Here is a 230686-nt window from a genome sequence, read left to right as displayed (position 1 = left end):
CTGAATTGCTGCAGGTGGAGTTTTAATAACGAATTCAAAAGATTTGTCTTCGTATACTGTAATTACTACAGGTAAAACTTGCCCTGGCTTATCTTGGGTTCTTCCGTTAAATTGCTTACAAAACTCCATGATGTTCACACCTGCAGAACCCAATGCTGGACCTACTGGTGGAGAAGGGTTAGCTGCGCCACCTTTCACCTGAAGCTTTACCATTTTAAAGACTTTCTTAGCCATTGTTTGTTTTTTAAATTTGAATAATTAATGAGTTTGGAAGCATTTATTATTCAGCAGGTTATCGCACTCACCTATGATAAGCCTACTTTTTGGACTGCAAAAGTATAAAATATTTTTGAAACTACAAACGGATATTGCTGATTTTTAAAAAGTTTTAAAAAAATAATTGATATTGAGAAATTCATATTTCAGATTTTCATACTGATATATAGTATAACATTCAAATAAAAAGAAAGGAGAACAGATTCTGCTCTCCTTCTTTAATTGAACTATTACTATTATGGAAAATTACTTCTTGATAACCTTGATATTTTCTTCTTTTTCTTTTAGCTTCAGAATATAAGTGCCTTTTATCAGATCTCTAACATCTATCACTCCATGTTTCATTAATCCAGATTTCACCAGCTGTCCAGCCATAGTATAAATTTGGAAATTCTGATCCTTCAATCCTTCTATATGTATAAGATCTACTGCCGGATTCGGATAAATTTTAATATTATCTTTTTTTCCTGAAATATCATCTGTCCCCATCGTACCGCTTGGCAAAACTAGATTCTGTGCATAAATTCCTGTTGGAGCTCCTTCTGTATTTTTGGCTTCCTGAAAAACAATGACTCCTTGTCCATTGATGGGTTTCAATACAGTTGTATATCCTTTAGGTGCAGGGAAGGTTGCCATTGGAAGATAGTGCTGAGGCCACTCAAAATCACCATTGTCTTTTAGAAGAACAGCATTCAGAGATACATTCAACGCCGAACCTTCTTTTTTCTGTACCACAAAATAGGGTTTGTCATTGACCAATTGCAGATTACTATAATGGAACATTGATATATTATCTACCGGAAATACCTGCTTGGCATTATCCGTAAACAATCTGGATCCGGTATTTTTATCAAACTTCTGCACAAATTCACCATTTTCTCCCTGAGATGAAGAACTGTAATTTGCAATTGACCATATATAAGGAGAACCCTGTTCAAAAGCAATCTTCATATCTTTTTCAAAATAAGTCTGATTGGTATCAAAATCTACTCCGAACACTCCCCATGGAAGAGATCCATCGGTATTCACTCTTTGAAGGTATCCGTCAAACCTCATATTCTCCCCGGTACTATATCCATAATACACTGTATTTCCATCTACAGCTCCTGTATATTTTGCGTTATAAGCAGTAGATTTAGTAGTAATCTGCTGGGCTCTTTCCCAAAGCAGCCCACCATTGGTCAGGTTTAGCTTTTGAGCAAACAAATAGCTTGTAGTTCCAAAGGATAATTGCTTATGAAAAATAATTTCACACTCATCACCATCCAGTTTAAAAAGATCAGCAGGAACTGTATTTTTGACAGGATCATTCGAAATAATCTGAACCGGATTTGTCCATAACGGCTGCCCGACTGTATTAAACTTTTGAACTTTAGTATATTTCTGGCTTGGAGGAAAGTATGCCACTACGATATTCCCATCAGATAATGGCAGAATTGTAGGTAAATAAGCTTCTCCCAAACTGATTCCGGATGGCCATTCGGATGTTCCTTGGGGAGTAATTTTAAAAACATATCCTGGAGTTCCGGTACCTGTTCCGGTTACACCGATATAAAGGTTATCCGATGCATCTACTGCCGTTTTTTCCATTACTGTATAAGTTCCCATTGGAATCTGATCTGAAACTTTAATTCCATTGGGACCTAATTGCTTATTCCCATTTTGATCCAGAATCTGAACCCAGAGTTCAAAATTCACTGGAGCCGGTACACTTTTCCAGAATCCAATATACGTTTTCCCATCACTCATTGTTTCAGCAAAAGAGCTTCCTCCTGCACTTGTTACCAAAAGGTTCTGATCTAAAATCGGAGTCCATTGTGCTTTTCCCATAAAGCCTATAGAAAGACCTATAAAAAGAGTAAGTAATTTTTTCATTGTAGTATTGTTTTAATAAGGGACAAAGGAATACAAAGTCACCTCACCTTGTTAAAAATACCACACATAATTTCCACACAAGATACAGAAAACACCACATTATCTCCACACACCAAAACACAAAATACTGAAATACAGAAAATTACAATTCATTCAAATATTGAGCAAGATCTTCTTTTGTATTCGTAAGATTCATTTTTTTTCTTAAACGTGTTCTTGAATTTTCAATTGTTTTTGGGGTTACATTCAAGAGGTTTGAAATTTCTTTTGTTGATAATTTGAGTTTCAACATTGCCGCGAGCCGTTTATCATAATTGGTTAGTCCAGGATGTTTTCGATCCAGATTTTTGTAAAAGGATTCGTGGATATTCAGAAAATGGTATTCAAAATCTCCCCATGAATCATTCTTTGTATTCAGTTTAATTTCATTGATAATTCTGGAGACCTCATTGATCTCACTGTCTTTAAGTTTAGACTTCAAAACATTTATCTGCTCCAGTAATGATTTGAAGATCTCTTCTATTTTGGATTGCTCCATAGATTTATAAACCAGCAATTTTTCTTTCATCTGGTTATCTATTTCAAGCTGCTTTTCACGATTCTCAATCAATTTCTTTTCAAGACGGAGCTTTTCAGCTTTGTTTCTGAAATTAATAAGCAACAAAACACTGATGGCCACAAGCAGCAAAAGAATTATAGCTATAACTATATACAGCATGTTCTTTTTATCCTGCTCTATTTTATCCAGCCTTTTCTGAAGTTCGTAATCATGCTGCACCTTCAATCTTTCTACGTTTACAGCTTTTTCTTCAATATTCAACAAATCCCGGATAGAATCGTATTTTTTAAAGGTTTCTACAGCATGCTTATAATCCTTATTCAGCTGATAAGCTTTGTATAGGGTCCTTAAATAATTGGTATTATCAAAGTTTACTCCATCAGATGTCATATACTTACCCACATTTTGAGCATATACCAAAGCTTTTCCTGGATTTTGTGTTTCTATATAAAAGTTGGCCAGATTGTAATTAACCTGATAATTTGATTTGTGATCATCAATAGTATTTTTCTTTAAAATAGCATTGGCTTCAAGCAGGTAATCTTCTGCCTTGATCGTATTGCCTTCCAAAAAATTAAGCTTACCAAAATTTGAAAACACAAATGCCTTTAAAACCGGGTTATCATAGGTTTCAAAAGCTTTCAATCCTTCTTCAAAATAATATCTTGATGAATCCAGTTTTGACAGCACCAAATAAGCATTCCCTAAATTATTAAGCGCCTTGATGGTTTCTGTCTGTTGTTTTTTCTTTTGATAAAAGCTCAAAAGCTTTTTATAATAAGTAACAGCTTTCTTTGTATCATTAAGTTGAGAGTAGGTATAAGCGAAAATTCCATCTATTTTAGCTGTTTTCTCTTCATCTTTTCCCCAAAATAAATGATATGCCTTATTTGAGTAATCCAATGCCAGATCAAAATAGTTTACATCACTGTAAATTTTTGCGGCCTCCAGATAAAAATCTCCCAAATCATTATCAGGAACACTATTCCTTGCCTGCTGTATATTAGCTTCTGCCTTTTTCCAATCCTTAAACTTAAGCTCATCAGCAGTATTCATATATTGCTCATATTCTTTCTTCTGTCCAAAGCACAGGACAAGTGAAAATAATAACAACCCTATAAAAGGTAATCGTTTCCCCATTTTATATATAATTCCATATAAAATTATAAAATCATTTGAAAAAACAATAAACAATCATCAATTACACTTAATAAGTTAGTAAAGCATCATGATAATGATTATAATAAAAAACCTAGACTACTGAGATATAGTCTAGGTTTTTCCCTTATACATGTTTTTGTGTTTACTATTTAAAAACCGGCTGGTTTATTAATTGTTTGCGTAGAACCATTAGTTCCTCCCAGATCAGCATTAACATCATTGATATTATGCTTTGTGATAAGTCTTTTATAGGCCATCAGATAAAGATCTACCGTAAAGTTGTTATACGTTCTGGATGGACCACCTGAAATATTGGCAATAATTCTACTGTCTGTAAATTTTGCTCTGATGTGCCAGGTTCCTCCACTTTTAAATGCTACTACATCAGGAGATCCCTGTTTGTTATCATTCACTCCATTATTACCATAATCAAGCATCACATTGGTATTACCATTGCTAAGTTTAAAAGAATAGTTGTGAAGTACAACAAGGAAGTTATTGACATCTATTTTAGTATCATAATCTGCAATTCCTTCTCCAGAAACATTAGTAAGGGTAAGTTTGATATAATTGAATAATCCACTGCTTTCTAAATTCGGGTCATAAATCTGCAATGCATTTTCTGATGTTGCCAGAAAACTTCCTCCCGTCATAGTAGGTTCTCCCGGATTTCTCAGATATAAAGAGTTGGTATATGTTTTTCCGTTTACATCAAGTGTTTCCGTAGGTTTATCTGTTTTGATTCCTACTTTGCCGGTCTGAGCATTCAAAAATATACCCCAACCTATCATCATTGTAATATAAATTTTTCTTATCATGTTTTTGTTATTGAAGCCCAAGAGGCGTATTAGTTGATACTCCGGAAAAAGACGCTGCGGCAGATACCGAGCCATCAAATGTCCCCCAATCCTTTATCAGAGATTTTTCAAATACATTTAATGTTAATGTCCAGGTTCCGTTTTGTGAAGAAACCGTACTTGCCCCTTTAAAACTTAGGTTAATAGCCTGATAATTTTTTCCTCCTTTTTGCACCTTCGTTACTTCAGTAGAGTAAGCTCCATATAATCTAGAAGTAGATGTTGTTGTTGCAGAAACCGCCCCACTAAAAACAGCTCCTGTAATAGCTACAACATATTTATCAGCATCCAATCCTGTGTTTAGGTTGACAACTTCATCCTGTTTAACGTTTTTTAAAACTACAGTATACATATTTACCGGTGCTACATTCCGAAGCGTAATATCAAGAAGCTTTACTTTTCCTACGGGAGAAGTATCTTTTGAACGGGTAAGCAGTAAATAATTTCCTCTTGCCGTCACATTTTCTGTGTCAATAAGATAAGATTCTACAAGAGTTTCTCCTTCTACATCAAGAGTTCCTTTTGGATTTGCAGTATTAATTCCTACTTGAGCCTTCAAGCCTAATGAGGCTGCTGCTATAAAAAATAATGAGATAATTTTTTTCATGTTAGTGTTTTATTGAATTAAAGGAGCTACAGCAGCACCTGTTGTAGAAGATTTTAAATCCTGAGTTGAGTTAATTTCTTTTGCGTAAGATCTGTCATAAACCAACAAATTAAGAGTCCATTCTCCGGTTGGCAGATTAGAAGTTGGGGAAAATCCTTCATAATCGGCTTTTAATTTCCATGTGTTACCTGTTGAATAGGCAAAAATCTGAGGAACCGGGGTCAGCCAGTCTGCAGTATTTGTTCTCACGGGCTGAGTAAATCCGAAAGATGAAATTACCACCAAGAATTTCTTAGAATTGATTTTGGTATCAAACTCATTTACCCAGTCTTTATCTGAAGGGTCACAAGTTATTTTAAACTGAATGATATTGATAGGCGCCGGAGAATTCGGTACAAAGCTATCATTGTAAGCTGTAATCTTATTTTCCGGTGAAGGAGATTTAATAATAAAAGTATAATTTTCATCAGCGCCCAATTTCTCCATAGGCTTTTTGAAAACAATACCGGATGTCTTCATCGTACCATTTACTGTCAATTCTTTTTCAGGTTTTGCAGTATTAATTCCAACTTGTGCGCTCGTCAAAACTGCTGAACCTGTTAAAAGGATCATCGAAATAATTTTTGTCATTGTCGGTTATGTGCTTCTAAGGTTTCTATCAACCATACTTCTTTAATCACACTTTAGGTTAAATTAAAAACACTAAATGTGCTGTACATCTGTAAACAGTGTACCGAATGAGAAAACAATAAGTTTTATGGGTTGATTGCCCAGTAAGTTACAAGAACTATGCCAGCAAAATTAGATTTATCTCCAAAAAAACCTTTAAACATATGGAAAACCGACAATTTTCCCATAAAAGTGAAAATAAGATTAAGGTAAAGTGCTCTATAGAAGCAGTTGACAAGTCTTAATTCGTTTTGAGTATTTCACAAAATAAATAATTAAAAAATACAAAAAATTTAAATAATGAAATAAAAATGGCTAATTTTTTATCAATATTAAATTATTCCAGAAAATAATGCAGTTGACAACCATTTAAAATAGCAAAAGATGGATCAGTTTAAAAAGTTGGTGGTATTATATATTTATTAGACGCAAAGGAGGAATCCTCAGCTTGATTTAATAAACTGTTCAAAACACTCTAAAATTATTTGGGGTAGTAATGCACTGAAAAAGATAGGCAAATGATATCATGCAGTCCTCTTTTGAATGCTACCCATATTGTCAATTCCTCACTACCCATAAGCACTTATATCTTGTTTGTGATATGATCTTAAATCAGCTTTTCGAGAATAGAAATAAACAAAAAAGACCACTATTAAGTGATCTTTTTATATTTTATATAAGTAAGTATTATACTTTTTCTACCTGCATATAGCTTAGTTCCATTGGAGTTTTTCTACCGAAGATTAGTACAGAAACTTCAATTTTCTTTTTATCTTCAAGAATCTTCTCAACTGTACCATTGAATCCGTTGAAAGGACCATCGATCACTTTTACGTTTTCACCTACTACATATGGAATCTCAACATCGCTTGCAAATTCTGAAAGTTCATCCATTCTTCCAAGCATTCTGTTCACTTCTGATTTTCTCATTGGAACAGGATCTCCACCTTTTGTCAAACTTAAGAAAGAAATAACTCCAGGGATGTTTTTGATAACGTGAGGAATCTCTCCCATCAGCTCAGCTTCAATCATCAAGTATCCAGGATAGTAAGGTCTTTCTTTAGGAACTTTTTTACCGTTTCTAATTTGGATAACCTTTTCCATAGGAATAACCACTTGAGTAACGTACTGCTCAAACCCTAAACGTTTGATTTCTGTCTCAATATAGTTTTTCACTTTATTTTCCTGTCCGCTGATTGCTTTCAGCACATACCATTTCAATTCGCTCATTTTGGGAAAATACTTTTATAATTAATTGAACATGTTGATTAGCATACCAATGATGTTGCTGATTGATTTAGAAAACAATTCATCAACTCCAAATGTAAACAATGCCAGAATCACTGTCGCAATAGTCACTACAATTGTAGATGACTGCAGGTCAGCCCATTTTGGCCATTCAACTTTATGTCTGAATTCGTTATAAGAACCTTTTAAAAAATCGACAAATGAACTCATAATTTATATTTGCACGGGCACAAGGATTCGAACCCTGATCAACGGTTTTGGAGACCGGTATCCTACCATTGGACGATGCCCGTAGTTAAAAAGCTTCCGAGAGTTTCCTTTCGGAAGCTTAATTTATTTTAAGATGATTAGTCTAAGATTTCAGTAACCTGACCTGAACCAACTGTTCTACCACCTTCTCTGATCGCGAATCTAAGACCCTCGTTAAGAGCAATTGGTTGTAACAATTCTACAGTGATCTCTAAGTTATCACCAGGCATTACCATTTCTACACCTTCTGGTAAGAAGATCTCACCTGTAACGTCAGTAGTTCTTACGTAGAACTGAGGACGGTACTTGTTGTGGAATGGAGTGTGACGTCCACCTTCTTCTTTAGAAAGGATATAAACAGATGCTTTGAATTTTTTGTGTGGCTTCACAGAATCTTTCTTAGCGATTACCATACCTCTCTTGATGTCAGTTTTTTCAATACCTCTCAACAATAGACCTACGTTATCACCAGCTTCACCTCTGTCTAGGATTTTTCTGAACATCTCAACTCCTGTAATAGTAGAAGTTAATTTTTCTTCACCCATACCAACGATATCAACTGGATCACCAGTGTTGATTACACCAGCCTCGATTCTACCAGTTGCTACAGTACCTCTACCTGTAATAGAGAATACGTCTTCGATTGGCATCAAGAATGGCTTATCAGTATCTCTTACTGGCTCATCGATCCACTCATCAACTGCATCCATAAGAGCTTCAACAGTTTTGAACCACTTATCTTCTGAGTCACCGTTAGTAGCTGCAGTAAGTGCTCCAAGAGCTGAACCTTGGATTACTGGAGAGTTATCTCCATCAAAGTCATAAGTAGCTAATAGATCTCTAAGTTCCATTTCAACAAGCTCTAACAATTCTGGATCATCCACCATGTCAACTTTGTTCATGAAAACAACGATCTTAGGTACGTTTACCTGACGGCAAAGTAGGATATGTTCTCTAGTTTGAGGCATTGGACCATCAGTTGCAGCACATACTACGATAGCTCCATCCATCTGAGCAGCACCAGTTACCATGTTCTTAACATAGTCGGCGTGACCTGGACAGTCAACGTGAGCATAGTGTCTTTTTACAGTTTCGTACTCGATGTGAGCAGTATTGATAGTGATCCCTCTTTCTTTTTCTTCTGGAGCAGAGTCAATTGAAGAGAAGTCTTTTTTCTCAGCAAGACCTTTGCTAGCTAATACAGCAGAAATAGCAGCTGTAAGAGTAGTTTTACCATGGTCAACGTGACCAATAGTACCAATGTTCAAGTGTGGTTTGTTACGATTAAACGTTTCCTTTGCCATGATTTAAAATTATTTATTTATTGTTTTTCAAATTTTCGGTGTGCAAATATAATGAATTTTTAAATACCAAAAACTTTTTATTCAAAAAACTTTCAATATTCTCATCCGATGAAGGACAAACCTTATATTTCGATGCATTGAGACTGCAAATTTACACATTTTTCTTTATTGAAAAAAATCCTTAGAAATGTTTTATTAAAAATATAAACTATCTTACTAATTATGAATACAATATATAGGCAAAAAACTTAAATATGTCTATCAGTAAATCCATTTTTTTCTTTTTCTCGTAGATACAAAAACAACAACTAACATTAATATTATGAGAAAATTATTACACATCTACTTGGCTCTGTTTATCATTACAACTTTTTTTTCGTGTGACAATTCAGATGAAAGCTATAAGTCAGAAAACATCCCTCAGGGTCCCAATCTTATGGTATACGGAATAACAGCAATGAATGAGCTTGTTTATTTTAATTCTAATAATCCGAAAACCTTCACCTCAAAAACAGCTGTAACAGGTGTTGTATCGGGAGAAAAATTGTTAAGCATAGATTTCAGGCCTGCAACAGGAGAATTATATGCATTATCAAATGCCAGCAAATTGTATATAATCAATACATCCAACGCTTCAGCAAGACCTGTAAGTTCAACAGCATTTACTCCTTTGATTTCGGGGACAATAGCTTCAATTGATTTCAATCCTACTGTTGACAGAATTCGTCTGGTGAGTAATACCGGACAAAATCTGCGTATACATCCGGAAACAGGAGCTACTGCCGCTATTGATACTAATATTAACGGAACAGGAGGCCCTTCAATAGCAGGATTAGCTTACACAAACAGTAAAGCAGGGACTGCTTCAACTATACTCTATGATATTGATCCGGTATTAGGAAAATTATATAAACAAGATCCTCCCAATAATGGAACTTTAGTGGAAGTGGGAAGCGTGGGAACCACTTTTACAGGGCAGGCTGCTTTTGATATTAAATTTGATAACAGTACTGCTCTATTAGCTTTCAGTGATAAATTGCATGTTCTGGATCTTAATAATGGGAAAGCAACATTTGTAGGTTTTCTTCAGCAAGCTCTTATTGATATTGCCATTCCTACAGAACCGGTAGCCTATGCCATTGACAATTCTAATAATCTCCAAATTTTCAATCCAAACAGTCCAATGCCTGTTTCCAAGACGGTGGCTGGATTACAAAGTGGTGAAAATATTTTAGGAATAGATTTCCGCCCTGTAAACGGACAGTTGTATGCATTGGGAAGTTCAAGTAGAATTTATACCATCAATTTGGGAACAGGTGCTGCTACAGCTGTAGGTACTTCACCTTTTTCTACTTTGCTTTCCGGAACAGATTTTGGTTTCGATTTCAATCCTACCGTGGACAGAATAAGGGTAGTAAGCAATACAGGACAGAATCTTCGCCTAAATCCTAACGACGGAACAGTTGCTGCTGTAGATCTTGCATTAAATCCAGGAAGTCCCCTGATAAGCGCAGCTGCTTATACTAATAATTCTGCGGGAAGTACTGCTACTACTCTATTTGTCATTGATCACAATACAGATAAATTATATCAGCAGAACCCTCCTAATAACGGAAATTTAGTAGAAACAGGCTCTTTAGGAATTAATATTACAAGTGCTAATGGTTTCGATATTGGAAGCATGAGCCAAAAAGCCTATTTAGCAGCATCCATAGGTTCATCTACAAAAATTTACTCTATTAATACAGCAACAGGTGCTGCTACTTCAGTTTCAGATTATCCAAATACCATAAAAGCTTTCACAGTGGGATTAGGATTTTAAACTTAAACTCATCCTATTTTATTTCAATAATGCAGAAGTGCGGAAAACTTTGTTTTCCGCACTTCTTACTAATATAAATGAAAGATAATCTAAATTTGACTGAGCTTTTTCGTCCTGTTGAAAATCCAGAAGATAATTGGAAAAATAAGCAGAGTAAGCACTGTAGCGGTAATAAGACCGCCAATAATGACAATGGCTAAAGGTTTTTGGGATTCGGATCCAATGCCTGTAGATAAAGCTGCCGGCATCAGTCCTATTGAAGCCATTAAAGCTGTCATAATCACCGGCCTGGTTCTGGATTTTACTCCACTCAATATGGCATTATCAATATCCAACCCGTTTTTAACATTCTGATGGAACTCTGTAATCAAAATAACACCATTCTGTATACATATCCCCAGAAGAGCAATCATTCCTACTCCTGCGGAGATTCCGAAATTGATGCCTGTAACATGCAAGGCAATAATACCTCCTATTAAGGCAAACGGAACATTCGCCAAAACCAGAAGTGAATCCTTCATATTTCCAAATAGAATAAACAAAAGGAAAAAGATCATCAGAATACTTACCGGAACCACCTGCGCCAACCTGTGTGAAGCACGCTGCTGGTTTTCAAACTGCCCTGTCCAGCCTAAGGAATATCCATCCGGAAGTTCAACGGCAGCCACTTTTTTCTGTGCATCAGCAATAGTGCTTCCCAAATCACGATCACGAATTGAGAATTTCACACCAATATATCTTTTAATATTATCCCTGTAAATAAACGCCGCACCATTATCTTTAACGATAGTACTGATCTCCTTTAAAGGAATTTTTGCACCATCCTGAGTAGGTACCATCAAAGCGGCAATATCATTCTCATTGGTTCTGTATTCTTGAGAATAACGAAGACGGATCGGAAATTTCCTTTCTCCATCAAACATTTCGGAAGCCGTTTTTCCTCCAAAGGCCATTTCTAATACAGCTTGTGCATCGGCAGGCATGACTCCATAAGCCGCCATTTTATCCCTGTCTAAGACCACACTTACTTCCGGCTGACCAATATTTTTAATGATTCCCGGATCTTTTACTCCTTCAACATCTTTAATTTTTGATAATACCTCATGGGCTAATTTATCCAGGGTTTCCAAGTTATCACCATAGATCTTGATTCCATTCTCAGCTTTAAAACCGGCTACAGCTTCTGCTACGTTATCTGAAATCGGCTGTGAATAATTGAACGTAATCCCTTGATAACTTCTCAGCTTTTTATCTATTTCATTAATCAGTTCATCATAGGTGATTTTTCGTTTCCATTCTTCTCTTGGTTTAAGATTTACAGCAAACTGTACAAATCCAAATCCGTTCGGGTCTGTACCATCATTACTTCTTCCTGTCTGTGCCAGAACATCAGTTACTTCTGAGAAACTCATAATATCCTTTTTCAAAAGATCTGCTGTTTTTAGAGATTCTTTTAAAGATGAACTCATGGGCATTTCTGCAGTGATCCAAAGAGAACCTTCATTAAGCTGCGGCAGGAATTCAGTTCCAAGGAATTTTCCGGAAAACAATGTCAGCGCAAGGAATGAGATGGCAACAATCATACTCGTTTTTTTATGCTTAAAGGTTAGGTTGAAACCTTTTAACACAATTCTGTCCCAGAAATTTACAAATGGGTTATTTTTTTCCTTTACATTTTTATTGAGAAGGATATGAGAAAGAACAGGAACCAGCGTTAATGTAAATATTAATGCTCCTATAAGTGCAAATCCTAAAGTAAAGGCTAAAGGAGAGAACATTTTTCCTTCTACTTTCTGGAATGAAAAGATCGGGATCAATGATGTAATAATAATCAGTTTGGAGAAGAAAATGGCTTTACCTAATCCTGTTCCGGTTTGTTTAATCCAACCTCCTTTTGCCAGTTTGTTGAATTTTTCCATTCCATATCGATGTGCTTTATGGTCAAGCATTACAAAGAGTCCTTCCACCATGACGACGGCTCCGTCAATGATAATCCCAAAGTCTACAGCTCCAAGGGAAAGTAGATTAGCACTCATCCCCGCCAGTTTTAGGCATAAAAAGGCAAATAGTAAGGATAGAGGAATAATGATGGAAACGATTAATGTGGTTCTCCAGTCTGCCATAAAAATCAAAACAATCACTGTTACCAATACAATTCCTTCAATCAGGTTATGCATTACGGTTTTGGTAGTGAAATCCATAAGGTTATCCCTATCGTAGAAAGTCACCATTTTTACATCTTTCGGAAGAATCTTCTCGTTCAGTTCTTTGATTTTAGCTTTTACACCTACCAGAACTTCTCTTGGGTTCTCCCCTTTTCTCATCACCACAATTCCCTCTACAGTATCATCATGTTTGTTAAGAGCTGCTTGTCCTACTCTAGGCATAGAGCTTTCATGAACTTCAGCTACATTTTTTACCAAGACTGGGTTTCCGCTATCATTCTGAATGGTGATATTTCCGATATCTGTAATAGATTTCACTAAACCAATTCCCCTTACCACATAAGCCTGTCCGTTTTTTTCGATCACATCTCCTCCAACATTCAGGTTACTCTTGGTAACAGCATCATACACCTGAAGCGGTGTTAAATTATATTTATCCAGAGCTCTGGGATCAATACTTAATTCAAATACTTTATCCTGTCCACCGAAAACATTGATATCAGCAACTCCGGGAACTCCTCTTAAAGCACGGTCTATTACCCAGTTTTGCAGGGTAAGCAGTTTACGGGAATCTTTTGTTTTACTTTCCAGTGTATATCTGAAAATTTCTCCGGTTGGCCCGTAGGGTGGCTGCACTTCAGGGTCTACCTCGTCAGGAAGGCTAATGGTTCTTAATTGGTTATTGACCTGATTTCTGGCAAAAGTATCATCCACCCCATCATCAAACAGAATTTTAACAATGGAAAGCCCAAACATAGTGGTACTTCTCACACTGGTTTTCTTCTGAACCGGGCTCATGGCCAATTCTATGGGGGTAGTAACAAAGCGTTCTACTTCTTCTGCACTACGCCCATTCCATTGGGTAATGATGACAATCTGGGTATTGGTAACATCCGGGAAAGCTTCAATAGGCATGTTTTTGAAACTTATGAACCCCGCAATCGCTAAAATAGCTACCCAGATAAAGGTAAATGCTTTATTCTTTAATGAAAAAGCGATTATATTTTTTATGAATTTGTTCATGATAGATACATTGATGACCTAAAAAAGCCGTTGAAAGAATTATTTTAAATCACTTCAATTTTTAACTGTTCAGGGAACGGTATATTAAAAGCTGGTTATTGGTAATTACTTCTTCTCCTTCTTTAAGACCATCTGCAATGTAAGTAACATCCCCTACTTGTTTCTGTACTTTCACTTCTCTTACTTTCACATCAGTTCTGGATTTAAAAACAACCACAAAACTTTTGTTATCATCAAAAATTACTGCTTTGGAAGGAACAGTCAGCATGGTATTGCTTTCCAGGCTGGAAACTTTTATTGTCGCTTTACTATCTGGAATCAAAAGCCCATTGGCATTATCCAAAACTACCCTTGCCTGCATAGCATTGGTTTGCGGATCAATGATTTTAAATATTTTATCAATTTTTCCATCAAAAACTTTGTCCGGATAAGAGAGAGTAGATACCTGAGCTTTCATTCCAAGACTGATCTTTTCGATATCCGATTCATTTACATTCATGATAGCCCACACATTGGTTGTATTCGCTACATCAAAAATATTCTCACTTCGGTCGCTTCTGAGCTGCATATCTTTATTAATACTTTTCTGAACAATATATCCATTAATAGGTGCTACTACACTGTATATATTTCCTGATTTCACATTATAAACAGTACTTACTGCGGTAGCTCTCTGTAACTGGTCTACGGCCTTCTGAAGCTGGCTTTTCGCTTCCAATACATCTCTTTCTGTATTCAGTTTTCCTTCATAAAGTTCTTTCGCAACCCTAACGTTGTTTTTTGCTACTACAAGGTCAGTTTTAGCATCACTTACGTCTTTTTGAATTTCTGCAAGCTCCGTACTTCTGATAGTAGCCAATACCTGCCCTTTTCTTACATAATCTCCAAGTTCTACATTTACACTCATTACATTTCCACCTACCAATGGGTAAACGTCTATATAACTGTTTTTATCTGCAGAAATTTTTCCGTAAAAGCTGTATTCATCTTCTATATTCTTTTGTTCAACTTTTGCCAGAGAGATAGAATTCAACATGGTATTACTGAGTTCAAAACCTTTTTTAGCCTGGTTTGTTTTCTCTTCCTCTTTTTTTGAGCAAGCCATTAATGATAAAATCATCAATATTGGGATAATATAAGTTTTCATTGTTTAATAGAAGATTTTCGTTTGTACTAATTGGTTAAGTTGTTCTGCCGCCTGCATAATCTCGTTTTTCATGTCATAGATCTGAAGTGCAGTTTCACGATAGCTGTCCATAAAATCAGTAAATTCAATGAGATTTACATTTCCTTTTCTAAAGTTGGTCACCATCCCGTTATACACCATATCCATGTTCTGAAGATCCGTTGTTTTGATATCTACGAGCTGATCATACTGTGCTTTCCAGGTTTTATAGGCAGCCTGTACTTTGGTTTCAAGGGTTAGTTTCTGAAAGTCTGCATTTTTTTGGTTCTGCTGAATAGCATAATTGGCTTTTTCCACATTTCCCTGATTCACTCTCCATAATGGTAAAGGAATCCCTAATGTCAGGTTCGCTTCATTGTTAAAAGTTCCTCCGGCTTGATCCCATGCTGCTCCAACATTAATATCTGGTATATTCATTGATTTCTGCCATTGAGCATAAAGCTTACTGTTATCCACTAATTTCAAATTATATCGATAATCAGCGTTATTTTCCAATGCCTTAGCTTTCAACTCATCTTCATTCCCAAAAGGCTGGGCCACCAATGCCTCTTTGGCTTCAGATTCAGGCATCAAAGGTTCTATATCTTCTGAAATCCCGGTAAGAACTTTCAAATTCTGTTCGAAACCGAGAATATTTTTATTGATCTCAAGCTTGTCATGATTCAGCTGGATGACGAGGCTTTGCAGCCTTACCGCATCCTTAAGAGAAACATTTCCCTTCGCCGATTGTACACGATAGGCACTCAACAGGTCATTCATATACCCTAATTGCTTATCTGTATTGTCAAGCTTTAATTTTTCGTAATAAAGATTAAAATAAGTGGTACGAAGCTGGGCTCTCAAATCCACAAGAAGTTGGGAAAACTGAAGCTGGGCCAGTTCTTTGTTTGATTTTGCAAAGGCAATTTCATTTTTCTTTTTGCCTCCCATATAAATTAACTGGGTAATGCCTGCTCCTTTTGAATGTCCTACATCAAAAAACTTTTTGCCCTGCGGGTTGTAAGCATTGAACTGCCCGCTCAATTGTGGCAATTCCCAGATCTTGGCCTGCAGGATATCAGCATCAGCCATATTGATGTTGTATTGTTCGGCGAGCAGCTGAAGATTGTTCTTCTGGAAGGCTTCTTCGCAATCCAAAAGAGACATTTGCTGTTGTGCCGCCATGAATGAGGAAACGGCCAGGCACAGCACTGCAATTCTGTTCATTATTTTCTTTTTAAATTACAAAATTGCTCGGATGTACTTAAAAGAAACTTAAATGAGGCTTAAAAAAATATTAAAATCAGCTTAAACAGGCTATTTGAGATAAGATTGTTACCCTATAGGACATGTAATTTTTCTCCAATGATTGAATTTTTACTTGAAAATTTAATCCGAAGTTTAACTAAAGTGGTAACATCTTTTAAGGATAATTAATAACTATGAAAATTTATTTTTTAAAAACCACGGTGAATTGATTCATGTTCTCTTCAGGAGAAGAATAAAAAATATCTGCATCATGATATTCAAGAATTCTTTTAACAATTCTCAATCCTAAACCGGAACCTGAAATATTCTGAGCATTATTTCCTCTTGTAAAAGCTTCAAATAACTTCGCCTGTTCTTCTTCCGAAATGGTGGCACCATGGGAAATCACGTCAACACTCAGATTATTGCTCGTTTCGGTTATCAGTAGTTTCACTTCTGTAGTGTCAGAATAAACCGCTGCATTTTTAAATAAATTAATAAAAACAATTACCAATAATGACTGGATTCCACTAATGGTAAGAAAAGCATTTTCAGAGGTTTCTTCGGCAATGAGAAAATCCAGCTTAAGCTCCGGATAACTTTTTTCCACCCCTTCGAAAGCTTCGAAAATCACCTCATCTATCCTTACATCTTCATAGATACTCTGAATATTTTCTTTATCAAACTTGGTAAGCAATAATAGTGAATTCGTCAAATCCGACAACTGGTAAATATCTCGCTGAATCTGCTGCAATGAAGACAACGTCTTAGGAGAATGTTCTTCAAATTTAATCAGGTTTTCCAATTGAAATGCCATTCTTGTAATAGGAGTCCTGATTTCGTGAGAAGCACTTGCTGTAAAATCTTTCTGTGACTGAAAGACATCATTAAGCCGCACAATCATCGTATTAAAGGATTTTGCAAGAACATTTACTTCATCATTAGATTCCTGCACCGGAATCTGAGTGGTTAATTTATGAGCAGTTACTTCTGAAATTTCCTTGTTCAGATCTTCCAAGGGACGAAGAAACTTTTCCACAAAGTAATAGCTGAAAAAGCCAATAAGAAGTGTACTCATTACATAGGCCGTAATCAAAAGATATTTCAGAAATCCTAACTTTGATTTTCCGTTGGTGTCAAATGCACTCGTAAGAATATAATAGTTTTCACCATTAATGTTTCTCAAGGCTGCATATATCTCAGGAACGGTTTTTTCAGTATAAATAATCTTCTTTTTGTCCAATTCCTTAAGCATTGTACTGTCCCAGGTAACATTACGGTCTTTAATGGTACTGTAGATTAATTCTTTCTGGTCATTGAAAATTAAAATCTTTTCATTCAAAAGAATATTATCTGAGTTTTCATTGAAAAAAATAGGGGCTTCTTCCTCAAAATCTTTAGACTTTGAAATAAAATGAGTCGTAAATTCCAGTCTCTGTCTGAATCTTTCTTTAAACTCATCTCTTCTGAAATCATTGAAAGATAAATAAATCACGGCCATCACCATTCCAAAAAGCAATGAAAAGGCGATACTGATTGTTAAAGCTATCTTTCTTTTTAAAGACATTTATAATGGGCTTAAATAATATCCAAAACCGGAACGGGTATGGATCAATTTTATTTTAAAATCTTTGTCGATCTTTTTTCTTAAGAAATTAATGTATACCTCTACTGTATTGGTATTCGTATTGAAGTTATGTTCCCACACATGTTCGGTAATCTGTTGTTTGGAAACAGTTCTTCCCTGCGCTTCTGCCAAATATACCAATAATTGGAATTCTTTTAACGTAAGGGTTATTTCATTTCCTCCACGATATACTTTTTGTTCTGTTTTATTGATGATAAGGTCATCCACTCTGATAATATCCTGATCAGAAGTATCTGAAGGCATTTTTCTTCTCAACAGTGAATTGATCCTTAAAAGAAGTTCTTCAAACTGGAACGGTTTTACCAGGTAATCATCGGCCAATCGGGTAAAGGCGTCCTTTTTATCTGAAATATCTCCATAAGCAGAGATGATAATGATAGGGGTACTTTTATCAAAAGAACGAATCGTCTGGCAGACATCCAGTCCATTTATTTTGGGAACATTGATATCAAGCAGGTATAGATCGTAAGAATTATTTTTAATCTGGCGAAGAAAAGTTTCTCCGTCATAGATTTTATCACAGGTAAAATGATTGGACTCTAAAAACCGGCAAAGTTCTGCAGAAAGAATGAGATCGTCTTCTAATAAAAGAATATTCATCAAAAATTATTTTACACGAATGTAACGAAAATTTTTATGATGATTACTGATTGCAGGTAAAAGTTGAGAATAATACTAAAGTGTAATTTTTTTCGACATAAAATTGATCCTCTGCTTTTATAATATTTAAGCTTTAGAAAGAGGGTTCTTTTTGAATTTTTTAAACAGTTGTATAACTATTTTGTTTAATCAATATCAAAATTTCTTTTCGATCTAATATTAATATAAAATTTGGGCAAAAAAAATTCCCGAAGAAATTCGGGAGATTCGAGAGCCAACTACGGGACTTGAACCCGTGACCTCTTCCTTACCAAGGAAGCACTCTACCGCTGAGCTAAGTCGGCATTAATTAAAAAAATCACACTGAATAGCGTGATTTTTATTGAGCGGAAGACGGGGGTCGAACCCGCGACATTCAGCTTGGAAGGCTGACGCTCTACCAACTGAGCTACTTCCGCAATTTTGTTTCCAAAATTATTGGTAAACGCTTTGCAAAACTAAGAATTAATTTTTAATTCTGCAAACTTTTTTTCTAATATAAAATGTGGGGAGAGCAGGATTCGAACCTACGAAGCCGAAGCAACTGAGTTACAGTCAGTCCCATTTAGCCACTCTGGAATCTCCCCAGATATTTTATATTAAATTGAGCCTCCAGAGGGATTCGAACCCACGACCCCGAGATTACAAATCACGTGCTCTGGCCAACTGAGCTATGGAGGCAATTTAACAATTAGTCTGAAACTGATAGAGAAACTCTACTCTACACATTTCAGTGTTAAAAAAATCAATTTAAATATTGATTTTGTTGAGCGGAAGACGGGGGTCGAACCCGCGACATTCAGCTTGGAAGGCTGACGCTCTACCAACTGAGCTACTTCCGCGATTTTGTTTACAAAACCATTGGTAAACGCTGTGCAAAACTAAGAATTATTTTTTAATCTTGCAAACTTTTTTTTCAAAAAATATAAGTGGGGAGAGCAGGATTCGAACCTACGAAGCCGAAGCAACTGAGTTACAGTCAGTCCCATTTAGCCACTCTGGAATCTCCCCAGATATTTTATATTAAATTGAGCCTCCAGAGGGATTCGAACCCACGACCCCGAGATTACAAATCACGTGCTCTGGCCAACTGAGCTATGGAGGCAAATATAAAAAAGAATTCAAAAGATCGCTGTTCCTTTTTTGCGAGTGCAAATATAGAACGGATTTTTTGAATTCTCAAATATTTTATAAACTTTTTTTAACTTTTTTTTCTATGCCATTTCTTTTTTCTTGATTAATAGCTTTTTAGCTGTATCAACACAAAGATCCAAACTTTCTTCAAAACTTGCTGATGTCTTCTTTACGACGATATCATCTCCTGGAACCGCCAAAATGATCTCAGCTGTTTTATTAGCTTTATCAGCATTATTTTCTACTTTCAGAAATACTTTACACTCTTGAATTTTATCATAGAATGTATCTAGCTTGCTTACTTTTTTGTCGATGTGTGATTCTAGTGGTTCGTGTGGAGTTAAACCAATGGATTGAACTGAAATCTTCATAATTCTTCTTTTTTAGATGCTCGAGGGTGAGCTTGATTAAACACTTTTTTCAATTGTTCAATATTAGCATTCGTATAGACTTGAGTACTGGCAAGACTGGAATGCCCTAATATTTTTTTTACTTTGGAGATCTCCGCCCCATTATCCAACACGTGTGTAGCAAAGCTATGACGAAGGATATGAGGACTTTTTTTTTCTTTCGTTGTTACAAGACTAAGGTACTTATTAACTACCACATAAACAAATTTTTCGTTGAGTTTTTTCCCTTTCTTATTGACAAAAAAATAGACTTGATATTCAGTCTGCGGCTTTCTTATTTCCAAATAATTTTTAAGAAGTACAGACAAGTCTTCAGAAATAGGAATCACTCTCTGCTTATTCCCCTTCCCTATTACTTTTAATTCATTTCCGTCTATATTAACATTTTCAAATATCAGGCCACAAAGCTCTGCTTTTCTCATTCCGGTCTGATAAAGGACTTCCATAATGCATTTTTCCAGGATATCGGGAGTCTGTTCCAGTATTTTGTCATTAAGATCTTCCATTTCTTCTTTAGACATGGGAATTTGCTTCTCTGCATAAAATTTTAGGGAAGATACCCCTTCGGTAGGAGAAACCTTAATTTCACCAATCTTTAGGAGGAAAAGATAAAAACTACGGAGAGAGGATAATTTTCTATTGATACTTCTTTTAGAAATATTGTTTTCACTAAGATCAACAATAAAGTTTCTGATGATCTTTTTATTGGCTTTAGAAATATCGTCGGAAGATTCTGTTCTGAGATAGAAATAGGAAAAGTCGTCAAGGTCTTTTTTGTAGCTTGTAATGGTATGAGGAGAGTACCTTTTTTCGAATTGTAAGTATTCTAAAAACTTTTCCAGCATCATGGGATATAAAATAAAAATTCACTTCTCAAATATAAGAATTTAAGAAGTGAATTAATATGTGTTTAAGAAAAATTCTTAAGCCTGCTCTTCCTTGCTAAGTGCTCTTTGCTTGTAAGCAGCTTTCAACTTAGATTGTCTCAAAGTTACAGAAGGCTTGATAAACGCTTGTCTAGATCTTAATTGACGAACTGTACCTGTTTTATCAAATTTTCTTTTGTATTTTTTTAAAGCTCTGTCGATGGATTCACCATCTTTAACTGGAATTATTAACATATTTTACATCTCATTTTGGATTGCAAAACTATACATTTTTTCTAGAAATACAAAATATATTACAACAAACAATGATTCTTTATTTCTTTTTAGCCTAAAAAACACAGTATTAAAAGGCGTTGTCATGAAAAATAATTTTATCCACAATCATCATACATTCTTATATAATATGGATTTGATTCCCTGAAACCCTTCCATTTACAAAAATCTTCTACTATTTTTTTAATTTCATCCACCTATTAGTTTAGAGTTGTGATGATCAAAAATAACATATATGAATGAAATATAAACAAAAAGCACTATCTTTGCAGTCACTTTATTCTTGGGGTTGACTGGTTTCGACAGCAAGACCAATGGGTAAGTAAGCATGCAGAGAACCGTAGCGCGATCTCTATAATCCCTTGCTACAAAATTTTAACTGGCAACGAAGAGTTCGCTCTTGCAGCTTAATATCGAAGTATAGTAGATCAAGCGTTTTCCCGAAGATTTCAGTAGGGAAGCAAGATATTCCACAAATGCTCTGTTCTGCGGCGTTTGATCCTGGGATATAGGAATGCGGAAATAAGGTTTCAGAAGCTTCGGCTGAAATTCGAAAACCTCAGAAGATAAGTTGGAAGTTGGGTGTCTATCCTCTGCTTTCAATCGAAAACCAATGGTAGAATAAGCATGTAGAAAGCTTATGTATTGCTTGTTTGGACGAGGGTTCGAATCCCTCCAACTCCACATAAATACAAAAACCACTGATTTCTCAGTGGTTTTTTATTTTTAAGCCGCTCATCTAGTATGACTTGCTATTCATTTTAAACCATTCAGTATAAGCCTCCACTGCCTTCTGAAGAAAAAGCCTCACCTCTTCATCCTTTAAATTTCCATTTTCATCCCATACCTTATCAATATGAGGAAGATAAACTTCAGGCTGCTGCATTGCCGGGACATTAAGAAACACAAGACTTTGTCTAAGGTGATGATTAGCCCCAAAAGCAGAAAGGTTTCCCGGCGAACTACTAAATACTGCACCTGGCTTTCCATCCCAAACATTTTTACCTGCCGGCCTTGAACCAATATCAATTGCATTTTTCAATGCTGCAGGAACCGACCTGTTATGTTCTGGGGTAATAAAAATAATTCCAGCTAATTTTTTTATTTCATCCCTGAATTTTACATAAGACTCCGGCACCTCATTAAAATCGTCAAAATCCTGATTATATATGGGCAAGTTGTCAATTGAAATAATTTTAAATTCTAAACCGTTAGAAGCCATGGGAAGCAACGCATTTGCAATCTTTTTGGAAAAAGATTCTTTGCGTAAACTCCCTGCGATAAGTCCGATTACTTTATTCATAATAATAGTATTTAAGTGATTATACTATTGACTATAGCAAAAATAATGCGACAATATTTACTCAATAAGTCACGCTGATGAGCTTGTATTAAGATATCATACTGGGTGATAATCCAAACTGCTTTTTAAAGGTAAAAGAAAAATGAGACAGATCTTCAAATCCCAAATCGAGATAAATATCAGATGCTTTTTTTCCTTTTTCTAATAAATACTTTGCTTCCTGTAATCTTTTTTGAAGCAACCATTTTCCGGGCGCAATTCCAAAGATTTTTTCAAAGTCTCTTTTAAATGTCGCTAAACTTCTTCCAGTGAGATAAGCAAATCGATCCAACTTTACATTAAAATGATAATTTTTCAACATAAACTCTTCAAGATTGATCTTAAACGGATCTGAAACATCATACAATATATTCTTTAATGCAGCATCATATCCAAACATAAGTAACAAAGCTTCTTTTTGTTTCACCAAAGCCAATCCCGGAGATTTATTTTCTAAAAGATCCTGATATTGCAACAGGGATTCCATAAAATATTTTAAATATGAAACTTCTGATAAGTTGATAAATGCGGGTGTTTTCATTTTTTCCTGAAGTACAAAATTTTCTTCAGTACTCATTTGTTTCAAAAGAGTATCATCAAATCTTATGGACAACGATTTAAATCCTGCTTCTTCACCTGGTTTTTTCAAAAATTTCAAAAGCTGATTCTTTCTTACCAGATACACATCCCCACTTCGAAATATCTTTTTCTGAACACCATCATTAAGCTCCATTTCACCTGAAATCACCATTGACAAAGCATTGTAAGACACAAACTGCTCTCCTTCACGAAAAACCGTAAAGTAGCATGAGTAATTGATATAATCCATATTTTCGGACATGGTAATACTTTTAAATAGAGTCAAAAAATGATCTGACTGTTAAAGATAATACTTTAATTATGTTTATACTAAAATAGATTTTGGCTCAAGGTATTCTTCAAGTCCATAAACACCAAACTCTCTCCCTATTCCTGATTGTTTAAAACCTCCAAAAGGAGCCAACGGATCATGTTTAAAACCATTCACGCAAACCCTGCCCGCTTCTATCTGAGAAGCTATATTCAACGCACGCTTTTCATCTGAAGATGAAACATAAGCCGCTAATCCATAAGTGGTATCATTAGCAATGGTAATAGCCTCATCTTCATCCTTATAAGGAATAATACAAAGTACAGGACCAAAAATCTCTTCTTGCGCTATCCGCATATCATTATGTACATTGGTAAAAATAGTTGCCTTAACGAAGTTTCCGTTTTCCAGACCTTCCGGCTTCCCTACTCCGCCTATCAATAATTCCGCACCTTCTTCTACACCAATCTTGATGTAGTTTTGCACACGCTCATACTGTTTTTCTGAAACCATTGGCCCCACATTCGTATTTTCATCCTCCGGATATCCTACTCTTACCTGTTGGACCGCCTCTTTTGCAATCGTATTTACTTCTTCAAGTTTTGAATAAGGAACCAATAAACGAGTGGGAGCAATACATGCTTGGCCACTATTCATATAAGCTCCCAATACAGCCTGAGGAATTACCTTCTTCAAATCAGCATCATCGAGAATAATATTCGGCGACTTTCCGCCCAGCTCCAATGTAACCCTTTTCATAGAATCTACAGCTCCCTTTGCGATCATTTTCCCTGTTTGCGTAGAACCCGTAAATGATATTTTAGCAATATCGGGATTTCTTACCAATTCACTGCCCACTACATTGCCTAACCCATTCACCACATTAAAAACTCCTGTTGGTAACCCTGCATCATGGAAGCACTCCATCATAACCTGTGTTTGCATTGCGCTCATTTCACTAGGCTTTACTACCACGGTACACCCGGCAGCTACTGCAGTAGCAAACTTGTTACAAATAAAACTATTACTGGAATTCCATGGGGTAATAATTCCCACAACACCTACAGAGGTCATTTGAACTTGAGTATGACCTGCTACTCGGTTAAATTCAAACTGATGTAAAATCTCTATCATGCTATCAAAGCTACTCACCATATTCTGGAAACTCATTGTACAAAACTGTTTTGTTCCTCCATATTCCAAAACCATAGCATCAATAAGATCTTTTTCCCGATTTATTACTGCTTTCTTTAAATTCTTAAGAATAGTAATACGTTCTTCTATAGAAGTTCTTGAAAATGTTTTAAAAGCTTTCTTTGCAGCAGCAATTGCCTTTCTTGTATCTTCTTCATTTCCTAATATCACTTCACCAATTTTCTCATGGTTTGAAGGATTAATAAGATCAAAAGTTTCGGTACCTATCAATGTTGTAAATTCGCCATTAATATAGGCTTTGTCTATACTTTTCATATATACTTGTTTTAGTTTTACAAGACAAATTTCCGACAATTACCAGCTCACAACTTTGCCAAAAAGCTCAATTCAACTTTGTTACAAAGCTCAAACAAATCAGTATAGAAAATAACTTATTAAAAAGATAAAGACCCTAAAACAGGGTCTTCAGGATTATTCTATCTTCTTGTAGAATTCATATAGTAAATCAATATCTCCAGAACAAAGTGTTGGAATTGCTTTTTCAAGAATACTTTCATCCCAATCCCACCATTTCATCTCAAGCAGCAATTCAATGTGATGTTCACTAAATCTTTTTCTAATTGGCTTTGCAGGATTCCCTCCTACAATTGTATAAGGCTCCACATCTTTTGTCACTAATGCACGGCTTCCTATCACAGCTCCATCACCAATTCTGACTCCAGCCATGACCATGGCCTCTGTACCAATCCAGACATCATTTCCAATAACTGTATCCCCTGCTAATTCAAACGCATCTTTACTATTTTGAAAACATTCTACTTCTGACATGTAATAGAATGGAAAACTCGAAATCCAATCATAACGATGCCCTTGATTTCCACACATAATAAAACTAGCCCCACTTCCTATGGAACAGTAAGAGCCAATAATCAGCTTATCTACATCATCTCTGTCAGGAAGAAGATAACGGGCGCAATCGTCAAAGGAATGTCCATGATAATACCCGGAATAATAGGAATATTTACCGGCGATAATATTAGGATTCTGAATATGGTCTTGTATTATTTTGCCTTTAAAAGGACTTTCAAAGAAATTTTTCATTTTTTAGCTTTTAAATATAACAATAGAAATAAAGAGAACAGCTACAAGCCATTCTAAGAAAAAATTGATTTGTTAATTCAAAAAAGCTAACGTGTTAATTTCATAACACACAAATATAGGTAAAAAAGTATCAACTTTTCATTCATCTTTGCTTTGAAAAAGACAAAACATCACTTTTTTTAAACATTTTGACCAGCAAATAAGTTCTTCTATCAGAAATTTAAAATTAAACCCCTATAATACAATCAAATATAAATAGCTGAAAACTAAAAGACTAAACTTAGCTGATATAAAATGAAAGCCCACTGTCCACAAAAAAGAGTAAAAAAATGTTTTATCGTCAAGAATTTTATATATTTGCACCATCTAACAATTAAAAAAATAATTTACTATGTCAGACATTGCATCAAGAGTAAAAGCTATCATCGCTGATAAGCTTGACGTTGAAGAAACAGAAGTAACTCCTGAAGCTAGCTTCACTAACGATTTAGGAGCAGATTCACTAGATACAGTTGAATTAATCATGGAATTTGAAAAAGAATTTAACATTCAAATCCCTGATGATCAAGCTGAAAAAATTACTACTGTAGGACACGCTATCGCTTACATCGAAGAAGTAGTAAATAAATAATATTCTTCAACAAAAAAGAAATTAAACAAAGTTTATGGAATTAAAAAGAGTAGTTGTAACAGGTTTTGGAGCAATAACGCCAATCGGAAATAATGCAAAAGAATACTGGGAAAATCTTGTGAAAGGTGAGAGCGGAGCCGCTCCGATTACTCTTTTTGATGCCACAAACTTTAAAACCAAGTTCGCTTGTGAAGTGAAAAACTTCGATCCATTACAGCATTTCGATAAGAAAGAATCTAAAAAAATGGACCGAAACACTCAATTGGGACTTGTTGCTGCTAGAGAGGCAGTAGAACATTCTGGAATTATTGAAGATAATGTAGATAAAAACAGAGTTGGTGTAATTTGGGGCTCCGGAATCGGAGGTCTGGAAACATTTGAAACGGAAGTTTTAGGATGGGCAAATACCGAAATTCCTAGATTCAACCCTTTCTTTATCCCTAAAATGATTGCAGATATGACCCCTGGTCAGATCTCGATTGAATATGGTTTCCACGGACCTAATTATACTACAGTATCTGCTTGTGCATCTTCAGCAAATGCTTTAATTGATTCCAAGATGCTTATCCAACTAGGAAAAGCAGACGTAATTGTATGCGGAGGCTCTGAAGCAGCCGTAACAGCAAGTGGTGTCGGTGGATTTAATGCAATGATGGCACTTTCTACAAGAAACGATGATCCTACAACAGCTTCAAGACCTTTCGACAAAGACAGAGATGGATTTGTATTAGGCGAAGGTGCTGGATGTATTGTTCTTGAAGAATACGAGCACGCTGTAAAACGTGGTGCTACAATTTATGCAGAATTATTAGGAGGTGGTATGAGTGCAGATGCATATCATATGACCGCTCCACATCCTGAAGGCCTTGGCGCTTATCTGGTAATGAAAAACTGTTTGGAAGATGCAGGTTTAACTGCTGATGAAGTAGATCATATCAACATGCATGGTACTTCTACTCCATTAGGAGATATCGCAGAATCCAATGCAATTTCGAAATTATTAGGCGAGCATGCTTTTGACATTCAGATCAATTCTACAAAATCAATGACAGGCCACCTTCTAGGAGCTGCCGGTGTTATTGAGGCTATCGCTGCGTTAGGAACTATTATTCATGGTATTGTTCCTCCTACCATCAACCATTTTACTGATGATGAAAAGATAGACAGCAGACTAAACTTTACGTTTAATACTGCCGTGAAGAAAGATGTAAAAGTAGCCATGAGCAATACTTTTGGATTTGGCGGGCATAATGCTTGCGTTCTATTTAAGAAAATCTAAATTCAATGAATGGAGTTACAGAAATACTTTTCTAAATTCCTTCTCAAAAAAAGAAAAAGACAATTAACGGAAAGAGATTATTTCCTCAGTACTGAGCTTAGAAGAGTTTTAGGTACAGAGGTACAAAATATTGCTCTTTACCGCGAGGCTTTTTCTTTAAAAAATTCTTCTAAAAATCAAGACAGCAATTACGAGAGGCTTGAATTTTTGGGGGATTCTGTTTTGGGTACAATTATTTCTTGTCATTTGTTCCAGACCTATCCTCAGGCCAATGAAGGGTATCTGACACAAATGAAATCTAAGATTGTTAATAGGAAAAATCTTAATAAATTAGGTGAAGACCTTAAACTTACTGATCTTCTGCAAAAGCAGAATAATTCGTCAGCTTTAGGAGAGAATATCACCGGCAATTTATTTGAAGCCCTGATTGGCGCTGTTTATTTGGATTTCCATTATGAAGCTTGTAGAAAGATCATTTTGGAAAAACTACTGACGCCTTCTGAAATTAACAAACTTGAGAATAAAATTGTCAGCTACAAAGGTCTCCTGCTCGAATGGAGCCAGAAGAAGAAGGTAAATATAAAGTACGAAACCTGCGAGGAAATACAGGCTAATAAGGCAGTCATGTTCCGTTGTCATGTATGGCTGGGAGATGAAAAGATTGCCAATGCCACAGAAACCTCCAAGAAAAAGGCTGAAGAAAAGGCAGCACAGAGGGCTTTTTATATTTTAAATAAAAAAGAAAACATACTTGGAAATTCAAAAACTTTATGATCTTGATGATATAGAATTTGAAGATATTGCCATAGGATTGGTAAGATTAGCAAAAGATATACCCGCTCATGAGTTTTTCTACAAAATAAATCAACTTAACAATCTCAGTTTTTCTAGAAAAAAAGACTTGGTCTTTCACGGAGATTATTATGATTATTTTTTCCCAAGGTTTGAGGCTTATCATAAGTTTTCCAAGACCTGTTTCACCTTTATTTCAAATACATCTTCTGAAAGTAAACAAAAAAAAGTTCAAACCGAGCTCTTTACAGAAGAAGAAAACATTAAATTTTTATTAAATAATCAGGTAGATGTGGAATATATTCTACATAGTTCGGATCAGTTTCCTGATTTTTCCGTAATTTTGCTCCCTGAAAATCTTGTGTTTCCGATTCAAGATTATACACTGAGTTCTGATGAGGAACTTTATCAAATTATCCAGTATTATGAATAAGTATTTAAAGAAGACAAAAATTATCGCAACACTAGGGCCTGCTTCGTCATCGAAGGAGGTAATGTTAGATCTGATGAAGGCGGGTGTTGATATTTTCAGAATAAATTTTTCCCATGCAGATTACGACTTAGTTCGAAAAAATATTGAAATAATTAGAGAACTCAACAGTGAGTACGGTTATTCAGTGGGAATCTTGGGGGACCTTCAGGGACCTAAACTGAGAGTAGGTGTTGTAAAAGAAGGATCTTACCTAAACCCTGGTGACATTCTTACTTTCACTAATGAAAAGATGGAGGGAGATTCTACTAAGGTATATATGACTTACCAACAGTTCCCCCAGGACGTAAAAGTAGGGGAAAGAATCCTTATCGACGATGGTAAGCTTGTATTGGAGGTTACTGAAACCAATGAAGTAGATACTGTAAAGGCTAAAACCATTCAAGGGGGGCCTCTAAGTTCTAAAAAAGGAGTTAACCTTCCTAATACTCTTGTATCTCTTCCTGCATTAACGGAAAAAGATATTCAGGATGCAAACTTCATGCTTGATATGGAAGTAGACTGGATTGCTCTTTCTTTCGTACGTCATGCTCAGGATATCATCGACTTGAAAGAATTAATTGCAAAACATCCAAACGGTAAATTCAAAACTCCGATTATCGCGAAAATTGAAAAACCTGAAGGAGTTAAAAATATTGAAGAAATCTTATTGGAATGTGACGGACTAATGGTTGCCCGTGGTGACCTAGGAGTTGAAGTTCCAATGGAGGAAGTTCCTGCGATCCAGAAAAATCTGGTAGAGAAAGCAAGATTTTACTCTAAGCCTGTAATTATCGCTACTCAGATGATGGAAACAATGATCAATAGCTTAACGCCAACCAGAGCGGAAGTAAATGATGTTGCCAACTCTGTATTGGATGGTGCTGACGCGGTAATGCTTTCAGGAGAAACTTCTGTGGGTAGATATCCGGTACAGGTGGTAGAAAACATGGCTAAAATTGTGAAAAACATTGAAACCACTCACTTCTACCAACATAAGAATGAACCAATTGAAAAGGACTATAACTGTATCGATGAGAGATTCATTACCAACAGGGTGTGTCTTGCAGCGGTAAGAATTGCAAAAACAACAAATGTTTCTGCGATTGTTACATTGACTCACTCAGGATATACAGCTTTCCAGCTTGCAGCTCACAGACCCAACTCTCACATCATTGTATACAGTGGTAACAGAAGAGTAATTACCATGCTGAACCTTCTTTGGGGTGTTCACGCTTACTATTATGATATGAAGAAGTCTACAGATGAAACGATTATCCAGGTAAATATGTTAACGCATAATTACGGGTATATCGAAACAGGTGACTTCGTTATCAACATCAATGCGACTCCATCGTATGAAGGTGGTAAAACGAATACGTTGAGATTAACAACGGTTTAAGCAATAAGCAATAAGCAATAAGCAATAAGCAATAAGCAATAAGCAATAAGCAATAAGCAATAAGCAATAAGCAATAAGCAATAAGCAAAATTACTTTTGTCAAAGCATACAAAAAACTCCCGGAAATGGATTTTCGGGAGTTTTTATTTGTTGTATGTAAATAAGGATAATCTGCCATTGACTACGTCGAATCTTCGATTTCTGAATGAAACGCAGTGAAATGAAGAATCTCTGAGATTCCTCGATTCCTCGGAATGACATTTTTAAGTTTTAGTTCCCTACGATGGTCTTTGCTGTAACAAACTCTTTTAAAGCGTGTAAAGACAGCTCTGTTCCATATCCAGAACCCTTGGAACCACCAAATGGGAAACGTGGGTCAGAACTGGTCATTCTGTTGATATTAACGGTTCCTGATTCAAGATTCTCAATAAAGAATAACTGACGCTCTTTATTTTGAGTCCAAACTGAATTTGAAAGTCCGAAAGGAATATCATTAGCAATCTGTAATGCTTCTTCAGCATTTTTCGCAACCATCACCATTCCAAGAGGACCAAAAAGCTCTTCTTTTAGGATTGGGTTACCTTCTTGCACTCTGATTAAACCGGGTTTGAATTCATTTTCAGAAACTCTTTCCAAAGGAAGAATAATTTCGGCTCCATTTTCCAACGCCCTGTTGAACTGAGCTTCTAATTCATCAGCCAGATCTGGTCTTGCCATTCCTGCTAATTTTGTTTCTTTATCGAAAGGATCTCCGATTTCGTATTTTTTATATTCTTCAATGAAGATCGGTAAAAACTGATCTTCTATCTTTTCATCAAGGATAAATCTTTTGGCTGCAGTACAGGTCTGCCCACAGTTTTGAAGTCTTGATTTTGCTCCTGCTTTTGCTGCTGCTTCAAGATCACCATCTTCAAAAATGATAAATGCATCACTTCCACCTAGTTCAAGTAAAGATTTTTTGATGTTTAAACCAGCAATTGAAGCTACCTCACCGCCTGCTTTTCCACTTCCTGTAAGGCTTACTCCTTTTACAGCATCGTGTTCAAGGATTTCTTTTACGGCTTTGTGTCCTACTTCAAGATTCTGGAACACTCCTTCCGAGAAGCCAGCTTCCAACAAAACTTCTTCTATTGCATTACCACTTCCAAAGCAGATTGAAGCATGTTTTAAAACCACTGTATTTCCTGCTAAGATTGCAGGAACAGCAAACCTCAACACTTGCCAGAAAGGAAAGTTCCAGGGCATTACCCCAAGGATTACTCCTTTCGGAGCATAATGAACTTCAGAATAGGCAAATTCAGATTCTATTTTTTCAGGTTTTAAAATGTTTTCAGCATCAGCATAGTAATTCATCATTAAAGCACATTTCTCTACCTCCGCAATAGATTCCGAAATGGGCTTATTCATTTCAGTAGTAATGATCCTTCCAAATTTCTCTGAATTATTTTTTAATATTTCTGCGGCTTTTGCGATTAACTTCTGCTTTTCTTCAAACGGCACTTTTCGCCACACTGAAAACATTTCATCTGCTTTAACAAGCTTGTTTTCAATTAATTGTTCCATAATATAAATTCTGTTTTTAAATTCAGCTAATGAATTTATGAGCGCTTTTATTTTAAAAGCACGATAAAGTCAGCAAATTCTATTCCTTAAGGGATAATAAAAGAATGATTTTCTCTATCGGAAGAATATAGCTTTATCTTACACCATTAGCCATTCATTCACCAGACAGGCTGCCAGCCTTGCCGTCCTATCCTGAATATCGAAAGACGGATTGACTTCTGCCACATCCAGTGCAACCAGTTTTTTGTTTTTTAAGATATGCCTGTAAAAATGCATAAAGGTTGCATCTGCAAAGATACCATTATATGCTGAAGCTGAAACCCCCGGAGCGATAGATGCATTAAAAACATCCATACAAATTGTGAGATAGGCAAAATCTACATTCTCCAACAGGTCATCAATACGCTGATAAATGGAAGGAAGGTTTTCAAAAAATAATTCATCGGAAAGAATATACTTCATTCCATACTGATGCGCGGTATCAAAAAGTTTTAAAGTGTTCGAATTCCTTTGAATCCCAATATGAAGAGAATTGATAGGTCCCTCTTGAGCGATTTGCCAGAATCCGGTTCCTGAACTTGGCCCTACTCCTTTTTCTGGCTGCCTGTTATCAAAGTGGGCATCAATATTGATAATTCCTATTTTTTGTTCCGGAAAGGCTGTTTTAATCCCCAAATAATGAGCATAGGTCACTTCATGACCGCCACCAAAAACAAGTGACTTTCCACCCTTTAAAAGAACTTTTGAGACATTTTTAGCAAGATTATTCTGAGTATTCTCCAGATTACCATCTTCACAGGTAACGTTTCCAAAATCCAGCATAGAGAAATTGGGTAGAATAACAGGAAAATTAGCCATATTTTTTCGGATCACATTGGGTGCCTCTTTAGCCCCCTGACGGCCTCTATTCCTACTGACTCCTTCATCCACAGCAAAACCATGCAAAACGAAATCATTCGGTAAAATGTTGTCATAATTCTGTTCTTCTTTTACTCTCTGAAAGAGTCTGTGGAAAAGAAGTTCTTCTCCATCTAATCTACCCTGCCAAATATTTTGAAACATAATTCTTTAAAATTCAATTTTAGTCACATCATTCTATTCAGTAAAGCTAATTAATATTGTTTAGATAAAAAAACTCCTTGTATACATTATCGAAATGAATCTTATTTTATAGAAAAATTTTGATTCCTATCTCTATAATTTTGACAAAAAATGTGGAAGAGCAAATCTTCCACATTTTATCTTAAACAGCATTATTGTAATACTTAAAATACTGCCAATATTTGTCTTTAAAGATTCTGAATGAGGTGCTATATTCCGGAGTGTTATCTTTTATGTTTTTAAAAACTTTAGAAATTGCCCTAAAATCTTTCCCCGCAAAATAGCTTTCTTTAATATTATCCGCAGTTTCCCTGCCTATATAGAGATATCCTTTCTCTTTTAGGTTTTCAATGGCTTTATCTTCAATATCACCTAATTTTTCAAAATCTTCTTGCTCAGGAAGCCCATCATTATTCTCGCCGTTATAATGAAATTTCAGAACAGAAATCCATGGATAGGAAGCTTTTGCATCATAATTCAGCAATGGAAGATTCATACAGGCAATAAGAGGTTTTTCATCACCCAAGGTAGCCCTGAGGATAGAAAATTGTTCATCCACATCTGCTCTCTTTACACTTTTATATTTTTCTGTAAATTCTCTTTCCCTCCATAATAGAAAATCCTTCAGCTTTTCAATGGGAACAAGCTCTTTCTGAGCATGATCTTTTCCTATCACCGTAAATGTATCAATCTGGGTGGCAAAATTCAATTCACCTAAAAAATTATCTAAAAAAATACAAACTCCTGTAGTAGCGGCGTCTTTATTTTCAGTATTTCCATTGTAAACAAAGACCAAATCAATCTCGTCAGGATACTCTTCCTGTTCATTGGAATAGAAAAAGATATTATCTTTGGTAAATGTGTAATCGCCCATGGTAACGTTTACATTCTTTATATCCATGGCAGGTTTCAAGGCGGTAAACTTCCAATGGTCGAGTTCAGGAGCAGCTTCAATAAGTTCTTCAATGAAAACAACATTTCTGATCTCACCGTCTGCCGTAAGCACCAATTCTGCTGTGGAATCATCACTCATTCCGGTCAGAAAATAATAACCATCATTGATTTCGGTGAGCCTGGGAGCAATTTGGTCAAAAAATTCTTTCTCAATTGCTTCCTGACCACTATTTTTAACAACTTCATAAAAGTCTTTTTCCTTTGTTAAAAACCAGTTCCAAAAACCTTTATAATCGAGTTCTTTTTCTAATTGCCTTTCTTCCATTTTGATTAAGCTTTTTATATTTTAACCTACCTGCTTTCCATCTATGTAAACATGTTCAGCCTTAAGACTTCCCTGATTATAAAGAACATTCTGGAAATTATTGGTTTTAAAAGTCACAAAATCTGCTTTTTTACCTGCTTCAAGCTTTCCTCTGTCTTCAAGATTAAGAGCATAAGCAGCACGATAAGTCATTCCTGCCAATACCTCAGCGGTTGTTAACTTCTGGAAGGTTGCTAAAATTGAAGCTTGAGTAATAAGATTTCCCATAGGTGCAGATCCTGGGTTCCAATCACTAGCAATGGCTACAATGGCTCCTGCATCTAATAATTTTCTTGCTGGTGTAAATTTTTCACCTAATCCTAAACTTGCTCCCGGAAGTGCTGTTGCTACGGTATCCGATTCGGCAAGGAAGTCTATATCTTCATCAATAGTTGCTTCCAAATGGTCTGCTGATTTAGCACCAACTTCAACCGCAATTCTTGAGCTGCCTGGTGTAAATTGGTCTGCATGAACGGTTATTTCAAAACCTAAATCTTTAGTTTTAAGTAAAAATTCTTTACTTTCTTCTGGTTGGAAAGCTGATTTTTCAATAAAGATATCGACACGCTTTGCCAGGTTCTCTTCTTTTACTTTAGGAAGGATCTCAGTAAGGATATAGTTTAAATATTCCGGATTACTGCCTTCAAAATCTCTTGGCTTTAGGTGAGCAGAAAGACAGGTTGGAACTAAAGTTGCCTTTGTTGATTCCTGAGCTTTCTTAATAATACGAAGCATTTTCAGCTCGTTTTCTACATCCAATCCATAACCACTTTTTACTTCAATGGTTGTTATTCCAAGATCAACAAGAAACTTGATTCTTTCCAACAATGTTTTCAGCAATTCTTCTTCTGAAGCATTTCTGGTATGTTGTACAGAACTCCAGATTCCGCCACCACTTTCTGCAATTTCCAGATAAGTTTTCCCAGCATTACGCATCGCAAAATCATTAGCACGGTTTCCTCCGAAACAGATGTGAGTATGGGAATCTACAAAAGCCGGCAGTATCACCTGTTCTCCTTCAATGGTTTCTATTTCTACTGTTGGATTTTCATTTTTTAAAGCTTCAAAATTAGCAATTGTCTGAATGGTATCATTTTCTACAAGTATTCCTCCATCAACAATAATTTCTAATTGTTCATCAGTAAGTTTTCCTCTTAATGGAAGATTGGCAAGTGTCACAACCTGCTTAAATGGGCCTATTAATTTCATTTATTTATGGTAAAGGTTAGAAAGTGATGATCTCTATGGATAATATCAGTACAACAGATTACCCCATTCAAAATAAAATCAATCACATTTTAATTTTCCTCTCAAAAATACTTAAAATATATCAATTTCGGCCTTAGTCTCAGTCTAAACATGCACCTTCATCTTAATCTTATTTTCAAATTCAGCTTTTCTTAATCTTCATTTCAATCTTAGTCTAAATTTGTTATCTTTGAAGTAAATGAAATGAATTAATGCCAGATTTTTTACATCCAGATAAAGAAAACTACTCACGAGAGGAGTTGATGCAGGAAGAACAAATTCGTCCCCAAAGCTTTAAAGATTTTGCGGGACAGAGAAAGACGCTGGAAAATCTTGAAGTTTTTGTGACTGCTGCCAAGAGACGTGGCGGCGCTCTTGACCATGTCCTTTTGCATGGGCCTCCAGGTTTAGGAAAAACAACTTTAGCCAATATCATCGCCAATGAACTTGGGGTAAACTGTAAGATTACCTCTGGTCCTGTATTGGATAAACCGGGAAGTTTAGCAGGACTGCTTACCAATCTGGAAGAAAATGATGTTCTTTTCATTGATGAGATCCACCGTCTGTCTCCGGTTGTAGAAGAATATCTGTATTCAGCAATGGAGGATTACAAGATTGATATCATGCTGGAAACAGGTCCTAATGCCAGAAGTGTACAAATCGGGCTAAATCCTTTTACTTTGGTGGGAGCAACAACAAGAAGTGGAATGCTGACCAAACCAATGCTTGCCAGATTTGGCATTCAAAGCAGACTGGAGTACTACTCTATTGAACTTTTATCAACAATTATTCAGAGGAGTGCCAGAGTTTTGGGTGTGCCCATTTATGAAGATGCTGCTATTGAAATTGCCAGAAGAAGCCGTGGAACTCCCAGAATTGCGAACGCACTATTGAGAAGGGTACGTGACTTTGCTGAAATTAAAGGAAATGGCGAAATTGAGATCAAGATTACTAAATATGCTTTAGATTCTCTTAATGTAGATGAGTTTGGACTGGATGAAATGGATAATAAAATCATGCGTGTCATGATTGAAAATTTTAAGGGAAAACCTGTGGGAATTTCTGCTTTGGCAACTTCTATCGGAGAAAATCCTGAAACATTGGAAGAAGTATATGAGCCGTTTTTGATCCAGGAAGGGTTTATCATCAGAACTCCGAGAGGTAGAGAGGTTACCGATAAGGCGTATCAACATTTAAATATTTCAAGACCAAAAAATCCGGGCGAGCTTTTTTAACGTAAGTTCAGCCTTTTTGGTGTAAAGTTTTGAGTTTAAGATTTAAAAGAACAGTTGTTAGTTTATGTTTGTTCCTAAATTGTACAGAAGCGAAGATCTGGATGTGATGAGAGAAATTATCAAAGAAAATTCTTTTGCATTGCTCATTTCTTCTGTTGATAAAATTCGTGCTACTCATTCTATGATGATGCTGAATGAAAATGATCCGAAAAATTCTTATATTGAAACTCATATTTCCAGGGCTAATCCGCAGGCCAAAACCCTGAAAAACGGCGATGAAGTGTTATGTGATTTTTTAGGAGCCCATACTTATATCTCCAGCAGCTGGTATGACCACATTAATGTTTCCACGTGGAATTATGAAGCGGTACAGATCTATGGAAAAGTTGAGCTGATGAATCAGGATGAATTGTATGCGCATCTAGATAAGTTAACCACGAAATATGAAAATTTTCAGCAATGCCCTATGATGGTAAAAGATATGGGAAGGGAGTTTGTGGAAAAGGAAATGAAAGGAGCTTTTGGGATTAAAGTAATTCCAACGGAAATATTCATCAAACAAAAACTGTCTCAGAACCGGAAGGAAAATGATTTTAACAATATCATTTCACAACTGGTACAATCGGATGCCCAGGCTCAAAAAATTGCTGAGAAAATGAAATTAATAAAGAAATAAATCAAAATATATATGAAGTTATATCCAATACAATGTGGAAAATTTAAACTGGACGGCGGTGCTATGTTTGGCGTCGTCCCAAAGAGTTTGTGGGAAAAAACCAATCCTGCAGACGAAAAAAACCTAATCGAGTTGGGAACGCGTTCCCTGCTTATAGAAGATGGAAAAAAACTAATCTTGGTAGACTGCGGTCTGGGAAACAAGCAGGATGATAAATTCTTCGGGCACTATTCGCTTTGGGGAGATGATACTTTAGATAAAAATTTAAAAAAATATGGTTTTGTAAAGGAGGATATTACCGATGTGTTCCTTACTCACCTTCACTTTGATCACTGTGGCGGCGCTATAGAATGGAATGATGACAGAACAGGATACAGACCTGCTTTTAAAAATGCACACTTCTGGACAAATGAAAACCACTGGCAATGGGCAACAGAACCTAATGCAAGAGAAAAAGCAAGCTTCCTGAAGGAAAACATCATGCCTATGCAGGAAAGTGGACAGCTTAACTTTTTACCGCTTCCAACTACCGGAAATTATGGCTTTGCTCCTGATCTTAAAATGGATGTCATCTTTGTAGACGGACATACAGAAAAGCAAATGCTTCCGGTAATCCAGTATCAGGAAAAAACAGTTGTTTTTGCTGCAGACCTGATTCCTACCGCAGGCCACATCAATCAGGTATATGTGATGGGATATGATACAAGACCTCTTTTAACACTGGAAGAAAAAGGAAAATTCCTGAAACAGTGTGTAGATAATGAATATTTATTATTCTTTGAACATGATGCTCACCATGAGCTAGCTAGTCTTAAAATGACTGAAAAAGGAGTAAGACTTGACGAAACGTTCAGTTTTAATGATGTTTTTGGTTATTAATTTTTAATTATGGAAGAATTACATTCAGAGGGCCAACAGGCAGAGCCGCCCGCACCCAAGATCATTGGTCTAACGGGAGGAATTGGCTCAGGAAAAACTACAGTTGCCAAATACATTGAAGAATTTGGTTTTCCGGTTTATTATTCTGATGACCGGGCAAAAGATATTGTCAATGACAGTGAAGAACTTAAAATTAAGATCAAAGAACTTCTGGGTGAAGAAGCTTATGATGAAAACGGTCTATATGATAGAAAGTTTGTAGCAGGTAAAGTTTTTAATAATAAAGATCTTCTTCAGCATTTAAATGAAATCATTCATCCTGCTGTACGTATTGATTTTGAACAATGGGTAAAGAAACAGACCAAATATCTGGTTTTTAAGGAAACAGCGTTATTATTTGAATTAAGGCTTAACAAACAATGTTATAAGTCTCTTTTGGTCACTGCAGAGGATAATATCCGAATCAAAAGGGTAATGGACAGGGATAACAAAACCTACCGTGAAGTAGAGGCTGTTATGGAAAAGCAAATGCCTGAAAAGGATAAGATCAAAATGGCGGACTGTATCATTTACAATAATACCAATCTGGAAGAGCTAAAAGAACAGACGGAAAAAGTCATCTTTGCTATTGAATAAAAATGTTAGAATTTTAACTAACCTTTTAAATACAAAAAGCCCTCTATTCTGAGGGTTTTTTTATTGTAAAACATTCTCCTATACTTAACCCCCATTTGGTCATTAGTAAGCACTAATAATAAATCTATCAACCCTGTTTGACTGTATTATATTCAGAAAATTTCAAAGGCATAATTGGTTTTCAAAATAGAACAAAAAAATAAGCCTTCATTTCTGAAGGCTTATTCTATTTGAAATTTAGATTATTTATTCTTTAATAAATTTCTTTTGAGCAGTATTACCATTGTCATCGATATCTATTACATAAACTCCATTAATCAATTTCGTTACATTAATTTCGTTATTTAATAAAATACCTTCTACAATCACCTGCCCTGCTGCATTGTAAATTTTATATTTAGCTCTTTTGCTGATATTTTTTACATACAGTATTGAGCTTACAGGGTTCGGATAGATCAGGATATCTGTCTGGTCTATTGGATTAGGAACTCCTTGTTTAGAAATTCTTACCGTATAGTCCTCCACTTCTCCATTCTTAACATTCACACAGCTTACAGGAACACCATCTCTTTCCATTGCTACTCTCATTACAACATATTTGTAATCTGTTGTACTTACAAAAGCATCTGCTGGTACTGTAAACTTACCTGATACAGGAGTGTCTGTGTTTGGATTTGAAGTAAATACCTTCTCATAAACATCAAACTCACCGTTTCTATCAAAGTCGATCCAAACTGCAACTCCTTCTTTATACGTTTTTCCTAACCATTTTTTCTCGATGATGATCTCATTATCTGTAGATCCTTGAACTAACTCGATAAATGTTTTAGGAACTCCTGTATAATCTGTATAGCTTGATCCTTTTGACTCATTTTCCATTTTTGGTTTTCCATTTGGAATCACAGTTACCTTGGAGATATATTCTGCTCCTGAGTTTTCTGATGTCATCTTACAGTAAATTACAGTTGGAGTTGTAAAGTAGTAAGGCGGCGTATAGTTTCCTGGTTTTCCACTACAGATATTTACTACCTGCATTTCATACTTCGTCATTTCTACAAGACCATTCAGGATAACTGTATTAACAGCTGTAGGAATTTCTGTCCAACTTGGAATACCTACTTTTCTATATCTAAGAAGATAAGTTGATCCTGGATATGGATCCCATGTAACTTCTGCGGATGTTGGCAATAATTGAGTAATTGTTAATCCTGGAGGAGCAATTTCACATATTCTTACTGTTGTAAATACTTTAGAATTTGAGTAACTGTTCCAACTAGTTTCACCAGCACATTTATTGGCAATCTGAACCTCATAAGTCACAAATGATTCCAGATTATTCAATGGGTATGTATTAGGAGTCGTAAGATCAATTTCAGGTTCCCAAGCTGGAGCACCCACTTTTCTCCATCTCATTTTATAAGTTGCACTCGCTACTACCGGATTCCAAGTAATTAATGCACTTGTTGCAGTAATATTGCTTATTGCTATTGTTGGAGGTGTAGGATCACATCTTGTTGTAAATGTTTTAATTGCTGTAGGAGTACCTGTTATACCTCCACAAACTGCAGACACTTCAACTTCGTAGGTTGTTGCCGGGCTTAATCCAATAAGGGTAAGCGGAACGTTTCCTAATACTGCAGAAGCATATACCTGCGTCCATGTAAGAGTTCCTGCCACTCTGTATTTCACCAGATAAGTTGCTGTATTAGCAGCACCAGTCAAATTAACAACAGCTGTTGTATGAGTTATTGTAGCTATAGGAAAAGTCGGAGGATTTGGTGTTACATTGCTACATGGTCTGATTCTTACAGCATAATCTTCAACTTCTCCATCAATAGCATTTGCACATGCTGTAGGAATAGTTGTACCTGTTGAACGCTTCAATACAACTCTCATTGTCGTTGTATATGGTCCTACATAAGCAGGAGGTGTAGCAGGAACACTAAACAGATTGGTAACCGGAGTAGTAGTACTTGCCGCAGAACCAAGAATTCTTTCATTCGTATCAAACTGTCCGTTTCTGTCAAAGTCAATCCAAACAGCTACTGCGTCATTACCTGTTGATCCGGTCCATCCTTTTGCCACAAGAATTTTATTATCACTAGAACCTGCATCTAATGTAATAAGAGTTGCCGGTGTAGAATAGCTTGTGTAAGAATTCTGAACAGTAGTATTACTCATAGGCGGTACTCCTGGGTTAGAAGAAGTAACCGTAACATTTGAAATATGATCATTATCTCCACTACCTGTTACAGTACAATATTGTAATGGTAATGTAGTAAACTGTACGGAAGCTGACCAAGATCCAAAACTAGTAGTACATTTTGTTGATACCTGTACTTCATATTTGGTTTGTTCTTTCAGAGGAGATGTTGTAGGAATAGTGTATACATTCCCTGGTGCAGGAATAGAAGCAGAAGGAACTGAAGTCCAAGCAGTAGTTCCAACTTCTCTGTACTGCAGCTGATAGGTAGCACCTGTAGCGGCTAACCAAGAGAATGTAGCACTTTTATCTGTAATGTTTGAAACCGTAATATTTGTTGGCGGAGCCGTTGTACATACTGGTTGATCAATCAATCTTACAGCATAGTCTTCTACTTCTCCTTCATCGTATGTTCCAAATGGACCACAAGGAGAAGAAACAGTACCATCCATCATTACTACGCGCATACGAGTAAGAAGTGTTCCATCATAAGTAGCACTGTTTGGCGGAAGTTTTATTTCAAAACCTGCTGCTGCAGTTCCCACCGGGTTAGTAGTACTGCTTGTAGCATTAACGAATCTTTCTGTTGCTTCAAAGACACCGTTTCTGTTAAGATCAATCCATACTCCAACTCCATAACTAGATGTTGATCCAGGCCAGAATTTTGTAATACTAATTTTATTACCTGTTGTTCCTCTAATAAAGGTAACTAATCTTGTAGGATCACTGGAATAATCTTTGTATCCGTCATATCCTGAATTGCTTACCATTAATGGAGCATTTGTAGGAGTAACAACTACTTTACCAATATATCCAGATGGAGTAGCTGTAGGTGGTACATTAGCACAATAAGTAAGGGCTAGTGTTGTAAACTGAGTACTTGTAGAGAATGCTCCCTGAGTTCCACTACAGATTGTTGCAATCTGAACATCATACTGAGTTGCATCAGACAAATTATATAATGTCCAGCTGCTCGTTAATGGAGCTGTAATATCAATTACTTTCCAAGGTCCACCCGCAGATGGTCTATATTGTAATTTATAAGTAGCCCCAACTGCAGGTGTCCATGTAACAACTGCTGTACTTGCTGTAATACTATTTACTTTAATATTAGTAGGAGGCGCTGTTGTACAAGGTACAAGTTCTATCGCTTTAAGAACAATCTGTGGAATGTTTGCCTGTCTGGTACCTGATGGTGGAGAAGCAGGATCAGGATTGGTACCATCACTTCTATACTGCAAACCTCTTTCAGGAGTTCCTCCTGCAAAAGCTCTCCAAGTAGCATATGGACTTGGCGAATAATCTGGTACATTTTCGTCAACACCAATTACAATATTACTTGTTCCATCCCAAAGCAAAGGACTTGTTAACGGTATAGTAACCCAAGTTCCTGACGTCATCGTTGGTACTGTTCCTGACCAAACCTGTTTCAATGAAGAGAATGGTACCCAACTTGAAGTTGTTGTAAAATTGTTTTGTGTTGTATTCCCCATGTAAACTACCCACTCATTGTATTTAGTTTGATCAGGAGCAGGGTTCTCTACATAGAATTTAAGTTCAGTAATGAATTTAGCTGTTCCAACAGCTGCTAATACTTCTGAAGCTTTATAAATTTGTTGAGAATAATTATATCCCCAGTTTGAATTCACAGGAAGTTCGGTACTTTTAACACCAGTACCAAATCCTATTTGCCCAAGTTCAAATGGAGGTCCCGGAACCCATTTACTTTTGTCTGTAGGAGAGCAAAGTGCTCTTACCCACCAATAATAGGTAGTTCCTGCAACAAGCTGAGGTAAATTTGCAGTTGTTCCTGACACGATAATTCCTGCTGGTGCTCCAGCTGCTGGAGGGGTATTGGTAGTACTATAATAAACCTCATACCCGCCTGCTGGTGCAGAAGGTGATGCCGGCCAGCTAACAACAGCACTGTTAGATGTCATTGATACAATTGAACCAGCTGTTGTAGCTCCTGATGCAATTGGAACTGGTACACACGTAGGTGGTGTTACAAACGATTTTGGTATAATGTTCCATGTACTTTGATCTGTCGAACTACATCTTGCTCTTACCCATACATAATATGTTGTATCAGGAAGTAAAGGATCTAATGTCGTCGTTAATCCTGATGGAACATTTTTTATTGGCGGAGTATTCCCATTAGGAGCCGCCCCAGTGGTATTATAATAAATATCATATCCTTCTGCTGGTGTATAACCAAATGAAGACCAGCTTATCACTGCTGTTGTAGCAGTTATGGTTCCCGTTGTTATTGTTCCCGTAGTAGGCATTGCCGGACATGTTGCCGGAGTTGCAAAGACTAGAGATGTAGACCACTCACTTTGTTCAGTTGCACTACATTTTGCTCTTACCCACACATAGTAAGTTGTCAATGGAGTTAATGGGCCTATATTAGCCGTAGTTGTTCCTGCCGGAACTGTTAAATTAGGTGTAGATCCAGCTACTGGTGGCACGTTTGTCGTGTTATAATAAATATCATAACCTTGTGCGGGAGCTGGTATATACGCAGTCCAGTTTATATCAGCATTTGTTGCAGAAATCGTTCCTGTACTTAAAGTTCCTCCCGGAGGCATAGGTAAACATGCTGGTGGTGTACCAAAAGTAAGCTGAATATCCGGTCTGTTACTAGTCAACGTACCAGTTTGAGTGGTTGGTGGATTCGTATCAGTCTGAATATACATATGTCCATTCGTAACATTAGAATAGGTAAGCTTGGATGCACCACTGCTAGTGCCCCCTCCTCCATAATTGGTTTCAACAAGCACCATAAGGTTATCTACTCCATTATAGGTAAAAGGAAGCTGCAAAGGAAGGGTGTACCATCCTGCAGGTATAAGCCCGGTAGTTCCACTAAACAACAAAGTAGCTCCGGAGGTTGCAGTACCCCAGTTTTGCGCTGTCATGGCAGTAGTAGTTCCTACTGGTTTTATATAAATTTTTACTGGTCTTGCAAGATTTACAGCTGCGGTAGAATTCCATCCTAAGGATAGAATACTTCCTGCTGTTCCTCCTGCTGCTGCAATTTCTGCAGCGGTGTAAATTGCAGCGGAACGCTCAAAACCATAATTAACCCCTAAAGGATACTTCTGGGTTGACGTTCCGGTACCAATTGTAATGGTTTGTGCCTGTATGGACAATCCTATGACCATACAGAGCAACGCAATGAGCACCTTAAAAGGCCGGCCCATTTTACAGAGTAAAAGTCCACTCATATTTTTTTAAATTTAATAATGATAACGATAATTAAGAATTATAGTATTCCCTATTTTATGAGGCTGATAAGAAATCACAAAACCTCATTCTTTACAGAAATTCTGTAGTAAAAAAAGTAATTTTATTCCATAAGCTAATATTTTAATATTTACACAAATCTAATCATTTTTTCATTATAATATATTCATTAAAATGTTTTTTTGCAAAAATTAAACAACATTACCCTATATGATTGAAAATAAAAAATCAAATAAAACAATTCATATTCTTTAACATTAAGTACAAATATTAATATTTAACGTATTAATATCTTTATAAAATATTATTACTTTTTACCCTAATAATCCTATTTACTTTTAACGTTGTAGATTAGTTTATATTATTATTATCAATTTTATTTTTTTTATGGATCTAATCTATTATATGATATATTAAAAATATTTTTCACGAGAAATACTTATTATATTTACGATACACTTATAATATTAAAATAAATTCTACTACTAATTACCTTTCTATTGATCCATTTTTTGAGTAACCTTAAATTCCATTTAAAAATTAAGGTTGCTTATTCTTATAAAACAAATCAGCCTTGGGAAAATTCCCAAGGCTGATTGATATGATCAAAGAGTTTTTACTGCAAGTCCGCTAAAACTTATAAGCGATATTCCATGCAAATCCCATATTAAATTTTGAAGAGCTTTTCCCAAATCCCGGAACGATCATTGGAGAAATATTATCCTGTTTAGAAGTATATACCAAATAACGAGGTTGTAGATTTACGTCAATATAAAAATTGGACTCAAATAACTGCACTCTTCCTCCCAAAGTACCCTCCAGCCAGAAAGAAGATTGTGATGAGGCAGGAAACGCCACCGAAGAAGCACTTCCTCCATATCCTCTTACAGGAATAGCCATATATTCTTGATTATAAAATGACCCGGCTACCTTTCCTCCTGCATAAAATCCATTAAATTCATTTTCTTTATCCTTAGCCAGCATATAGAATGCCCCAAGTTTAATAAAGGGACCATTTACTTTAGCGTCATAGCCATTTTTCTGATATACATTTTTTTCAAAACCAGCTTCCGCAATCGCATGAACATTTCCATTTATTTTCGAGGAAATAAATCCCTGATATAACTTTCTGTCTGAAAAAAATCCAACGCCACCATTTAACATATCAAACCCAACCATAAAATTTGGTTCATATTTCCAGTGCGCTTTCTTTTCTTCTTCCTTTTTGCCTTCCTGTGCCCCTATTAAAACCCCGAAAAGGCTACAAAACAAGGTAAAGATTAGTCTTGTCTTCATTCAATATTTGATTTTGTCCGTTTTCTACCTTTTGAATAGGATCAGAAGTTATTAATTCTCCACTTACATTATCATATGTCTTTTTAGCTCCACATCCGGGAGATACATATGTAGCTTGTGTTGTATATTTAACTCTTACTTGGGATACTTTACTTTTGGTAGATGTTTTAAAATAAATATCCGTATAAGGAGAATCATCTACCCTTAAAGGAATAAGCCTTGAATCTATTTTAGTCTGCCATCCTAAATCTACTTTTCCGGAGCCATAATCTACTGCAACAGATAATGAATCTACAGTCTTCTCTTTATTAGAGTCTACTGATCTGAAGGCTATCTTCATCCTTGGAGTTCCTTCACCACTTTCACAGATATCATCATCACTCCCGCAAGAATAAAACATTCCAACCAAGCAGAGCATTATGAGAAATTTAAAATACTTCATAGTAAGATTCAAATTTAATTAAATTATTTTTTAATCAGCAATGCTATATTTTCCACATGATGAGTTTGTGGAAACATATCTACCGGTAAAATTTTCACTACGGTATAATGTTCTTTCATCAGGGCAAGATCTCTGGCCTGTGTTGCTGAGTTACAACTTACATACACTACTTTTTCCGGAGCCAATTTTAATATTTGCTCCACTACTTTTTGGTGCATTCCGTCTCTTGGCGGATCGGTAATCAAAACATCTGCTTTTGGATGGTTTTCCATAAATTCATCGTTAAAGACATTTTTCATATCTCCACAATAGAATGTAGTGTTGGTAAGGCCATTCAATTCTGCATGCTCAATGGCCGCATCAATAGCTTCCTGAACAGATTCTATTCCGATTACCTGTTTTGCATTTCTTGCTACATACTGAGCAATGGTTCCTGTTCCTGTATATAAATCGTACACCACTTCATGACCTTTCAAATCTGCAAATTCAAGTGTTTTTCTGTACAACTCTAAGGCTTGCTTATAATTGGTCTGGAAGAATGATTTCGGCCCGATTTTAAACTTCAGTCCATCCATTTCTTCCATTAAATATCCTTCCCCAAAATAGACATTGATATCCAGATCATAAATAGAGTCATTGGCTTTTGGATTGATGGCATACACCAATGTTTTGATCTGTGGAAACTTCTCTAATATGAAAGCAAAAAGTTTTTCTCTGTTTTCTTTTTCTTCTCTAAACAACTGAAACAATACCATCCATTCTCCTTTAGAGTTTTGTCTCATCATCAGTGTTCTCAGGAAGCCTTCATGGTTTCTTACATCAAAGAAATCCAGACCATTATCTACAGCATATTGTTTCACAGCTAATCTGATGGCATTGGAAGGATCTTCCTGCAGGAAGCATTCTTTAAGATCTAAAATCTTGCTCCACATCCCAGGAATATGGAACCCTAAAGCATCTTTGCTTCCAAAGTTCTCTTCAGAGCTGATTTCATATTGAGTAAGCCATCTTGCATTGGAGAAAGAGAATTCCATTTTATTTCTATAAAAATACTGCTCTTTTGATCCTAAAATCGGCATGGTTTCAAACTCTTCAATACCTCCAATTCTTTTGATATTGTTATAGACTTCTTCCTGTTTAAAATCAAGCTGCTTTTCATAGCTCATATTCTGCCATTTGCAACCACCGCAAGTTCCAAAATGAACACATTTTGGTTCTGCTCTGAAAGGAGATTTCTCCAGTACTTCCACTGCTTCTCCCTCATAATACTTAGACTTGGCTTTTTTCACTCTTACGTTAACAAGATCTCCGGGAATTGCCCCAGAAACCAATACAGTCTTTCCATCTTCCGTTTTTCCAATAGCCACTCCTTTTGCTCCGGCAGTCAACAGCTTTATATTTTCAAGAACTAAATTTTTCTTATTCTTTCTGCTCATTCTAAAATTTTCTATTTTTCCTAATCGAAACTTTAAAAGTTTCATCTTGCAAAAATACAATAAAAAAAACCTTATCCGAGGATAAGGTTCTGATCTATATTAAAGTTTATTATTTTGTAGGTGCTGGCTGAGGGTTTCCTGGCTGTGGTGCAGTAGGATCAATCTGCAATTGTTGCTGCATTTGTGCATTCGGATCTACTTTTGGAGCTGAAAGTCCTGTAAGTTTATCCAAGATGGTTACCAATTCCTGCTCACCAAGGTTTACATATGATCTGCTGGCAATCTTTCCATCTTTATCAATGATTACAAAGCAAGGTAGTTTAAATCCGTATACTCCATATTTTTTAGCAATATCAGACTCCATTCCTTTTTCTCCGTATACATTCACTCCCTGAATTCCTTTTAATAATGAATTGCTGGTTTTGATAAACTGGTCTTTTGTATCATCTACATTTACAAAAACAAAGTTCATTTTAGATTTGTAGAAATTAACAACTTCTTTTAACACCGGTACTGTAGCTTCGCTGATATAAGGATTCCATGAAGCATAGAAGAATAACATGTATGGCTTTCCTTTATTTTCAGAAAGCTTATACGCTTTTCCATCCTGCTTTACCAAAGCGGCTTCCGGAGCAGCTTCGCCAATTTTAATACCTGTAATAGCCATCTGCATTTTCAACAGGTCACTTTTAATAGTAGCGTCTTTGATGTCTGTATCAATAAGTTTTTTAATCTTATCAATATTAGCTGTTGGAGAGGTAGGGTGAATGTCTGCCTGAGCCATTACAAATGCTAAAAGATAATCCTTCGCTGTTTGAGAAAGATCTTTTTTAGTACTTAAATACTTAGCAAACATTTCTGAAGTAGTAATTCCAGTTTTATTTTTACTGTTTGCTTCTGCATATTTTTGAAAATCAGGAGTCATTTTTACAAGAAGATACTGTCTGTAAAGTGGAATAGATTTTACCATAGCCTCTTTATCATAATCCAGTTTAGCTTCATAATCTGTTAAAGCTTTAGAAGCTTTATAAGAAGGATTCCCAGCCATTGCTCCATGAGACATTTCATAATTGGCAAGAAGATTAAGAACCGTTACCTTAACATCATTTTTCTTCCAAGCTAAAAGAGCTTTACTAGGGTTACTTTTGGCCGCAAGATCATCAACATTCTTATTGATATCTGCTTCTACTTTCTGCATCCCTTTAACGAATGATGCCTCATTCCCTGCCATCATCTGTCTCAGATCAATTTTGCTTCCATACTCTCCTAAGAACTTCTGGGTAGCGGCAAGAAAGTCATTATTCTTTTTAGCATCTCCGGTAATCACATATTCATTCGGGAATGTCATTGCATTTCCAGAGATATTTACTTTTTGTCCTCCTTCAAGGTAGATCAGGTTTTGTTTGTTGGCATAATTGATAACGTACATTCCATCTTTAGGTGCTTCAAAGCTTCCTGAAAAGTTACCATCTTTATCCAGACCGATATTAATTAAAGGCAATGTTCCTACTCCGGAAGCTTCTACAAATTCGATTCTTTCTAATGGTGAGCTTCCTGTAATTTTTCCTTTTACTTCTACTTTTTTTGAACAAGACATCACGAAAATCGCGATGATAAACAATAAAAGATATTTTTTCATTTCAATTTTTAATATTACACAAAAATACGCTTTTTAGAGCATGTTAATTCACACGGATAATTTTTTTTAAAAATTTTATCATCACCGATAAAAAGGGATATTTCAATTACTTTATATATCAATTTTTTATCAGTAAAAAACAACTGAAAGGACATGGCGTTTATGTCATTCAACTGCCCTTCAAATATATACTTATTCAGCAAAGTAAACCTAAGATCTGGCAATAAGTTAACAAACTTTAACAGCTAAAATAGTATATCAAAAAAAATCGCTCCCGAAACGAGAGCGATTTTTAAGTATTTGAATCAATTCTATCCTTGATCTACAAGAGCAGACATGTATTCTCTGTTCATTCTTGCGATATTCTCAAGAGAAATACCTTTAGGACACTCAACTTCACAAGCTCCAGTGTTTGAACAGTTTCCGAATCCTTCTTCGTCCATAGCCTTCACCATGTTTAGAACTCTTCTCTTAGCTTCTACTCTACCTTGAGGAAGTAATGCGTACTGAGAAACTTTAGCGCCCACGAATAGCATTGCCGATCCGTTTTTACATGTAGCCACACAAGCTCCACATCCGATACAAGCTGCAGCATCCATTGCTTTATCTGCATCTTCTTTAGGAACAGGAATAGCGTTAGCATCCAAAGTATTTCCCGAAGTATTTACAGAGATAAAACCACCTGCTGCCATTACTCGGTCGAATGCGCTTCTATCCACCATCAAATCTTTGATCACAGGGAAAGCAGCACTTCTCCAAGGTTCAATAACAATAGTCTCTCCATCTTTGAACATTCTCATGTGAAGCTGACAAGTAGTAATACCTGTATCAGGACCATGAGCTCTACCATTGATGTAAAGGGAACACATCCCGCAGATTCCTTCACGACAGTCGTGATCGAAAGCGATAGGTTCTTTACCTTCGTTAATTAAATTTTCGTTCAGAATATCTAACATCTCCAAAAATGAAGAATCTGTAGATACATCTGATATTTTATAGGTCTCAAACTGACCTTTAGTTTTACTATTTTTTTGTCTCCAAATTTTCAGCGTAAGATGTAAGCCTTTTTTTGCACTCATAATGTTATATTTATAGGTTGGAGATTATTTATAACTTCTAGTTTTAACCTCGATGTTGTCATAGATCAGTTCCTCTTTATGCAACACTTCCGCGTTGATATCCGGTCCCTGATATTCCCAAGCTCCAACGTATTTGAAGTTTACGTCGTCTCTTTCCGCCTCTCCATCCGGAGTTGCGTGGTCCCAACGGAAGTGTCCACCACAAGACTCTTCTCTGTTAAGTGCATCGATAGCCATTAATTGTCCTAATTCAAGGAAGTCTGCCACTCTGAATGCTTTTTCAAGCTCAGTGTTCATTCCATCTCCCTCTCCAGGAACTTTTACATTTTTCCAGAAATCGTTTCTTACTTCTTCGATTTCTTTGATTGCTTCTTTTAATCCTTCAGGAGTTCTTCCCATTCCTACTTTATTCCACATAATGTGTCCAAGTTTCTTGTGGAAGTGGTCTACTGAATGAGTTCCTTTATTATTAATGAAGAAATCAACTTTATCTTTAATTCCTTTTTCAGCTTCGTCAAACGCTGCTGAATTGGTAGGAATAGTTCCTGTTCTGATGTCTGCAGAAAGGTAATCTGCGATCGTATAAGGAAGTACAAAATATCCGTCTGCAAGACCTTGCATCAATGCAGATGCTCCAAGTCTGTTTGCTCCGTGATCTGAGAAGTTAGCTTCACCGATTACAAAACATCCCGGAATTGTAGACTGAAGATTATAATCAACCCATACACCACCCATCGTATAGTGAACTGCAGGATAAATCTTCATCGGAGTTTTGTAAGGATCATCAGCAGTAATTTTTTCGTACATTACGAATAAGTTACCGTATTTCTCCTCAACCCAGCTCTTACCTAGATCATAGATTTGCTGATCTGTAGGATTGTGAATATGTTTTTCAATAGCGGCTTCTTTACCTTTTTTCATGATCTCTGTAGAGAAATCTAGGTAAACACCTTCTTGAGTGTCGTTATTTTCGATTCCGTATCCAGCATCACATCTTTCCTTTGCTGCTCTTGAAGCAACGTCTCTAGGTACAAGGTTACCGAATGCAGGATATCTTCTTTCTAAATAGTAATCTCTATCTTCTTCTTTAATGTTTTCAGGTCTTAATTTACCTTCTCTGATCGCTACTGAATCTTCAATCTTTTTAGGCACCCAGATTCTTCCTGAGTTTCTTAATGATTCAGACATCAACGTCAGTTTAGACTGCTGAGTTCCGTGAACAGGAATACAAGTCGGGTGAATCTGTACATAGCAAGGGTTTGCGAAGTACGCTCCTTTTTTGTGGATCTTCCAAGCAGCAGAAACGTTTGATCCCATTGCGTTGGTAGAAAGGAAATATACGTTTCCGTATCCTCCTGATGCAATAACTACTGCGTGAGCAGAGTGTCTTTCGATTTCACCTGTAACAAGGTTTCTAGCAATAATTCCTCTTGCTTTTCCATCAACAATTACCAGGTCTAACATCTCATGTCTGTTATACATTTTGATTCTACCTTTACCGATCTGACGGCTCATTGCAGAATATGCACCTAATAATAACTGCTGCCCTGTTTGTCCTTTTGCGTAGAATGTTCTTTTTACCTGAACTCCACCAAATGAACGGTTATCCAACTGGCCACCGTAATCTCTACCGAAAGGAACTCCCTGAGAAACACACTGGTCAATAATATTTGCTGAAACTTCTGCTAATCTGTAAACGTTAGCTTCTCTTGCTCTATAGTCACCACCTTTGATGGTATCGTAGAACAATCTGTAAGTAGAGTCACCATCTCCCTGGTAATTCTTAGCTGCGTTGATCCCTCCCTGAGCTGCAATAGAGTGTGCTCTTCTTGGAGAATCCTGGTAGCAGAATGCTTTTACGTTATATCCTTGCTCAGCAAGAGTAGCTGCAGCAGAACCTCCTGCCAAACCTGTACCTACAACAATAATATCAATCTTATCTCTGTTGTTTGGTGCAACAAGGTTCATATGATCTTTATGATTTTTCCACTTGTCTTTAAGAGGACCCGCTGGAATTCTTGAATCTAATTTACTCATACTAGTATATTGATATTATTGAGTTATAAAATGAAAAACTGCTACAATGATAAATCCTGCCGGAATTAGGATAGAATACCAAGTTCCGAAAGCCTTAATCACAGGTGTATATTTTGGATGTCTTGCTCCAATAGACTGGAATGAAGACTGGAATCCGTGAGCTAAGTGTAAGCCCAATAGTACAAAAGAGATCACATACAAAGCAACTCTCCAAAGGTCAGCAAACTTCTCATGAAGCTCTGGCCAGAAACGTTCTGAATCAGGAGCTATTCCCTCTACATACTTATAGTTGATTTCATGTAACCAGAAATCATATAAGTGAAGCGCCAGGAAAGCCAACACAACAGCTCCGGAAATAATCATATTTCTGGACATCCATGTTGAATTTACAGCAGCATTGTTTGATGCATACTTTACTGGACGCGCTTTATTATTCTTGATCTCCAATACAAATCCCATCGCAAAATGGAAAATTACTGCAAAACCAAGAATAGGCTGCATTAAGAACTGCACAAAAGGATTATAGCCCATAAACTCAGATGCTGTATTAAATGCATCTCTGTTTAGAACTGATAACAAATTGGTTGTCAAATGCAGTATAAGAAAAATCAGCAAAAACATAGCTGATAATGCCATAGCGTATTTTCTACCTATCGTAGAACTCGTTAAACCTGCCATATAAGTTTAAATTTGAATTTCCCACAAAATTAAGAAATGTTAACAATATCGAAAAGTGAGAAATCTCACAATTAGACAGTTTGTAATCTTTCTAAATAAGAGCTTTACACGTTATAAATAAAGGAAAATGAAAAAATCCAAAAACTTTATTTCATATCATAAACATGATCCCTAAAAACTATTTTTTTAGTTGAAAAAGGAATCTTTTTTATCTCAAAATGATCTATCCTTCTGTAGGAACAATACGGCTCAATGATAAATTGTAAAACCTTCTCTCTGTTTGTCCTATCAGGAATCCAAAAACAAACTTTATTTCCTTTCTTGACGGAGATGATTTTATTCTTACCAAAGGAATGAAAAAGGACTTCTTCCTTCTGATTTCCAACAATATTACATCCTATCCTCACCATCAGAAACGCTACAACAGCCATTATGAAATTCATGGAATTTTTAAAGTTTATTTTTAGAATCAATGCTCTTAACAAATATATCGCGATTGATATGGCTAATACTTCAATCAGATTCATCGGAATACTTTTAATTAATGCCATATCTGCCCCAGCAAACCAGTGAATAACCTTAAGAAGTATTTGTATAACTCCATCATACAACTTATTAATAAAACTAAAATCCACACCAAAAGCAATAAGAAACGTCATCAGAAATGAAAACACAATGATGACTTCAGAAAAAGGAACAATAATAATATTGGCAACAATTGAAACAAATGAAAACTGATGAAAATAATACAGAACCAGCGGTAGTGTTGCCAACTGTGCTGATATGGATATTGTAATGGTATTAAAAATCAATTTTTTGAAATAATGATCAGCTCTTGGGAAATACTTCAAAAGCGGCTGATTCAACCAAAAAATTCCTAATACTGCCACAAAACTAAGCTGAAAACCCACATCAAAAAGCTGCTGAGTATCCAAAATCAGAATCATAAATGCCGATAATGCCAATGAATGCAGCAAATCCGGTTTTCTCTGCAATAGAATAAACATAAAATAGACACTCAACATGATACAAGACCTCAGCACTGAATTTCCAAATCCTATAAATAAAGCAAAGAGCCAAATAAATATCAAACTTAAAACAATGGCGTATTTTCTGAATTGCAAAGGAATACAACGGATCATCAAAAAATAAAAAAGTCCAAAAATAATGACAATATGAGTTCCAGAAATTGCCAATAAATGAACCAACCCAGATCTGTTAAAATCCTGTACAGTGGTCGCATCCATTTCAGTCCGGTCCGCCAGAATAATTCCTTTTAGAAACTCTCTGGTATTAGCGGACATTTCCGTTTTGTTAATTTTCCTCAGAACATTGAACCTGTATTGCCTGATTTGCTCAGTAAAACTTAAATCATTCCGCTCTACCGAGGAGAATTCTTTCGAAATATAGGTTTGATAATCAATATTTTTTCGTTTCAGATATTGAGCATAATTAAACTGAAAATCATATTGAGGCTTCTGGGGTTTCACAATATAGGCTTCAGCTTTGTAATAATGCTTACCATCTAACTCTTCGTGATTTTTCGGAATATAAATAACCGAATTAAAAATAGTTTTCTCCCATTGAGCTATCCCTTGATACTTCTTATACTTTTCTGTTGAATTTAATTTCTGTGAAATTTTAAAAACAATAGTTTCGCTTTTATTCACAGGTATATCATTCTTTTGAGGCAAGGAATTACAGAAATGAAGAATTATACCTATTCCAAAGAACAATATTCCCAAAAGAATATCCCTGATTTTATATAAAAAATATGTGGTAAAAAATATAGAAATTAAAATCCCAACATTCATAATCACAATACCATAGATCCCTTCTCTTTCCAATAAAAATTGATCCTGAAAAAAAATTCCAAGAACAAAGCATATGGCTAAGATTAACAGTGGTTGTTTATTCAATTTCAATTAATTACATCACCAATATAGGAAATTGATCCATAGATTATTATCACTGTAATTACTAAATAAAACACCCTGCTAACTTCAAATAGATTAACAGGGCGCTTATTTTTTTGCTATGAAATTAAGTTTATACGAAAAAGTTTTATTTTATTTTCAAGAACTTATCCGTCAAACGTTTTGTTTCTTTAATGTACATCCATGGATCTTTACCATAATCTTCATAGATGAAATGGTCTGTCTTTTTAGGAATTGCAGGCTCTATCTGGGTTCCTTCATGCCATTCGTTAAATGAGGTAATGCCTATAAATTCAGGATTCACTTTAATGGCAGCATCAAACATTCGTTCGTAATATTTTCCATTTTCTCTGCTTTTAAAATTGGCTTCATTCCAAGGTCTGATTCTGGTATCGGAATAACCCGGACCTACACATGGAATAAAAATAAGATGATGATCTTTTGCATACTGTGCCATATACTCCCAGTTAGAAGTTGTGCTTCCGAAAACAAAACCTTCACTGGCAAAATAAGTATAAAAGCCATCAAAACCGGAAGCATCAAAAAAAGCAGAATCTTTTTTCTCTACCCACAGTCCAATGTAATAGGCATCTAGCTCTGTATTACGGACTGTTTTCTCACCACTTTTGGAAAGAAGTTTTGACCATTCTTCTGGAGCTATTTTATAACTGTCATAAACATAATACAAAGGTTTTCCATCTTTCTTGTAAAAGGCTGGATGATGAGCGTATGTTTTAACAAGATAAGAAAGCTGATCTCTAAGTTCTGTAATAGATTTATAGAAAGGTTCTATATGAAAGGCTATTTTCAAATTAAAACGGTCTGCAATATCAAGATACTGCACCAGACTTTTATCTGTAAATGAATTTTTTCCTAACCAACTTACAACCACAACCCCCACACCAGCTTCTTTCATCATCTTCATGTGTTTTTCTATGATTATTTTATCATTGGAGCTATAATTCCCTAATTCCGGGTAAAAATTGGCGCCAATATCATCTCCGCCTTTGTAGTGCCCAAGATTATTCCATTTAGGATTATTCCAATGCGGGATAATTTCATGATTCCAATGCTGTAGACTTCCGTCTGTTTTTTGGTTTCCGTACCAGCCATAATAGAAAATCTGGACTTTATCTCTTGATAGCATTTCTTTTTGAGCAAAACTTAATGAGAAAATTGTACAACCAAGTAATAATAGAAAATTCTTTAAATACTTCATGGTATAATAGAGGATATATATTCGTTTCAGACTTTTAAAATCACTTCAGCAGCATGATCACTAGCCCCTTTTCCACCAAGTTTTTCTCTCAAAAGACTATAATCGTTAAGAACCTTTTCTCTTTTTTCTCCTTCTAAAACCTTATTGAGTTCATTGACCAAATTCTTAGTATTCAAATCGCTCTGGATAAGCTCTTTCACGACTTCCCTATCCATGATAAGGTTCACTAATGAAATATAATTGATATTTTTCACAAGCCTTTTAGCAATCGCATAAGAAACAGCACTTCCACGATAACATACCACTTCAGGAATATTCAGCAGAGCTGTTTCTAATGTAGCTGTTCCGGAAGTTACCAGAGCTGCTTTTGAACATCTGAGCAGATCGTAGGTTTTGTTCGAAACAAAATGTACATTATCATCTACATATTTCTCATAAAACTCTTTAGGAAGACTTGGTGCCCCAGCAATCACAAACTGATAGTTTTTAAAATATGGTCTTACAGAAAGCATAATTTCAAGCATTTTTTCCACTTCCTGTTTTCTGGAACCAGGTAAAAGGGCTATAATTTCTTTTTCGTTTAATCCATTTTCTTCTTTAAAACCATCAATACTGATTTCCTTTAGGTCAGAGATCGCATCCAGTAAAGGATGACCTACAAAGTGCGAATGAACGCCATGTTTTCTATAAAAATCTTCTTCAAACGGAAGAATAACCATCATTTCATCCACATATTTTTTGATGATCTCTACTCTTCCTTCTTTCCAGGCCCAAAGCTGGGGCGAAATATAATAAATTACCTTAATACCTAATTCCTTGGCAAATTTGGCTATTCTTAGATTAAATCCCGGATAATCTACCAGAATTAAAACATCAGGTCTGTTATTCTGAATATCTTCTTTGCAGAATTTGATGTTATTCAAAATCGTTCTAAGATTCATGACCACTTCCAGAAACCCCATAAATGCCAGATCACGATAATGCTTTACCAGTGTTCCACCCTGAGCATTCATCAGATCACCGCCCCAAAACCTGAATTCTGCATTCGGGTCCTTTTGTTTAAGAGCTTTCATCAAATTACTTCCATGAAGATCACCGGAAGCCTCTCCTGCAATAATGTAATATTTCATTTCTTTCGAAATCTTTTTTTTGTTTTTTAATAACCCTCAGAAATAGTTTATCATTCTAAATCATGGGCAGTTTCTATGGTAAGTATAGAGAACAAATTAAAATGTATATTGATCTTAATTCGTAAATTTGTTCAAAGATAATGATAAAAATGTCAGAAGAATTTGAAATCAGAAATAAAGTTGCAGAGAGCGGCTTAGTAAACTTTGACCTCTCTACTTTGCTTCCAAAAGGCCCAAGAAAAGGTATTGACCTTAAAGATTTTCTTTTTCAGGAGATGATTCTGAAAGAGAAAGATTTCCGTGAAAAAGTAGAAGCCATTAATGTTGAAGAATACAAAGACTCTTATATATATATTTACAATTCTGTAGATACTATTATTCCCCTATGGGCTTATTTTGTACTGACTGCCAAGCTTACAGATGTTGCAAAAAAAATCGTATTTGGAAGTAAAGAAGACTTGGAAGTTATTCTCATGCACAATGCCATCCAAACCTATGATTTCGAAGATATGAGAGGAAAAAGAGTATTGGTAAAAGGGTGTTCAGATAAGGAAATCCCTGAAAATGCTTATATAGAACTAGTGGAGCAGCTAAAACCTCTTGTAAAATCTTTGATGTTTGGTGAAGCATGCTCTAATGTTCCGATTGTAAAGAATTAAAGATTAAGCTTTTGTAAAAGCATTTATTGATAAATTTTATATTAAAAACTATCTTCTAAAAAAGGAATAGAATACTCCAAAACACAGATCAGGAAACTTTAACAATAATTATGAATCTGAAGTATTTTATGAGGCATATTTTTTGATAACTTTGAGTCAATTAATACTTTAATAAACACAAACAATGAGCTTAATAGACCTACTTACAGGGAACACTAGCAACCAGGTTGCTGAACAGGCTGAAAACAAATTCGGAATCAATAGAAATCAGGTAATTGCTTTATTAGCAGTAGCTACTCCTCTTATCATTTCTTATCTCAGAAATAAATCTCAAGATGCTAAAGAAGCTGAAGCATTAAACAGTGCTCTAGATAAAGACCATAACGGAAGTATTTTAAACGATCCTTCACAAATTGAAGCCAGACAGGCTGAAGGCGGATCTATTCTCGACCATATCTTTGGCGGACAAAAAAGTACAGTAGAAAACCAGTTATCGCAAAACACAGGAATTTCAATTGACAAGATAGGACCTATTCTTGCCATGTTAGCGCCGGTTGTTATGGGATATATCGGACAACAAAAACAACAAAGCAATGTTGGCGCAGGAGGTTTGGGAGATCTTTTAGGGGGAATTTTAGGTAATGCCTCTAACCAAGCGCAGACTCAACAATCCAACCCATTAAATGAGATTCTTGGAAGCGTTTTAGGTGGCGGGCAGGCTCAGTCATCAGGAAATCCTCTAAATGATATTTTAGGCAGCGTACTTGGTGGTGGTGGAAACCAACAGCAGCAAGGCGGCGGATTAGGAAGTATCCTTGGAAATATTTTTGGAAAATAATTAATTTAATTTGTCATAGAAAAAGACCGGAGAAATTTTCTCCGGTCTTTTTTATTGTTTTTACTTTTTAGATTTTTCTTCGGATGCTACAAAAGATTTTGATGCCTTCCTAGGTCTTCTTTTTCCGTAGTTTCCTGAATTGATTTTACCCCTTCTCGATTTTTTGTCTCCTTTTCCCATAGTAATAAATGTTTGTTGTTATTACGAATTTAGGAAATACATGCCTAAAATCCAAATATTTAAGTAACGAAGATGGAGGCTGAAAGATGAAAGTTATGTCAATAGTTAATTTGATACTACCATGATCAATCAATTACAATAAAAGATGATAATTTGTACTTCTACCTTCATAACTCCCAGCATCCATCCTCCTTTATCTTATACTTTGACGGTTTTCCACTTTCCTTTTCTAAACAAAATAAAAGCAACAATCGTAATCAGGGTTTCTGCTGCAGGAATTGAAATAAATACTCCCTTCGGTCCCATTTCCAGATATCTGGAGAGAAAATAGGCTAAGGGAATCTGAAACATCCAGAATCCGAAAAGATTCACACAAGTTGGTGTCCAGGTATCTCCTGCTCCATTGAATGCATTAATCATCACCATTCCGATTCCATAGAAAATAAAGCCAATACTCATGATATGAAGTGCATTTTTAGCAAAATCCTTGATTTCCATTTCCTGGGTAAAGAAACTTACTAAGAAATTACCGAAAAGAATAAATATTAAGCTTACCATCACCATGAAAATCACATTATATTTTACGGTCTTCATCACCGATTGTTCTGCCCTCAACATTTCATTGGCTCCCATATTCTGTCCCACCAAAGTGGATGCTGCATTACTTAGTCCCCAAGCTGGAAGCATAAAGAACATCATCAATCTCAGGGCTGTCTGATAACCGGCTGAAGCATTTTCACCTCCTGTTGTTGCTACCAGTTCCGCTAAAAAGATCCAGCTGCACGAAGCGATTACAAACTGAAAAATACCGGGAGTGGCAATTTTTATGATGGATTTAATTAATTCTGAATTTGGTTTAAAGTAAGAAAGTTTGATTCGGATCTGTGTATCTGCCACTAAAAGATGATACAACTGATAAATTACCCCGATACTTCGTCCAATAGTAGTAGCCAAAGCAGCTCCAGTAAGACCCATTGCCGGAATTGGTCCCCAACCTTTAATCAGAACCGGACATAAAATAATATTGGCAATATTTGCAATCCATAAGCTTTTCATTGCAATCATCGCATTTCCTGCTCCTCTAAAGATCCCATTGATCAGGAATAGGAGCATTATGATGGTACTGCTTCCCATCATAATTCTTGTAAAATCTTTTCCATAAGCAGCTGCCTCCGGCCTTGATCCCATCAGGATCAGAATTTCTTCGGCATATACTACTCCTAGAATGCTTAAAACAAGCGTTATTGCGAATGAAACCAACAGCACCTGCGCAGCACTCCGGGAAGCGTGTTCCGGATTTTTCTCTCCAATTCTTCTTGCTACCATCGCTGTTGCTGCCATACTCATCCCGATGGCAATAGAGTACATTACAGAAAGTACAGACTCGGTAAGACCTACAGTCTGAATCGCAAAACCACTCTCCTTCAGATGCCCTACAAAATATAGATCAACCAGTGCAAATACCGATTCCATCGCCATTTCCAACATCATAGGAATCGCGAGAAGCAAAACGGCACTCCTGATATTTATCTTCGTAAAATCGGTTTCTTCTCCACTAAAGGCTTTTTTTAAAAAGTCAATATATTTAGTCATTTCTCTGGTTATAATTTAGATAGTCTCAAAAATACAAATCTGTACCATAGTAAGTCTTAGCAATTGGCAATAAAATTAATCAGAAGTTTTTTTATTTATAAAACCTGCAAAAATCTTATCTTTGCCAACGAAAAATTCAAGGTTCGAAAATGAACCTTAAACATTGAACTTTAAACAAATAATTATGTTTCGATCACACACCAACGGAGAGCTATCTCTGAAAAATCTGAATGAAGAAGTTACACTATCTGGATGGGTACAGACTATCCGTGATAAAGGATTTATGATTTGGGTAGATCTTCGAGATCGTTACGGAATTACCCAGCTGGTATTGGACCAGGAGCGTTCTTCTGCACAATTAATGGAAGAAGCTAAAAAATTAGGCCGTGAATTCGTTATTCAGGCTACTGGAAAAGTAATTGAGAGAGTAAGTAAAAATCCTAATATTCCTACAGGAGAAATTGAGATTTTAGTTGAAAAACTAACCATTCTGAATGATTCTCAGCTTCCACCTTTCACTATTGAAGATGAAACTGATGGTGGGGAAGAATTAAGAATGAAATACCGTTACCTGGACATCAGAAGAAATCCTGTAAAAGATAAATTGATCTTCCGTCATAAAATGGCTCAGAAAGTAAGAAATTATTTATCTGATGAAGGTTTTATTGAGGTGGAAACTCCTGTTTTGATTAAGTCTACTCCGGAAGGAGCAAGAGACTTTGTCGTTCCGAGCAGAATGAACCCGGGACAGTTTTATGCACTTCCACAGTCTCCACAGACTTTCAAACAGCTTTTGATGGTAGGTGGAATGGATAAATATTTCCAGATTGTAAAATGTTTCCGTGATGAGGATTTAAGAGCCGACAGACAGCCGGAATTTACACAGATAGATTGTGAGATGGCTTTTGTAGAGCAGGAAGATGTAATGAATGTTTTCGAAGGAATGACCAAAACGCTTATCAAAGATATTACAGGTCAGGAATTTGGAGATTTCCCAAGAATGACCTTCGCAGATGCGATGAGAAAATACGGAAATGACAAACCGGATATCCGTTTCGGGATGGAATTCGTAGAATTGAACGAGCTTGTAAAAGGAAAAGACTTTAAAATATTTGATGAAGCTGAATTGGTTGTCGGAATCAATGTTGAAGGATGTGCAGACTATACAAGAAAGCAGATTGATGAGCTTGTGGATTGGGTAAAACGTCCACAGATTGGTGCTTCAGGAATGGTTTGGGTTAAATTCCAGAATGACGGAGTGAAAACCTCATCGGTAAACAAATTCTATAACGAAGAAGATTTAGCGAAAATCATTGAAAAATTCGGAGCTAAAGAAGGTGACTTAATGTTGATTCTTTCTGGAAACGAGAACAAAGTAAGAGCTCAGCTTTCTGCATTGAGAATGGAGCTTGGTAACCGTTTAGGGTTAAGAAAAGGAAACGTATTTGCACCACTTTGGGTTGTTGACTTCCCTCTATTAGAATGGGATGAAGACACTGAAAGATATCACGCAATGCACCACCCTTTCACATCTCCAAAACCTGAAGACATTCACTTACTGGAAACAGATCCTGGAAAAGCAAGAGCCAACGCTTATGATATGGTACTTAACGGTAACGAAATCGGAGGTGGATCTATCAGAATTTTCGACAGAGATCTTCAATCTAAAATGTTTGACCTGTTAGGATTCTCAAAAGAAGAAGCAGAAGCTCAGTTTGGATTCTTAATGAATGCATTTAAGTACGGAGCACCGCCACATGGTGGTTTAGCATTCGGATTTGACCGTTTGGTAGCGATCCTTGATGGAAATGAAGTGATCAGAGATTATATCGCATTCCCTAAGAACAATTCTGGGCGTGATGTAATGATTGATGCGCCGGCTTCCATTGCTGATGCACAACTTGATGAACTAGAGTTAAAATTAGATTTAAAAGCATAAATTTAAAGCGGGGTATTTGCCCCGCTTTTTTTATACCATGAAAACCACATATGAATAGATCAGAGGAAAAAGTAAGTACTCCACTTCCAAAAAACAAAAAATGGACACCGCTAAAAATCGCTATTACTATAATTTGGCTAATTGGTTTATTTTTATTTTTTCATGGAATCGGTTATTCCAAATATGAAAGTAATTTAGATTTTAAAGCAGGTTATTTCGTAATCGGAATTCTTATTCTTGTTCCTGTTTACTATTATGTTTATTCGATAATTGAAAGCGAGAAAGGATTTCCTCTTGAAAACTTTAATAAAGAAATTGTTATTCAAGATATAAAACGTCACAAAATCTTTGAAAATGTAGATTTGAGTCGTGCCATGATAGAAAGCTATGTTTTTGGAGTGGGTAAAGATCAAAATGATTATGTCAATATTTTCTATAACAAATCTGATATCGAATTTGTAAAAACAAAAATGACCATTGAATATACGAAAGGTAATACTTCAACATTCCTTACTGCCTACACCAATATTGACAAAATAACTTTAAAGGAAATTATTACCCAACAATTTTTATCTACTAAAGTCTATTTTGATAAATACATTCCCAGCAACTATTATATTGATCTGGAATTCTTGCAGCATTGGGAAATACAAAATAAAAGCGGGAAATAATCCCGCTTTACCTTTATATCAACTTATTTCATTTTCAAAATCTCTTCTCTTCCCGGACCGATAGAAAGGTAGGTTACCGGAACTCCTACTTCTTGTTCCAAAAAGGAAAGAAAGTTCATCAATTCCTGTGGAAGAGCAGAAGGATCTTTAATCATTGAAAAATCAGCATTCCAGCCCTCCAGCCATTGGAATACAGGTTTAGCATTTTCAGGAAGTGTTCCGGCAGTGGTTTCAATAGTTCCATCCTCCAACTCATAATGAGTACAAACTGCTACTGATTTTAATCCGCTTAAAACATCCGCTTTAGTCAGAACCAATTGGGTAACGCCATTGATCATTACTGCATATCGTAAAGCAGGAAGATCTAACCATCCTGTTCTTCTCGGACGACCAGTGTTAGAACCAAATTCATTGCCCTTTATTCTGATTTCCTCACCCATCTCATCAAACAACTCCGTTGGGAATATTCCGTTTCCTACTCTTGTACAATAAGCTTTGGCAATACCATAAATCTCACCGATCTTTTTCGGAGAAATTCCCAATCCGCTGCAAGCTCCAGATGCAATCGTGGAAGAAGAAGTTACATAAGGATAAGTACCATGATCTATATCTAATAATGTGGCCTGAGATCCTTCTCCTAATATTGTTTTTCCTGCTAATAGGGCCTTATTCAGAAACAGTTCAGTTTCTATACAATTGTATTGCTTTAAAAACTCTACCGCGGCAAAAAATTCTTCACGAATTGATTCTAAAGATGGTAATTCCATACCTCCATCAGCCAAAAACTGATAGTCTCTCTTCAGAATATGATCTACCTTTTCCTGAAAATCCGGTAAATACATATCTCCAATTCTTACATTCTGTCTTAAAATTTTATTGGAATACGCCTGAGCAATTCCATTTTTTGTTGTTCCTATAGTTGTGTAAGCCGGATTCTCTTCCATGAAAACATCCATAAGCTTATAAGTAGGCAGAACAAAATGGGCTTTTTTAGAAATAATAAGATTTTTCTGTGGCTGAAGCGTTTCATCAAACTTCTTTAGATTCAGAATTTCATTTTTAAAGCTTACAGGGTCAAGAACAGTTCCCGTCCCGATCACATTCTGTACTCCCGACATAAAAATTCCTGAAGGAATCATTTTAAGGGTGATTCTCTTCCCGTTTCTTTCAATACTGTGGCCAGCATTCGAGCCTCCATTAAAACGGGCAGCAATATCATAATTTTCACTGATAAGATCAATAAACTTTCCTTTACCTTCATCTCCCCATTGAAGTCCTAATACAATATCCATATAATTATTTTTATGGTGCAAAGCTATGGCAGTTTGAAAGAGAGGCCATTGCCATTTGGCAAAAACGTGTGTTGCAGGAATTTATAATACAAATATTTATGAGTTTGATCCGGAATTTATTTTGAGGGTTTAATAGGTTTTGGCTAAAGCAAATGGATTATTTTGTTAATGATAGAATGGGCTAAAGCCTATGCCTATTGAATTTACCATTCGCATGTATACATTAAACAAAAAATAATAAGATCGGAGATCTTGTATTTTGATCTTTACCTGATATTTTATTATGAGAAGGCCTCATTACTTATTACTCATTGATCGTTCTCCTAATTCTGCTCAACGACGAAGGCGTCACCCCAAGATAAGAGGCCAGCATAGATTGGGGAACCCTATTGGCTAATCCCGGATAATGAGTAAGAAAATGAATGTACCTGGATTTTGCATCCTGATTAAGCATAATGCTTGCTACTTTAAGCTTATTTTCAGCAACAAAACCATGAATACGGGCAAATAAAACAGGCCATATCGCTATTTTTTCCTCTAATATTTTAAAATGATTAAGATCAATAACAAGTAAAACGGCATCGGTAATTGCTTCTATATATTCATGAGCAGGAAGTTGATCGGTAAATCCCTGGAAGTCTCCAATAAATCGACCTTCATAAATAAAATAACGGGTAAAATCATCACCTTCTTTGTTATAATACAGAGACCGGAATACTCCTTCTTTAACAAAAGCAATCTTTTGGCTTACTTTTCCTGCCTCTACAAAAATTTCACCTTTCTTTACAGAAATTTTCTGAATTCCCTCTTTGATCAGAAGTTCATCTTGTGCATTCAGCAATCCAAATTTTTTGATATAATTAAAAAGTTCTTCCATGTTATTTTGCCCCACAAATTGCGCAAAGATAAAGGTATAAAAGTAGAGTGTAAAAACAATTGTCATTTGGCAAAAAGCTTTACAAAACATACCACACGCCTGTCCATCGGCATGTTAATTGCTTGATTTTTAAAAACGTAAGACAATGAAAGCAATTTGGAATGGTGCCATTGGCTTCGGTTTAGTAAATATCCCTGTTAAAATTTACTCAGCAACGGAGACCAGCAAACTGGACCTTGATATGCTCGACAAATCCGATTTTTCCAACATTCGGTTTAAAAGAGTTAATGAAAACACAGGAAAAGAAGTAAAATGGGAAAACATTGTTAAAGGCTATCTCATGGATGATAAATATATTGTTCTGGATGAAGACGATTATGAAGCAGCAAGCCCTGAAAAAACAAAAATACTTTCTATTGATCAGTTTGTAAAGGAGGAAGAGGTAGACAGTGTTTATTTTGAAACTCCATATTACCTAGAGCCACAGAAAAATGGTGAAAGTGCTTACAGACTTCTGTTAAATGCTCTAAAAAAAACGAAAATGGTCGGAATCGGGACTTTTGTACTCCGCGAAAGTGAATCCATCGGGATGATACGTCCATATAATGATGATGTATTGATTCTGAATCGCCTGAGATTCAACCAGGAAATAAGAGATTATGCGGATTTAAAAATTCCTGCACACAAAGCTCCAAAACCTGCAGAATTGAAAATGGCTGTTAATCTTATTGAACAACTTTCTCAGGATTTTGACCCAGCTATGTATAAAGATACCTACTCTGATGAGCTTTTAAAAATCATCAAGCAGAAAGCAAAAGGTAAAAGTATTAAAACCAAAAAAGCACCACCTGCTAAAGAAGGTAAAGTGATTGACCTCATGGCTCAGTTAAAAGCCAGTCTGAATACATCTAAATCTAAATCTGCATCATAATGGCTCTTAAAGATTATCAACAGAAACGTAAGTTTAACGAAACCAGTGAACCTAAAGGAAAAACGAAAAAGAGTAAAAACAAGCTAATTTTCGTTATTCAAAGACATGCTGCAACCCGTCTTCACTATGACTTCCGTCTGGAAATGGAAGGTGTACTAAAGAGCTGGGCAGTTCCAAAGGGTCCCTCATTGGATCCACAAGACAAACGCTTGGCTATGATGGTAGAAGATCACCCTTACGATTATAAAGATTTTGAAGGCAATATCCCTGAAGGCAATTATGGGGCGGGACAAGTTGAAGTATGGGATAGCGGAACCTACGAACCGTTGGAAGAGAGCAGTAAAATCTCCGATGAAAAAGAATTACTGAAAGAGCTGCATGCTGGTTCTTTAAAATTTATTTTACACGGTAAAAAATTAAAAGGCGAATTTGCTTTGGTTAAAATGAAAAATTCTGAAGAGAATGCCTGGCTGCTCATTAAGCATAAAGACGAATTTGCAGAAAGTCCTTACGATGCTGAAAAAAATACATCACCAAAATCTTTGGTCACCCAATTCCTCGAGGAAAAAAAAAGCCTAAAAACAAACGCAAAAAAGAAGTCATAACTTCAGAAAAAAGATTCAGAAGTTTTAATTCTTTAACTAATGAGAAAAAACTTCAGTCTTTTATTAAACCTATGCTTGCTAAACCTTTTGATAAGGCATTTGATGATAAAGGATGGCTTTTCGAAATAAAATGGGACGGCTACAGAGCTATAGCCGACCTTAGCCACGATGAACCTCTCTTCTATTCCCGAAATGGAATTTCATTTATATCAAAATTTGATAAAGTGACTCAGGATTTTGATCAACAAAAATATAAAATGATCCTGGATGGTGAAATCGTTGCGTATAATGATCAGGGAAAGCCCAGTTTTCAGCTTTTACAGCAAATTGGTGATCATCCCAGCTTGGCTTTAACATATCAAGTTTTCGACCTTCTCTGGCTGAATGGACATTCTACCGAAGAACTTCCACTGATTCAACGGAAAGAGCTTTTAAAAGAGGCACTCATTGAAACGGATACAATTAAATACTGCGATCATATTCCTGAAAAAGGTACCGCATTTTTTGCGCAGATGAAAAAAATGAAGCTGGAAGGGATGATTGCTAAACGTTCCGATAGCCTATATGTAGAAAATTACAGGACAGCCGATTGGCTTAAGATTAAATTTTCAAATACGGAAGAAGCTATTATCTGTGGATTTACAGAACCCAGAGGATCACGGGAAAGTTTCGGAGCTTTGATCTTAGGAAAATATGTAAACGATGAACTGATCTATTGTGGCCATACAGGAACCGGATTCAACAGCGCTTCTTTAAAAAACCTTTATCAAAAACTTCAAAAGATCATTGTAAAAATTTCTCCATTTGAAAGCATTCCCAAGACCAATATGCCTGTAACCTGGGTAAAACCTGAAATGGTTTGTGAGATCAAATATTCTGAAATTACCAAAGACGGCATATTCCGTCATCCCGTTTTTATGGGTATCCGCGAAGATAAAGAGCCGGAAGAAGTAAAAGAATCAACAGATCCCGGCATTCAACCTAAAAAATCCAAAACAATGAAAGATACATCATCAAAAAAAGCAGGAACGCAAGAAAAGGAAAAAGAAATCACTTTAAACAAACATGTTGTAAAGCTCACCAATCAGGATAAGGTTTATTTTCCGAAGGATGGCATTACCAAAGGAGATGTTATCGATTATTATCAGTCTGTAACAGAATATATTCTGCCCTATTTAAAAAACCGTCCTTTATCTCTCAATCGTTTTCCTAATGGAATTGAAGAAAAAGGTTTTTATCAGAAAGATGCAGGAGAGCATATCCCTGAATGGGTAAAAACTACACAGGTTTACTCCGAATCTAATGATAAATATATTGATTACGTCTACTGTAATGATAAGGCTACATTAGCTTATCTGAATAATCTCGGATGTATTGATTTCAATCCCTGGAACAGTTCACTTCCTGATCTTGAACATCCTGATTATCTCGTTTTAGATCTTGATCCATCAAAGAAAAACACTTTTGATGAGGTGATTGAAACTGCTCTTCAGGTGAATGAAGTTTTACAATCCATTAAAATTAAAGGATATTGCAAAACTTCCGGAAGTACAGGAATTCATATCTATATTCCGATGGGTGGAAAATATGATTTTGACCAGGTGAAAGATTTCGCACATATTCTAATGAAGCAGGTTCATGAAAAACTTCCAAAAATTACAACATTGGAAAGGAGCCTTCAAAAGAGAGATTCTAATAAAATCTATCTTGATTATCTGCAAAACAGAACAGGCCAAACACTGGCAAGTGCTTATAGTCTCAGACCTAAACACGGCGCTTCTGTTTCTATGCCATTGGACTGGAGTGAGGTAAAACCTGGTCTGTTACCTACAGATTATACCATAGAAAATGCTTTGGAGAGAATAAAAGAAAAAGGAGATTTATTTAAACCTGTTCTGGGAAAAGGTATTGATATGATGAAAGCATTAGAGCTGCTGGAGAATATTGATTAATTTCTATATTTTTACAGGCAAAAACTACCATGAATGAATCTATTAGGTTAGAAGTCCCTTTTAATGAAGATGCAGAACGCGAGCAACAACAATTTTTCTTTCGCTACAAATGGAAAAATGGCTTTACTGAACTTAAGAAAGCAATTATATACGCGATAATATTTCTGTTTCTAGGATTTTTTTCTCAATCAAAGTTTATTAATAGTAATCCTGCTTCTACTGTATTCAGATATGCAGGGTTTATTTTTCTGGGCTATATCTTCTTGCTTCTTTATCAATATTTCACACGGAAAAAGAAGTTTCACGAACTCATGGAAGAACAAATCAATGATCTTAAACGAAAGGATGAAAAATACAGTGTTGTAATTCTTAATAAAAATAGTATTACTATAGAAAATTCATTGAGTACAATAGGAGCTGTATGGAATAAAACCAGCTATAAATTTGTAGATAAATATCTTATTTTAGGTATTCTTAATAACAGTCTTCATTTTATTTTTACTGAAAATGACTTTAAGGAAAATGATTATAAGACTTTCATTGGTTTTTTAGAACAATATTCAAAGAAAGAAAAGTAAAAAATATCATTTTATAATAAAAACTCCTGCATTACTTTAAATACAAGAGTTTTTATTATTTGTTTAAATTATTTTAAAGAACTATTTATTGTAAACATGGATATCTCTCTGTGGGAAAGGAATTCCGATTCCAGCCTGATCTAAAGCTTCTTTACAATCAATGATAAGTTCTTCGTTCAGTTTCCAGAAATTTTCTGTATTGGCACTCACTCTTACAGATAGATTAATTGCACTATCTCCTAATGCAGTTACCATTACCTGAGGCGCTGGTTCAGAAAGAGCATATTGATTCTTATGAATTACTTTCATCAAAACTTCTTTCGTCTGTTTAAGATCTGCATCATAAGCAACTCCAATATCCAGAGAGGTCCTTCTTGTTCCAAGCTGGGTAAAGTTGGTAATACTGTTATTAGAAACCACTCCATTAGGAATAATGATTAATTGATTTTGTGGAGTAATGAGTTTCGTGTGAAAAATATCAATAGCCTCTACTGTTCCTGAAACACCAGAATTAGTGGAAATAAAATCTCCTATTTTAAATGGTTTTAATAATAAAATAAGGATTCCACCAGCAAAGTTTGTCAAAGATCCCTGTAAAGCCAAACCTACCGCTAAACCTGCAGCACCAATCATCGCTACAAAAGCAGAAGTCTGCACTCCCAATTGAGTAACCACTACAATAAAGAGAAGAATATTAAGCCCCCAATTGATAATGTTAAGTAGGAAATGCTGTAAAGAAGCTTCCATATTACGTTTTTTGAAACCTTTCGCAACAAGTTTCTTAATCATTCTGATCATCCATGATCCGATCAGGTAAATCAATAAAGCAGAAACCACTGCTGTAAAGATTCTCGGAGCCCATGAAATGGCTGAAGTTATTAAGGTATCCCAATGTTTTTGAATGTTGTTCAATTGTAAATCGTCCATTTTTATACTACTTATATTTATATATTATGATAGATATTCGTTCCTTGAACGACAAGATTTCAAAATGAATCTGAAGAGAAAGCATCGTTTTTTCAAAAAAAATGTAACCTTAACTCTTTGGAAGTTAAAATCAATGGTTATATGCATCACAATAGATTGACAGCAGAACAGATAAATTCTGCTTACTCAATGATTATTTTAGAAATTGAATCTTGCGGGAAGAATAATTCGGGGGTATCATTACAAAAAAAATACCGAAGTCTTTTTTCAGGGAAAAAATCTTCCCTAAAATAATTTTTTTAACCGTAAAAATTAAAAAGCTATGGTAGTTTTGCAGCAAGGCTTTCCGGTAAAAGTCTCAGGATATGATAAATAATTTTCCATTTAAAATTAGGAACGATGGTAAAGGAATTTCCGGCATTCACAATGAATTTTGCTACATAATCCGGTTCCATGATTAAGGATTCATTCAATGTTAACCCTGCATTAATTTTTGTACGAATATATCCTATCACCAAAACATTCACTGTAATTTTTCTGGAAGCTAATTCCTGTCTTAATCCCGCCAGATATTGGGTAAATGCAGCCTTTGTACTTCCATAGACAAAATTACTTTTTCTGCCTCTCACCCCAGATAAAGAAGATAGGCCTATTATTCTTTCCAGATTTTTATTGCTTTCATCCATCGCAATTATATTCAGAATAGAAACTCCCCCCATATAATTAACTTCCATCATTTGTTTGGCTCCTTTAAAATCTTTTAAAGCATTTTGATTATCAACGAGAAATCCTGCCGAGTATACCACAATATGAGGTTTTACTGAAAGTTCACGATAAAACTGCTGATGAGAATTAAAATCTGCCGCATCAAAATACAAAACCGTTACTTTATTCTGATCCAAATTATTTGATCGCATAAAATCTTCCAATGATTGTGTGTTTCTGGAGGCTGCCATCACAGAGAATCCTTTTTCAAGATATTGGATGATACATTGCTTCGCTACGTCTGAATTAGCACCTAGAATGAGAACTGTTTTACTTGCGTTTTGATTCATACAACAAAGATAATTTTTTATTAAACACTAATTTCACTAATGTTTTCACAAATAAGCACAAAGATTATGGCTGTTATAGAATCTTGAGAAATAAAGATATGGTTTATAAGATTCTTCACTCCGCTTTGCTTCGTTCAGAATGGCAATTTAAATATTGAGACTTATCTTCTCCTACTAATGAGAACATACAATATTATAAATAAAATAACTTTATATAAAAAAATTGCGGCGGGTGAACTTCGTTCACCCGCCGCAGCTAAATATTTTCAAACTGAATTAAATTATTTTTTTTCTTCAGTTTCTATTTCTTTTTTATCTGCTGGTTTATCAGCAGTTTTTGCTTTATCTCCAAAACGACTTTGAGTCATTTCTCTGGAAACAGCAGCTTTTTCAAACTTCAGTTTTCCGGATAATGTTTCAATAACAAAACCGTCATCCTGAACTTGGGCAATTCTTCCGTGAAGACCTGAAGTAAGCACTACTCTAGTTCCTACCTTAAGTTCTTCCTGAAAGTTTTTCTCCTGTTTCTGCTTCTTCATTTGCGGTCTGATCATCAGGAAATAAAACCCTACAAACATCACACCCATCATGATCAGCATCATAGATGAAGAACCTTGTGGCTGTGCTTGTAAAAATAATGTCAACATATTATAAAAATTATGGTTGGATGTTAGCCGTGAACGTTAATTTGATTGGAGCCTTCTCTACATTAGCAAAAACATCAGCATATTTCTGAACGTTTCCATCAAAGTTTGAAGAATCAAAATGCAATGTAATTTTTCCTTTTTTACCCGGCATAATAGGATCTTTTGTAAAATCCGGAGCTGTACATCCGCATCCTGGCTTTACTTCAGAAATAATCAATGGATTTTTTCCTGTATTAGTCACTTCATATACGTGCTCTACTTTATCTCCTTTTTTGATTTTTCCAAAATCGAAGTTGCTTTCAGATAAAGCGATGGAAGTAGATGGTGCATTGGAAACCGGTGCAGCAGGCATCTCTCCTGTTACAGCTGTTGCAGCAGCAGAATCAGTTGTTGCAGGAGTTCCTACCGCTGAAGAATCAGCAGCTACAGTTTCAGCGCTTTGAGTTTCTTTGTTTTCTTTTTTACAAGAAACTAATCCAAAGCCTATAATTGACAAGGCGATAATTGATAACGTCTTTTTCATTTTATATTCTATTTTGATCTTTACAATATTTATCTAAAATACCATTAATGAAGATATTCGAACGGTCTGTAGCAAATACTTTTGCGATCTCGATATATTCATTAATAATCACTCTTGAAGGTGTGAAGGCGAAGTTGTCTAGCTCTGCGATGGCTGTTGATAAAATTACTTTATCCATTAGGGAAATTCTTTCAAGATCCCAGTTTTCTAATCTTTCTTCCAGCTTTTTTTCATTGTTTTCCCAGTTGTTTAGGGTATCTTTCAACAATTTAGCGGCGAAAGTTTTGTCATCTTCATCTTTAATCATTTTGATCAAAGTTCTGCTTTCTTCATCTTCTCTTAGGAACCCGATTGTTTTTTGTACCATGGAATTGGCAATATGGATATCATCATACCATGAAAGTTCTTTATCTCCGAGATAATCATGAAAATCATCATTTTCAGCAATATATCTTAAAAATAATTTCCCAATAAACTTCTGATCATCTTCAAAAGAAAATCCTTCTTCTTTCATGAAATCCTGATAACGTTTTCCAGCAGTAATTCTTTGGAAAGTCTTCACCAATAAATCATCATGCATATCCCACTTCAGCTGCTTGTGCTGACCTGTGAAGAATAATCTCTCTGGATTTTCTTCCAGCTTAAGCAATACCTGGTTGTTGATGAATTTTTGGTTAGGATTAATATCAGCATCGGTTTTAAGATATTTATTCTTACCGATTTCAATTTGATGTTCAGCTAATTCTTTTAGACCCACTAAAAAATTAAGCTGATAGATATAGAGATAATAGATTTTCTCTATTCCAGCAAACATGTTTTTCTCTAAAACATCAAATTTTACAGGGTTCTGATAGTATGAATACACTGCCTGTACTACTTTTTCACGAATTTGTCGTCTTCCTAACATTCAAAGAGCTTTTTAATGAGTGCAAAGATACAAAATTTAAAATTGATGCAATTCGTAGTCTGATGACATTTTTGTAATTTTGTAAAACTATATGAAAGCGCTAAAAACCTTAAACCCCTATTTTTGGAAACACAAAATCTTATTGTTTTGGGGTGTATTATTTATCATTGCCAGTAATTTTTTCAATATATATAAAGTTCAGTTTGTAGGAAAATCCGTAGATGAGCTTACGAAAAGCGGAAATCTTGGTTTCAATCAGCAGGTACTTATTTATGTCGGAATTATTGTAGGCTGTTCACTTTTAACAGGATTCTTCACTTTTATGATGCGGCAGACCATCATTGTGGCATCCAGAAGAATTGAATATGAACTTAAAAATAAGATCTACAGACATTATCAGGATTTATCTTTAACAGACTATAAACAGACTACTATTGGGGACTTAATGAACCGATTAAGTGAAGATGTAGTGGCGGTAAGAATGTACCTTGGTCCTGGAGTAATGTATGTGGCCAACCTTATTGTTCTTGTACTGATCACGGCTATTTATATGATAAAAACAGATGCATCCATGACTTTATGGACTTTGCTGCCTCTTCCTATTTTATCATTTGCTATTTATAAGGTGAGTTCAATTATCAATAAAAAGTCGAAAGTGATGCAGAAAAGCCAGTCTGCCATTTCAACTTTTGTACAGGATAGTTTTTCAGGAATTCGTGTTGTAAAATTTTTCGCAAGGGAAAAATATATTCAAAAAAACTATGGAATAAAAGTTACTGATTACCAGAATAAAGCTTTGGACCTTGCCAAAACAGAAGCTTATTTTTTCACCATTATTCTGTTTGTAATCGGCTTACTGAATGTTGCCATTATCTGGATTGGAGGAACAAAATATATTGCAGGAGAATTAAGCATCGGTAAGATTGCTGATTTCTTCATGTACATTAATACACTGATCTTCCCATTCTCTATGGTAGGCTGGGTAACATCCGTCAATCAAAGAGCGGAGGCTTCTATGCAAAGGATCAACGAATTTATGGATAAAAGGTCTGAGATCATCAGTACTAACTTTGAGACGTATCCTATTAAAGGAGATATTGAGTTCAGAAATGTATCTTATGTTTATCCCAATACGGGTATCAAAGCACTGGAGAATTTAAGTTTTAAAATCAAAGCCGGAGAATCCCTTGCTATCATGGGAAAAACCGGAAGTGGAAAGTCTACTATAGCACTTCTTCTATGCAGGCTGATCGACCCTACTGAAGGAGAAATCCTTATTGATGGTAAAAACCTGAAAGACCATAATCTCGAGAACTATAGAAACTTCATTGGATACATTCCTCAGGAAAGCTATTTATTCTCTGATTCTATTGAAAATAATATCGGGTTTGCCATTGATCATCCATCTCATGAGAAAGTCATTGAGTATGCTCAGATTGCAGATGTTCACAAAAATATTGTTGAGTTTAAGGAACAATATAAAACACTTGTTGGTGAACGCGGGGTTATGCTTTCGGGAGGCCAAAAGCAAAGAATTTGCATTGCCAGAGCCCTGATTAAGGACCCAAATATTATTATTTTTGACGATTCTTTATCGGCTTTGGACACCGAAACAGAGCAGAATATCCTTGAAAATATTGACCGAAAAATCAGTAATGCGACATCCATAATTATCACACACAGAGAGTCTAGCGCCCAAAAAGCAGACCAAATTATCAACCTCACCGAAATTACCAATTCTGTAACCGCATAGCTGTTTCGTTCCTAATTGTTAAATAAATCATAAAAAAAATTTTGTGATTAAAAGAATTCTTTTATATTTGTTCTTAACAAGATTAAAAAATATCTAACAATGAGTGAATACAAGGAACGCCATGAAAATGAAATTTTCACGAAGGTGTTAAAAGCAGGGAGAAGAACTTATTTCTTTGATGTGCGCGAGACGAAAGCAGGAGATTATTATCTTACAATCACTGAGAGTAAGAAAAATTTCGGAGAGAATGGGGAAGCTACATTCGAGAAGCATAAAATTTACCTTTACAAGGAAGATTTTAAGAGTTTTCAGGAGATGTTTAATGAGTCCACAGATTTCATCATTAATGAAAAGGGTGAGGATGTAATTTCAGAAAAACATGACAAAGATTTCAAAAGCAGATCTTATACAATAGATTCTGACGACGAAGTTTAAAAAAAGAATATCTAAAAACACAAGCATCTGGAAAAGATGCTTTTTTTATGCACTGAAACTGGCTTATGGCTTATGGCTTATGGCTTATGGCTTATGGCAAAAATAAAAGGTACACTTAAAAGCATACCTTCTTGTTTTTGTTTACACATACTCTCGCTTTATCTGTGACAATATGGTTGGATCTTGTATTTCATTGTCTTTAGCCAGCAACAGGACCTTAGATAATACTTCTGCTGATTTCGGATCATCATCTGCGAAAGGTAAGAATAATCTTCCTCGATGCTGAGAATGAACAGGAAGTATAGATAAGTACAGTCCTGGAGTCTGATGTACAACAGCACTCCCTAAATGCACACTGTATTCTGCCATCTGTCCTTTTATTAATACATGAACCCCTTCAATTCTGACATTATCAAGTTTAAATAAACGGGCTGTCTCCTTCATCAGCACGGCTCTCATTTCAATAGATGAATGACTGGCTTCAGGGTCTACCCCGCCTACATGGGCTACTGAAACCACCAGATCTACATCCCGCATTACTTCCGAAAATAATCTTGGATTAATTTCTTCAAAAGGAATATTTTTATAATCCTTTAACGAATGGAATTCTATCGTTTCCAGAGTGGGACTTTCTATATCTGCCGGAGAAAACCAGTCTGCCATGGCATACAGCTTCACCTGGAAACCTTCTTTATGATACACTTTCTGCAATCCCTCCTCATAATCTACCTTCCAGCCTCTTGTTTTTAGCAATGCCAATGTTTGCTTAGGCTGAATCTGATGTCCTGCATATCTGCGGGAAATAGATTTTTCCTTCAATTCATCAGGAGTCGGAACATACAATTCTCTGAAAATCTGCTTGAACGGCTGAATAAGCTTTTCTTTAAAGCAATAATGCTGATAATCACTCCATACAGAATGTTCATGAAGATCTATACAATGTGCAATACGTAAAGTATTTTCTTCATTTAATTCCTGGATCTCGCCATGAGCATTGACAAGACTTCCATCATGGTAGAAACCTATTTTATCATCGTTGGAAATAAATACTAACTTCTCTAAATGTTTGACAATAATTGGATGTTCAAAAAGTGTTTTAATTTCTTTTAAGAAAAACTCATCGCCTCTTATCATAGCTTCTTCTAACCCTTTTCTGGAGCGGATCCATTGCTCACGCATAATCTTGCGGTTGTTGGTTAGTTCCACAATGGATTTATCTTTCTTAATTTTCGGCGGAATAGATTTCAGCTGTTTATCATCTCTGAATACAACCAGTTCCGCTTTTCCATTATCTTCTATGATTAAACCTACAGTCACACCATCAATGGTTACTTGCGTTTCTTTCGATAGCAGCAATTGAATCTGCTTGGTTTCCATAGCCCATGTCAATCTTATAGGATCAGGATATCCTGCATTTCTAGCCAGATTTTCAAGAGCCACACGAATTGCTAAAGCTTCACTCGATTGCTTCATAGAACCAAACTCTTTACTCTCTTTTTTGAATTGCTGAATGTATTCGTATCTGCTCAATACATCCTTTTCCGGATTCGTTTTGCTCAAAGGAACAAGCCCATAGACACGAAGATAATCCTGATCACGCTTGTCTTTTACTTTAGCTGTCACTTCTTTAATTTTTAAGCTTCCGGATAAGGTATCAGAATACAACCTTGCTCTTCGGTGTCCGTTTCCGTCTGAAATGTATTTTGCAGACTCATATAACATTTCCCATCGGGCTTTACCTAATTCTTTATAGGCTTTTGTAAACCAATCTTTATCCACTGCTCCATCTTTAAATTCTTGAATATCTACTGATGAATATTTGGCAACCTCACTTTCCAGTTTAGCATTCTGTTCTTCATATGCTCCGGTTTTGGTATGGGCATGCATCCACCAAATCGCGGAATCCAAGCCCTTCCAGCCTAAATAGCTACTAACAAGTGGCTGCCATTGCGGAGCATACACTGCAGCCTGAATCAAACGAAGCTCAGAAATTTTTTCTTTCTTCATGATTTCATTAAATCCCTTCTGTGTATCACTTTCTAATGGATAACATTCCGAAATTAATTTAGAGAATAGCTTTTGCTTGGTCATACTTTGATTACCATAGCTGTAAATATAATTGGCATATAACCCTGATTTACCAAGTCCTTTCAGAATCTGTGCAAAACGCTGGGTTCCATATATTGTCTGAAAATCCTGTACAAAATGAGATACAGCAGTATTAGCATCTCCCCTTATAAGTTCTATGTCTAGGAATTTATCCTGAATTTCCACAATCATAGGTTTCAGGAAAGGAAACTGTTCAAGATATTTTTCTTTATTGTAATGATTAGTTTTCACTGTTGTAAGTTCTCTTATTGCTGAATCAGCAGTCAGAATCCCTTCATACAGTTCTTCTTTTGGGATGAGTTTTAATTCATATGCTTTACAGAAGAAATAAAAATCAGGAACAGATTTTTTAATATTTTCTTTCAAACCATTATACTGCATCCATCGGTATAAATTCCATTGCTTGGCATGTTGTTCATCGGTAAGATTCGTCTTTGGAACAGCCCATAAGAAAGGCATGAAAAAATCCAGTTTCTGCCAGCCATTTCCCTGGTCCTGGTAGTAATAATCATTACTATCTTTTCCTTTATAGCTGATAACACTTTCAGGAAGGTTAGCAAAAATTGTACTGGTAGCATCTAATGCAAAATCTATACGTTCTTCAAATACGAATTTATCCTTTAGCGACTGCAGAATCATGATGATTGGATTTTCCCATGCATATCTTCCTTTCAGAGGATTTATTAAAAGATCTTTGTAGTAGAAGACATAATTCTCCATAAAATCTCTGAAAATTTTTCTGTCACAGCTCTCAGCCAATGTCAATAAAAATAGATCTCTAGGCTGTAATCCTGAATCCAGATACCATTGTTCCCAAACCTCATGCAAAGGATAATTTTCAGCCATTTGCTTCAGAGTGAAACCTTCTGTATTCCTTTTAATTTGACGGAAAGTATTTCCCATCAGCAAAGTTGTTACAGAGCCATCCCATTCATCAGATTCATATTCATGATCTTTATGTTGAAGAAATAAGTCATTAAGCTTCTTTATTTCCGCTTTTATCTCTTCCATAGGTTTTGTAAACCCATATTTATCTTTTTTAACAGCCTGTGCATATACCGAGTCAGGTTCTACCTTTGGCAAAGCAAACTTTGAAACTATATTAGGGTCATAAAAACCAAAGCCATTATCTTCAGAAAGAATCGTCTGATCTCCGGCTGGATTAATCTGATCCAATAAACTTTGTTCTCTTTCTGTTATTTTTGATCTTTCAGCATATTGTTGAATCCAATTGCTCATCTGAGTGGTTACTCTTTTCCCCTTTTGAAGCTGAAGCATGATATCTAATGATGCAGTACGCTGCTCTAAATCACCTTTACTCATCAATTCATCAACCAATGGAGTGATAACACTATCTTCCTGCGCTATAATCAATTCTATAAGCTTTTTACGAAGTACACCACCTTTTCTTTTAAAAAGATCAAAGAAATTCATAATTTCTTCTTTGCTCAAAGGATTTTGCATAAGCACATTGATTCCCGAAGCTGTCAATGCTTCTCCTCTGTCTTTTAAAATTTTAAAAGCAAATTCCTTTTGGAAAGCTGTTACTTCTTTTTTCTTCTTTCCTAATCCATAAGAAAGAGAATAGCAGTAAAACTCGCCTAAAATATTTCGGGTTAATAGCTCTCGTAACGAAAGATCAAACTGATCGAAATAAGATAGTATAATATCAAGTTTATGGCTATCATCTCCAACCAGGTAGAACATAGAAGCATACAGATCACTTTTTTTGAATACAGCATTCAACCAGGAAAAGATCTTTCCTTCAAATTTTTTCTCTTTTACTTCAGTTTTTAAAGTCAGTTCATGCAGTTTTTCAAAAAAGTTCGGATAATCCGGGTTATTAATATAGAATTTAGAATCTGTATTTGAACTTAATAAGATGGACATTGAATACCCTGCAAAGGCCAGTACCTGAATATTACCCTCCTGAACTGCTTTATAATATAACGGCATCTGAATATATGGATCTGCTGTTTCTATCGCAAACTTAATGGCAAGACACTTCTTTTCAACATCCCCTTTATCAAACAACTGATGCAGATAAGGAACTGTTTTCTCAACATCCCAAACGCCCTGCACCCATAGAGCCATATATACTTCGTTATTATTCTTGCTTTTCATAGCCTCAGGAATTCCTTCAGGATTTTTGAAGTAATGGTCCGCTAATGACAGAATATTTTTCACTACAGATTCTTTCTCTGCCTCCCAACCAAGACCTGTCCATGTATCTATAGCCCTTACAACGGATGAAAAACGGGTAAGCTTTTGCTCAATAATCACATTGAGCATATATTCTAATGCTCCGATGCTTGTCTCATCCAAGGCCTCCAGAATCGTCTGACGCAACCCTTCCTGCCTTTGAGCAGCCAACAGAAGTTTTTCTACCAATTCCCAACATTTCTTCTGCTCACTATTAAGTAAAGCCTTAATAATATTCAGAGAAACTTTTCCTTCCGGGTGTTTATTAAAAATAATATCTTCAATTAATTGATAAATTGATGTATTTCCCGTATCTATAGCTGCTGACCAGATATAAAAACGGCTTGAATTATGTACAAATTCATTATCATAAATAATTTGTTCTTCTAAAGACAAGTCAAAATTCTGATCTCCATTATAAATACAAGGGAACATCATTAGTGCTCTGATGAAATTGACTTGATTGAGCAATATATAATCTTCACGATGAGGAGCCCGAAATGAACGTCTGGAATAACTGCTCTGATACATTTTGTAAGGCATCTTATTCCATGCATATTGTACCAGCTCAGCATTCTCTCCAAAGAAATAAATCAGTAAATCATAATAATTCGGATCTTCCCAAATATCAGTTTTGAGATATTCTTTGAGCTTTTCAGCCTCTTTTGAACCTAAGCTTACGCTCTCAAAATAATTAGGTTTACCTTTCAGCAATTTACCTAATTCTGCTACTTCTTTTGTAAGGATTGGTCTGCCAGGAAAGAGTGAAGAAGGAACTCCTTGTTCAGAATGTTCTAACAGGTCTTTCCTCTGTTTTTCATAAAAGTTTTTAACAAGTTTTTTCGATTCTAATTTTTTTGTGATTTCCATGTATGTTATTTATTGATATAATTTGATTACCAATAGCTACCCGTAAGAAAGATGAGCCTGATGAAGGTAAATGAATATTGTAAATTTAAATCTATAGTTTGGCCAAGACTTTCAAGCTGCTCATCATTATAAAATACCGCAAACATTCCATCTTCAAAAGACTGAATAGCATTTTCCTGAGCCTTATTTACATCAGCTTTTTTAAGATTATAAATACTTCCAAAACCTATTTTTCCGGTATCTGTAAGGATATTCAGATAATTGTTCATGGGAATTTTGGTATAATCTTCATCTTCGAATTCAAAAGACTGAGCATTAAACTCTTCTACCTGATGCCGAACGATAAGCTTTAATAAATTTTCTAAAGAGATATGGGAATCTTTGTAATTGATTCCTATTATTTGTTCCGAAAGAACAGGATGCTTCTTCCCCAACTGCTTTACAGTGACTCTTATTTCCATATTTGAACTTAGTGTGGATTAAAGATAATGAAATTTACCAGTGCTTTTGGATCAAATTGAGATTTTATGACGAATATCAACAAACGGGAAATGAATAGTGAATGGTGAATTTTGCTTCGCAAACCCATAATAAATATAAGCAATAATGAAATATTGAAATTTCTTACTCATTATTAATTGCTTATTAACATCAATTAACTCCAATAAAAATGACTACCACGAAACAAACAATACCATTTTTTAGGCGCGCGCTTGAAGAATATGAGTGAATAGCGAGAAAAAGCTTCTGGAAAAAATTAAAAAACAGATATTATTTCACTATCAAAACAGGTATAAAATAAAAAAGTACACTTTTAAAAAGTGTACTTTCTTTGGGTGAATGATGGGTCTCGAACCCACGACCTTCGGAACCACAATCCGACGCTCTAACCAACTGAGCTACAATCACCGTTTTCTGAGTGCAAATATAGGACAATTTTCTCAACTACCAAACAATTCCATCAAAATTTTTCAAAGAAATTAATCTTTCAGACGTAAAGCCCTCAGCATAAGCAACTCCCGATAACCGTCCCAAATCCTGTGCACGGTAAGTTAAACTCTCAAAGAAATCTTTTGTGGTAATTGGAGTCTCAGGTTCCGTAGAAGTTGGATCATAAAACTGAGTTTTATAAGCCATACATGAAGCAATCTTTTTATCCAGAAATTCCGAAATGTCAATAACGAACTCCGGTTTGATATCTTTCCATTGGATATAATGAAAAACATGCTTAGGCCTCCACACTTCCTGAGCTTCACCATCTATTACAGTCTCAATTTTCCTCAGCCCCGACAAAAAGCACGCATCCGACACTAATTTCGCTCCTTTTGCGTGATCTGGATGTCTATCATCAATTGCATTGGCTAAGACGATTTCTGGCCTGTATTTGCGAATCATTTTTACGATCCTCATTTGGTATTCTTCGGAATTCACCAAAAAGCCATCTTTCATTCCCAGATTCTCTCTTGCTGAAAGTCCGAGAATTTTGGCAGCATCTGCCGCTTCAGCTTTTCTTGTTTCATCTGTACCTCTAGTCCCGAGTTCTCCCCTGGTAAGATCTACGACAACACATTTTTTTCCTTCAAAAACCAATTTGGCAATTGTTCCTCCACATCCTAATTCTACATCATCAGGATGTGCACCAAAAGCAAGTATATCTGTTTTCATAATATCAAAGATAAGTTTAAAATAAAAACTTCCCAAACATTACGAGTGGGAAGTTCTTATTTCTATAATTTAAATTTTAAATTACTTATTGATCTCTGCATTTAATTTTACAGCATCCTGATAAGTAGGATCTAACTGTAAAGATTTAGCAACATAATCTTTTGCTTTTGCAACATCAGAATCTTTGCTCATATAAGCTACTGCAAAATAAGCGTAAGCAAGGGTCTGCTTATTAGCTTCCTGATCAGCAGGTTTTACAGTGCTGATGAATTTTTCATAAGCAATCTTCGCCGCGTCATTATTTCCTGCCTGCTGGTAAGAATATCCCTGGCTGTAATAAGCTGGAGCCCAATCAGGAAGAAGTGCTGACATTTTCTGCCATGTAAGAATTGCTCCACTCCAGTTTTTAGCATCCTGATAAGCAGTTGCTAATTTGAATAAAGCATCAGAATCCTGGCTATTAGCAGCTACTTGCTTCTTCAATGCTTCAATGGCCGGGTTTGTAGGCCCTTTGTCAACATCAGCCTGAGAAGCACCACCACCTCCAGCGATGTTTGCCAATTCTAAATCCCATTTCATTGTTTCGTCTTTTGCAGCTTTAGCAATAGCAATTTTTTGCTGAGATTCTGCAGTTAAAGCAGATTTTTTAGCAGCATCTTTCTCATCTTTTGCTAATCCGGCAGCGATAAGTCCTTGTAGACCTTCGTCAGCTGGCAATACTCTTGTTTTTTCAGCTTGAGAAACAAAAGTATCCATGTTTTGTTTAGCACCAGCATAGTTTTTATCTGCGTAATCCTGGTAAGCTCTTAATTTGAACTTAATAGGATCTTCAATTTTATCAAAGATCTTATCTAATACTGTTTTAGAGTTTGCATAATCTTCGTTAGTGAAGTATAATTTTGAAATCTCCAATTGAGTATATGGATCTTCGTCAGCATATTTTGTATAGTTGATAAGGTCTTGTGTAGCCTTTGCATTTTGCTGGTATCTGATATCGTATCCAGCTAATGCTTTGTATGCAGGAGCATAAGTAGGGTCTACAGCGATAGCCTTATCAACACTTTCTTTTGCTTTCTGCCAAATTTGTGCTGCCATCCATAAAGTAGCCATTCTTGTATAAACGGAAGCTTTATTTTTAGCTAAAGGTAATGCCTTATCATAAGCAGACATTGCTTCACCCGGAGATCTTTTTAATCTGTAGGCATCTCCTAATGTATAATAGTAATGTGCAGGAACTCCTTTCTTCTCAGCTTTTTCAATAGCCTTAGTAAGGTACTGAATGGCAAGGTCTGGAGAACTGTTCTTTTCAAATAAAGTTAATGCTTCTGCTGCTCTGAATAATACTTCAGCATCTTTTTCTTTAGAATCGGTTACTATTTTCTGAATTTCTGCAACAGCGCTTTTATCGCCTTTTCCTAATTTTACGGTAGCTAAACCGATTTTGTTAACAAAGCTTTTAGCATCAGCAGCTAAACCTTTATTAAAGTTTTCAGTAGCCTTTGCATAATCAGGCTCTCCTTGCTTTAGGAAAGTATTTCCTAAATAGAAGTAGTTCTCAGCGGTAGGCTCTTTAGCGATCATATCAGTGAAGTTTGTTTTTGCCTGAGCAAATTTATCACTGTCTATACTGTTAATACCATCCTGCAATGTCTGTGCAGTGGCAAAACCGGTAAAAAATACCACGGCTGCTCCAAAAGCAATCTTCTTTACATTCATATTCATTATATCTTTCATTTTATATTTTCTAATCAATTGAGTTATATTCTACACAATTTTCAGACCAAAACACTTTATTGATTGGAGTGAAATTGTGGAATTCTATTTTTTAACGCATTTGTACCTCTCTGTTGTAGAGGTTATAAGGCTGTAAACCTTCTTTCTGAACAATTTTTTGTCCCAAATGGGTACATGAGAATCTTATAAATCCATTGGCAATATTGAATCCACTTTCGTTATTAAGGAAATAAAGAACTCTTGTAAATGGATATTTCATGGTGCGAAGTCCTTCTGAATCGGCATTGTATGTTATTCCTTTATCTACTACCGGAAGCACTTTAACCATTTCTCTAAGTTTCTCTGAAGTTTTGTCGTAAGGGCGGCTGAAAGTATTAAGTCCTATAACGCCTATTTTATTCGGATATTTTCCTAACCCCTCTATAACCTTCTGATTTCCAGGAATAATGGAAAATTTAAGGTCTTTAGGCTGTTTTTTAATTTTCTCAGCCACAAAATTAAGATTACTGGAATTGGTTCCGTCAAAAATAAAATCTTTTTTTTCAGAAAGCAGGCCATTAGTGATCTCATCTATCGTAATGCTTTCTTTCGGAGAGTCTTTTGGCACTACAAAAACTACAGCATCTGCGGCAAATCTTGCAGGAAGGAATTTTAATTCTGTTCTTTCTTCGTAACTCTTTATTTCTTTTGCACTCAGATTTCTGGACATCACAATAATTTTTGCTTTGTCATTCAGCAAATCCACAAAACCTAAGTCTTCCTTTTTGGTTTCAACTTTAATATGTGTTTCAGGATAACTGATCATATAACCATCAGCTAATGCTTCTGTAACACTCTGAAAAGACTCATCAGTAAGAATTGTAAGATTGCCTTTATTATAAGAAGGACTTGTATCATCCTTTTTTTTGCAGCCTATCAGCATTACACTAAAAGCAAAAACAGCTGCAGCTTTAAAAAAGCTATTCTTCATCTCTGGATTTTTTGATTTGTGAAACGGCTCTATAGATTCTGAATACACCATAAAGCGCAAATACCCCACCTAAAGCATAGGCAACAATAGGGTCTAAGATAGTAAAAAAGAATCTGTAGACAATTACTACAATTCCTAAAACAATATAAAACAATCCCGCGATAAGGGATAACCACTTGAACATCATGTAACAAAAATACAAAAAAAATAAAAAGAGAAGCATAAGCCTCTCTTTTTATTTATATTCTGAATGAATAAGTTTAATTATTCAAAGTTCATCGTAAATGGTACGCTATAGTAAGATCTAACGCTCTCCCCGTTTCTTTTCGCAGGAGTCCATTTTTTAAGTTTCTTAACTACACGAATTGCTTCATTGTTGAAGTCGCTATTTGGAGATTTTTCTTCAATAGTAACTGCAGAAACAGTTCCGTCTCTTTCTACAACGAACTTAAGCTTAGCTTTAAGGGTACCTTCACCTCCTTCCATTAATGAAGTATCGAAGTTTTCTCCTAAGAATTTTCTCAATGCACCCATACCTCCAGGATATTCTGCAGATTGGTCTACATCTTTGTAGATTTCGTTAGGGTTATTCGCTTTCACTTCCACAGTTGCAGTTTTTGTACCTGTAGATGGTGGTGGCGGCGGTGGTGTATAAGCCGGAGCTTTTACCCCCTCCTGATTATTCAAACCAGTTGTAGTTTCCAACTGCTTAGAAATTGGCGGAGGTGGAGTTTCAATTTTTGGAGCTTTTACAGGCTCTGGAACCACGTTCTGGATTACCTCAATTTTTGGTTCCTCTTTTGGAGGTGGAGGTGGTGGAGGTGGTTCTTCTTCTTTAGGCTGCTCAATAATCGGGTCCTCTTCAACAATATTCAAAAGATCTGCCTTAACTTCTGTTTTAGGCGGAGCTGTAAGATTCTTAATTGTAAGATAGATGAACGGAGATAAAGCTACCAAAAGAAATATAGATGTTCCAACAATAAATGATTTTGTCAGAAGTCTAGGATACTGATGTCTAAGATCATAGGCACCATATTCCTTGTTTCTATTTTCAAATACAATCTCATCTAAAGTAAGATTTTGACCGTATACATTTTCATCTGCCATAGATAATATAACAATTTTATGGTTAAATTACTTTGTAGCAGCCGGTGCAGCAGCACCACCTACTTTTCTCTCATAAACAGCTTTTTCCCAAGGTTTGATATCAGTAACACCGTACTGCTCACTTTTGGTAATTGCCATTTCGTCAAGAATATCAACAAAGTTCTTATATACAGCATCGTCAGTTGGCTTAATGATCACAGTAAATTTACTTTGATCTGCAGCTCTAGATTTTGCCTGCTCAATTATTTTTCTAATTCCCTCTCTGTCAAAACTAGTTTCCATAAGAGTTTGGTCATTCAAGGAAGTTGCATCCTGCTGGTGCCAAAACACTTTATTGTCTTTTCCTAGTAATATAGAAATTGAATTTGAAAGTTTAATTTCTGTTGGAGGTGGTTTTTGTTTTTCATCTTTCGGTTTAGCCGGAAGACCCAAATCCATTACATTCGGTTTACTAAAAGTTGACGTAAACATAAAGAACATCAATAGTAAGAAATTAAGGTCAACCATTGGAGTCATATCGACTCTGGGGTTGTTTTTCTTGGATCGAACCTTGCCACCCTTGGCACTCTTATCCTGTACTTGTACTTCTGCCATTTCTTCTTAATTATTCATTAGGTTTACCTTCTTGTGATGTAATCAACCAAAATTTAAGAAAATCGATATCTCTTAAACCCTCAAATAGGCTTTTAACTTTAGGGTATTTAGTTGTAACGTCACCTTTAATGGCTAACTTGTAGTCAGGGTTTACGCTTAAACTTTCTTTTACCCAATCAATTAATTGCTTATTTGTACTATCCATAGGAATCCCTGTAGGACTCTTGTAACTTTTTTGCTCATCTTCAGGCATATCCAAATAACTTTTCAATTGGTTCATTGGAACTCCAATTGCCTGAACTTTCTGGAAAGCTGCTTTTTGATTATTATCAAAAGTAACGCCATACTTTTGACCCATCTTATCTAAAAGTGCAAGTCTTTCTGATGCATTTTCTACTGGCTGGAAATAAAATTTTCCGTCCGGTGTAGCATTGATAGTCATTAAACTAGCATCAGGAAGTAATTTTTCCGAAATTGAAGATGGCGGTTTGATCTGCTCCACATCAGGTTTCTTAAACTGCGTGGTCATAATAAAGAACGTAAGTAATAGGAACGTAACGTCGCACATCGCGGTCATGTCCGTAACTACTCCATGTCTTTTTGGTTTAATTCTCGCCATTATTTATATAATTATTTTTTAAACTTCTTTTATTGTGCAAAACACAGTTCCATCTTAGTGGAATTCAGCAAAAGACTGTTGGATGCTCATAGCGATCTCGTCGATCTTATAAGTTAATCCGTCAATTTTAGAAGTAAAGAAGTTATAAAGAATAATTGCTACTGCAGAAGTACCAATACCTAATGCCGTGTTGATCAAGGCTTCAGAGATACCGATTGATAGAGCTGCTGCATCCGGAGTACCTCCTCCAGCACCTAAAGCGAAGAATGCTCTAATCATCCCGATTACCGTTCCTAGTAGTGCTACTAACGTTGCAACAGTACCTAATGTAGAAAGGATCATCATGTTTTTCTCAAGCATTGGCATCTCAAGAGTTGTAGCTTCTTCGATAGCTTTGTTAAGCGCTACCATTTTCTGCTCTTTATTTAAAGTAGTATCATGAGCAAGAGCCTTGTAAGTAGTAAGACCTTCTTTTACAACGTTCCCTACAGAACCTTGTTGTCTGTCACACTCTTCTAAAGCTTCGTCAATTTTGTTTCCGTTTAGTAAGCTTCTTACTTTTACAACAAAGTTGTCTACGTTACCTGTACCTGAAGCTTTGTTTAATACAAAGTATCTTTCAAAAGAGAATACAATAACGGTAATCATGAATGTTACAAGTAATGGTACAATAACACCTCCCATGTAGATCATTCCTAAAAACCCTTCAGGATGCATCTCTTTACCTTCAACATCAGAAAACGCTACTGATGCACCTGCTAATCTTGGATCAGCTTTAAAATTACCTGGGTTACCTAAAACAAATAACCAAATACAAATTCCTATAACCAATAGAATAGGAATAATAACAGCTGGATTTAAACCTCCTGCCTTTCTAGCAACTACTTGCTCATCATTTTTTGAAACATTCATTTCCATATTTAACTAAATTATATTGTTTTAAAATTTTACAGGGTGTAAATTAAAGGCAAAATTAATTAAAATGCAAGAGTCTTAATTAAACATTTTGCTTTTTTTTGATAAAGTATTTTTAATACGATTTCGATATAATAAATATTCTTAAATATTTTATTTATTTTTTCCAAATTTAACATTTGAGTTAAAAAATCAAAAAAATAAAACACCCATTTTTTTTAATTTCCCAATGTTAATTTTTTTTTAAATTACGATATTCACAATACGGTGAGGGACTACAATGATTTTTTTAGGGGTTTTACCCTCCAAAATCTGTTGCATTTTCTCATTTGAAATCACCAAATCTTCTACCTCCTTCGCAGATAATTGAGCCGAAAGAGAAATTTTGAACTTCATTTTACCATTTACGCTTATCGGATACTCAATTTCATCTTCTACTAGATATTCCTCATTTAATACTGGGAATTGTTCAAATTCTATAGATGTATCGTGACCTAATAAACTCCACAATTCTTCACAAATATGAGGTGCATATGGAGAGATGATAACGGCTAGCGGTTCTAAAATATTGCGCTTGTTACATTTTATTTTCTGAAGCTCGTTTACAGCAATCATAAATGAAGATACTGATGTATTGAAAGAGAAGTTTTCAATGTCATAAACAACCTTCTTTATTAAGGTATGTAAAACTTTATACTCAGCTTTTGTAGGTTCTTCATCAGAAACTTCAAATACATCTCCATTGAAATAAAGGTTCCAGAATTTTTTAAGGAAACCATATACTCCACTAAGCCCTTGTGTATTCCAAGGTTTGGATTGCTCCAATGGTCCTAAGAACATTTCATATAGTCTTAATCCGTCTGCTCCGTATTCTTCACAGATGTCATCAGGATTCACCACATTGTATTTTGACTTGGACATTTTTTCTACTTCACGATCTGTGATGTATTTTCCATCTTCCAAAATAAATTCTGCTTCTGCATAGTCTGGTCTCCATGCTTTGAATGCTTCAGTATCTAATTCATCAGATGTTCCTTTTAATAAGGATACATCAACATGGATCTGCTGAGTCTGATATTCGTTTGCTAAATTTTTAGATACATATTGATTAGTACCATCAATTCTGTATACAAATGCACTCATCCCAAGAATCATTCCCTGATTGATTAATTTCTGGAACGGTTCATCATGATTGATGTATCCTCTGTCTTTTAAGAACATGTTCCAGAAACGGGAATATAATAAGTGACCAGTTGCGTGCTCGCTACCTCCTATATATAGATCTACTTGCCCCCAATAGTCTGAAAGATTCTTTGCAGAAAACTCACCATCATTTTGCGGATCCATATATCTAAGGAAATACCATGAGCTTCCAGCCCAACCCGGCATTGTAGATAACTCTAATGGAAATATAGTTTGGTCATCGATTAAGTCTGTATCAACCACTTTCTGGTTCACCTCATCCCATGCAAATGTTTTAGCATTTCCTAATGGTGGATCTCCATCTTCTGTTGGTAAATATTTTTCAACTTCAGGAAGTTCTAATGGCAAAGCAGAAACTGGTAACGTGTATGGCATTCCATCTTTATAATATATAGGAACCGGTTCTCCCCAATAACGTTGTCTTGAGAAAATTGCATCACGCTGTCTATAGTTGGTTGTTCCATGACCGATTCCTTTCGTTTCAATTTCAGAAATTATTTTTGATTTTGCATCATTATAATGTAATCCATTTAAGAAATCTGAGTTTACACAAACAGAGTCTTTAGAATCGAAAGAATTTTCCTGAACGTCTTCTTCCGTTTCTACAACTTTTTTAATTTCTAAATTAAATTTCTTTGCAAATCTGTGATCACGCTCGTCATGTGCAGGAACAGCCATTACAGCTCCTGTTCCATATCCCATCAATACATAATCTGAAATATAGATCGGCATTTTTGCTCCGCTGAACGGGTTGATTGCATAACTTCCTGTGAAAGCTCCACTCACGTTTTTCACGTCAGACATTCTATCTCTTTCAGTTTTCTTAGAAGTTTCTTCTATATATGTATCTACTTCTACTTTTTGAGCAGCTGTAGTAATAGTATCCACTAATGGATTTTCTGGTGCCAATACCATAAAGGTTGCCCCAAAAATAGTATCAGGTCTTGTGGTGAAAACCTCAACAATCTCATCATGCCCTTCTACCTGGAACTGAACCTGTGCTCCCTGAGATTTTCCAATCCAATATTCCTGGGAATCTTTCAATGGTTGTGGCCAGTCTAATGTAGCAAGACCTTGCAATAATCTTTCAGAATATGCAGAGATTCTCATGCTCCACTGCATCATCTTCTTTTGGAATACCGGGAATCCTCCTCTTTCAGATTTCCCATCTTTTATCTCATCGTTTGCCAAAACGGTTCCCAATGCTGGGCACCAGTTTACAGTCGTCTCTGCTCTGTATGCAAGACGATAGTTTAATAAGATATCTTCTTTATCAAGATCAGAAGCATTAGCCCATTCTTCAGCTGTGAAATTCAATTCATCATTTTGATTGGCATTTAATCCTTCTGTTCCTTTTTCCTCAAAATGTTTGATCAGGGTGTCAATAGATTCTGCCTTATCTGTATTTTTATTATACCAAGAGTGATACAGTTCAATAAAGATCCACTGCGTCCATTTATAATAAGATGCATCAGAAGTTCTTACTTCTCTGCTCCAGTCAAATGAAAATCCGATTTTTCTTAATTGTTCTTCGTATCTATTGATATTTTGTTCTGTAGTGATAGCAGGATGTTGCCCTGTCTGGATTGCATACTGTTCAGCAGGAAGCCCGAAGCTATCATAACCTACCGGGTGGAGAACGTTAAACCCTTGATGTCTTTTATATCTCGCATAAATATCTGACGCAATATATCCTAGCGGATGCCCTACGTGAAGTCCTGCTCCGGATGGGTACGGAAACATATCGAGTACATAAAATTTAGGTTTATCGGTATTGTTGGAAGTTTTATACGTTTGATTATCCTCCCAGTATTTCTGCCACTTTTTTTCTATCTGCTGATGATCGTAAAACACTTTATATAGATGTTTATATGTTAGACTTTAATATTGAATTGTTTTTCTTAAAAACAAGATTCACAAAAATAATGATTTTAAAGGAAATAGAAATTTAATTTATGATGAATTACAATTCCTTATTAAACAGAAAGGTCCCACCCCGAAGGTGAGACCTTTATTATATCTTGAAGTATACTATTAAGGTTGAGGCTTTACTCTTTTAAAAGTAATCGTTCTTGTTTTGTATATTGTAGGATCTTCGGTTTCTACTCTTATTGATAAGTTAAGTGTAGTTGCATCCAGCGTCATCACTTTTGTATTCTCTGGTGCTACCACTCCCTGATACTTTATCTGAAGTGTTTTACCGCTTTTGTCATAGCTGTAAGTGAAGTTTTTATCAGGTAAAATATTACAGGCTGTTCCTGTAATAGGATCTTCCACATCTATTCTTTTTCCAGCTACTTCCGTATTGAACCACCATCTGGATTGTTTCTGGCAGTCGGTATACGTAATCACATCTGAAATTGGCTGCTCCCCTACCTCAACAGTAGTAACCACCTCTTTTATCGGTTGCCAGAGTCCAATAACGGGTTCATCTATAACAATATCGTTGCTATTATTACATCCGGTGGTCACCAATAATGATAAACCAAAAAATAGTAGTGCTAATTTCTTCATAGATCAATTTTTTCAAGCGCTAAAATTATAATTTTTTTGATTTATATTACTATTTTTTGTGAAAAATTATTTCATCAGCTTTTATTTATACATATTTTAAAACAGCAAGAGGTCATATTGCCTTTATTTAACAAATATTGAACATATGAAAACTCCTCTGTTTTATTAAAAAAGTTATTTTTGTAGGAAAGAAAAAAAATGCAAGCTATAACGAAAAACAATTTTGACTTCATCCGTGTTCTCCTCGCTTTTATTGTCTTTGTAGGGCATTTGGGTGCTTTAAGCGCCTCTGAAAAGCTTTCATTTTTAACGCATAGCCCTGTTGAAGTTGCTGTTTTCTCGTTTTTCATTGTTAGTGGTTTCTTAATTGCAAGAAGCTATGAAAGATCTTCCAGTCTAAAAAGCTACGCTAAAAAAAGATTTAACAGGATTGTTCCTGCTTATTTACTTGTTGTATTTCTTTGTACCACGTTATTGAGTCTGGTCAGCACTTTACCTTTCTCTGAATACTTCAGCGATACACAGGTTTATAAATATTGGTTCTGGAATTCAATATTCCTCAACTTTAAGGCGCCCTGGCTTCCGGGCGTATTTGGAAACCAGGCTGTAAATGGGGCATTATGGACGCTTAAGATCGAAATGTGTTTTTATATAGCTGTCCCATTGATGTTTTTATTGTTTGGGAAAAATAATAAATACCGTACTACCAGCTTGATTGTACTATATTTCCTTTCTCTGATTTATCTTAATTATTTCGAAATGAACGGAAAAGCGGCACTTTCAAGACAGCTTCCAGGTTCGTTATGTTATTTTATTGGCGGCATGCTGCTTTATTTTCACTTTGATAAGTTTATTCAATATAAAAATATACTTTTCATTATTGCTATCATTACAGTTTGGATTGATCTTATTTTTGATATAAAGCTATTCTCACCCATGATGATTAGTATTATTGTGCTATACATTGCTTATTCTTTTAAGTTTCTAAATAATTTTGGGAAATACGGAGATTTCACTTATGGAATTTATATTTACCACTTCCCTATCATCCGAGTATTTGCTACGTTGGGACTTTTTGCCAACTACAATCCATACCTTATGAGTATTGTATGTATGTTTGTGGTTATTGGAGTAGGAATTGCTTCATGGCACTTTTATGAAAAAAGATTTTTATAATTTTACCGATATTTTACAACACGAATGAAAGACTTAGTCTCCATTATCACCCCTTGCTACAATTCTGCTGATTTCATTGAAGAAACGATACAGTCTGTCCTTAACCAAACCTATGAAAACTGGGAATGGCTGATTACTGATGATCTGTCTAAGGATAATACCGTTGAAATGATCAGAAAATACAACGATCCGAGGATCAAACTTCAGGTTCTGGAGAAAAACGGAGGTGCAGGAAATGCAAGAAACAACAGCCTTGAGAGAGCTCAGGGCCGATATATTGCCTTTCTGGATTCTGACGACTTCTGGTATCCTGAATATCTGGAAACGATGACAGAATATATGCAGGAACATCATGCCGAGCTTGTTTACTGTAATTATTCAAGATGTGACGAACAGCTTCAGCCTATATTAAAAGATTTTCTTGCAGATAAAATCGTTACTTTTTCTAACCTACTGAAGACATGCCGACTGGCTCCAGTTTCTACAATGTATGACACAAAAAGAGTCGGGAAGTTTCTGTTTCCTGTAAAAAGCAAGCGCGAAGACCACGTGATGTGGTTAAATTTGTTGAAAGTAATTCCGGAAGGGATGCCTATCAATAAGACAATGGCTAAATACAGAATGCGCGAAAATAGTGTGTCTAGAAAGAAAAAAAATATTATTAAGGACCAGTATCTGGTGTATAAGGATTTTATGGGATTCTCCACTTTAAAATCATTGTATTATACAGCAAACTGGGCAGTAAACGGGTTCATGAAATATTCAAAAATATTCAACTAATGGAGTATTCAAAAGAGTTTAAAGCGGCATTGAGTGCATTTTCCAGCACAGAAAAGGATAAACTTATTTTCAGACTTCTCCGAAAGGACAAATTATTATCCAAAAAACTGTATTTCGAACTTATTGACCCGGAAACTACCGATGATAAAAGAAATGCAATGGAACAAGATGTGGAAGAAAAAATTCTCCTGGCATCAAAATACATTGGTAACACTAAATATTTCCTGACTATTATCCGGAAAATTAGCGCGGAAATCACTGAGCATATCAAAATAACAACAGACAAGTTTGGTGAAGTTTCACTGAATCTGCTGATGGTTGATAAAATTTTGGATTATAATACTGATCTGAGCAGACAACGGTTTGATAATGTTTACAAGCTTTACATTTACATTATCAATAAGATATTCAAATCTCTGACCTTAATTAGGAAACTGGATGAAGATTACTGGATGGAATTTGATGAGCTTTTAAAAAGCCTGCAACAAAAGGTTTCTGAAAACCATTATCTCCAAAAGCTATGCATCAATAATGGTCTTGACCTTAACTGGTTTGAATCTGACAGCATTCCTGAAAATATCGAGCAAATCATGAAGGACATCAAAAGTCAGGGATTCTTAAGATAAAATCTTCTGAAGGATCATTTGCGTAGAATTCGGTTTTTCATCAACAAAATTCTTTGCATTTTCAGACATTCCTGCAAGCTCTTCTTCATTATCCTCATTAGCAAGGAATAAAACGAATTCTGCGGCTGTAGATTCGTCTGTGAAAGATCTCCCGCCGTTTTTACTGGTAAGATCATCTGCTTCAGGATTCTTTTTATAATGACTTCCAAAGATCACAGGAACCCCAAAAGTGGCAGCCTCCAGAATATTATGAAGCCCCGCAGCATGGAATCCTCCGCCTACAACTGCTATATCAGCATAGGAATATAATTTTGACAACAGCCCTATGCTATCTATAATCAAGATTTGAGAATTAAAGGTTAGAGGCTCAGAACTTTTAATTTTGCTATACAATAAAGCATCGGGAAAGGTATTTTTCAGGTACTCTACTCTCTTCAGATCATGAGGGGCAATGATTATTTTGATTGTGTTGTTTTTACGGAAAACCATTTCTGCAATTCTCTCTTCTGCCTGCCATGAGCTTCCAAAAACAACCGCTTTACGGTCTGCTATAAAGTCTGTAATATATTCAACATGATTATCACGGTCCCGCAGCTGTTTCACCCTGTCAAATCTTGTATCTCCTGTTACAGAAGATTTCACCAATCCTACGCTTTTAGCCAAAGCCAATGAGAATTGGGTCTGGTGGAAAAACCAATCTACCTCTTCTTTAAGCTGTTTCACAAACCATTTTCCATAAGAGGTAAAAAATGATTGACGCTCATAGAACAAGGCAGAAATCACATAGATCTTTGCTTGTTTTTCTTTCAGTGCCATAAACAGGTTATACCAATAATCATATTTCACCGTAAAAAATAGTTTAACATCAAATTGTGCTATAAACTCGTTTACAATACTCTTTTTATCAAACGGTAAATAGCAGATCACATCTGCAATATGTTTCTTTTTAATTACATTTTCATATCCTGACGGGGAAAAGAAAGTCACCAGAATCTTATAATCGGGCAGCTGAACTTTAAGTTCTTCTAAAACGGGCAAACCTTGCTCATATTCTCCTAAACTGGCAGCATGCATCCAGATTACTTTATCTGTTTTTGAAAAAGCAGATTTCACCTTACCTAAAGACTCTTTTCTTCCATCAACGCCTTTTTTAGTTTTATCATTAAATAATGAAAAAACCTTCATTCCGAAGATAAGAAGATTAATAAATATGTTATAAATCAATTTCAATGTTGATTAATCTATTCATTAGACTTTATTTTACTTTCCCTATATGATTTTATAAGTCCTATTCCAATTACCGCTAATATTCCTCCCAAAATAAAGAAGACTGCAGCACTAAGCTCTTTTTGCTTCCCTTCCGCAACACGGATACTTTCTACAATAATATCCAAAAACAAAATCATCACAGGAAGTTCCAAAGAATAAAGATAAAACTTCAGTTTTTTCTCATTCCGAAAGCTTTGGGGAATATTCAGGAGGGGTGAATTGGGATTTTTGATTCCAATAAAAAGAAGATGAATAAAAGCGGCAATACAAGGCAAAGCCCAAATTGTTTCTTTTCCGGACTCTCCATCTACATTCCCATGAAAATCAAAATGGGTAGGAATTACTTCAGGTAACTCAGCATATTTAATTCCGGTAAACATCCAGATTACAATCAGTAAAAGAGTATTTACAATTAATAATATACCGGAAGCTCTCATGTTTTACATAATGCTTTTAAGCACTCTCAATTTATGGGTATGTTTGTTCATTTCCTTATTAAAGATTCCGGTAGAATCCAGCGTATCAATTCTTACCTTTCCTGAAGCATGAATAATCTTTTGGTTCTCAAGCATAATCCCTACATGAATAATTTTTCCTTCAGCATTTTCAAAGAATGCCAGATCTCCGGGCTTTGTCTCTTCTACAAAAGTAAGATCTTCCCCTATCTCTGCTTGTTGTGAAGCATCTCTTGGAATTTTAATCCCATGAACTTTGTATACCAATTGAGTAAACCCGGAACAGTCTACCGCGAAAAAGCTTTTACCACCCCATAGATAAGGTACATTAAGGAATTCTTTAGCTGTAAGAGCAACACTTTCCCTTATATCATGACTTCTTCTTGAAGCCACCACCGGAAACTCCACTTCAGATCCCATAGAAAGTAAAGTTTTACCATCATTCATCAATACAGAGGAAAAATCTTCTGTAACAACAGTCACTTTTCTATTGGCCAGTTCTTCATCTGTTACCGTTTTCAGCTGTTTGGTATCCATCCACCCTTCATAGCCATCATAATGCATTTTTATTTTAGTCCAGTTTTTATTAACTTCTAGAATATCTGCACTTTCTCCAAACAATATTTCCGTAACAATTTCAGCTCTGTCTGAACCTTCTGCACGAACCGGCGCTACTGTTACGATACAAATTCCTTTATTCATTTTATTCATTTAGAAATTAGGAAAATTAAGAGATTTAGAAATGATGCAATACTATCATTTCCAAATCTCTTACTCTTTTCATTTAATTACTTCCTGCGAAGGAAGTTGACTCCATCCCGCAAAGGTAAAATAAGATTTTCAAAATCTTCGTCTTTTGCCACTAAATCATTCAATTCCTGAATAGATTGTGTAGATTTCATCTTAGGATTTTCTTCAAGGACTTTTCCGTACCATAAAACATTATCAAACATTACTACTGATCCTGATTTTGTATGAGGTTTGATCAGTCTGAAATATTCTGCGTAATTTTCCTTATCAGCATCTACAAAAATCAAATCAAAAAAATCGTCTGTCTCTTTTAAAAATTCTTTAGCATCCTGAAGCTTAAAATCAATCTGAGCAGCATATTCGCTGGATTCAAAATATTTTTTCGGCAGATAAGCCAGATCTTCATTGACATCCAGTGTGGTAATTTTACCTTCTTTTGCTAATCCTGAAGCCAGGCATAATGTTGCATATCCGGTAAATGTACCGATTTCAAGAATGTTTTTAGGCTGCAGCATTTGAGAGATGATTGTGAGTAATCTTCCCTGCTGATAGCCCGAAATCATATGAGGTTGCGTCGTTTTCTGATAAGTTTCCCTTCTCAGCTTTTTCAGAACTTCTGATTCTGAGGAAGCATGTGCTTCCAAATATCTATCCATTTCAGGATTCTTTTCTTCAAAAAAACTCATACCATTTTAATTTAAACAAATTTACGGATTTTAAACTTCTTTTTAAACAAACCGCTTCTGTTCAGTATAAGATACAAAAAAGAGAGAAATTAATTCCTCTCTTTTTCTTAGACATATCTAATTTTTATAAAAAAATCATTATATGGCTATACAATATTGTCTTATACCTGCACAGACCCATCCTGGGCAGCACTTTGTCTGTGGGCTAGAACAAAAGATCTGTGGATTGCACCCTCTGGCAGCAGCACCTTGTACAGTTTTCATTTCTCCTCTTGAAAGTTTTTTTGAATTTTTCATAATTATTTTGTTTAGTATTAATTTCCTACTCTTTAAGATTTTCGGATTCCTCTCTTTTTTATTTCCTTTTATGGAGATTTAAATATACACATTCTTTTATTAATCAGATAATTATATTTAAAATAAAATATGATATAGTATTTTATTATTTAACGTTCGGGAAAAAACCCATACAAAATACCGGGAAAATACGGATGTTATTTCCCCGGTAATAGTTATAAGTTTGCAAAGAGAACGAAGGGGTAAAAACACTAGAAAACAAAATGATTGCAGAAGATCAACCACAAACTAATCATGAGAATCAAAAAAAAGTACCTCCAAAAGGAAGTACACAATCTTCTGCAAAAAACAAGACTGAAATATCCAATCATTTTTTACGACGAATTATTTCCTTTCTAAAAAAAGAAGAATTAATTTGATTAAAAAAACAAATCCCGAAGAAATTCGGGATTTGTTTTTAAAAGGTTTCAAATGATGAAATCTCACAAACTTTATTTATATTCTTCTATAAGTTGTTTCAATGCAACGATCTGCTTACTAACACTTTCTTTGTATTGCGGATTGCTTTTTAAATATTCATTCTTTTTATTCAATCCGGCCTCCAACATGTTATAGATTGTTTTTTTCGTATCACCATTTTTTATCATTTCAGATTTTGCTTGAATTAAAATCCTGATAATTCCTTCTGTAGCCTTACTATTATCAGTTTCCATAATCCTATTGAATCCTTCTTCCGCAACTTTACCCAATTCCGGATTATTAGGTTTTATTAATGGATAAAATGCCACAATGGAAACAATATGTTGCATTTGGGAATCTACTTTATTTTCAACAACAATGGGAAGCATTCTGATGATTATGTCTTTAGAAGCCCCTGTGAGATCCAGCCCATCAATCACTGTTTTCATTTTTAAAGGATCTGTGGTATTGATGGCAATTAATGAATTTGCTTTTACCGCATTAGACACCGCATCTATTCCTTTTTCGAATAGTGGAAGGTATTTTTTATTTTTGGTCTTTGCCAAAGCAGAAATAGCAGCAGCCTGTACCAATGTTCTTGAATCTTGAGTGGCTAACTTCTCAACATCAGCCAACAGATTTTTATTTTGATTTGAACTGGTAAGATCTAATAACTCCAATGCTTTAATTCTAATTCTGAAGAAAGGATCCTTTAATGCAGCTGATAATAATTTAATAGATGCAGGACTGTTTAAGTCGTTCTTAATTCCAGCAAGTGCTTTGTATCGGCTTAAAAACTCTTTGGAATAAGTAAATTGTAAGAGATTTTGTTCTGCCGTCTTTTTATCTGTAATTTCAGAAAGCAATATTCCATCAGCATTGATGTTGATTAAATCAGGTTTTCCTGAAACATTAAAGCTTAAAATGTTCTTTGCTTTAGCATTGATCCATACATTATACCGTGTTGGTTTTCCATTATCATACACATCTATTGCTAAAGGAAACTCAAAAGGCCTTTCCTGTAATTGATTAATAACTACTTCTACCTGCTTTTTAACAGGCTCAAAAGTATATGAATACTCTAATTTGGGATTACCACTTCCGTAATACCACTGGTTAAAAAACCAATTAAGGTCTTTTCCTGATGTTTTTTCAAATGATAATCTTAATTGCTGAGCCTCTGCATTTTTATATTCGTAAGTCTTTAAAAAATCACTTGTTCCTGCAAAAAAAGCATCATCACCCAAATAGTTTCTGAGCATATGAAGAATTCCACCTCCTTTCTCATAAGAGACCACATCAAAAACATCTTCAGGAACATTATAACTAAACCTTACAAGATCTTTCTTAAAATCCGCAGGACTGTTGAAATATTTATTAACATTAGACATTAAGTGATAATCTGCCTGATCTTTCCCGAATTTATGTTCGTTCCAGAGATATTGAGAATAGTTCGCATAGGATTCATTCAGTGTAAGATTACTCCAGCTCTCGGCAGTTACCAAATCCCCGAACCAATGATGAAACAGCTCATGAGCAATATACTCTTCCCATTTATTTTCATCTATCAGTTGTCCAGGTTTCTGCATAACTCCCATATTATGAAGAGTAGCAGTAGTATTTTCCATCGCTACACTTGGATAGTCTCTTGCAGAAATTTGTGAGTATTTTGGCCAGGGAAAATCATAATTTAATTTTTTAGAGAAAAACTCCATCATTTCAGGTGTATGTCCATAAATCTGCCTTGCATAAGGCTCATATTCTTTTTCCACGTAATAATCTATAGGAATATTTCTCCATTTATCTTTTACGATACTATATTCTCCTACTCCCATGAAGAAAAGATACACCGCATGCCTTTGATCCATTACCCAATGGTCTGTTCTCATATTTCCGGACTCTTTCTGGGATTCTTTTAAAACGTCATTAGAAAGGGTAATATATTTATCAGGAACTGTCATATAAATTTCCTGAGTTGTCTTTTGATTAGGCTTATCTATCGTAGGAAACCACACTGATGAGTATTCAGATTCACCATCTGTCCAGATCTGAGTGGGTTTATCAGGATCTTTTCCATCCGAATTGATGAAATACAGCCCCTTGGCCGGGCTTCCCTGTTGTTCAACTACATTAGGACGGGAAGTATACTTGATATAGAGAGTATAATCCTGATTCCGGTTATAGGTTTTATCAAGATTAATTTTAAGAATATTGTTACCGTAATAGTACTTTAACGGAGTCCTATTCCCTCCTCTATCCATTGCTACCTCATGAATCAACATCCCTTTTGCATCCAGCAGCAATGAGTCTGATGGATAAAAATAAGGTGAAGCTGTAAGCCATTCCTCACCATTCATTTGTTCATTCTGATAATCAAAGTTTACTTTCAGTTTAGTGTGCTTCAGTTCTGTACTTTTTGTATGGGTTGCTTTATGTATTTTTTCTCTTCCCGAAGTCTCTGTTTGTGCAAAAGCTGTTCCGGCAAAAGTGAACCCTAATAAGCCTACCAATAGAATAATTCTTTTCATATGACTATTATATTTATGGTGAATTCATAGTCAGTGGTGGCAACCTCTATCCTCAACAATAACACATCTCATTGATTTCCAAAGACTATATCAATTATTTTCTAAATAAGTAGAACTCTTGCTTTAAAAGTTACATCCAATTTACTGCATAAAAAAAAGATCCCAAAATCGGGATCTTTTCTACTGTATTTATCAGTAATTATTTTTTGGGAGCAATATCCATCAGTTTCATGAACTCATCCAGCTTAGGCATAATGATGATTTCCGTTCTTCTGTTTTCCGCTCTTCCGGAAACGCTCATATTAGTAGCTTTAGGATTGTATTCAGAACGTCCTCCTGCTGTAATTCTTGCAGGGTCTACTCCAAACTGAGTCTGAAGAACCTTAGCAACAGAAGTACCTCTTAATGCAGAAAGATCCCAGTTGTCTCTTGGCAGGTTTGCAGAATTTAATGGAGCATTATCTGTATTTCCTTCAATCAATACTGAATATTTATCGTAATCATTGATTACTTTAGCTACTTTACCCAGCACTTCCTGAGCCGCCGGTAAGATATTATAATCTCCTGTCTTGTATAACATTTTGTCTGAAAGTGAGATCATTACCACTCCTTTCAATACTTTCACCTGTACATCTTCATCTGATACATTATCTAAAGATCTCTTCAGCTTGTTAGACAAAGCAAGGTTTAAGCTATCATTTTTAGCATTGCTTGAAATCAACTGCTTGATATATGAGTTGGAAGCATTGATCTCTCCCACAAGTTTATCAATATTAGCAGAGCTTTTTCCTGTATTGGACAGACATGCATCTAATGATGACTTTAAAGCATCATGCTGACTTTTTAATAAATTATTCTCACCTGTTAATGCAGAGTTTTGAGATTTCAAATCCTGAATTTCTCTCTGTCTTTCTCCGATATTTTCAATACATTGCTTATAGTTTGTGCTTAAGGCATCATACTGCTTCTTGCTTACACAAGAGGTCATTCCCAACGCCATTGCAGAAACCGCTAAAATTTTTAAAATCTTCATAAATAATCATTTTTAGACTACTCAAAGTTAGGGAAATTCAATTGAATTATATGGATTATCTTTGTATAAAAGAAATTCTCAACACCTATGTTGAAAAAATCAAGCTTTAAAAAACAATTAGAAAATCTTATTCATCAGCCTGAAAAACACACCTATCTTTTAGCAGTGAGCGGTGGGGCTGACTCTATGGTGTTGGCCTCTTTATTCCTTGATTCTAGGGACAAAAAAGAGAATCCAGCATATTCGTTTCAAATAGCTCATATCAATTATAAACTTCGTGGAGAAGATTCTGATAGAGATCAAAAAGTGGTACAGGATTTTTGTGAGAAAAATCATATCAGGTTTCATCTTTATGAAGTTTCGGAAAAGGATAAAAAACCGGAAAATTCCATTCAGCTATGGGCAAGAGAGCTTAGATATACATTTTTTAAGGAAATTCAGGAAAAGGAAAAATTGGAATTTCTGGTTACTGCCCATCATCTGAATGATCAGTTGGAAACGTTTATCATTAACCTTTCCAAAGCTGCAGGCATTAATGGACTGAGTGGCATTCCTGCCAATGACAACTATATTCTTCGTCCACTTTTACAGTTTTCTAAGCAGGAAATTTATCAGTTTGCAGCAGAAAACAAGATTGAGTTTCGGGAAGATTTATCCAATAAAAAGAGTGATTATCTGAGAAACAAGATCAGAAATGAAATTGTTCCAAAATTACAGGAAACAAACGATCATTTTCTGGAAAACTTCAAAAAGAGCTCTTCCTATCTAAACCAAACCAAGGATTTTGTTCAAAAACAGGTTCAGGAGATAGAAAATAAGCTTACCATATTTAACCAAGACCATAAAATTTTATCAAAGAAAAAGCTGGATCAGGAAAGCGATTTTGTAAAGTTTGAAATTTTAAAAAAATATGGGTTCAATCAGGAAGAAGAGATCCCTAAAATTTTTAAGGCAGAAAATAATAGTTCTTTTTTTTCAAAAGAATATCAGTTGATAATCAATCGTGATGAACTGATTTTTATGAAAAAGAATAATGTATCAGAAATCGAAGAAGAAATAATACTGATCAATCATTTTGATTTTTCCGAAAACCAAACCATCATCAATCTCGTAAATCATATTGAAAGCATTAATGAAATCAATAAAAGATTTGAATGGGATTTTGATGCTAAAAAACTTCACTTTCCACTCTATTTGAGAAAACAGCAGGATGGAGATGAGTTTTATCCTACAGGTTTTTCGGGCAAAAAGAAAGTTTCTAAATTTTTTAGAGACGAAAAGCTATCTATTCTGATAAGGGAAAAAAGTTGGTTATTGTGTGATTCAGGAAACCATATTCTGGGAGTAATCCCTCTGAGACAGGACCGCAGATACCAGGCTGATAGAAATACTCAAAAAAAGATAACTGTAGTATGGACAGAAGAACAACTAACTCGTTAGCTGTTGATGATTTTAAGAAAGACAGCAACATAGCTTTTGGTGTTTTATACCAACAGTATTTCGGGTATACAAAAAAATTTATCCTTAAAAATAAAGGTAATCTGGAGGATGCAGAAGATATTTTTCAAGATGCAATGCTGATCCTTTATGAAAAATTACATGCTGACAATTTCAAGATTCAAACCTGCCTTGGAAATTATCTTATTGGAATTTCTAAGAATTTGTGGTTAAAGAGATTGAGAAACAAAAATTTTTATGTAGAGTCTCCTGAAAACTATTTAACAGAAAATTACCAGGAAATTAACTCTGCCATTGAAAATGAAAAATATTATTGGGAAAAGCTGGTGGGTTATGTTAAGTCTATCTCTATGCATTGTCAGAATCTGATCCATGATATTTTTATTGAAAATAAAAGTATTGAGGAAATTCAGGACAAGTACCAATATTCCAGCAGGCATAATGCTCAGAACCAAAAATATAAATGTGTTGAACAAATCAAAAAAATAAGAAATAATCATATTTTTAAACCTGAAAATCAACACATTATATAAATAATTAAATTGACGGGTGATTTTTCCTTTTTTAATGGAACATATAAAAAAACAAACATTATGTTCAAAAAAATAGTATTAAGCCTCCTCATATTAGCAGGAGTTTTATTTAATGCACAAAACACTGGTATCAATTTTCAAAAAATTGATTTAGAAGCAGCGAAAAAAATCGCAGCTAAAGAAAACAAACTTATTTTCATTGATTTGTATACTACCTGGTGTGGACCTTGTAAGCTTATGGCAAAGAATACTTTCACCGATCCCCGAATTGGAGAGATGTTCAACAAAAATTTTGTAAACATTGCTATAGACGCTGAGAAAGAAGGGGTAAAACTGGTAAAAGAGTTTAAGGTTGTCAACTATCCTTCTTTTTTATTTCTGGACCCCAAGGGTAAACTCGTTCAATATGATTTTGGATATTATAATCCAGAACAGTTTTTAGAAGTCGGAGCATCTGTTTTAAGAAAAAAACGGTCTCCCTCAGGCCAAACTCTTGATCAGGTAAAAGGAAAAATGATTGGAGATAAGATTGATAATTTCAATGCTAAGGATCATTTGGGCAATACATTTTCTTCATCAAAAGAAAACGAAAAAATGGTTGTTGTTTTTATCAGAGGACAGTGGTGCCCGTTTTGTAATAAATATATTGAAACATTACAGAATATTGCACCTGAACTAAAATCCAAAAACGCTAAACTCGTTATTATATCTCCAGAAAAACCAGAGTTCATAGAAAAAACAATTAATAAAACAAAAACGGAGTATACTGTTTTATATGATGAAGGTTATAAAATTGCAGAAGCTTTTGATGTTCTTTATACTCCTAACAGTGAAACCCTGAATTTCTACAACTCAAAACTGAAAGATGATTTCACCAAAAGCAGGTCAGATAATTCGGGAAGACTTCCTGTTTCTGCAACCTTTACACTTAATGAAGCTAAAGAAATAACTTGGAGGCACTTTGACCCAGATTATAAAAAAAGAGCTTCTGTAGAGGATATTTTAGAAAACTTACATTAATTTTTCGCAAGTATTTTTTACTAAAATAAAATTATTTATAAACAAAATCAATAATGGTTTAGAAATATCAGAAGGACCAATTCTACTATGAGACTGAATATTTTACCCATTGGGGGCAAAAAGAAAGTTTCTAAGTTTTTTAGGGACGAAAAATTATCTATTTTAGCGAGGCAAAAAATCTGAATAGTGACTGACAGCAATGATTCTCTATACTCGGGGACCATTTCTTTCAGACAGGATAGAAGATATACAGAATGAGAAGACTAAATGAAGTCTTAAAATTTTTAATGAAATGAACAATGAAATTTAGAAATTGGTTTTTATTAATTCTGCTGTTTTTAGCAACAGGAATTAATGCACAAATTAAAAATCCTGTAAAGTTTAAGTTTACGATCAATGATCTGGGCAACAACCAGTATGAGGCAGTTTTGAATGCCACCATGGAAAAAGGCTGGCATATTTACTCTAAAGATCTTCCTGAGGATACAGGGATTCCGACAGAGTATAAAGTTTTAGGAAAGAATATTGAACTTATTGGCAAATTTACCGAGGTGGGTAAAAAACATGAAGAATTCTCCGAAGCTTTTGGAGGAACTATTGTTTTTTATTCAAATACAGCTGGATTTAAGCAGAAATTCAAACTGAAAGATCCTGCCAAACCAGCTGATGTAACGTCTGAAATTACTTATCAGACCTGTGATGACAGGGTTTGTCTGGCTCCAAACACTTTAGAATTTAATCAGAAAGTTACTCCAAAAGGAGCTACAGAGGAAGCCGTTACTGAAGAAACTACAACCCCTGCAAAAGATTCTGTAAAAGTTGTTGAAACAGTTACTGAAAACCCATCCAAGACAGAAGTTAAGATTGCTAAAACCTCAACATTGGATCCTAAGCAGCTGAAAATTGAAACGCTGGATTTCAAAAAACCATTAACGGATTGTGGAACTGCATCTACAAAGGTAGATGAGAACTATTGGACTTATTTATTCTTAGGGTTTATTGGAGGTCTAATTGCCTTACTGACGCCATGTGTATTCCCGATGATTCCTTTAACAGTTTCATTCTTTACGAAAGGAAGTAAGGATAAGGCAAAAGGTAAAAGAGATGCATTGATCTACGGCTTTTTCATTCTTCTTATTTTCGTTTTATTGAGTATTCCTTTCCACATTATCGATGGGATTGCAGGAAACATCTTCAATGAGATCTCTACCAGTGTATGGCTTAATATCGCCTTCTTTATCATCTTTATATTCTTTGCTGGAAGTTTCTTCGGGTACTATGATATTACATTACCTAGCTCTATTGCCAACAAATCTTCAAAAGCTGAGGAAGCTGGTGGTATCATCGGTATCTTCTTCATGGCATTAACGCTGGTTATTGTTTCTTTCTCTTGTACAGGACCTATCCTGGGAAGCTTATTAGGAAGTGCTGTAACAGGTTCTTCAAATGTTCCTATGTTATTAACATTTGCACTGGCTGGATTTGGATTAGCATGGGCTATCATTTTCGGACTATTAGCTTTATTCCCTCAGGCATTACAAAGTCTACCGAAATCTGGCGGCTGGATGAATACGGTAAAAGTGGTATTAGGTTTTGTAGAATTGGCACTGGCTTTAAAATTCTTATCAAAAGCAGATCTTGTATCTAAGACTTTCTTCTTAAAGAGAGAACTTTTCATCGCGATCTGGATCATTGTTGCTTTGGGATTAGCGCTATATCTATTCGGATTAATCAAGTTTCCGCATGATGATAAAAAGCCTAAAATCTCCATCACCAGAAAAATATTAGGTGCATTAGGAATTGGATTCGTGATCTATCTGATTCAGGGATTAGTACCTTCTGATCGTCCGAAGCTCCAATTATTAAGTGGAATTTTGCCTCCATTGAATGTTAGCTATTTCCATGATGAAAAAGATGGTATTTTAGGAATGCACCTTGAACATGATTTCTTTAAAGCCATAGAAATTGCTAAAAAGGAGAACAAACCAATCTTGATTGACTTCACAGGGTACGGTTGTGAAAACTGTAGAAAAATGGAAGAGTTTGTATGGAGCGAACCGGATATTTTACCTATACTTCAGAATGATGTTGTTTTAGCCTCTCTATATGTGGATGACAAAGAAGAACTTCCTGAAGATCAAAAAACAAAGATCGATCTTGGAGACGGACAAATCAAAAAGGTTAAAACGATTGGGGACAGATGGAGCTTATTCCAGCAAGTTAACTTCAACAACAACTCTCAACCGCATTATGTTTTAATCACTCCAGACGGAAAAGTAATCAACACTCCTGTTTCCGGGTATATGCCGAAGGAAGACTTCAAGAAATTCCTTGAATGCGGAGTTAATTACTTCAAGAAAAGCAAATAAATAATTTATATAAAAATTTAAACTCACACTTCTACAGTGTGAGTTTTTTATTTCCACTATCATAAAGATTGCCTGTACTCAATATGTTAGCCACTCACTTTTAACACTATTTAAACACAATTCGTTAATAAAAATAAAAATTTATTATACATTTTAAATTTTAGGTATAAACTTTGTATCAATTTTTCAAAATCACGATCGGATTTTCAAAGTTTTCATCAAATACCGTTTAACAATTTAAAATATGAATCATGGCTGAAGTAATCGCAAAAGAACAACAAGGTGGCAAGCAAAAAAAGAAACTAATTAAAATTGACATGACCCCAATGGTAGATCTCAACTTTTTACTATTGATGTTTTTCATGTTTACCACCAACTTTACAAAACCCAACGTGATGGATCTGGGACTTCCCGCAAAAGACCACAATCCTAAACCTTTTATTGATGATAAGGTGATTAAGGATAATAATCAGGTAACCTTCATACTAGGAAAAGACAATCGGATATTTTATCACCAAAGTAATAAGGATGATTTAAACAAAAACAATTTAAAAGAAACCGACTTCAATGGAATAAATGTTTCAAAAATCATTTCTGAGGCCTATAAAAACGCTCCAAATCAGGAAAACTTCACAGTAATCATCAAACCTACTGACGAAGCCAACTACAAAAATTTTGTAGACATGCTTGATAATCTGGCTATCGCTAAAAAAGAACGTTATGGAGTAACAGATATCAAACCTTGGGAAACAAAGATTTACAAAGAATTAACTCAATAAAAAGAAAAGGGCATTTTTAAAATGCTCTTTTTTGTTTACATTTGAAAGGAAAACTAAACTACAGCAAACAAAATGCTGTATTATTTTTAATCTATAAAATGTCGGAATCATGCTGAATTTTGAAAGAAAAGGAAATGGAAAAGAAACATTAGTACTCCTTCACGGCTTTATGGAAAATCTATCCATCTGGAACGATATGGAACCTCATCTTTCCAAAGATTTCTCAGTGTTAAAAATTGACCTTCCCGGTCATGGACAATCTGAAATTTTAGGTGAAGTTCATACTATGGAATTGATGGCTGATGAAGTAAAGAAAGTACTAAATGAGCAGAATCTAGAGAAAGTACATTTATTGGGACACTCTATGGGTGGATATACCTCTCTGGCTTTTGCAGAAAAATACCCGGAAACATTAAAAAGCTTAACACTCTTCTTCTCCACTTATTTTGCAGATGATGAAGAGAAGAAGCAACAGCGTATCAAAAGCTACAGAATCATTAAAGATGCCTTTGCTCACTACGCAAGAGCCGGAATTCCGAATTTATTCAATCCCAATGAAAGAGATATCCTGGAAGGGAAAATTGAAACAGCGCTGGAAACAGCACTTTCTACCAATAATATAGGAGCTCTCGCTTGTGTAAAGGGTATGGTAGAAAGAACGGATAAAAAACACGTTATGCAGAATCTGGAGGCAAAAATCCTGGTACTTGCAGGTAAACATGACAATGCTGTAAAAACAGACATTACCATCAAAAATCTTCCGGACAGAACGAATATCAAATCCTATGTATTAGATTGTGGTCACAACGGCCATTGGGAAAAACCAGCTATCTGTGCGGAAATTATCAATACAGAACTTCTGCATAATCTTCCTAAAAAATTAGTATTGTAAAAACATGAGAATTGCTATCACTTCTATCTTTCTGCTTGCATTCTTAAGCTGCAAAAAGGATAATCAACCAATATCCAACACCAAGCCTAAAGACTCTGCTCAGGTAACATCCCAAAAAGAAGACACTTCAACCGCCCATCAGCCTAAACAGGAAGTATTTCAATTTGTAACAGAATTATGTGATAATAAAGGATATTTTGACAGCAATAAATACTCCAGAAAAGAAATTGAAGGGACTTATAAACTCTGGTTTGAACTAAGCGGTTCTTTGCTTGACACCCCATCTGTCTACAATCTTACAAGCCTTACAGAAGTAAGAAATAATCAAGATAAAATTCTGGCAAAGCTTAATAAAGATTTTATAGAAAGAAAAGCTCAGATTCAAAACCTGAAGGTTGTAAACAACTCTTACTGGCAGGATATCAAAAAGAAAAGGTATGAAGAACTCGTTCAATACTATGAAAAATTGAAAATTGAGGTTCAGGCCTACGCCAATCCGGCAGTTCTGCTTAAAGACAACAAGTGCAACACTTTTTCAAAAGCATTAAATTCTACTGATGACCAAATGTTTGCGGAGTGGAGAAAACTCAGAGAAGGAATGAGTAAAAACAATGGCAATCCACAACGTGTAATGGATGAGTATAATGAACAGCTCAATTCAGCAGACAGCAGAGATTATGCAATTATGGACCTGATTACTTTTGGCTGGGGCAATTGTGCAAATGATAAAATACAGAGGGTTTCTCATGACGAAAAAATGAACAATGAGTTCAATGCTTTATTTATCAAGATTGATTCTGAGTGTGACGAGCCATAAACATTGAGAAAAATCCTGTATATTAGTGTGGTATAATTTTCTCAATGGGAATATTCTCGTTTAAAAAAAAGACACCTCCGAAACCACCGGTTATCGGACTTACACTTTCAGGCGGAGGAATGCGTGGAATTGCCCATATTGCTGTTTTAAAAGCCCTGGAAGAATATAACCTTAAGCCCCATATCATTTCAGGAACCAGCGCAGGTTCTATCATTGCGGCTTTTTATTCATTTGGAAAAACGCCGGATGAAATGATGGAAATTGTAAGGCAAACTTCATTTTTTTCAAGGTCAGCCCTGAAACTATCGAAAAATGGAATTTTCAGTTCTAATTTCATCTTAAAACTTTTCAAAGACTACTTTCCTGAAGACAATTTTAATATTCTGAAAATTCCTGTTTATGTTGCCACTACAGAAATGACTCATGGAATTGTTGATTTCTTTTCTGAAGGTGAACTTTTCACTCCTCTCCTGGCCTCATCAAGCGTACCTTTTATTTTGCCTCCGGTAAGAATAGGTGAAAAAATCTATGTAGATGGCGGTGTCCTTGATAACCTTCCCATTGAGCCCATTATGGATAAATGCGATTTTCTGATTGCCTCTCATGTTAACTCTATAAGTTATGATGAATTAAATAAAATGAGCCTGATGAAAGAGTTTGATAGGATTCTCCATTTAGCCATTGCAAAATCAGTTTATTCCAAAGTCAAACACTGCAATATATTTTTAGACCCGCCTAAAATGACAAAATACAGTCTTTTCAACAAAAAATATATGGGTGAAATGTTTCAGCAGGTATATGAATATACCTGTACGGAACTTGAGGAAAAAGGATATACTAAGATTTGAGAGTCTGAAGGTTTTATAACTTCAAAAAATTGAATTACCATTTATCTCTTAACCCTTTCTACAAATTTTCTTCGATCAGCCTTGTTTTGAATATTTCTATGGTTCCTGGCAAAGAATCATTGGATTTACCTCCTGCAGCATTGATATGTCCCCCACCGTTAAAATATTTTCTGGAGAACTGGTTCACATCTACATCATCTTTACTTCTGAATGAGATCTTAATAAAATCTTCATAAAGATCTTCCATAAAGAAAGCAGACATTTTTACTCCGGCAATACTTAATCCATAGTTTACGAAACCTTCCGTATCTCCTTTTTGGAACCCAAATTCTTTAAGTTCGTTTCTTGTAAGGCTTAGAATCGCTACTCTACCGTCATTCACTACTTCTATTCTTCCTAAAACTAGAGCCAGTAAATGAAGGCGAGAAACCGTATTGGTATCCCAGGTATTGGAAGTAATCATCGCGGGATCTGCACCCTTTTCTATTAAATTAGCAATAATTCTATGGGTAGTTGCACTTGTTGAACGAAAACGGAAACCTCCTGTATCCGTCATAATTCCGGTATACATACATTCTGCCATATCCTGATTCACCAATTTTTCATCATTCATTGCTTCTATGAAATGATAAACCATCTGCGAAGTGGCAGGAATTACAGTATCAGAATACACAAAATCAAACGGCTCCGGTTGTTGGTGATGGTCAATAAGAATTTTCTTCCCTTGAGCTTTTACCAGCCAATCTCCCAATAACCCGATTCTTGAAGGGGAATTAAAATCAAGGCAGAAAATAACATCTGCAGCTGCAATCATATCTGCTGCCAATTTTCTTTTGTATTCTGCTATAATCACCTTTTTAGATTCAGGCATCCACTTTAGAAATTTAGGAAAATCGTTCGGCACAATAACCTCAGCGTGAATTCCTTTTGCCTTTAAATAATGTTTCAATCCCAGACTGGAACCAATAGCATCACCATCCGGATTATAGTGGGTAAGAATAACTATTTTGTTTTCAGGTGTTAGTAATGTATTGATCTCTAAAAGTTCTGCTGGTGTAAACATCTTGTGTTTATTTTCGTTAAAATTTAAGTTTTCAAAGATAGAGCTTTTATATAAATCATTTAAATATTATTTTTGCACGGAGAAATTCAGGTTTACATAAGGGTTTATAAATATTTGAAAAAAAAACATCACAGATAATTTTAAAAAAAAATAATTTAAGTTTGTATCTTATAAAAATTTATATATCTTTGCAACCTGAAAATTAATAGATTAATTACGATTTAAACATATAGTAATGAGTAAAAGAACATTCCAGCCATCAGAAAGAAAAAGAAGAAACAAACACGGTTTCAGAGAAAGAATGTCTACGCCAAATGGAAGAAGAGTTTTGGCTGCTAGAAGAGCTAAAGGCAGAAAGAGTTTAACTGTAAGTGCTGCACGCGCTAAGAGATAATCTTTTTATTATCATATACAAAACATGCTTGAGAAGTTTCTTTTCAGGCATTTTTTGTTGTTAAAATTTATTAAAATTAGAGTCAAATAGACATCTTTTTTCTATTTTTAAAGATTGAAAATTTTTTGTTAGAAATAGCCTTTAAAATTAAATTATGCCACATACAAATATCTCCGGAGACAATATTATAAGTTTACAGCACGCCAAAATTGCGCAAAAAAACTTTACTGTTCTTTCTGATGTAAATCTTAACATTAAAAAAGGTAGATTCTGCTACCTTATTGGAAAAACAGGTTCCGGAAAAAGCTCCCTTCTGAAAACGCTTTATGGACACATTCCATTAGCATCAGGACATGGATCTGTGGTAGGATTTGATCTGGCGAAACTAAAACCGTCCGATATTCCTAATCTAAGAAGAAAACTAGGAATTGTATTCCAGGATTTCCAGCTGCTTTCCGACAGGACTGTTGAAAAGAACCTGAAATTTGTTTTGGAAGCTACTGGATGGAATGATAAAGTCAAAATAGAAGACAGAATTAATGAAGTATTGGGAAGCGTGAACATGAAGAGCAAAAAGCACAAAATGCCACACGAACTTTCCGGAGGTGAACAACAACGTATCGCCATCGCAAGAGCACTGCTTAACCATCCGGATCTCATCTTAGCGGATGAGCCAACAGGAAACCTTGACCCTGAAACTTCCAACGAAATCATGACCTTACTGAAACAGGTTGCCCTTGAAAACGGAGCTGCTGTAGTAATGGCAACACACGATTACCATATGATCCAAAACTTCCCTGGTGAAGCAATCAGATGTGAAGATGGAAAAGTATCAGTATTGGATACTGCAGAACTATTTGAATAAGAATAATAGATTGAGAATAACAGAATATTTCTTTTCTATCTAATCCTCAACCTCTTTAAAGATATGAAACTCTTTGGTGAGTTCAAGATATTGGTCCGAGTATTTTCTCGGACTTTTTTCTATAATAAATTCAGATTCCAGAAGTCTCTTTTGGGTTGATGAAAACTCTAAAACCAATCTTTTTGCTCTTGAATTTTCAATACCTTTGATATTCACCTTTCTGTTCAGGAACAGATTATTTTCTTCGGCAATTGAAATAAAGACTTCTCCTGCTTCAATCGGGATAATTACCGAAAGAAGTCCATTCTCGGATAATAGCTGGGCAGATTGAGTGATAAGCTGTCTAAAATTCAGTTCTATGGTCTGGCGTGCAATTTTATCTTTATCAGATCCCGATTCTTCAAAGTAAGGTGGATTTGAAACAATCAGATCAAACTTTGCTGCCGTTTCAAAAGTCTTAAAATCCTGGTGGATATTCTTCAGTCTTGCATGAAAAGGAGCGTTTTGAAAATTAAGCTTTGTAAGGGCTACAGCATCTTCATTGATATCCAATCCTAGAAAATCTGCTTCGGAATTTCTTTGAGCCAGCATTAATGAAATCAACCCTGTTCCTGTTCCTACTTCCAGCACATGAAAGGCAGATTCTATATCTGCTAAGACTCCAAGCAACACCCCATCTGTCCCTACACGGAAGACGTCTCTGGATTGCTGAATTTCAAATTGTTTAAATTTAAAAGACTTCACTATAAATTAGTAGGCAATGTAATGATGAATGTAGATCCTTTTCCTACTTCCGATTTTACCGAGATCTCTCCTTTATAGTCTTCAATCATTTTTCTTACCATAGACAATCCAAGTCCCATTCCACTGGTTTTAGAAGTGAAATTAGGTTCAAAAATTCTTTCATACATACTTTCAGGAATTCCAACACCGTTATCCTGAACAGAGACAATCACTCTTCGCTGGTGCTGCTCTACATCTACATTGATGATCAGTTTTCTTTCATCACTTTCTGCCTGTTTGGCATTAGTCACAAGATTGGTAATGATTCTGGACAAATAAATCCTATCCATATTGATCATAATATTACTCTTGTTGGCATGCATGAAGATGCTATCATCATTAAATACTCGGAGGATATCTTCCACTTCGGTATTCAAATTAATCACTTCATTATTTTTTTCAGGAAGCTTAGCAAATTCAGAGAATGCAGAAGCTACTGTAGCGATAAGATCAATCTGATCCACCATCGTTTTACTCATCAACTTAACTCTTTCCCTGATATTTGGATCTTCCGGATCAAACTTTCTTTCAAAATTCTGAATGGTAAGTTTCATAGGAGTAAGTGGATTTTTCACCTCATGAGCAACCTGCTTCGCCATTTCTCTCCATGCTTCTTCAGATGCTTTAAATCTCAGTCTTTCTTTCTGATCCTGAATCTGTAGAATCATTCTATTGTAAGCTCTAGCCAAAGCATTCAATTCATCATTTTTATAATATCTGATAGGGCGCATTTCGTTTTCGAACAATGTAATACGGGTAATCATATCAGAGAATTTTGTAATGGTCTTAGCCAGACTATTAGAAGTTACCCAGCTTATCCAAATACTGAACAGAATTAGAAAGATATCGACTAAAAGAATATATTTTACATACTGATGCAATACATCCAGATAGGCTGACTCATTATGATATAAAGGAATATAAACAATACCAATTGGCTCCAGCTCATTGTTTTTCAACAAAAGATATGAAGAAGTAAGCTTGGCATCTTTGGCAGCATCATATCTGGTCATATCAACCCTAGCATCCGTAGAGAGGATTTTGTTGATAATTTCCATGGAAAGTGTTTTCTGATCGATCAGACTTTCATCTTTATTGGAAAGTACATAATTTCCCTTCAGATCATAAATAACAATATCATGCTGGTTAATATCTGCAATTTCAAAAATCTTATTGCCTAAAACCTTTGGCAGATCCTTTGTTTCTACCAATGTACGGCTTACAGCATAATCCAGATATCTCATCACTGCATTGGTTTTCTCCTGCATATCGATATTACTCTGCTGCAGGGAATTATTTCTCAATACAAAATAAGGAACCAGCGATGTTGCCACAACACTTAAAAAGCATACCAATAAGAAACCGAAAAACACACGGTTCCTTAAACTATATCCTTTATATTTATTTAACGACATCCTACTTTTTAATTAACCTAGCAATATACTTACCAATGATGTCAAATTCCAGGTTCACTTTATCTCCAATTTTCAAGTGTTTCATATTGGTAAATTCCCAGGTGTAAGGAATAATAGCTACCGAGAATTGTGTATCCTCGCTTTTTGCTACCGTTAAACTGATTCCGTTTACAGTGATAGATCCCTGAGGTACAGTCACAAAGTTTCCGTCTGCTTCATATTTCATGGTGATGAAATAGCTTCCATCTTTATTTTCAATTCCTACAACTTCTCCGGTTTTATCAACATGGCCCTGAACAATATGCCCATCTAGCCTTCCATCCATCTTCATACAACGCTCAAGATTCACAACAGTTCCCAGCTCCCATTTCCCGAGGTTGGTTTTCTCAAGAGTTTCGTTGATTGCTGTTACTACATAGTGACTGTCTTTAATCTCCACTACAGTAAGACAGCATCCGTTGTGTGCCAGGCTCTGATCAATTTTAAGTTCGTTTGTAAAAGGGCATTTCAGGGTGAAATCTATGTTACTTCCTTTTTCTTCAATCTTTTCAATAACACCAACTGCTTCAATAATTCCTGTGAACATATTATTTTTTGCTAAATTTGTAAATTATAATCTTCAAAGATAATCAAAATGAGCCCAAAAAACCATAAAGTACGAGTAGGAATTTCAATCGGTGATTTCAACGGCATCGGTCCGGAGATCATTATGAAGTCTCTGAAAGACAAAACCATTACAGATTTTTTCACGCCTGTAATTTTTGGCTCGGGGAAATTGTTCACTTATCAGAAAAACATTTTCAAGCTGAATCTGAATTTCAACTATGTAAATGAAGCTTCTCAGGCACAGACCGGCAAGCTGAATATGGTAAATCTGACCAAGGAAAACGTCAATGTTGAGCTGGGTGTTCCCACTGAGGAATCTACCCAAATGGCTATTGATTCTTTGGAAGCAGCCACTGAAGCTTTAATAAAAGGCGATATTGATGTTTTGGTAACTGCTCCTATCAACAAAGATGAAATGGTGAAAATGGGCTTCAAACATGCCGGACATACCGGATATTTTGAAGAAAAATTCAGCAAGAAAGGATTAATGTTCCTTGTCACTGAAGATCTTAAAGTGGCAGTATCTACTCATCACATTCCTATTGCGCAGATTGCAGAAAATATTTCCAAAGAAAAAATAAAGAAGCAGATCAGGGTATTGAACCAAACACTTATCGAAGATTTCTGCATTCAAAAACCGAGAATTGCTGTATTAGGATTAAATCCACATGCTGGAGATGGAGGAGTAATCGGTACTGAAGAAATAGAAATCATCAGCCCTGCCATCCAGGAACTTTCAGATCATGGAATACTGGCATTTGGTCCCTTCCCAGCAGACAGCTTCTTCCAGCCTAATAAATACAAAAACTTTGATGCCGTTTTAGCCATGTATCATGATCAGGGGTTAGCTCCGTTCAAAACATTGGCTTATGAAGAAGGGGTAAATTATACAGCAGGACTTCCATTCATCAGAACCTCTCCGGATCATGGGGTTGCCTATGATATTGCAGGGAAAAACATTGCAGATGAGCAAAGTTTCACAGAAGCTATTTTCACTGCTATTAAGGTTTTCAAGAACAGAAGTGAATACAACGAACTGATGAGCAACCGTCTTCAGCCTAGAAAAATAGCTGTAGATAACGGAATCGACGAAGATCTGCCTGAGGAAACTGAAGCATAAACCGTTAAAACAAATTTTAAATTAATTTGTTTTAGATTTTATTTGTTATTATAAAAAAAATGCATATTTTTGCACACTCATTTTATGGACAAGTTAAGAAACTATGACGTAAGCTTTTCCGGACTTAAAAACGGAAAACACGAGTTCAAGTTTGAGATAGATAAAACGTTCTTTCAATTATTTGACACTGAGCAGGAATTTACAAACCCAAGAATAGAAGTGAATGTCTTTTTAGACAAACACACTACTTTTCTGGAGTTTGAGATTAAAATAAAAGGTTTAGTTGAGCTAGTTTGTGATATTACAAATGAAGATTTCGACTATCCTATTGAGAATGAAATCAAGATTCTGGTGAATTTCGGGGAAGAATATGATGACAGCAATGAAGATGTCATTACCATTCCCACTGCAGAGCATGCTTTTAATGTAGCGCATTTGATCTACGAAAATGTAATGCTTTCTATCCCGATGAAAAAGATTTCACCGAATGTAAGTGATGAAGATATCAAAATCCTAGATCAGTTCAGTCCAAAAGATATTGAGGAAATTGAAGAGGAAGAACATGAAAGTGACCCAAGATGGGATGCTTTAAGAAAATTAAGAGACAATAATTAAATAGAATAATTTAAATATGATGAGATGATGAATCTCATCGCTCATCAATTAAAAAAGTTATTAGAAAATGGCACATCCAAAGAGAAGACAGTCGTCGACAAGAAGAGATAAGAGAAGAACTCACTACAAAGCTGTAGTTCCTCAATTAGCTAAAGATGCAACAACAGGAGAGCTTCACCTATACCACAGAGCTCACTGGCATGAAGGAAAACTTTACTACAGAGGTAAAGTAGTATTGGAAAAAGAAGTAGCTGCTACTGAAGAAAACTAAGAGTCGCTTTTCACTGAAAAAGCCTCATTTTAATACAAAAACCGCCCAATTTTGATAAAATTTGGCGGTTTTTTGTTGTTTTTTGCGTTTTTTTGGTATCTTTGAACCAAAATCAAATATCAAATTTATGGACATTAAAGACATACAGAATCTTATTAAGTTTGTATCTAAGGCTGAAGTTTCAGAAGTGAAGTACAAAACTAAAGATTTCGAAATCACTATTAAAACTCCATTAGCTGGAAGCGAAGCTGTTTATGCACAACCTGCAGTATACCACACAGCTCCACAAGCGGTAGCTTCTCCAGCACCTGTAGCAACTCCTGCGGCAGCTCCTGCTGCTGAAAAAACTGAGGCTGCATCTGATGACAGTAAATATATTACGATCAAGTCTCCAATGATCGGTACTTTCTACAGAAAACCATCTCCGGATAAAGACGTATTTGCAAATGTAGGTGACGATGTTTCTGTTGGTAAAGTAGTTTGTGTTATTGAAGCAATGAAATTATTCAACCAGATTGAATCTGAGGTTAGCGGAAAAATCGTTAAAATCTTAGTTGACGATGCTACACCTGTAGAATACGACCAACCATTATTCTTAGTAGATCCATCTTAATTTAGGGGTTAGATGTTAGACATTAGATGTTAGATTAAATTCTACATTAAAATAACATTATCTAATTTTCAAATTATCTAATTTTCAAATTGAAGAAGATGTTCAAAAAAATATTAATAGCCAATCGTGGCGAAATTGCAATGCGTATTTTACGTACTTGTAAAGAAATGGGGATCAAAACTGTAGCTGTATATTCTACTGCTGATAAAGACAGTCTTCACGTAAGATTTGCTGATGAAGCGGTTTGTATTGGTCCAGCAATGAGTAAAGACTCATATCTTAAAATCCCTAACATTATTGCTGCTGCAGAAATTACCAATGCAGATGCTATTCACCCTGGTTACGGATTCTTATCTGAGAATGCTAACTTTTCAAGAATCTGCGAAAAGAACGGAATCAAGTTCATTGGAGCTTCTCCGGAGCAGATTGAAAAAATGGGAGATAAAGCCAATGCTAAGGCTACCATGAAAGCAGCAGGTGTACCATGTGTACCAGGTTCTGATGGTTTAATTGAATCTTACGAGCATGCAGTAAAAGTTGCTGAAGAAACAGGATATCCTGTAATGATCAAAGCTACTGCCGGTGGTGGTGGTAAAGGAATGAGAGCGGTTTGGAAAGCTGAAGATCTTAAAGATCACTGGGAATCTGCCATTCAGGAAGCTGTAGCTGCCTTTGGAAACGGAGGTATGTATATGGAAAAACTGATCGAAGAGCCTAGACACATCGAAATTCAGGTTGCAGGTGACCAATTCGGTAAAGCTTGCCACCTTTCTGAAAGAGACTGTTCTGTACAGAGAAGAAATCAGAAATTAACGGAAGAAACACCTTCTCCTTTTATGACGGACGAACTTCGTGAGAAAATGGGTGATGCTGCTGTAAAAGCTGCAGAATTCATCGGATATGAAGGAGTAGGAACTATTGAATTCCTTGTAGACAAACACAGAAATTTCTATTTCATGGAAATGAATACAAGAATCCAGGTAGAGCATCCTATTACTGAGCAGGTAATTGATTATGACCTAATCAGAGAACAAATTCTTCTTGCTGCAGGAACTCCTATTTCAGGAATCAACTATTATCCTAAATTGCATTCTATAGAATGTAGAATCAACGCTGAAGATCCTTACGCAGACTTCAGACCGTCTCCAGGAAAAATTACAGGATTAAATATTCCTGGCGGACACGGAATCAGAGTAGACACTCATGTTTATTCCGGATATACAATTCCTTCTAATTATGACTCTATGATTGCCAAGCTTATTACTACGGCTCAAACCCGTGAAGAAGCAATTGCAAAGATGAGACGTGCTCTTGAAGAATTCTATATTGAAGGAGTAAAAACTACTATTCCTTTCCACAGACAACTAATGGATAATGAAGATTATCTTGCAGGAAACTACACTACAAAATTCATGGAGGATTTTGTAATGGACAGAAAATATGATAATCATTAAAAAATATCATTCATATAAAAAAGGCGTCTTGAGACGCCTTTTTTAGTTATAAACATTACAAAAATCTATCAACTTTTATGTCATTTTTAATAGGCTAACATAGAGAATATCCCCCTCATAAAAAGCAAAAACTCAAAGTAATTTTAATTTTGAACATAATCAAACGGGAAAAGTTATTTTTGTAATTACAAAAATCTTGTTGTAGTATAAATTCAAATTAACATAAAAGCGATGGCATCAGCAATACAAGAAAAATTAGCAGAAACTCTTCAAATTTCCATGAAGCGTGTAGAGGAGTTTTTGGAAATTTGCTACATCGTAAATTATGATAAAAACAAAATAATAGAACCTAAAAATGGAATTTTTGACCGTTTAGGATTCATTTTGAATGGTGCTGTCCGAATTTATTACATCAATGAAAAAGGAGAAGACATCAGCTATCTTTTGCAAGTAAACAATGATGTTATTGGTGATTATGCAAGTTATGTTACTGGGAGAAAATCAATAGCGGTTATCCAAACTCTTCTCAAAACAGAAGTTTTATATTTTGACAAAAAAGATATTGAGGCTTTGATTCAGAAGGATACTTTCTGGCTTGGATTAGCAAAACATATCTCCGATTTAGCATTTTTAGATGCAAAACAAAGGCTAGATGAATTATTTTTTTACACCCCGGAAGAGCGTTATCTTAATCTCCTGAAAAAGTCACCTGAAATCCTGAACAAAATTCCGCAGAAATATATTTCGTCTTATTTAGGAATTACACCACAGTCCCTAAGCAGAATACGAAAAAGAATTTACTAATTCAGAAATTACCTTAAGTGAACGTTATTGATCTTTCTGACCTCTAATTTTGTCTCACAATATAAATGTAATCAACAATGAAAATAGCAATTATCGGCGGCGGAATTGGTGGTTTAGCAACAGCTCTAGCCTTACAAAAAAATAATCTGGACATTACCATTTACGAAAGTGCCTCCGAAATAAAACCTGTAGGTGCCGGAATTATCATGGCCAATAATGCAATGCAAATTTTTGAAAAGCTTGGTATTCGTCACAAAATCGAAGAAGCCGGACACAAAATTTCAACTATTAAAATTACTGATCCACAGCTCAGGACCTTATCGGATGTACCATTGAAAAAATTTGAACATAAATATGGGGTACACAATATTGCTATACATAGGGGCGATCTACAAAGAATTCTAGCTGAAGAAATTGGTTTTGATAACATTAGACTCTCCAAACGTTTATCTAAAATTGAACAAGGAAACAGCTATTTATTAACTTTTGAAGACGGAACTACTGCTATTGCAGACGCCGTTATTGGAGCTGATGGCATTAAATCAGTAGTGCGACACCAAATTTTAAACATAGGAAAACAAAGATCTGCCAATCAAAAATGCTGGCGTGGCGTTTGTGAACTCGATTGGACAAAAAAATACAGCCATCAAGCCTATGAGGCATGGGGAAAAGGTAAACGCTTCGGCTTTGTCAGAATTAATGACCAACAACTCTACTGGTATGCTGTGGTTAACGAAAATTTGGTTAAATATCCTACCCAACTTGCAGAACTTTTTAATGAATTTACCTTAGACGTTCCCAGAATAATTTCCGAAACCCCAAAAGAAAAAATATTTGTCAATGACATTATCGATTTGGAACCAATTTCTCAATGGCAAAAAGATCGCGTTTGTTTGATTGGTGATGCAGCACATGCAACAACACCTAATATGGGACAAGGAGCTTGCCAGGCAATTGAAGATGCCTATGTTCTCGGAAAGCTTTTTGGTGAAGGGAAAAGTGTGGAAGAAGCTTTCAAACAATATGAAGAAATGCGTGTGAAAAAAGCGCATTACATTGTCAACACGAGTTCAACAATTGGTAAAGTTTCTCATTATGAAAACAGCCTGGCAGTTTGGCTTCGTAACACTTTATTAAAAGCAACTCCTAGCTCCACCAATGAAAAGCAAATGGAAAAAGTATTTGACATTTCATACTAAAAAGTAATAAATTTTGGACTAGATAAATGCAAAAGAGGCTCCTTGAAATAAAATAAATAATATGCTGAAGATTATCCTCAAATACATACTCATTGCAGGGCTCTTCTGGCTTACAATTCATTCATTGTACATCACTTATGATGGGCTTACAAATTGTAAACAAAAAGCAGAACTTGCCGTGGTTTTCGGGAATAAAGTAAACGAAGACGGCACTCTCTCTCCACGTTTAAAAGCAAGATTGGATAAAAGCATTGAACTCTATCAGAAAAAACAAATTAAAGAAATCCTGGTAAGTGGCGGCTTAGGGAAAGAAGGCTATTGGGAGGGTACAGAGATGAAGAAATATCTGATAAAAAATAAAATTCCTGCTCACTATATTCTTGTGGATAACTTTGGGAATACCACTGAGAAAACCGTTATCAATGCCGTAAAAATTGCTGATAGCCTCAAGTATACCCGTATTATTTCTGTTTCGCAGTTTTATCATCAAACCCGAATCAAAAAGTTATTCAAGGAGCATCATTTTAAAAATATTGAAAGCTCCAGCCCTGAATATTTTGAATTAAGAGATTTTTATTCTGTTTTCAGAGAGTTTTTTGCTTATTATTTATAAAGGAGCTTCACGAATAAACCTTATGAAACTTCATAAAAACATCAACAAAATATTAAAATGGATACTCATAGGAATAGCAGGTACAATTCTCCTCTATTTTCTTGCAAGTTTTATTGCTGTTTTCATGCTTACCTATTTCAGTTCATCCAAAAGAATTGAAAATAAGGGTGAGGAAAAAGTATTTGAAAAAATCAAAAGAGAGTATCATATTGAAGAGCTAGAACGATATCCAAAATATGAAAGAGAAATGAAAGATAAAGACACCATTACTTATACTTTATATCTCTACAGTAAAGATTTTTGCAATATCCAAACTGATTCTGTGAAAAAAAACTCCTTGAAAATTGCCAAGGAAATCAACACCGTAAATCTGGATCCGAAATTCCATCAATATCGTTTGGTATTCTGCTGCAAGCTTTATAATCCTGTTGGAACCGCGATTCACTATGCAAGAAAAGATCTTACACCATACAATATAGAATAAACTTTCCCACATAATTTCATACCTGCTAAAGATAGAATACCTGCAACAATTTATCTGCTAAGAAAATATTTTCGTTACGGGATCTTTTACCCTCAAAATACACTTTAACAGCCTCATTCTGCCCTATTCTACTTTTGTTTATTCATATCATTAATATTGCGTAAATTTGTCGAAAACCAACAATATGTCAACAGCAGAAACAACAAAAAACTCACAGTACTTTATTGACCTTGAAGACAAACACGGAGCGCATAACTATCACCCTCTTCCAGTAGTTCTGGACCGTGGAGAAGGTGTTTTCGTTTGGGATGTAGAGGGCAAGAGGTATTATGATTTTCTTTCAGCATATTCTGCTGTCAACCAGGGACACTCACACCCTGCAATTGTAGCGGCTTTGGTAGAACAGGCAAAGAAGCTGGCTTTAACTTCAAGAGCTTTCTACAACTCTAAATTAGGAGAATACGAGCAGAAGATCACCACTCTTTTCGGGTTTGATAAAGTGTTACCCATGAACTCTGGGGCTGAAGCTGTAGAAACTGCAGTGAAATTAGCCAGAAAATGGAGCTATGAAGTAAAAGGAATTTCTGAAAATGCAGCAAAGATCATCGTTTGTGAAAATAATTTCCATGGAAGAACAACAACAATTGTTTCTTTTTCTAATGATCCGGATGCCAACCAAAACTACGGTCCTTTTACCCCAGGATTTATCAAAATTCCTTACAATGACCTTACCGCATTGGAAGAAGTATTAAGCAGAGAAGCAGGAAACATTGCAGCATTCCTTGTAGAACCTATCCAGGGAGAAGCAGGAGTATATGTTCCGGATGAAAACTTCCTTAAAAATGCTTCTGAACTATGTAAAAAGCATAATGTTCTTTTTATTGCTGATGAAGTACAAACAGGTATCGCAAGAACCGGTAAACTGATTGCTTGTCATCATGAAAATGTACAACCGGATATTTTAATTCTTGGAAAAGCACTTTCAGGAGGAATGTATCCAGTATCTGCAGTATTAGCTAATGATGAGATCATGAATGTGATTAAGCCAGGACAACACGGATCTACATTCGGAGGCAACCCTATTGCCTGCGCGGTAGCTGTAGCAGCATTAGATGTAGTTGCTGATGAAAAATTATCTGAAAGAGCAGAAGAACTTGGCCAGCTTTTCAGAGCTGAGATCAATAAACTGATAGAAAAAACAGATCTGATTACTAAAGTAAGAGGAAAAGGACTTTTAAATGCTATTCTGATCAATGATACTCCTGAAAGCTCTACAGCATGGAACCTTTGCCTGCAGTTAAAAGAAAACGGATTATTGGCAAAACCTACTCATGGTAATATCATCAGACTTGCTCCACCATTGGTTATTACAGAAGAGCAATTGCTTGATTGTGTAAAAATCATCGAAAAAACGGTATTAGAATATTCAAAATAACATTGGTAGATATTATTATTCCAATCTATAGGGAAATACCTGAGGGAGATGATTTGATTGCTCTCAATCAGGTATTTCATATTTTAGGACAGTATAAAATCACTTTTATACACCCTAAAAGCCTCTCTCTTGAAGCTTATCAAAGCTTTAAGGCTTCTTTTCTCAGCTTCGATGATCACTATTTTAAAGGAATCTATGGGTATAATCAGTTGATGATGAGTTCAGAGTTTTATAAAAAATTTTCTGAAAAATATATACTAATTTATCAAACAGACTGTTTTATATTTAAGGATGAACTAAAATACTGGTGCCAGCAAGACTACGATTATATTGGAGCACCCTGGATACGAAGTGCAGAAAAGATTCCTTTTTTTAAATTAATTTTTGATAAAACCATTTCCGGAATTAAATCTCTGATCAATTTCAAAGGAAACGGAAAGTGGCAGAAAGATAAATCTCTACTCTACAATAATGTAGGAAATGGAGGCTTATCTCTAAGAAAGAGAGAAAAATTCATTAAGGTTCTTGAAGAAATACCGGAAGTAGTGAGTATTTATCTGGATCCTAAAAATTCAGGCCAATTTTATGCTGAAGATGTATTTTTCAGTATAGAACCGGAAAGAAATGGTATAATTTTTTCTAAACCTAATTATAAAGAAGCCTGTCTCTTCTCAATTGAGAATAAACAGGAGAAAGCAATGAACATCAATAAAGGAAAACTTCCTTTTGGCTGCCACAGATGGAATAAGGAGAAGGACTTCTGGAGACCTTATTTTTCTGATGCAGGATATTCAATATAGAAATGAGCGACTTTAAAGATAAAAGTATCATATTAGCAGTTCCAAACCATTTTGGATTGCCAAAGGTTTTTAAAAAAAATCTTGAGTACCTTGGTTTTAAAGTATTTACTGTAGAACATGATTGTTTACAAGTAAAACTGAGTGCTGAAGAGTCTTTAATTCATATTTACAAAAAGGCATTCAGCAATAACAAAACATTTAAAGCCAAAGTACTGGCCGAAAAAAAGGAACATCCCCAGCTGTTTTTTCTTGACAAAATCAGCCATGCCGATTATGCCCTGGTTATCCGCCCTGATTTATTCAGTAAAAATGTCTTGGCCAAAATTCAAAAGAAAAGTACCCTTACCGTAGCCTATCAATGGGATGGAATGCAGAGGTTTCCTCTGGCTGGAGAAACCATAAAATATTTTGACCGCTTTTTTGTATTTGACGAAAGAGATACTATAAGATATCCTCAGACCCAGCATATTCATAATTTTTATTTTGATTATCTGCCCACAAACTCCGAGATCAAACAGGATCTGTTTTTTGTAGGCACCTTTATGAAAGATCGTATAGAGGAACTTTGCAAACTTTCGATATTATTTCAGGAAAAAAATCTGAAAACCAATATCAATGTAATCTATACTAAAGAAAAGCATATCAAGAAGTACCGGGAATATCCTATAAATTTCACAAAAACCGGAATGAGCTTTGAGGAAAACATGAAAAATGCCAAAGCATCAAAAATTATTCTTGACTTTCAAAACACAGTTCACAAAGGACTTTCTTTCAGGGTTTTTGAGGCTATAGGATACAGAAAAAAATTAATCACTAATAATGAATTAGTGAAGGGATATAGATTTTATAATCCTAATAATATATTTCTGCTGAATGATGATAATATGTCTGAAATTACCAATTTCCTGGCAGAGGATTATATTGAATCTTCTGAAGAAACTTATCAGAGATATTCATTTAGTAATTGGATCCAAATTTTGTTCAGTCAATTTAATAAATAAGGCTCCATGAAAACCTCAGTTGCTCTTTGTACCTACAACGGAGAAAAATATATAAAATACCAGCTCGATTCTATTTTGCACCAAACGGTTCCAATAGATGAAATTATTATATGTGATGACGGCTCTACCGATTCTACTATTTCTATTTTAAATTCTTACCGGGAGCAATACCCCAGCATTTTCAAAATCCACACTAATGAAAATAATCTTCGGAGTGTAAAAAATTTTGAAAAAGCTATTTCATTATGCAGCCATGATATTATTTTTCTCAGCGATCAGGACGACCAATGGGTAGAGAATAAAGTGGAAACACATCTGCATTATTTCGAAGCACATCCAGACATTAATGTCATTGCCACAAATGGGTATTACATTAACGAAAAAGGCGAAAGCAGAGAAATGTATTCTTTCTGGGATCTTCCTGCTATTGCAAAATCAACTGATAAAAACTTCAGTATAAAGGAAACTCTTTCTAAAGTAACCAATATTGCAACAGGAGCATCAATGTCTTTAAGAAAGTCTTTTTTAAAGGAAATAATGCCCATTCCGGACTCTGAAGGTCTTCATCATGATGAATGGATCGCCTTCATCGCAGCCCAGAAAGATTCTTTTGTCATGTTGGACGAAAAACTCTTTTACTACAGGATTCATGAAAATCAGCAGATTGGCGGCGTGTTTTTTGAAAGGAATGATGAGTCTCTCCTGTTTCTTAAAAGAACATTTGGTCTTGTTCAGGATTTTAAAGGTCTTTCCAAATATATAAAACGCTTAAGCAGCAGTTATAAAAAAAATCAGCTGTACCTAAAGACCCAGCCTCATCATCATCAAATGATACAAAATAACATGAAGGAAATTGAAAGTATCTATACGGAGAAAGTACAATTAATGAAGAATCAGTTTCCCGTAAGATCAGCCATTTTGTTTCTTACCGATTTAAAAAATAAAAGGAGACTCTAACGTCTCCTTTTTACTTTTATAGCTTTGTTGTAATAAAAACAATATTATTATCTCCTAAAATTCCGTTTATGAGATTTCGTTCTCTGTTGAGAGCTACTTTAAACCCTATAAGCTCTAGCTTCTTCTGCATTTCTTCTGCAAAAATAGTGTATACCAGAATCCCTTCATCACTTCTTATTGGATCTCCGTGATATTCAGGCTCCATGGTATAAACAATGTTATTGTTATCATCTAAAAATGCCCTCACCTCATCTTTTTCTGTATTCTCATAATAAGGTACTGTAAAAACATGTGAGCCTCCTTTTTTTAAAACTCTGTGTACTTCATGAAAAGCTTTATAAGGATCAGGAATATGTTCAAAAACTTCAGTTGATACAACAAGATCCAATGTATTATCTTCAAATGGAATATTCATTAAATCTACATTTAAAATTCCATTCTTTTCTTTACCATGTGTTTCATAAGGTCCAAAATATTCACTACAAATATAATGATCAATATGTTTAAGGTAATGATGTAGGGCTCCATTGGATTCAACATTATAAATTCTCAATCCTGAATCTTTACTTATTTTCCTAAGACTGCTATACGAAGTATTATTTTTTCTATTTATTAGCTCTAAAATAATCTTAGACAAATGTCTTTTTCTGGAAATGGAATTACACTTTTTGCATGTGGCATCTTCTCTTAGATTATTCGTTCGTATTTTGATTTTTCTAATGCTTCCACAAACATTACAAAATATAAAACTGAAACCTATTCTAGTTAATTGTTTTTCTATATAATTTATCATGATTATTCAAACTTAGGCAAGTAACTTTATTTCTTATACAGCAATGAGATTAAATTAAGCACATTTTTTCCCTGTACTTCTCTTGAAAAGGGATATAAAGCCTTCTTTGAATTCTCTTTTAATGTATTCCACATTTCTTCATTGGAATACAATTCGAGAATATGATCGGCGAAAGCCTGTGCATCACTGATATCACTTACCAGCGCATGAATACCGTGTTGAAGGTTCATCCCCTCTACTCCTATGGGTGTAGTGACAATTGGGAGTTCATATTCCAGAGCCTGTCCTATTTTTCCTTTTACTCCGGCTCCGTATCGTAATGGTGCTACAAAAACCCTGGAGGACTCAAACCACTCATCAACTGTTTCCTGGTATCCAAGAATTCTTACTTTATCTGAACTGTATTTACGGGTAAGTTCTTCCGACAGTTCAGGGCCAATAACATTCACAAAAATAGAATCATTTTTTTCCCAGACCAGCGGCATGATATCATCTACAAGGAATTTTAATGCATCAAGATTGGGAAGATGCCTGAAACCTCCGATAAATAACAACCCCTCTCGGTCTGAAAATCCATTTTTATTAACTTGATCCAGTGTATGGAAATTACTTACCACATGCACTTTTTTAATATCGATTCCATTCTGGGAAACAATTCCTTTTTCTACATCACTGATGGCGGCCACTGCATCAGAAGTCTGCATCGCTGAATATTCAAGCTCCCTGGTCTTCTGATTTTTTCTCTCCATTTTCGGTGTGGTCGGCATATATTCTTTTTCCCTTTCAACCCTTAAATAATGAAGATCTACCATATCATAGATCAGTTTTTGTCTGGTGATATGACTTTTAAGAACTTTATACCAGTTTTTAAACCCGTTCGGTCTGAAAATCCAGATTAAATCAACCAATGGAAGTTTTTCAATAATCTGATCATTGATCTTGACAATTTTATTTTTAGGTGTCACAAAGTCCTGAAATACTTGAATCCCAAGAGACTCACAATATTCTATATATTTCTTGTCTGTTTCATTAAATGCAGGAATCCCCAACAATATTTTATGGTTGTTGGCAATAAGGATTTTGAAAATTTCATCCAGCCTTCTTGAACCACTATCCTGATCATACTTAGGCATAGATTCCTCAAGGAAAAGAATCGTAGGCTGCTGGAAATTCTTATAGACATTAAGTTGTTGTTTTTGATCGATCTTCAACCATTTCTCGCTTTCAAATCTGGAATTCCAGCGGTCTTTAAATTTTTTGGCATTTTTTTCTAGTAATTGTTCTTTATTGGAGTTTTTCCCTGTATAGCTGATATTTTCAAAATGAAGAATCTCAGATTTCGGCTGATAATAGATATCCAAATTCTGCACGTATTTCAGTCGCTGACAGAAATCGGTTTCTTCATAATAAGCAGGCAAGAATTCTTCATCCAGGAAGTTTAAATTCCCATGGATGTCAAGTCTTTTAAATAACAGGCTGCATCCTGAGCAATAATCCACTTTTCTTAAAAAATTGAATGATGGGTCATCAATAGAACTGAATCGTCCAAGATTTACAATTTCACAGTCTTTGAATATAAGACAGCCGGCTTCTTGAAGCGTATTATCCCCGAAAATCATTTTTGATCCTACAGCTCCTACCTTCTCTTTGGTTTCAAAAACCTCAAGAAGTGAGCTTAAATAATTCTCCTGAACTTCCGTATCATTATTCAGCAGGTATATATATTCACCTTTCGCTGTCTGAATCCCTTTATTGACATTTCTTAAAAAACCAAGGTTTTCAGCATTATTAATAATTGTAATTCCCTTGATTTTGTTCAGGTATTCCAAAGTCTCATCTGAGCTATTGTCATTGATAATGATAATTTCTCTGGAAACATTCAGATCATGTTGCTCAATGGTATAAAGACAGTTAAGGGTATATCTGATCTGATTATAAACAGGAATAATAATAGAAACCTGAGGTGTATGGGAATCGGTATTTAATTTGAATTCATAGCTTTTAAAGAAATCAAGATCAAAATGATTAATTTCGATTTTCCTTTTATTTTTTATGAATTTGTAGTCTTTTATTTTATTTTTGAAAAATCTTTTAATTCCCATTTTAAATTTATTATTTTGTCGGATCTAACCAATTAAGGAAACGAAATTAAGCATTTATTACAAATTATGATAGTAATAAGTCTGTTATCTTTACCCTGTGATTATCCATATTTTCACTTCTGTTAAGTATATTATGATGATGTTAATAGAAGTGTTATAAGATATCAATCTTGTAAAAATATAGTTTGAAGTTGTGTTAGCTCAAGAGTTCTATAATGCATTACAAAACTGTTTTTTTATGTCTAAGAAATACAAATGATAAACGAAAAAAGTGAGAATACAAATTATTAAACAGAGATCGTTTCTTTACCCAGGCAGGTCTTTATAAAAAGAATTACCAACAGATTAGTTCAAAAAAAGTATTCATATTATTATGAAAGAAAGAAAAATATATTTTGTATGCCCGTCAGTTTCAGTGCCGTTTGGGGGTATAAAGCAAATCTACAAATATGTAAATATTCTAAACAATCACGGTTATAATGCTGCTGTCTTGCTCAAGAAAAATAAGAAAAAAGTTAATATTTGGTATCCATTTACAAAGATTTCTTATAATTATGAGCTTATTAAGAATATTGAAAACAGCAGTAGCTCTAAAAATCATAAAAACAGTTTATACGAAAAATTAAAAATTTTCTTTCACCGTTTTTTTTCACCCCAAATAGAGAAAGATGCACTATTTGTTTTTCCGGAAATATATGGAAAATCATTTCATAAAACCATTCCCAATCATCAGTATGTAATCCTTAATCAAAATTGTTATTATACTTTTCAGGGTTACGGATATGATTATAGTGAGGAGAATCCTTATTTAAATAAAAACTGTATGGGAACTATTGTAGCATCAGAAAATGCGAAAGAGTACTTTGATCTTGTTTTTCCTTCTCATAATTTATATAAAGCACGTTTAGGAATTGATACTCAAGTCTTTAATTTTGGCAATAAAAAAAAGCGAAAAATTGCTTTTATGCCAAGGAAACTTTCTGAGGATTCTTTGCAGATTATTAACATTATAAAAGCACGCAAAAAATTGAATGATTGGGAGTTTTTTCCAATTGATAATATGGATGAAAAAGAAGTTGCACAACATTTAAAAGAATCTGTTTTTTTCTTAAGTTTCAACCATAGAGAAGGTTTTGGACTTCCTCCTGTAGAAGCAATGTCTTGCGGGTGTTTTGTAATTGGATATTCCGGGCAAGGGGGAAAAGAATATTTCAAAGAAGAATTTTCTTGCCTCATTGAGGAAGGTAATATTATTGATTTCGTTGAGAAATTAGAACATTACGCTTTAGAATATAATACGAATTCAGAACTCTTTTTTGAAAAGGGTAAAATAGCATCACAATTTGTTTTAGAAAACTATTCCCTAGAAAATGAAACAAAAGATTGGATCAATATATGGGAAAAGATAATTTCATAAGGTTACAAAATTAGTTTTTGTAAAAAGTAAAACCTGTGAAATAAAATATTCATCAAACTCCAATAAAGTTCAAACAAAAAAATAGACTAACCTTTCGGTCAGTCTATTTTCTATATTTATTTTTTATTTGCCCAGACTATACTTCCATCATTATTGTATATCACAATATTACCATCATTCTGAACTGAAAGTCTATCAATATTTGAAGAACTTACCCCAGTACTGTATACAGGTCTATTTGAAGAGTCATAAACTACCAGATTTCCATCGTCCTGAAAAATAGCACTTTTTCCTCTTCCGGCTGTTGCACTAGACCAGATATCATTTTTAAATCCATTACTATACATTACTAAATTGCCATCTGTTTGGAAGATTAAGTAATAGTTATTATTTTCAGAAAATATTTTTTTGCCTTTTACAAATCTAAATCCTTTGTAAATATTACCTCTACTATAACTTCCGGTATTGTCTGAATTCCAATTAGAATTTCCATTAGAATTATCATTAGAAGACCATAATGCATTTCTTCTTCTGTTATAAATTACCAGGTTACCGTCGTCCTGCATTTCAAGGCTGGTTGCATTTTTATTAACTGTATTTGTACTAAATACAGCATTTCCCGAGAAATTATAAACTACAAGATTGCCATCATCCTGAAAAACTGCTCTCGCACCCTCTCCTTGTGTTTTAGAATCCCATTTCGGTTGGTTCCTACGATTGTAAACCACCAAATTTCCATCATTTTGAAAAGTCAGAAAATACTGTCCATTCTGAGATTCATACCTTCTATCTTTTATCAAATTAGTACCTCGTGTAAAACTTTGGGCCATCATGCAAATACTTGCAAATAGACCAAACATTACAAATAAATTTTTTCTCATAATTTAATTGATATATTTTAATATATAAAGATAAATAATAAAAATCATTTTTCTATTATCTACCTTCCAAAAGTCTCTCGCTCGGCTAACAAAAATTCAATGGCAAGAGCTTTTCGTTTTCTCAATACAAAATATTAACGAATTTATTTTCTCTACTTTAATGAAATTTCCACAAAAAAGCATTAACTCCTGGTTTATTTCGACAATATAATTGAAGTTTAACTCAGAAATTTATTTTTAACATACCTATTATTCATTAGAAAAAAATTGACAAAAAATTGCAGTCATATCAAATCCGGTAAATCAATTTGAAGCCCAAAACTTCTGATTTAGAAAATAAAAATCAATTTATACTAAATGCACAACAGGTTTAAATATAAAAATCGGAAAATACACATTCAGAAATCATCTCCTAAACACATAATTTTAAGTAAATTTGCAAAAATTAAAATTGAAATGGAGAAAGTAAGAGTACGTTTTGCTCCAAGTCCTACAGGACCTTTACACTTGGGAGGCGTAAGAACCGCATTATATGATTACCTTTTTGCTAAAAATCAAGGGGGAGAATTTGTGTTGAGAATTGAAGATACAGATACCGCAAGATATGTAGAAGGTGCTGAAGAATACATTGAAGAAGCTTTAGAATGGTGTGGAATCATCCCTGATGAAAGTCCTAAGAAAGGAGGAAAATTTGCCCCTTACAGACAATCTGAAAGAAGAGATATCTATGACAGATACACAGAGCAGATCTTAAAAACAGATTATGCTTACATCGCTTTCGATACTGCGGAAGAGCTGGACGCTGTTCGTGCAGAATATGAAGCAAGAGGTGATGTTTTCTCTTATGATAATAAAACCAGAAACCGTTTAAGAAACAGTCTTGCCCTTTCTGAGGAGGAAGTTCAGCAATTACTGGATGAAAAAACACCTTATGTGGTAAGATTCAAAATGCCTGTAGACAGAGTCTTGAATCTTGAAGATATCATCAGAGGGAAGTCATCTGTAAATACGAATACGTTAGATGATAAAGTTCTGGTAAAAAATGATGGAATGCCAACATACCACTTCGCGAACATCATTGATGACCACGAAATGGAGATTTCTCACGTAATCCGTGGTGAAGAATGGCTGCCATCTTTAGGATTACATACTTTATTATATGAAGCAATGGGCTGGGAAGCACCACAGTTTGCTCACCTTTCTTTAATCTTGAAGCCTGAAGGAAAAGGAAAACTGAGTAAAAGAGATGGTGATAAATTCGGATTCCCGGTATTCCCGCTTGATTTCAAAGATCCTGCAACCGGTGTTGTTTCTAAAGGATACAGAGAAAACGGATATCTTCCTGATGCTTTCATCAATATGGTGGCTTTACTAGGATGGTCTCCTGCAGATGATAAAGAAATTCTTCCTCTGGATGAAATGATCAAGGAATTTGATCTTCATAAAGTACATAAGGCAGGAGCAAGATTCAGCAAAGAAAAATCAGAATGGTTTAACCATCAGTATCTTCAGATGAAATCAGATGCCGAGCTTCTTGAGATGATTAAAAATTCCGGACTAGATCTTTCTCATGCTTCAGATGAAAAGCTGCTAAAAGTAATTCCTCTGATGAAAGAAAGAGCTACTTTCCCGAAAGACATTTATGAAAACGGAAAGTTTTTCTTTGAAGCACCAACATCTTACGATGAAAAAGCTTCGAAAAAAGCATGGAATGATGAAACTTCGGCTATTTTAGGAGAATTAGCTACTCTATTTGCCTCTACAGACTTTACTGCAGAAATATTAAAGCAAACTATGCATGATTTCGCAGAAAACAAAGGTTTAGGGATGGGTAAAGTAATGATGCCACTGCGTTTGTCTTTAGTAGGAGAATTGAAAGGACCAGATGTTCCTGACATTCTGGAAATCATTGGAAAAGAGGAAAGTATCGACAGAATAAGCAATGCTATAAATAATTTTAAATAGAATTACCATAATTTTTCATACATTTGAAAGATTTAATTTACTTCAAGAAATGGAATATTTAAGTTTCGAACTTCCTATCAAAGAATTGATGGACCAATACCAGACGTGTTCTTTAGTAGGAGAAGAAAGTGGTGTTGATGTAAAATTAGCATGCAGCCAGATTGAGGATAAGATTTTAGAAAAGAAAAAAGAAATCTATAGCAATCTTACACCTTGGCAAAGAGTACAACTGTCCCGTCACCCAGATCGTCCTTATACTTTGGACTATATTCACGGAATGGCAGACAAAGGCAGTTTCTTAGAACTTCACGGAGACAGAAATTTCGCTGATGACCCGGCAATGATTGGAGGATTGATGACCCTGGATGGTCAGAGAGTAATGATCATAGGGACTCAAAAAGGAAGAACGACTAAGGAAAGACAGCACAGAAGATTCGGGATGCCAAATCCTGAAGGATACAGAAAAGCTTTAAGACTAATGAAGCTTGCTGAGAAATTCAACATTCCTGTAGTGACTTTAGTAGATACACCGGGAGCTTATCCAGGATTAGAAGCTGAAGAAAGAGGACAAGGGGAAGCTATTGCAAGAAATATTTTTGAAATGGTTCAGCTGAAAACTCCGATCTTCACTTATATTATTGGAGAAGGAGCTAGTGGTGGAGCATTAGGAATAGGTGTAGGTAACAAAGTATATATGTTAGAAAACACATGGTATACTGTAATTGCACCAGAAAGCTGCTCTTCTATCTTATGGAGAAACTGGGATCACAAGGAAGATGCAGCTAATGCATTAAACCTTACTCCACAGGATGCTCTAAGAGAAAAGTTCATTGACGGAATTATTGAGGAACCACTTGGTGGTGCTCATTATGATCAGGAGACAACTTATCTGAACTTGAAAAATTCTATATTACAAAATATCAAAGCTTTCTCCAAATTTACAGGACAGGAGCTTGAAACCCAGAGACAGGATAAATTCATTGCGATGGGTCAGTTTAAAGGATAAATAGAAAAGGTTAAGAAAATATTTCTTAACCTTTTTTACTTTAGTTTTCTTCCTGATTAATCAGCGACATTGAGTGCAATCTCTATATCCTGAGTAATTTTCTTTAGTGAAGAATATTTGGCGTCACACACCATTGTCGTTAGTACATATTCTCCTTTATCAATCAAAATAAAGTTTTCTCCTCTGGCAGGAACACTTAAATTATAATATTTTTTACCATTTATTTTTACGATCAGGTTGCAGCTTGACCTGTTTTTAATATTCACATATGCCTCATTTTTATTAATATCATTATTAAAAAGATGCGTCAGCATGGCTGCTGTTTTTTTATTGGCTTCACTGGGCTCAGATTTTACCGAAGAGCCCGCACTTTTTGCAGTGCCTGCAGAAGCATAACTTGCCAATCTTTCTTCTTTCAATGCATTGATTGCATTATTTACTTTATCAGTATTTTTGGTGTTCTTTTCTACGGATGCTTTATTGGCAGCCATCACCTTTCCACTATTCAGCTCATTATTTTTAACAATATTTTCTATTTTTTCTTTGCTGATTGGCTTTATAGTAGGTTTTGCTTCAGGAGAATTATCTGCCATAATAATATCCATGAGTCTTTTTTTGAAGAAATCGTTTTTTGCATGCCCAGGATTCTGCTTAATAAAACCAGCGATCACCCTTGCCTCTTTTGAGGACTCTGCCTCTTGTTCCGTATAAATAATTACGGTTTCTTTTTCCACTACAGCCTTAGATTTTGTTTTTTTCTTTTTTTGAGAAAAACCAAGCGCAAAAATGCATACAAAAAGGAGGAGGAAGATTTTTTTCATTAATCAAATCTTTAAAATAGTATTAAATATATTAATAACGTGAAAAGTCATTTTTTAGTTTATCATTAAAATCATTATCTTTGCACTGCTCTAAAAATAAGCTAAAAATTAATACTAATCTTAAATAAAAAAATAATAGATATTATGTCTTATACACCAGTTGCTGCAGACGTAGCTAAATTAAGAAACCAAACAGGTGCAGGTATGATGGACTGCAAAAAAGCTCTAGTTGAAGCTGAAGGAGACTTCGAAAAAGCGGTAGATATCCTTAGAAAAAAAGGACAAAAAGTTGCTGCTAACAGAGCTGACAGAGAATCTACTGAAGGAGCTGTAATCGCAAGAGTAAATGAAGATAACACTTTAGGTGCTATTATCTCTTTAAACTGTGAGACTGACTTCGTGGGTAAAAACGAAGCTTTCATCGAGCTAGCTTACGAATTAGCTGAAATGGCAATCTTCGCTGCTACTAAAGAAGAATTATTAGCTACAGATTTCCACGGAATGACTGTTGCTGAGAAATTAATCGAGCAGACAGGTGTTATTGGTGAAAAAATCGAAATCGGTACATTCGAAAGAATTGAAGGTCCATTCCTAGGAGCTTACATCCACGCTGGAAACAAAATTGCTGCAATCACTTCTCTTTCTGCAAAAGTAGACGGAGCTGACGAAGTTGCTAAATCTGTTTCTATGCAAGCTGCTGCGATGAACCCAATCGCTCTTGACGAAACTAAAGTTTCTCAGGAAACTATCGACAAAGAATTAGAGATCGAAAGACACAAACTTACTGAAGAAGGTAAGCCTGCAAACATCATCGACAATATCTTGAAAGGTAAAATGCAGAGATTCTACAAAGACAACACTTTGGTACACCAAGATTTCATCAAGGATTCTAGTATCTCAGTTGCTGACTATGTAAAATCTGTAAACGCAGATCTAAAAGTAACAGGATTTATCAGAGTAAGCCTATAATCCAGCTTTTAAAAATATATAATCCCGGTGAAAATCTCACCGGGATTTTTTTATGGATTACCTTAATGAATATGAACGCAAAATGAAGCAAATTTTAACTATTCAACAATTCTAAAGCAAATCAAGATTCCAAGTTTTTTTTATATAAAATTGTGAGTATTAATACTTAAATTTGCGGCCCTTATAGTAACGCATGAAAAAATTTCTACTCGCTTTTTGCACTTTTTTTTGTTTATTAGTAAATGCCCAATTGGACACAGAACACTGGTTTGCCCCTATGTCTGCAAGCAGTCTTCAAGGCAATCCCAAAGGCTATCTGTACCTGTCTACTAATGAAACAGTACCTTTTACAGTACAGATCTTTAATAACAACAGTGTAATTGCCACAGTACAACTCAGCAAAGGAAATCCTGTGGCACAGGCTATTTCCAATAATATGATGATTGCTTCTACCGCATCCAATCTGTTTAAATCTGTATCTATGGGGCTGCATGTGAAGGGGAGTAAGAAATTTTTTGCCAGTTACAGGTTTGCTGTTCAGGATCAGGCAGAGTTTATTACTTCAAAAGGCTTAGCCGGTCTTGGAAAAACCTTTTTTACAGGAGTTGCACCCAATACAACAGCCAAGCCATATGTAAACGCTACTATTGGGATTATCGCGACAGAAGATAATACTACGGTAACCTTATCCGGATATAACCAGAATGTAGTTTTCTCCGATTTAATATCAGCTCCCTCAAGAACTTTTATCCTTAATAAAGGGAAATCATATATTATTGAAGCACAGAGCAATCTGAATCCTAACAACTTAAAAGGGCTGGTAGGTGCTAAAATTGTTGCTGACAAACCTATCTCTGTAACCAATGGAAACTTTAACAGTATCTATACCACTAAGAATAGTACCAATGTTGATGTATTGATGGATCAGGCTGTTCCTGTTGAAAGATTAGGAAAAGATTTTATCATGGTAAAAGGAAACGGACCTTCGAATTCAGGGATGGAAGCGGCTTTAGTTATTGCCACAGTAGACAATACCAAACTTACAGTAAACGGAAATCTTCTTAACAGTATTACCCTTAATGCAGGAGATCATTATTTGGTACAAGGAACTTATTACACCAGCCAGGTTAACGGAAACTTTAACATGAGTATTTCTGCAAACAATAACGTTTATGTATATCAGCTCCTTGCCGGAACTTCCTCTGGAAATATTTATGCTACAGGAGGAATGAACTTTATCCCGCCTTTAAGCTGCTTTTTACCTACAGAGATCAATGAGATAGGACGTATTAATGAAATAGGGACAGATTACTTTAATGCAAGACTCAATATCATCACCCAAACAGGAGCAATAGTAACAGTTAACGGAAATCCGGTTACGGCCAACGGACCTGCACCTGTAGATGGAAATCCGAATTGGGTGACCTACTCTATCCCAAGTGTATCAGGAAATATTACAGTGAAATCAACAAAACCTGTTACTGCTGGGATTGCAGCCGGAAACGGAGCTGTAGGATATGGTGGATATTTTGCTGGCTTTTCTTCTATCCCAGTAATTACTAAAACGGGAGACTGCTATAATGGAATTCATCTACAGGTGGAACCTGGTTATGACGATTATAAATGGTACTTTAACGGGACTGAAATCATAGGAGCTACCACCTTTACTCTCGATCCGGACTCCTATGGTTCGGGAATCTATACCTGCAAAATCACTAAAGATAACTGCGAAACAAGACTTACTGCGGAATATGACTATACAGCATGTCCTCCTATTACAACCACAACTTATCATATTGGTTCATGTAATACCCAGGTAATTACTCCGGCGTTTACCCATTCAACTCAAACTGTGGTTCCTGCCAATACCAGTATTGTGGCACAGCCCACTAATGGAACAGTTGCAATTAATCCTACAACCGGGCAAATCACTTATACTCCTAATCCAGGTATGACTGCAGATTTCACAGATACCTTCACTTATTATATTCAGGGAGATGGAACCCCTGCTGCCTTTGAGTATTTTAAAATTGTAGTGAATGCACATGTTTTAAAAGTAGCTAATGATGTTCTATTTTCTTGTGCAGCATCCAATGGAGATGGCACGTACAACCTGAAAGCAGCCAGCATTACTTCAATTCCAGGAATTACAGTAGATTACTTTACTAATGCTAACTTAACCGGACCTATTGCCAATCCTGCAAATTATATCGGGCCTGCAGGAACAGTATATGCCAATGTAACGTCTTATGGATGTTCTAAAGTAGCAACCATTACTTTAAATACATTTCCAATCCCTGTTATCAACACCACCAACTTCAATGCGAACAGCTGTGGAAGTGATCTCGATGGAAGTGTTCATATCAACTTTAACAATGTTACTCCACAGATTGTGGCTAATTCAGCTAATTTTACAGTAAATTATTACCTTAATCAGGCTGATGCTATTGCCGGAAACAGCAATACCCTTCCTGTAAACTGGTCCTATACAACAAATACTACGGTATATGTAAGAGCAACAGGAAATACAGGCAACTGTCCGGCAGTCTTAGGTCAAATTAATTTTACCTTAGGGAATAAAGTTTCTTTGATTACGGATAACGCTAAAGCTGATATCTGTGATAATGATATTAATGGTTCAGAACCCGTTAACCTGAATGATTATAAAGGGTTATTCACCATTGATCCGAATGTTATTTTATCATTCTATACTTCCGCAACTGATGCCCAGACAGGAACTAATCCAATCTCAGCATCACAGGTTATTACCTCTACAGGAGGTATTTTCTACATAAGATTCCAAAATACTACAGAATGTGCTAATACAGGCGTTTTAAAACTTACTTTAAAAACACCTAAAAAATCAGCAACCCTACAGGATCAGGTGATCTGTTCCAATGAAAAAATCCTTTTAGATGCAGGATCTGGATTTACATCTTATTTATGGAGCAATGGTGCCACTACCCAAAGCATCAGCGCTTCTGCCGGTAATTATTATGTAGATCTTGGATTTAACGGGTGTATATACCGTCAGCACGTTAAAGTTACTACCGCCCAATCTCCTGTCATTTCAAAAATAGAGGTGTCCAGTACTACAGCTACTGTTTATGTAACAGGTGGAACACCTCCTTACAGGTATTCATTGAATGGTATTGATTATCAATCTTCTAATGTTTTCAATGGATTATCAAGAGGTACTCATACGGTTTATGTGCTGGGCTCAGACGGATGCCGTCATGTCACTAAAAACTTTCTGATTGTTAATATTATCAATACGATTACCCCCAATGGAGATGGCATTAATGATACGCTGAATTATTCAGAGCTGGGAATAAAGCAAAATGTATCAATAGAAGTTTCGGATCGATATGGAAATCCCATGTATAAGTCTTCTGACAAAAATTATATCTGGGATGGAAAATCAAATGGAAGAAATCTTCCTACAGGAACTTATTGGTATGTTATAAAATGGATTGAACCAGACACGCAATTACCAGTTTCATATTCAGGATGGCTTTTAATTAAAAATCGGGAATAATTTTCAACTTTTATTTACATTTTATTAAAAGTATTTGAATTTTTATTTTAATTTTGTAGAAATCCTAATTCCATACACATGAAAAGATTTCTACTCAGTTTGGTATTAATTTTTTTTACAATTAATACTCTCTTCGCGCAAAGGGATACCGAACACTGGATAGCACCTTATTATACGAACCCTGTTGGAGGTTTCCAAAATAAGGTGTATTTATCTACCGATTCTACTACTCCTTTTGCCGTACAAATACTTAGCAACAATATCGTGCTCGGTACTGTTACCATTGCTAAAGGGGACCCCAAAACATTCGATGTGGATGAAACCCTTATCTCTGCCAATGGTGTTACTGATGCTTTTGTTGTAGGTTCAAAAGGACTTTATTTAAAAGCAGAAAGACCTTTCTATTGCAGTTTACGACTTGCAAATGGTTCCCATGGGGAAATTATTACCAGTAAAGGAAAAGCAGGTATTGGTAATAAGTTCTATGTGGCAACCAGCCCTAATACAAGAACAGAAGCCAACTCAAGTTCCAGTACGGATAATTTTACAGCAGGAATTCTTGCTACTGAAGACAATACCTCTGTTACCGTAAGCTGGAAAACTCCCGGATTAAAATTCGTTAATGGAAACCTTTCTGTTCAAAGCTATTCTTTTGTTTTAAATAAAGGACAATCTTTTATTTTTGCAGGAAAAGTAGAGGATGCATCTGCTAATAGCAAAGGCTTCATTGGTGCTAAAATTGAAGCAAGTAAACCAGTAACCCTTACCAATGGTAGCTGTAACGGTAACTTTTCAACCCCAACACCTCTTAACGATCCTAACGCAAGTCTAGATGGTTCTGATCCTATTCTTGACCAGGCTGTACCTGTAGATAAATTAGGGAATACGTTTGCCATGGTAAAGACCAGATCTACCAAACCAGATTCCAATATGGAAGGAGGTCTTATCATTGCCACTGAAGACAACACGCAAATATTTATCAATGGATCTGGTTCACCCGTTGCTACCCTAAACGAAGGTGGTTGGTATAGAATCAATGAAACAAGCTATGCAGCCCAGAGTGGTGGAGCGCATTCTAATATGTTCATTTCTGCCTCCAAAAATATATACCTTTATCAATTTGTTGGGATTACGGATAGTGATGCCACCAATGGTTTTAATTATATACCACCATTGAACTGCTTCTTACCAAGAAAAATTGACGAGATTGGTAAGATCAATGAAATGCCAGGCATTACTACATCCTCTATTAAACTAAAACTTAATATATTAACTGAAGCTGGAGCCACTGTAACGGTAAATGGAGTTCCTCCTACACCAGCTGAAGGACCATACCTGTTGACGGGAAATACTCAATGGGTAACTTATTCAGTAGAGAACTTCCCTCCAAACCTTACTATTGTTTCTAATAAAGCAGTAACTGCCGGGATTAACGGAGGATATAGTTCAGCTGGATATGGTGGATATTTTGCAGGATTCTCATCAACGCCATATATTACTAAAAAATCAGGAGAATGTGTTCCTGGATTGATTCTGCAAGTAGAGGAAGGTTATGATACTTACCAATGGTCTCTTAATGATGCTCCCATTTCCGGTGCAACTGCCTATAGCTACTCGCCAACGCAACCTGGTTATTATACTGTAAAAGTAACAATGGGAGCATGTCAATCAATTGTAACAGCTCCTTACAAAGTAGTTAACTGTCTAATCAAGAGTACTAAAGAAGAAGCGGCTTGTTCTACTAAGATTATTACGCCAGCATTCTCTTCTTCAACTCAGACTCCGGTAAAAAGTACAATTAAGATCCTTACCCCTCCTACTAATGGAACAGCGGTCATAAATCCAGATGGTACAATTACCTATACACCGAAACCTAATTTTGAAGGAACTGATAAAATCGTTTATACATTCTGTGGAGACTCTGCTGACTTTATGGATTGTGAAGAAGTTACCCTTAACCTTAAGGTTGTTCCTTTCACTGTAAAGGATGATGTAATTAAAGCTTGTTGGTATGATGTAGCACCTTATGCTTATTTTGACCTAACAAAAGCCAACATTACAAACTATGGAAATGCAACAAAAAAATATTATCCTACATTAAAAGATCTTACTGCAGGAACTAACGAAATAACAACAGCAGCAACTACTAACTATCCTTCAACAGGAGGATTTGTATATGTGAAGCTTACCACTGTGGAAGGATGTTCTGCAATTGCAAAAATTGAACTTATTACACTTCCTGTTAAAAAGTCTCCGATTCTTGTAGATAAATATATTTGTATTGATGCTAAAACAGATCTTGATGCAGGACCTGGTTATGATTCTTACCAATGGAGCACAGGAGGAACTTCTTCAGGAATCAGAGGTGTAGGAGTAGGTGAATATACTGTGATTCTTGAGAAAAACGGATGTTTCATTACCCAGGTAGTAAGAGTAAGAAAAGCAGTTGATCCTGTTATTCAGCAAATTGAAATTAACAATTCTACAGCTACAGTAATTGTGGCAGGAGGTAAAGCTCCTTACAAATATGCCGTTGACGGAACTACGAATTGGCAGGATTCAAACTCCTTCACAGGATTAAGCAGAGGCCAGCATACATTCTATGTAAAAGATGCTTACAACTGTACTCCTATTTCAGCGGAAGTTACAGTTCCAAATTTATTGAATGCGATTACTCCTAATGGAGATAACATTAATGACTATATCGATTATAGTGATCTTGCATACAAAGACAATCTTAGCTTTGTAGTGTACGACAGATATGGAAATATGATATTTACTGGAAATAAATTCAATAATTACAAGTGGGACGGAAGACACTTCGACAAAAAACTGATAACAGGTACATACTGGTATCATGTTTCCTGGAATGAGTCTAATAAAGAAAAAACAGAAATAAAATACACTGGCTGGATTATGGTAAAAAACAGAGAATAATCATCCAGATTTAAAACTTTCAAAACCACGATTTTAAAATCGTGGTTTTTTTATTACATTTTCAATACTTCAATGTTTTTTATTATTAAATTTGTGATAAATACGATTCCTGAATGAAGAAAATTCTATCTTTTTTATTTATATTTTACATATTCACCTCTGCTTATGCACAATTAGACAGAGAACATTGGTTTGCTCCAATGATAGACAGATCAGGGGCTCCCTCTCCTTATCAGAAGCTTTATCTTTCTACCAGCCGAACAACACCATTTCCGGTGAGTATCTATAATAATAATGTTCTGATCGGGACGGTCAATATCAGTAAAAATAATCCGCAGAAATTTGATGTCTTAAGAAATTATATTATTACCACTCAGCAGACAGATTTGTTTACGCCCACTACAAAAGGATTATACCTGAAAGCTGAATTTCCGTTTTATGCGAACTTAAGATTTTCAGTATTTAATCATGCAGAAATCATTACTTCTAAAGGAATTCCTTCAACAGGAAAGAGTTTTTTTGCAGCATCAGCACCTATCAGTGTAAGTAATGAGATTCTTAATTTCATGACCAGTATTCTGGCTACAGAAGATAATACTACTGTTACCATTACAGGCTACAGCCCTCTTGTACAGTTCTCAAATGGAACCACAGGAGCTACCAATCCTACCATAAATATAGCTTTAAACAAAGGGCAATCCTATATTCTTGATGGTATTGGAAATATTGCTGGCAACTTTGACGGATTTATTGGAGCAAAAATCACCTCAAACAAACCAATTAATGTTACCAATGGAAACTTCAATGGTCAATACGCCGGGAATTTTCCAACCAGTTCTGATATTTTAATGGATCAGGCTGTCCCTGTTGACAGGCTTGGAAGTGAATTTGCTCTAGTTAAAGGAAACGGAAGTATTGGAGCCAATATGGAAGGGGCTGTGATTATTGCTACACAAGACAATACTCAGATCTATGTAAATAATGAATTAACCCCTATCGCGACACTAAATACAGGAAAATATTTTGTAATTCCTGATACTAAATACAGTCTTCAGGGCGGCGGTCATTATAACTTATACATTAGAACTTCCAAGAACGCCTATGTTTATCAGATCTTAGCAGGAGACTCAAATACAGGAAATGAAGTAGCTACCGGAGGATTCAATTTTATTCCATCTTTAAACTGCTATCTTCCTAAACAAATTAATGAACTGGGACTTATCAATGAAAACTTTGTCCACTCTAATGTAAACCCGTCCGGAGTCCTCAATATCCCTACAAAACTGAACCTTATCACAGAAAAAGGGGCAATAGTTACGGTAAATGGAGGGACTCCACCCGCCTCTACAGGTCCTTACAATATGACAGGGACCAATAATTGGGTTACTTATGGAATTCCTAATGTGACAGGAACCCTAACGATTGTTTCAAGTAAGGCCATTACAGCGGGAATCACTGCAGGAAGTGATGCGGTAGGATATGGAGGTTTCTTTGCAGGTTTTCCTACGCAACCCGTAATTTTAAGATCAGGAGGATCCTGCGTACCGGGAATTGAACTTACTGTAGATCCTATTATCTATGACACCTACCAATGGTATAGAAACGGAACACCTATTTCAGGAGCCAACAATGCTTCTATCACCCCTACCCAATCCGGATATTATACCTGTTCTGTAACAATGGGAAGTTGCGCTCCTTTAGTCACTGAGCAATATAAAGTGGTGAACTGTATGAAACAGACCAATATCTCATATGATCTATGTACTTCACAGATAATTACTCCTACCTTCAGTACTTCTTCACAAATTCCTGTGCCGTCTACTGTAGCCATCACCACTCCACCAACCCTGGGAACTGCAGTAATAAACCCTGCTACCGGAATTATTACCTATACTGTAAATACTCCCGGCACAGCTGGAACTGATACCTTTACCTATACTTTCTGTGGAAATGATCCTGACTTTCCTGACTGTGAGACGGTAAGTGTCAATATCAATATTAAAGCTATTGTTGTTACAAATTCAGTATTATTTGCTTGTGATGTGAATGGAAAAGGAACATTTGACCTTACAACAGCCAGTGTAACAATGAACACTCCGGTTAACAAAACCTATTATCCGACCCTGGCAGATGCGCAAACAGAAAATCCAGCAGCTCAAATTACCAATCCTAATGTTTATTCAGCAGCAGATGGTACTATTATCTATGTTGTAGTTAAAAACACTTTAGGATGTAAGAGCATTGCCCAGATAACATTATCTCTTTTTAATAAAGCCATCGTTCCAGATAATTACAATGGTGTGTTCTGTGATGATAATTTCGATGGAACAGTAAATATTAATCTTTCTAATATCACAGCTATTGTACTTAATACACCAAATAATTTTACAGTCAGATATTACTCAAATTTAGCCGATGCAAATGCTGGAAATGCTAATACACTTCCCAATAACTGGAGCTACACTACAACCACTACAATCTTTATCAGAGTAGATTCTCCTAATGGATGCGTCCCTGTTATCAAGCCTTTAAAATTCAGTATTGGAGACAAAATAAAGCTGGCAAGCCAGTCTGTAGAAGAAAACGTATGTGATGATGACCTTGATGGAGTAAAAACGGTAATCCTTTCCCAATTTATTCCGATGTTTATAGTAGATCCAAATGTTACTTTTACCTTTCATGGGAGCCTAGCGGATGCACAAAACAATGTCAGCCCATTAGCTCCCACTGTAAATATTACAACCTCACAGACTTTCTACATCCGCTTTGAAAAAAATGGGGTATGTCCTGAAGTGGCTTCCCTTAAAATTACTATTAAAATTCCTAAAACATCACCCCTTCTGGCCGATCAGATCATCTGTCCTAAAACTACAACAACATTAGATGCCGGCCCGGGATTCGATAAATACTTATGGAGTACCGGAGCGACCAGTCCTTCCATTACCAATGTACCCGCCGGTAATTATTGGGTAGAACTTACTTCTAACGGATGTACCTACAAGCAGTCTGTGAATGTTACCGAATACACAATCCCAATCATCACTTCCATTGAAATTGAAGGAACAACCGTAAAAATTGGAGCAAGCGGCGGTAATCCACCTTATGAGTACTCATTGGATGGAGTCATATGGCAAACTTCAAATATTTTCTATAATGTACCAAGAGGGCCACATTATGTGATGGTAAGAGACTCTAAAATGTGTGGTGAAGTGAAAAAAGAATTCGCCATTATTAATCTTATTAATACCATCACTCCCAATGGAGACGGACTGAATGAATCTATAGACTATTCTGCATTAATGTCTAATGAAAATCTTGTTTTCAGGATCTTTGACCGATATGGAGCAGAACTTTTCAGAGGGACCCGTGAAAACCGTTTTACCTGGGATGGAAGAGTTGGCGGAAGATATACTCCCACAGCCACATATTGGTACTTTATCAGCTGGACAGAATTTGGATCTACAGTTTCCATAAAATACTCAAGCTGGCTGCTGGTAAGACACCGATAAAAAGCATTTAAAAGGTTGAAAGAAAGTAATATTCTTTCAACCTTTTATTCTAGCATATCACTTAAGATTCAATGTGAAAATATATTTATAACATTCATTAACAATTCAATACTAAAGTTTAATATAACTTTAACCACTATTCCTTATCTAAATAAGCACAAATTGCTGTATTTCTATGTAATTTTGCCAATTATATGAAGAAACTGTTTACTCTGTTGCTGCTGATTTTTCTGGCAAAAATCAATGCTCAAATATATTCCGGAGAAGTATTTCTAAGGGATAATTCCATCCTTTATCTTAATCAGGTATATGTTACCAACCTTAATACTCAAAAGACTGTTCTTGCTGATTATAACGGTAACTTTAATGTTCCTGCCAATCCGGGAGATGTTATCCGTTTTACCTCCATTGTTACAGAAAGAAAAGATATTAAGATGACTCCTCAGCTATTTGGGCAGAAGAATTTTGTAGAACTGAAAATAGCCTATTATGAAATTCAGGAAATTGTGTTGAGCAGGTTTAAACCCACCGGAAATCTACGATATGATGTAAACTCTCTCCGAAAAGAGGATAAAGCATTGGCCATTAAAAAAGTAATTGGACTTCCTGAGCCTAAAGGAGACGGAACACCTCCGGAACTTCCTGTTGCCGGATTAAGAGATGGCGGACTCACCTTCAGTCTTGAAAGTATTTATGATATGCTTTCCGGCGAAAGAAAGAAAAAGCAGCGCTATCAGGCTTACGAGAATATGAATACTTCGATCACTCAGATTAAGAACTATTTAGGGAAAGATTATTTTACAAAATTCAAGATTCCTGAAAACCTGATTGATAACTTTTTACAATTTGTGTATACTTCAGAAAATATACAGCCTTATGTTTTAGCAGGAAACTTTGAAGCTATCAAAATTCCTATAGAAAAATATATGCCTATTTATCAGAAGAGATTAAAAAATTCACATCTTCAGGAGGTCGTAACTCCTCAACAGACCGAAAAATAATAATTCAGATTGATATAAAAAACCATGTAGCTTTACATGGTTTTTTCTTTTATAGTAAATTAAGTTTTCATTATCAATCATTCATTTTTTATAAAATACATTTCATTTATATTTATAAATATGCGTATTTTTATATCACGATCACGTGTTTAAAATAAAAACAATACTATTTCGTTATCCTAGAAAAGACTAATTGACCCAAACACAAATTAAGGAAAGTACCCAATTTTTAACTTAATATTATATTAATGAAAAAAATACTTTTACTTCTTGCCTCGGTCTTGTTTTTCAGTATGTCTGCCCAAAAGAAGGGAAAAGATTACAGCGAAATTCTGAAAAGCAATAACATCTATGAGATCAATGCATTCCTAAGAGATGCCCATCCTGATGATCCCAGAAGATCAGTATTGAAGCCCCGGGTTATGGAAATGATGAAGGAATATATCAAAAATGCCCATCCAGAAGATCAAAAAGTAAAAGACATGCAGGAAATGCTGGCTTTATTAAGAAGACGGCCTTCTACCAAGATCACTTTTGATGAAATGAATGCCATTATCAAACAAAAACAAATCGCCAAATACAAGGCAGAACTTGCAGCCAAAAAATCAACGGAAACCTATACCCCAAGTACTCCACAAAATACTTTTGTAGTAAACACAGCCGCCAATGCAGCTATTCCTAATGCAGAAGCAAAAGAATTTAATATGCTGATGAATGTTTCCCCCATTGAGCATCAAAACAAAACCGTTAAGATCCTCAATTCATTATTTGATAATGATCCCAATGCCAAAGAATGTATTGTTCTTATTCAAAACCAATCTGACTGTAATATTATCGTAAGAATGGAAGGAGTGGGAACTACAAAGTACAGGCTTGCTGTTCCTGCTCACAAAGACAACTCCATTGTAGTGGAAAAAGGACAGTATCTTTTTACCAGTCTGGTATGTGGTGCGCAATATGCATCACAAAAAACCATTCAGAAACCCATCATGGTTGCATTAGGCAGCGCAACAGCAAAATAATCAAAACAATATAATAGTTTCACCATAGGTCTTTTAGCTTTAAAAGACCTCAATTCTCTTTAAATTTTCTTATTTTTGCACTCATTTTATAAATGACTCAATGGGCAAGAATAAATTAGCAAGATTTGCAGAAAACAAGATATTACCAAATGTAATTCAACCTACAAGAGATGAGGCTTTGGAAGGCTTTGAGCTTAAGGGAAAATGGAGAGAAAATTTCTTTAAAAATGAGAACCCAATTGTCCTGGAACTAGGCTGTGGGAAAGGAGAATACTCTGTGGGATTAGCCAAAACATTTCCTGAAAAGAACTTTATCGGGATTGATATTAAAGGGGCAAGATTCTGGTTCGGGGCAAAAGAGGCTGTGGAAAACGGGATGACTAATGTTGCTTTTCTAAGATCACAAATTGAACTTGTAGATCATTTCTTTGCTGAAAATGAAGTAGATGAAATCTGGATTACCTTCCCAGACCCACAAATTAAATACAAAAGAACAAAACATAGATTAACACACCCGGACTTTTTAGCCCGTTATAAAAAATTTCTGAAGCCAGGAGGGATTGTCCATCTGAAAACAGACTCGGAATTCCTGCACGGATATACACTTGGATATTTACAGGGAGCTGGATATGAAATCATAACGGCTCATCATGATATCTATGGTGCACCGGAATATGATCCTAATACACCGCATTTGAGAGATATCCAAACGTATTATGAACAACTATTCTCAGCAAAAGGAAAAACAATAACTTATATAAAATTCCGGATTCACTGATGAAATAAACAAACACTATTGATGAAAAAAAAATTTTTGATGATTTTATTTTTCACTTTCCTTACCCCCGGCTTTACATACGCGCAGAAAAGTAGTAAAGACATTTTAAAAAGCACAAATATCAAGGAAATTGAAGAATATCTTAAGACCGCACACCCTGACGATCCTAAAAAGAGTGTGCTGAAACCTAAACTCATTGCATTAAAAAACTCTGAGTGGACGAAAGGAGCAAGTATAGCTAAGCCTATGGAGGCAAGACCCGTTATTGCAGATATTCCGAAAAACGTGATGAAAGACCCCAATTCTAGCGAAGCAGAGGAATTTAAACGCCTAATTGCAGAAACATCAGCAGAGCATAAGGAAAAAACCGCACAGCTTCTGAATACAATGCTTAATGAAGATATTACAAAAAAAGAATCAATTCTTTTATTCAAGAATAATTCAGACTGTAATATTGTACTCCGGATAGAAGGAAAAGAGTATTATAATCTTGCAGTTCCTGCTCACGGAGAAAACTTCATTATCGTTAATAAAGGCTCTTATACACTGAACAGCAATGTCTGCGATATGAAATACTTCTCTCAAAAAGATATAAAAAGAAGTATATTTGTAACCATAGATAACCCTGCCCAGCCTGCAGCCCAGCAGAGCTCAGCAATAAAGGCTTCACCTGAGAAACCATTAAAAAAAAGAAAAGCAAAAAAATAAACAGGTATGAAAAAGCTATTAGTTCTTACCGGGATTTCAATGATCCTTACCAGTTGTAGTGTAAACTATGGTGGTTATCCAATTAGAAATCCTTACCCTAGCAACCCTGGAGGTAGTAGTGCGGCTAATACAGAGAGAGAATATAATGAGCTGCTGAAGACTCATAAACCTGAAACAGCTGAAGTTCTTAATGACCTTCTTAATAATGATGATCCAGCTAATCCTAAAACCTCTATCTCAGTGAATAATAGTTCTCCTTGTAATATGGTATTAACAATAAGTGGAAATAACTTCTTTAAAAAGATTCCTATAGCTGCTGGTAAAACGGGCTATACAATGGTCACTAAAAATCAGAATTACAGTTTATCTGGCATGGTTTGTAATTCAAGATATCAATCTAATAAGTTTATAACAACCTCTTATTCTATAACACTTAGAAACTAAAATAGGCCCTACAGATCACTGTGGGGTTTTTATTATAAATTATTTTCAGGACATTCTAAAGGCAGTCAATTTTTGATGTTTCATTACATTTTTTAGACAAAATATCAAGACATCATTTAAAGCCCTTATTTAAGCTTGGATGACATTATAAAACAACTTCCTAAATCTAAGTTATCTGCAAAATGCAACCAAGTATACCAACAAAAAAACGCTGGATCGAAATCCAGCGTTTTTCCTATATTAAAGAAAATCTTTAATTATTCAGCATCGAAATCAGCATCTGTATCAGCAGATACTTTTTCTCCTTCTTCTTTAGATTTTTCTTTATCAGCTTTTCTTTGAGACTGACCTTCTTTGATAGATTCAGAAACTACGCTAAGGATCATATCAATAGACTTAGAAGCATCATCGTTTCCTGGGATAACGAAGTCAACTTTTCTAGGGTCAGAGTTTGTATCAACGATACCGAAAACTGGAATACCAAGTTTCTTAGCTTCAGTTACCGCGATGTGTTCTCTTAAGATGTCAACTACAAATACAGCAGAAGGAAGTCTCACCATGTCAGCGATAGAACCTAAGTTCTTCTCAAGGTTAGCTCTTTGTCTGTCAACTTGTAATCTTTCTTTTTTAGATAAAGTTTCGAACGTACCGTCTTTTTTCATTTTGTCGATAGAGTTCATCTTCTTTACCGCCTTTCTGATAGTAACGAAGTTCGTTAACATACCTCCAGGCCATCTTTCTGTAATATAAGGCATATTAAGTTCAGAAGCGTGTTTTGCAACTACTTCTTTCGCTTGCTTCTTAGTAGCTACGAAAAGAACTTTTTTACCTGCAGAAGTTAATTTTTCTAAAGCGCTGCACGCTTCATCTAATTTAACTGCTGTTTTATGTAAGTCTACAATGTGAATACCGTTCTTCTCCATAAAAATGTATGGAGCCATATTTGGGTTCCACTTTCTAGTCATGTGACCGAAGTGTACGCCAGCCTCTAAAAGGTCTTTTACATTTGCTTTTGCCATGTTTTCTGTTTTTGTTAGTTTACTTTCCGTCTTTTAAACAATCAACAACTTCTTTAGATGGGAGAAGCGTTTGGATGCTAAACGTAACGGGCAATGGGCGTTTGGCTTTTCGCTTTTGGCAATAGGCTTTTCGCCGAGATTAAGTTTAAATAAAATGTAGTACATTTCTGCAGCCAATAGCCAATAGCCATTCGCCAACAAGAAATCTTAACGTTTTGAGAATTGGAATCTCTTTCTTGCTTTTTTCTGACCTGGCTTCTTTCTTTCCACCATTCTTGCGTCTCTTGTAAGTAAACCAGCTGGCTTTAATGCTAATCTGAACTCAGCGTTGATTTCGCATAAAGCTCTAGAAATACCTAATCTGATAGCTTCTGCCTGACCTGTATTACCACCACCGAATACGTTTACGGTAACGTCATACTGACCAACAGTCTCAGAAAGGATGAACGGTTGGTTTAATTTGTAAACCATCACGTCTGTAGAGAAATATTCTTTAGCATCTTTACCGTTTACTGTAATGTTTCCAGAACCTGGTTTTACATAAACTCTAGCTACAGAAGTTTTTCTTCTTCCGATTTTGTGAACTATAGACATAATTAATTATTTAAATTCGTTAACATTAATTGTTTTAGGCTGTTGAGCTTCATGTTTGTGCTCAGTTCCTTCATATAAATAAAGGTTCTTAAGGATAGCAGCACCTAATCTGTTTTTAGGTAACATACCTTTTACAGATTTCTCTAATACCTTTAAAGAATCTTTCTTTTGAAGTTCAGCCGCAGTCATAGACTTCTGTCCACCAGGATATCCTGTATGCCAGATATAAGTCTTATCAGCCCACTTGTTTCCGGAAAGTGTAATTTTCCCAGCATTCAAAACGATCACGTTATCACCACAATCTACGTGAGGTGTAAAGTTCGTTTTGTGCTTACCTCTCAAAATCTTTGCAACCGTAGAAGCTAGTCTTCCTAACGGCTGTCCTTCAGCGTCTACCACAACCCATTCTTTATTAGCAGTAGCTTTGTTCGCTGAAACAGTTTTGTAACTTAATGTATTCACACGTTTTAGTTAAAGATTAAACATAATTTACCCCTAAAAGGGTGTGCAAAGGTACAAATTATTTTTGTAACCCAAAAACATATTTCATTTAATCTATATAACATCTGCTATTCAGCCCACTAACAATAGATTTTAACACTATTTATATTTTTGGCATAAAACTTGTAAAATGTTGTGGCGATGAAAAAAACGTTTAGAAGGTTCTAAAAACACAAATTATGATAAAGTAAGAGTTTTTTCCCTCAACTCTTTCTTTATTGCCTTTTTCTTCATTCACAGATTATCTTTTTATTTTTTAAGTTACAATAGGTTCTTATTCAATCTAATTATTCACTTGTACCCTCCAAAATAATTCATTCATGATTCCACCTTCCTTATCTAAGAAGCATTATGGATTCTATTTTAATTTTTCTTAAAGATTTTATTAAAAGTTTATTGATATTATTGGTTATTTTCTGAAATAATTATCTTTGTCACACAAACAAGTACCATGAGCCACGGAAAGATCCGAGAAGATAAAACCTGCCTGAACTGCGGGCATCAAGTAGAAGAAAGATTCTGCCCTCATTGCGGACAGGAAAATACTGAGCGCAGACAACCCTTCTATTTTCTTTTTACCCATTTTATTGAAGATTTCACTCATTATGACGGCCAGTTCTGGGGAACTGTAAAAAATCTATTATTTAAACCAGGTAAGCTAACAAACACCTATCTTGAAGGTAAGAGACAGAAATTTGTACCCCCTGTAAAACTCTATATTTTTGTCAGTTTTATTACATTCTTCCTATTTGCTCTGTTTCCTCCTTTCAAAATCAATTATGGGCATACTGAAAAAAAGAAACACGATGTTGCGCAGAATAACACATCCAAAAACCCAGTTGTACAGAACATTGTTAACGACATTGAAGCAGAAAAACTACAGATAAAAGACTCTGCAAAAATAGCTGAACTCAATAAAGCACAGTCTTTTATTCAAGATTCCCTGAAGAAAGGAAGTTTTCAAGAAGGTCTTATAAGTACAATGGATACTGATAATAAAATATCTGATGATTCAGGTTTTTTGGGATACAAAACTCAGGAAGAATATGATAAAGGAACTGCTGATAAAAAAAACCTTTTCAGTTTTATCAATGATCCGTTTGCCCGTAAGTTTTTTAGTCTGAAAGAAGAAGGAGTTAAAAAAGGAGATATTCTGAGAAATTTGGTAGAAACTTCTTTCCACAATCTTCCCAAAGCCTTATTCATTTATCTTCCCATTTTTGCATTCTTTTTGTGGATATTCCACAGCAAGAAAAAATGGTGGTATTTTGATCATGGGATTTTTACATTGCACTATTTTTCATTTTTACTTGTGAGTATTTTGCTATTAGCTCTGTTCATTAAAGCAGCAGACTTATTAGCAGGATATACATTTTTCCCTTTTCTAATCTCACTTTTTATATTTGCAATTTCAACATACGGATTGATTTATTTTTTCATTGCCCATCGCCGTGTCTACAAATCACATGGTATTGTAAGCGTTCTGATTGGCGGTATTATATTCTTCCTCAATCTGATTGCATTCATATTCTTAGCAACCGGATTAGCGTTAGTAAGTTTCCTGATGCTCCACTAAATAAAAAAGAGGCTGTCCGATTAGACAGCCTCTTTTTTTATTTATTTTCTTAATGACTTCGTTGCCCTGAAACTTGCTATTACATAATAGGCCACAAACACCATTGAAAATTTCAGAATGGATGGAATCGCCAGTTCAAGCTTAAAAATCAAAGTTCCTATCAGAACAAGAATAGCCATTACCACAAAGGACAAGCCTAATTTTTTAGGTAATGTAATATCTGGAGTATCCAGATAGTAAGCAACACCCCAGGCAGCACCAAAAGCAACTGCATAATACAATTCCAGGCCGATATTCTCTGAACTTAAAAGGAAATAATTAATAAGGAAACTCACTACTGTTCCTAATACGAAATATATCAAAGCTTTTTGCATGTCTGTAAAATATGGTGCAAAAGTAGAGATTTTAATTTGAGAAACTAAGGATATATCAATTTCCAAATAAAATTGACGAGTCATTTTTAATTCTGTAACTACCGAACCTTAAGACTTTTAAATTCTCAAACCTAAAACAGGAGCTATTTTATTAAATAAGACAACTCAAACAAATGATAATCAACACAATAAAATCAAACACAAGGTTCTTTTTTTATTATTATATTTGAAAACTTAGAAACTTTCTAGAATTTTTATGGAAACCCAAAAATATACTCCAACCAACAAGGTAAGAATCGTAACAGCTGCGTCATTATTTGACGGACATGATGCTGCGATCAATATTATGCGTCGTGTTATTCAGGGAACTGGATGCGAAGTGATTCACTTAGGACATGACAAATCAGCAGAGGAAGTTGTAAACACAGCGATCCAGGAAGATGCCAATGCGATTGCATTAACTTCATATCAGGGTGGTCACAATGAATATTTCAAATATATTTATGACCTCTTAAGAGAAAAAAACTCACCACAGATCAAAATTTTCGGTGGCGGCGGTGGTGTTATCCTCCCGGAAGAGATTAAAGATCTGATGTCTTACGGGATTGATAGAATTTATTCTCCGGATGATGGCCGTGAACTCGGCCTTCAGGGAATGATTGATGATTTGGTACACCGTTCGGATTTTGCAACAGGAAAAGATGTAACCGCGGATGATCTGGATGCCATCAGTTTTGAAAATTCTACAAGCATTGCCAGAATTATCTCTGCAGTGGAAAACTTTTCAGAAGAAAAACCTGAATTGGTAAAGGCTATTGATGAAAAATCAAAAGATTTAAATATTCCGATTATAGGAATTACAGGAACCGGAGGAGCCGGAAAATCATCTTTAACGGATGAATTGGTAAGACGTTTCCTGCGTTCCAACACTGATAAAAAAATAGCAATCATTTCTATTGATCCTTCTAAAAAGAAAACAGGAGGTGCGCTTCTTGGAGACAGAATCCGTATGAACGCCATCAATGATCCAAGAGTTTATATGCGTTCAATGGCAACGAGAGAAAACAATGTTTCAGTTTCCCCTTTCATTCATTCTGCATTAAATGTATTGAAATTGGCTCATCCGGATGTGATCATTCTTGAAACTTCAGGGATTGGCCAGTCTGGATCAGAGGTTTCTGACTTTGCAGATGTCTCAATGTATGTAATGACTCCTGAATATGGAGCTTCTACTCAGCTGGAAAAAATCGACATGTTAGATTATGCTGACCTGGTTGCTTTAAACAAATCTGACAAACGTGGAGCTCTTGATGCGCTTCAGGCAGTAAGAAAACAGTTCCAGAGAAACCACCTTTTATGGGAAAGTCCATTGGAAGAAATGCCTGTTTATGCTACAAAGGCATCCCAGTTCAATGACCACGGGACAACAGAACTTTACAACAGATTAGTTTCAAAAGTAAATGAGAAGTTTACAGATCTAGGCCTTAACACTTTTGTGGAGCAGGAAATTACAGATGAAGTAACCATTATTCCACCAAAAAGAGTTCGCTACCTTTCTGAAATTGTTGAAAACAATAAACAATATGATGCTAATGTTGAAAAACAGGCTGAACTTGCCAGAAAAATGTATCATATTGAAGGGGTAAAAAATATTATTTCCAATGAAGCTTTAGAAACTGAATATCAAAAAGCAGAAAAGGAACTTCAACAGGAAAATATTGACTTTCTGAAAACATGGGATGATACTAAAAAAGCTTTCCATGCAGAGTTTTACTCCTATTTTGTAAGAGGAAAAGAGATTAAGGTAGAAACTTCTACGGAATCTCTATCTCATTTAAGAATACCGAAAATTGCTTTACCAAAATATAACGACTGGGGTGATCTGATCCAATGGAAAGGACAGGAAAACCTACCAGGAAGCTTCCCATATACTGCCGGAATTTATCCTTTCAAGAGAACAGGTGAAGATCCAACAAGGATGTTTGCAGGAGAAGGCGGCCCGGAAAGAACCAACAGAAGATTCCATTATGTATCTGCTGAAATGCCTGCAAAACGTCTGTCTACAGCATTTGACTCAGTAACATTATATGGGCAGGATCCTGCCTTACCACCGGATATCTACGGAAAAATTGGTAATGCCGGAGTTTCTATCGCTACTTTGGATGACGCTAAGAAACTATATTCAGGATTTGATTTAGTGAATGCATTGACTTCTGTTTCCATGACGATCAATGGACCTGCACCGATGTTATTAGCTTTCTTCATGAACGCTGCCATTGACCAGAATGTAGAAAAATACATTAAAGAAAATGGACTAGAATCTAAAGTTGAAGCTAAACTTAAAGAAAAATTCGATGATAAAGGGTTAGAAAGACCAAAATATAAAGGTGAACTTCCTCCATCCAATAACGGATTGGGATTACAGCTGTTAGGATTAACAGGTGATGAAATTATCCCTGCCGATGTATATGCTGAAATTAAAGCCAAAACCATTGCTACGGTTCGCGGTACTGTTCAGGCTGATATTTTAAAAGAGGATCAGGCTCAGAATACCTGTATCTTCTCTACTGAATTTGCCCTAAGATTAATGGGTGATGTTCAGGAATACTTCATCAAGGAAAAAGTAAGAAACTTCTACTCTGTTTCTATTTCAGGCTATCACATTGCTGAAGCAGGAGCCAACCCTGTTTCTCAGCTGGCATTCACATTGGCAAATGGTTTCACTTATGTGGAATACTATTTGTCTAGAGGAATGGATATCAATGATTTTGCTCCAAACTTGTCATTCTTCTTCTCTAATGGTATCGACCCTGAATATTCAGTGATCGGGCGTGTAGCAAGAAGAATCTGGGCAAAAGCAATGAAACTTAAATATGGTGCTGACGAAAGAAGCCAGATGTTGAAATACCACATTCAGACTTCAGGACGTTCTCTTCACGCACAGGAAATTGATTTCAACGATATCAGAACCACGTTACAGGCTCTTTATGCCATCTATGATAACTGTAATTCACTTCACACGAATGCTTACGATGAAGCGATTACGACTCCTACAGAACAATCTGTAAGAAGAGCAATGGCGATTCAGCTGATTATCAATAAAGAATTAGGTCTTGCTAAAAACGAAAATCCACTTCAGGGATCTTTCATTATTGAAGAACTGACTGATCTTGTAGAAGAAGCTGTTTATGCAGAATTCGACAGAATTACTGAAAGAGGCGGTGTATTGGGAGCTATGGAAACCATGTACCAGCGTTCTAAAATTCAGGAAGAATCTATGCATTACGAATGGTTGAAACACACCGGAGAATATCCAATTATCGGGGTGAATACTTTCCTTGGAAAAGATGGTTCTCCAACAGTACTTCCAGGCGAGGTTATCCGTTCTACTGAAGAGGAAAAGCAGGCACAGATTGAATCCCTTCACAACTTCCAGAAAGCTAATGAAGAAAAATCTGAAGAAGCATTGAGAAAACTACAGCACGCAGCAATTAACCAGCAGAACTTATTTGAAGTAATGATTGATGCGGTTAAGTTCTGTTCTTTAGGACAAATCACCAATGCGTTATTTGAAGTGGGTGGTAAGTACAGAAGAAATATGTAAATAAATCATTGATTACAAAAACTATAAATAAAAACCTCAAGGAATTTTCTTTGAGGTTTTTTTGTACTTTTAATCTAACAAAACTAACACTCATGAAAAAGGATTTTCAAATTAAAGAACCCTGCTCTGTTGCCCGGGAAGATATGCAGGAAATTTCCGGTGGAAGCTTTTGTGATCTTTGTGCAAAGAAAGTATATGATCTCTCAGATAAAACAGATGATGAGATTAAATCTTTATTACAATCCAATACGTCTGTTTGTGGAAGGATCCAACCCCATCGATTATATATTCCCGAAGAAAAATCAGTAACCCAATACAATTTTTTTCAGCTGCCTTTTAGAAAAATAGCCGGAGGAATCTTTCTATCTATTTTATTTACTTCAAACCTTAACGCACAAAAAAAATATATAGATACCTTGGGGGTTGCAGAAATCCAAGGGATGATTATGGTTACCCACAGGCCCAATGATGAGGGATTTGAGTATCCTGAACCAGTTATCACCAAAAATTTGAACGTAAAGCCTTCAGGAAATACAGGAAACCTCATCGACTATCAGTTTATTACCATTCTTACTCCTTTTAAAAGGTTCAGGTCCAACTCTTTTTCAAAAAATCAGATCAATATTCCTGAAGATAATGTCAGAATGAGCAATATATTCGTTTTTGAAGGAATAGATTCTCAAAATGGAGTTCTGAACGACAACAAATATTTTCTTTTGGTCAATAGGAAACACTTTAAGGAAGATGGTACACTGAATCTCAATCTGGAACAGGCTAAAAAATGGCCTTATAATCCTAAAAATAAAGACTACATTTATTTCTTGGATGGTGAGGAAATCACTAAAAAAGAGTTTGAACAATACCAGCAAGAACATAAGATTGACTCCTATTTTCTACCTGAAATCTACGCAGAAGAACTGTTTGGTTCCGATTATTATTTTGAAAATGGTGCTATTGCAGCCTATCGAAAATAAACTTGGGCATTATTTTTTTTCCAACCAAACCATCACAAAAGACAATAATTATGAAAAACTATTTCAAAAGACTTCTACTTTTAGCTGTTTTCTGTTTTACAACATCAATAATGGCACAAAAGAAACCTGAAGAATTTACCATCAGCCTTCCCACCAAGAAGCTAGATAAAAGTTATTATAAAACCATTATACTTCTTGACCGAAGAATGGATACTACTTCATTAGGAACTGTCCGAACCGGACTTTTAAATAATCCTGCCAATTTGTTTGCCGCCCAGCCTCTTTCTGATCAGTTTCAAAATGTTTTAAACAGTCTCAATGGAGAGAATGCAGAAAACGGAACTTTAGTTGTATATCTTAGGCAGCTTTATTTTTCTGAAGTCACCATTCATGGCTATTGTTATTTTCAGGCATTTTTATTTTCAAAAAATGAGGATGGCACTTATTCTTTAATGGATCAGATTAACCATGTGATTGACCATAAGGCAAAGTCCGATGTTACCAAAGAAATGCTTCAGAAAGGCAGCGAATTCTTGGTTGATCTCATTGCTGTAAATGCCTCTAAAAAACCATTAACCAGCCATCATTACACCTATCAGCAAATTAAAGACTTTGAGGATGTTGCTAAAGAATCTATCAGTATTTTCAACTCTTCTGCATTGAAAGATGGAGTATATAATGATTATCAGGCTTTAAGAAATCAGCTGCCGAGTAAAGAAATTACCCATGTAAAATTCTATGGTAATGCTCCGAAAATAGTAAGAATCTATGAAACAGTGGATGGCAAAGAAAAAGAGATTAAAAAAGACAATATCTATGCAATCATATACAAAGGTGAGCTTTATCCCTATCTTTCTGTAGAAAACCTGTTTACAAAAGCTGAGAAGAAAGACAACGATTATTATTTTGCCGGAAAGATAAAGTTAAATCCAAATTCACCTAATTTAAACATTCTGCCTTCATTCTCTTATGGAAGTGTAGGAGTTTCCTTCACCAGCACTCCTATTGCCCCTTTTGAAATGAAAATTGATTATTTCAATGGTGACTTTATCCCCATCAAAGAAATTGAAAATAAAAGATATTAAGTAAAATGCTGGAAGCTTAAAGAAGGATAATGGAAGTTATTTTTGTCATATCATTACTGGCCGTCATTATCAAAGATATTAAAAAAACAAAACCGCAGAGGATTCTGCGGTTTTTCTTTATAAGTGCCTGAAATTATTTCTTATTAAAATCCCCTGCAAAAACAGAAGTCAGCTTATCTTCACTGATATATTTTTTAAGAACATCGTTTACCTGACCTACCTTTAAGGCTGAAACTTTCGCTTCCAATGTATCATAATCCTCCAAAGGAATCCCATATTGAAGCTGAGAGTTGACAAGCCCCATCAGGGTACTATCATTTCCTAAGCTTGTTTTTCTTGAAGTCAGCCATGAAGTTAAGTTAGACTTAAATTCTTCCTCAGTAAATCCTTCTTTCACCGCTTTATTCACCTCTTCTTTTAAGGCTTTGTTTACAGCATCTTTTTTAGTTGGATTAAAGAATGCATACCAACCCCATGATGCTACATCATTATCTGTCGGAATACCCATATATGAACCTGCTCCATAACTGATTCCTTCTTTTTCACGCAGTCTCATAGGGATTCTTGCTGTCATGAATCCTCCACTACCCAACATTTCATTAGCAATCAACAGTGCCGGATAATCAGCACTCTGTCTATTCATAGAAAAACTAATCTTTCCAACAGCAGCTCCGTTTTCTTTATCCGGAGTTAAATAGATTTTATCTTCTTTTTTCGTAGCAAAAAGCTCAGGTTTGATTTGTTCATAGTTAGATTTGGAGTTCCATTTCCCGAATGTATTTTCCATTAATGAGGATCCTGTTTTAGAATCAATATCTCCAATCATGGTTCCTACTCCATTATTACTTCCTATAATCTTATTGTAAAAGTCTACAAGCTCCTGTCTTTTGATTGTTTTATTGGCTTCAATCTGTTCTTTGAAAGATGGAGTATAATAGATACTTTCTTTAGGATAGTTTTCTGTAACTTTTCCAATCTCTGTAAATGCCAATGCCTGTGGATCATTTAAAGATCCTTCCAGATAGGTATTGTATTCATTGACGGTTTTAGCTAATTCTGCTTCAGGGAAGTTAGATTCTGTAAGAATTTCTTTCATAAGATCCATTACTTTCGGTAAATGCTCTTTGTATGTACTTACATTAGCAGATAATGTCTGCCCTTTGAATGAGAAGCTGATGGAAGATTTCCATTGATCCAGCATATCCTGAATCTGCTCTTTGGTGTGAGTCTTAGTTCCCGTTTTCATCACTTGGGCCATCAAAGCTCCTATTTGGGATTTTCCGCTTAAGTCTTTGGCATTACTTACAGGAAAGCGGAAGCTTCCCAATACTTTTCCACCTTTAATTTCTTTCTTAATAACTCCATACTTCATTCCGTTGCTTAATTTTCCTTCAGAAAGATTGGCTTTTAGGTTTTTAATGCTCGCTTCAAAAGGAGCGACTTCTTTTTCTAAAGCTTTTCCTTTGTAATCTTTCGTTAGAGCAGCAATCTGGTCATCAGAATATTCTATATTTTTAACTCGTATCTCATCTTTAGCAGGTACAAATACTCCTACTGTTCGGTTATTGGTTTTAAAATATTTATCAGCAACTCTTTGGATATCGGCTAAAGTCAGTTTTTCAACGTTATCACGATATAACATTCCTAATTTATAACTTCCGGCACCTACAATCTCAGTAAGCCCAATCGCAAAATTGATTGTGTTATTTTTTGTGTTCTCAATTTGCTTTAAAATTTTAGCTTTTGCTCTTGCAACATCCTGCTCCGTATATTTAATGGTTGAAACTTTATCCAGCTCTGCTCTGAACTCGCCCTCTACAGCTTTCACATCTTTATCTGCAGGAACTTCCAAACCGAAATACATAAATGCCGCATCTCTTACCGTTGGCTGGTAAGAATAAACAGAAGCTGCTTTATGCGAATCAATCATGGCTTTATATAAGTATCCTGAAGGATCTGCGGTTAAAATCTCCGATAACGCATCTAGTGCAGCATAATCTTTATCTGCATAAGGCGCTGTATGATACAATGCCCCAACGATTTTACTGTCGCCTGAACGCTTCAACTCTACAAAACGTTCTCCATCCTGAGCCGGCTCAACAGTATAGGTCTGATCTAAAACTCTTGAAGGTCTTGGAATCACCGAGAAGTATTGAGAAATATAATTTAAAGCCTGTTTTTCATCAAATTTACCTGCTACAACAAGAGTAGCATTGTCTGGCTGATAATGTTTTTCATAGAATTTTCTAAGCGTTGGTGCTTTTACTCTTTCAATATCTTCTTTGCTTCCAATGGTACTGTTTCCATAGTTGTGCCACAAATAAGCAGTGGATACAATACGCTCCATTAAAACGGAACCAGGATTATTTTCACCGATCTCAAATTCGTTTCTTACTACAGAGAACTCTTTATCCAAATCAGATTGAAGAATCGTTGCATTCACCATTCTGTCAGCTTCCATTTCTAAGGCCCATTTCAGGTTCTCATCACTGGAAGGAAAAATTTCGTAATAATTTGTTCTGTCATACCAGGTTGTCCCATTGGCATCGCCTCCTTTATCTGATAATTGTTTTTTAATATCCCCTAATTTCTTAGTGCTCTTAAATAACATATGCTCCAGTAAATGAGCCATTCCCTTTTCTCCATAGCCTTCGTGCTTAGAACCTACATTGTAAATAATGTTTACCACCATATTACTTTGGGAAGGATCCGGAATCAAAAGAACTTTCATCCCGTTACCCAGGGTATATTCTTTTACTCCCTCTGTATTGTTTACAAATTTTGGAGCTTCCGCTTTCTGTGAAAATAGTGGGGTCGCGATTCCCGTGAAAAATAGGACAGCCGTCCCAACCAATAGATTTTTCATGTGTTTTGTTTTAAATCTGTTTAATTTTGAGTATTTTCAAGTCTATTATAACAATTAGACTCAATAAATCACCAAAATGTTACAAATTTTGTCATAAAATTGCAGGAGAAATAGAAATTTGGAGTAATGAAGCCTAAAGCCTTATTTAACTGGAGCAGCGGAAAAGATTCTGCATTGGCTCTTCACAAAATTTTACAGGAAGATCAGTATGAAGTCTGTACCCTATTAACAAGCATTAATAAAGAGTTTCAAAGGATTTCCATGCATGGTGTTCATGTTCTTCTGTTGGAGCAGCAAGCTTCTCTTCTGGGTATTCCCCTTATTAAAATGGAACTCCCAAAAGAACCTTCCATGGAAGAATATCAGGAAATAATGAATACCACAATGGCTGAAATACAAGCTCAAGGTGTTACCTATTCCATTTTCGGAGATATTTTTCTCGAAGATCTTCGCCAATACAGAGAAAAACAATTAAATACCATCGGAATACAGGCTGTCTTTCCTCTTTGGAAACAAAATACCTCAGACCTCATCCGGGAATTTTTAAAATTGGGATTTAAAACAATCGTAACCTGTGTAAATGGTACTTATCTTGATAAAAGCTTTGCGGGAAGAATTATTGACCAGCAGTTCCTTGATGATCTTCCTGAAAATGTAGATCCTTGTGGAGAAAATGGGGAATTCCATACGTTTACTTTTGATGGACCTATTTTTAAAAGTCCGGTTCAGTTTGAAATTGGAGAAACAGTGAAAAAGACGTATCCTAAACCGAAAACTAATCCGGAGGATGAGGATGAAAACTATGTTTTCTGGTTCTGTGATCTGATTCCAAAATAACCTACAAATGATATTTTTGAGCAATGAATATTTGAATAAAACAATTGATATGAACTCATAAGTCTATGTTGCTATGTTGTTGACAAAAATTACCTTGTTTTTTACCACATAGCAACATAGAATATGATGCAAAATGAAGCTAATTATACATCCTTCGAAATATACTTCTATTTTAATTGTGTAATAACAGTGTTCATGGTATCAAAGATCAGCTGAACATCTGTTTCTGTGGTTTTCCAATTCACAAAAGCTGCACGGATGCCTTTATGCTGATTATAAAAAGTGGGAGTCATAAAAACTTTTCCTGTATGATTAAGCATTTCAAGAAATCTTCCTACCTCATCCTGTTTTTCATCATCTTTAAGGGTAAAACAAACCGTATTGAGGCGTACTGGAGCTAAAAGTTTAAAATCATTACTATTTTCAACCAGTCTTCCAAAATTTCTGGCCAGTGAAACACTATTTTCTACAATATCCCGATATCCTTGTTTACCATAGGCCATTATAGAAAACCAGGCAGGAAGAGCCTTTAATCGTCTTGAGTTCTCAGGAAGAAAATTTAAATAATTGAAATCAGCCAACGGATCAACTAAATAGGGAGCATTTGAATTCTGAAAAGTTTCTGCCTGCAAAATATTATATTGTTCTTTTACCATAAATAAAGCACTTTCGTAAGGCACATTCAACCATTTATGACAATCTATGGTAATACTGTCTGCATATTCCCAACCTTCAACAAGATGTTTATAATGTTCAGAACAAGCTGCAAAACCTCCAAATGCGGCATCAATATGCCACCAGAAATTATACTTTTCCTTTAATTTTTTTATTTGCATAAAATCATCAAAATCCACAGTATTTACTGTTCCTCCGCTGGAAATCAATATAAACGGTTCACCATTTAGGTCTACAATTTGTTCTTCCAGATCCTTAATAGAAATGGCTTCACGATCATCCCCATCTGTTTTAATTTTGATAATGTTATTGCTGCCCATCCCTAAAAGAGACAAAGACTTTATAGATGAAGAGTGGGGAGTTGCCGTAAGCACTTTGAGGGTTTCAGAAATTCCTTCTTTAGCAAAATCTCTTCCTTTTTCTTTTCCCAGCCATTGACGGGCAACTGCCAGACAGGTAAAATTAGACATTGTTGCTCCTGTTACAAAGCCACCTAAAAAGCTATCAGGGAGTTCCAGTAGCTCCAGGATAAGCTTTATTGTTTCCATTTCTACATTTGCTGAAATATCTCCCTGCCCTTTTGTGGATTGGGTATTTTGGTCATAAATGGTAGTAAGCCAATCACCAGCCACAGAAGCTGGAGTAGCGCCTCCGGTAACAAATCCAAGATATCTCGGCCCAGCCGACCCTACCATAATAGGTTCAAATCTTTTATTGAATAGTTTTATGACTTCTTCCGTTCCGTAGCCATATTCTGGAAGGCCTACCGATTCTGATACAAAAGGACTATTAATAGATGTAGGTCTGTCTGCAAGGCTGTTCAGATATTCAGCACTTTGCTTTTTTATAATGTCCAATAGATGGCTTATGTTCACTGAATCATTTTTCAAATGCTCTTTCATGATTTAAGGATTGTATATAATCTATTCAAATGTATTGAATAGTCTTCAAAGAACCATTAAATGTAGATTAATTACGTTAAATATCCTTTCTTAGCACGCATTTTGCATCCTACAACGCTCTTAAAAATTTCAGTATCTTTAAGAATATCAATTTTAATTTCAAAAAATAAACACCCGTGATCAAAAATTTATTGTTCCTTCTTCCCTTTTGTTTTTTATTATCATGTAAAACAGAAACTCCACCACCACCCGTTGATAAAAAAGCCATTATTGATTCTACCATCACTGCTTTTCAGAAAACACTTTTGGAACAACAGATTGATTCTGTATTCAAAAAGTATCATTTCAATGGAAGTATTGCGGTTTTCAAGGATTCCCTTCCTCTTTACAGAAAAGAAAACGGATATTCTGATTTTAAGAGAAAAGCTACAATAGACAGCAATACCATCTTTGCCATCGGATCTGTAAGCAAGCAGTTCACTGCCGTTATGATTTTACTTCAGATGGAACATGGAAAATTAAATGTGACGGATAAAGTTTCTAAGTATTTAAAGGAATTCCAGATCAAAGAATATGAAAATATTACGATTCATCAGCTTTTGAACCACACTTCAGGATTGAATTTGATGGGTGGGAAACTGATGTTTAAAAACGGAACAGATTTCTACTATTCCAATGATGGATTTAATGCACTTGGAAAAATCGTAGAAACAGTATCTGGAAAATCATACGATGACAATGCGTTGGAATTGTTTAAAAAAGCAGGAATGACCCAATCTTCAACCGGAGATATTTTTAAAGGCTCTAATTTTGCGTCAGCCTACCTTGGAAATACAAATAAGTCTCAGGAAGTTCCCAACATGCCTAAAAGACTAGGTGGTAAAGAAATCGGAACACCTGCCGGAGGAATTCTTTCTACTATTCAGGATCTTCATACATGGAATAATGCATTGTATAGTGGAAAAATTCTAAAACCTGAAGCACTTAAATTCTTCATGGCAAAAAGTGCGGAAAGAAGACATGCTATCTTTGGAAAAATGGGCTATGCCTATGGAATCATGCTCAACATAGGCAAGCCGAATTCTTATTTTCACAGTGGATATGTAAAAGGCTCCCCTTCCTTGAATATCTACTACCCTGACACGAAGACTTCCGTGATTATCCTTTCTAATATTGCAGATGAAGAAAAAGGGAAAGGCCTGGTCTTTAAACCACATATTGAAGTGAAGAAGATCACAGATCATCTTGAAAATACTCTTACCCAGCTTAGATCAGGACATTAATTTTTCTTGCCTTATCATACAGGAGTTGAATTTTTACTGCCATAGCATATAAAAAGAAAATCTTTATCATTCCACTTCCAATAACTATCAGATCATCATAAAGAAAATAGGCGGAAGTGAAAAGCACAATACCAACTAGAGCATTCTTTAAAATCAAAGGATGAAAGCTCAGTTGTACATAATGATACAGTCTCATTTTTCTGAAGATTGCATTATAGGCTAAAAGTAAAATCATAGCACTTATTAATGTAATTTCAGAATACATAAATACATTCGGCACACTCACCGTAAATATGAAATTAAAAAGAATCAACGCAAAAACAAGAGCATATAACATTATATTTTTGAATCTTTTTTGAAGCATTTCTTTTTCGAGTTTTGTAATCTTCCTAAATGAGAATATATCTGCTTTTACAAGATCCAACTCATGTTTCCAACTCTGTCTCGTAATCTGAAAAGCTTCATCAAAGTTAAATTGTTGTTCTTCCATGAGGCCTGAAATTTGTTGAACAAAATGATCTTTAATCTCAATAAATAATTTCTGATTCAGATTCTTTGACAAAAGATACTGGTGTATTTGTTTTTCCTGTGTAAGAGTAATCATATAAAATGGTTATTAGTTTTTAATTTTTTTTTGAGTAAATTTTCACTGAAGGATCGTGAGATATAAGAAAGTCTTTATTTTTACTTTCCCCAACTCTATTTATCATATGCTGAAAATAGATTGAAGATTTACCAGATAGCTTTTCATTTCATTCTCCTGCTCTGCCTGCTGTTTCTTTCCTTTTTCGGTAAGCAGATAATATTTACGATCTCTTCCGTTTATTTTCTGAATTTCCGAAGTAATCATTCCATCACCCTCCAGCTTATGCAGTAGCGGATAAAGTGCTCCTTCTGTCATTTCAAGTTCACCCTGGGTAAGCTCTTTTGCTCTTTGGGTAATTTGATAACCATACATTTTAACCTCTTTTGAAAGCAGTTTCAAAATAATGTTCTGTAAAGTTCCCTTATAAAGACTATTTTTTTTCATGTGGCCATACAATACATTGCAAATTTATGCATAATTTTCTTATGCATTAGGATTTATTTTAATTTTTTTAATTTGCTTTATGAAAAAAATGTACTTCATAGCCATCTATCCGCCTGAGGATATTATTGAAGAAATAAAGGTTTTCAAAAGAGATATGGCAGTTTCTTATGGTAATTCCAAAGCCTTAAAAAATGAGGCCCATATTACTCTTTTCCCTCCTTTCTCCAGAGAGCTGGAATTGGAAGAAGATATTCACATTGCATTTCAAAAAATTAACACCAGCCTTTCACCCTTTGAAATTGAATTGAATGGCTTCGGCAGTTTTGCCAATCCCAAAAATCCGGTGATTTTTGTGCATCCTGAAGACAATCTCTCTTTAACAGATCTTCACGATAGGGTAAAACAGCAGTTTAACTTTACAAAATATTCTTTTACCCCACATATGACTGTAGGATACAGGGATCTTAGCTGGGAAAATTATCTTAAAGCCTGGGAAAAATATGAGCACCAAGAATACAAAACTAAATTTTTAGTTAATAAAATTCTATTGTTACGCCATGATGGGAATTGGGTTCCTATTGCAGAGAAAAAGCTAGCAGAGATCAACTAGTTAGTCGATCTCTGCTAGCTTAAATTTATTCTTTTATAATCTTTTGGGAAATAATAATGTTTTTATTTTCAATGATATTCATCAGATAAGTTCCGGTCGGAAAGTTTTTAATATCAATTTTGATTGATGCGGGTTCGCTTAGCTCAAACTTATTAGGAATACGTTTTCCTGAAGCATCATATATTTCAACATTCATATTTTTCGAGAAGTCTTTTTTTCCTTTTATATAAAATTCACCTGTTGTAGGGTTCGGATAGATGCTGAATCTTCTTTCTTCCGCATTCACTTCAGAAAGTCCAAGGGTAGATTTTATTAATGTCCAAGAAACATTCGTAATATGTATACTGCTATGATTATCCACTTTCAAAAGAGGATTGTCATCTACAACAGAAAAGAGTAATGTATTACTTCCCGCATTAAGTTGTGAAGGGCTCAGAGTAAGTGTATTTCCCGTGGCTGTAAGTGTGGTTCCGTTCAGCTTCCAAGAATTGACTAGAGTATTAGGAACAGGAAGTATTTCATCCACTGTAAAGGTAACATCCGCTGAAGCATTTACTGAAGAGGTATTGGCTGGTGTAAAAGAATCCACAGGAGAAACTAATGAATGAATTTTTTCAATGATCGTTTCTTTACACACGGAACAAAATTCTCTGTCAAGAAATCTCATCTCGCAATTCTGATGAGGTCTAAACCATGTTGGGCTCTCTGTGTACGGATTGATTCCTATTCCATTTATCCCGATCCAGTTTTTCCATTTTATTGTAGCAGGATTAGAATTCTGGGTCTTATTGGGTGATTCAAGTGAACCTGCAAACCAATATTCATCGGCTAACTCCCCAAATGAGTGTCCTAATTCATGAACTACAATCTCATTGGATGCAGCCGCTAAAGAAGCAAAAGCATAAGTGCCACCACATCCTCCGTATTCTGTGGAGTTGCCTAATATGTATGTAATATCATAATCAGGAATACTAGCAGCCAGTACCTGTCCTACTTTATTAGTGGTATTGCTGTAGATACATCTGTGAACCCCGAAATCAAATGAAGAGCCAAGATAGTTGTTGGGGTTAGACACAGGAATTACCGGCTCAATAACATCTGTAGCAGTTCCCGGGTGTTTCACTCCAGATTCTGTGGAGACAACTTTAACAGCATAGGCATTGAAGTAATTTTTATACTGATTATAGGGGCTTTTTGTAAAAAGATAATTTATAGTAGTAGTAGCTGCTGTCGTAAATGCAGCTTGTTCAGCAGTGGTAAATCCATCTCCTAGTACAGCAATCACCACACGTTTACTATTATCACCGTTTTGTAAAAGAGGAACGGTTTCAAATACCTGAGCAAAACAACTGCTGCTGATCAAAAGGGAGAATAAAACTTTTTTCATAATGATAGTTTTTGAGTGAATAATAGTTGAACTCCTGATTCTGTTACTTTCTCAATTTTTACAAGTTGGATATTTTCAGAATAAGAAAACCTTGCACTGAACTCTGCGTTCTGAAGAGATGCTTTTTGTCTTGTAATTCCTTCTTTTTCGTAAACTTCTAATGTAGGGTTAAGCGGATTTTTTATAAGCTGTTGTGCTATTTCTCTTCCTCCCGACTCTGCAAGTGTAATGATATAATCCCCTTTTTGAGCTTCATTTCTTTTAAAAGAAACACTGTATTTTAATCTTCCATTTGAAATTCTGCTGTTTTGGAGGACGATTTTGTCAATCCCTGATTGATCTTTATCTGCCTTAAAAAACAGATAAATAATTCTGTCATTTTCTGTTGTGACAGACGAATTAGTGGATAACTCTGTCTCACTTTCTTTTTGAAAACTACATAATAAAAGCGTGAGAATGATTAGACCATTGAATAATTTTTTCATAATCAATTTTTATTTAAAATTAATAAACTCCTCAATTAATTTTAATCAAAAACAGAAAAAAAATAAAAAAACATAGAAAAATCACCAAAACAATCAATGTAAAAATGAAAATTTTAAATATAATCGAATATTTAAAATATATTTTTCCAGTCTTTAAAACGTGAGAAAGCCCTATCTTTGACCCTAATGATTGCAGAGAAGATAATTTTAGGTATTGATCCCGGAACAACCGTGATGGGATTTGGTCTTATTTCCGTTAAAAAAGGTAAAATGGAGATGATTGCCCTTCATGAATTGATTCTAAAAAAATATCCCAACCATGAGACCAAGCTAAAATATATTTTTGAAAAGACATTAGCATTAATTGACGAATATCATCCTGACGAAGTAGCACTTGAAGCCCCGTTCTTTGGAAAAAACGTACAGAGTATGCTTAAGTTGGGAAGAGCTCAAGGGGTTGCTATGGCAGCCAGCTTATATAGAAATATTCCCATCACTGAATATTCTCCTAAAAAAATTAAAATGGCCATTACCGGAAATGGGAATGCCAGCAAAGAGCAGGTAGCGGGAATGCTTCAGAATCTTTTTAAGCTAAAGGAATTCCCAACAAAATATTTAGATGCTTCTGATGGTCTTGCTGTTGCTGTATGTCATCATTTTAATTCCCGAACGATTACAGATACCAAATCTTATTCTGGATGGGATAGTTTTTTGAAGCAGAATCCGGATAGGCTGAAGTAATACTTACTCCCTAAACTTAATTAAAATTTTGTTACATTTTACCGTTAAACAACTCTTACCTCTAGCTTGTCTGAAAACAATTTTATTGTTTTTTAAAGTAAATCCAATCACTGCTTATAAAATGACAGTTTTTACAGATTCTTGTTTCTAAAGAGACTTTAAAACGATACCATTTATTTTTTTCTAAAGGAGAAGGGCTAAAAATATTGAACTTATATTGCTTTGCCCTATTCTTTTTAAGTAAAAACGTGTATGGAAAACACGGCTCTACAAAGCAATCAAAATGTTTTTTAGGATAATCGATATCTTCATACCCTTCGACTTCAGTATCACTTTTCTGGAATGCTGTAACTATTAAAGCATTATTATCAATATTGTCAGAAATCCTAAGTGATTTTTTATTAGGGTTTCTGATTTCAAGCATTACTTCTCCCATATTAATGTTATCAATATGAATCTTATAGGTGTATTCCGTTTGTTTTTCCTGTCCTAAACAGGTAATAAACAAGAACATAAAAATTGAAAAAATAATTGGTTTCATTAGCGTAGTAAAAATTGAAAAGATAAATTCATCAAATACTTGCTTTTAACATGTGCGGGAACAGCTTCTCTTCCATTAGTGCCATTCCAGTATTCACTTATACTTTTAGTCCATTGCTGCATTGCTGAACTTTCCGCAGGCGGCAGGAATGGGTTAGTAACCGTTTGAATATAAGCATCAAATTCCCTAAAAGAATGATATTCATAGCTCTTATCAAATTTAATTAGGATATAGTTTTGCTTTATGTGGTGCCATTCATGAAACAATGCTCTTGTAGCAGTTCCAAACTCTTTCAAGAACCCAGTATGGATTTCGATCCATGCGCCATCTTTAGCTTCTGAATGAGTTACAAAAAATGTTTGATCGTCTTTTCTTATATCGTATCCACAAAAATATTCTACTAATCCTTCATTAAATTTAAATGTACTTGTCAGAAGGTTTAATGCGCCTTCATATTTTCCTTCTTTTAGCATTTTATAATAAGCTGTTTTTGTTTCCTTATAACGATCTTTATCTTCTTTCGTTGCAGATATATCTTCACCAGCTTTTTCAAATGCCATGTGTCCTAAATGGTTCAATCCACTAGTTATTAATCCCTGTCTCATTCCCATCCAAAAATTTCCTCCAGCAATTACAGAAGACATTCCTCCACTTAATCCACCTGAAACTAACATAATAGCTTTTAACAAATCTGGATTTCTACTTCCAAAGTTACTATATTTTCCGGCAGTACTTATTGCTCCTCCGGCTCTTCCTAAAAATTCTATTCCACTTGAGATGATGGAAGAAACAGCTCCTGAAAGAAAACCTGAACCAAAGTTACCGGTTTCAAGGGTAGACATAATTCCTCCTGCCATTGCATGCATACCGGCTTGGAGCGCTGCCCTTCCTATGAATCCAACTGCGGCACTTGATGCCGCCGATCCAATTCCAAAGCTTACAGCTCCCATAACGGTACTTATTACAGCGGCTTTGCCTAATCCATACCAGACTGGAATTCCGTTAATTGCATTGATAATAATATGAGTTGTAATTCCTATAGCTGCAGCAATTACTAGAGTAAGACCAATACCTATGGAAACAGGATCATTTCCGTCAAGATCAATATACAGTAGAGGGTTATTATTTACATATCCATAGAGGTCATAACTTTGAGTATTAAATACATCCGGCACCAGATTATCAGGACTTAAAAACTTCCTTAAAATAGGATCATAAAGACGTGCATTCATATTAACCAGACCTACTGTCCATAGATGTTCATGCCCTGTGTAACCTCTGTCTAAGAATAATTTTGCATTTGCTAATTCTTTGGTGTTTGTTGTTGTTTGCCCCGCAGAATTCGTTAAAGCTTTTAAATTACCCCACGCATCGAAAAACCGTTTTTCAACTACTGATCCATCGGCTTTTGTAATTCCCAAAATACTTCCCAGATTATCCCGGTGGAGATAATAATTATTACTCTCTGCTAGAACACCATCATTTAAGATTTCTTTCTTAATATATTCACCGGAATAAGGATCTCCGGTAAGATAGGTAACAATTTCAATATTTTTAACAAGCACTCCGTTGGCCTGTCCAATTCCACTTTTAATTTCTATCGAAAAATCAGAAGAATAATATTTGACATTGTTGTTTTTTCTTGATTGCATTGCATATCTTGTTCTGAGAATATTATATTCGAAATTTATATCCTCTTTCCCTAAAGTAATCTTATTAGGGCTTTTAAATGCATTATAAGCAATATTGGAAAATCCTCGCTGCTTAATAACGCTTTCTCCATTTACATTAAAATCAATCCCGTTTATTTTATAATCATTTGAATTATATTTATAGGTTCCCAGTTCTGTATTTGAAGTTAATCTGCCTCTATTATCGTAAGTATATTCATTCGTTAAAGCACCATTCAAACTCTCGGAGAGTAAACGATTGAGAGTATCATAGGTAAAGTCTTCTCTTCTCCCAAAAGTGTTATTTTGTCTACTGTTTAAGATTCCTTTATTAACATCATAACTATAATCAACATCAAGAACTATATTTCCATTATTACTATTTTGATGTTTTATATTGGTTAATGATTGATCTGTAGTATTATATTGATTGGTTATTGTATACCCATTCCCATACTCCATTTGTGTAATCTGCCCCTTACTATTAATACTGGAAAGGTGCCAAATCATATTTCCTGCAACATTATCATTCTTTTGAATAAGAATTCCATTACTATCATACACATTTTTGATTGAAGAATTTGAAGTATATCCTGAGATTTGTGTTGAAATATTCAGAATATCAGCTCGTCCAAAATCATCAAATGTGGTAGATGAGGAGTATATAAAGTTGGGCGTTTCTTCTTTTTTCCCTATTATTCGGTAATATTGGTCATAATAAGTAGTATATACAAAAGATTTTCCGTTACTAGTTCCTGTTATAGTCTTTGGCAGTTTGGTTTGTCCATCATATATGTATGTTTTTTCAATATTTGTATTTTCAGCAGTAGTTTTTCCATATGTTTTTTCAGTCTGCGGTCTGCCTAAATCATCATATGTATACAAAGTATATCCTTTAGGATTTGTTTCTTTAATAATCCTGCTGAAATTATCATATTCATAGGTAAATATTCCAGCAGTAGGATCTGTTAATTTTATTTTATTTCCCCAACCATCAATTTCTATGGAGGTTTTTATTCCTTCATAACTTGTGTCTCTTAAAGCTCCATTAGGATAATAAGAAAAGTTAATAACACCGCCATGATCCTGTTGTTTGATAACATGTCCCATTGCATCCAATGTTTTGGCCGTTTTTTTACGACCATCATCTACTGTTACTTTCAGACCTTCATAACAAGTTGTAATCACTTTTCCTGTAAAAACGATATTCTTTACAGGTCGATTTAGTTCATCATATTCAATTGTGTTCCATTTTACGGTTTCTCCATCAAAAAATGGTTCTGATGTTTTTATTTTTCTGCCGAAAATATCATACTCTATTTTAGAAACGAACCATTTTCCATTTACGGCCTGGCTTTTAGTTTGAACTTCTCGATCAAATCGATCAAAAGTTACAATAGATTCAATTCCACCCTCTCTTTTTTTATGTAAATTGTAAACACCTCCTGTAGATGCATCTGCAACTGATTTGGAAATAGTGGTCTTTTTACCCAGAAAATCTATAACCTCTATAATGTTTCCCCATTCGTCATAATTATATGAAGTATTTAATCCTAGTGAAGAAGTTTCAGAGCTTGTGCGTCCTAATGTATTAACTATGGCCGTTGAAAATAATCCGTCAGGAGAGGTTGTCTTTACGATATAACGATTAGTACTATCATAATCATAGCTCTCAGTTTGAGAGGCAAGTCCTGTTGTTGATACCGTTTTTGATTTAGTATTTCCAAAAGAATCATAAATAAGGGTTGTTACAATGGGTGCTGATACTGCACTATTTCCATATTTTCTGATCTGAGAAACATTTCCATTAACATCATAATCTGATTCATCCTTAGTGGTAAATACCAAACTTCCTTTGCTGGTTGTATTTTCCACAGAAGTTATTTTACCATAAAAATAATGTCCTCCATTAGAAAATTCAGGTTTATAAGAATAACTAGATACAGATGAGCCTATTCCGTTATAATCAGTGGTTGCTTTTTTTAGTTTCAGATTATCAGTCTCGTCATATTCATACCTTTTGGTAATTTTAATATTTCTCAGGTTGTCTTTATTGATTTCATCCGTAGCCAAAATCATATACTGATGATTTCCTTTATCAAACCTAAAGTTGAAGATATTGTTATCTGTAATAAATTTGTTTATTCCTCCATAAGTACTTCTGATAATAGCATTATCCATTAAGGGGTCTCTGGTTGTATTTGTCCAGAAAAGCGCCTTCATAGGTGCTTTGTTTATATATTTCCCATCTTTAAGCTGAGATTCATAAGCATCACTCACATAAGTTTTCTGAAAACCTAAAAATCCTTTACCCCATAGATGCTGTATTGCATTTTCATATCTGTATTCCTTGGTAAGAATTTTCCCATCAAACAAGGTATTTATTTTATTGACGAGATAAGTAGAGCCATTATTCTTATGAACATAATAAGGATATCTGAAGTCTCCGGTACTGATATTATTGATATAACATTTTTCAAGATTATTATTCGTATCAATCATCATTGGTTTATAATCTACCAGCTGATCAACTCCTGAACCGTTAGAAACCTTTTTAATAAGTTGTTCTGTAAACTTATCATTATCAATAGTAAAAGAAATCTCCTTTCCTGTAAATGGATCTGAAATAGCTAGTTTTGACCTGTAGGTATTAAGGAAATTAAAGGTCGTATACTGTAAAGGAATAGAAAATGGAGAAATTAAATCCGCATTTAGAGGCAATACGGTATTTAAAGTGCTGAAGCCTGTATTATTATTTTCATGGAAGAAAACCTTATTGGTATACAGTGCATCTTTCAAGAACCATGGAAATGTTCCTCCAATAGGATCAAAGTATTTCACATCCAGGTTTTGCACTTCTGCCAATCCCAGCTTTTGTGTATCACTATATTTTACTTTTCCGAATTTGCTGAATGAAATAAGATCTGTTTTCCCATCATTATTGAAGTCCATTGGAATAATGGTTGTTGCACCATATTCAGTATAATCATACTCTACATCGGGACCAGACCAAAGCTGTTTCCAAAAAGAACCTCCTGCTCTGAAATAACTCCTTTGTGAAGGTGTGATATAAGACAGCTTCTGTGCTGTATAATCTTTTGTGCTTGATATAAAACTTTTTCCAGTACTGATGTACTGCCACCACATTTGCGGTTCGGTTTCCATTCTTTTAGCTACGTCTCCTGCAGAATTATCTTTATCAATAAAATAAATTTTCTTTGGAGTCATGAAATCTGTTAATCCATCACCATTGAAGTCTCCGAAAATAAGGGGAGTAAAACGCTTTGTGTAAATGTTATTAACAAAATCCGGTAAAACAACTCCCTGAAGATTATCCATTGGAACTAATCTTTTATTAGGAAAATCAATTTTATAAACAGAGTATTTCTCGCCATCAATAAACATGAGTTCCGGAATTCCATCACCATCCATCTCGATTTGATAGACCCTATCAAAATTTAAATATAAAGACCCTCCGGGATTGGTTAAATTGGGTATTGAAAATGGAATAGTTTCTGTTGAAGATCCTAACGTTTTTCCTACTTCAAAAGCATTAATTTGAAGAGGTGACCATGCATCACCGGGAATGAAATGTATTAAATCTAACAGACCATCATTATTAAAATCTCCTGAAACATAATTATCACAATTGGCAGAAAGATTAAGAGACATTTGGCCGGTCATGATATCCCAAGTCCATGTCCCATTGGACTGGAATCCCGTACTCATGGTTCTCACTTCCTTTGTCAGAAGATCAATGACTCGTAAAGTAGCAAAAAGCCCAGTATTAGCGATAATCAATTGATCTCTATCCGTAATTTTATTATCATTACTAAGGGCTTTTCCCACTATTAGCTTTGAACCTGGCTCAACCGGAATCCAATCTATTTTACTGCCTTTTGAACTAATTAGTGAAAAAGAGCCGTCCGTTCCTTTTGCAATATAGAAAGTCACTAATTCCCCCGTCCCATAAAAGTCTCCTGCAACAATGTCTCCCAATTCTTTTGTTTCTTTCGGAAACTTACTAATACCCTTTACATATTTATTTACGTATCCTGTTGTTACGCCTAAGTTATAATCAAAAGCCAAAGGTTTAAGTCTTGATCCGTCCTTATTCTCTACATCAATACGTCTTATTCTTTCATTGGTATTACTATTGATAAAATCGTGATCTAATATATATTTTCTAAAGATACCATCATAAGTAGAATGGCTGTATATATTTGAAACCACATATTTATTAATATATTTTATACCATTTCTATATGCCTCAGTCTGGGCTTTTCGTAATTTATATTCAAAATTAATACTAAACGGATCCCCTGTTCCTCCGTATGAAATCTTGGTAATCCTTGCAACATAATTGTCTACCTGATAAGTATAATTAATTGTATTATTAAAAGCATCCTGAAATACTGATATGTAGAATTGCCCTGGAGTAAGTTCTTTATACTTGGCCACTTTCCCATCTGTATACTGAATAATAAATTGAAATTCTCCGGTAGACTGTTTCGTAATCTTAATTTTAGAAAACTTCTCTGTAACAAAATTATTATCATCCAGTTTTATCAATCGAACTCCGTCCAGATAATAAGGATCTGTAGCATCATATTGAGCTCCTCTCGTAATACCATCAATCTCTTTATTCTGTCCACCTATCGAAATAGAGGAAAGTCCCATAATATTCCAGCCCCATCCGGCCATTCCGTTTCCGCCCTGGCTATTATACGAAAGAGCAATATTAGGTTGAAAGTCATTGATTCCTTTATGAATTTCTATAGGCAGAGTATAAGTTAATGCACCCGACTCTCCCACAGACATTTCAGCACTGATGGTAGGGGTCAGTCTATCATCAATACCTTTCTGTGCATCTGCTGATTGGGGCGAACTTGCCTGTTTCTCCGCATACCCTGAAGTATTATACTCCAGAGGAACCTGGATAACTTCCTGAGATTGAAAACCTGAAGCGAAGAATAAAAACAATAATATATGAAGTAGATTTTGCTTTCTCATTTTTACCATCTTAAAACGTTCTTAGAAATAATTTGTCCTGTATGTAACACGAAATTCACTACAAATACTCCCGGTAATTGGTTCTGGAGATTAAAACTTGTAGTACTCACTCCTTCAGCAGGCGCAAATCCATACACTGTATTGGCTGAAGAATTAAACACCTGAATATTATTAATCGTATTTAAAGCCGCTCCCGACCATGTAATTGTCACATTATAAGAATCAGAAGCCTTGGTAGGATTAGGAGCGATCACGATGCTTTTTTTAATAGCATCAAGCTCATCTGCAGTATACTCCTCATTCCCGGATCGTAAAGCATCTTTAATTCCGGATGTACTGCAATCTTTTGTAACGATAAAGTTTCCGGCCGTATCATATATGAAACAATTACTGGATCCTGTACTTGATGTCTTAGGATCTTGTGAGACCCTTTCTATATTAATAGGACATATTCTATTCAACACTTCATCCACATTATCCTTCCAGTCTAGATGAGCATAATTGGCTGTAAAGTATCCGCCCACCATGGATTCATAGCTTTTAATAGGAGGTTTTACTACCGCCTCTAAAGGATTAGGTATCCCTTCTGAATAAGTAGAAGTGCCATTATATTGTAAAGAATTGATGGTATAAAATTTATCTGGTGTACTCCAAACATTCGGTATAAAATTAGGAGCAGGCTCTTCATCATGCTTCCAATTAAAATCAATGCTTTCCACGGGTATATAACTGTTCAGATCCTCACCGTTGAATGAATATCCCAACTCTACTTTTTCTCTTAAATTTCTTAGCATCACCCTATTTTGATAGATGATTTGATCTTCCTTTCCTGCTGTTGTATTAAAATAGCTGGGAAAATCCGTCATATTATTAGGCATAGGACTATAGGCAACCACCATGAGCTGGCCTGATTTAATAATTTTGTCCGGAAGCCAAGCATAGCTTGCATAATCTCTTATAAACCAATTTCGAAGATTCAGATCCTTATCACTATAATTATAAATCTCTATAAACTCCCCCCTATGATGCCTTTTAGCATCTACTGTTCCTTGCCCGAATTTAGGTCTCTCATTAGCAGGAGTATTATAATATACTTCTGTAATCATGATCTGCCCACTCATTGTTACAGCAAAAAGGAAACTGATTAAAAGTATAACTCTATGGCTCATATCTTTGATATTTGTAGGTTAAGATTCTGTATATGAACAGGTTTATCATAGCTCCTATTCATATTGATTAATGCCAATAATTTTACCAAATCATCTTCGCCATCCGCAAAAGATCGTGGCTGCATCGCAATTTTTACAATACGATTTTTACCATCTTTATCTCCGCTTTTATGATAAAACTCTGCTATAACAACATTCATTTTATCTATAATATGCGAATTGGAAAGACCTCTCATATTTTTACACTGCGCTAAAATTTGTGCTTTAGCTTCTGGCAGATTATTTTTATAAATATTTAATCTTATTTTTCGAAGGTTTACTTCGAGTTCCATATTAAAATCATCCACCTCTTTTGCCATACTAACCAATAAAGAATCTAAAGTGGGAGAAAACGAGGTATTCTGTTCTTTTGATTTTAAAAAATAAATATCGAAAAGAGAAATAGCAGACCAGAATGAATTCTTTAGCGCATGATTTTGAGTCTCAACTGTAATAAGGGTATCAAATTGCTTTTGATAGCGTCCTAATTGTCTGATATATCCTAGAAACAACGGATCTTTTTTGTCAATTGTATTATAGTAAGTAAGTGCTTTATTAAAGGCTTCAGGACCCTTTTTCTCTTTTTTAAGTGTGGTAACGCTTACTTTATACAGTTCCCGGATGTGTTGTTTTCTATCCGGAGAATCGGGTTTGGCTAACAATTCTTTTAACTCAATCTCTAGCTGGTCTGATGATAATGCATCAAATCTTTTTTTAAAGCTTTGATATTGTTTTTTATTATACGCCTTTAAAGCCAAATTTTTATGAGGATGCACAGAATCGGCATTGAGTTCAACCAGTTTACAGATTTTAGAATATTGCTTATCCCTGTTATTACTTCTGGCATTGATGTCTGTTAAACTTTCAAATTTATTTTTAACTTCATTAAGCAAACGCCCGTCAAAGGCAATAAGTTTTTTGATTTTTTTATTCCCCAGAGAGGCATTCATATATTCTTTATAAAGACGACGCTGAAGATCAGAACTATCAGGATTTAAAGCCAGTGCGGCTCTAAACATAAGGATTACCTCCCATTCTTTCTTTTTCTCAGATAGCAGGGCTTTTCTCATCCCGTCATAAGCTCTGATTTCATTAGGATACTGCTCAATAATTTGTTTGTATTTAGCTTGAGCTTCACTCCATTTCTTTTGTTTTCTCAAATCTGCAGCCGATTTCAAAAGCTTATTGACATCTTCAAAAAAACCAGGTTTGGCCTTTGAAAATAAAAAACTAGGAAACAATAGTGAAATCATCCCTAATGAACTTAGAGATAAGAATGTTTTTCTGGTTATCATGATATAGTTTTTTTAAAAAGGGGAAGACAGGATTTTCGGCCTGTATTGCGATACCTCTAGAGTCATAATAACAATTGTTCGACTTCCCCTTGGTAACAAATTTAACATTTTTTATGACTCTTCCAAATAATTTCTGCTTTTTTTTCACAACAGCGTGTAAAACCCTTTTAATACTGGGTTTCAAAATATTACAAATTATAAAAGAAAGATAAAATTGATAAAAGATGAGCTGCTTTATCTTACCAATTATTAAAGTTGTTTTGTTTGAATTCTGATTTTACTCCATTATTAAAGGTAAAAAAAATAAAATTTTAATTACTTTGCAAAACATAATACTATCTTTTACATTGGTATGATTTTTAATACTACCTTTGTATAAATTTTCTATGATGAAAACAAACCAACAAACTATAAATCAAACGAATCATAAAATAAATTGGTTCCAGAAGTTCCTCATGATATGCTCCGGAGGGAACATTCATATTTTAAGAAAGACTCCAAGTGAGTGGAATAAATTTTCCGGTATTGGAGGAATTGTCCTATTCACCGCAGTGTTTGCAACTTTATCTGCGGGGTATGCTATGTATACAGTATTTGATGATATCTGGACATCAATAGGATTTGGAATTCTGTGGGGACTAATGATTTTTAATCTTGACAGATATATCGTGTCTTCCATCAAAAAAACGGGAACATGGTGGAATCAGATTCTCATGTCTATTCCCCGTTTAATCCTTGCTACATTTCTAGGGATTATTATTTCAAAACCTTTAGAGCTTAAAATTTTTGAAAAAGAGGTAAACAAACAACTCAACACCATTATCCAAAGGAATAAAAAACAGCTTCAGGGTGAAATGACGGGAAGAATTCTTCAGCAAAGCGGCCCTTTTGAAACAGAGAAGAAACAGATCGCAGAAAAAACTGCTTTATATCAGCAATCATATGATTCTGCATCTGTAGAACTTGAAAAGGAAATTTTGGGAAAAGAATCTGGTTTAACCAGTGGAAAAGAAGGATATGGGCCTAATGCCAAGCGTAAACAACAATTGAAAGAACAACGCAGACAGGATCTTGAAAATTATCAAAAACAGGTAGCTCCAAGACTCGAATATCTGGATAAAGAAATTTCAAAAGTATATACCAATCTTGAAACAGAAAGAAAATCTACAGAAACATTCGAAGATAAGTTCAATGGTTTTGCAGCCCGCCTTCAGGCATTGGATGAATTGGGTAAAAATTCTGCTATTATAGGACTGGCAGCCACGTTTATCATGGGGCTTTTTATCTGTCTTGAAATCTCTCCCGTTCTGGTAAAACTTATTTCCCATGTGGGACCTTATGATTATCTCCTGGAAAAAACTGAAAATGACTTCAAGCTCTATTCCAGGGAAAAAATTGAAAAGGGAAATGCATTGACTGATTTCAGAATTGATGATTTCAAGGATAATCTAAAAAAATAATGTATTTTTCATCTATGATTATTGATAAAGAAGAAATTCAGAAGAAAAAGAAAAAGCTGGACGATTGTAAAGCTTATCTTAAAAAAGAATTCATCGGCATAGATAAGATCATCGATGATATCATGGAATATATCCAGATCTGGTATTTGATGCCTGAGATTCTTACCCGTCCCGTGGTGATCAATCTATGGGGAATGACCGGAGTTGGAAAAACGGATCTGGTGAGAAAGATGGTTCGTTTTCTTGATTTTCAAAACCGTTTTGTAGAAATTGAATTAAGCAATACGGATGAAACATCCTGGAGTAAAAGTGTTTCAGATATCCTGCAGACTAACGGATTAAGTGATGAGAAACCCAGCATTGCCCTTTTTGACGAAATCCAACGTTTCAATACCATTGATCCGGATGGCATACCGGTTCCTCAAACTAAGTTCACTGATTTTTGGGAGCTTTTGAGCGATGGACGCCTGAGCAAAAGAGAAAGGGAGGACCTTGAACATTATTTATTCTCTTACCTTTTCCGAAAAAAAGAAAACGATAGACGAAAGCTAAACGGAGAAACAGAATTGGATGAAAATCCTTACCTGAATCTATGGGACGCCAAAGAATTAAAAAAATACCTCAGCATGGATGATGATGTCATGAGCATCATTGATATGAAAGAGGAAGATATGATTAAGCTAATCCGCAAAAAACAGAAAGAAAAGAAAATCTATGAGCCGGTGGATTACAGCAAAATGCTTATCATCATTAGTGGGAACCTGGATGAAGCCTTTCAGATGTCACGAGAGACCAGTGAAGCAGATGTGGATGCCAATATTTATCATGCATTCACTAAAAAAATAACAGTAGTTGATATTAAAAATGCTTTAGCCAGAAAATTCAGGCCTGAGCAGGTTGCCAGATTCGGGAATATTCATCTGATTTATTTTTCATTAAAAACCGAAGATTTTCATAAGCTGATCCAGCGGGAGATCAATAATCTGAAGCATAAAACCAAAACGAAATTTGGAGTTTCTTTAAAAATAAATAAGGCGATCAACGAACTGATCTACAGAAACGGAGTTTTTCCGGTTCAGGGAGTCCGCCCAGTATTCAGCAGTGTAGTAGATATCCTGGATACCAATCTTAGCAAGTTTCTATTCGAAGCAATTATCCATGATGATAAGACTATTGAGATCAACTATCTTCAGGAAAGCAAGATTATTACTGGAAAAATTGGTAACAGAACTATTGAAATTCCATATCTGGGAAGAATCGACAGCATAAGGCAGGCCAACCAACAGGATGCCGTGGCCAATATCAGTGTTCATGAATGTGGACATGCTGTTTCTTACATGCTCTATACGGGTTTTGCCCCTTTACAGCTTAAAAGTAAGGTAGCAAGCAGCTATGCAGCCGGGTTTACTTTTCCACATCAGATCCACGATACAAAGGAAAGCCTTTTGAATAGAGTCAAAATCTATCTTGCAGGGGGAATTGCCGAAGAAATTATTTTTGGAGACCAGCATGCCAGCATCGGAAGAAGTCATGACAGAGAGCAGGCAACAAGCCTGGCCATTGATTTTATCAGAAAATATGGTTTTGAAGAAGATTATCAGGCAGCTTATAATCTAGAAGCGTATCCTCACCGCATGCAGCAGCACATCACCGATGAAAGAATCGAAAAACTGATACAGGAGCTCGCACATAAGACAAGAGAAGACCTGATCCTACATCTTGATTTGCTTAAAAGTATGAGCATCACTCTTAGCGAAAAAGGAAGTATGTCTCCAAAGGAAATCTACGACATAGCTGCCCAACATCAATTAATAGTGAGCATTAAAGAAGAAGGATATCTTCATATTACAAATTATCACGATTTATTAAATTCCTAGAGAAAATATCTATAGAAACAGCAAAAGTCATTAATAAATTCAAACCTTTTAGTTCAATCTGAAAGGTTTTTCTTTTTAAATTTATACTAATAAAAATCGATTATCATGAAAAATTTACTTTATGCATCAACACTGTTTATGATCAGTGTATTTTCTCCTATACTAAAAGCTCAGGCATCAGAACCATTTCTAGGACAAATTGCTTTTGTTGCTTTTAATTTTGCACCAAAAAATTGGGCAGAATGCAATGGGCAACTTATGTCGATTGCCCAAAATCAAGCTCTTTTTTCTCTTTTAGGAACTACTTATGGTGGAGACGGAATTACAACCTTTGCATTACCCGACATGAGAGGAAGGGTACTTGTACACAATGGGCAAGCTCCCGGAGGACCTACCACTTACACGATGGGGCAGAATGGCGGTGCTGAGAGCGTCACTTTAACAGTACCTCAAATGCCTGCTCACAATCATATAGTAAATGCAGTGACTACTGATGGTAATCAAAATCTACCTACAGGAAACCTTCCCGCCAATACAAAAGTTTTGGATAAAGAATATTCGGATGTAGCTGCAAATACTACAATGAAGAGTACAATGCTGAACAATACCGGCGGAAATCAGGCTCATGAAAACAGACCTCCGTTTATTACTCTGAAATGTATTATTGCATTATACGGAGTATACCCATCACAAAATTAAAATTATGAAAATTCTTTACTTACTATGTCTGGCATTCGCAGGCTCAGCTTCAGCCCAGACAATCACTTTTAACGGATGTCATAATCTCTTTGAAGATCAAGATTTTACCTTCAACAAAACAGGAGTAGATGCTTTTAACAAAAACATCTATATGACAACCCCTATTAATGATCAGCAGCCTTGTGGTGGATTGGGGAACTGTGAGTTTAAAATTCAGTGGAATAATGCACTTACAAGATGGGAATTCCTTGGTGATGAAGGAGATGGTACTTTTACAACTCCCAAATTAATTTATTACAACTCAACAGGGAATAATTCCCTTCCTATACCACCAGGCAATAATGCTGGAACATGGATTGAAAACACTGCGGTAACCACCGGCCAATGTAGTGGTAACTTAACACCTAATAATTCTATAATGACAGGTGATGTACAGGGTCCCGCACTTGGAATACAGGAAGTTTCTAAAGACAAAATTCAATTTTTTCCTAATCCTGTTTCAGATTTCATCCAAATTTCAGGGATTAAGGATGGACAGATTATCCAGATTTACAATATTGACGGTCGACTTGTAAAATCCGAAATATTCAATTCAAAAATTGATGTTTCAGAACTTGCTTCAGGTGCCTATGTATTAAAAATTACAACCAGAGAATTTCAATTCTATGAGTTTAAATTCATAAAAAAATAGAATAATATTTTTTATAAATAAGAGCTTCTGGAGTTTCCAGAAGCTTTTCTGTCTCAGTTTAGGGAACATTTTTTGATAGTAATAAATATGCCTTCTAGTGTTGTTAATAATTTTATATACTTTCCGGAAACTGAAATATTAAGAATCATATATCAGTCGGGGGCTGTATACGATTATTTTAAAGTGCCACTTCACATTGCTGAAAACTTTGGCAAGGCATCTTCCAGAGGGACGTTTTTAAACAAAGTTATCAAACCCAGATTCAGGTATAGAAAAGTGAAATAAAAAAGACTGCCTCATCATAAAGGCAGTCTTTTTTATATTATTTAATACTCTTTATAAAGAATAGTTTGGAGCTTCCTGAGTAATAATCACATCGTGTGGGTGTGATTCTTTCAATCCGCTTCCTGTAATCATTACCAATTTGGAATCTTTCTGTAGAGTTTCAACATCTTTAGCTCCACAATATCCCATTCCTGCTCTTAATCCTCCAACTAACTGGAAAATTACTTCTTCTAATTTACCTTTACTTGGTACTCTTCCTTCAATTCCTTCCGGAACGAATTTTTTAGCCTCACTTTGGAAATATCTTTCTTTTCCTCCTCGCTTCATAGCAGAAAGGCTTCCCATCCCTTGGTATGTTTTGAATTTTCTACCTTGGAAAATGATTTCTTCACCTGGAGCTTCATCAGTTCCTGCCAAAAGAGATCCTAACATCACTGCTCCTGCTCCACTAGCAATTGCTTTTACGATATCTCCTGACAGTTTAATACCTCCGTCAGCAATTACTGCAATATTTTTAGTCTGAGCATATTCGTAAACGTTATAGATTGCCGATAATTGAGGAACCCCAACTCCAGCAACTACTCGTGTTGTACAAATAGAACCAGGACCAACACCTACTTTCAGAACGTTTGCACCAGCTTCAATAAGATCTTTTGCCGCTTCAGCTGTTACGATATTTCCACCAACGATATCCAAATCCGGATATACTTGTCTGATTTCTTTGATCTTATTTAAAACTCCAATAGAATGTCCGTGAGCAGAATCAATACCAATAATATCAACTCCTGCTTTTACAAGAGCCTCAATTCTTTCTAATGTATCTTCGCCCACTCCAACACCTGCACCAACGATTAATCTACCGTTTTGATCTTTGTTTGCATTTGGGTATTCAAGCTGATTATCGATATCTTTAATGGTAATTAAACCAACCAATTTGTTTTCAGCATCTACAATAGGAAGTTTTTCAACTCTGTTTTTAAGAAGAATTTCTTTTGCTTTCTCAAGATTGGTATTTTTATCAGAGGTGATCAGATTATCTTTAGTCATGATCTCTTCAACCTTTACATCAAGGTTTTCCTGATATTTTACGTCTCTGTTTGTGATAATTCCGATTAATACATTATTTGGATCAACCACGGGAAGGCCAGATATTTTATATTTAGCCATTAATTCTCTAGCTTCACCTAAAGTATGATCTTTTGAAAGCGTTACAGGATCAGAGATCATTCCATTTTCAGAACGTTTTACTCTGTTTACTTGTGCAGCCTGTTCTGCGATCGTCATATTTTTATGGATGAAACCTAAACCTCCAACTCTTGCCAATGCAATCGCCAAATCTGCCTCTGTAACAGTGTCCATTGCAGCGGAAACTATCGGAACATTCAGCGTAATTTTATCGGTAAGTCTTGATTTTAATGAAACCTGGTTAGGTAAAACTTCTGAATAAGAAGGGACTAGAAGAACGTCATCGAAAGTGATGGCTGTCTCTACAATTTTGTTATGAATAGACATCTTTACTTTCTTTGCAAAATTAGGTTATTTTGATGACATATGAAAATCATTTTTAATAGTTTAAATAAAATTTAATAATCAATAAGTTAAATCGAAAAACCGCCCTTTTTAAGAACGGTTTCCTTTACAAAATAAATTTAGTATGTCCGAAACTACTTGTCTAGAGTTAATATTTTAAATAATAATGTCTATTTCACAATATTTCCATTTTCGTCCAGATTTTCAATATGAGTCTGATTATTTTTATCTACGTATAATTTTAATCTTACTTTTCCTTTAGTATCACGAATAAAAACTCCCACATCTCCATTCGCAGCTTTGCCTGCGAAAAATCTTTCATTAGTTAATTTTCCCTGTTCTCTAAGCATGGCGTATGCTTTTTTACTTGCAACAGGATCATTGAGTTTTTTCAGAGAATCTTCAAACTTAATAATTGCTTCTAGCGGAAAATCATCCGGACGATCCCAAAGTTTTAATCCGTATACTCTTTTTTTATCTTTTCCGGTTTCTTCCATATATTGTAACTGCATTACCTGATCTGTATTTCTCTGATCTACTGAATACACCATCCCGGATCCTTTTTCATCAGCGTCATATACAAGTCCGCCACATTCATCTCCTAATGAATTAAAGAAAATTAATCCTGCATCTCTTTCTCTTTGCTTCATATTTTTGTGATTCACCATTCCCGGATGCTGACGTTCTTTATTACTGATAACCATTTTTAAAGTTCCGTCTTTTTCAACAATATTGATGCGTTCTACATCTATTTCTTTAAAATGTTCAACAGAAGGATTGGCTTTAAATGCCAGTATAAAAAGTAATACACAAACTACAGTAAGTGAAGCTGCATAAATTTTCAAAATACGAACTTCTTTGATCAGCTTTTCCATAAGAAGATTTTTGAAGTGAAAAAGAATTACTTATCTGAAACAGCATTAATCATTTTTGAAATATCATTGGGAGTAAAATCTCCTTTTACATCCACAAAAACGAGTTCTTTATCTGAATTCACTGTAATCAGCATATTTTTAATGGCCTCTCCTTTTTGCTTTACACGAAGGTTAACATTTTCGCCATTATGTTTTATGGTAGCCCAGTCTTCGTAACGATTATTATTCAAAAACTTCGCATAATCATTCAGCATTTCTTTGCTTCCGTTTTCTACTGTAAGAACCTTTATTTTAGAAACCTTTTTGATAAGGCTGATGAGTTCTTCACTTTCCCCGTCTTGCCTTAAAGCTTTTTTGATGTATGGTTTAGCCAATAATAAAGGTACATTAAAGCTTGTGAACTTGGCATCTTTGAAATCATACCTGGTATCTGAAAAGAAATCCATATTGGGTTTTTCAGAAACAACACAAGATTGAAGGCTGCCAATGACTAAAATTGAGAAGACAATAATTCTGAATGTTTTCATGGTCATGATTTTAATCCATTGGTCTTAGTAGTCCTCCGGAGGTTTTACTGATATTCGCATCGATTTCCGGTCTTCCTTTATATCTCACAGATCCTCCTGAAGATGCTCTTACCTTTAATTTATCCGATACGTTTACAGTAAGATTTCCTCCGGAAGTAGCTTCCGTTTCAAGGTAAGTGAATTTTAAATCATCTGCTTTACATAAGGCTCCGCTGCTGATATCTATCGATCCTGAATCTGCTTTCCCGCTCAAACTCATATTAGATCCGCTTGAACTTTTGATTCCTATATTTCCGGCCGTTATTCCTGCTCTCACATTAGATCCTGAAGACGCTGAAATAGTTGCCGCATTTGAGATTTTGAAATCACCGGTAATATTAGCTCCTGATGAAGCATCAATTCTCATATTTTTTTCCTGAATAGAATTTACAATAGTAAGATTAGAACCTGATGAAACATCAACACTTTCCATTCTTGGAGAAGAGACATTAACACTTAAATTTTTAAATCTCAGGTTTCTTACTCCTTTATTATCAATATATATTCTTAAAACACCATTCTCCACTTTGGTAATAATGTATTCTAATTTATCTGAATCAGCAATAACTTTTACACTGGTTGGTTTTTCCTGTTTAAAGATTACATTGACACCAGTACTTACCTGAATTCCTGAAAAATCACCTACATTTCTGGCTTCCCCGTTAAGGTAAGATGAATTATTATCAGAAGTGAGGCTATTTCTTGTGACAGAGATCGGGCTCTTTTTCGTTTCGCTGGAATTAATAATCTTGCTTACATCGTCCATAGACAGTTTTCCGTCAAGCATTACAAAAATACTTTCCCCACTTCCGCCGTCAATGCTTAGCAACAGATCATCCAGAATACCGTTTTTAGCTTCTGCAGAAAGGAATTTCACCTTTGCTCCCGCATTATTTACGGACATGATTTCGTTATAGTTCAGATTCTTTAAATAAGAAGAAATATCCTTACTCAACTGAGACATGTTACTCTGAACCTTACGTCCTTCGGCAGTATTTCCTTTCTCCGGATTTTCCGTGATAAGGATCTTAAGTCCGTTGATCTTTGACAATAACGGTTTTATCTGATCCAGCTGGGAATCATCAATATTGAGACTGCTCAGCATTCCGAACATCGGTTTGGCAATCTTAATGGAAGTTACTCCCTCTACTTCCTGATATTTGTCAAAGAGTTGATCAAATTTATCTTTTTGTCCATATACATTAAAGAAATGGGAAAAAGCAAGAGCGAATATTATGAATAGTTTTTTCATGAGTCAATTTTATTTTTTTTAAGTTAATGATGGCAACTGTTGTTCAGATTAATAATCATCATCTACCACCGTAGGCTGTGCCAATTTTTCACTAACGTTATTTGCAAATATCTGGAATGAGTATTTTGTTACATTAATTGCTTCTTCTACATTATCAATTCTTTTTCCGTTGACAATAACATAAGAATTTTTATATCCTGTAGAATCTTTAATTTTATTATTAAAAGAGGAATTGTCAGCATATCTTGGCTTCTTTTCCTTTTTCAGTCTTCCTCTTTTTGGTAAGATTTCATCCATTACATCTTTTTCAGCTACATGATTATCCTGAAAGATGGAATCTTTTTTGGTTCCTGAAATAGAATCGGTGCGATTCACTGCCACTTGTTCTTGGTGATTATGGTTTTCTTCAATAAATCCGGACTTTTGTTTCAGCACTTCATTTTTCACCATGTTTTCCTTATCCTGAACCGCTGTTTCAGAATTATTTTTAAGGAAAAAACCGATGCCAAAAACCAACATTACACTGGCGGCCATCCAGAACCATTTGGGAAAGGAAGGCTTTTTCTTTTCATCTAAAGGAATAATAGGCGTCGTATGGTCTTCAGAGGTTGTGCTTTCTGCCTGCTGAAGGAAGTCATCAAAGCTCCATTCCATTTTTTCTTCCTTTATCTCCCGGAAGATTTCGTCGTATTTATCTTGTAATTGATCTTTTTTCATAGCTCATCAGTTGTGAGATTTGTTCTTTTACTTTTTGTCTTGCCCGCATAAGGTTTACCCTTACTGCATTTTCCTCCATTTCCAGCATTTCAGAAATTTCGGAAACATCGTACTCTTCTACATCTTTCAAGTGGATCACCTGCTTCTGTTTTTCGGGGAGCTGATTGATAAATCCTACAATATGTTCCTTAAGGTTATCAACTTCCATACTGTAAAGCTCCGACCGGTGAAGCTGCATATCCGCAAAGCCTATCTTCACATCGTGATGCTTCAGGCGGTTCAGGCATTCATTCCGGACAGACTTCAGCGCATAGGATTTTAAGTTCCCAAACTGCCCCAGTTCATCCCTTTTCTGCCAGAACTTCATCATAATATCCTGCACTACATCTTCTGCCTCATCACTACTCATGACGAATCGCTTCGCAAAACGATACATCTCGTCTTTGAGAATAAACACCGTATTCTTGAAAGTTTCTTGGGTCATGAGTTTTGTTTCTTATAGGTAAGACAACTGGTCTTTACAATCTATTACATCAAAAATAAAAAAACTTCAAAAATATTTGAAGTTTTTATTATAATAGAATTAATACGTCTCAAAAATATGTTTCAAAATAGCTTTGTCTTCTTCTGTTAAAGCTACTTTTCTTCTCGCCATGGCTCTTTCTGCTACTTCATAGACTTTATCTAATCTGAATCTTTCATCATCTTTCAAGCCGCCCCATGAAAAGTTTTCCACAAGATTAGGTGGGAAACCTGGTTTGAAGATATTGGAGGCAACTCCAATGACAGTTCCTGTATTCAGCTGTGTATTGATCGCCGTTTTGGAATGGTCACCCATGATCAAGCCGGCAAACTGTAAGCCAGTGTCTTCAAAAGCTTTGGTTCTGTAACTCCAGAATTTTACATTTCCATAGTTATTTTTCATGTTGGATGAATTGCTGTCTGCTCCAAAGTTACACCATTCGCCAATCACAGAATTTCCAACAAACCCTTCATGCCCTTTACTGGAATATCCGAAAATAATAATATTGTTCACCTCTCCTCCTACTTTACAATGTGGTCCCACTGTAGTGGCTCCATAAATTTTGGCACCAAGATTAAATTTAGAGTCATCACAAAGTGCGATAGGCCCGCGAAGATGACAGCCTTCCATGATCTCTGTATTTTTACCAATATAGATTTTTCCGGTTTTGGTATTGATAGTTGAGAATTCAACAGAAGCTCCTTCTTCAATGAAAAGATCTTTTTTATCTCCTAAAAAACCGTTGGTGGAAGACAATTCCTGAGAAGTTCTTCCTTGGGTAAGCAGATCAAAATCAAAATCGATAGCGTGATGGTTATAGGTAAATAAATCTTTCGGTTTTTTAAAGAAAATAAGCTCTTCTTTAATATCCGTCATTTTTTCGATCTGATGAAGAGAAAACCCCTTCATATTGATCTTCGCTGCTACCAACTCATCTTCATATACTAACGCTTCACCCTGCTTAAGATCTTTAATCTGCTGAATCACAGATTCTGTAGGGATAAAGTTCGGAACTAAAAAAAGGCTTTCCTTTTCTTCCGGGGTTTTAAACTTATCCTGAAGATACATTTCTGTAAAATAAGATATTTCGGTATTCTCCAGAATTCTCTGCCATCTTTCGGAGAAGGTGAGAATTCCGCATCGCATGGCTGCAACCGGTCGGGTAAAGGTAAGCGGAAGAAAATCTTCCCAATATTGTGCGTCTGAAAATACTAATTGCATTTTTTGATTTTTAACTGGAGATTTTATACTCCGGGAGTTACATTTGGTTTCTAAGTTGTGTCTTGAACAAAAATACAAAAAGATGAGAGAAGTTGAGACAGAAGATCGAAGATAATGGATTGATAGATAATAGACGGATAGATAATAGACTAAGAGATGGAAGACTATACTGTGAATTCATCTTTCCTTAATTTATAACTTTTATCATTTATTTTTTAACCACAAAAAAGCCTTCCAAAAAATTGAAAGGCTTTCATATTTTGAGTATACAAAAATTACTTAGCGAATTTTTTGTATTTGTTCATGAACTTATCAACTCTACCTGCAGTGTCAACTAATTTCACTTTACCAGTGTAGAAAGGGTGAGAAGTTGAAGAGATTTCCATTTTGATTAGTGGATACTCTTGTCCTTCGAACTCAATAGTATCTTTTGTTTCTGCAGTAGATTTGCAAAGAAACACCTCGTCGTTACTCATATCTTTGAAAACAACAAGTCTATAATTTTCTGGGTGGATTCCGTTTTTCATAATGCTATTTTTAAAAAATTAAAGTTTGCTTTCGAAATAGTAATGGATATTTCTCTGCTAATTTTAGGTTGCAAAAGTACAACTTTTTTTCTAATTTCCAAATACTGAATTCAATATTTTTTTCTTGATAAGAAATTCAAAGTATTTTCGTTAAATTTGGAACTTACTAAACATTAATTTCAATGAAATTCAAATTATTACTGGCTTTTTCTTTCTGGATGCTCCTCATAGCGGTATCATGTAATAAGGATGATATTACCTTTGATGCTCCTTCGCAACAGCTGAGATTTTCAAGAGATACTGTATTTTGCGATACAGTTTATCATCAGGTGCGTTCAGAAACCTATGTAGTAAAGGTGTATAATAATGAAGATAAAGATGTTCTGATCCCAAGAATAAATCTTGAAAAAGGAGCGGCATCATTATACAGAATAAATGTAGATGGAAAGCCGGGACATGATTTTAAAGATGTTCCTTTAAGAAAAAAAGACAGTCTGTATATCTATGTAGAAATTGCTCCTCAGGCCACAGGACCCGAAGCTATTGCTGAAGACAAAGTGGTTTTCACCGGGCCAGCAGGGCAGCAGCATGTGACTCTATTCTCAGTTGTTCAGGATGCTGAATTCTTTATTCAGACTCCCACGAACCCCAATGTGATTACTTCTTCTACAACATGGAACAATAATAAAGCGAAAATCATCTACGGAGATCTTACCATAGATCCTAATGTCACACTGGATATAGATCCGGGAACCAAAGTTTATTTTCACAAAAACAGTGGAATGAAGATTTCTAAAAATGCAGTTTTAAATATTAACGGAACACTGGACAATCAGGTGATTCTTCGTGGTGACAGGAATGACCCTTATTATGATACCATTTCTAAAAACTGGAATTCTATCAAAATGGAACCCAACTCTATTCTAAACATGAATCATGCAAGATTATTTGGCGGAACCAGAGGTCTTGACATGAATCAGACAACAGCCAATATCAATAATTCATTTATTCATACTTTCTTTGAATATGGTATGTATGCGGTAAACTCTAGCGTAACTGCCAAAAATTTAGTAATGAATAATGCTGGTTTATCATGTATCGGGATCTTCAAAGGTGGAAAACACAACTATACTCATGCCACTATTGCCAACTATTCTAAATCTATGGAATCGTTTGACAGAAAAGGAATTTTCGTAACAAATGAGTGGAAAAATGCTGCCGGGCAAACTGAACAGGGTGCTTTACAACAATTTAACTTATATAACAGTATTGTATATTCTGACCGAGAAAATTCGGTTCAGTTTGAACAAACACCGGGACAGCAATTTGAATATTTCATTCAAAACTGTCTGTTAAAATATTCCAGTACTTCCGAAGCAGGTTTTACTTTCGACAATAATGTGAATGTGGTGCAGAGCATCAAAAATACAGATCCGCAGTTCATGAATTATTTCGCTGCAAAAATGAATCTAAGGGTAAAAACTACATCTCCGGCTAAAGGAAAAGGAGATCCTGTAGTAGCAGGTACTCTGCCTTTTGATATCGTAAATGTATCTAGAACTCCTAATCCAACTATCGGAGCTTATCAATAATGGAAATTACTCAATTACAACAACAGGTTGACGAATGGATCAAAACCATCGGTGTAAGATATTTTAATGAACTGACCAATATGGCTATGCTGACTGAGGAAGTGGGTGAGGTAGCAAGAATCATTGCCAGAAGATATGGTGAGCAGAGTGAAAAGGAAAGTGATAAAACCAAAGATCTTGGTGAGGAACTGGCAGATGTGCTTTTTGTAACCTTGTGTCTGGCTAATCAAACCGGGGTTAATCTACAGGATGCTTTTGACAGAAAAATGAAGATCAAAACAGATCGTGATAAAGACCGTCATCAGAATAATGAAAAATTAAAATAAAATTCCTGACATCAGATTTCAGATGCCTATAGAAGTATCTGAAATCTGGGATCAGGGTTGAAATATGAAGAAATAATGAAGAAGCTAGAAAAATCAACATTAATAGGAAATAAAACAGTACAGATCAGCGGTTCGAAAAGTATTTCGAATCGTTTATTGATTCTGGAAAGTCTGTTTAGTAATATAAAAATCGGAAATTTATCCAATTCCCAGGATACCCAGCTGCTAAAAAAGGCATTGTCCGAAGTTACCGATGTGGTAGACATTCACCATGCAGGAACAGCTATGCGTTTTCTTACATCCTACTACTCTATCCAGGATGGAAAAACAACGATCCTTACCGGCTCTGGAAGAATGAAGGAAAGACCCATCAAAAATCTGGTAAGTGCCTTAAAAGATCTTGGTGCTGAGATCCAGTATATGGAGAATGAAGGATTTCCCCCTTTAAAAATTACAGGAAAAAAGATTACACAGACTTCTGTGAATGTTCCGGCGAATATTTCCAGCCAGTTTATTACCTCTCTGCTTCTTATTGCAGGAAAACTTGAAAACGGATTGGAGATTCATCTTGTGGGTGAAGTGACTTCAAGATCTTATATTGAAATGACTCTTGATATTCTTACAAGATTCGGGATTCAAAACAGTTTTGAAGGAAATACAATTAAAGTAGCTCCTTTCACTCCGGATCATGAAGCTTCCACCAAAAGCTATGAAGTGGAAAGCGATTGGAGTTCGGCTTCTTACTTCTACTCGATCTGTGCACTGGGAAGAGAGACTATTCACCTAAAGAGCTTTTACAAAGAATCTACACAGGGAGATTCTGCCATTGCAAAAATCTATAAGGATTTCTTCGGCATTAAAACAACCTACTCTGAAGCTGAACACAAACTGACTTTGGAGCCTCAGCCTGATTTTTCTTTCCCTGAAAAAATTGTTTTGGATATGAACAACTGCCCGGATATTGCACAAACACTTTGTGTAACAGCAGCTGCATTGAAAATCCCTTTTGAAATTTCAGGATTGGGAACATTAAGAGTAAAAGAAACAGACAGACTTCAGGCTTTATATAATGAATTGAAAAAACTGGGCGTTGAAACAAAAATTACTGATTTAACCATTGAATCTGTAAGTTTTGGAGAGCCTGAAACCCACATTTCAATCAAAACATATCAGGATCACAGAATGGCGATGAGTTTTGCGCCTTACTGCCTGATTGGAGAACTGACTATTGAAGATGAAGATGTAGTGGAAAAATCTTACCCGATGTTTTGGGAAGATCTTGCCAGCGTAATGACTAAATAATTTAAAATCTGAAAATGTGGTAATTTGAGAAAATACAATGATTCATTTCTCAGATTATCACATCATCTAAAAACAACACCTAATCATGAAAAAATTTCTGATCTTATTTGCCTTGGCACTTCCATTATCGATTTGGGCACAATATTTACTTCCTAATGAAGAAATCATCTACTCCTTTGAAACAAAGAATGGGAAAAAGATGACATTGGTAAAAGATAAAAAAGATGCATATATCCAATATCGTTTCGGGAATAAAAATAAAGTAGAAATGGAGTTTCCTTCAGCAAGAACCAAGGATAGCTGGAAACAATTCAGCTACAAGTCTTATATGAGAGGCGGCGGGAAACAAAATTCAGGAATGGAGCTTAATTATCTGTCATTTGCTAATAATGGCTATCAATATCAGTTATACAAATCTTACTATGCTGAAGATGCATCCTATTCCACAGGAATTACGGTAACTGATGCTAAAGGAAAGGAAACCGATATTTCTGGAATCTACAAAACAATAAAAGGCTGCCTGTGTACTTTGAGTGATTCGAACCTCATCGTAAAGGAAGACACAGGATTATAACGGCACCATGCTTATGAAAAAACTGCTTTCTTTTATTGTCATCTTATTTTTCACAATCTCTTATGCTCAAAACCTGAAGAACTTTACTGTTCCGAAAGAATATAAAAAGATAACTGAGGTAAAAGGAGATTTGGATAAAGATGGAAAAGATGAAACGGTTATTGTATTTGATACAGACAAAATCGCATCTGACTATGAAAGAACTTCCGGAAAAAAAGATTATAAAAGGGTCTTCTATATCTTAAAAAACGAACAGGGACAACTTAAAATCTGGAAAGAGAATTCCAGTCTATTGTATTCAAGCTGCCTAGGCTTCTATCCTGAAGATAATATTCTTAACATTCAGATAAAAAATAATTGTCTTGTAGTGGAACAGAGTTTTTTCAGCAATTCAAGGCATACTCAGATTAATAAACATACCTTCAGGTTTCAGAATGGTGATTTTTACCTGATTGGCTCCCATGATAACTTTAAAGATACCTGTGAGTTTGATTTTACTAATGAAATTAATTTCTCCACCGGAAAAGTAATTGTAGACAAAGAGTATTCATCATGTGATGAGGAAGCGAAAATACCGGAAAACGTTTATAAAGAATTCATCTATAAGTTTAGACCTCTTATTAAAATGAATGATTTCAAAATACGAGAACATAAGTTCAAGATTCCGGGAATGAAGGAAGATTTTGTTTTCTAAGAAGGGAGCAGGATGATGGAAGCTGGAGGCTAACTATCCTGGAAAAGCTATAATAGACTTTTGATCTACTATTTCAGTATAAATAAAATGAAAACAGCTCATTCTCAACTTAAAGAGCTTCCCTCTTCCCGCCTTTCAACACAACAACTTAATCATCTCTTAAAACTAAGTTAACTCCTTATTACTTGACATATTCTTAATTTTAGCTACCATTAAAATATAAACTATGTTCAAGCACCCAATCAAATATGTAAAATTTTTTACGCTTAGTATGGCCACAGCAGCTGTATTCTATTCATGCGCTGAAGGGATGGCAGAAAGAGATTCTAATGAAACAGGTCTGACCTCAGCAAACAAAGCAAGCTATAAAATAGCCTCATTGGCACCTGTACAAATGAACAGCTGGATGGCCGGTCTGCAGGATAATATTTCAATTTCAAAAATTTCTATCCCCGGAACACACGATTCCGGAGCACGTATAGATGCCCCTGTAATTTCAGGAACAGCCAAAACACAGGACCTCAGTATTGCTGAACAGTTGAATGCAGGAGTTCGATTTCTTGATATCCGCTGCAGACATATTGATAATTCATTTACCATTCATCATGGTGCTATTTACCAGAATTTAAATTTCGATGATGTCCTGAATGCCTGTTATGCATTTCTTGAAAGTCATCCATCTGAAACCATCATCATGTCTGTAAAAGAAGAACATGATGCTTCCAACACCACAAGAAGTTTTGAAAGTACTTTCGATTCATATGTACAGAAAAATCCTTCAAAATGGAATCTTGGAACAAACATTCCTACTCTTGGAGAAGTAAGAGGAAAAATCAGATTGCTTAGACGATTCTCTACACAAGCTGCTAAAGGAATCAATGCGACTTCATGGGCTGACAATACAACCTTTGAAATTAATAATCCGGGGGCTCAGCTTAAGGTTCAGGATTATTATAAAGTTACTAATAATGATGATAAATGGAACGGAATTTCAACCCTGTTCAATGAGGCTAAAAACAATAATAGCGATAGACTTTTCATCAATTTCACCAGTGGCTACAAACCGGGAATCTTTGGAATTCCAAGCATTCCTACCGTTTCCAATGCAATCAACCCGAAACTTAAAGTATTCTTCCAAGGTAATACAAAAGGATCGTATGGAATTATGCCTATTGATTTTGTAAATGCTGAACTGGCAGAGCTGATTGTAAAGACTAATTTTTAGAATAGTTAAATATAAATTGTAGTAGTAAAGCTGTCTCTTTCTTGGGATAGCTTTTTTATTTATTCTCGCGGATTATGCAGATTGAACAGATGTTACTGTAAAATAGGCGTGAGAATATCATATGAAAATGTTTAAGCACAAAAGCTTTAAGCCCTTAAGTCCATTTTAAATGACAAGCTTTGTGTATAGGAAATACACTAAAGTTTTAAAAATCTTACCATTTTCAGTGGGTTTTATGCTGTGATATTTGTAAAAGTAAAAATGTAGTCTTTAGCTGTTAAAGACTACATTTTTTATTAAGAATTATGGCTGATTGAATTCAACTATTTTTCAAAGCCGTAAGCGGCCATAATCTTGTTGAAAATTTCTGTATTTTCAAACAGCCCTGTAAACTCTTTGGAATTTGGACCGTAAGCAAAAACACTTGCGGGAATAGAAGTATGGTCATTGGTACTGAAATTCCCAAATATCCAACCGTCTTTCAGGCTTCCATCTAAAAGCGTTAATCCACCAGTTTCATGATCACCCACAACTACAACCAGCGTTTCTTTATTTTCATCTGCAAACTTCATTGCCTTTCCTACTACATGATCGAAGTCTAATAATTCGGTAACCAGCTGTTCTATATTATTACTATGCCCGCCGCCATCAGTTTGGGAAGCTTCCACCATCATAAAAAATCCTTTTTTATTATTCTTCAAATCATTCAAAGTAACATCAAAAGCATCAGCCAGCCAGTTTCCTCTTCCGTTTGTGATTCTTTGTGAAGCCAGAGGATCAATAATCAGTGTTCTGTTATTGATTTTCTCTGCAGATTTCAGGCTGTGATAAATATCTACTTTAGCCTCTTTCAATCGCTGCTCTGTGTCTTGAGTTAAACCACTGGTGGGACCTCCGATAAGAATTTTAGCCTTAGAAGCAGCAAAGTCTTTCAGAATAGATTCAGAGCTGTTTCTGTTATCAGAATGGGCATAAAAATCGGCAGGTGTTGCATCCGTTACATCACCGCTAGAGATCAATCCGGATACTAATCCTTTTGCAGCAATAATATCCGGAATCTGTGCTAAAGTTTTTCCAGCTCCATCTACCCCTACAAATGTATTTTTTGTTTTTACTCCTGTAGAAAATGCTGTAGATCCCGGTGCTGAATCAGTAATATAGGCGTTTAGCGAATTGGTTTTAGATAAACCTGTGGATTTCATATTGAATACATTCAACTTTCCTTTATTGGCCGTAAAAGCAGCGTAGTATTGAGGTAAAGAAGTACCGTCTGGAATCAAAAGAATTACATTTTTTACTTTTTTGTTGATTCCGTCCGTTTTATAGGTTGGAGTATAAGCAGCATATTCCTTAGTATTTTTATAGAAATTTCTAGGAATGGTATTCATGAATTTTTTAAGATCCGGAATATGATCGGTATTGATATAATCTACTCCCATATCCATCAGGTTTACCCAGGCATTAGGAAAATCAGGAGCTCCATAGAAGCGCATAGGTTTTTGCTGAGCATGCGCTTTATCCACAGCTTTTTTGATTTTCTCCGTTTCTTCATCTCTCGGAATCCCTTTTCCATTCCATTTTACCAGTTCTGGCAAATCTGCACTGAACATTCCAACTCTTTTTAACTGATCTGCGGAATAGTCCTTATCCAGGTCGCCATCAAAATAAAGATAATTGGGATAGTTTTTAAAGTCACCCGGCTGAGGTCTTCCACCCGTGATTACTATCTTTACCCCTGAATTGTTAGTAATTTCAGGATATTTTTTTAATGTATTAACCAAAGCACTTAAGGTTGTTTTATAATCCTGTTTGATATCAATCAACAACTGGAGCTTTTTGTTCGCATCCTTATAAATATTCCCTTTATTCAGTTTGATCTGTTTTGCAATATTATCCAGATAAAGGTTTTCCAGCGTTCTGTCTGCGGAAAGTTCTTTTTCCGTATGAGCCACCCAAAGCTTTCCTTTCACCAGAAAAACATCTGCCTCAATAGAACCGAAGTTGGCATAATATGCCTGCCAAAAAGGAATCTCCTGCATATAATCATTGTGAGAATGAGCATTTCCCACATTATAGTTCAAATAATTCTGTGCTTGGTTTTCAGAGAAAACTGCCAGGGCCAGCAAACCCAATATTTTTGATAGTTTCATTTGTAAATTTTTATGGTTTTTGTAGGTTAAATAGAATATCACTCCTATCATTAACATCGTTATTCTATATTTCCTTTAAACACGATATCATCACAGAGGTCCTGTAATGATATCGTGACTGATATATATGATTAAAATTTTACCAACCTTCGTTTTGTTTAATAACACCATGGCTGTTTACAATCTCAACCTGTGGTACCGCCCAAACATTATGAACTGCTGGATTAAAGCTTCTGGCTGCCCAAGCTTCTTTTCCATCCATTCCATGAAGTGGCTTAGCATAGGTTGCCTGTGCGTCTCCCCAACGCACAAGGTCTCTGTGTCTGTCTGCCCATTCACCGGCAAGCTCGCAACGTCTTTCATGTTTCAGATCTGCCATAGTATAACCGCTTTTCAAAGTAAGACCAGCGCGTTTTCTGATCATATTGATTTCCTGATCTGCAGGTTTATTCTGCATAAGCAATGCTTCCGCTTTTATAAGAATTACCTCAGCATAACGCATAATAGGAACAGCAAGGTCCGTACAAGGATAATCTCCATTAGCATTTACATGACCCTCTTTAAATGGATATTTGAAAGCATCCATATATTTGTTAAACTGAGCTTTTGTAAGGGAATTGGATGTTGTATATGTTCTTACTGCTCCATCAAAGGTAAACTGATCCCCTTCTTTAAGGATAGTCACACTTCGTCTAAGATCTCCGGCTTCGTATTCATCATATAATTCTTTTGTAGGCTGGAAGTACCCCCAACCATTATATTTCCCCCAACCTTTGTTTTCCAGCATTACCCCGGGAAGGATACTTCCTACTCCATTAAATTTAGTTGTACTTGGTACTGACCAGATATACTCTGAACTATAGTTATTTTCAGCTTTAAAAACATCGCCGAAATTATTCAACAGATTTCTGTTTCCTTTGGTCATTACTTCATTGGCCCAATATTCTGCATTCTTCCAATCTTTCATAAACAGATATACTTTTGCCAGCAACGCCCAAGCTGCTGCTTTATGAGGTCTTCCATAATCTTTGGTTGGAAGTTCTTCCTGGCTAGGCAGTAATTCTGCTGCTTTTTTCAGATCATTTACAATATAATTATAGTTTTCCGTTACATTGGCAGCCCTTGGAATCGGGTTTGGATCCGGTTCTTTCGTACGGTCTATGATTGGAATGCCTGCTTTTTCATTTCCATAGCTGTAAGCCATTTCAAAATACATTCTGCTGCTCATAAACAAAGCTTCCCCCAAATACTTGTTTTTCACTGCTTGTGAAGCCTGGATATTATCAATATTACGGATAACACGATTCGCAACACCAATTACCGTATATCTTTTGTTCCATTGTGTTTCCAGGTCTCCGGCAGCAATATAGTTACTGCTAAAATTCTTCACATTATCTGCTTCACTTTTTGATCTTCCTGTTACCATATCATCACTGGCATTAATAAACCAAAAAAATCCTCTTCCATAAAATTCACTGTCAGAAAGCGGTTTATACATAGCATTAGCACCGGTAATCAAGTCATTTTCGCTTTTCCAGAAATTGGCTTCCGTGGGTGTCCCTTCGGGCTCTATGTTCAGTTCATTAGTACATGATAATACTGAAGCAGACAGCCCTGTTATTAAAATGATTGTATTGAAAATCTTCATCTTTTTACTTTTAAATTTGTTTTTAGATTAAAACCCGACTTCCAGTCCGAAAATAAATGAACGGGCCTGAGGATATCTTCCTGTATCTACACCATACGTTTCCATTCCCACTTCAGGGTCAAAACCTGTGTATTTGGTAATGGTAAACAGGTTATTGCTAGTCACATATACTCTGATTTTATTCACGTCAAGTTTTTTGTAAAGTTCACGTGGTAATGAATATCCGACTGTAAGGTTTTTAAGCCTCAAATAAGAACCATCTTCTACATAAAAATCGGATACTTTGGAGTAATTACCACTTGGATCACCCTGCATCACTCTTGGAATATTGGTATTGGTATTCTGAGGAGTCCATGCATTCAGGATCTCTCTGTCCATGTTATAATTCTGCCCTGTTCCTCCTGGGTTTAATGAAATAAATTTCAATCCATTGAATATTTTATTTCCATAAACACCCTGGAAGAATAAATTAAGATCAAAGTTTTTCCAGGTCATGTTATAAGAGAATCCGTAAGAGAATTTTGGATATGGATTTCCAAGGTTTACAAAATCATTATTATTCAATGCTCCTGTATTGCCCTCTTTTTTCAGGAATTTAATGTCTCCGGGTTTCGCATTAGGTTGAATAAGATTACCATTAGCATCTTTATAATTGTTGATTTCCGCCTGGCTCTGGAAAATCCCATCAGTTTTATATCCATAATAAGAATAAAGAGATTCACCCACTTTTATACGGGTAGGTTTCAGAACTCCACGCACGTTATTACTGTTGACAAAGATCTCATCCACATCGGCCAACTGCTTCACCGTATTTTTTAGTTGACTAAGAGTCGCTCCGATTGAATAGGTAAAATCTCCGGTATTTTTACCATTAAAATTAATTCCTATTTCATATCCTTTATCCTGGAATAATCCTGCATTTACATACTGATCTACATACGTTGCCGTACTCGGAAGATTCACATTGAAGATTTGATCAGTTGATTTTTTCACGAAGTAATCAAATTGCATAGCAAGCCTGTTACGGAAGAAGGAAGCATCTACCCCAAAGTTGGTTTGCTCTGATTTCCCCCATTTCAAATCCGGATTGGGTCTTGTCCTCGCATAATAAGCAATATTCTGTGCCGGATCCTGGCCGAAAATAATGTTATTATCACGGATCATCTGTGGATTTACTGCCTGGTAAGAAACCCCGCCAAGGTTTCCTAAAATACCATGACTTCCTCTTAATTTCAGGTTGGAGAGCCATAGAATATCTTTCATGAAATTTTCTTTGGATACCATCCATGCTCCTGAAATAGAATAATAATCTGCAAAATGTTTTTCTTTAGAGACTAAAGATGTTCCATCTCTTCTTCCCAGTAAACTGATCATATATTTCCCGGCATAGTCATAGTTTACCCTTGCCAGATAAGAAGTTAAAGCACTTCTGTATTTGTAACTTTCTGCTTCTCTATAAGTATCTGCAGCATTCTGAAGATATCGGAAGGCTTCCGCTTCACTTCTGAAATCAAAAGTTTTTGCCCGGAATCCGTCTTCAGTTGTTTTCTGGAATGTTAAACCTGCAAGGAAGTCAAAATTATGTTTACCGGTTGTAAATTTATAAGTAAGGAGCTGTTCAGCAAGAGAAGTTGAAATATTATTGTTCTGATATTCCAAACTGTTGGTATCAAAGATCTTTCCTACTTCCAGCACTCTGGAAGTAAACTCTTTTACATTCCCTATTTTAAAGGTTTGAGCAAAATTGGAGCGAAATTTCAAGTCTTTAGCCAGCGTAATTTCCATGTAAGGATTGATCAAAATCTCATGAGTAGGATTCTGAATACTGATTCTTTTCAGATAAGCAACAGGATTGATCATATCTCCATACCCACCTGCTACATCAATCGGTAGTCCTGAAAAAGCTCCGGATGGAGTATAAACCGGAACGTTTGGCGGGTAATACATGGCGGCAACCAAAGCTCCTGTGTATCCATTCTTTGTGTTCGCTGTGTTTCCGTCCGAATAGTTATAGTACATATTCTCTCCGATCGTCAACCAGTCTTTTACTTTGTGTTCAGAGTTTACCCTGAAATTATATCGTTTTGCCTGAGTATTTAATAAAATTCCTTCAAGACTTCTATGGTTCATCCCCACAAAGAATCTGGATTTTTCATTTCCACCGTTAAGGTTTACATTGTATTCCTGAATAGTTCCTGTACGAAAGATCTCTTTCATCCAGTTTGTTCTGGTAATGCCTCCGTCAGCATATTTATCTGCATTGAAGGCCAATGGAAGGTTATTCAGCTTTCCTGCATTCTCGTATGCCTGGTGCATTACGTCCTGGAATTCAGCTGCATTTAAAGATTCTCTTAATTTCCATGCCTGGTTAATTCCATATTTAACATCAAAATCTACTGTCAGGCTTCCTTTTTTGCCTCTTTTGGTGGTAATCAGGATTACCCCTCCGGAAGACCTCGCTCCATAAATAGCTGCAGAAGCATCCTTAAGCACAGAAATATCCTGAATATCATTGGGGTTAATAGCAGGAGTTCCATTAAAAACAACTCCATCCACAACATAAAGAGGAGATTCACCATTCACCCCGCCCAGACCACGGATATTTACTTTAGGGGAGCCATTAGGATCTCCACCTTCATTCACAACCGTTACTCCGGGAGCTTTTCCCTGAAGAACTTCACCTACTCCGGATAAAGACCTGGAAGTAAGCTTATCCAATGAAGCCTCCGTAACAGCACCAGAAACCTTACTTTTTTTCTGTGTTCCGTATCCAACAACAACAATCTCATCGATGGATTTTTCTTTTAAACTGTCTTTTTTTTGAGAGAGGAACATCGGTGAAGCTGAAATTGCACCAATAAGTAATACCCTACCTGTTAAGTATGTTACTGAGACAGGGATTTTAAATACATTCATGACATCCTATTTAATTAGATGCAAAATTAAAACAGCCTTTCCCCGTGGTACATTAAGATTTTCTTATGTTTTTATTAAGAAATTTTAGTTTTTTTTCTTTCCTTGGATTCTTTATCAGGAACTTAAATCACTTTTTTTAATACTATAAAATGAAAAAAATAATTATTCTATTAAAATTCGATACACAACTGATATTAACTTTATTTTAAATTTATAACCCAACTGAGACAATAGACTATAATGAAAGTGTAGATTCACTTATTTCCGCAGAAGTATTCCTGGATAATAAATCACAGACTTCTCTTTTCTTTTTTTACATTTGCTGAAAATAGATTTTCCTGCTTACCACGAATCAAAACTGATGCTTGATAAGCAAGAAAAATGAATATAATAATAAATCGTACGAATTAAATGACCATTATCATCACAGGAACCTCATCAGGAATTGGATTTGCTTTGGCTGAATATTTTGGTAAAAAAGGACACAAAGTATATGGTTTAAGCCGAAAATATACGGAAAGTCAATATTTCAAATCTATTCCAACAGATGTTACCGATAACACTGCCGTTCAGAATGCTGTTGCAGAAGTACTGAAAACCGAAACAAGAATTGATGTTCTTATCAACAATGCCGGAATGGGAATGGTAGGAGCTGTTGAGGATTCTACCCAAGAGGATATTCTTAAACTTTTCAGTCTTAATCTTGCCGGGCCTGTTCAAATGATGAGCGCCGTTCTTCCGACTATGAGAACACACAAATTCGGAAAGATCATCAATGTATCCAGTATCGGTAGTGAGATGGGACTACCATTCCGTGGATTCTATTCTGCTTCAAAATCTGCCTTGGATAAAGTAACGGAAGCAATGAGGTATGAAGTCTATCCATGGAATATTGAAGTATGTTCACTGCATTTAGGTGACATTAAAACCAATATTGCAGACAACAGAGTGATTGCTCAGGTTTCTCAGCCTTATAAAAATGTATTCGATAAAGTGTATGCCTTGATGAATTCTCATGTAGATGACGGAACTGAACCATTAGAGGTAGCAGAATACATTGAAAAACTTTTAGGGAAAAATAAATGGAAAGCTCATTATTATTTTGGTAAATTCGGGCAGAAAATCGGAGTTCCCTTGAAATGGATTCTTCCACAGGGAGTTTATGAGAATTTGATGAAGAAATATAATAAACTGGATAAAAATTAGTTGATTGATAGAACGCATTGTCATTCTGAACGAAATGAAATGCAGTGAAGAATCTTTTGTAATTTTTCACAAGCCTTCAACTTATATTCGAATGGCCCATTGAAATTATTTTTAAAAATATTTTTTGTCCTGTTCTGCGTTTTTACACAAGCGCAGAAAAAACAGTATTGGCTTATTGATACAGAAACCAAGATTAGGAAGAAAGTAAAAGATTCAACTTCTGCCGTAAAGTTTCTGGATTCTTTAGCTCAAAATAATTATTTTTTCACTCAGCTGAAGGAGGTAAAAGTAAAAGGAGACAGTACGGAGATTTTCTTTGATAAAGGGAAAAATTTTAATGAGACCTATGTAAACCTCTCTGATTCAATTGTCCAGAAACTGAAAGTTCAGAAGGATTTTTTTACAAAGAATTTAGATTCTACCAAGAAAAGCATCAATAAAAGTTATATTGATGACGGTTATTCTTTCAGCAGGATCAAATCGAAATATAAAGGCCAGAAAAATGGCTTTCCGGTTGTAGAACTTGACATCAACAAGAATGATAAAAGAACGATCAATGGTTTTGTTGTAAAAGGCTACGAAAGAGTTCCAAAAAGGTTCATTAAAAACCTTGAAAAGGAATTCAAAGGAAAAAACTATGATGATAAAAACTTACTGGCAATCAACAAAAGTTTTCAAAGTCATCCTTTTGTGATGCTGGATCGGCAGCCACAGACTTTATTCACCAAAGATTCCACCAATATTTATTTGTTCTTGCAAAAGAAAAAGACCAACACCTTTGATGGAGTCATTGGTTTTGGAAATGACAAGACGGATAAATTTACCTTAAATGGTACTATGAATGTGAACTTCAGGAATATGTTCAATGGTTTCGAGGCCATCAACCTTTACTGGCAGAGAAACCCCGACAGAGGACAGACTTTTGATCTTCAGGTAGACATCCCTTATCTTTTCAAATCTAATGTGGGGATGAATACAAAAGTGAATATCTACAGACAGGATTCTACATTTGCTAATGTAAAATTCCTTCCTGCTTTTTATTACCACATCAATAACCGCAACAAAATCGGTCTTCGTGCCACATTGGAAACCTCTACCGTTATAGATTCTTTATATGCAGCCGGAAAAGATTACAACAAAAAAGGGATCGGGATCTGGTTTGAAATGACTGAACCTACCGATATTGATCTTTTTCTTTACAAAACAAGGATCAATGCCGGGTACGATTATTTAACAACCACTTACACCAAAGGAAATATAAAAGCGCCCCAGAACCAGTTTTATTTCTCCGGAGAACATAATTATCATATTTCAGGAAACCATTTCCTCAATATCAAAGCAGAAGGAGCAATGATGGATTCTAAGATTGAATTTTCTGCCAACGAGCTTTACCGTTTTGGGGGATGGAATTCCATGCGGGGCTTCAATGAAAATTCTCTTGCCGCCGACTTTTATTATTATGGGGGTCTCGAATACCGATATCTCATAGGAAACCAGGCCTTCTTCGACCTCTTTGGGCAATATGGGCAGCTTAATAATAAATCACTGAATGTAAAACCTAAACTCTACAGCGTCGGGCTTGGATTCAATTTCTTTATTCCAATCGGACTGATGAGTTTCCAGCTATCTAATGGTAATGAGTTTAGAAATCCATTTAAATTCAATGATATAAAGATCCACTGGGGTATTCTGAGCAGGTTTTAGGAGGGAAAGGAAGATGGAAGTGGGAGGCTGGAAGTTACTATCAGGTTACTATTTTGAGTAGCAGCCTTGTAATAAAAAGCTAATAGAAAAATGTTTCAGATATTTTGAAAACTTCAATAACTTCCATACTCCCACTTTCAGTAATATAATTTAAAAATTCCTCCATTACTAAAAACTAATAAAAAGTGTTTCAGTTATTTTGAAAACTTTAATAGCTTACAACCTCTGACTCCCAGCTTCCAGCCTTAATAATAAAGCAAAAACAACAATATAACAAGCTTTTCTCATTTTATCATTTTGTTAATTATTTCTGTTAAAAAATATACAAATTGTATTTTTATCTTAATATGATCGTAAAATTTACGTAATAGTACCCGGCTAAATTTGCATTCAAAAAAAATGAAGAAAGCTTTAGCTACGTTTGCCGTTTTTTTACTTCCCTTATATATTACAGCTCAGGAGATTGCCATTTCCGGAAATGTAAAATCTGAAAATGGGACCAGTGTTTCCGGGGTAAATATTACTGATAAAAACACAGGAAAAACCGCTACAACAGATGAAAATGGGAATTTTACCATTTCAGCCAGTCCCAAAGACATTCTGGAGTTCTTTTCTCCTGATTTTTCTGTTTATACTGTGGAGGTTTCTTCAAAAAAGCAATATTCCATTGTCTTGAAAAAGACCAATGAGAAACAGATCGAAGGTGTTGTTATTACCGCTTTGGGAATTGCTAAGAAAAAAGAAAAGATTGGATATTCTACCCAGGAAGTGGGAACTAAGCAGTTTGAAACCATCACCACACCAAGTATTGGTAATTTATTTTCAGGACAGGTAGCCGGTCTGAATGTTTCTAATCCAACAGGGATGCAGCAAGCCCCTCAGTTTACTTTAAGAGGAAATTCAAATCTGGTATTTGTCATTGACGGAGTGATTGTTGAGAAGGAAGTTTTTCAAAATTTAGATCCTAACAATATAGAAAACATCAACGTTCTGAAAGGAGCCACTGCTTCTGCACTTTACGGTTCAAGAGGTCGGTATGGAGCTATCCTGATTACTACAAAAAGTGCCAAAAAGAAAGGATTTTCTGTAGAATTCTCTCAGAATACCATGATTACAGGCGGGTTTACCAACCTTCCAAAAACCCAGACGGAATATGGTAATGGCTCTCAAGGCAAGTATGAATTCTGGGATGGTGCAGATGGCGGAGTGAATGATGGAGATATGATCTGGGGGCCTAAATTTGTTCCCGGGCTAAAGCTTGCTCAATGGAACAGCCCCATCCGAGATAAAGCAACAGGACAGGTTATTCCATGGTATGGAGCAGTAACAGATACCCAGTATAATGATAAATCAAGATATGAAAGAGTTCCGATCGACTGGAAATACCACGACAATTTGAGTACTTTCTTAAAACCAGCCATTATCAACAATAATAATTTTGCAATCAGCTATCGAAATAATAAAGATATTTACCGATTTTCAGGGAACTTTATGAATTATGATGACAGAGTTCCGAACTCTTATCTTCAGAAATACGGAATCAACTTCTCTTCCGAAAATCATTTTGGAGATAAATTAATCTTTGATACAAAATTTAATTTCAATCAGGCTTTTACCCCAAACGTTCCTAATTACGAGTACAATCCCAGCGGACACATGTATACTATCCTGATCTGGATGGGAGGAGATGTGGATGGTAACGCCTTAAAAAACCACATGTGGGTTCCCGGAAAAGAAGGCAGAGCTCAGGCTAACTGGAATTATGCATGGTACAATAACCCTTGGTTCGGAGCTGAATATTATAAAAATCAAAACAGAACTAACATTATTAATGCCCAGACCGGATTAGAGTATAAGGCTACACAAGATTTTTCAGTAAAAGGAAAGATCTCCCTTGTTGAAAATCACAGTAAGTCTGAAACATTCAGCCCCTATTCTTATTTCAATTATAGCGCCCCAAGAAGTGGCGGATATATCGTAAAAGATCTGAAAACCTGGAACCTCAACTATGATGTTTTGGCTACTTATAAAAAGAAAATCTCTGAGAATTTTGATTTGACGATCAATGCCGGAGGTTCAGCATTCTACTTTAAAAACAATAGGGATGAGACCTCTACCGATGGTTTAAAAATACCGGAAATATATTCATTTGACAATTCTATCGGAGCTCTCAAACAATATACTTATCTGAAGGAAAAGCTGATCTATAGTGCTTATTCTACGATTGACATCGGGTTATACAATGCTTTCTTCATCAACATTTCCGGCCGTAATGACTGGTCTTCTACTCTGCCAAAAGCCAACAGATCTTACTTCTACCCTTCCGCATCCATCAGTGCTGTGATTTCCAATCTGGTAAAAATGCCGGAGGCAGTCAATATGCTGAAACTTTCCGCTTCATGGGCAAAAGTAGCGTATGATTTCCAGCCTTACTCCATCCGAAACTATTATTCGAATAATAAAGGAATTAGTTTTAATGGTAATCCAACCTACCTTTATCCTACCATCCTGAATGTAGAAAACACACTGAAACCAGAACAGACTAAATCTTATGAATTGGGATTAAGCGCCGGCCTATTCAATAACAGAATTACTTTAGATGCTACCTATTTCAGAACTCTTGATTATAACAATATCCTGGAGTTCCCAAGTGCCGAGTCATCAGGTTTTATTTCTCAGTATGTGAATGGTAATGAATACACAACAAAAGGATTTGAAATTTCACTTGGAATGATTCCAGTAAAGACTGCTGATTTCACCTGGAAAACATTAATCAACTGGAGTACCTATGAACAAAAGCTGACTTCTATTTATGATAATATGCCTAACTACAACAATATCAAGTTAGGAGAAAGAATGGACAGCTACTATGATTATACGTGGCAAAAATCTCCGGATGGACAGGTAATTCTGGATGCCAAATCAGGAATGCCGACAAGAGCTAATGCTCCAAGTAACCTGGGACATTTCAATCCGGACTGGACCTTTGGTTTCAACAATACCTTTAAGTATAAAAAACTATCCTTAAATATCGGAATTGACGGAAGTATCGGTGGAATTATGAGATCTCAGGTAGTTGAGAAAATGTGGTGGGGTGGAAAACACCCAAATTCCGTAGCATATAGAGATCTTGAATATGCTAACCCGGGAACTTATTATTTTGTCCCGAATGGGGTAAACTATGATCCTGTAACAGGCAAGTATACTCAGCATACCAAACCTATCAACTTCCAGGATTGGGCACAGAATTATCCATACCAGGCCAGAGTAACTCAGGATGAAAGTGAAGAATTTGCCAATGTTTTCGACAGAACCTTTATCAAGCTAAGGTCTGTGGTACTAGAATATGATTTCTCTTCTTTACTGAATCCAAAAGGAATGATCAAGGGATTCACAGCCAATATCTCTGCTTACAATCTGGCCATGTGGAAAAAATCGAAGAACCTTTATTCTGACCCTGATTTTCAAATCAGATCGGGAAGAACAGGCGATATCACCAATGACATTCAGGATCCTTCAAGCAGATGGTTCGGAATCGGATTTAATCTTAAGTTTTAATTTAAAGACGACCTTACAATGAAAAACAATATATTCAAAACAAAAGACTTAAAGAACAATAAAGCAAAAAAACTGATCACAACTGCATTTACAGCAGGTGTACTGGCATTGACATCATGCGAATCCAATCTTGATAAAATCAATGAAAACCCGAACGACCAGGCAAGTATTGATCCTAAATACCTTCTCACTTATGTTGCTAAAGATGCCTTTTGGGTAAATGGAGACAATATGTATGCCTCAAGAATGATGATTGGTACAGATGGCGAAAATACCTTTCAATACCTGAAATGGAATGATGCCTCTTTTGAAGTCTATTCTAAAGGGCTTCTTAATACGGGAAAAATAATGCAGGAGGGTGAAAAGAGAAATAATAAAAACTATTTGGCTCTAGGGAAATTTCTGAGAGCTTATTACTTCTTTAATACAAGTTTAAAAGTAGGCAGCATTCCTTATTCGGAAGCTGTAAAAGGTGAATCAGGGATAACACAGCCTAAATATGACACTCAGGATGTAGTAATGGCCGGAATTTTATCAGAACTAAAAGAAGCCAATGATCTTATTAATCCCAATGATAAAATTGAAGGAGACATTATTTTCAACGGGGATGCTGCCAAATGGAAAAAACTCATCAATTCTTTCCGTTTGAAAATCTTAATCACTTTATCTAAAAAAACAACAGTTGGAAGCTATAATATCGCCACAGAATTTGCTGCTATCGCAGGAAGCCAGCCTTTGATGAGTTCTATTGCAGATAATGGAGAACTTAAGTTTGCAGATGCTGCAGACAGCCGATATTCTATGTTTAACAACAGTGGGTATGGATCAAGCTTATATATGGCAGATTTTTTCATTAATTTATTTAAAGATAGAAAAGATCCGCGTTTATTCACATTTGCCTCTCAAACCACAGGAGCTAAAGAAGCAGGAAAAGCAATCACAGACTTTACAGGATACAATGGTGGAGATCCTATTTCTCCTTATTCTGAAAACGCTAAATTAATTACAGCAAAGAACATCTCCAAGGTAAACGATCGTTTTTATAAAGATCCCACCAATGAACCTTCTTCTGTTTTAAGCTATTCCGAACTGGAATTCATTTTGGCTGAAGCAACAGCGAGAGGATGGATCTCCGGGTCTGCAAAAACTCATTATGACAATGCAATCAAGGCAAGTTTTAATTTTTATCAGACCTATGTAAAAAATGCGGGGCAGTATTTTACAGGTTTTGATGTAAATCAGTATCTGGCAACACCTTTGGTAGTATATAATAATTCTGCTCCCGTACAGGAACAGGTGGAAAAAATCATCACTCAAAAATACATGATCATGTTCCACCAGTCACAATGGACTTCTTATTATGATTATTTAAGAACAGGATACCCTAATTATCCTTTAAGTACTGGGACATCGGCGCCATTTAGGTTCAGGTATCCTCAGTCTGAATACAATTACAACAGTACTAATTTAAAGGCTGCTCTTGCCGCTCAGTATGGAGGAAATGATAAGATAAGCTCCAAACCTTGGTGGTTACAATAGAAATCTGACTTATTTTTATACCCAACAAAGAAATCGCAGGAAAATCCTATTAACTTGCGGTTTCTTTCTTATTACGATAGATCATGAACAGAAGAGAATTTTTAGAAAAATCAAGTATTTTATTGGCTGGATTAGGAACCTCAGGTGTTTTACATCCAGCTATTCTAAAGGCTTTGGCTATAGATCCGGCTGCACAGTCTACATTTTATGATGCAGAACATGTTGTTATTCTGATGCAGGAAAACCGTTCATTCGATCATGCTTTTGGAGCCCTTAAAGGAGTCCGCGGATTCCTTGATAAAAGAACTTTCATAAAACAGGATGGTCACTCCGCTTTTTTTCAAAAGGAAAAAACAGGAAAATATGCCGCTCCGGCACGTCTGGATCTGAGAAACACCAAATCAACCTGGATGAGCTCCCTTCCCCATTCATGGGAAAATCAGCAGCAGGCATTTAATAAAGGGAAATACGACCAATGGCTTCAGGCTAAAGCTTCAGGTAATGAAAATTACAAAAATATTCCACTTACCTTAGGATACTATAATCGTGAAGATCTTCCGTTTTATTATCAGCTTGCGGATGCCTTTACCATATTTGACCAATACTTCTGCTCTTCAATGACAGGAACTACTCCAAACAGACTTTTCCATTGGTCTGGAACCTTGAGAGAGCAGCAAAATGGTAAATCAAAAGCTAATGTGGTCAACGATGACATTGATTATGATACAGCAAGACAGGCAAAATGGAAAAGCTTCCCTGAAATTTTAGAGGAGCAAAATGTTTCATGGCGTATTTATCAGAATGAGATCAGTCTTCCAAAAGGATTATCAGGAGAGCAGGAAGCATGGCTAAGTAATTTTACAGATAATCCTATTGAATGGTTTTCAAAATTCAATGTAAAGTTTTCTAAAGGATATTATCAACACATTCCCAATATGATCGCTTCGCTGAAGCAGGAAATTCTGAAAAAACCTAATCAGAAAGAAAGACTGGAGGCTATTATTGCAGAACTCCAGGAGGACCAGGTAAAATATCACCCTGATAATTATTCTAAGCTTTCTCAAATGGAGAAGAACCTTCATGAAAAAGCTTTTACTACCAATTCAAATGACCCTGATTATCATAACCTTGAAATTGGAAAAGATGAGCATGGAGAAAGACTGGTAGTACCGAAGGGTGATGTGTTATTCCAGTTCCGAAAGGATGTGGAAGAAAAGAAACTTCCATTGGTTTCATGGTTGGTAGCTCCTGAGCACTTCTCGGATCACCCGGGATCGCCTTGGTACGGCGCATGGTACATCTCCGAGGTGCTCAATATTCTTACCAAAGACCCTGAAATGTGGAAAAAGACAATCTTCATTATCAATTATGATGAAAATGACGGCTATTTCGATCACGTCATCCCTTTTGCTCCGCCATTAAACCCTAGCCAACCGGTTGATATCAATGGAAAAAGCGGTGTGGAATATGTTGACAAAGCTCAGGAATATATGTCTGATCCAACATTAAAAGATTATGAAAAAACAGAAGGAACAGTAGGACTTGGTTACAGAGTTCCTATGATTATTGCTTCACCATGGACGAAAGGAGGTTTTGTAAATTCTGAAGTTTCAGATCATACTTCAGTATTGCAGTTTCTGGAGAAATTCATCATGAAGAAACTCAATAAAGATGTTCATGTAGACAACATCAGTGAATGGAGACGTGCGGTTTGTGGAGATCTTACTTCAGCTTTTAATTCTTCAAATGTCAAGGCTCCACAAATGAATTACCTGGATCAGAAAGATTATGCTAAAACGATCAATGCAGCTAAAAATAAACCTGTACCCCAATTGAAATGGTATACTGAGAATGAGCTTAAAAAAGATTTACTCGAAATTCAGGAAAAGGGAATGAAGCCTTCCAATCCTCTTCCATACAACTTTCAGGTAAATCTGGATGGCGGTAAGATTACAATGACCAATTTAAAGGAAAATGGTGTTCCCCTGCATCTTTATGACAGAACACAATTGATCAATACCAGTAATTATTATTTCTCCTATGCATTATATTCCGGGAATGAACTATCCCATCCGGTGATACTATCAGGGAACTATGATTATGAAGTGTTCGGGCCTAATGGCTTTTTCCGAAAATTTAAAGGAAATAATATTCCGGAATCAAACATTACTTTAATCAATAATCCATCAAAAAATCAGGTTGAACTGATCATTAAAAATGGGAAAAAAGGAAGTATTACTTTTGAAAATCTGTATGAAAAAAGCAAAAAAACAGTTGCTATTCAGAAACCGGAAGAGAAAATAGTGATTGATCTTACCTCATTCAAAGGCTGGTATGACTTAAAAATAACCTCAGGTGAACATATCTGGCACTTTGCAGGAAGAATAGAAACAGGAAAAGTTTCTGTTTCAGATCCACACTGGGCATAAAGCAATATTCTTATCAAAACATTGTAAATCCTGTACAAATGTGCAGGATTTTTTGTACGCTAAAGGTGAAATATTTTTCAATCATATCACATTACAATAGAGAAATATTTAACAATATGAAAATTATCATATATTTATTTCATAATTAGTTGATTTTTATTATTTTCACTATACTAATAATTAAGATCATGAATAAATTAAAATTAACGGTAGCAATGTCTTTATTTGCAGCTGCCATATCCGGAAATTTAAGTGCTCAGGATTCCAATACAGACAGTCATACGATTACCATTTCGGTTCCGGATGTTGCCCTTGTAGATATTGAACCTGCTGCTACAAAAAATATCACATTAGGATTTACTGCTCCTACTGAGGCAGGTAACCCTGTTGTACCTAGTGCAGCCAACAATACTTTATGGCTTAATTATTCTACTATCAAGTCTGATGCTAAACCTTCCCGTAGTGTAACTGTAAAACTTAATGCTATTATTCCCGGAATAGATGTGCATGTAACAGCCGCTTCTGCTACAGGAGCAGGAGGAGGAGGTGTAGGAACAAGCGCTGGGCTTTTAACTTTAAGTGCTTCTGACCAGACCCTCATTTCCGGTATTGGAAGTGCTTATACAGGCAATGGTGCCAATAATGGACATAATCTTACATATGCCCTTGTTGCAGGAAGTGGCCCTGGTGGTGTAGCCAATTATTCGGATTTAACAGTAAAAGCATCTACTATAGCTACTGTTACCTATACCTTAGTAGACAACTAGAACTCTAAATATTCAATTCTGTATTTTTTTAAAAGCAAGAAGAAATTGTATTCCAGTTTCTTCCTGTTTTTATATTATTAATTATAAACCAACATTTTATATGATCATTAAGCGTATTCTTTTATTAATCACTATGATTTTGCAGTTCAGCTTTTTACATGCCGGCATTGTGGTTCTTAACGGGCTTACGCATTCCTACAAAATAGAAAACGGAAAAGTTTACAAAGGGAAAATTGCGATTGAGAATACGAGCAGCAGCCCACAAAGTGTAAAATTATTTTTGCAGGATTTTTCTTACCATGCTGATGGTACCATTAATTATACGGAATTGCATACTCAGAAAAGAACTAATGGAGACTGGATAAAACTGAACACCAATCTGGTCACCCTGAAAGGTAAAGAAAAAACAGAAGTGTTTTATGAGGTTACTGTTCCCGATAAGGCAATAGAACCTGGCAGCTACTGGAGCGTGATCATCGTAGAACCTGTAGAAGATATAAAACCCAGCGACAAACAACCTGGAGTAAGCATCACTTCTGTGGTACGATACGCTATCCAGGTCATCACAGATTATGATACGGAAAAGGCCAAACCGGACCTTATATTCGAAAATATCAAAGTAGAAAAAGAAGAAGGACAAAAAGCGGTAAAAATAGCCATCGCCAACAATGGAAACCTTTATTGTAAAGCCATTGCTTCTATTGAAATCTATAACCGTAAAACAGGAGAAAAAGCAGGAACCTTTTCAAGCTTAAAAATGGGACTGCTTCCTTCTACTTCTAAAACATTTTACATTGATATCAGTAAAGTTCCGCCTGCACAGTACAAAGCTACTGTTATAGCAACGGATGAAGATGAGAACGCTTTTGCGATCAATGTGGAACTAGAAGTAAAAAATGATTAAAACCTGGACATTATTTATTTTTATATTATTCCCGTTATTTGCTTTTTCTCAACAATCAATCAATAGATTCGCGAGTAAAAAGAATAGCTTAATACCGGGAACATCTACTTCTGTTCCTTTCAGTCTGGAAAACAACTTGTCTGAAAATAAGGTATATGATATCTCAGTTATCACTTCAAATCCACTTATCACTCCTATCTTAGAAAAAGGAGAGTTTCAGCTTCTGTCACAGGAAACTTCTGTATATCTTGTTCCCTTGCGTATTTCTGCAGAGGCTGTTCAAGGAGAATATTCAGTCACGTTAAATATAACGGATCGTTCTAATGGAATCTCTACCCAAAAGGTCTCACAAATTACCATTGCTGTCAATAGAAAACTTTCTCTTACCCCATTAGATTCACCGGAATTTATAAGAGCCGGAGAAACCATCCAGGCTTCATTCCTTTTAAAAAACAATGGAAATATTACTGAAAATATCACCCTGGAAAGTAAAAATGCCATTGTCGATCATGATTCATCAATTATTCTTGGCCCAAACGAATCCAAAGTTGTTACCATCCATAAAAAGACCAATCCGGAACTTGGTCAAAATGAATTTCAAAATCTAAATCTTTCGGTATATTCTAAAGATAATCCTAAAGAAAATCAAAGCGTTTATATCAGTACCCAAGTGATCTCCATACAGCCAGCCAATATGGATATTTATCACAGGCTCCCAGTGGCAGCCTCACTATCCTTTGTTGGGATGAAAAATATGGGCGTCTATCATGACGGCTTTCAAGGCGAGATCTACGGGAAAGGAGCTTTGGATAAGGAGAATAAAAATCAGATTGAATTTCATGCTGCTACCCACAACCCAATCGAACTCAATACATTTACCCAATATGAAGAATATTTTGTGAACTACAAAAGGGGCAATTTATTTGTTCATCTGGGTGATAAAACATATTCTTCTTCCTACTTAACTGAATTTGCCAGGTATGGCCGCGGTGCAGAGATCCGGTATGATTTCAATAAGGTAAGTTTAGGCGGTTTTTACAACCATCCCCGGTTTTTCAGAGACATTAAAGATGAGTTTAATATCTATTCAGCATTTAAAATCCGTAAAGAATCTGAAATTTCAGTTGGATATCTTTACAAAATACCAATGAAGGAAAATTCTGATTTCAGGAATATACAGTTAGATTCTGAGGCTCATCTTCCTTATACTAAAGGGAAATTCAAAATTTCTAAGAATATTAATATCTCCGGAGAATTTGCCTATAGTACAACCAAGAAAAACGATGGAAGAGCGTATATGGCACAAGCTGAGGTTAATTTTGAAAATTTCAATGGAAATCTGATGTATATGAGGGCAAGCCCTGAGTTCGCAGGGTATTTTACCAATACCAATACTTTCAGCGGATATTTTCAGTATAGGCTATCTAAGAAAATCAATGTTTTTGCCAATTATATGCAGGATGCTAAAAACTTTCAGCGGGATACCTTGTTTCTGGCGGCTCCTTATCGAAAGTATTTTCAGTATGGAATACAATATAAATACCTATCCAATGGTTCTATTATCTTTAATAATGGGTATCAAAAGTATCAGGATCGTTTAGAACCCAAACAGTTTGATTACTATGAGCGCTTCTTCAGGGTTTCTTTAGATCAACGTATCGGAATGTTTCAGGTTAATCTTGAAGGACAGTTTGGAAAGACAGACAATTATTTGACAGGATTTAATGGTAATTCAACTTTATATTCTGCAAATCTATCCTTTGAAAAATTCAAAACCTCATTCAATGTCTTTGGAAGCTATGCGGTTACTTCCAGATATCTGTTACAAAATCAAAAACAGCTGTACTATGGAGCAAGAGTTTTTAGCAAATTCTCTGATAAAACCAGCTTAAGTATTTTTTATCAGAACAACTACATGCCTGAAGAATATTTTAAAGACCGGAATCTATTTGAATTGTTATTCCATCAGCAGCTATTTCCTGGAAATGAACTTGATCTTTCGGGAAGATACTCTCTACAAAGAGGACAAATTGGAGATAAAGATTTTATATTTTCACTGCGTTATACCTGGCGGCCAAACATCCCGGTACAAAGAACAGCTGAGTATGTTTCACTTTCTGGTAATGTCAGTAACCTTGGAATCAAAAAAACAGAAGGAATACGATTACTGCTGGGTAGTTATTTATCCGTTACAGACAAAGAAGGGAATTATCTGTTTAAAAATGTTATTCCCGGAAATTATTTCCTGGAAATAGACCGCTCCACCACAGAGATTAATGATATCCCGACTGTCTCTATTCCAGCAGCTTTATCTCTTAATACTAAAGAAAACATTTTTAATTTTGGGTTAACTATAGCAGCCAATGTACAGGGCTCTGTACAACTTTCGGAAACTGAAGAAAAAAAACAGACAGATATTGAAGCTTTACAGACTAAAAAAACGAAGAATAAAAGGGAAAGTATTATTATAGAAGCCACTAGCAACGATCAGACTTATCGTAAAATTTGTTTTATAGGGGAAAATTTTGATTTTACTTATCTCCGCCCGGGAGACTGGACTGTTAAGCTCTATAGAAATGGCCTTGATAAACGATATAAAATTTCAACAGATAAATTTCAATTTACTTTAAAACCTTCAGAAACAAAGAAACTCAGTATTCAGATCGTCAAGCAGCAAATAGAAATCAAGTATCAACAGGAATCCTTAAAAGTAGGATATAATCAAATAAAAAATAAGAAATGATTTTGAAACACACCCTATTATTAGCATCTTTTATTTTTTCCAGTGTATTGTATTCTCAAGCCAATGTTACATTGACTTTACCTGTTGTGACTTTAATGGACGTGGAACCAACAGGAAATGTTACTTTAAACTTTACAGCTCCTACTGAGGCTGGAAATCCTTTGGGTAATCCAACACCTGATACTTCAAAATGGATCAACTACACTTCTGCAATTGCTTCAGGCGGACTTACCAGGAAGATTACCGCAGCTATTAGCGGAACTCTCATTCCGGGAGTAAATATCAGACTGCAGGCAGCTGCTGCATCCGGAGCCGGAGGCGGAACTTTAGGAACCCCTTCTGCACAGGTGACTCTTACCAATACCGCTGTTACCATTATAAGTGGCATTGGAGGAGCTTATACTGGTAATGGTGCTAATAATGGACATCGTCTTACGATATCTCTCGTTCCAAGTACTTATGCCAATTTATCTGCACAAGCCAATAAAGTTCTTACCATTGTCTATACCATTACAGAATAAAAACGGAAATATGAAAATGAATAGTTTCTTCTTCACAAAAATCTTTATAAAAAGGTATTTATATACTTCTATTTTATTCTTAATCAGTTGTTACATGGAAGCACAAGTAGTTAATGTTTCCGGAAGTTGGACTGCCAATATCCCTTCCATTACTGAAGCAGGAAATAATTATTCCGGAACTTATGATAATACGGGTAATACGGGCACTAATCAAATAAAACTATCCGGAACATTACCAGGATCTTTTCTTAATCTTCTTTCAAGCTCAGGGGCAAAGATGACAATGCACTACACATCCAATCCATGGAACAGTTCCATGACTCTTTCTGCAAGAAGAACTGGCGGAACAACAACAATAAACGGGGTCTGCCTTCTCTGTACAGCCTCTATTAATGGAGGCGCAACTTATATCCCCATACCATCAGCATCCGATGTAACGTTTGTTACTTTTACTTTTAGCGGGGTTTTAGGGCTTGGCAATAGTGTTACCTTCTCAGATATTGTTTTGTTACTACAGGTATCCGGCGTTTCTGTTACAATCCCTGCAAGCACTTATGGTGCGCGGGTAGTTTTCACCATAGTTGCAAATTAATATAGAGAGTGATTTTAAATACTGACATAAAATAAAGCCCCCTTTCCAAATTTTGGAAAGGGGGCTTTTTAAAATATATTCAGTTTAGTGCTTTGCCCACCAAAGAGGAGTGAGTACTGCATCTTGCCCACCCAGCAATTGAACTGCTTTTGTATATCCATCCTGATCTGTATTCCTGAAGGTACTTGGGTACCTTAGCCTTTGAGGGAAATTCTGAATAGAATTGGTCATATAATTTCCTGAATTTAGATTAGGTAAATTAACCAATGGTGTTTCTATTGCAGGATTTTCAAAGAAAGGCAATCCCAGTCTTCTTTGATCACTCCAGGACTCTAACGGAAGCCATGGCATATTCGCAATATATTTTTGAGTGATGATTTTCGTAAGCTTATCGTTTTTCACCGAACCATTTTTGTAAATAGTATTTACAGGGTATTTAATCTCAACAGAAACCATATTACCTGTAGAAGGATCTTTATAATTCATCGTATGGCTGGCTCCAGGTTCTGCTACATGACTGTAAGCAACAGAAGTTCCATCACGATTATAATCCGTTGAGGTAATATATTGGCTATAGAATTGGGATACTCCATTATAGGCAAAGCTATCCTGAATTCCTTTATTATAAGCGGCAACATCACTCATAGGAACAGACCATCCTTTTAAAGCAGCTTCCGCCATTAGGAAATAGGTTTCCCAGCTTGCAAAGAAAATTCTATCGTTTTTACCTTCTCTATACTGTTTTCCTAAAGCCGGCATACAGCCAATAACACCTCTTAATCCATTTCTCTGTCCTTTTACTCCCCAATTCCCTATTGTGGTCGTATTCCAGGTATTTACTGTATTAATTGTCACTTTAGACCCATTAGCAAAAGTAAGATCCCCATAATTGGTAGTCGCCTGGTTGGTATATGTAGGATAAAGTGAATAAATAGGATTGCTAAGATCTCCCGGAATATAAAATGTTTTATAAGCCCTTGGGTCTATTTTGTTGGGAAGTCCATCCAGCCAATATCCTGCACTTGGATCGTTCGTCATTGTGGAGAACTGCTCATCATATTTTATACCGATATAATCAGAGGCTTTTACTGCTGCATGCTGTGCAGCCGGCAGTTGATCTGTAGAATTGATCCCTCCTAATCCGATATACATATTATTAAGGGTTGCTGATAAAATCTGAGAATTCCATTCTCTGGACATGACTCCCGATAAAGGATTCCATCCGGTATCTTCTTTAACTTTAAAATTATCATCACTTGTACTGATCAACATGTTTGAATTAGCTGCCGCCTCAAACTCTGTTTTTGCTTTGGCAGGATCTACTTCTGAAATTCTCATAGCAACTCTCATTCTCATGGAATTGGCATACTTTACCCATTGGCTCCATTTAAATCCGTATACCATATCATAGGCGTTAGGATTTGAAGGTACAGGCTGATTTACATCCATTTTAGCCGTTGCATCCTTTAGTTCATCTAAAATAAAGTAGTATACTTCTTTTTCAGAATTAAATCCGGGATTTACTCCTTTAAATGCCTGAATAGGCTGCGGTCCAAAATTATCAGAAAACTCACTCATTACATAAGCTCTCCAAATCCTTGCTACCTGGATAAGATTATCATAGTAAGGTTTACCCTGACCTATTTTTTTCTTTTCATTGGCTATTTCAATTGTTGCATTGGCATTATTCAGCCATTCTGAAATTCCTTTCCAATACTCTATGGTCCATGAATCATCATATGAACCACCCGCAATCCCTGTTGTCAGATGTTGTCTTGCAGCAGTTTTCCAGTACAAAACAAAAGTACGTTCTGCAATATTAGGATCTTGTTGAGCTCCTAAAATAGAATTATTTAAAAAATATTCCGGTTCGGCTTTATTAATATCAACAGCATAAGGGTTGTTATTGATATCTTCAAAATCGTTACATGAAGCAAGAACCGTAGCAAGTGCTATAAAAGATAAAATATATTTTTTCATGATGGTATTATTGATATTAAAAGCCTAATGTAATAGTGAATAAATAAGATCTTGTTGTTGGGAATGAAAGATTTTCAAATCCTACAGCATTGGAGTTGATGGCAAATACAGACTCTGGGTCAATACCTTTTGCTTTGCTATATAACATCCATACATTATTGGCTGTGAAGGCAACCTTAGCACTTTGAAGTGCAAATTTTTGAAATAAACTCTTGGGAAAACTATAAGACACTTGAATATTTCTTAATCTGATATTTGTAGCATCATAGATGTTCTGTTCTGTAATCCCCAGGTTTCCTGCTGTTACAGCTGCCCAATAATCTTGTTGTGTGATTTCTTTGGTATTCGATGCATATCCACCCCCAGATTGCTGTACTACCGCATCAAGCACAAAATTATCACGCTTTCCCCCCGGAGCTGTATCTTCGGCAAGTCCTGCCTTTTGTAAAGCGGACTGGGTACTTGAATAAAACTTACCACCAATACGTCCGTCAATCTGAAAAGAAAGCCCGATATTTTTATAACTAAAGCTATTGGTAAGCCCAAATAATGCTCGTGGAGTTTGATCGCCCAAATAATATTGATCAGGAGTAGCCTGAGGTAATCCGTTTGCTCCTACGATTAGTTTTCCAAAGTTAGGACTGTTAGGATCTTCTACTCTTAAAAATTTTGTCCCATAAATCGTTCCGTAAGGTTTTCCTACTTCTGCAAAAATGGCAACATTATCATAGCCTCCTAATGGGTATTTTGAAATAGTTCCATCAAGCTCTTTTACCTCACTTTTTAATTGTGAAAAATTAGCGTTTACATTCCAGTTAAAATTCTCATTTTTAAAAATATCAGTATTTAAAACCACTTCAATCCCGCTATTTTGAATCTTACCACCATTAATTTTTTTATATTCATACCCTGATAGTGGATTCATAGGGAGATTAATTAATTGTTTTGTTGCTGTATTAATAAAGTAGCTTACATCCAAAGAAACCCTATTAAAAAACTTAAGATCAGCTCCAACTTCAAAACTCTTTAACTTTTCAGCTTGTAGATTAGAATCATACAATGTTTTTTCTCTTCCTAAAATAGCATGACCAGTTGGATCAGCTGCCAGTTTATAAGTATTATATAATTCGTAAGGGTCTAGCCCATTACCGGTTACCGCATAAGCAGCACGAAGTTTCGCAAAAGTTAGTGTTTTAGAGCTTGTTCCATTCAGTTTATTGAGCATTTCCGTTAAAACCAAAGAGGTACTTACAGCAGGGTAAGAATAAGACCTGTTCTCAATATTTAAAGTTGAAGACCAATCATTCCTTAGGGTAGCATTGATAAACCAATACCCGTCATAATTAATTTCCATGGCAGCAAAAACTGAATTAATCTTTTTCCAGACATCAACCTCGTTATTAGCTATACCTGCAAGATCGCTGGTATTAGTGACACTAAAAACATTGGGAACAATTAAATTTTGAGTACTAAAATAAAGAGCTTTAGTTCTTGTTTCCATAACTTGTCCATACAAAGAAAGAGAGCCCCCCCACTTTCCAAATAAATTATCTCTTTTAGCAGTAAGGCTTGCTATATAATTATTTTCATAAAATTTTTCTTCACTGGTTGCGTAGGAATTTCGTCGTGAAGAACCTGTCCATACTCTTGCATCTGCATTTAAAGCATAAAAATCGGTCCCAAGTCTCACATCTGCGCTTAGCCAATCATTAAACTGATATTTAAGATAGCTATTTAATAGGGCACGATCTTTTTTATCAGCATTAAGACTATTGTATGCGGACCAGTAAGGATTGATCCCGTTGGGGCTAATCCAATTCGATTGTATACCGTTCTGCATTTGCCCTTCACGATAATCACGAATATCAATATTTTGTGGCATAAGCAGAATATTAGAGTAATAATTTCCGTCTCCTCTTCCCCCTGCAGGTCTATTCTTTGCTTTACTGCTCATATACTGCACCTTTATTTCCGATGTCCATCTTTTTTCCCTTCCAAAAACAGAATTCATTTTAGCCATGAAGTTGAACCTCTCAAATTTGGAATTTGGAATTTGACTGTTATCATTCAAATAATTAATGGAAGTATACAAACTTGTTCCTTCACCAAAGTTTTCCTGAAAATTTAAAGTATGCTGAGTATTGATTCCAGTTTTGAAAAAATTACTGAGGTTATCATATCTCTTCATATTAGTTCCATCCAATGCAGGTCCCCATGAACTTGTGTTCTCACTATTAGCAGGATTCGCGACACCGTTTTGTCCCAGGCCAAAACTCTTTTGCATATCAGGCTTCATAAAGATGGTTTCAAATCCTAAATTGGTAGAATAAGTAATTCCAATACCACCTCTTTTCTTTCCCGTCTTCGTTGTAATTAGAATAACCCCATTTCCACCTCTGGAACCATATAATGCAGAAGCAGCTCCTCCTTTAAGGACAGAAATACTTTCTATGTCTTCGGCATTAATATCATTTAGTCCATTTCCCATATCCAAATCAGGATTCCAGAAATCATTGTTAGGAGAACCACCATTCTGCTTAGGCTTCGCTCCCATACCATTACTCAATGGAACACCATCTACAACAATCAAAGGTTGACTGTCTCCTCTAAGAGAGTTAAACCCTCTTAAATTGATCCTTGACGAAGAAGCAGGACCAAAACCTCCTTTAATCACCTGCATACCCGCTACTTTACCCACTAAAGCATTGGTTACATTGGTTTCTTTAGCTTCAACAAGTACTTGCCCTTTTACATCCTGAAAAGAATATCCTAAACTCTTCTTTTCTTTTTTAACTCCATAGGCAGTTACGACAACTTCATCAATTTTCCCAACCTTAGCAGAATCTGTATGTTGTGCAGACAGTCTGATAAAGCAAAAAAATAAAGATGAGAGAAGTCCCGCCTTAACTATCGTTCTTTTCATAATTATATTTAATATTTTGAAATCAAATATAATATTTTAACAGTATTTAATACCATACCAATAAAAAACAAGCAAAACATTTAAGATATCCCTGATACAATTGAAGTTATGGTTTAAAATTTTAAAAATAGGCGCTATTTTAATAACAGCAGAAAATTTTTGAATGCAAAAAAAGTATATCAACAATAAAAAATCAATAGAGAAATCTGATGATTATTTTGAACAGCAGTTATTTTTGCTTGAATAATGAAAATTTCTTTTAGCAATAGATAATCTCAGATGAATGATACATATTGGTGTGATGTAATGATGCCAGGAGTATATCTGTTATAGAATAAAGAATAAAGAATAAAGAATAAAGAATAGAATAGAGAACAAAAAAGTAAAGAACGGATAAGAAACCAGTGATAGGAATTTAGTAACAGAAACACTGGAATATAAGTATCATTACTCATTACTGATTGCTGATTACTCATTACTGATGTTTTCTCTTTTCTTTCCCCTGGGTATAAAAGTATAAAGCAAAAAAAAAGTCTCACACATTGCTGTATGAGACTTTTAAAAATAAAATAAAAACTGGCGGCGGCCTACTCTCCCGCGTTAGCAGTACCATCGGCGCTGGTGGGCTTAACTTCTGTGTTCGGAATGGGAACAGGTGAGCCCCACCGCTAAAACCACCCTAAAGGTTGTATATAAGGTTGCAGGTTATAGGTATTAGATTGTAGGTTTTCCCTACTACCTGATAGCTACCATCTGCTACCTGTTTTAAGCGATAAAAACTTTCACAAAGACAAAACCTTTACTGCGCATAAAGTACTTGTCTATTTATATATTATATTATAGATTACAGCAACCAATAGGCTATAAATCTACGGGTAATTAGTACTACTTGGCTATGACATTACTGTCTTTACACCTATAGCCTATCAACGTCGTCATCTACAACGACCCTTAAAAGATGTCTCATCTTGAGGCGAGTTTCGCACTTATATGCTTTCAGTGCTTATCTCTTCCAAACGTAGCTACTCAGCGGTGCACCTGGCGGTACAACTGATACACCAGAGGTTTGTTCAATTCGGTCCTCTCGTACTAGAATCAAGCCCTCTCAAACATCTAACGCCCGCAATAGATAGAGACCGAACTGTCTCACGACGTTCTGAACCCAGCTCGCGTGCCACTTTAATGGGCGAACAGCCCAACCCTTGGGACCTTCTCCAGCCCCAGGATGTGACGAGCCGACATCGAGGTGCCGAACCTCCCCGTCGATGTGAGCTCTTGGGGGAGACTAGCCTGTTATCCCCGGAGTACCTTTTATCCTATGAGCGATGGCCCTTCCATACGGAACCACCGGATCACTATGTCCTGCTTTCGCACCTGATCGACTTGTTGGTCTCACAGTCAAGCACCCTTATGCCATTACACTCTACGCACGGTTACCAAGCGTGCTGAGGGTACCTTTGAAAGCCTCCGTTACTCTTTTGGAGGCGACCACCCCAGTCAAACTACCCACCACGCAATGTCCTTCTAAAAGAAGTTAGGCTCCAAGTAAGTAAAGGGTGGTATTTCAACGTCGGCTCCACAAACACTAGCGTGCCTGCTTCAAAGCCTCCCACCTATCCTACACATTACTTACTCAAAGTCAATACGAAGTTATAGTAAAGGTTCACAGGGTCTTTTCGTCCCATTGCGGGTAATCGGCATCTTCACCGATACTACAATTTCACCGAGCTCGTGGCTGAGACAGTGCCCAGATCGTTACACCATTCGTGCAGGTCGGAACTTACCCGACAAGGAATTTCGCTACCTTAGGACCGTTATAGTTACGGCCGCCGTTTACTGGGGCTTCAGTTAATGCCTTCGGTTTAACCCTAAGCACCTTCCTTAACCTTCCAGCACCGGGCAGGTGTCAGACCCTATACAGCATCTTTCGATTTAGCAGAGTCCTGTGTTTTTGATAAACAGTCGCCTGGGCCTCTTCACTGCGGCCACCATTGCTGATGGCGTCTCTTCTTCCGAAGTTACGAGACTATTTTGCCTAGTTCCTTAGCCACGACTCACTCGAGCACCTTAGGATTCTCTCCTCGACCACCTGTGTCGGTTTTGGTACGGGTTGCTTCACTTCGGCTTTTCTTGGATCAGATTACACTGCAGCAGCTTCGCCCGAAGGCTAGGCCTTGACTATTCCGTCAGTCTCCAGCAGCTACATCCAACCGTCCCCTTTATTCGTGAGCAAGTATGGGAATATTAACCCATTGTCCATCCACTACCCCTTTCGGGTTCGCGTTAGGTCCCGACTAACCCTCAGCTGATTAGCATGGCTGAGGAAGCCTTGGTCTTTCGGTGAGCAGGTTTCTCGCCTGCTTTATCGTTACTTATGCCTACATTTTCTTTTCTATCCGCTCCACAATACCTCACAGTACTGCTTCGGCGCAAATAGAATGCTCTCCTACCAGATGTATCTTAAATACAAATCCATAGCTTCGGTAATATGTTTATGCCCGATTATTATCCATGCCGGACCGCTCGACTAGTGAGCTGTTACGCACTCTTTAAATGAATGGCTGCTTCCAAGCCAACATCCTAGCTGTCAATGCAGTCCAACCGCGTTGCTTCAACTTAACATATATTTTGGGACCTTAGCTGTTGGTCTGGGTTCTTTCCCTCTCGGACATGGACCTTAGCACCCATGCCCTCACTGCCGTAGAACATTTATTAGCATTCGGAGTTTGTCAGGAATTGGTAGGCGATGAAACCCCCGCATCCAATCAGTAGCTCTACCTCTAATAAACTTATATACGACGCTGCACCTAAATGCATTTCGGAGAGTACGAGCTATCTCCCAGTTTGATTGGCCTTTCACCCCTACCCACAGGTCATCCGAAGACTTTTCAACGTCAACCGGTTCGGTCCTCCACTCTGTGTTACCAGAGCTTCAACCTGCCCATGGGTAGATCACAAGGTTTCGCGTCTAATCCTACTAACTATCCGCCCTATTCAGACTCGCTTTCGCTCCGGCTCCGGTACTTAATACCTTAACCTCGCTAGTAAAATTAACTCGTAGGCTCATTATGCAAAAGGCACGCCGTCACAGCTTAATGCTGCTCCGACCGCTTGTAGGCGTACGGTTTCAGGTTCTATTTCACCCTTCTATTCGAAGTGCTTTTCACCTTTCCTTCACAGTACTTGTTCACTATCGGTCTTTCAGGAGTATTTAGCCTTGGAGGATGGTCCCCCCATATTCAGACAGGATTTCACGTGTCCCGCCCTACTCATTTATCATCCAAATATACCTTTCGAATACCGGGCTATCACCGTCTACGGCCGTTCTTTCCAGAACGTTCTTCTAAATATATAAAGACTTTTGGGCTAATCCGCTTTCGCTCGCCACTACTTACGGAATCTCTTCGATTTCTTTTCCTCCGGGTACTTAGATGTTTCAGTTCTCCGGGTTTGCTCCTCTTACGAGGTGACATGTCTTCAACATGCCGGGTTGCCCCATTCGGACATCTGCGGATCAATTCGTGTGTGCCAATCCCCGCAGCTTTTCGCAGCTTACCACGTCCTTCGTCGCCTCTGAAAGCCTAGGCATCCGCCATACGCCCTTAACGATTTCTTTCCTATTTTTAGGTTACTCAAGCGCTTTATGCGCTCGGTTTTCTCTTTGTGATGTCTTTACCGTTAATGTCAATGATCTTAA

The 230686-nt window shown here is 35.6% G+C and carries 186 protein-coding genes, 9 tRNA genes, 2 rRNA genes and 1 other RNA gene (1 of these 198 cut by a window edge); 88 read left to right on the top strand and 110 right to left on the bottom strand.

Features of this window, described 5'->3' with window-relative positions; all coding sequences use genetic code 11:
• The 10 genes from rplK to tuf form a co-directional block, all read right to left on the bottom strand.
• Window positions 1-234, bottom strand: partial view of a 50S ribosomal protein L11 gene (gene rplK / locus AC3HD6_RS12335; protein WP_045501113.1) — the 5' portion only. The gene continues 213 nt to the left of window position 1, outside the view; only the first 234 of its 447 coding nucleotides appear in the window; its start codon is at window positions 232-234; its stop codon lies off the left edge, out of view.
• A gap of 288 nt (window positions 235-522) precedes the next feature.
• Window positions 523-2151, bottom strand: coding sequence for a T9SS type A sorting domain-containing protein (locus AC3HD6_RS12330; protein ID WP_488896589.1), 1629 nt, complete (start codon window positions 2149-2151; stop codon window positions 523-525).
• A 142-nt stretch (window positions 2152-2293) separates the two neighbouring features.
• Window positions 2294-3850, bottom strand: a complete 1557-nt coding sequence (locus tag AC3HD6_RS12325) for a tetratricopeptide repeat protein (protein ID WP_488896588.1) — start codon at window positions 3848-3850, stop codon at window positions 2294-2296.
• A 170-nt stretch (window positions 3851-4020) separates the two neighbouring features.
• Window positions 4021-4689: a hypothetical protein gene (locus tag AC3HD6_RS12320; protein WP_488896587.1), complete on the bottom strand. Its 669-nt coding sequence runs from the start codon at window positions 4687-4689 to the stop codon at window positions 4021-4023.
• 7 nt (window positions 4690-4696) lie between these two features.
• Complete coding sequence (locus AC3HD6_RS12315; protein WP_488896586.1) at window positions 4697-5335, bottom strand: hypothetical protein; 639 nt, start codon at window positions 5333-5335, stop codon at window positions 4697-4699.
• A 9-nt stretch (window positions 5336-5344) separates the two neighbouring features.
• Window positions 5345-5965, bottom strand: coding sequence for a hypothetical protein (locus AC3HD6_RS12310; RefSeq protein WP_488896585.1), 621 nt, complete (start codon window positions 5963-5965; stop codon window positions 5345-5347).
• A gap of 726 nt (window positions 5966-6691) precedes the next feature.
• On the bottom strand, window positions 6692-7234 hold the full coding sequence (gene nusG / locus AC3HD6_RS12305; RefSeq protein ID WP_065395256.1) for a transcription termination/antitermination protein NusG: 543 nt from the start codon (window positions 7232-7234) through the stop codon (window positions 6692-6694).
• 21 nt (window positions 7235-7255) lie between these two features.
• Window positions 7256-7462, bottom strand: coding sequence for a preprotein translocase subunit SecE (secE, locus tag AC3HD6_RS12300; protein ID WP_160135970.1), 207 nt, complete (start codon window positions 7460-7462; stop codon window positions 7256-7258).
• 12 nt (window positions 7463-7474) lie between these two features.
• Window positions 7475-7545 (bottom strand) — tRNA-Trp (locus tag AC3HD6_RS12295).
• Window positions 7546-7599: 54 nt separating this feature from the next.
• A complete protein-coding gene (gene tuf / locus AC3HD6_RS12290; protein ID WP_045501120.1) occupies window positions 7600-8805 on the bottom strand; it encodes an elongation factor Tu in 1206 nt (401 codons plus the stop codon).
• 322 nt (window positions 8806-9127) lie between these two features.
• On the opposite strand from tuf, the gene AC3HD6_RS12285 reads away from it, so the two are divergent.
• Window positions 9128-10627, top strand: a complete 1500-nt coding sequence (locus tag AC3HD6_RS12285) for a DUF4394 domain-containing protein (RefSeq protein ID WP_488896584.1) — start codon at window positions 9128-9130, stop codon at window positions 10625-10627.
• A gap of 89 nt (window positions 10628-10716) precedes the next feature.
• On the opposite strand, the gene AC3HD6_RS12280 is transcribed toward AC3HD6_RS12285, so the two are convergent.
• The 15 genes from AC3HD6_RS12280 to rpsU form a co-directional block, all read right to left on the bottom strand.
• Complete coding sequence (locus AC3HD6_RS12280) at window positions 10717-13815, bottom strand: efflux RND transporter permease subunit (protein ID WP_488896583.1); 3099 nt, start codon at window positions 13813-13815, stop codon at window positions 10717-10719.
• Window positions 13816-13876: 61 nt separating this feature from the next.
• Entirely contained in the window at window positions 13877-14962 is a 1086-nt protein-coding gene (locus AC3HD6_RS12275) for an efflux RND transporter periplasmic adaptor subunit (protein ID WP_488896582.1), read from the bottom strand.
• A gap of 3 nt (window positions 14963-14965) precedes the next feature.
• Window positions 14966-16207 (bottom strand): TolC family protein, encoded by a 1242-nt coding sequence (locus AC3HD6_RS12270; protein ID WP_488896581.1) that lies wholly within the window; start codon window positions 16205-16207, stop codon window positions 14966-14968.
• A 223-nt stretch (window positions 16208-16430) separates the two neighbouring features.
• Window positions 16431-17795: a sensor histidine kinase gene (locus AC3HD6_RS12265; protein ID WP_488896580.1), complete on the bottom strand. Its 1365-nt coding sequence runs from the start codon at window positions 17793-17795 to the stop codon at window positions 16431-16433.
• Window positions 17796-18476, bottom strand: coding sequence for a response regulator transcription factor (locus tag AC3HD6_RS12260; RefSeq protein ID WP_068944783.1), 681 nt, complete (start codon window positions 18474-18476; stop codon window positions 17796-17798).
• Between the two features lie 272 nt (window positions 18477-18748).
• A tRNA-Thr gene (locus AC3HD6_RS12255) sits at window positions 18749-18820 on the bottom strand.
• A gap of 41 nt (window positions 18821-18861) precedes the next feature.
• Window positions 18862-18934, bottom strand: a tRNA-Gly gene (locus tag AC3HD6_RS12250).
• Between the two features lie 87 nt (window positions 18935-19021).
• A tRNA-Tyr gene (locus tag AC3HD6_RS12245) sits at window positions 19022-19102 on the bottom strand.
• A gap of 20 nt (window positions 19103-19122) precedes the next feature.
• A tRNA-Thr gene (locus AC3HD6_RS12240) sits at window positions 19123-19196 on the bottom strand.
• Between the two features lie 88 nt (window positions 19197-19284).
• Window positions 19285-19357: transfer RNA gene (locus AC3HD6_RS12235), tRNA-Gly, on the bottom strand.
• Between the two features lie 88 nt (window positions 19358-19445).
• Window positions 19446-19526 (bottom strand) — tRNA-Tyr (locus tag AC3HD6_RS12230).
• Window positions 19527-19546: 20 nt separating this feature from the next.
• Window positions 19547-19620: transfer RNA gene (locus AC3HD6_RS12225), tRNA-Thr, on the bottom strand.
• A gap of 109 nt (window positions 19621-19729) precedes the next feature.
• Entirely contained in the window at window positions 19730-20020 is a 291-nt protein-coding gene (locus AC3HD6_RS12220; protein WP_034693158.1) for an HPF/RaiA family ribosome-associated protein, read from the bottom strand.
• Complete coding sequence (locus AC3HD6_RS12215; protein ID WP_488896738.1) at window positions 20017-20904, bottom strand: tyrosine-type recombinase/integrase; 888 nt, start codon at window positions 20902-20904, stop codon at window positions 20017-20019. Before AC3HD6_RS12215 ends, AC3HD6_RS12220 begins: the two co-directional genes overlap by 4 nt.
• A 78-nt stretch (window positions 20905-20982) precedes the next feature.
• A complete protein-coding gene (gene rpsU / locus AC3HD6_RS12210; protein WP_045501128.1) occupies window positions 20983-21180 on the bottom strand; it encodes a 30S ribosomal protein S21 in 198 nt (65 codons plus the stop codon).
• Window positions 21181-21504: 324 nt separating this feature from the next.
• On the opposite strand from rpsU, the gene ssrA reads away from it, so the two are divergent.
• Window positions 21505-21906: a transfer-messenger RNA gene (gene ssrA / locus AC3HD6_RS12205) on the top strand.
• A 52-nt stretch (window positions 21907-21958) separates the two neighbouring features.
• Here ssrA and AC3HD6_RS12200 read toward each other — a convergent pair.
• From AC3HD6_RS12200 to catB, 4 genes are all read right to left on the bottom strand, one after another.
• Window positions 21959-22522 carry an NADPH-dependent FMN reductase gene (locus AC3HD6_RS12200; RefSeq protein WP_488896579.1) on the bottom strand — a complete coding sequence of 188 codons (564 nt, stop codon included), beginning with the start codon at window positions 22520-22522 and terminating at the stop codon, window positions 21959-21961.
• 88 nt (window positions 22523-22610) lie between these two features.
• A complete protein-coding gene (locus AC3HD6_RS12195) occupies window positions 22611-23402 on the bottom strand; it encodes a helix-turn-helix domain-containing protein (protein ID WP_488896578.1) in 792 nt (263 codons plus the stop codon).
• Window positions 23403-23465: 63 nt separating this feature from the next.
• Entirely contained in the window at window positions 23466-24881 is a 1416-nt protein-coding gene (locus tag AC3HD6_RS12190) for an aldehyde dehydrogenase family protein (RefSeq protein ID WP_488896577.1), read from the bottom strand.
• A 156-nt stretch (window positions 24882-25037) separates the two neighbouring features.
• Window positions 25038-25667: a type B chloramphenicol O-acetyltransferase gene (gene catB, locus AC3HD6_RS12185; protein WP_488896576.1), complete on the bottom strand. Its 630-nt coding sequence runs from the start codon at window positions 25665-25667 to the stop codon at window positions 25038-25040.
• A 391-nt stretch (window positions 25668-26058) separates the two neighbouring features.
• On the opposite strand from catB, the gene AC3HD6_RS12180 reads away from it, so the two are divergent.
• The 5 genes from AC3HD6_RS12180 to pyk are packed head-to-tail and all read left to right on the top strand — an operon-like array spanning window position 26059 to window position 30240.
• Window positions 26059-26298, top strand: a complete 240-nt coding sequence (locus AC3HD6_RS12180; protein WP_002976354.1) for an acyl carrier protein — start codon at window positions 26059-26061, stop codon at window positions 26296-26298.
• A 34-nt stretch (window positions 26299-26332) separates the two neighbouring features.
• Window positions 26333-27577 carry a beta-ketoacyl-ACP synthase II gene (fabF, locus tag AC3HD6_RS12175; protein ID WP_068944786.1) on the top strand — a complete coding sequence of 415 codons (1245 nt, stop codon included), beginning with the start codon at window positions 26333-26335 and terminating at the stop codon, window positions 27575-27577.
• A 9-nt stretch (window positions 27578-27586) separates the two neighbouring features.
• Window positions 27587-28351, top strand: coding sequence for a ribonuclease III (gene rnc / locus AC3HD6_RS12170; protein WP_488896575.1), 765 nt, complete (start codon window positions 27587-27589; stop codon window positions 28349-28351).
• Entirely contained in the window at window positions 28329-28802 is a 474-nt protein-coding gene (locus AC3HD6_RS12165; RefSeq protein ID WP_068944788.1) for an IPExxxVDY family protein, read from the top strand. Before rnc ends, AC3HD6_RS12165 begins: the two co-directional genes overlap by 23 nt.
• Window positions 28795-30240, top strand: coding sequence for a pyruvate kinase (pyk, locus tag AC3HD6_RS12160; RefSeq protein ID WP_488896574.1), 1446 nt, complete (start codon window positions 28795-28797; stop codon window positions 30238-30240). The genes AC3HD6_RS12165 and pyk overlap by 8 nt, the downstream gene beginning before the upstream one ends.
• A gap of 270 nt (window positions 30241-30510) precedes the next feature.
• Here pyk and AC3HD6_RS12155 read toward each other — a convergent pair whose 3' ends face one another.
• The 4 genes from AC3HD6_RS12155 to hutI all read right to left on the bottom strand — a co-directional run bounded on the left by AC3HD6_RS12155 (window position 30511) and on the right by hutI (window position 35371).
• The gene (locus tag AC3HD6_RS12155; RefSeq protein WP_488896573.1) at window positions 30511-31803 is read right to left on the bottom strand and encodes an aldehyde dehydrogenase family protein; all 1293 of its coding nucleotides are present in this window, start codon (window positions 31801-31803) and stop codon (window positions 30511-30513) included.
• A gap of 138 nt (window positions 31804-31941) precedes the next feature.
• Window positions 31942-32865 (bottom strand): formimidoylglutamase, encoded by a 924-nt coding sequence (hutG, locus tag AC3HD6_RS12150; RefSeq protein WP_488896572.1) that lies wholly within the window; start codon window positions 32863-32865, stop codon window positions 31942-31944.
• A gap of 181 nt (window positions 32866-33046) precedes the next feature.
• On the bottom strand, window positions 33047-34123 hold the full coding sequence (locus AC3HD6_RS12145; RefSeq protein ID WP_488896571.1) for a DUF695 domain-containing protein: 1077 nt from the start codon (window positions 34121-34123) through the stop codon (window positions 33047-33049).
• Between the two features lie 21 nt (window positions 34124-34144).
• Complete coding sequence (hutI, locus tag AC3HD6_RS12140; protein ID WP_488896570.1) at window positions 34145-35371, bottom strand: imidazolonepropionase; 1227 nt, start codon at window positions 35369-35371, stop codon at window positions 34145-34147.
• A gap of 251 nt (window positions 35372-35622) precedes the next feature.
• Between hutI and ruvB the strand changes: the two genes are divergently transcribed.
• From ruvB to coaE, 4 genes are all read left to right on the top strand, one after another.
• Window positions 35623-36645 carry a Holliday junction branch migration DNA helicase RuvB gene (gene ruvB / locus AC3HD6_RS12135; protein ID WP_488896569.1) on the top strand — a complete coding sequence of 341 codons (1023 nt, stop codon included), beginning with the start codon at window positions 35623-35625 and terminating at the stop codon, window positions 36643-36645.
• 64 nt (window positions 36646-36709) lie between these two features.
• Window positions 36710-37321: an FMN-binding negative transcriptional regulator gene (locus tag AC3HD6_RS12130; protein WP_488896568.1), complete on the top strand. Its 612-nt coding sequence runs from the start codon at window positions 36710-36712 to the stop codon at window positions 37319-37321.
• A gap of 12 nt (window positions 37322-37333) precedes the next feature.
• Complete coding sequence (locus AC3HD6_RS12125) at window positions 37334-38200, top strand: MBL fold metallo-hydrolase (protein WP_488896567.1); 867 nt, start codon at window positions 37334-37336, stop codon at window positions 38198-38200.
• A gap of 9 nt (window positions 38201-38209) precedes the next feature.
• Window positions 38210-38836 (top strand): dephospho-CoA kinase, encoded by a 627-nt coding sequence (gene coaE, locus AC3HD6_RS12120; protein ID WP_488896566.1) that lies wholly within the window; start codon window positions 38210-38212, stop codon window positions 38834-38836.
• Window positions 38837-39082: 246 nt separating this feature from the next.
• Here coaE and AC3HD6_RS12115 read toward each other — a convergent pair whose 3' ends face one another.
• The 11 genes from AC3HD6_RS12115 to lpxB form a co-directional block, all read right to left on the bottom strand.
• Window positions 39083-44269 (bottom strand): fibronectin type III domain-containing protein, encoded by a 5187-nt coding sequence (locus tag AC3HD6_RS12115; protein ID WP_488896565.1) that lies wholly within the window; start codon window positions 44267-44269, stop codon window positions 39083-39085.
• A gap of 649 nt (window positions 44270-44918) precedes the next feature.
• Window positions 44919-45584 carry a DUF6048 family protein gene (locus AC3HD6_RS12110; RefSeq protein ID WP_488896564.1) on the bottom strand — a complete coding sequence of 222 codons (666 nt, stop codon included), beginning with the start codon at window positions 45582-45584 and terminating at the stop codon, window positions 44919-44921.
• Complete coding sequence (locus tag AC3HD6_RS12105; RefSeq protein WP_232815968.1) at window positions 45550-46002, bottom strand: DUF6452 family protein; 453 nt, start codon at window positions 46000-46002, stop codon at window positions 45550-45552. Before AC3HD6_RS12105 ends, AC3HD6_RS12110 begins: the two co-directional genes overlap by 35 nt.
• 47 nt (window positions 46003-46049) lie before the next feature.
• Window positions 46050-47462: a 23S rRNA (uracil(1939)-C(5))-methyltransferase RlmD gene (rlmD, locus tag AC3HD6_RS12100; protein WP_488896563.1), complete on the bottom strand. Its 1413-nt coding sequence runs from the start codon at window positions 47460-47462 to the stop codon at window positions 46050-46052.
• A gap of 109 nt (window positions 47463-47571) precedes the next feature.
• Complete coding sequence (locus AC3HD6_RS12095; RefSeq protein ID WP_488896562.1) at window positions 47572-49101, bottom strand: TlpA family protein disulfide reductase; 1530 nt, start codon at window positions 49099-49101, stop codon at window positions 47572-47574.
• A 311-nt stretch (window positions 49102-49412) separates the two neighbouring features.
• Window positions 49413-50180 (bottom strand): succinate dehydrogenase/fumarate reductase iron-sulfur subunit, encoded by a 768-nt coding sequence (locus AC3HD6_RS12090; RefSeq protein WP_068944803.1) that lies wholly within the window; start codon window positions 50178-50180, stop codon window positions 49413-49415.
• A 24-nt stretch (window positions 50181-50204) separates the two neighbouring features.
• On the bottom strand, window positions 50205-52217 hold the full coding sequence (locus AC3HD6_RS12085) for a fumarate reductase/succinate dehydrogenase flavoprotein subunit (RefSeq protein ID WP_488896561.1): 2013 nt from the start codon (window positions 52215-52217) through the stop codon (window positions 50205-50207).
• Window positions 52218-52232: 15 nt separating this feature from the next.
• Window positions 52233-52895: a succinate dehydrogenase cytochrome b subunit gene (locus AC3HD6_RS12080; RefSeq protein WP_068944805.1), complete on the bottom strand. Its 663-nt coding sequence runs from the start codon at window positions 52893-52895 to the stop codon at window positions 52233-52235.
• Between the two features lie 146 nt (window positions 52896-53041).
• Entirely contained in the window at window positions 53042-54814 is a 1773-nt protein-coding gene (locus AC3HD6_RS12075; protein WP_488896560.1) for a ComEC/Rec2 family competence protein, read from the bottom strand.
• Window positions 54815-54959: 145 nt separating this feature from the next.
• Complete coding sequence (locus AC3HD6_RS12070) at window positions 54960-55979, bottom strand: glycoside hydrolase family 99 protein (protein WP_488896559.1); 1020 nt, start codon at window positions 55977-55979, stop codon at window positions 54960-54962.
• Window positions 55980-56077: 98 nt separating this feature from the next.
• Window positions 56078-57181, bottom strand: a complete 1104-nt coding sequence (gene lpxB, locus AC3HD6_RS12065; RefSeq protein ID WP_488896558.1) for a lipid-A-disaccharide synthase — start codon at window positions 57179-57181, stop codon at window positions 56078-56080.
• 149 nt (window positions 57182-57330) lie between these two features.
• Between lpxB and AC3HD6_RS12060 the strand changes: the two genes are divergently transcribed.
• Together AC3HD6_RS12060 and AC3HD6_RS12055 are read left to right on the top strand one after the other, a co-directional pair.
• Complete coding sequence (locus tag AC3HD6_RS12060; protein WP_488896557.1) at window positions 57331-57840, top strand: DUF2480 family protein; 510 nt, start codon at window positions 57331-57333, stop codon at window positions 57838-57840.
• 184 nt (window positions 57841-58024) lie between these two features.
• Window positions 58025-58678, top strand: a complete 654-nt coding sequence (locus tag AC3HD6_RS12055) for a DUF937 domain-containing protein (protein WP_488896556.1) — start codon at window positions 58025-58027, stop codon at window positions 58676-58678.
• Window positions 58679-58738: 60 nt separating this feature from the next.
• On the opposite strand, the gene AC3HD6_RS12050 is transcribed toward AC3HD6_RS12055, so the two are convergent.
• Both AC3HD6_RS12050 and AC3HD6_RS12045 read right to left on the bottom strand, forming a co-directional pair.
• Window positions 58739-58858, bottom strand: a complete 120-nt coding sequence (locus AC3HD6_RS12050; protein WP_123857915.1) for a 30S ribosomal protein THX — start codon at window positions 58856-58858, stop codon at window positions 58739-58741.
• A 198-nt stretch (window positions 58859-59056) separates the two neighbouring features.
• Entirely contained in the window at window positions 59057-60451 is a 1395-nt protein-coding gene (locus AC3HD6_RS12045) for an MATE family efflux transporter (RefSeq protein WP_488896555.1), read from the bottom strand.
• A gap of 184 nt (window positions 60452-60635) precedes the next feature.
• On the opposite strand from AC3HD6_RS12045, the gene aspS reads away from it, so the two are divergent.
• Entirely contained in the window at window positions 60636-62390 is a 1755-nt protein-coding gene (aspS, locus tag AC3HD6_RS12040; protein WP_488896554.1) for an aspartate--tRNA ligase, read from the top strand.
• 50 nt (window positions 62391-62440) lie between these two features.
• Window positions 62441-63061 carry a hypothetical protein gene (locus AC3HD6_RS12035; RefSeq protein ID WP_488896553.1) on the top strand — a complete coding sequence of 207 codons (621 nt, stop codon included), beginning with the start codon at window positions 62441-62443 and terminating at the stop codon, window positions 63059-63061.
• A gap of 23 nt (window positions 63062-63084) precedes the next feature.
• Here AC3HD6_RS12035 and AC3HD6_RS12030 read toward each other — a convergent pair whose 3' ends face one another.
• Complete coding sequence (locus AC3HD6_RS12030) at window positions 63085-64353, bottom strand: adenylosuccinate synthase (RefSeq protein ID WP_488896552.1); 1269 nt, start codon at window positions 64351-64353, stop codon at window positions 63085-63087.
• Between the two features lie 304 nt (window positions 64354-64657).
• On the bottom strand, window positions 64658-65230 hold the full coding sequence (locus AC3HD6_RS12025) for a Crp/Fnr family transcriptional regulator (protein ID WP_488896551.1): 573 nt from the start codon (window positions 65228-65230) through the stop codon (window positions 64658-64660).
• A 145-nt stretch (window positions 65231-65375) separates the two neighbouring features.
• Here AC3HD6_RS12025 and ku point away from each other — a divergent pair, with 145 nt between their 5' ends.
• From ku to AC3HD6_RS12005, 4 genes are all read left to right on the top strand, one after another.
• Entirely contained in the window at window positions 65376-66161 is a 786-nt protein-coding gene (gene ku, locus AC3HD6_RS12020) for a non-homologous end joining protein Ku (RefSeq protein WP_488896550.1), read from the top strand.
• Window positions 66161-66766: a DNA polymerase ligase N-terminal domain-containing protein gene (locus AC3HD6_RS12015; protein WP_488896549.1), complete on the top strand. Its 606-nt coding sequence runs from the start codon at window positions 66161-66163 to the stop codon at window positions 66764-66766. Before ku ends, AC3HD6_RS12015 begins: the two co-directional genes overlap by 1 nt.
• Before the next feature lie 71 nt (window positions 66767-66837).
• A complete protein-coding gene (gene ligD, locus AC3HD6_RS12010) occupies window positions 66838-68718 on the top strand; it encodes a DNA ligase D (RefSeq protein WP_488896548.1) in 1881 nt (626 codons plus the stop codon).
• Between the two features lie 29 nt (window positions 68719-68747).
• Window positions 68748-69296 carry a hypothetical protein gene (locus AC3HD6_RS12005; protein WP_488896547.1) on the top strand — a complete coding sequence of 183 codons (549 nt, stop codon included), beginning with the start codon at window positions 68748-68750 and terminating at the stop codon, window positions 69294-69296.
• 81 nt (window positions 69297-69377) lie between these two features.
• Here the strand turns inward: AC3HD6_RS12005 and AC3HD6_RS12000 are convergent, their stop codons facing one another.
• The 5 genes from AC3HD6_RS12000 to AC3HD6_RS11980 form a co-directional block, all read right to left on the bottom strand.
• Window positions 69378-70223: a mechanosensitive ion channel family protein gene (locus AC3HD6_RS12000; protein WP_488896546.1), complete on the bottom strand. Its 846-nt coding sequence runs from the start codon at window positions 70221-70223 to the stop codon at window positions 69378-69380.
• Between the two features lie 320 nt (window positions 70224-70543).
• Window positions 70544-71278 (bottom strand): SDR family NAD(P)-dependent oxidoreductase, encoded by a 735-nt coding sequence (locus tag AC3HD6_RS11995; RefSeq protein ID WP_488896545.1) that lies wholly within the window; start codon window positions 71276-71278, stop codon window positions 70544-70546.
• Between the two features lie 281 nt (window positions 71279-71559).
• Window positions 71560-71925 (bottom strand): preprotein translocase subunit YajC, encoded by a 366-nt coding sequence (gene yajC, locus AC3HD6_RS11990; RefSeq protein ID WP_068944823.1) that lies wholly within the window; start codon window positions 71923-71925, stop codon window positions 71560-71562.
• A gap of 10 nt (window positions 71926-71935) precedes the next feature.
• Complete coding sequence (locus AC3HD6_RS11985) at window positions 71936-72448, bottom strand: DUF1573 domain-containing protein (RefSeq protein WP_488896544.1); 513 nt, start codon at window positions 72446-72448, stop codon at window positions 71936-71938.
• 1 nt (window position 72449) lies between these two features.
• Window positions 72450-73355 (bottom strand): transcription antitermination protein NusB, encoded by a 906-nt coding sequence (locus AC3HD6_RS11980; protein ID WP_488896543.1) that lies wholly within the window; start codon window positions 73353-73355, stop codon window positions 72450-72452.
• Between the two features lie 91 nt (window positions 73356-73446).
• On the opposite strand from AC3HD6_RS11980, the gene AC3HD6_RS11975 reads away from it, so the two are divergent.
• Window positions 73447-75108: an ABC transporter ATP-binding protein gene (locus tag AC3HD6_RS11975; RefSeq protein WP_488896542.1), complete on the top strand. Its 1662-nt coding sequence runs from the start codon at window positions 73447-73449 to the stop codon at window positions 75106-75108.
• Window positions 75109-75207: 99 nt separating this feature from the next.
• Window positions 75208-75543 (top strand): DUF3276 family protein, encoded by a 336-nt coding sequence (locus tag AC3HD6_RS11970; RefSeq protein WP_002976288.1) that lies wholly within the window; start codon window positions 75208-75210, stop codon window positions 75541-75543.
• Window positions 75544-75684: 141 nt separating this feature from the next.
• Here AC3HD6_RS11970 and AC3HD6_RS11965 read toward each other — a convergent pair whose 3' ends face one another.
• From AC3HD6_RS11965 to AC3HD6_RS11905, 13 genes are all read right to left on the bottom strand, one after another.
• Window positions 75685-80724 (bottom strand): DUF4132 domain-containing protein, encoded by a 5040-nt coding sequence (locus AC3HD6_RS11965; RefSeq protein WP_488896541.1) that lies wholly within the window; start codon window positions 80722-80724, stop codon window positions 75685-75687.
• Between the two features lie 26 nt (window positions 80725-80750).
• On the bottom strand, window positions 80751-81185 hold the full coding sequence (locus tag AC3HD6_RS11960) for a hypothetical protein (RefSeq protein ID WP_488896540.1): 435 nt from the start codon (window positions 81183-81185) through the stop codon (window positions 80751-80753).
• 373 nt (window positions 81186-81558) lie between these two features.
• Window positions 81559-81634: transfer RNA gene (locus AC3HD6_RS11955), tRNA-His, on the bottom strand.
• 35 nt (window positions 81635-81669) lie between these two features.
• A complete protein-coding gene (gene bshB1, locus AC3HD6_RS11950) occupies window positions 81670-82389 on the bottom strand; it encodes a bacillithiol biosynthesis deacetylase BshB1 (RefSeq protein WP_488896539.1) in 720 nt (239 codons plus the stop codon).
• A gap of 81 nt (window positions 82390-82470) precedes the next feature.
• Window positions 82471-84123: a tetratricopeptide repeat protein gene (locus tag AC3HD6_RS11945; protein ID WP_488896538.1), complete on the bottom strand. Its 1653-nt coding sequence runs from the start codon at window positions 84121-84123 to the stop codon at window positions 82471-82473.
• A gap of 91 nt (window positions 84124-84214) precedes the next feature.
• A complete protein-coding gene (locus AC3HD6_RS11940; RefSeq protein WP_488896537.1) occupies window positions 84215-85093 on the bottom strand; it encodes a PstS family phosphate ABC transporter substrate-binding protein in 879 nt (292 codons plus the stop codon).
• Entirely contained in the window at window positions 85083-85280 is a 198-nt protein-coding gene (locus AC3HD6_RS11935) for a C4-dicarboxylate ABC transporter (protein ID WP_185124664.1), read from the bottom strand. The genes AC3HD6_RS11940 and AC3HD6_RS11935 overlap by 11 nt, the downstream gene beginning before the upstream one ends.
• Before the next feature lie 77 nt (window positions 85281-85357).
• Window positions 85358-86200, bottom strand: coding sequence for an energy transducer TonB (locus AC3HD6_RS11930; protein ID WP_068944834.1), 843 nt, complete (start codon window positions 86198-86200; stop codon window positions 85358-85360).
• A gap of 27 nt (window positions 86201-86227) precedes the next feature.
• Entirely contained in the window at window positions 86228-86794 is a 567-nt protein-coding gene (locus AC3HD6_RS11925) for an ExbD/TolR family protein (RefSeq protein ID WP_068944835.1), read from the bottom strand.
• A gap of 10 nt (window positions 86795-86804) precedes the next feature.
• Window positions 86805-87413 carry an ExbD/TolR family protein gene (locus AC3HD6_RS11920; RefSeq protein ID WP_068944836.1) on the bottom strand — a complete coding sequence of 203 codons (609 nt, stop codon included), beginning with the start codon at window positions 87411-87413 and terminating at the stop codon, window positions 86805-86807.
• A gap of 54 nt (window positions 87414-87467) precedes the next feature.
• The gene (locus AC3HD6_RS11915) at window positions 87468-88331 is read right to left on the bottom strand and encodes a MotA/TolQ/ExbB proton channel family protein (RefSeq protein ID WP_488896536.1); all 864 of its coding nucleotides are present in this window, start codon (window positions 88329-88331) and stop codon (window positions 87468-87470) included.
• A 240-nt stretch (window positions 88332-88571) separates the two neighbouring features.
• The gene (leuS, locus tag AC3HD6_RS11910; RefSeq protein ID WP_488896535.1) at window positions 88572-91385 is read right to left on the bottom strand and encodes a leucine--tRNA ligase; all 2814 of its coding nucleotides are present in this window, start codon (window positions 91383-91385) and stop codon (window positions 88572-88574) included.
• A gap of 180 nt (window positions 91386-91565) precedes the next feature.
• The gene (locus tag AC3HD6_RS11905; protein ID WP_068944839.1) at window positions 91566-92045 is read right to left on the bottom strand and encodes a lipocalin-like domain-containing protein; all 480 of its coding nucleotides are present in this window, start codon (window positions 92043-92045) and stop codon (window positions 91566-91568) included.
• 198 nt (window positions 92046-92243) lie between these two features.
• Between AC3HD6_RS11905 and AC3HD6_RS11900 the strand changes: the two genes are divergently transcribed.
• Genes AC3HD6_RS11900 through AC3HD6_RS11890 form a run of 3 tightly spaced genes read left to right on the top strand, consistent with a single transcriptional unit; the run spans window position 92244 to window position 94627 of the window.
• Complete coding sequence (locus AC3HD6_RS11900) at window positions 92244-93221, top strand: acyltransferase family protein (RefSeq protein ID WP_488896534.1); 978 nt, start codon at window positions 92244-92246, stop codon at window positions 93219-93221.
• A gap of 24 nt (window positions 93222-93245) precedes the next feature.
• A complete protein-coding gene (locus AC3HD6_RS11895; protein ID WP_068944841.1) occupies window positions 93246-94001 on the top strand; it encodes a glycosyltransferase family 2 protein in 756 nt (251 codons plus the stop codon).
• Window positions 94001-94627 (top strand): deoxyuridine 5'-triphosphate nucleotidohydrolase, encoded by a 627-nt coding sequence (locus AC3HD6_RS11890; protein ID WP_488896533.1) that lies wholly within the window; start codon window positions 94001-94003, stop codon window positions 94625-94627. Before AC3HD6_RS11895 ends, AC3HD6_RS11890 begins: the two co-directional genes overlap by 1 nt.
• Here the strand turns inward: AC3HD6_RS11890 and AC3HD6_RS11885 are convergent.
• The 7 genes from AC3HD6_RS11885 to AC3HD6_RS11855 form a co-directional block, all read right to left on the bottom strand.
• Window positions 94619-95812 (bottom strand): 3-deoxy-D-manno-octulosonic acid transferase, encoded by a 1194-nt coding sequence (locus AC3HD6_RS11885; protein ID WP_488896532.1) that lies wholly within the window; start codon window positions 95810-95812, stop codon window positions 94619-94621. The two genes, AC3HD6_RS11890 and AC3HD6_RS11885, sit on opposite strands and share 9 nt — an antisense overlap.
• Window positions 95813-95868: 56 nt before the next feature.
• A complete protein-coding gene (locus AC3HD6_RS11880; protein ID WP_488896531.1) occupies window positions 95869-96333 on the bottom strand; it encodes a DUF1648 domain-containing protein in 465 nt (154 codons plus the stop codon).
• A 3-nt stretch (window positions 96334-96336) separates the two neighbouring features.
• Window positions 96337-97053, bottom strand: a complete 717-nt coding sequence (locus AC3HD6_RS11875; protein ID WP_488896530.1) for a C40 family peptidase — start codon at window positions 97051-97053, stop codon at window positions 96337-96339.
• Between the two features lie 86 nt (window positions 97054-97139).
• On the bottom strand, window positions 97140-97787 hold the full coding sequence (locus AC3HD6_RS11870) for an O-methyltransferase (RefSeq protein ID WP_488896529.1): 648 nt from the start codon (window positions 97785-97787) through the stop codon (window positions 97140-97142).
• Between the two features lie 138 nt (window positions 97788-97925).
• Window positions 97926-98084: a CCPGW family putative bacteriocin gene (locus tag AC3HD6_RS11865; RefSeq protein WP_488896528.1), complete on the bottom strand. Its 159-nt coding sequence runs from the start codon at window positions 98082-98084 to the stop codon at window positions 97926-97928.
• Window positions 98085-98575: 491 nt separating this feature from the next.
• Entirely contained in the window at window positions 98576-101071 is a 2496-nt protein-coding gene (locus AC3HD6_RS11860; protein ID WP_488896527.1) for a M1 family metallopeptidase, read from the bottom strand.
• 199 nt (window positions 101072-101270) lie between these two features.
• Window positions 101271-102104, bottom strand: a complete 834-nt coding sequence (locus AC3HD6_RS11855) for an OmpA family protein (protein WP_068944847.1) — start codon at window positions 102102-102104, stop codon at window positions 101271-101273.
• An 87-nt stretch (window positions 102105-102191) separates the two neighbouring features.
• Between AC3HD6_RS11855 and tilS the strand changes: the two genes are divergently transcribed.
• The 8 genes from tilS to AC3HD6_RS11815 all read left to right on the top strand — a co-directional run bounded on the left by tilS (window position 102192) and on the right by AC3HD6_RS11815 (window position 110820).
• Window positions 102192-103544, top strand: a complete 1353-nt coding sequence (tilS, locus tag AC3HD6_RS11850) for a tRNA lysidine(34) synthetase TilS (RefSeq protein ID WP_488896526.1) — start codon at window positions 102192-102194, stop codon at window positions 103542-103544.
• On the top strand, window positions 103517-104095 hold the full coding sequence (locus tag AC3HD6_RS11845) for an RNA polymerase sigma factor (protein WP_488896525.1): 579 nt from the start codon (window positions 103517-103519) through the stop codon (window positions 104093-104095). Before tilS ends, AC3HD6_RS11845 begins: the two co-directional genes overlap by 28 nt.
• Before the next feature lie 60 nt (window positions 104096-104155).
• A complete protein-coding gene (locus tag AC3HD6_RS11840) occupies window positions 104156-105115 on the top strand; it encodes a redoxin domain-containing protein (RefSeq protein WP_488896524.1) in 960 nt (319 codons plus the stop codon).
• A gap of 299 nt (window positions 105116-105414) precedes the next feature.
• Window positions 105415-107484: a protein-disulfide reductase DsbD family protein gene (locus tag AC3HD6_RS11835; protein ID WP_488896523.1), complete on the top strand. Its 2070-nt coding sequence runs from the start codon at window positions 105415-105417 to the stop codon at window positions 107482-107484.
• A 251-nt stretch (window positions 107485-107735) separates the two neighbouring features.
• A complete protein-coding gene (locus AC3HD6_RS11830; protein WP_488896522.1) occupies window positions 107736-108263 on the top strand; it encodes an ExbD/TolR family protein in 528 nt (175 codons plus the stop codon).
• Window positions 108264-108372: 109 nt separating this feature from the next.
• Window positions 108373-109155 (top strand): alpha/beta fold hydrolase, encoded by a 783-nt coding sequence (locus AC3HD6_RS11825; protein ID WP_488896521.1) that lies wholly within the window; start codon window positions 108373-108375, stop codon window positions 109153-109155.
• A 4-nt stretch (window positions 109156-109159) separates the two neighbouring features.
• A complete protein-coding gene (locus tag AC3HD6_RS11820; protein ID WP_488896520.1) occupies window positions 109160-109972 on the top strand; it encodes a hypothetical protein in 813 nt (270 codons plus the stop codon).
• A gap of 44 nt (window positions 109973-110016) precedes the next feature.
• Entirely contained in the window at window positions 110017-110820 is an 804-nt protein-coding gene (locus AC3HD6_RS11815) for a patatin-like phospholipase family protein (RefSeq protein WP_488896519.1), read from the top strand.
• A 58-nt stretch (window positions 110821-110878) separates the two neighbouring features.
• Here AC3HD6_RS11815 and AC3HD6_RS11810 read toward each other — a convergent pair whose 3' ends face one another.
• Complete coding sequence (locus AC3HD6_RS11810; RefSeq protein ID WP_488896518.1) at window positions 110879-111883, bottom strand: DHH family phosphoesterase; 1005 nt, start codon at window positions 111881-111883, stop codon at window positions 110879-110881.
• A 235-nt stretch (window positions 111884-112118) separates the two neighbouring features.
• Here AC3HD6_RS11810 and rpmH point away from each other — a divergent pair, with 235 nt between their 5' ends.
• Together rpmH and AC3HD6_RS11800 are read left to right on the top strand one after the other, a co-directional pair.
• Entirely contained in the window at window positions 112119-112277 is a 159-nt protein-coding gene (gene rpmH / locus AC3HD6_RS11805) for a 50S ribosomal protein L34 (protein WP_039365072.1), read from the top strand.
• Between the two features lie 154 nt (window positions 112278-112431).
• Window positions 112432-113142 (top strand): cell division ATP-binding protein FtsE, encoded by a 711-nt coding sequence (locus AC3HD6_RS11800; RefSeq protein WP_068944857.1) that lies wholly within the window; start codon window positions 112432-112434, stop codon window positions 113140-113142.
• A gap of 39 nt (window positions 113143-113181) precedes the next feature.
• On the opposite strand, the gene AC3HD6_RS11795 is transcribed toward AC3HD6_RS11800, so the two are convergent.
• From AC3HD6_RS11795 to AC3HD6_RS11785, 3 genes are read right to left on the bottom strand one after another with little or no spacing between them, the layout of a single operon-like run.
• Window positions 113182-113886: a tRNA1(Val) (adenine(37)-N6)-methyltransferase gene (locus AC3HD6_RS11795; RefSeq protein ID WP_488896517.1), complete on the bottom strand. Its 705-nt coding sequence runs from the start codon at window positions 113884-113886 to the stop codon at window positions 113182-113184.
• Entirely contained in the window at window positions 113886-115340 is a 1455-nt protein-coding gene (locus AC3HD6_RS11790; protein WP_488896516.1) for an ATP-binding protein, read from the bottom strand. The genes AC3HD6_RS11795 and AC3HD6_RS11790 overlap by 1 nt, the downstream gene beginning before the upstream one ends.
• 1 nt (window position 115341) lies before the next feature.
• On the bottom strand, window positions 115342-115926 hold the full coding sequence (locus tag AC3HD6_RS11785; protein ID WP_488896515.1) for a riboflavin synthase: 585 nt from the start codon (window positions 115924-115926) through the stop codon (window positions 115342-115344).
• A gap of 48 nt (window positions 115927-115974) precedes the next feature.
• Here AC3HD6_RS11785 and pdxA point away from each other — a divergent pair, with 48 nt between their 5' ends.
• The 13 genes from pdxA (at window position 115975) to AC3HD6_RS11720 (ending at window position 127312) form a co-directional block, all read left to right on the top strand.
• Window positions 115975-117066 carry a 4-hydroxythreonine-4-phosphate dehydrogenase PdxA gene (gene pdxA, locus AC3HD6_RS11780; protein ID WP_488896514.1) on the top strand — a complete coding sequence of 364 codons (1092 nt, stop codon included), beginning with the start codon at window positions 115975-115977 and terminating at the stop codon, window positions 117064-117066.
• An 84-nt stretch (window positions 117067-117150) separates the two neighbouring features.
• Window positions 117151-117681: a YceD family protein gene (locus AC3HD6_RS11775; RefSeq protein ID WP_068944862.1), complete on the top strand. Its 531-nt coding sequence runs from the start codon at window positions 117151-117153 to the stop codon at window positions 117679-117681.
• Window positions 117682-117748: 67 nt separating this feature from the next.
• Window positions 117749-117952 (top strand): 50S ribosomal protein L32, encoded by a 204-nt coding sequence (gene rpmF, locus AC3HD6_RS11770; protein WP_002976251.1) that lies wholly within the window; start codon window positions 117749-117751, stop codon window positions 117950-117952.
• Window positions 117953-118079: 127 nt separating this feature from the next.
• Window positions 118080-118565, top strand: a complete 486-nt coding sequence (gene accB, locus AC3HD6_RS11765; protein ID WP_068944863.1) for an acetyl-CoA carboxylase biotin carboxyl carrier protein — start codon at window positions 118080-118082, stop codon at window positions 118563-118565.
• Between the two features lie 98 nt (window positions 118566-118663).
• Entirely contained in the window at window positions 118664-120019 is a 1356-nt protein-coding gene (gene accC / locus AC3HD6_RS11760) for an acetyl-CoA carboxylase biotin carboxylase subunit (protein WP_068944864.1), read from the top strand.
• A gap of 231 nt (window positions 120020-120250) precedes the next feature.
• On the top strand, window positions 120251-120823 hold the full coding sequence (locus AC3HD6_RS11755; protein ID WP_488896513.1) for a Crp/Fnr family transcriptional regulator: 573 nt from the start codon (window positions 120251-120253) through the stop codon (window positions 120821-120823).
• A 77-nt stretch (window positions 120824-120900) separates the two neighbouring features.
• The gene (locus AC3HD6_RS11750; protein ID WP_488896512.1) at window positions 120901-122022 is read left to right on the top strand and encodes an FAD-dependent monooxygenase; all 1122 of its coding nucleotides are present in this window, start codon (window positions 120901-120903) and stop codon (window positions 122020-122022) included.
• A 61-nt stretch (window positions 122023-122083) separates the two neighbouring features.
• On the top strand, window positions 122084-122635 hold the full coding sequence (locus AC3HD6_RS11745; RefSeq protein WP_488896511.1) for a YdcF family protein: 552 nt from the start codon (window positions 122084-122086) through the stop codon (window positions 122633-122635).
• A 22-nt stretch (window positions 122636-122657) separates the two neighbouring features.
• Complete coding sequence (locus tag AC3HD6_RS11740; protein WP_488896510.1) at window positions 122658-123119, top strand: hypothetical protein; 462 nt, start codon at window positions 122658-122660, stop codon at window positions 123117-123119.
• A gap of 184 nt (window positions 123120-123303) precedes the next feature.
• Window positions 123304-124554 carry an ornithine--oxo-acid transaminase gene (rocD, locus tag AC3HD6_RS11735; RefSeq protein WP_488896509.1) on the top strand — a complete coding sequence of 417 codons (1251 nt, stop codon included), beginning with the start codon at window positions 123304-123306 and terminating at the stop codon, window positions 124552-124554.
• Window positions 124555-124556: 2 nt separating this feature from the next.
• Window positions 124557-125354: a DUF5672 family protein gene (locus AC3HD6_RS11730; protein WP_488896508.1), complete on the top strand. Its 798-nt coding sequence runs from the start codon at window positions 124557-124559 to the stop codon at window positions 125352-125354.
• Between the two features lie 2 nt (window positions 125355-125356).
• Window positions 125357-126355, top strand: coding sequence for a WaaS/CpsH family glycosyltransferase (locus AC3HD6_RS11725; protein ID WP_488896507.1), 999 nt, complete (start codon window positions 125357-125359; stop codon window positions 126353-126355).
• 6 nt (window positions 126356-126361) lie between these two features.
• Window positions 126362-127312: a glycosyltransferase family 2 protein gene (locus tag AC3HD6_RS11720; protein WP_488896506.1), complete on the top strand. Its 951-nt coding sequence runs from the start codon at window positions 126362-126364 to the stop codon at window positions 127310-127312.
• Between the two features lie 16 nt (window positions 127313-127328).
• On the opposite strand, the gene AC3HD6_RS11715 is transcribed toward AC3HD6_RS11720, so the two are convergent.
• Both AC3HD6_RS11715 and AC3HD6_RS11710 read right to left on the bottom strand, forming a co-directional pair.
• Window positions 127329-128105 carry a methyltransferase domain-containing protein gene (locus tag AC3HD6_RS11715; RefSeq protein WP_488896505.1) on the bottom strand — a complete coding sequence of 259 codons (777 nt, stop codon included), beginning with the start codon at window positions 128103-128105 and terminating at the stop codon, window positions 127329-127331.
• Window positions 128106-128131: 26 nt separating this feature from the next.
• A complete protein-coding gene (locus AC3HD6_RS11710; RefSeq protein ID WP_488896504.1) occupies window positions 128132-130207 on the bottom strand; it encodes a glycosyltransferase in 2076 nt (691 codons plus the stop codon).
• A gap of 373 nt (window positions 130208-130580) precedes the next feature.
• Between AC3HD6_RS11710 and AC3HD6_RS11705 the strand changes: the two genes are divergently transcribed.
• The gene (locus tag AC3HD6_RS11705) at window positions 130581-131624 is read left to right on the top strand and encodes a glycosyltransferase (RefSeq protein ID WP_488896503.1); all 1044 of its coding nucleotides are present in this window, start codon (window positions 130581-130583) and stop codon (window positions 131622-131624) included.
• Window positions 131625-131740: 116 nt separating this feature from the next.
• Here the strand turns inward: AC3HD6_RS11705 and AC3HD6_RS11700 are convergent, their stop codons facing one another.
• Window positions 131741-132505 carry a hypothetical protein gene (locus tag AC3HD6_RS11700; RefSeq protein ID WP_488896502.1) on the bottom strand — a complete coding sequence of 255 codons (765 nt, stop codon included), beginning with the start codon at window positions 132503-132505 and terminating at the stop codon, window positions 131741-131743.
• A gap of 456 nt (window positions 132506-132961) precedes the next feature.
• Between AC3HD6_RS11700 and gltX the strand changes: the two genes are divergently transcribed.
• Together gltX and AC3HD6_RS11690 are read left to right on the top strand one after the other, a co-directional pair.
• Window positions 132962-134470, top strand: a complete 1509-nt coding sequence (gene gltX / locus AC3HD6_RS11695; RefSeq protein WP_488896501.1) for a glutamate--tRNA ligase — start codon at window positions 132962-132964, stop codon at window positions 134468-134470.
• Window positions 134471-134519: 49 nt separating this feature from the next.
• Window positions 134520-135476, top strand: coding sequence for an acetyl-CoA carboxylase carboxyltransferase subunit alpha (locus AC3HD6_RS11690; RefSeq protein WP_123857973.1), 957 nt, complete (start codon window positions 134520-134522; stop codon window positions 135474-135476).
• A 56-nt stretch (window positions 135477-135532) separates the two neighbouring features.
• Here the strand turns inward: AC3HD6_RS11690 and AC3HD6_RS11685 are convergent, their stop codons facing one another.
• On the bottom strand, window positions 135533-136297 hold the full coding sequence (locus AC3HD6_RS11685) for a DUF6759 domain-containing protein (RefSeq protein WP_488896500.1): 765 nt from the start codon (window positions 136295-136297) through the stop codon (window positions 135533-135535).
• A 144-nt stretch (window positions 136298-136441) separates the two neighbouring features.
• Here AC3HD6_RS11685 and tsf point away from each other — a divergent pair, with 144 nt between their 5' ends.
• The 9 genes from tsf to AC3HD6_RS11640 all read left to right on the top strand — a co-directional run bounded on the left by tsf (window position 136442) and on the right by AC3HD6_RS11640 (window position 151203).
• Window positions 136442-137266, top strand: a complete 825-nt coding sequence (gene tsf / locus AC3HD6_RS11680) for a translation elongation factor Ts (protein ID WP_068944942.1) — start codon at window positions 136442-136444, stop codon at window positions 137264-137266.
• 250 nt (window positions 137267-137516) lie between these two features.
• Window positions 137517-140804, top strand: a complete 3288-nt coding sequence (locus AC3HD6_RS11675) for a T9SS type B sorting domain-containing protein (RefSeq protein WP_488896499.1) — start codon at window positions 137517-137519, stop codon at window positions 140802-140804.
• 78 nt (window positions 140805-140882) lie between these two features.
• Entirely contained in the window at window positions 140883-143741 is a 2859-nt protein-coding gene (locus AC3HD6_RS11670; RefSeq protein ID WP_488896498.1) for a T9SS type B sorting domain-containing protein, read from the top strand.
• Between the two features lie 113 nt (window positions 143742-143854).
• A complete protein-coding gene (locus AC3HD6_RS11665) occupies window positions 143855-147250 on the top strand; it encodes a T9SS type B sorting domain-containing protein (RefSeq protein WP_488896497.1) in 3396 nt (1131 codons plus the stop codon).
• A gap of 194 nt (window positions 147251-147444) precedes the next feature.
• Window positions 147445-148251 carry a hypothetical protein gene (locus tag AC3HD6_RS11660; RefSeq protein ID WP_488896496.1) on the top strand — a complete coding sequence of 269 codons (807 nt, stop codon included), beginning with the start codon at window positions 147445-147447 and terminating at the stop codon, window positions 148249-148251.
• Window positions 148252-148499: 248 nt separating this feature from the next.
• Window positions 148500-149273 (top strand): DUF6759 domain-containing protein, encoded by a 774-nt coding sequence (locus tag AC3HD6_RS11655; protein WP_488896495.1) that lies wholly within the window; start codon window positions 148500-148502, stop codon window positions 149271-149273.
• 100 nt (window positions 149274-149373) lie between these two features.
• Window positions 149374-150051 (top strand): tRNA (guanosine(46)-N7)-methyltransferase TrmB, encoded by a 678-nt coding sequence (gene trmB / locus AC3HD6_RS11650; RefSeq protein ID WP_488896494.1) that lies wholly within the window; start codon window positions 149374-149376, stop codon window positions 150049-150051.
• Between the two features lie 21 nt (window positions 150052-150072).
• Entirely contained in the window at window positions 150073-150759 is a 687-nt protein-coding gene (locus tag AC3HD6_RS11645) for a DUF6759 domain-containing protein (RefSeq protein ID WP_488896493.1), read from the top strand.
• A gap of 6 nt (window positions 150760-150765) precedes the next feature.
• Window positions 150766-151203 (top strand): DUF6759 domain-containing protein, encoded by a 438-nt coding sequence (locus AC3HD6_RS11640; RefSeq protein ID WP_488896492.1) that lies wholly within the window; start codon window positions 150766-150768, stop codon window positions 151201-151203.
• A 257-nt stretch (window positions 151204-151460) separates the two neighbouring features.
• On the opposite strand, the gene rpsB is transcribed toward AC3HD6_RS11640, so the two are convergent.
• The 3 genes from rpsB to rplM form a co-directional block, all read right to left on the bottom strand.
• Window positions 151461-152222: a 30S ribosomal protein S2 gene (rpsB, locus tag AC3HD6_RS11635; protein WP_034692922.1), complete on the bottom strand. Its 762-nt coding sequence runs from the start codon at window positions 152220-152222 to the stop codon at window positions 151461-151463.
• Between the two features lie 207 nt (window positions 152223-152429).
• Window positions 152430-152816: a 30S ribosomal protein S9 gene (gene rpsI / locus AC3HD6_RS11630; protein WP_007843277.1), complete on the bottom strand. Its 387-nt coding sequence runs from the start codon at window positions 152814-152816 to the stop codon at window positions 152430-152432.
• A gap of 6 nt (window positions 152817-152822) precedes the next feature.
• Window positions 152823-153278, bottom strand: coding sequence for a 50S ribosomal protein L13 (gene rplM, locus AC3HD6_RS11625; RefSeq protein WP_027375420.1), 456 nt, complete (start codon window positions 153276-153278; stop codon window positions 152823-152825).
• A 490-nt stretch (window positions 153279-153768) separates the two neighbouring features.
• On the opposite strand from rplM, the gene AC3HD6_RS11620 reads away from it, so the two are divergent.
• Window positions 153769-154893 (top strand): DUF3667 domain-containing protein, encoded by a 1125-nt coding sequence (locus AC3HD6_RS11620; RefSeq protein WP_488896491.1) that lies wholly within the window; start codon window positions 153769-153771, stop codon window positions 154891-154893.
• A gap of 41 nt (window positions 154894-154934) precedes the next feature.
• On the opposite strand, the gene AC3HD6_RS11615 is transcribed toward AC3HD6_RS11620, so the two are convergent.
• The gene (locus AC3HD6_RS11615; protein WP_488896490.1) at window positions 154935-155351 is read right to left on the bottom strand and encodes a hypothetical protein; all 417 of its coding nucleotides are present in this window, start codon (window positions 155349-155351) and stop codon (window positions 154935-154937) included.
• Between the two features lie 172 nt (window positions 155352-155523).
• On the opposite strand from AC3HD6_RS11615, the gene AC3HD6_RS11610 reads away from it, so the two are divergent.
• The 3 genes from AC3HD6_RS11610 (at window position 155524) to AC3HD6_RS11600 (ending at window position 160930) form a co-directional block, all read left to right on the top strand.
• Complete coding sequence (locus tag AC3HD6_RS11610; RefSeq protein WP_488896489.1) at window positions 155524-158871, top strand: methylmalonyl-CoA mutase family protein; 3348 nt, start codon at window positions 155524-155526, stop codon at window positions 158869-158871.
• Window positions 158872-158963: 92 nt separating this feature from the next.
• Window positions 158964-159845, top strand: a complete 882-nt coding sequence (locus AC3HD6_RS11605; RefSeq protein WP_488896488.1) for a hypothetical protein — start codon at window positions 158964-158966, stop codon at window positions 159843-159845.
• A gap of 50 nt (window positions 159846-159895) precedes the next feature.
• A complete protein-coding gene (locus AC3HD6_RS11600) occupies window positions 159896-160930 on the top strand; it encodes a hypothetical protein (RefSeq protein WP_488896487.1) in 1035 nt (344 codons plus the stop codon).
• A gap of 133 nt (window positions 160931-161063) precedes the next feature.
• Here AC3HD6_RS11600 and AC3HD6_RS11595 read toward each other — a convergent pair whose 3' ends face one another.
• A complete protein-coding gene (locus AC3HD6_RS11595) occupies window positions 161064-163796 on the bottom strand; it encodes a M16 family metallopeptidase (protein WP_488896486.1) in 2733 nt (910 codons plus the stop codon).
• Window positions 163797-163922: 126 nt separating this feature from the next.
• Between AC3HD6_RS11595 and AC3HD6_RS11590 the strand changes: the two genes are divergently transcribed.
• Entirely contained in the window at window positions 163923-164633 is a 711-nt protein-coding gene (locus AC3HD6_RS11590; protein WP_488896485.1) for a Dph6-related ATP pyrophosphatase, read from the top strand.
• Window positions 164634-164800: 167 nt separating this feature from the next.
• Here the strand turns inward: AC3HD6_RS11590 and AC3HD6_RS11585 are convergent, their stop codons facing one another.
• Window positions 164801-166210 (bottom strand): pyridoxal phosphate-dependent decarboxylase family protein, encoded by a 1410-nt coding sequence (locus AC3HD6_RS11585; protein WP_488896484.1) that lies wholly within the window; start codon window positions 166208-166210, stop codon window positions 164801-164803.
• Between the two features lie 176 nt (window positions 166211-166386).
• Here AC3HD6_RS11585 and AC3HD6_RS11580 point away from each other — a divergent pair, with 176 nt between their 5' ends.
• The gene (locus AC3HD6_RS11580) at window positions 166387-167493 is read left to right on the top strand and encodes a serine hydrolase domain-containing protein (RefSeq protein WP_488896483.1); all 1107 of its coding nucleotides are present in this window, start codon (window positions 166387-166389) and stop codon (window positions 167491-167493) included.
• Here the strand turns inward: AC3HD6_RS11580 and AC3HD6_RS11575 are convergent.
• A complete protein-coding gene (locus AC3HD6_RS11575) occupies window positions 167477-168097 on the bottom strand; it encodes a hypothetical protein (RefSeq protein WP_488896482.1) in 621 nt (206 codons plus the stop codon). The two genes, AC3HD6_RS11580 and AC3HD6_RS11575, sit on opposite strands and share 17 nt — an antisense overlap.
• Window positions 168098-168199: 102 nt before the next feature.
• Window positions 168200-168523: a PadR family transcriptional regulator gene (locus tag AC3HD6_RS11570; protein WP_488896481.1), complete on the bottom strand. Its 324-nt coding sequence runs from the start codon at window positions 168521-168523 to the stop codon at window positions 168200-168202.
• A 79-nt stretch (window positions 168524-168602) separates the two neighbouring features.
• Here AC3HD6_RS11570 and AC3HD6_RS11565 point away from each other — a divergent pair, with 79 nt between their 5' ends.
• Window positions 168603-169133: a 2'-5' RNA ligase family protein gene (locus AC3HD6_RS11565; protein ID WP_068944959.1), complete on the top strand. Its 531-nt coding sequence runs from the start codon at window positions 168603-168605 to the stop codon at window positions 169131-169133.
• 25 nt (window positions 169134-169158) lie between these two features.
• On the opposite strand, the gene AC3HD6_RS11560 is transcribed toward AC3HD6_RS11565, so the two are convergent.
• Window positions 169159-170520 carry a T9SS type A sorting domain-containing protein gene (locus AC3HD6_RS11560; protein WP_488896480.1) on the bottom strand — a complete coding sequence of 454 codons (1362 nt, stop codon included), beginning with the start codon at window positions 170518-170520 and terminating at the stop codon, window positions 169159-169161.
• Window positions 170517-171005 (bottom strand): hypothetical protein, encoded by a 489-nt coding sequence (locus AC3HD6_RS11555; protein ID WP_488896479.1) that lies wholly within the window; start codon window positions 171003-171005, stop codon window positions 170517-170519. Before AC3HD6_RS11555 ends, AC3HD6_RS11560 begins: the two co-directional genes overlap by 4 nt.
• 186 nt (window positions 171006-171191) lie before the next feature.
• Between AC3HD6_RS11555 and ruvC the strand changes: the two genes are divergently transcribed.
• Window positions 171192-171746, top strand: a complete 555-nt coding sequence (ruvC, locus tag AC3HD6_RS11550) for a crossover junction endodeoxyribonuclease RuvC (protein WP_488896478.1) — start codon at window positions 171192-171194, stop codon at window positions 171744-171746.
• An 82-nt stretch (window positions 171747-171828) separates the two neighbouring features.
• Here the strand turns inward: ruvC and AC3HD6_RS11545 are convergent, their stop codons facing one another.
• Genes AC3HD6_RS11545 through AC3HD6_RS11530 form a run of 4 tightly spaced genes read right to left on the bottom strand, consistent with a single transcriptional unit; the run spans window position 171829 to window position 181473 of the window.
• Window positions 171829-172287: a hypothetical protein gene (locus tag AC3HD6_RS11545; RefSeq protein WP_488896477.1), complete on the bottom strand. Its 459-nt coding sequence runs from the start codon at window positions 172285-172287 to the stop codon at window positions 171829-171831.
• Window positions 172287-178970: an RHS repeat domain-containing protein gene (locus tag AC3HD6_RS11540; protein WP_488896476.1), complete on the bottom strand. Its 6684-nt coding sequence runs from the start codon at window positions 178968-178970 to the stop codon at window positions 172287-172289. The genes AC3HD6_RS11545 and AC3HD6_RS11540 overlap by 1 nt, the downstream gene beginning before the upstream one ends.
• A 2-nt stretch (window positions 178971-178972) precedes the next feature.
• Window positions 178973-180139: a lamin tail domain-containing protein gene (locus tag AC3HD6_RS11535; RefSeq protein WP_488896475.1), complete on the bottom strand. Its 1167-nt coding sequence runs from the start codon at window positions 180137-180139 to the stop codon at window positions 178973-178975.
• Window positions 180136-181473, bottom strand: coding sequence for a tetratricopeptide repeat protein (locus AC3HD6_RS11530; RefSeq protein WP_488896474.1), 1338 nt, complete (start codon window positions 181471-181473; stop codon window positions 180136-180138). The genes AC3HD6_RS11535 and AC3HD6_RS11530 overlap by 4 nt, the downstream gene beginning before the upstream one ends.
• A gap of 389 nt (window positions 181474-181862) precedes the next feature.
• Here AC3HD6_RS11530 and AC3HD6_RS11525 point away from each other — a divergent pair, with 389 nt between their 5' ends.
• The 5 genes from AC3HD6_RS11525 (at window position 181863) to AC3HD6_RS11505 (ending at window position 186485) form a co-directional block, all read left to right on the top strand.
• Window positions 181863-182933 carry a DUF4407 domain-containing protein gene (locus AC3HD6_RS11525; RefSeq protein WP_068945230.1) on the top strand — a complete coding sequence of 357 codons (1071 nt, stop codon included), beginning with the start codon at window positions 181863-181865 and terminating at the stop codon, window positions 182931-182933.
• Window positions 182933-184810, top strand: coding sequence for an AAA family ATPase (locus AC3HD6_RS11520; protein WP_488896473.1), 1878 nt, complete (start codon window positions 182933-182935; stop codon window positions 184808-184810). The genes AC3HD6_RS11525 and AC3HD6_RS11520 overlap by 1 nt, the downstream gene beginning before the upstream one ends.
• Window positions 184811-184915: 105 nt before the next feature.
• Window positions 184916-185509 (top strand): phage tail protein, encoded by a 594-nt coding sequence (locus AC3HD6_RS11515; RefSeq protein ID WP_488896472.1) that lies wholly within the window; start codon window positions 184916-184918, stop codon window positions 185507-185509.
• A 4-nt stretch (window positions 185510-185513) separates the two neighbouring features.
• The gene (locus AC3HD6_RS11510) at window positions 185514-186200 is read left to right on the top strand and encodes a T9SS type A sorting domain-containing protein (protein ID WP_488896471.1); all 687 of its coding nucleotides are present in this window, start codon (window positions 185514-185516) and stop codon (window positions 186198-186200) included.
• A gap of 87 nt (window positions 186201-186287) precedes the next feature.
• On the top strand, window positions 186288-186485 hold the full coding sequence (locus AC3HD6_RS11505) for a KTSC domain-containing protein (RefSeq protein WP_488896470.1): 198 nt from the start codon (window positions 186288-186290) through the stop codon (window positions 186483-186485).
• Window positions 186486-186536: 51 nt separating this feature from the next.
• Here AC3HD6_RS11505 and guaB read toward each other — a convergent pair whose 3' ends face one another.
• The 8 genes from guaB to AC3HD6_RS11465 form a co-directional block, all read right to left on the bottom strand.
• Complete coding sequence (gene guaB, locus AC3HD6_RS11500) at window positions 186537-187997, bottom strand: IMP dehydrogenase (RefSeq protein WP_488896469.1); 1461 nt, start codon at window positions 187995-187997, stop codon at window positions 186537-186539.
• A gap of 188 nt (window positions 187998-188185) precedes the next feature.
• Window positions 188186-188890, bottom strand: coding sequence for a hypothetical protein (locus AC3HD6_RS11495; protein ID WP_488896468.1), 705 nt, complete (start codon window positions 188888-188890; stop codon window positions 188186-188188).
• 26 nt (window positions 188891-188916) lie between these two features.
• Window positions 188917-189417 (bottom strand): DUF4252 domain-containing protein, encoded by a 501-nt coding sequence (locus AC3HD6_RS11490; protein ID WP_488896467.1) that lies wholly within the window; start codon window positions 189415-189417, stop codon window positions 188917-188919.
• A 10-nt stretch (window positions 189418-189427) separates the two neighbouring features.
• Window positions 189428-190708, bottom strand: coding sequence for a DUF4252 domain-containing protein (locus AC3HD6_RS11485; protein WP_488896466.1), 1281 nt, complete (start codon window positions 190706-190708; stop codon window positions 189428-189430).
• A 48-nt stretch (window positions 190709-190756) separates the two neighbouring features.
• On the bottom strand, window positions 190757-191425 hold the full coding sequence (locus AC3HD6_RS11480) for a hypothetical protein (protein WP_488896465.1): 669 nt from the start codon (window positions 191423-191425) through the stop codon (window positions 190757-190759).
• Window positions 191400-191909 carry an RNA polymerase sigma factor gene (locus AC3HD6_RS11475; RefSeq protein WP_068944973.1) on the bottom strand — a complete coding sequence of 170 codons (510 nt, stop codon included), beginning with the start codon at window positions 191907-191909 and terminating at the stop codon, window positions 191400-191402. The genes AC3HD6_RS11480 and AC3HD6_RS11475 overlap by 26 nt, the downstream gene beginning before the upstream one ends.
• 99 nt (window positions 191910-192008) lie before the next feature.
• Entirely contained in the window at window positions 192009-193169 is a 1161-nt protein-coding gene (locus AC3HD6_RS11470; RefSeq protein WP_488896464.1) for a GlmU family protein, read from the bottom strand.
• A gap of 275 nt (window positions 193170-193444) precedes the next feature.
• Window positions 193445-193696: a type B 50S ribosomal protein L31 gene (locus AC3HD6_RS11465; RefSeq protein WP_027375398.1), complete on the bottom strand. Its 252-nt coding sequence runs from the start codon at window positions 193694-193696 to the stop codon at window positions 193445-193447.
• A gap of 182 nt (window positions 193697-193878) precedes the next feature.
• Here AC3HD6_RS11465 and AC3HD6_RS11460 point away from each other — a divergent pair, with 182 nt between their 5' ends.
• The 6 genes from AC3HD6_RS11460 to AC3HD6_RS11435 all read left to right on the top strand — a co-directional run bounded on the left by AC3HD6_RS11460 (window position 193879) and on the right by AC3HD6_RS11435 (window position 199409).
• On the top strand, window positions 193879-195288 hold the full coding sequence (locus tag AC3HD6_RS11460; protein WP_488896463.1) for a hypothetical protein: 1410 nt from the start codon (window positions 193879-193881) through the stop codon (window positions 195286-195288).
• Entirely contained in the window at window positions 195288-195614 is a 327-nt protein-coding gene (locus AC3HD6_RS11455) for a nucleotide pyrophosphohydrolase (protein WP_047385875.1), read from the top strand. Before AC3HD6_RS11460 ends, AC3HD6_RS11455 begins: the two co-directional genes overlap by 1 nt.
• A 75-nt stretch (window positions 195615-195689) precedes the next feature.
• Window positions 195690-196916 (top strand): 3-phosphoshikimate 1-carboxyvinyltransferase, encoded by a 1227-nt coding sequence (locus AC3HD6_RS11450; RefSeq protein WP_488896462.1) that lies wholly within the window; start codon window positions 195690-195692, stop codon window positions 196914-196916.
• A gap of 85 nt (window positions 196917-197001) precedes the next feature.
• On the top strand, window positions 197002-197490 hold the full coding sequence (locus AC3HD6_RS11445; RefSeq protein ID WP_488896461.1) for a hypothetical protein: 489 nt from the start codon (window positions 197002-197004) through the stop codon (window positions 197488-197490).
• Window positions 197491-197503: 13 nt separating this feature from the next.
• Window positions 197504-198184, top strand: coding sequence for a hypothetical protein (locus AC3HD6_RS11440; protein WP_488896460.1), 681 nt, complete (start codon window positions 197504-197506; stop codon window positions 198182-198184).
• A gap of 226 nt (window positions 198185-198410) precedes the next feature.
• Window positions 198411-199409 (top strand): phosphatidylinositol-specific phospholipase C, encoded by a 999-nt coding sequence (locus tag AC3HD6_RS11435; protein ID WP_488896459.1) that lies wholly within the window; start codon window positions 198411-198413, stop codon window positions 199407-199409.
• 323 nt (window positions 199410-199732) lie between these two features.
• Here the strand turns inward: AC3HD6_RS11435 and AC3HD6_RS11430 are convergent, their stop codons facing one another.
• The 3 genes from AC3HD6_RS11430 to AC3HD6_RS11420 all read right to left on the bottom strand — a co-directional run bounded on the left by AC3HD6_RS11430 (window position 199733) and on the right by AC3HD6_RS11420 (window position 206123).
• The gene (locus tag AC3HD6_RS11430) at window positions 199733-201559 is read right to left on the bottom strand and encodes an alkaline phosphatase (RefSeq protein WP_488896458.1); all 1827 of its coding nucleotides are present in this window, start codon (window positions 201557-201559) and stop codon (window positions 199733-199735) included.
• A 139-nt stretch (window positions 201560-201698) separates the two neighbouring features.
• Window positions 201699-203207: a RagB/SusD family nutrient uptake outer membrane protein gene (locus AC3HD6_RS11425; RefSeq protein WP_488896457.1), complete on the bottom strand. Its 1509-nt coding sequence runs from the start codon at window positions 203205-203207 to the stop codon at window positions 201699-201701.
• A 27-nt stretch (window positions 203208-203234) separates the two neighbouring features.
• Window positions 203235-206123, bottom strand: a complete 2889-nt coding sequence (locus AC3HD6_RS11420) for a SusC/RagA family TonB-linked outer membrane protein (RefSeq protein WP_488896456.1) — start codon at window positions 206121-206123, stop codon at window positions 203235-203237.
• 411 nt (window positions 206124-206534) lie between these two features.
• Between AC3HD6_RS11420 and AC3HD6_RS11415 the strand changes: the two genes are divergently transcribed.
• The 10 genes from AC3HD6_RS11415 to AC3HD6_RS11370 all read left to right on the top strand — a co-directional run bounded on the left by AC3HD6_RS11415 (window position 206535) and on the right by AC3HD6_RS11370 (window position 222086).
• The gene (locus tag AC3HD6_RS11415) at window positions 206535-207329 is read left to right on the top strand and encodes an SDR family oxidoreductase (protein WP_488896455.1); all 795 of its coding nucleotides are present in this window, start codon (window positions 206535-206537) and stop codon (window positions 207327-207329) included.
• 99 nt (window positions 207330-207428) lie between these two features.
• Window positions 207429-209033, top strand: a complete 1605-nt coding sequence (locus tag AC3HD6_RS11410; protein ID WP_488896454.1) for an autotransporter assembly complex protein TamA — start codon at window positions 207429-207431, stop codon at window positions 209031-209033.
• A 399-nt stretch (window positions 209034-209432) separates the two neighbouring features.
• A complete protein-coding gene (locus AC3HD6_RS11405; protein ID WP_488896453.1) occupies window positions 209433-212591 on the top strand; it encodes a SusC/RagA family TonB-linked outer membrane protein in 3159 nt (1052 codons plus the stop codon).
• An 18-nt stretch (window positions 212592-212609) separates the two neighbouring features.
• Window positions 212610-214130: a SusD/RagB family nutrient-binding outer membrane lipoprotein gene (locus AC3HD6_RS11400; protein WP_488896452.1), complete on the top strand. Its 1521-nt coding sequence runs from the start codon at window positions 212610-212612 to the stop codon at window positions 214128-214130.
• Window positions 214131-214213: 83 nt separating this feature from the next.
• Complete coding sequence (locus AC3HD6_RS11395) at window positions 214214-216559, top strand: phosphocholine-specific phospholipase C (protein ID WP_488896451.1); 2346 nt, start codon at window positions 214214-214216, stop codon at window positions 216557-216559.
• A 188-nt stretch (window positions 216560-216747) separates the two neighbouring features.
• Entirely contained in the window at window positions 216748-217326 is a 579-nt protein-coding gene (locus tag AC3HD6_RS11390; protein WP_488896450.1) for a hypothetical protein, read from the top strand.
• 100 nt (window positions 217327-217426) lie between these two features.
• Complete coding sequence (locus AC3HD6_RS11385) at window positions 217427-218230, top strand: WxL protein host-binding domain-containing protein (RefSeq protein ID WP_488896449.1); 804 nt, start codon at window positions 217427-217429, stop codon at window positions 218228-218230.
• Window positions 218223-220973, top strand: a complete 2751-nt coding sequence (locus AC3HD6_RS11380) for a COG1470 family protein (RefSeq protein ID WP_488896448.1) — start codon at window positions 218223-218225, stop codon at window positions 220971-220973. Before AC3HD6_RS11385 ends, AC3HD6_RS11380 begins: the two co-directional genes overlap by 8 nt.
• On the top strand, window positions 220970-221494 hold the full coding sequence (locus AC3HD6_RS11375) for a hypothetical protein (RefSeq protein WP_488896447.1): 525 nt from the start codon (window positions 220970-220972) through the stop codon (window positions 221492-221494). The genes AC3HD6_RS11380 and AC3HD6_RS11375 overlap by 4 nt, the downstream gene beginning before the upstream one ends.
• Window positions 221495-221588: 94 nt before the next feature.
• Complete coding sequence (locus AC3HD6_RS11370) at window positions 221589-222086, top strand: hypothetical protein (protein ID WP_488896446.1); 498 nt, start codon at window positions 221589-221591, stop codon at window positions 222084-222086.
• A gap of 84 nt (window positions 222087-222170) precedes the next feature.
• On the opposite strand, the gene AC3HD6_RS11365 is transcribed toward AC3HD6_RS11370, so the two are convergent.
• The 4 genes from AC3HD6_RS11365 to AC3HD6_RS11350 all read right to left on the bottom strand — a co-directional run bounded on the left by AC3HD6_RS11365 (window position 222171) and on the right by AC3HD6_RS11350 (window position 230605).
• Window positions 222171-224066, bottom strand: coding sequence for a SusD/RagB family nutrient-binding outer membrane lipoprotein (locus tag AC3HD6_RS11365; protein ID WP_488896445.1), 1896 nt, complete (start codon window positions 224064-224066; stop codon window positions 222171-222173).
• A 16-nt stretch (window positions 224067-224082) separates the two neighbouring features.
• Window positions 224083-226989 (bottom strand): SusC/RagA family TonB-linked outer membrane protein, encoded by a 2907-nt coding sequence (locus tag AC3HD6_RS11360; protein WP_488896444.1) that lies wholly within the window; start codon window positions 226987-226989, stop codon window positions 224083-224085.
• Between the two features lie 574 nt (window positions 226990-227563).
• A 5S ribosomal RNA gene (gene rrf, locus AC3HD6_RS11355) occupies window positions 227564-227671 on the bottom strand.
• A 177-nt stretch (window positions 227672-227848) separates the two neighbouring features.
• Window positions 227849-230605 (bottom strand): 23S ribosomal RNA (locus AC3HD6_RS11350).
• Between the last annotated feature and the right edge of the window lie 81 nt (window positions 230606-230686).

The organism is Chryseobacterium sp. II3a (assembly GCF_057815135.1).
Note: the sequence above shows the minus strand (reverse complement) of the source record. Positions and strands in the feature narration are given on the sequence as shown.

What these genes read in the sequence shown, in the direction of transcription:
- AC3HD6_RS12325 (WP_488896588.1), bottom strand. Translation starts at nt 3,850, where the DNA reads ATGGGGAAACGATTACCTTTTATAGGGTTGTTATTATTTTCACTTGTC.
- AC3HD6_RS11475 (WP_068944973.1), bottom strand. Translation starts at nt 191,909, where the DNA reads ATGACCCAAGAAACTTTCAAGAATACGGTGTTTATTCTCAAAGACGAG.
- rpsB (WP_034692922.1), bottom strand. Translation starts at nt 152,222, where the DNA reads ATGGCAAAAGCAAATGTAAAAGACCTTTTAGAGGCTGGCGTACACTTC.
- AC3HD6_RS12200 (WP_488896579.1), bottom strand. Translation starts at nt 22,522, where the DNA reads ATGAATAAAGTAATCGGACTTATCGCAGGGAGTTTACGCAAAGAATCT.
- ligD (WP_488896548.1), top strand. Translation starts at nt 66,838, where the DNA reads ATGCTTGCTAAACCTTTTGATAAGGCATTTGATGATAAAGGATGGCTT.
- AC3HD6_RS11570 (WP_488896481.1), bottom strand. Translation starts at nt 168,523, where the DNA reads ATGAAAAAAAATAGTCTTTATAAGGGAACTTTACAGAACATTATTTTG.
- AC3HD6_RS11715 (WP_488896505.1), bottom strand. Translation starts at nt 128,105, where the DNA reads ATGATAAATTATATAGAAAAACAATTAACTAGAATAGGTTTCAGTTTT.
- AC3HD6_RS12265 (WP_488896580.1), bottom strand. Translation starts at nt 17,795, where the DNA reads ATGTCTTTAAAAAGAAAGATAGCTTTAACAATCAGTATCGCCTTTTCA.
- AC3HD6_RS11670 (WP_488896498.1), top strand. Translation starts at nt 140,883, where the DNA reads ATGAAAAGATTTCTACTCAGTTTGGTATTAATTTTTTTTACAATTAAT.
- AC3HD6_RS11365 (WP_488896445.1), bottom strand. Translation starts at nt 224,066, where the DNA reads ATGAAAAAATATATTTTATCTTTTATAGCACTTGCTACGGTTCTTGCT.
- AC3HD6_RS11745 (WP_488896511.1), top strand. Translation starts at nt 122,084, where the DNA reads ATGCTGAAGATTATCCTCAAATACATACTCATTGCAGGGCTCTTCTGG.
- AC3HD6_RS12000 (WP_488896546.1), bottom strand. Translation starts at nt 70,223, where the DNA reads ATGGACGATTTACAATTGAACAACATTCAAAAACATTGGGATACCTTA.
- AC3HD6_RS11800 (WP_068944857.1), top strand. Translation starts at nt 112,432, where the DNA reads ATGCCACATACAAATATCTCCGGAGACAATATTATAAGTTTACAGCAC.
- AC3HD6_RS11490 (WP_488896467.1), bottom strand. Translation starts at nt 189,417, where the DNA reads ATGAAAACATTCAGAATTATTGTCTTCTCAATTTTAGTCATTGGCAGC.
- AC3HD6_RS11725 (WP_488896507.1), top strand. Translation starts at nt 125,357, where the DNA reads ATGAGCGACTTTAAAGATAAAAGTATCATATTAGCAGTTCCAAACCAT.
- AC3HD6_RS11660 (WP_488896496.1), top strand. Translation starts at nt 147,445, where the DNA reads ATGAAGAAACTGTTTACTCTGTTGCTGCTGATTTTTCTGGCAAAAATC.
- AC3HD6_RS11875 (WP_488896530.1), bottom strand. Translation starts at nt 97,053, where the DNA reads ATGAATAAAGGAATTTGTATCGTAACAGTAGCGCCGGTTCGTGCAGAA.
- AC3HD6_RS11445 (WP_488896461.1), top strand. Translation starts at nt 197,002, where the DNA reads ATGAAAAAATTTCTGATCTTATTTGCCTTGGCACTTCCATTATCGATT.
- AC3HD6_RS11555 (WP_488896479.1), bottom strand. Translation starts at nt 171,005, where the DNA reads ATGAAAAAATTATTCAATGGTCTAATCATTCTCACGCTTTTATTATGT.
- AC3HD6_RS12105 (WP_232815968.1), bottom strand. Translation starts at nt 46,002, where the DNA reads ATGCTCTGCTTGGTTGGAATGTTTTATTCTTGCGGGAGTGATGATGAT.
- AC3HD6_RS11405 (WP_488896453.1), top strand. Translation starts at nt 209,433, where the DNA reads ATGAAGAAAGCTTTAGCTACGTTTGCCGTTTTTTTACTTCCCTTATAT.
- AC3HD6_RS11645 (WP_488896493.1), top strand. Translation starts at nt 150,073, where the DNA reads ATGAAAAAAAAATTTTTGATGATTTTATTTTTCACTTTCCTTACCCCC.
- AC3HD6_RS11705 (WP_488896503.1), top strand. Translation starts at nt 130,581, where the DNA reads ATGAAAGAAAGAAAAATATATTTTGTATGCCCGTCAGTTTCAGTGCCG.
- AC3HD6_RS12045 (WP_488896555.1), bottom strand. Translation starts at nt 60,451, where the DNA reads ATGACTAAATATATTGACTTTTTAAAAAAAGCCTTTAGTGGAGAAGAA.
- AC3HD6_RS12310 (WP_488896585.1), bottom strand. Translation starts at nt 5,965, where the DNA reads ATGACAAAAATTATTTCGATGATCCTTTTAACAGGTTCAGCAGTTTTG.
- AC3HD6_RS11520 (WP_488896473.1), top strand. Translation starts at nt 182,933, where the DNA reads ATGTATTTTTCATCTATGATTATTGATAAAGAAGAAATTCAGAAGAAA.
- AC3HD6_RS11450 (WP_488896462.1), top strand. Translation starts at nt 195,690, where the DNA reads ATGAAGAAGCTAGAAAAATCAACATTAATAGGAAATAAAACAGTACAG.
- AC3HD6_RS11895 (WP_068944841.1), top strand. Translation starts at nt 93,246, where the DNA reads ATGAAAGACTTAGTCTCCATTATCACCCCTTGCTACAATTCTGCTGAT.
- AC3HD6_RS11460 (WP_488896463.1), top strand. Translation starts at nt 193,879, where the DNA reads ATGAAATTCAAATTATTACTGGCTTTTTCTTTCTGGATGCTCCTCATA.
- AC3HD6_RS11465 (WP_027375398.1), bottom strand. Translation starts at nt 193,696, where the DNA reads ATGAAAAACGGAATCCACCCAGAAAATTATAGACTTGTTGTTTTCAAA.
- AC3HD6_RS11435 (WP_488896459.1), top strand. Translation starts at nt 198,411, where the DNA reads ATGTTCAAGCACCCAATCAAATATGTAAAATTTTTTACGCTTAGTATG.
- AC3HD6_RS12030 (WP_488896552.1), bottom strand. Translation starts at nt 64,353, where the DNA reads ATGGATATTGTATTAGGACTTCAATGGGGAGATGAAGGTAAAGGAAAG.
- AC3HD6_RS12220 (WP_034693158.1), bottom strand. Translation starts at nt 20,020, where the DNA reads ATGAAGATTTCAGTTCAATCCATTGGTTTAACTCCACACGAACCACTA.
- AC3HD6_RS12125 (WP_488896567.1), top strand. Translation starts at nt 37,334, where the DNA reads ATGAAGTTATATCCAATACAATGTGGAAAATTTAAACTGGACGGCGGT.
- AC3HD6_RS12330 (WP_488896589.1), bottom strand. Translation starts at nt 2,151, where the DNA reads ATGAAAAAATTACTTACTCTTTTTATAGGTCTTTCTATAGGCTTTATG.
- tsf (WP_068944942.1), top strand. Translation starts at nt 136,442, where the DNA reads ATGTCTTATACACCAGTTGCTGCAGACGTAGCTAAATTAAGAAACCAA.
- ruvB (WP_488896569.1), top strand. Translation starts at nt 35,623, where the DNA reads ATGCCAGATTTTTTACATCCAGATAAAGAAAACTACTCACGAGAGGAG.
- rpmH (WP_039365072.1), top strand. Translation starts at nt 112,119, where the DNA reads ATGAGTAAAAGAACATTCCAGCCATCAGAAAGAAAAAGAAGAAACAAA.
- catB (WP_488896576.1), bottom strand. Translation starts at nt 25,667, where the DNA reads ATGAAAAATTTCTTTGAAAGTCCTTTTAAAGGCAAAATAATACAAGAC.
- AC3HD6_RS11885 (WP_488896532.1), bottom strand. Translation starts at nt 95,812, where the DNA reads ATGAAGGTTTTTTCATTATTTAATGATAAAACTAAAAAAGGCGTTGAT.
- AC3HD6_RS11785 (WP_488896515.1), bottom strand. Translation starts at nt 115,926, where the DNA reads ATGTTCACAGGAATTATTGAAGCAGTTGGTGTTATTGAAAAGATTGAA.
- AC3HD6_RS11980 (WP_488896543.1), bottom strand. Translation starts at nt 73,355, where the DNA reads ATGTTAGGAAGACGACAAATTCGTGAAAAAGTAGTACAGGCAGTGTAT.
- AC3HD6_RS11810 (WP_488896518.1), bottom strand. Translation starts at nt 111,883, where the DNA reads ATGTTTACACCAGCAGAACTTTTAGAGATCAATACATTACTAACACCT.
- AC3HD6_RS12195 (WP_488896578.1), bottom strand. Translation starts at nt 23,402, where the DNA reads ATGTCCGAAAATATGGATTATATCAATTACTCATGCTACTTTACGGTT.
- AC3HD6_RS11515 (WP_488896472.1), top strand. Translation starts at nt 184,916, where the DNA reads ATGAAAAATTTACTTTATGCATCAACACTGTTTATGATCAGTGTATTT.
- AC3HD6_RS11620 (WP_488896491.1), top strand. Translation starts at nt 153,769, where the DNA reads ATGAGCCACGGAAAGATCCGAGAAGATAAAACCTGCCTGAACTGCGGG.
- ku (WP_488896550.1), top strand. Translation starts at nt 65,376, where the DNA reads ATGAAAGCAATTTGGAATGGTGCCATTGGCTTCGGTTTAGTAAATATC.
- AC3HD6_RS12055 (WP_488896556.1), top strand. Translation starts at nt 58,025, where the DNA reads ATGAGCTTAATAGACCTACTTACAGGGAACACTAGCAACCAGGTTGCT.
- AC3HD6_RS11855 (WP_068944847.1), bottom strand. Translation starts at nt 102,104, where the DNA reads ATGAAGATTTTAAAAATTTTAGCGGTTTCTGCAATGGCGTTGGGAATG.
- AC3HD6_RS11415 (WP_488896455.1), top strand. Translation starts at nt 206,535, where the DNA reads ATGACCATTATCATCACAGGAACCTCATCAGGAATTGGATTTGCTTTG.
- AC3HD6_RS11870 (WP_488896529.1), bottom strand. Translation starts at nt 97,787, where the DNA reads ATGAGTTTTTTTGAAGAAAAGAATCCTGAAATGGATAGATATTTGGAA.
- AC3HD6_RS11865 (WP_488896528.1), bottom strand. Translation starts at nt 98,084, where the DNA reads ATGAAAAATTCAAAAAAACTTTCAAGAGGAGAAATGAAAACTGTACAA.
- AC3HD6_RS11845 (WP_488896525.1), top strand. Translation starts at nt 103,517, where the DNA reads ATGGACAGAAGAACAACTAACTCGTTAGCTGTTGATGATTTTAAGAAA.
- AC3HD6_RS11495 (WP_488896468.1), bottom strand. Translation starts at nt 188,890, where the DNA reads ATGGAAAAGCTGATCAAAGAAGTTCGTATTTTGAAAATTTATGCAGCT.
- AC3HD6_RS11535 (WP_488896475.1), bottom strand. Translation starts at nt 180,139, where the DNA reads ATGAGCCATAGAGTTATACTTTTAATCAGTTTCCTTTTTGCTGTAACA.
- AC3HD6_RS11860 (WP_488896527.1), bottom strand. Translation starts at nt 101,071, where the DNA reads ATGAAAAGAATTATTCTATTGGTAGGCTTATTAGGGTTCACTTTTGCC.
- AC3HD6_RS11615 (WP_488896490.1), bottom strand. Translation starts at nt 155,351, where the DNA reads ATGACTCGTCAATTTTATTTGGAAATTGATATATCCTTAGTTTCTCAA.
- AC3HD6_RS11390 (WP_488896450.1), top strand. Translation starts at nt 216,748, where the DNA reads ATGAATAAATTAAAATTAACGGTAGCAATGTCTTTATTTGCAGCTGCC.
- AC3HD6_RS12315 (WP_488896586.1), bottom strand. Translation starts at nt 5,335, where the DNA reads ATGAAAAAAATTATCTCATTATTTTTTATAGCAGCAGCCTCATTAGGC.
- AC3HD6_RS11700 (WP_488896502.1), bottom strand. Translation starts at nt 132,505, where the DNA reads ATGAGAAAAAATTTATTTGTAATGTTTGGTCTATTTGCAAGTATTTGC.
- AC3HD6_RS11965 (WP_488896541.1), bottom strand. Translation starts at nt 80,724, where the DNA reads ATGGAAATCACAAAAAAATTAGAATCGAAAAAACTTGTTAAAAACTTT.
- AC3HD6_RS12215 (WP_488896738.1), bottom strand. Translation starts at nt 20,904, where the DNA reads ATGCTGGAAAAGTTTTTAGAATACTTACAATTCGAAAAAAGGTACTCT.
- AC3HD6_RS11920 (WP_068944836.1), bottom strand. Translation starts at nt 87,413, where the DNA reads ATGGCGAGAATTAAACCAAAAAGACATGGAGTAGTTACGGACATGACC.
- AC3HD6_RS11925 (WP_068944835.1), bottom strand. Translation starts at nt 86,794, where the DNA reads ATGGCAGAAGTACAAGTACAGGATAAGAGTGCCAAGGGTGGCAAGGTT.
- AC3HD6_RS11830 (WP_488896522.1), top strand. Translation starts at nt 107,736, where the DNA reads ATGGCTGAAGTAATCGCAAAAGAACAACAAGGTGGCAAGCAAAAAAAG.
- AC3HD6_RS11915 (WP_488896536.1), bottom strand. Translation starts at nt 88,331, where the DNA reads ATGGAAATGAATGTTTCAAAAAATGATGAGCAAGTAGTTGCTAGAAAG.
- yajC (WP_068944823.1), bottom strand. Translation starts at nt 71,925, where the DNA reads ATGTTGACATTATTTTTACAAGCACAGCCACAAGGTTCTTCATCTATG.
- AC3HD6_RS11740 (WP_488896510.1), top strand. Translation starts at nt 122,658, where the DNA reads ATGAAACTTCATAAAAACATCAACAAAATATTAAAATGGATACTCATA.
- AC3HD6_RS12095 (WP_488896562.1), bottom strand. Translation starts at nt 49,101, where the DNA reads ATGAAAAAATATCTTTTATTGTTTATCATCGCGATTTTCGTGATGTCT.
- AC3HD6_RS11640 (WP_488896492.1), top strand. Translation starts at nt 150,766, where the DNA reads ATGAAAAAGCTATTAGTTCTTACCGGGATTTCAATGATCCTTACCAGT.
- AC3HD6_RS11545 (WP_488896477.1), bottom strand. Translation starts at nt 172,287, where the DNA reads ATGAAACCAATTATTTTTTCAATTTTTATGTTCTTGTTTATTACCTGT.
- AC3HD6_RS11995 (WP_488896545.1), bottom strand. Translation starts at nt 71,278, where the DNA reads ATGAATCAAAACGCAAGTAAAACAGTTCTCATTCTAGGTGCTAATTCA.
- AC3HD6_RS12270 (WP_488896581.1), bottom strand. Translation starts at nt 16,207, where the DNA reads ATGAACAGAATTGCAGTGCTGTGCCTGGCCGTTTCCTCATTCATGGCG.
- AC3HD6_RS11400 (WP_488896452.1), top strand. Translation starts at nt 212,610, where the DNA reads ATGAAAAACAATATATTCAAAACAAAAGACTTAAAGAACAATAAAGCA.
- AC3HD6_RS11610 (WP_488896489.1), top strand. Translation starts at nt 155,524, where the DNA reads ATGGAAACCCAAAAATATACTCCAACCAACAAGGTAAGAATCGTAACA.
- AC3HD6_RS12320 (WP_488896587.1), bottom strand. Translation starts at nt 4,689, where the DNA reads ATGATAAGAAAAATTTATATTACAATGATGATAGGTTGGGGTATATTT.
- AC3HD6_RS11525 (WP_068945230.1), top strand. Translation starts at nt 181,863, where the DNA reads ATGAAAACAAACCAACAAACTATAAATCAAACGAATCATAAAATAAAT.
- coaE (WP_488896566.1), top strand. Translation starts at nt 38,210, where the DNA reads ATGGAAGAATTACATTCAGAGGGCCAACAGGCAGAGCCGCCCGCACCC.
- gltX (WP_488896501.1), top strand. Translation starts at nt 132,962, where the DNA reads ATGGAGAAAGTAAGAGTACGTTTTGCTCCAAGTCCTACAGGACCTTTA.
- AC3HD6_RS12005 (WP_488896547.1), top strand. Translation starts at nt 68,748, where the DNA reads ATGAATGAATCTATTAGGTTAGAAGTCCCTTTTAATGAAGATGCAGAA.
- accB (WP_068944863.1), top strand. Translation starts at nt 118,080, where the DNA reads ATGGACATTAAAGACATACAGAATCTTATTAAGTTTGTATCTAAGGCT.
- AC3HD6_RS11440 (WP_488896460.1), top strand. Translation starts at nt 197,504, where the DNA reads ATGAAAAAACTGCTTTCTTTTATTGTCATCTTATTTTTCACAATCTCT.
- AC3HD6_RS11560 (WP_488896480.1), bottom strand. Translation starts at nt 170,520, where the DNA reads ATGAAAAAAGTTTTATTCTCCCTTTTGATCAGCAGCAGTTGTTTTGCT.
- rnc (WP_488896575.1), top strand. Translation starts at nt 27,587, where the DNA reads ATGGAGTTACAGAAATACTTTTCTAAATTCCTTCTCAAAAAAAGAAAA.
- AC3HD6_RS12060 (WP_488896557.1), top strand. Translation starts at nt 57,331, where the DNA reads ATGTCAGAAGAATTTGAAATCAGAAATAAAGTTGCAGAGAGCGGCTTA.
- AC3HD6_RS12145 (WP_488896571.1), bottom strand. Translation starts at nt 34,123, where the DNA reads ATGGAAGAAAGGCAATTAGAAAAAGAACTCGATTATAAAGGTTTTTGG.
- AC3HD6_RS11530 (WP_488896474.1), bottom strand. Translation starts at nt 181,473, where the DNA reads ATGATAACCAGAAAAACATTCTTATCTCTAAGTTCATTAGGGATGATT.
- AC3HD6_RS11470 (WP_488896464.1), bottom strand. Translation starts at nt 193,169, where the DNA reads ATGCAATTAGTATTTTCAGACGCACAATATTGGGAAGATTTTCTTCCG.
- rlmD (WP_488896563.1), bottom strand. Translation starts at nt 47,462, where the DNA reads ATGAGCAGAAAGAATAAGAAAAATTTAGTTCTTGAAAATATAAAGCTG.
- AC3HD6_RS11360 (WP_488896444.1), bottom strand. Translation starts at nt 226,989, where the DNA reads ATGAAAAGAACGATAGTTAAGGCGGGACTTCTCTCATCTTTATTTTTT.
- AC3HD6_RS12085 (WP_488896561.1), bottom strand. Translation starts at nt 52,217, where the DNA reads ATGAGTAAATTAGATTCAAGAATTCCAGCGGGTCCTCTTAAAGACAAG.
- AC3HD6_RS11595 (WP_488896486.1), bottom strand. Translation starts at nt 163,796, where the DNA reads ATGAAAAATCTATTGGTTGGGACGGCTGTCCTATTTTTCACGGGAATC.
- rocD (WP_488896509.1), top strand. Translation starts at nt 123,304, where the DNA reads ATGTCAACAGCAGAAACAACAAAAAACTCACAGTACTTTATTGACCTT.
- AC3HD6_RS11665 (WP_488896497.1), top strand. Translation starts at nt 143,855, where the DNA reads ATGAAGAAAATTCTATCTTTTTTATTTATATTTTACATATTCACCTCT.
- fabF (WP_068944786.1), top strand. Translation starts at nt 26,333, where the DNA reads ATGGAATTAAAAAGAGTAGTTGTAACAGGTTTTGGAGCAATAACGCCA.
- AC3HD6_RS11685 (WP_488896500.1), bottom strand. Translation starts at nt 136,297, where the DNA reads ATGAAAAAAATCTTCCTCCTCCTTTTTGTATGCATTTTTGCGCTTGGT.
- AC3HD6_RS11565 (WP_068944959.1), top strand. Translation starts at nt 168,603, where the DNA reads ATGAAAAAAATGTACTTCATAGCCATCTATCCGCCTGAGGATATTATT.
- nusG (WP_065395256.1), bottom strand. Translation starts at nt 7,234, where the DNA reads ATGAGCGAATTGAAATGGTATGTGCTGAAAGCAATCAGCGGACAGGAA.
- AC3HD6_RS12130 (WP_488896568.1), top strand. Translation starts at nt 36,710, where the DNA reads ATGTTTGTTCCTAAATTGTACAGAAGCGAAGATCTGGATGTGATGAGA.
- AC3HD6_RS11750 (WP_488896512.1), top strand. Translation starts at nt 120,901, where the DNA reads ATGAAAATAGCAATTATCGGCGGCGGAATTGGTGGTTTAGCAACAGCT.
- AC3HD6_RS11540 (WP_488896476.1), bottom strand. Translation starts at nt 178,970, where the DNA reads ATGAGAAAGCAAAATCTACTTCATATATTATTGTTTTTATTCTTCGCT.
- pdxA (WP_488896514.1), top strand. Translation starts at nt 115,975, where the DNA reads ATGAGCCCAAAAAACCATAAAGTACGAGTAGGAATTTCAATCGGTGAT.
- AC3HD6_RS11510 (WP_488896471.1), top strand. Translation starts at nt 185,514, where the DNA reads ATGAAAATTCTTTACTTACTATGTCTGGCATTCGCAGGCTCAGCTTCA.
- AC3HD6_RS11575 (WP_488896482.1), bottom strand. Translation starts at nt 168,097, where the DNA reads ATGATTACTCTTACACAGGAAAAACAAATACACCAGTATCTTTTGTCA.
- AC3HD6_RS11690 (WP_123857973.1), top strand. Translation starts at nt 134,520, where the DNA reads ATGGAATATTTAAGTTTCGAACTTCCTATCAAAGAATTGATGGACCAA.
- AC3HD6_RS11480 (WP_488896465.1), bottom strand. Translation starts at nt 191,425, where the DNA reads ATGAAAAAAGATCAATTACAAGATAAATACGACGAAATCTTCCGGGAG.
- AC3HD6_RS11905 (WP_068944839.1), bottom strand. Translation starts at nt 92,045, where the DNA reads ATGAAGAAATTAGCACTACTATTTTTTGGTTTATCATTATTGGTGACC.
- AC3HD6_RS12260 (WP_068944783.1), bottom strand. Translation starts at nt 18,476, where the DNA reads ATGAATATTCTTTTATTAGAAGACGATCTCATTCTTTCTGCAGAACTT.
- AC3HD6_RS11970 (WP_002976288.1), top strand. Translation starts at nt 75,208, where the DNA reads ATGAGTGAATACAAGGAACGCCATGAAAATGAAATTTTCACGAAGGTG.
- AC3HD6_RS11790 (WP_488896516.1), bottom strand. Translation starts at nt 115,340, where the DNA reads ATGTCGTTAAATAAATATAAAGGATATAGTTTAAGGAACCGTGTGTTT.
- AC3HD6_RS11820 (WP_488896520.1), top strand. Translation starts at nt 109,160, where the DNA reads ATGAGAATTGCTATCACTTCTATCTTTCTGCTTGCATTCTTAAGCTGC.
- AC3HD6_RS11835 (WP_488896523.1), top strand. Translation starts at nt 105,415, where the DNA reads ATGAAATTTAGAAATTGGTTTTTATTAATTCTGCTGTTTTTAGCAACA.
- AC3HD6_RS11935 (WP_185124664.1), bottom strand. Translation starts at nt 85,280, where the DNA reads ATGATGTTCAAGTGGTTATCCCTTATCGCGGGATTGTTTTATATTGTT.
- AC3HD6_RS11370 (WP_488896446.1), top strand. Translation starts at nt 221,589, where the DNA reads ATGGAAGCACAAGTAGTTAATGTTTCCGGAAGTTGGACTGCCAATATC.
- hutI (WP_488896570.1), bottom strand. Translation starts at nt 35,371, where the DNA reads ATGAAATTAATAGGCCCATTTAAGCAGGTTGTGACACTTGCCAATCTT.
- AC3HD6_RS12035 (WP_488896553.1), top strand. Translation starts at nt 62,441, where the DNA reads ATGAATAGATCAGAGGAAAAAGTAAGTACTCCACTTCCAAAAAACAAA.
- AC3HD6_RS11605 (WP_488896488.1), top strand. Translation starts at nt 158,964, where the DNA reads ATGAAAAAGGATTTTCAAATTAAAGAACCCTGCTCTGTTGCCCGGGAA.
- AC3HD6_RS11840 (WP_488896524.1), top strand. Translation starts at nt 104,156, where the DNA reads ATGTTCAAAAAAATAGTATTAAGCCTCCTCATATTAGCAGGAGTTTTA.
- aspS (WP_488896554.1), top strand. Translation starts at nt 60,636, where the DNA reads ATGTTTCGATCACACACCAACGGAGAGCTATCTCTGAAAAATCTGAAT.
- pyk (WP_488896574.1), top strand. Translation starts at nt 28,795, where the DNA reads ATGAATAAGTATTTAAAGAAGACAAAAATTATCGCAACACTAGGGCCT.
- AC3HD6_RS11655 (WP_488896495.1), top strand. Translation starts at nt 148,500, where the DNA reads ATGAAAAAAATACTTTTACTTCTTGCCTCGGTCTTGTTTTTCAGTATG.
- AC3HD6_RS11890 (WP_488896533.1), top strand. Translation starts at nt 94,001, where the DNA reads ATGGAGTATTCAAAAGAGTTTAAAGCGGCATTGAGTGCATTTTCCAGC.
- tuf (WP_045501120.1), bottom strand. Translation starts at nt 8,805, where the DNA reads ATGGCAAAGGAAACGTTTAATCGTAACAAACCACACTTGAACATTGGT.
- AC3HD6_RS11900 (WP_488896534.1), top strand. Translation starts at nt 92,244, where the DNA reads ATGCAAGCTATAACGAAAAACAATTTTGACTTCATCCGTGTTCTCCTC.
- AC3HD6_RS11930 (WP_068944834.1), bottom strand. Translation starts at nt 86,200, where the DNA reads ATGGCAGATGAAAATGTATACGGTCAAAATCTTACTTTAGATGAGATT.
- AC3HD6_RS11940 (WP_488896537.1), bottom strand. Translation starts at nt 85,093, where the DNA reads ATGAAGAATAGCTTTTTTAAAGCTGCAGCTGTTTTTGCTTTTAGTGTA.
- guaB (WP_488896469.1), bottom strand. Translation starts at nt 187,997, where the DNA reads ATGTCTATTCATAACAAAATTGTAGAGACAGCCATCACTTTCGATGAC.
- rpsU (WP_045501128.1), bottom strand. Translation starts at nt 21,180, where the DNA reads ATGTTAATAATTCCAGTTAAAGATGGTGAATCCATCGACAGAGCTTTA.
- AC3HD6_RS11420 (WP_488896456.1), bottom strand. Translation starts at nt 206,123, where the DNA reads ATGAATGTATTTAAAATCCCTGTCTCAGTAACATACTTAACAGGTAGG.
- AC3HD6_RS11720 (WP_488896506.1), top strand. Translation starts at nt 126,362, where the DNA reads ATGAAAACCTCAGTTGCTCTTTGTACCTACAACGGAGAAAAATATATA.
- AC3HD6_RS11985 (WP_488896544.1), bottom strand. Translation starts at nt 72,448, where the DNA reads ATGAAAAAGACGTTATCAATTATCGCCTTGTCAATTATAGGCTTTGGA.
- bshB1 (WP_488896539.1), bottom strand. Translation starts at nt 82,389, where the DNA reads ATGAAAACAGATATACTTGCTTTTGGTGCACATCCTGATGATGTAGAA.
- rpsI (WP_007843277.1), bottom strand. Translation starts at nt 152,816, where the DNA reads ATGTCTATAGTTCACAAAATCGGAAGAAGAAAAACTTCTGTAGCTAGA.
- AC3HD6_RS11485 (WP_488896466.1), bottom strand. Translation starts at nt 190,708, where the DNA reads ATGAAAAAACTATTCATAATATTCGCTCTTGCTTTTTCCCATTTCTTT.
- rpmF (WP_002976251.1), top strand. Translation starts at nt 117,749, where the DNA reads ATGGCACATCCAAAGAGAAGACAGTCGTCGACAAGAAGAGATAAGAGA.
- lpxB (WP_488896558.1), bottom strand. Translation starts at nt 57,181, where the DNA reads ATGAAATATTACATTATTGCAGGAGAGGCTTCCGGTGATCTTCATGGA.
- AC3HD6_RS12275 (WP_488896582.1), bottom strand. Translation starts at nt 14,962, where the DNA reads ATGAAAACTTATATTATCCCAATATTGATGATTTTATCATTAATGGCT.
- AC3HD6_RS12190 (WP_488896577.1), bottom strand. Translation starts at nt 24,881, where the DNA reads ATGAAAAGTATAGACAAAGCCTATATTAATGGCGAATTTACAACATTG.
- AC3HD6_RS11975 (WP_488896542.1), top strand. Translation starts at nt 73,447, where the DNA reads ATGAAAGCGCTAAAAACCTTAAACCCCTATTTTTGGAAACACAAAATC.
- AC3HD6_RS12280 (WP_488896583.1), bottom strand. Translation starts at nt 13,815, where the DNA reads ATGAACAAATTCATAAAAAATATAATCGCTTTTTCATTAAAGAATAAA.
- AC3HD6_RS12025 (WP_488896551.1), bottom strand. Translation starts at nt 65,230, where the DNA reads ATGGAAGAACTTTTTAATTATATCAAAAAATTTGGATTGCTGAATGCA.
- AC3HD6_RS12110 (WP_488896564.1), bottom strand. Translation starts at nt 45,584, where the DNA reads ATGAAGACAAGACTAATCTTTACCTTGTTTTGTAGCCTTTTCGGGGTT.
- AC3HD6_RS11455 (WP_047385875.1), top strand. Translation starts at nt 195,288, where the DNA reads ATGGAAATTACTCAATTACAACAACAGGTTGACGAATGGATCAAAACC.
- AC3HD6_RS12080 (WP_068944805.1), bottom strand. Translation starts at nt 52,895, where the DNA reads ATGGCAGGTTTAACGAGTTCTACGATAGGTAGAAAATACGCTATGGCA.
- AC3HD6_RS12155 (WP_488896573.1), bottom strand. Translation starts at nt 31,803, where the DNA reads ATGGAACAATTAATTGAAAACAAGCTTGTTAAAGCAGATGAAATGTTT.
- AC3HD6_RS11395 (WP_488896451.1), top strand. Translation starts at nt 214,214, where the DNA reads ATGAACAGAAGAGAATTTTTAGAAAAATCAAGTATTTTATTGGCTGGA.
- AC3HD6_RS11590 (WP_488896485.1), top strand. Translation starts at nt 163,923, where the DNA reads ATGAAGCCTAAAGCCTTATTTAACTGGAGCAGCGGAAAAGATTCTGCA.
- AC3HD6_RS11710 (WP_488896504.1), bottom strand. Translation starts at nt 130,207, where the DNA reads ATGGGAATTAAAAGATTTTTCAAAAATAAAATAAAAGACTACAAATTC.
- AC3HD6_RS12180 (WP_002976354.1), top strand. Translation starts at nt 26,059, where the DNA reads ATGTCAGACATTGCATCAAGAGTAAAAGCTATCATCGCTGATAAGCTT.
- AC3HD6_RS12115 (WP_488896565.1), bottom strand. Translation starts at nt 44,269, where the DNA reads ATGAGTGGACTTTTACTCTGTAAAATGGGCCGGCCTTTTAAGGTGCTC.
- AC3HD6_RS11375 (WP_488896447.1), top strand. Translation starts at nt 220,970, where the DNA reads ATGATTTTGAAACACACCCTATTATTAGCATCTTTTATTTTTTCCAGT.
- AC3HD6_RS11585 (WP_488896484.1), bottom strand. Translation starts at nt 166,210, where the DNA reads ATGAAAGAGCATTTGAAAAATGATTCAGTGAACATAAGCCATCTATTG.
- AC3HD6_RS11775 (WP_068944862.1), top strand. Translation starts at nt 117,151, where the DNA reads ATGGACAAGTTAAGAAACTATGACGTAAGCTTTTCCGGACTTAAAAAC.
- AC3HD6_RS11945 (WP_488896538.1), bottom strand. Translation starts at nt 84,123, where the DNA reads ATGAAAGATATAATGAATATGAATGTAAAGAAGATTGCTTTTGGAGCA.
- AC3HD6_RS12285 (WP_488896584.1), top strand. Translation starts at nt 9,128, where the DNA reads ATGAGAAAATTATTACACATCTACTTGGCTCTGTTTATCATTACAACT.
- hutG (WP_488896572.1), bottom strand. Translation starts at nt 32,865, where the DNA reads ATGTTTCAAAATATTTGGCAGGGTAGATTAGATGGAGAAGAACTTCTT.
- trmB (WP_488896494.1), top strand. Translation starts at nt 149,374, where the DNA reads ATGGGCAAGAATAAATTAGCAAGATTTGCAGAAAACAAGATATTACCA.
- AC3HD6_RS11880 (WP_488896531.1), bottom strand. Translation starts at nt 96,333, where the DNA reads ATGAGAGCTTCCGGTATATTATTAATTGTAAATACTCTTTTACTGATT.
- AC3HD6_RS11425 (WP_488896457.1), bottom strand. Translation starts at nt 203,207, where the DNA reads ATGAAGATTTTCAATACAATCATTTTAATAACAGGGCTGTCTGCTTCA.
- AC3HD6_RS11430 (WP_488896458.1), bottom strand. Translation starts at nt 201,559, where the DNA reads ATGAAACTATCAAAAATATTGGGTTTGCTGGCCCTGGCAGTTTTCTCT.
- AC3HD6_RS11755 (WP_488896513.1), top strand. Translation starts at nt 120,251, where the DNA reads ATGGCATCAGCAATACAAGAAAAATTAGCAGAAACTCTTCAAATTTCC.
- AC3HD6_RS12015 (WP_488896549.1), top strand. Translation starts at nt 66,161, where the DNA reads ATGGCTCTTAAAGATTATCAACAGAAACGTAAGTTTAACGAAACCAGT.
- ruvC (WP_488896478.1), top strand. Translation starts at nt 171,192, where the DNA reads ATGATTGCAGAGAAGATAATTTTAGGTATTGATCCCGGAACAACCGTG.
- tilS (WP_488896526.1), top strand. Translation starts at nt 102,192, where the DNA reads ATGTTGAAAAAATCAAGCTTTAAAAAACAATTAGAAAATCTTATTCAT.
- accC (WP_068944864.1), top strand. Translation starts at nt 118,664, where the DNA reads ATGTTCAAAAAAATATTAATAGCCAATCGTGGCGAAATTGCAATGCGT.
- AC3HD6_RS11600 (WP_488896487.1), top strand. Translation starts at nt 159,896, where the DNA reads ATGAAAAACTATTTCAAAAGACTTCTACTTTTAGCTGTTTTCTGTTTT.
- secE (WP_160135970.1), bottom strand. Translation starts at nt 7,462, where the DNA reads ATGAGTTCATTTGTCGATTTTTTAAAAGGTTCTTATAACGAATTCAGA.
- AC3HD6_RS12050 (WP_123857915.1), bottom strand. Translation starts at nt 58,858, where the DNA reads ATGGGAAAAGGAGACAAAAAATCGAGAAGGGGTAAAATCAATTCAGGA.
- AC3HD6_RS12090 (WP_068944803.1), bottom strand. Translation starts at nt 50,180, where the DNA reads ATGAGTGCAAAAAAAGGCTTACATCTTACGCTGAAAATTTGGAGACAA.
- AC3HD6_RS12070 (WP_488896559.1), bottom strand. Translation starts at nt 55,979, where the DNA reads ATGCTATCAAGAGATAAAGTCCAGATTTTCTATTATGGCTGGTACGGA.
- AC3HD6_RS11385 (WP_488896449.1), top strand. Translation starts at nt 217,427, where the DNA reads ATGATCATTAAGCGTATTCTTTTATTAATCACTATGATTTTGCAGTTC.
- AC3HD6_RS11380 (WP_488896448.1), top strand. Translation starts at nt 218,223, where the DNA reads ATGATTAAAACCTGGACATTATTTATTTTTATATTATTCCCGTTATTT.
- AC3HD6_RS11505 (WP_488896470.1), top strand. Translation starts at nt 186,288, where the DNA reads ATGCCTTCTAGTGTTGTTAATAATTTTATATACTTTCCGGAAACTGAA.
- AC3HD6_RS11960 (WP_488896540.1), bottom strand. Translation starts at nt 81,185, where the DNA reads ATGGAAATAAGAGTCACTGTAAAGCAGTTGGGGAAGAAGCATCCTGTT.
- AC3HD6_RS11815 (WP_488896519.1), top strand. Translation starts at nt 110,017, where the DNA reads ATGGGAATATTCTCGTTTAAAAAAAAGACACCTCCGAAACCACCGGTT.
- AC3HD6_RS11825 (WP_488896521.1), top strand. Translation starts at nt 108,373, where the DNA reads ATGCTGAATTTTGAAAGAAAAGGAAATGGAAAAGAAACATTAGTACTC.